Source organism: Pseudomonas sp. Soil_N_39 (genome assembly GCF_057655955.1).
The window spans coordinates 1-230,686 of the sequence record NZ_JBDGLI010000003.1 but is presented as its reverse complement, the minus strand read 5'-3'; the positions used below and the strand labels follow the sequence as shown (position 1 = coordinate 230,686).

Below are 230,686 nucleotides of genomic sequence, written 5' to 3'. Positions count from 1 at the left end.
CGATGGCCGCAGTCGGTCCGTTGCTGTCGGCCATTCGCGGCGAGGTCCCCCTGAGCTTCAGCACCGCCTCACTGCTGACCATGTTGCCGGTCATGGCCATGGGCCTGGCGATGTTCCTGGGCATGCGCATCGCCCTGCGCATCGGTGAGCACCGCACCATCGTTCTGTCGTTGTTGATCATCGGTATCGCCACGGCCTCACGCTTGTACCTGGACAGCGCCGCCGAGTTGATCATCAGCGCGGTGTTGGCCGGGCTCGGCATCGCGCTGATCCAGGCAGTGATGCCGGCGCTGATCAAGTCGCGCTATGCCGACAACGTCTCGCTGTTCATGGGGCTGTATGTCACGTCGATCATGGGCGGGGCGGCGCTTGCCGCATCGTTTTCGCCTTTTGTCCTGGCGCAAACCGGCAGTTGGCGCATCGGTCTGGCGATCTGGGCACTGTTGGCGTTGGTCGCCCTCGGTTGCTGGTACGCCCAGCGCGCAGCCGTGACGCCACTGCCCGAAGCCCAGATCCGGCAGCAAGCGTCATTCTTCAGCAATTCCCGGGCTTGGCTGCTGGCGATTTTCTTCGGCCTGGGCACCGCCTCCTACACCTGTGTACTGGCCTGGCTGGCCCCGTACTACGTGGAAAAAGGCTGGAGCGAACAACACGCGGGCCTGCTGCTGGGGTTCCTCACGGCCATGGAAGTGCTGTCCGGCCTCGTCACCCCGGCGATTGCCAACCGCAGCCAGGATAAACGCCTGGTCCTCGCGGTGTTACTGGCATTGATCATGGCTGGCTTCTGCGGCCTGATCCTCAGCCCGGAACGCTTCAGCCTGTTGTGGCCCTGCCTGTTGGGACTGGGCATCGGCGGCCTGTTCCCGATGAGTTTGATCGTCTCCCTCGACCACTTGGACAACCCGCGACGGGCCGGTGGCCTGACGGCCTTCGTGCAAGGCATCGGCTACCTGATCGCAGGGCTCTCGCCCTTGATTGCCGGGATGATTCGCGATCAGTTGGGCAGCTTCGAATGGGCGTGGTGGTCGCTCACCGCCGTCATGGCGCTGATGATCCTGATGGTCCTGCGTTTCGATCCCAAGCAATACACGCGACATATTGACTAGGCAGCGCTTGTCGCGAGCCCAGCACCCTGTTTGAAGGATAAAAACCCCAGGCTCATGTATAAATGGAGACTTTCGTCAGGACAAAGAGAGACGCAGGGATGACGCCGAGAATAGCCGATGCTGGTCAGTAACCTGCTCAGAAAGCTGGACATGCAGGACCTGATGGTATTTGTGGCAGTGTACGAACAGGGCAGCGTCACCCAGGTCTCCGAGGCCTTATGCGTCAGCCAGTCAACCGTGAGCTACTGCCTGAAGAAACTGCGCACCAGTTTCGAAGACGATCTGTTTATCAATACCCGCTCCGGCATGAGCCCCACTCATAAAGCCACCGCCATGTACGGCCAGATACTGGGGGCCCTCGAGGCAATCAATAAATGCCATTCCGGTTTCCAGACATTCGATCCGAATCAGGAAGAAATCACGTTCAACCTCTGTGCGCCAGAATACTTCGAACTGCTGATCCTGCCCAAATTGCTCAAACGCTTCATCGGCAAGCGCTTTGCGGTGGTCATCAACACGACGAAATTTAATCGGGATATTCCAGCTGATGCACTGCGGGATGATCGCTTCGATCTTGTCGTCTGTTTCGGGCCGCACTTCCATGGCGATGTCAAAGGTCTGCGATCACAGGTGTTGCTCGAAGACGAGTTGGTGTGCGTCCTCGATAAAAGTTTCCCAGCGCCGCAAGGAGACTTCAGCGTGGAAGCGTTTGCCGCCCGCCAGCACGTATTTCCAACACCGTGGACGTCTGACACCAACATGATCGATGGCTGGCTCGCTCGACAAGGTTATAGCCGCAAGATAGTCGCAAGAGCCAACAGCTACGTAGCAGCGTTGAACCTGATCGCTGGAACCGACTTTATCCTGACATTGCCCCGGCGCATCCAGGCATTGATTTGCGATCAAGAACGATTCGGCGAACGCCAGCCACCAACGGGTTTACCGAACTTTACCCTGGACATGATGTGGAGCGAGAAAGCGAGCCAGGACAGCGCAAACATCTGGCTTCGCGAGCAGATCATGAAAGTATGCGCCGAGGAGGGCCTGCTCTGAGGGTCACTTCGGTTGGTGGACTTTTTCACGGACAAAAAAAAATCCGGAAATCCTCACTTTCGTGGGCCTTCCAGACTTTTAAAACAGCTAAAAATGGTGGGTCGTGTGGGATTCGAACCTACGACCAATTGGTTAAAAGCCAACTGCTCTACCAACTGAGCTAACGACCCGCTGTGTGGTGGCGCGTATAATACTGATTTCTAAGGACTATTCAACACTTAATTTGAAATAAATCAAAAATAACGGGTTGGATCGCTCACACCCGCCGCCGCGAAGCCTTCTGCACGCAGGCGGCAGCTGTCACATTTGCCGCAAGCGCGGCCCTGATCGTCGGCCTGATAGCAGGAAACGGTGAGCCCGTAGTCCACGCCAAGCTTCACGCCCGCCTTGACGATGTCGGCCTTGCTGAGATTCTGCAACGGCGCCTGGATGCGGAAACCCTGCCCTTCGACGCCGGCCTTGGTCGCCAGGTTGGCCATGCGCTCGAACGCTTCGACGAACTCCGGGCGGCAGTCCGGGTAGCCGGAATAATCCACGGCATTGACGCCAATGAAAATGTCACGGGCGCCCAGCACTTCGGCCCAGCCCAATGCCAGGGACAGGAACACCGTGTTACGCGCCGGCACATAAGTCACCGGGATACCCTCGCTAGGCGCCTCGGGCACGTCGATGGAACTGTCGGTCAGGGCCGAGCCGCCGATACCGTTGAGGTTCAGGCCGATCACTTTGTGCTCCACCGCGCCCAGGTCCCGGGCAACCCGCTCAGCGGCGTGCAGCTCTGCGCGGTGGCGCTGGCCATAGTCGAAACTCATGGTGTAGCAGCGGTAGCCTTCGGCACGGGCCATGGCCACGACCGTGGCCGAATCCAGGCCACCTGACAACAGGATGACCGCACGTTTTTCAGCCATGTTCGAATGTTCAGTCATCTCAGCGCCCCGGCTCGTCGTTCCAAAGATATTTATGCAGCTGCAATTGCAGGCGCACCGGCAAGTTATCCGCCACCACCCAATCCGCCAGTTCCCGGGCGCTCAAATCGTGATGACTCGGCGACAACAACACTTCGCCAGCCCGCTGGTCGAGCCCGTACTGGATCAACTTGGACACAGCCCAGTCGTAATCCTCTCGCGAACAGATCACGAACTTGACCTGATCGTTGAGCGTCAGCAGTTCGATATTCTCATAGCGGTTGCGGTGCGCTTCCTTGGAGCCTGGGGTTTTCAGGTCCACGACGCGGCTGACACGCGGGTCGACGGCCGAGATATCCAGGGCGCCGCTGGTTTCCAACGACACCTCGTAACCGGCATCACACAACTGCTTGAGCAAAGGGATCGCGTTGGGTTGCGCCAAGGGCTCGCCGCCCGTGACACAGACATAACGCGGACGATAACTGGCCACTTGCTCCAGGATATCGTCGAGGGTACGCACGGTGCCGCCGCTGAAGGCGTAGGCGCTGTCGCAGTACTGGCAACGCAACGGACAACCGGTGAGGCGCACGAATACCGTGGGCAGCCCAGCCGTTCGCGTTTCACCCTGCAACGAGTAAAAAACTTCGGTGATTCTCAATGTGTCTTGCATAGTCGCCACGGGCGTAACAGCTAAACAGGCTGTCCGCCTCCGTCAGGCACTTCGAGGAACCCCGCCAACGCGCAGATCCCAAAAAGCGTGTTTCATAAAAAGGGCGTGAATTCTAACGAAAAAACCCGCGACAGGCGCGGGTTTCTTCAAAACAGCTCAAGCCGGCTTACATGCGTTGCAGATCACGCTGGGCCAGTTGGGCGGCGGATGTGCCCGGGTATTGGGCCACCACCTGCTGCAAAATGCCTTTGACCTTGTCGGTATGACCGAGGCGGCGCTCTACGTCAGCCAGCTTGTACAGCGAATCCGGCACTTTGGCGTGCTTGGGATACAGTTGCGACACCTTGGCGAACGCCTGGCCGGCGCCTTGCAGGTCGCCCTTGGCCAGGTTCACTTCGCCCAGCCAGTATTGGGCATTACCTGCGTACTGGCTGTTTGGGTATTTGCGCAGGAAAGCGGCGAAGGCCTGGCTGGCCTTGTCGAAATCCTTGGCCTTGATCAGATCGAAGGCAGCATCGTAATAGAGCTTTTCCTTCGCCGGATCAGCCGGCTCGCCACCGGCGGCCGGTGCTGGAGCAGTAGCCCCAGCGCCTGCGGCTGCACCGGGGGCATTCAAGTCGCCACCGGCAGGAGAATTCTCAGGAGTCGCGGCAGGTGCAACACCGGTTCCTATGCGCCGATCAAGATCCTGGTATCGCTCCAGGTTTTCCTGCTTCATGCGCGAAATATCATTTTGCAGAACTTCAATCACGCCTTGCTGGCGCGACAGCTGATCCTGCATTTGTTGGAGCTGGTTGAACAGCTCGCCCTGTGCCGAGACAGGGGCCGAAACCCCTCCCCCGGCATAGGCGCCGTTCGTACCGTAACCTGCAGGCGGATAACTACTCCCGCTATTGTTATAGCCGGCATCGTTATCGACCACAGGAACCGCAGCCCACGCCGCAAGCGGCGCAAGGCTGAGAGCCAGAACAGTTACAGCACGACGGCACGTTCGCATGACGAATTACTTACGCAGTTCGACGCGACGGTTTTGAGCCCAGGACTGCTCGTCGTTGCCGGTAGCAACTGGACGCTCTTCGCCGTAGGAAACCAGTTCCAGCTGAGCTGGGGAAACACCTTGCAGTACCAGGTAGCGTTGAACGGCTTTCGCACGACGCTCGCCCAGTGCCATGTTGTACTCACGAGTACCACGTTCGTCGGTGTTGCCTTCCAGAACAACGCGAGCGCCGTTCGACTTCAGGTCTTTGGCGTGAACGTCCAGAGCGCGCATGGCTTCTGGCTTCAGGTCCGAGCTGTCGTATTCGAAGTAGAAGGTGGTGATTGCGCGCAGAGCAGCTTCTTCGCTCAGGGAGCCGTCAACTGCACCAGTGTTAGCGCCGTAACCAGCGTTTGGATCAACAGCGCCTTCACCGGCATTGTCGCCGCCTTTGGACGAGCAACCTACAGCTACAGCCATGGCCAGAGCCAGCGCAGCAAATTTACCAAACTTCAGCATTTCCATCGTGAAACTCCTAATGAACCCCAGTGTGTTAAGTAAAACGTATTGCGCCGCGTCAGTTCAGGTAAGGGGACCAGGACGGTTCTCTGACTTCGCCTTGTGCGGTAGGAAGCGGGAGCCTCACGCGTCCATTAATGGACACGAGCATCAAGACTCCCCGGCCCTGCTGGCGGGTGGCGTAGATTACCATGGTGCCGTTGGGCGCAACAGTGGGTGACTCGTCCAGAGTGCTATCAGTGAGGATTTTTACGCTACCGCGCTGCAAATCCTGGGCCGCCACCTTGAAATTGGTGAAACCGTCCTGGCGATGGATCATCACCAGAGTCTTTTCGTCCGCCGACAATTTAGGGTTGGCGTTGTAGTTACCGACGAAGGTCACGCGTTCGGCACCGCCACCACCGGCACTGGTCTTGTAGATCTGTGGCTTGCCGCCGCGGTCGGAGGTGAAGTAGATGGTCGAGCCATCCTTGCCCCAGAACGGCTCGGTGTTGATGCCCGGACCGTTGGTCACACGGGAGATCGAACGCGAGGCCAGGTTCATCACGTAGATGTCCGGGTTGCCGTCCTTGGACAGCACGAACGCCAGGCGCGAACCATCCGGTGACCAGGCTGGCGCGCCGTTCAGGCCTTCGAAGTTGGTGATTTGCTCACGACGACCGGTGTCGATGTGCTGCACGAAAATACGCGGACGCTTCTGCTCGAACGAGACATAGGCGATGCGCTTGCCATCGGGGGCGAAGCGCGGCGACAGGATCGGCTCGCGCGATTGCAGCAAGGTCACCGCCCGCGCGCCGTCATAGTCGGAACGCTGCAGGGTGTAGCGGGTATTGTTTTCGGAGAAACGCTCGGCCGTCACGTAGAGCATGCGGGTGGAGAACGCGCCCTTGATGCCGGTGAGTTTCTCGAACGACTGGTCGGCGATGTAGTGCGCCATGTCGCGCAACTGATCGACGCTGCCCGACACGCTGCCGGTCAGCACTTGCTGCTCGGTGGCGACGTTGAACAGGGCGTACTGCACCTGCAGGCGACCGCCGGCCGGAACGATGCTGCCGACCATGATGTACTGGGCGCCCAGGGCCTTCCAGTCACGGTAGATGACTTCGCTGGCCTGGGTTGGCAGGCTGATCATGTTCTGCTTCGGAATCGGCGCGTAGTAACCCGAGTTGCGCAGGTCGTTGCCGATGATTTCCGCCATGTCGTCCGGCAGGACGTTACCGCCCTGCCAGCCGAACGGTACGACGGCGATCGGGGTGGCCCGGTCGCTGCCGCTGGTGACCAGGATGTTCTTTTCCTCTGCTACCGCTATCCCTGCCAGGCAGCAGATAACGACCAGCATTGATCGAAGAAGGTTTCTCACAAGGCTAGATCCTCAGGTGTGAATGTCATCTTGAATGAACGATAGGGAGCAAAGTCGCTCGGTTTCATTCCTTGCATTTCCGTCAAACGCCCAATGTTCTTGACCGCAGCGACCGCCGAAGCGTCGAACGGACCGTCACCACTGGACTTGGCGACGCTGACCGAGGTAACCGTACCATCGGGCAACATGCCGATTTGCAATACTACCGTCATGCCTTTGCGCGCCGAAGGTGGACGAGCCCAGCCTTCTGCCGCTCGGGCGCGAATCAGATCATCGTAGCTGCCGGCGACTTCATCGCCCTGCTCATCGGCCAAGGCCTGCTGGCGCTCCGGCGTGTCGGAAAGCAAATCTGCCAAGGCCTGGGCCTTTTTGTCTTCGGCGGATTTACGCGCTGCGTCCTGGGCCTTTTTCTTGGCGGCGTCGGCGGCGGCTTTCTTCTTCGCGTCTTCGGCGACTTTCTTTTTCGCCTCGTCAGCTTCAGCTTTCTTCTTGGCGTCTTCGGCCGCTTTTTTCTTCGCGTCCTCGACGATCTTTTTCTTCGCTTCTTCAGCGGCCGCTTTCTTGGCCTCTTCTTCAGCGGCTTTCTTGGCTTCTTCTTCGGCTTTCTTCTTGGCTATATCAGCCAATTGTTTCTCTTCTGCCTTTTTGGCCTCGGCGGTTTTCTTCGCGTCGTCGGCTTTCTTGGCTTCGTCAGCCTTTTTCGCCTCGTCCGCTTTCTTCGCCTCATCGGCCTTCTTGGCTTCCTCGGCTTTTTGAGCCGCTTCCTCTTTCTTTTGTTCCGCAGCCTTTATCGCTTCCTGCTCGACCTTCTTCTGCTCCATCTGCTCGACTTCGGTCTGGCGCGCGGCGGATTTCTTCGCCTCACCGGCAAGCTTCTGGTTGGTCTGGGTGGTGGCCTGGCTTTTCGATTTGAGCTGGTACAACGTCGCCTGCACGATCGGCTTGGCCGGTGGCAGCTCCGGGGTCATGGCAAAACTGACGAACAGCATGCCGAACACCAGCACATGCAGGCCGATGGCCAGGACACTGGGCCAGAAATAGCTTTCCGAGGCGGACGGCTCTCGCTGTTGCTGCATCAGGGGGCCTCGGTGATCAAGCCAACATTACCGACCCCGGCTTTCTGCAGGCCGCCCATGGCGCCCATCACGGCACCGTAGTCGACAGTCTTGTCGCCACGAATGAACACCTGGGTGCGCTTGCCGGCGTCGTTGCCGACACGAATGATCTTGGTCACCGCATCGGTCATCTGCGGCAAGGTCATGGCCCGGTCCTGCTGCTTCTCGGTGTCCACTTCACTGCCAAGGTTCCAGTAGTAGGTCTTGTCAGCCTTGATCGAAATGGTCAGTACCTGGGTGTTGTTGTCCTGCGGCAAGGCTTCGCTGGAAACCTTGGGCAGATCGACCTTCACGCCCTGATTAAGCATGGGCGCAGTCACCATGAAGATGACCAGCAGCACCAACATCACGTCGATGTAGGGCACCACGTTCATCTCGGCAACCGGCTTGCGCTTTTTTCGGGCTCGAGCGATTAAAGCCATTGGGAAATACCTGCTTATTCTTCGCTGGTGTGCACTTTACGGTGCAGGATCGCCTGGAATTCATCGGCGAAGGTGTAGTAACGGCCGGTCAGCATTTCGCTGCGGGCAGCGAAGCGGTTGTAGGCGATAACGGCCGGGATGGCCGCGAACAGACCGATGGCGGTGGCGATCAGTGCCTCGGCGATGCCCGGGGCCACGGTGGCCAGGGTCGCTTGCTGGGCGGAAGCCAGGCCGCGGAAGGAGTTCATGATCCCCCACACGGTACCGAACAGACCGATGTACGGGCTGACCGAACCAACGGTGGCCAGGAACGACAGGCCCTGCTCGAGCTTTTCTTCCTCGCGGGAAATGGCGACGCGCATGGCGCGAGCCACACCTTCCATCACCGCCTCAGGGTCGACGCCCGGCTGCTGGCGCAAGCGGGAGAACTCCTTGAAGCCGGCACGGAAGATCTGCTCGACGCCCGAATCCGGGTCCGGGTTGCTGCCAGCCTGGCGATAGAGCTTGGACAGGTCGATACCGGACCAGAAGCGCTCCTCGAAGCTCTCCAGGGCACGGCGACCGGCGCGCAGCATGTTGCTGCGCTGAAAGATCATGATCCATGAGGTCACCGATGCGGCTACCAGGGTCAGCATTACCAGTTGCACCACGACGCTGGCATTGCTGACCAGGCTCCACATGGAGGAATGGTCGACGACGTTAGCTTCCACGCTTTATCTCCTGCTCTGAGTGTGTACCCGCGCCGCTCACGCCGGCAAAGGCCGCGCGTAGAGCTTCGGGAATGGCCCGGGGTTTCAAACTATGGGTGCGCACACAGGCCACCAAAAACTGCCCTTCGCAGAGCAGCACATTATCCGTAGCCCGCCTGACCTGCTGCTTGAAACGCAGGCTGACACGGTTCAATTCGATGACATCGGCACTTACCACCAGTTCGTCGTCCAGTCGCGCCGGCGCGTGGTAACGCGCTTCGCTGGAATGCACGACGAATAACAGGTCCTCCCCTGCGAGTGCGGATTGGGCAAAACCCAGTTCCCGCAGCCGTTCGGTTCGAGCCCGTTCCATAAACTTGAGGTAATTGACGTAGTAGACGATGCCGCCAGCATCGGTGTCCTCGTAATAAACGCGACAGCGATGTGCGAACGACTCCAGCCCGTTTTGCGCGCGCATACTCTAGTGCTTACTCCTCAGGTTGCCAATCGGCCTGGCAACTGTTTTTTCATTCTCGAACGCATTGACGCTCCAGACGTCGTCTGGGACAGCACGAACCGGAAAAAAGTCGGCGAACAGAGCTCGTTCAATCGTCCACGGCATCGAGGAATTCGTCTACCACCGGCATCTCGCCCATTCGTGTCGGGATGTTTAAGCCAAAGTGCAGATAAGCATGGCGGGTCACCACTCGTCCACGGGGGGTGCGCATGATGTAGCCCTGTTGGATCAGATACGGTTCCAGCACATCTTCAATGGTGTGACGCTCTTCGCTGATGGCCGCCGCCAGGCTGTCCACGCCCACCGGGCCACCGTCGAACTTCTCGATCATGGTCAGCAGCAGACGCCGGTCCTGGTGATCGAAACCACGCTCGTCGATGTCCAGCAGGTTCAACGCCAGGTCGGCAATCGGTTTGGTGATGTGGCCTTTGGCCCGAACTTCGGCAAAATCCCGGACCCGGCGCAGCAGACGGTTGGCGATCCGCGGCGTACCCCGGGCACGCCGGGCGATCTCATACGCACCGTCCGGGTCCAGCGGCAACCCGAGAATGCCCGCCGAGCGGCTGACAATCGTCGCCAGGTCGGCGTTGTTGTAGAACTCCAGGCGTTGGACGATACCGAAACGGTCGCGCAACGGGTTGGTCAGCATGCCGGCGCGGGTGGTGGCGCCCACCAGGGTGAACGGCGGCAGGTCGAGCTTGATGGAGCGCGCTGCCGGCCCTTCGCCGATCATGATGTCGAGCTGAAAATCTTCCATGGCCGGGTACAGCACTTCCTCGACGATCGGCGACAAGCGATGGATTTCGTCGATGAAGAGCACGTCATGGGGCTCAAGGTTGGTCAGCAGCGCCGCCAGATCGCCCGGCCGTTCAAGCACCGGCCCCGACGTGCTTTTGATCGAAACACCCATTTCCTGGGCGATGATGTTGGCCAGGGTAGTCTTGCCCAGGCCCGGCGGGCCGAAGATCAAGGTGTGGTCCAGGGACTCGCTGCGCCCACGGGCCGCCTGGATGAACAGCTCCATCTGCTCGCGCACGGTCGGTTGGCCGATGTAGTCGGCCAGGCTGACAGGACGAATCGCGCGGTCCTGGATTTCCTCGCGGTCACGGGGCGCGCCCGTGGCAGCGATCAGACGGTCAGCTTCAATCACTTAAATCATTCCCTTCAGGGCACGGCGAATCATGTCTTCGGTGCTCAGGCCTTTTTCCTTGATGGCGGAAATCGCCTTGCTGGCCTCCTGCGGCTTGTAGCCCAGGGAGATCAGCGCAGTGACCGCATCGTTTTCGGCGCTGACCGCAGGCACCGGCGCGTCCGGCTGGTTCGGCACCAGGGCGAACATCGCCGGCACCGCCTCCCAGGCCTTGAAGCGGTCCTTGAGTTCGACCAGCAGGCGCTCGGCGGTTTTCTTGCCCACCCCCGGCACCTTGGTCAGGGCCGAGGTGTCCTGGGACTGCACGCAACGCACCAATTCGTCGACTTCCAGGCTCGACATCAAGGCCAGGGCCAGTTTCGGGCCGACGCCATTGAGACGGATCAACTCGCGGAAGAAATCCCGCTCGCGCTTGCCGACGAAACCATAGAGTAACTGCGCATCCTCGCGCACGACCAAATGGGTGTGCAGGGTCAGCGGCTCGCCGACCGACGGCAAGCGATACAGCGTGGTCATGGGCACTTCCAGCTCATAGCCCAGGCCATTTACATCCAGAATCAGGTGCGGCGGCTGTTTTTCAGCCAGGGTGCCGCGCAAGCGTCCAATCACGTTTCAGATCCTTGGGTGTTGGCCAGCCCGCGGGCTGGCGAATAACAGCCCGGGCATGAAGGCCGACGACACAGGCACAACTTACTCGGGTTCATGAATGAAGCGCTGATGCTATCAGAGACGCAGGCGCCCGCCACGACTGCGTGCAGTCCCCAGACCATGAGGCAACAGGCTGGAACGGGTATGGGCATGGCAAATAGCGATGGCCAGGGCGTCGGAGGCGTCGATTTGCGGCTTGCTGACCAGTTTCAACAGGTGCATCACCATCATTTGCACCTGCTCCTTGTTCGCCGCCCCGGTGCCGACGACTGCCTGCTTGACCTGGGTCGCGGTGTACTCGGCGATCTCCAGGTTTTCCTCGGCGCCCGCCACAATGGCCGCGCCCCGGGCCTGCCCCAGCTTCAGGGCCGAATCGGCGTTGCGCGCCATGAAGACCCGTTCAATGCCCATGGTCACCGGGCCGTAGGTCTGGATGACTTCGCGCACGCCGCGATAAACGATCTGCAAGCGCTCATGCAGCTCACCGGCACCGGTGCGGATGCAACCAGAGGCGACGTATACACAGCCGCGCCCGGTATCGCGAACCACGCCGTAGCCGGTGATGCGCGAACCAGGGTCGATACCAAGGATTAAAGTCATAACGCCTGCGGTTTAAGGGGAGTTATTCAGACCCGTGGGAGCGAGCTTGCTCGCGATGGCGTCGGATCAGCAAGCAAAGCATTGACTGAAGTACCGCTATCGCGAGCAAGCTCGCTCCCACATTTTGGTCATTCGCAATCGTCAATATTTGAACAAGCCTTCTCAGCCAAGCTGTTCAGCCACCGACTCCGGAATATCGGCGTTGGAATAAACGTTCTGCACGTCATCCAGGTCTTCCAGCATGTCGATCAGCTTGAGCACCTTCTCGGCGCCTTCCAGATCCAGTTCGGCGCTGGTGGTCGGCTGCATGACGATTTCCGCGTCGGCGGGCTTGAAACCGGCCGCCTCCAGGGCGTTGCGCACGGCATAGAAGCTGGCGAACGAGGTGAACACGTCGAACGACCCGTCTTCATGGCTGACCACGTCATCGGCGTCGGCCTCCAGGGCCGCTTCCGTCAGGGCATCTTCATCGAGGCCCGGGGCGAAGCTGATTTGCCCCTTGCGCTCGAACAGATAGGCCACCGAGCCGTCGGTGCCGAGGTTGCCACCGCATTTGCTGAACGCGTGACGCACGGCGGCAGCGGTACGGTTGCGGTTGTCGGTCATGCATTCGACCATCACCGCCACGCCGCCCGGGCCATAACCCTCGTAGGTCAGCTCTTCAACGTTGTCGGCCTCGGTCGCACCCGCGCCACGGGCGATGGCCCGGTCGATGATGTCGCGGCTCATGTTGGCACCCAAGGCCTTGTCCAGGGCCAAGCGCAGGCGCGGGTTGGAACCCGGATCGCCGCCGCCCTGGCGGGCCGCGACCGTCAGCTCACGGATCCACTTGGTGAAGATCTTGCCTCTCTTGGCATCCTGACGTTCTTTGCGGTGCTTGATGTTCGCCCACTTGGAATGACCTGCCATAACTCGCTCCGTTTCTCTTTGGAACATTGCCCGCCCCGCGCGTGCGCAGTGGCCGGCAATCAGAAATATCGACCCCAATGAAAAGGCGCATCCGAAGATGCGCCCTCTCAGGTGCCAGCCTTACTCAGCCTTTGGCTGTTCACGCAGACGGATGTGCAACTCGCGCAGCGCCTTGGCGTCCACTACGCCCGGCGCCTGGGTCATGACATCGGCCGCGCTCTGGGTTTTCGGGAACGCGATCACTTCGCGGATCGACTGGGCGCCGGTCATCAGCATCACCAGGCGGTCCAGGCCGAAGGCCAGGCCACCGTGGGGCGGTGCACCGTACTTCAGCGCATCGAGCAGGAAGCCGAATTTCTCTTCCTGCTCCGCTTCGTTGATGCCCAGCAGACGGAACACCGCCTGTTGCATTTCCTTGCGATGGATACGGATCGAACCGCCACCCAGCTCGGTGCCGTTCAGGACCATGTCGTAGGCGCGCGACAGGGCGGTGGCCGGGTTGGCCTCCAATTCTTCAGGCGAGCACTTCGGCGCGGTGAACGGGTGGTGCAGCGCAGAGAAGCTGCCGTCGTCGTTTTCTTCGAACATCGGGAAGTCGACGACCCACATCGGCGCCCACTCGCAGGTCAGCAGCTTCAGGTCGTGGCCCAGCTTGATGCGCAGCGCGCCCAGGGCTTCGCTGACGATCTTGGCCTTGTCGGCGCCGAAGAACACGATGTCGCCGTCAACCGCACCCACGCGATCGAGGATCACGTTGAGATTGGCTTCAGGGATGTTTTTCACGATCGGCGATTGCAGGCCGTCGACACCGGCGGCGCGCTCGTTGACCTTGATGTACGCCAGGCCCTTGGCACCGTAGATGCCGACGAACTTGGTGTAGTCGTCGATCTGCTTGCGCGGCATGCTGGCGCCGCCTGGAACACGCAGGGCCGCGATACGGCATTTCGGATCGTTGGCCGGGCCGCTGAACACTTTGAAATCGACTTCCTTGAGCTGGTCGGCCACGTCAACCAGTTCCAACGGGTTACGCAGGTCCGGCTTGTCGGAACCGTAGCGGCGCATGGCCTCTTCGAAGGTCATGTGCGGGAACTCACCGAATTCCAGGCCCAGCACTTCCTTGAACAGGTTACGGATCATGCCTTCGGTCAGGCCCATGATGTCTTTTTCGTCGAGGAAACTGGTCTCGATGTCGATCTGAGTGAACTCAGGCTGACGGTCGGCACGCAGGTCTTCGTCGCGGAAGCACTTGGCGATCTGGTAGTAGCGATCGAACCCGGCCACCATCAGCAGTTGCTTGAACAGCTGTGGCGATTGCGGCAGGGCGAAGAAGCTGCCGGGGTGGGTACGGCTCGGCACCAGGTAGTCGCGGGCGCCTTCCGGCGTGGCGCGGGTCAGGATCGGTGTCTCGACGTCGAGGAAGCCGTTCTCGTCCAGGTAGCGACGGATGCTGGTGGTCATGCGCGAACGCAGGCGCAGCTTCTCGGCCATTTCCGGGCGACGCAGGTCGATGAAACGGTAGCGCAGGCGGGTTTCCTCGCCCACGTCGGAGTATTCGTTGAGTGGGAACGGCGGGGTTTCCGACTCGTTGAGCACTTCCAGCTCGTAGCCCAGCACTTCGATCATGCCCGACGCCATGTTGGCGTTACCGGCGCCGGCCGGGCGCAGGCGTACCTTGCCGGTGATCTTGACGACGTATTCACTGCGCACGCGGTCGGCAGTGGCGAAGGTTTCAGCGCGGTCCGGATCGAACACCACCTGGGCCAGGCCTTCACGATCACGGATATCGAGGAAAATCACCCCGCCATGGTCACGGCGACGATGGACCCATCCGCAAAGAGTAACTTCCTGACCTTCCAGGCTTTCGTTCAGTTGGCCGCAATAATGGCTGCGCATCATGGTAGTGGTTTCACTTCTCGTAATTCGTCATTCGGTTGGAGGCCCTGCCCGTGCAAGAACTCGCGCGTATTCAACTCAATCAGCTTTGTCGCCACCGGCCAGGTTTTTCTTGGCGCCGGTCTTGAAGTCGGTTTCATACCAGCCCGTGCCGCCGAGGCGGAAACCAGGCATGGACAGCATCTTTTTCAGTTCCGGCGCCTGGCAGGCAGGGCAGTCGACCAGCGGTGCCGCGCTGATCTTTTGAATGGCTTCCATCTGATGACCACAGGAAGCACATTGATAGTCGTACATCGGCATGGGGTTGTCTCGGCGATCAGGTTACTCGCGCAAAGGCGGGGCTTTGCGGCAAAGAGCGGGATTATATCCATTAAATGCAGCCTGTGCAGCCGTAAGACCGCACAGTCATTGCCGACTATGTTGTTCATTCAAGGCTTGTGTGACTCATTGTGGCGAGGGAGCTTGCTCCCGCTTGAGTGCGAAGCGCTCACAAAGAGGGCTGCTACGCAGCCCAGCGGGAGCAAGCTCCCTCGCCACGGAATTTGCAGTCATTGATGGGCTAGACGCCACAATGATCCATCCCGGCGTCCTTCAAACTGTGCACCACGCAGACCACGCGCACCAACCCGCTGAAATTGCGCACCCCGCCATGGCGCAGGTGCACTTCCCTGTCCACATGGGACAGCAACGTGCTGATGGAGCAGCGGTTGAGCTCAGCCATGTCACCGAGGATCTCCCAATAGACCTGCTCCAGCCGCAAACAGGTGGCGAACCCGTTCAGACGAATGGAACGGGCCAGGGGCCGGGCCAGTTGCATATCGAACCCCCGGATGAACGGGTCGACGCTGATGGGCTGAAAACGCCCCCGTCCCCCTTCCCCGGGTTCTTTTCCTTGAATCATACCGTTGACACTCCTTTGCCATACGAGCCTCTGGGTTGGAACAACCCATCTGTGGCTCTATGGAAGCTCAACGGCATCGCCAGTTCCAGACGACTTTATGACCATGGACGTAGGACAAGCCAACAGCAGGCCGGCGACGAATTACGCCGTCCTACACGGCCCGTGCAGGCAATGCGCCCCACGCCACGTCATCACCTACTCGATTATTAGCCTTCGAGCAGCGCGCGCAGCATCCACGCGGTCTTTTCGTGAACCTGCATGCGCTGGGTCAGCAGGTCGGCCGTGGGCTCGTCGCTGACCTTGTCCAATAAAGGAAAGATGCCACGGGCCGTACGCGTCACCGCTTCCTGGCCCTCGACCAGTTGCCGGATCATGTCCTCGGCAGCAGGCACGCCTTCCTCTTCTTTAATAGAAGACAGGCGCGCATACACCGAGTAGGCACCCGGGGCCGGGAAGCCAAGGGCGCGGATTCGTTCGGCAATCAGGTCCACCGCCAGGGCCAGCTCGTTGTATTGCTCCTCGAACATCAGGTGCAGGGTCCGAAACATCGGCCCTGTGACATTCCAGTGGAAATTGTGGGTCTTGAGATACAGCACGTAGGTGTCCGACAGCAGGCGCGAGAGCCCGTCGACGATGGACTTGCGGTCTTCCTCACTGATACCGATATCAATTGCCATGGGGTTGATCTCCTGAGGTGATGAATTCGACAACGGCCCTACCCACTCTAGTGGTTCTGGCCGCCTGCGGCCTGCGACAGATCGCCAGCCCTCCAGAACCGACAAGCCAGGACAGCCGACGGTTCCGACGCCCAGGGAAATTCAACGCCGCTTGCCTGGCGCGTTCAAGCAGCCGCGGGGCTTTTCTGGCCGACGAACAGCGCGGTGCGCGCCCGTAACGGGTTTGAGAAGGCCCGAGCTTTGCTGTTAAATAGGCAGTGTGTCGCTACGCTTATTTTCCCGGGCGTAACGCATAGGCTGATTCGGATACGTGTCCAACGCCTCTCATTGTTTCGAAGCGAACCGTGCCCGACCCGCTCTTCCTTGTGATCTGTCTTAACCGTGAGCCAATCAAAATGTTGAAAATCGTCCACTTGCTAATGGGCGCAGCTGCCCTGCTGCTGTCCTTCATCCCTAGCCTGGGTTCCGAAGCCACACCTTACCTGCAACACCCCGATGCACTGTACCTGGCCTTTTTCGGCCTGCTCAACCTGACCCTTGCCCCCGTCATCCCTTACTGGAACAAAGGTCCACGTCATCAACTGCAAAACCTTGTCAGCGTCATGCTGGTGCTGGCCGTTGCCTTGCAAACCCTGGCCCTGCTGGCGCCCATGCCGGAAATCGGCGGTCAACCGGCCATTCTGTTCAGCCTCGGCGCGGCACTGCTCGCCGTGGCACTGCACCTGGCCGTCAGCTTCTACAAGAAGTCGTCGCCGGCCGCCGCTGCGCAGAACTACGACATGTCCAACCGCGATACCGGCACGGTGAAGTGGTTCAACACGTCCAAAGGGTTCGGCTTCATCTCCCGCGACTCCGGCGATGACATTTTCGTGCATTTCCGGGCCATTCGTGGCGAAGGCCATCGCGTCCTGGTGGAAGGCCAGCGCGTGGAATTCTCCGTGATGAACCGCGACAAGGGCCTGCAGGCCGAAGATGTGATCGCCGCGCTGCCGCGCCGCTGATCCAAGCGTAAAAAAACCGCGATGCAGCCTGGCTGCTCGCGGTTTTTTATTGCCCGGCAAACGGGAATCGGGGCACGTCAGTAGTGAGGGGGCGGCGCCTCTTCTTCAAATGTTTCGAATTGCCCGGCCATTTCTTCCTGGCGCTTGAGCAACGCCGCCATCTGCAGCTGCAAGCGCTCGACAACCCGCTGCTGCGCCACCAGCACATCATTCAATGCCTGGATGGTGTCATCCTGAAACGCCAGGCGGCTTTCCAGATCGGTTACGCGTTCTTCAAGGTTCATGGTTCAGCCCTCCAGAAACTTGAAATCATCGGCCAGGGCCATTCGCAACCGTTCGCGAATGGCCGCGACCTGCCCTGCATTATAAGGCTGGGCCGGGTGCTTGCCCCAGACCGGCGCCGGCCAGGCCGCATCATCACGCTTGCGCACGATGACATGCATGTGCAGTTGACTGACGACATTACCCAAGGTTGCAACGTTCATCTTGTCGGCATCGAACGAATCCTTGAGGGTTTCGGCCAGCGCCGTGGTTTCTTTCCACAGCTGCAATTGATCAATGTCATCCAACTGAAACAATTCGCTGATATTTTCTCGCCGCGGCACGAGGATGAACCACGGGTAGTTGGCGTCGTTGGACAAGAGCAACCGGCACAACGGGAAATCGCCGATGGGCAATGTGTCTTGTTGCAGTCGTGGATCTAAGGCAAACACCGCGCGTACTCCTCGTTATCGATTCTGCCCGGCTCAGCGACCCGCAGGCCTGCATCGGACACAGATGCGCAGCATACTCGCGAACGCCGGATCGATCACTGCGTAGCGTTTCGACACCGTTTCTTCGAACGACTTTTCAATACCCCGGCATCAACCCGTGCAAGCTGACGCACCAACACAGCGCAGGCGGCACGACGAGCTCCTGGCAGGGCCGTACCAGGGCCCAGGCAAGACCTTGGAGCTGTAAGATTTTCGTACAACCTGAAAATTTTTTTGCACCAAAACAGCACAGTGCGTCTACGCTCAGTGCACAAAGCATCCGTGATTTACTCACTGGGTAGGGTGAACCGGTAACGTTTTTGGTTGTCTCGCCACGTTTTTCGATGTCCAACACGAGACCCACACACGAGTCAACCCTATTTAAAACAAGGCCTTTGGGGCCCGGTTTCATGAGGTTTCACCGCGTCAACCGGTCAAATGTGAAAAAAATGTAAACGAAATTCGGGTTTGAGCATGCTTGTTGCATTCATACCCGCACTGTCCAAGGGCCTCGCCGGAAGCGAGAACCTGCCGACATACAAATTAAAGTGGCAAGGCTGCCCACAGGAGCTTCAAGCGCGGTAATGACGGACTCTTTACACCGATGCCGGAAAAGAAAAAACAACATTAAAGTTGTGAATACGGTTGCGTCGGAACAGCTGAAATGCGACATGGATCGAGCCATTGGCGACATGGTCGTAAAGAAGCTGAAAGGTTGAATGGGCAAGTATCGCCAAAGAATGTCGACGTGATATAAGTTTGCGCCGACACAAAAAGAAAGAGCCGCCCAGATAAAAAAACAGGTGGGACGGCAGTACTCTTCTAAAAACCAAAGGAGCAAATCACGATGCGCGTGATGAAGTGGAGCATGATCGCACTGGCTGTATCGGCCAGTACCTCGCAGTTCGCAATGGCCTCTTCCCAGGAAGAATCCAAGGGTTTTCTTGAAGATCAGAGCTTGACTGTTCTGACCCGTGCGCTGTACATGAACCGTGATTTCAAGAACGAACCAAACACTCGTCAAAGTTATCGTGAAGAAGCCGGCGTTGGCGTTCGCGCTATCTACGAATCGGGCTTCACCCAAGGTACCGTTGGTGTAGGCGCTGACGCCTTCGCATTCGGCTCCGCCCGTTTCGACGGTGGCACTGGTCGCGCTGGTAACGGCCTGTTCGCTCAGGACAGTGATGGCAACCTAGAAGAAACACAATCGAAGATTGGCGGCGCGGTTAAGTTCCGTCTGTCCGACACAGTTCTGAAATACGGCAACCAGTTCACTACCAGCCCGGTTTTCTCTACTGACGACAGCCGTCTGCTGCCAGAAGTTGCCACCGGTACCCTGATTACCAGCAAAGAAATCAAAGGCCTGGAGCTGACCGCAGGTCGTTTCAACGCCGTCAGCTCGCAAACTGGCATGGGCGATGACGGCCTTGGCCTGAAGTCTGCCGACATTGCCGGTGCAACCTACCAGTTCACCGACAATTTCGTTGCTGGCGTAGCAGCTTCCGATGTTGAAGATCACTACAAAAAGAAATACCTGAACCTGAACTACACCCTGCCGATCAACGAAGATCAGTCCCTGAACTTCGACTTCAACGGTTATGACAGCCAAGACCAAGGCCAGAAGCTCAGCGGCGACGTTGACAACCGTATCTGGTCCCTTGCAGCTGCCTATGCCATCGGTGCCCACAAGTTCACCCTGGCTCACCAGCGCTCCACCGGTGACACCGGCTACGTGTATGGCGTTGACGGCGGCGGCACCATTTTCCTCGCCAACTCCATCCAGTACTCCGACTTCAACGGTCAGGACGAGCGTTCCTGGCAGGCGCGCTACGACCTGAACATGAAAACTTACGGCGTTCCTGGCCTGAGCTTCATGACTCGTTACGTTACCGGTGACAACATCGAGACTGGCGGCGCAGAAGGCAAAGAGCACGAGTGGGACTTCGAAACCAAGTACGTTCTGCAAAGCGGTCCAGCCAAAGACCTGTCGTTCCGTGTTCGTAGCGCTTTCTACCGCACCAACACCTCTTACACCACCGCAAGTGGCAACCGAGACAACAACGACTTCCGTCTGATCGTCGAATACCCACTGAGCATCTTGTAATTCAGTGCTAGTTCGATAGCTTCACCCGCTACAAACAAAAACCGCTCACCTGATTCAGGTGAGCGGTTTTTTTATGCCCATTACAACGCCCGCTTTAACACAACTTATTAAATAGCAAGCTAACTAAATATAACCTGACCCCAGCGCCAAGTTACATTCAAATAGTTATTGCGCCGCCCCTTCCTGAACGACCCGAATCACTCGCTGTGGAAACGGAATATCAATGCCCGCGTCCTTCAAACGATCCCGCGCCAGTTCATTGAGCATGAACATCACACTCCAATAATCCGCGGTCTTGACCCAAATACGCAGCGACACGGTGATGGAACTGTCGCCCAAGGTGGAAATCACCGCTTCAGGCGCCGGATCCGCCAGCACGCGTTCGTCCTTGGCCAGCTCCAGCAACACTTCCCGGGCCTTTTGCAGGTCGGCCTGGTAATCCACGCCGACATCGAACACGACTTTGCGGGTCGGCTGGCGGTTGGTGTTGGTGATGATCCCGTTCGACAGATTGCCGTTGGGCACGATGACGGTCTTGTTGTCACCGGTGCGCAACACCGTGTGGAAGATCTGGATGCTGTCGACCGTACCGGCCACACCCTGGGCTTCGATCCAGTCACCAATGCGGAACGGACGGAACAGCAGGATCAGCACGCCACCGGCGAAGTTCGCCAGGCTGCCTTGCAAGGCCAAGCCAATCGCCAGGCCGGCAGCACCGATGGCGGCGACGAAGGAAGTGGTTTCCACACCGATCATCGAAGCGACGCTGACGATCAGCAATATCTTCAGAATGATGTTGGCCAGGGTACTGATAAACCCTTGCAGGGCCAGGTCGGCATTACGCAAGGCCAGCAAAGCACCCAGCTTGCGCGTCACTTTGTTGATCAACCACCAGCCGACGGCCAGGGTGATAACGGCCAGCAGCACGCGGCTGCCGTATTCCATGATCATGGGGACCCAGGTCTGGGAAACCTTGACCAGGTTGTCCACTTCAGCGTTCAAATCCATCGTTCTCTCCTATTCCTGTTGCACGCGGCATCTTGTGGCGAGGGAGCTTGCCCCCGCTGGGCTGCGTAGCGGCCCTTTGATGGGGGCTGCGCCCCCAAGCGGGAGCAAGCTCCCTCGCCACAGTGTTTCCCTATAACTGAAGGGATCAGTCGCGGAAGTTATTGAACTGCAGGGGCATGCCGAATTCCTTGCCGCGCAACGCCGCAATGGCTTCCTGCAAGTCGTCACGTTTCTTGCCGGTGACCCGCACCTGCTCGCCCTGGATGGCGGCTTGTACCTTGAGCTTGGCGTCCTTGATATGGGCGACGATCTTCTTCGCCAGCTCCTTGTCGATGCCTTCCTTGAGCACGGCTTCCTGTTTCATCAGCTTGCCCGAGGCATAGGCGTCCTTGACCTCAAGGCACTGCACGTCGATCTTGCGCTTGACCAGCGCCAGCTTGAGGATCTCGATCATCGCCTCGAGCTGGAAGTCGGCCTCGGCGGTCAGGTTCACGGTCAGGTCTTTTTCCTTGAACTCGAAACTGCCCTTGCCCTTGAGGTCATAACGACGGTCGAGTTCCTTGACGGCGTTTTCAACCGCGTTGGTGACTTCGTGCTTGTCCAGTTCGGATACCACGTCGAATGACGGCATGTAGTGTTCTCCAAATAAAAAGGCGCGCCAGTATCAACGGCGCGCGCTTGGCTTGTGGTTAAAATCGGGCTCATTATAACGGCTCTTTTCCTGCCGACACTGCGAGCCCTCCGATGCCTGCGCCAATCCGAGTAAAAAACTGATGTCGACCACCTGGCATGTCCTCGGGGCCGGCAGTCTCGGCACGTTGTGGGCCACGCGCCTGGCCCGGGCCGGGTTGCCGGTGCGGCTGGTGCTGCGCAACGAAGCGCGTTTGCAGGCCTACCGCAGCGTTGGTGGCCTGACACTGGTGGAACAGGGCCAGGCGCAGTGTTACCCGGTGCCGGGCGAAACGGCGGACAGCTCGGAACCGATCAAGCGCCTGCTGCTGGCCTGCAAGGCCTACGATGCGGAAGCGGCAGTGGCGTCGGTGGCCCATCGCCTGGACGCGGAGTCGGAACTGATCCTGTTGCAGAACGGCCTCGGCAGCCAGGACGCTGTGGCCAATTGTGTGCCCCAGGCCCGTTGCATCAGCGCCTCCAGCACCGAAGGCGCGTTCCGCGACGGTGACTGGCGCGTGGTATTCGCCGGCCATGGCTACACCTGGTTGGGCGACCCGGCTCACCCGGTAGCGCCGTTCTGGCTGGACGACCTGGCCGCCGCCGGCATTCCCCACGAATGGAGCGCCGACATCCTCACCCGCCTCTGGCGCAAGCTGGCGCTCAATTGCGCAATCAATCCGTTGACGGTGCTGCATCACTGCAAGAACGGCGGCCTGCTGGAACACCACTGCGAAGTGGCGACCCTGTGCGCGGAACTCACGGATTTGCTCGAACGGTGCGGCCAGCCCGCGGCGGCCGAGGATTTGCAGCCGGAAGTCGAACGGGTGATCCAGGCCACGGCCGCCAATTACTCCTCGATGTACCAGGACGTCGCCAATCGGCGTCGCACCGAAATCAGCTACTTGCTCGATTACGCCTGCAAGGTCGCCCAGCGCCATGAGCTGAGCGTGCCGCACCTGGAACAACTGCGCCAGCGACTGATTGCCCACTTGGACAACCTCGGATTGCCCAGCGACTGAGCAGCGGCTACGCTGGCCCTCGTGTTCCTTTCTTAACGACGAGTCTGATGCCATTGCGCCAGCGCCTTGAAAACCTCCCGGTCGGCCAAAAACTGCTGGCCGCCCTGTTGGTGTTGTTGACCACTGTCCTGTTGGTGGCCAACCTGACCTTTATCAGCGCCGCCTATTACATTTCCCAGGAAAGCATGGCGCCCCAGGCCCTGCAGACCATCGGCCGGCTGGTGGCCAACCCAAGCCTGATTTCCGATGCCCTGCAATCGCCACAAAGCGCCAAACGCCTGCTCGATGAGCTCAACAGCTATGCACCGCTACGGGCAGCGGCGCTGTACGACGGCCAGGGCGAACGCCTGGCGCAACTGCAACATGCCGAAAAACTCAAGCTGCCGGACCATTACCGCAATATGCAGGCTTGGCAGGCCAGTGAATTCCGCAGCAACCAGGTCATCACCCTGCCCCGCCCCGGCACGGAGCCAGGTCACCTGCTACTGGTGGCCAGCAGCGAACTGCCAACGGCGTTCTACACCGGCACGCTGACCGCCAGCCTCGGCATCCTGATTTTCAGCGTGCTGCTGTGGCTGATCATCGCCCAGCAGATCAAACGCCTGATCACCCAGCCGATTCATCAACTCGAAGAGCTGTCCCGCCAGGTCACCCGCGAAGAGAACTATGCCCTGCGCGCCGCACGGGGCAACCACGATGAGATCGGCAGCCTGGCCGAGGCGTTCAATACCATGCTCTCGCGCATCGAAGCCCGGGAGCAGCAACTCAAGCGCGCGCGGGACGACTCCCAGGCCGCCTACGACCAGGCCCAAGGCCTGGCGGAAGAAACCCGCCATACCAATCGCAAGCTGGAGCTGGAAGTCCAGGTGCGCAGCAAGATCGAGAAAAAACTCACCGGTTTCCAGAATTACCTCAACAGCATCATCGACTCCATGCCGTCGGCGCTGATCGCCCTCGACGAACAACTCTACGTCACCCAATGGAACCAGGAAGCCAGCGCCCTCTCCGGCACGCGGCTGGACGAAGCCCTGAACCAACCGATCTTCCTCGCTTTCGAACCCCTCAAGCCGTACCTGCCCCAGCTCAAGCAGACCGTCGAGCAACATACGGTGGCCAAGATCGAACGCGTCACCTGGACCAAGGACGACGAAGCCCGGCATTACGCCCTGACGTTCTATCCACTGATGGGCGGCGCCGGGCGGGGCGTGGTGATCCGCATCGACGACATCACCCAGCGCCTGTCGCTGGAGGAAATGATGGTGCAATCGGAAAAAATGCTCTCGGTCGGCGGCCTCGCGGCAGGCATGGCCCATGAGATCAACAACCCGCTTGGGGCGATCCTGCACAACGTGCAGAACATCCGCCGACGCCTGTCACCGGAACTGCCGAAGAACCTCGAACAGGCCGAGCAATTGGGTATCGAGTTACAGGAGGTCAATCGTTACCTCCAGGGCCGGGAAATCCCGCAGTTGCTCGACGGCATCCAGCAAGCCGGTGCCCGGGCGGCGAAAATCGTCACCCACATGCTCAGTTTCAGCCGGCGCAGCACCCGGCAGATGGCGCCGTGCGACCTGCCAGCGCTGATCGACCAGGCGGTGGAAATCGCCGGGAACGACTTCGACCTGGCGATCGGGTTCGACTTCAAGGGCCAGGCGATCATCCGTCAGTTCGACCCGAACCTGGGCCCGGTACCGGGCACTGCCAACGAACTGGAACAGGTGCTGCTCAACCTGCTGAAAAATGCCGCCCAGGCGATCCACCAACGCCAGGACGACAGCGAACCCGGGCGCATCATCCTGCGCACGCGATTGAATCCGCCGTGGGCGGAAATCCAGGTCGAGGACAACGGCATCGGCATGAGCGAGAACGTGCGCAAGCGCACCTTCGAGCCCTTCTTCACCACCAAGGAGATCGGCCAGGGCACCGGCCTTGGGCTGTCGGTCTCGTATTTCATCATCACCAACAACCACAAGGGCCAGATGGAAGTGCAGTCGGCGCCGGGCCAAGGCACCTGCTTCACCTTGCGCCTGCCGCTGGCGGGCACGTCGATGGTGCCGCAGGAAAACACACAACTGGAGCGCTGAGCATGGGCTTTCGCCTGTCGAAGATTTACACCCGCACCGGCGACAAAGGTGAAACCGGGTTGGGCGATGGTCGCCGCGTGGCAAAGGATCACCCACGGGTCGAGGCCATCGGCGAAGTGGATACGCTGAACAGCCAGTTGGGCTTGTTGTTGGCCGGTCTTGCCGCTGAAATAGGTCAATACCCGGCACTGAAGGAGGTTATCGACGTGCTGACGCCCTGTCAGCATCGGTTGTTCGACCTCGGCGGTGAACTGGCGATGCCGGCCTATCAGGCGCTGAACATGGCGGAAGTCGAGCGCCTGGAAGCGGCGATTGATGCGTGGAACGAGGAACTGGGACCGCTGGAAAACTTCATCCTGCCCGGTGGCTCGACGCTGATCGCCCAAGCCCACGTCTGCCGCAGCCTGGCCCGCAGCGCCGAGCGTCGTTGCCAGCAATTGAACGCGGTGGAGCCGTTGGCTGGGCCGGGGCTGGCCTATATCAATCGGTTGTCGGACTTGTTGTTCGTCGCGGCGCGGGTCATTGCCCGGCGGCAAGGCGTGGCAGAAGTGCTGTGGGAGGCGGCGGCCAAGCCTGGAATTTGAGTGGTTTTTGAGGCCGCCATCGCGAGCAAGCTCGCTCCCACAGGGGTTCTGTGAACACCGCAGATCCAGTGTGGGAGCGAGCTTGCTCGCGATAGCGTCAGTTGCTGCACCACATTCTCAAGCTCAAGATTCAGGCCAAAACGCCCGAATCCCCGCCACACCCTGCGCCCCGGCTTCCCAAGCTTTTTGCCGTTCGCCGGGCCCTACCCCACCCAACAGATAGACCGGCCGGTTGAAGCCCTCGATCAACCGCGTCGCCTCTTCCCAGCCCAACGGCTGCGCATCGGGATGGGTCTGAGTCGGCTGCACCGGCGAAAGCGTCACGAAGTCCACGTCCATCTGCTGCGCCAGGGCCAGTTCCTCGGCGTTATGGCAGGAGGCCGCCAGCCAGCGGTCCTTGCCGAACGGTCGACCGGCCGCAGCATGCTTGCGCAGTTGCGCGGCGGTAATGTGCCAACCAGCGGAAGGAAAATCCCCCAGCCATTCGAACGGTCCCTTGAGCATCAGTTGGGCCTTGCCGGCACACAACCCCGCCGCATCCACCGCCAGGTCGCGGTATTGCGGGTCGTAGCCGTTGGGGGCACGGAGCTGGACCAACTTGATCCCGCCAGCAATCGCCTTCTGCATACCGCGCAGCAAGGCCGGCGTCTCAAGGCCTTCAGGGGTAATCAGGTATTCACCCGGCAAACGGGCCGCGGCGACGATCGGCTGATTGGCCGCCGGAAACTCATGGTTCGTCAGGTCGCGGGCCGTCACCCAGGCCAACGGCTGCCCTTCGGCGCCGTGGGGCTCGCCGGTGAACGCCGAGACTTCCCAGACATCCAGCAACACCTGTTTGTCCGGGTAATCGTGACGCACCTTGATCAACGGCCGGGCGGCATCGACGACAATGCCCAGCTCTTCATGAAGTTCGCGGGCCAGGGCGGTTTCGACGGATTCGTCGGCCTCGACCTTGCCGCCAGGAAATTCCCACAAGCCGCCCTGGTGCTGGGTATCGGCCCGTCGGGCGATCAGGATTTTACCGGCGGCATCGCGAATGACCGCTGCCGCCACATGGACTCGTTTCACCGCGCAGTGTCCTCCAGGCCAGCCTGTTGCCACGCCTTGAACGCTGGCCATTGATATAGGGTTTCGACGTAGGCCGCATCGACTTCCGGCAGCTCTATTTGATAGGTACGCAAGCGCACGGCAACAGGAGCAAAAAAAGCATCGGCCAGGCTCAGGGTACCGAACAGATAAGGACCGGTTTCGGAGGCCGCCGCACGGCACTCCGCCCATAGCGCCAGCATCCGCTGGATTTCCGCCTGCACGTCAGATGGCATCGGCGACAGCGGCGCATCGTGCAGCAGATCCATGGGCATGTGGTTACGGAGGGCGAAAAAACCGCTGTGCATTTGCGCACAGGCCGAGCGCGCCTGGGCCCGGGCAGCCACATCCTTGGGCCAGAGATTGGCCTCGGGAAACTGTTCGGCCAGATATTCGGCAATCGCCAGGGAATCGGCGATCACGCCGAAGTCGGTCTTGAGCAACGGGACCTTGGCCGTGGTCGAATACTTGAGCAGCTTCTCACGGGTATCGGGCTGGTCGAGCCTGACCAGCTCTTCGGTGTACTTCGCGCCGGTCAGCGCCAGGGCCAACGCGCCGCGCAGGGACCAGGAGGATAGATCTTTATCGCCGATGATCAGGTGCAGGCTCATGTGGATTCCTTTCTTATGGTTCTGAGGTGGCTGTACTGGCGCCATCGCGAGCAAGCTCGCTCCCACAGGGTATCGGTGGTGTGAACACTTTCTCAGTCACCCCGCAAATCCCTGTGGGAGCGAGCTTGCTCGCGATGGCAACAACTCGGTCCCGAACGGTTTAAGTCCGGTACTCAGCGTTGATCTTGACGTACTCGTGGGACAGATCAGTGGTCCAGATGGTTTCGCTGCAATCACCCCGTCCCAACTCGATACGAATGGTGATCTCTTCCTGCTGCATCACCGCTGCCCCTTGGGCTTCGGTGTAGGTCGAAGCACGGGCACCTTGGCTGGCGATACAGACTTCACCGAGGAACACGTCGATCTTGCTCACGTCCAGCTCCGGTACGCCAGCCCGGCCGACGGCGGCAAGGATACGGCCCCAGTTCGGATCGGAGGCGAACAGCGCGGTCTTGATCAGCGGCGAGTGGGCCACGGTGTAGCCGACATCCAGGCATTCCTGATGGTTGCCACCACCGTTAACCTGCACGGTCACGAACTTGGTCGCGCCTTCACCATCACGGACGATGGCCTGGGCCACTTCCATGCACACTTCGAATACCGCCTGCTTCAAGGCGGCGAACAGCGGGCCGCTGGCCTCGGTGATCTCCGGCAGGTTGGCCTGGCCGGTGGCGATCAGCATGCAGCAGTCGTTGGTGGAGGTGTCGCCATCGATGGTGATGCGGTTGAACGACTTGTTGGCGCCGTCGAGCATCAGGTCTTGCAGCACTTGGCGCGAGACTTTGGCGTCGGTGGCGATGTAGCCGAGCATGGTCGCCATGTTCGGGCGGATCATGCCGGCGCCTTTGCTGATGCCGGTGACAGTGATGGTCACGCCATCATGCTCGAACTGGCGGCTCGCGCCCTTGGGCAAGGTGTCGGTGGTCATGATGCCGGTGGCGGCCGCGGCCCAGTTGTTTTCCGACAGATCATCGAGGGCGGCTTGCAGTGCGCCTTCGATCTTCTCGACCGGCAGAGGTTCGCCGATCACACCGGTGGAATACGGCAGCACTTGGCTGGCGTCGACGCCGGTCAATTCCGCCAGCTTGGCGCAGGTGCGCTCGGCGGCGGCCAAACCAGGCGCGCCGGTGCCGGCGTTGGCGTTACCGGTGTTGGTCAGCAGGTAACGTACCGGCCCCTGAACGCGTTGCTTGGCCAGGATGACCGGCGCGGCACAGAAGGCGTTGAGGGTGAACACACCCGCCACCGTCGAGCCTTCGGCGCAACGCATGACCACGACGTCCTTGCGCCCGGGGCGCTTGATGCCCGCCGAGGCAATACCGAGTTCAAAACCGGCAACCGGGTGCAACGTTGGCAACGGACCAAGACCAACAGCCATGAATGCGCTCCTAAATTAGATGTCTATCGACGCCGTCCTTATCGAGACGGCGAATCAAAATGGCAAAACGCCGCGACGGATAAAATCCGGTCGCGGCGTGGGTCGTTCAGCGTTGAAACGGGTTTATTGGATCTGCCCGTGGCAATGCTTGTATTTCTTGCCCGAACCGCAATAGCACAGTTCGTTACGGCCCAGCTTCTGCTCGTTGCGCACCGGTGCGGTCGCCAGGGCGACATCCACATCGACGCCCTCTTCGGCGACCACTTCCAGGCCAGGAGCTTCGGCGTGTTCGAACTGCATGCGCGCGGCCAGGGCTTCGGCTTCCTGGCGCAGGCGTGCTTCTTCTTCGGCCGGGTCTTCGCGGCGAACCTGAACGTGGGACAGCACACGGATCGAGTCGCGCTTGATCGAGTCGAGCAACTCGGAGAACAGCGTGTAGGACTCGCGCTTGTACTCCTGCTTCGGGTTCTTCTGGGCGTAGCCACGCAAATGGATACCGTGGCGCAGGTGATCCATGGTCGACAGGTGGTCTTTCCACAAATCGTCCAGTACCCGCAGCACAATCTGCTTCTCGAAGGAGCGCAGTGCTTCGGCGCCCGCCTGGTCTTCCTTCTCGTTGTAGGCAGCGATCAGCTCGGCCAGCAGTTTTTCGCGCAGGGTTTCTTCGTACAGGTGATCGTCTTCGTCGAGCCATTGCTGGATCGGCAAGGCCACGCCGAAGTCGCTCTGCAAGGCGGCTTCCAGGCCAGCGACATCCCACTGTTCCGGCAGCGACTGCGGCGGGATGTGAGCGCTGACGGTGGCGTTGAGCACGTCCTGGCGGAAATCGGCGATGGTTTCGCCAATGTTGTCGGCGGCCAACAAACTGTTACGCATGTGATAGATCACTTTACGCTGTTCGTTGTTGACGTCGTCGAACTCGAGCAATTGCTTGCGGATATCGAAGTTGCGTCCTTCGACCTTGCGCTGGGCCTTCTCGATGGCGTTGGTCACCATGCGGTGCTCGATCGCCTCGCCGGGCTGCATGCCCAGGGCCTTCATGAAGTTCTTCACCCGGTCAGAGGCGAAGATGCGCATCAGGCTGTCTTCCAGGGACAGGTAGAAACGGCTGGAACCGGCGTCACCCTGGCGACCGGCACGGCCACGCAGTTGGTTGTCGATACGACGCGATTCGTGACGCTCGGACGCGATCACCTGCAAACCGCCGGACTCGAGCACCTGCTGGTGACGCTTCTGCCAGTCGGCCTTGATCTGCGCGATCTGCTCGGGGGTCGGGTTTTCCAGGCTGGCGACTTCCACTTCCCAGTTGCCGCCCAGCAGGATGTCGGTACCACGGCCCGCCATGTTGGTGGCGATGGTCAGCGCACCCGGGCGACCGGCCTGGGCGATGATCTCGGCTTCCTTCTCGTGGAACTTGGCGTTGAGGACCTTGTGCTCGATGCCTTCCTTTTCGAGCAGGGCGGACATGTGCTCGGAGGTCTCGATGGTGGCGGTCCCCACCAGGATCGGACGGCCCTGGGCCATGCCTTCCTTGATGTCGTTGATGATCGCCGCGTACTTCTCTTCGGCGGTCAGGAACACCAGGTCGTTGTAGTCCTTGCGAGCCAGCGGCTTGTTCGGCGGAATCACCACCACTTGCAGGCCGTAGATCTGGTGGAATTCGAAGGCTTCGGTGTCCGCGGTACCGGTCATGCCGGACAGCTTGTTGTACAGGCGGAAATAGTTCTGGAAGGTGGTCGAGGCCAGGGTCTGGCTCTCGGCCTGGATGTTCAGGCCTTCCTTGGCTTCGATGGCCTGGTGCAGGCCTTCGGACAGGCGACGACCCGGCATGGTACGGCCGGTGTGTTCGTCCACCAGCACGACCTGGCCGTCCTGCACGATGTATTCGACGTTGCGATTGAACAGCTTGTGGGCACGCAAGCCGGCATAGACGTGGGTCAGCAAGCCCAGGTTGTGGGCCGAGTACAGGCTCTCGCCTTCGGCCAGCAAACCAACGCGGGTGAGCATTTCCTCGACGAACTGGTGACCGGCCTCGTTGAGTTCGACCTGGCGGGTCTTCTCGTCGACCGAGTAGTGCCCGGCCTGGGTCACTTCGCCTTCGACTTCCTCGACGTGCAACTTGAGCTGCGGGATCAGTTTGTTGATCTCGATGTACAGCTTGGAGCTGTCCTCGGCCTGACCGGAGATGATCAGCGGGGTACGGGCTTCGTCGATGAGGATGGAGTCGACTTCGTCGATCACGGCAAAGTTGAGTTCACGCTGGAATTTTTCTTCCATGCTGAACGCCATGTTGTCGCGCAGGTAGTCGAACCCGAATTCGTTGTTGGTGCCGTAGGTGATGTCGGCAGCGTAGGCGGCGCGCTTCTCTTCCGGCGGCTGGAACGGCGTGACGACGCCGACGGTCAGGCCGAGGAATTCGTAGAGCGGGCGCATCCAGTTGGCGTCGCGGCGGGCCAGGTAGTCGTTGACCGTCACCACGTGCACGCCCTTGCCGGACAGCGCGTTGAGGTATACGCCCAGGGTCGCCACGAGGGTCTTGCCCTCACCGGTACGCATTTCGGCGATCTTGCCTTCGTGCAAGGTCATGCCGCCGATCAACTGAACGTCGAAGTGGCGCATGCCCATGATCCGCTTGCCGGCTTCACGGGCAACCGCAAAGGCTTCGGGCAGGAGCTGGTCAAGGGTTTCCCCCTTGGCGATGCGGTCCTTGAATTCGGCAGTCTTGGCGCGTAACTGATCGTCCGAAAGGGCCACCATTTGCTCTTCGAAGGCATTGACAGTCTGTACCGTCTTGAGCATGCGCTTGACTTCACGCTCGTTCTTGCTTCCAAAAAGTTTCTTTAACAAAGGCGCAAACATATCGGCAGGATCTTCCACACTAAAGGGATGGAGGGCGGCCCCATGAGTCGCCCGTGCAGCCCTCATGGCCGCATGCGAACGAGCATTCTACCCGGAAACGATGGAGAGGAAAGTGGCGTTATTCCACGATGCTGGCACAGCGCTGTGACGGGGCCACCCTAAAATAAGGGCTTTTGCGCGAACTTCAACCCACAAAGCGCAGAAGTTACTCACTGATTGTGTAGCCAAAAGCCGCTGGGCGAGAGGGTCGAAGCGCATCCGGCGCTTTCTGCTACCATGGCGCCTCTGTCACTTGCGGTATTCATTCATGGCCTTCCGCCCTCTTCCAGCCAAGGCACCCGCCGTTCTGCTGCGCGAAGCCAAGCCGCTGAAAGCCATCTTTGGCCACGCCAGACGCCTGGGTCACCTGCAACGCCTGCTGGACAGCCAGCTGCAACCGGCCGCGCGCGAGCATTGTCACGTGGCGTCCTGGCGCGAAGGCAGTTTGTTGCTGATCGTCACCGACGGCCACTGGGCCACGCGTTTGCGTTACCAGCAAAAGCGCCTGCTGCGTCAATTGCAGGCGTTCGAAGAGTTCGCCAACCTGACGCGGATCCTGTTCAAGGTACAACCGCCCACCGTCCAGGTCGGCGCCAAGGGACATACGCTGGATTTGTCCACCGACGCCGCGGCGACCATCCAGGCCACGGCGGACGGCATCACCGATCCCAACCTGCGGGCGGCGCTGGAGCGGTTGGCGGCACATGCGCGGCCCAAGGGTTGAGATTTTCAGCGCCTGTTAGATAGTTATCGCGAGCAAGCTCGCTCCCACAGGGGATCTGCGGCGGACACTTATTTTTTGCACAACGCCAATCCCTTGTGGGAGCGAGCTTGCTCGCGATAGCGGCAGATCAACCGGCACATGCTTCGCCTGCTAAACCGCCTTCGCGAGCAAGCCCGCTCCCACAGTAGATTTCTGCCGGGCGCAACATGTGTGCCTGCCGCAGATCCATTGTGGGAGCGGGCTTGCTCGCGAAAGGGGCGACTCGGTCCTGGCTATCGGCGCCGCTTACTGCCCCCCAGCAACGACCCCATCAACCCGCGCACCAATTGCCGGCCCAATTGATTGGCCGCCTGGCGCATCGCCGATTTAAGCGCCTGGCCGGCTGCCGTGCCGAGGAACTCGCCGGCCTTTTCGGTGAAACTCGGTTCTTTGGCCGTGGGCTTGCCCGGTACCGCTTCGGCCTGGGGCTCCAACCCCTTGCGCCCCATCAGCACTTCATAGGCCGATTCACGATCAATGGGTTTGTCGTAGCGCCCTTGCAGCGACGAACTGTTGATCAAGCCGGCGCGCTCGGTCTCGGTCAGCGGCCCGATGCGCGATTGTGGCGGAGCCACCAACACCCGCTGGACCATTTCCGGCGTGCCTTTTTCCTGCAAGGTGCCCACCAAGGCCTCACCAATGCCCAGTTCAGTGAGCACCGCCAAAGCATCGAACTGCGGGTTGGGCCGGAAACCGTCGGCCACCGCCCGCAGGGATTTCTGTTCCTTGGCCGTAAAGGCCCGCAACCCGTGCTGGATGCGCAACCCCAACTGCGCCAGCACATCGTCCGGCAAGTCGCCCGGCGACTGGGTCACGAAATACACCCCCACGCCCTTGGAGCGGATCAGCCGCACCACTTGCTCCAAGCGTTCCTGCAAGGCCTTGGGCGTACCGGCAAAGAGCAAGTGTGCCTCATCGAAGAACAGCGCCAGCAGCGGTTTGTCCGCATCGCCGCGCTCGGGCAATTGCTCGAACAGCTCGGCCAGCAGCCACAGCAGGAACGTCGCATAGACCTTCGGCGCTTCGTGGACCAGGCGGCTGGCGTCGAGCAAGTGGATGCGGCCACGGCCATCGCTGGCCGGTTGCAGGATGTCTTCGAGTTGCAAGGCTGGTTCGCCGAACAACGCGTCCGCGCCCTGCTGTTCCAGGGTGGACAGGCGCCGCAGCAGCGCCTGGCTGGAGCCGGTGGTCATCAGCGCCGCGTCGTCCCCCAGCAACTCGGGGTTGTCCTTGAGATGATTGAGCAGCGCTTTCAGGTCCTTGAGGTCCAGCAGCAACAGGCCCTCGCGGTCGGCCACCTTGAACGCGGCGTAGAGCGCCGACTGCTGGCTGTCCGTTAGCTCCAGCAGACTGCCGATCAACAACGGGCCCATTTCACTCAAAGTGGTGCGCAGCGGATGACCGGACTGACCGTGGATATCCCACAAGGTCACCGGATAAGCTTGGGGCTTGTGGTTGAGCCAGGGCATGCCAGCGATGCGCTCGGCGCTCTTGCCCTGGGGGTTGCCGGCCGCGCCCAGGCCGCACAGGTCCCCCTTGATGTCCGCCGCGAACACCGCCACGCCGGCATCGCTGAACATTTCCGCCAGGCGCTGCAAGGTGACGGTCTTACCGGTACCGGTGGCGCCCGCCACCAGACCATGACGGTTCGCCAGGCGCATGGCCTGGGCGATGGGCTGGCCGCTGAGGTCGGCGCCGATAACGAGTTGCGATGAGTCAGGCATGTGGTCACCCGTGGTGTTTGCGATATGACGCCATTTTGCACGCTTATATAAAAGCATGCCTGGCGCGTTAAGGCCCTGGCGTCAGGAAATAATAGTCTGCGCCTGGGGTGGCCCTATCGCGAGCAAGCTCGCTCCCACATTGGATCTGTGCCCGACCCAAATCCCTGTGGGGGCGAGCTTGCTCGCGATGAGGCCCCGTCAAACCCAGCAATACCCACTGGCAACGCTCCCGCCCCACAACCCCAACCGAACATCTATTCTTACTAAAGGTCAACACAGGAGAACACAGACCGGAGGGACGTTCATCGTGCATATAGCGGACATAACCATGTTCTACGCCCCCGCCAGCGGAGGCGTGCGCACTTATCTGGATGCCAAGCACCGGCGCCTGGGCGATCGGCCCGGCATTCGCCACAGCCTGTTGATCCCGGGCGCGCATTTGAGCGAGCACGACGGCATCTACAAGGTTCCAGCCCCGGCGCTGCCGTTCGGCAAGGGCTATCGTTTCCCCCTTCGCCTGGCGCCGTGGCGCAACGTCCTGCGCGATCTGCAACCGGATCTGATCGAAGTCGGTGATCCGTACCTCACCGCCTGGGCCGCATTGGACGCCCGCCGTCAGCTCGACGTGCCCGTCATCGGTTTCTATCACTCCGACCTGCCGCTGCTGGTGAGCAACCGCATGGGCAACTGGTTCACTCCCAACATCGAAGCCTATGTCAGCAAGTTGTACGGCAATTTCGACCGGGTCCTGGCGCCGAGCCAGGTCATGGCCGACAAACTGACCGGGCTGGGGGTCAAGAACGTCTTCGTGCAACCGTTGGGCGTCGACCTGCAAACCTTCACCCCCGCCGCCCGCGACCCGGAACTGCGGGCCGAACTGGGTATCGCCGAAGACACGCGCCTGCTGATTTTCGCCGGTCGTGGTTCCAAGGAAAAAAACCTGCCGGTGTTGCTCAAGTGCATGAAACGCCTGGGCGAACGCTATCACCTGTTGTTGGTGGGCTCGTCGATGCCCGCCATAGTGCCGGACAACGTCACGGTGGTCGACGAATTCTGCCCGGCGCCGCAAGTTGCCCGGCTCATGGCCAGCGCCGATGCCCTGCTGCACGCCGGCGACCAGGAAACCTTCGGCCTGGTGATCCTCGAAGCCATGGCCAGCGGTATTCCCGTGGTGGCGGTGGCGGCCGGGGCTTTCACCGAAATCGTCCATGAGGACTGTGGCCTGCTGTGCACACCCAACAATCCCCAGGCCATGGCCAATGCCGTGCGGCAACTGTTTGCCGAAGGCTGCCAGCGCCGGGGCCTGCTGGCGCGCCGGCATGTGGAGCGTCATTACGCCTGGGACACCGTGGTCAACAGCTTGCTGGGGCATTACTACGCCGTGCTCGGCGAACAAATGCCGTTGCTGGCCAATGGGTGAGGCGAGGTCCGTGTCGATGAATCATTCGCCCAGTGTCCTGTTTCGCAAATACGTTTCTTTCTTGGCGAGTGGCTGTTGTCGTCAGGCACGGCGCCGCGACGAGTCATAGCCCGCTATAGCGAGGAGCGGCAACGCAGCATGACGACAACAGACACCGTCAAAAAGGAACAGTATTTGTGATACAGGACACTAGCGTGCTCTTGGTGCTGCATGACGTGGCACCGCAAACCTGGCCCGACTACCAGCCCTTCGTCGAAGCCGTGGATGCCCTCGGCCAGGTGCCGATGACCTGGCTGGTGGTACCGGACTTTCACCGCACCAATGCGCTGGAGGCTCATCCCGGCTTTCGCCGCCTGCTCGACAGCCGGGTCGAGCGCGGCGACGAACTGGTGTTGCATGGTTACTACCATTGCGACGACGGCCCTGCCGCCCGCCACCCCAAGGATTGGTTCATGCGCCGGGTCTATACCCATGAGGGCGAGTTCTACCACCTGTCCGAGGCCGCCGCCCTCGCCCGCCTGCGCGCCGGGATCGAAACCTTTGAGCGTTACCGCTGGCCGTTGGAAGGTTTCGTCGCTCCGGCCTGGCTGATGAGCGAAGGCACGCGCCGGGCCTTGCGCCAGTTGCCGCTGAGCTACACCAGCGATACCCAACACCTCTATCGCCTGCCCGACTTCACCGCCATCGACGCGCCAGGGCTGGTCTGGAGTGCCCGCAGTGCCTGGCGCCGTGGCCTGTCTAAAGTCATCAGCGACCAGCGTGAACAGCGCTGGCGCCAAGCCCCGGTGATTCGCCTGGGCCTGCACCCGGTGGACATGCGCCACGGGTTTTCCCGCAACTATTGGCTGCGTACCCTCGAACGCTTGCTCAACGACGGTCGCGTGCCGATGACCAAGGTCGGCTGGCTGGCGACCCAGGGGCTGCAGGCCCGCAGCGCCGCATGAAACGGCTGATCTGGCTGGGCGTCGCCTTGCTCACGGCGCTGTTGGTGCCGTTGCTGGTCGGTGGCGGGGAAATGTGGTCGCGGGTGCAGCGCTTTCCCCTGCCACTGCTGCTGACCATGCTCGGCATGATCGTGCTGTGCTGGGGTTTGAATTCCGTGCGCTTGCGCCTGTTACTGGGTGAATACCGTGGGCGCATCGGCCGATGGAAAAGCATGGGCGTGGTGATGTCCACCGAGTTCGCCATGTGTGCGACACCCGGTGGCAGTGGTGGCCCGCTGACGCTGATGGCCCTGCTGGCGCGCAACGGCGTACGCCCAGCCCATGGCAGCGCGGTGTTTGCCATGGATCAACTGAGCGACTTGCTGTTCTTCCTCTGCGCCTTGGTGGGCATTCTGTTCTACGCGCTGTTCCAGAACCTCAGCCAGCGCCTGGAATGGATGCTGGCGTTGAGCGCGATTTCATTGTTTAGCGGGCTGTGCGGCTGCGTGCTGGTGGCCCGTTATCACCGCCGGCTGATCCTGCTGGGCGCTCGTGTGCTGCGGCACTTACGGGTAAAGACCGCCACCCGCCAACGCTGGGGCCGCAAGATCCTGAACTTCCTCGCGGCGTTCACCGACACGTTGAAACTGCCGCGACAGACGCTGTTCCAGGTTTTCGGCCTGACCTGCCTGCATTGGGCGCTGCGCTACAGCGTGTTGTACCTGGCCTTGAAGGGGCTGGGGGCGGATTTGCAGTGGGCCTGGAGTTTCCTGATCCAGATGCTGTCCTTGAGCGCGGGACAGTTCAGCCTGCTGCCGGGCGGTGCCGGGGCGGCCGAATTGACCTCAGCGGCGCTGTTGGCCCCCATGGTGGGCAAGTCCACCGCAGCGGCGGCGATCCTGATCTGGCGGGCGGTGACCTATTACTTTTACCTGGTGGCCGGCGGGCCGGTGTTCTTTCTGATGGTCGGGCGGCCATTGATCAAGAAGCTGGTCCGGCTCAGGCAGGCCTGACCGGTCACGGCGCCTGTTCGGGCTCGTCCTGGGGATGCAGTTGCTCCCACAATTGTGCGGCATCGGGAAACTCGGTGCCGTCCTCCGGGCTCAACGCGTCGGGGTCATAGCGGCTCAGACAGCCCTCGCCCAGGGTGGCTGGCGCCTTGGAGGTGGCTTTGTCCAATGGATCGGTCATGGCGCGTTCCTCCCTTTGAGGTTGCATGTACCGTGGCGAGGGAGCTTGCTCCCTCGCCACAGGGACATCGTTGTTCTTTAGTAAACAAAAAGGCCTGGCGATCGCTCGTCCAGGCCCCTTGCAGTGTAGTCAGAAGACCACGGTCTTGTTGCCATGCACCAGCACCCGGTCTTCCAGGTGATAACGCAGGCCTCGGGCCAACACCATCTTCTCTACGTCACGGCCGAAACGCACCATGTCTTCGATGCTGTCGCTGTGGCTGACACGCACCACGTCCTGCTCGATGATCGGGCCGGCATCCAGCTCTTCGGTCACGTAGTGACAGGTGGCGCCAATCAGCTTCACACCGCGCATCGACGCCTGGTGGTACGGCTTGGCCCCGACGAACGATGGCAGGAAACTGTGGTGGATGTTGATGACCTTATGGGCGTATTCGCTGCACAAGGCCGGTGGCAGGATCTGCATGTAGCGGGCCAGCACCACCACCTCGGCGTCGTGGTGCTTGACCAGCCGCGAGACTTCGGCGAACGCCGGGTGCTTGTCCTGCGGGTTGACCGGTACGTGGTAATACGGGATGCCGTGCCATTCCACCATGCTGCGCAAATCGTCATGGTTGGAAATCACACAGGCGATGTCGCAATCGAGCTCATCGCTGTGCCAGCGGTGCAACAGGTCAGCCAGGCAATGAGACTCGCGGCTGGCCATCAGCACCACGCGTTTTTTCTGCGCGGTGTCGGTGATGCGCCAGTCCATCGAGAACTCTTCGGCAATGGGTGCGAACGCTTCACGAAAGGCTTCAATGCCGAAGGGCAGCGAGTCGGCACGAATCTCGTGACGCATGAAAAACCAACCGCTTTGATTGTCCGAGTGATGGCTCGCTTCGGTGATCCAGCCGTTATGGGACGCCAGAAAGTTACTGACTTTAGCAACGATGCCGACGCGGTCCGGGCAAGCAATCACCAGACGAAAAGTGCGCATTAGGGAAACTCCAGAACTTCGCAAAGGCGGCCATTCTAGCCATTGCGCGGCAAAACTGCAGTATCGATGACACGCCGAATCACGGGGGACAGCCCAGGCCATGGCCTGCGAAGCCCGGGAAGGCGGGTTATATGAGGGACAGATGTGAAAACATCTGTCGCGGTATTTAACTGCAAGAGGCATTTTTGTGGTGCAGCACTAATTAATTAAATAAAACATCGGTTAAATGTTTACTTGATGAAACTGTCTGATTACTATTGCCGCACTGTCTCCTTGTCACCCGCGTCCTACATAAGGTAGTCCACATGTCCTTGATCAATGAATACCGCGCCACAGAAGAAGCCATCAAAGAACTGCAAGCTCGCCTGAAAAACCTGTCGCAAGACGACAAACTGCAAACCGAGCTGGAATTCGAAGGCAAACTGCGCACGCTGATGGGCGAATACTCCAAGTCGCTGCGTGACATCATTGCCCTGCTGGACCCAGAAGCCAAGTCGAGCAAAGCGCCACGTGGCGCCGTCAAAACTACTGGCACCAAGCGCGCTCGCAAAGTTAAGCAATACAAGAACCCGCACAACGGCGAAGTCATCGAAACCAAAGGTGGCAACCACAAGACTCTGAAAGAGTGGAAAGCCAAGTGGGGCGGTGACGTGGTAGAAGGTTGGGCAACCCTGCTGGGCTAAGCCCGCCGCGGCGCAAGCTTCTTTGCGAACAAAAAACGCCAGTGATGACTGGCGTTTTTTTATGCCTGTTATCTTTTCATCTCATTGCGATTCCAGGCTTAAACGTTTGCGCAATTGCTGGCTGTAGCCCTGCCACTGCGCGAGTACTTCTTGCTGCATTGGCGTAGACAGGGCCATCCACTCTCCCATCGCCTCGTCAAAACTTTGCAGGGTATTAGGCGCCCCCCATTCCGGGGCGGCCAGACGTTGTTGACAGAAAATTCTCCAACGCCCCTGCTCTTCGGGATTCAAGGTCTCTGGAAAGTTGCGTGCACGATATCGGAACAATAGTTCCGGCAGACGCTCATCATCGAAAGGCCAGTGCTCTTGAGCCAACTGCGCCGGGTCCGCCATGCGCACTTGTTCACATAAACGCCGATCACGATCACCCAAGAAGCCCGCGTATAACTGTTGCTCGGGATCCTCGCTGGCGGTGAAATCCTCACGGCCATAAATAGCCTGAAGTTTATCCTGCCAAACTTTCTGTGCGTCAGTTAGCCGCAATGCACGCTGTTGATAGCTTTCCATGTCCAGTGCCAGCCGCTGCTGGTCCTCGACGCGCAGTACCGACAACGGCGCGACCACCGGGCATTTGTTGATGTGGATAAGCTTGAGCGGCACCGGCAACTCACCTTCGAGCAGTTCTTCACGGCGAGTATATAAACGCTGGCGCAGGGTTTCGGCGTCGTGATCCAACAAGCCCTGGGGGTCCAGGTGCAGATCGCAGACAATCAGGGCGTTGCGGTTTTTCGGGTGCCAGGCCAGCGGCAATACCACGCCGATGTAGTTGCGCGCCGCCGAGAAGCGACCGGAAATATGCACCATCGGCTGCAACAGGCGGATCTGGTCCATCACCTTCTGTTTGCTGCGTAGCTGGAACAACCAGTCGTAGAGCCGGGGTTGCCGCTGACGGATCAGACGGGCCAGGGCGATGGTTGCGCGCACGTCCGATAACGCATCGTGGGCCTGGCCATGATCGATGCCATTGGCGGCGGTCAGGCGTTCGAGCTTGAGGGTGACGCGTCCATCCTCTTGCGGCCAGACAATGCCTTGCGGGCGCAGCGCATAGGCCGCGCGCACCAGGTCGATCAAGTCCCAGCGACTGTTACCGCCCTGCCATTCCCGCGCGTACGGGTCGAAGAAATTCCGATAGAGGCTGTAGCGAGTCATTTCATCGTCGAAGCGCAGCGTGTTGTAGCCGGCGCCACAGGTACCGGGCGCGGCCAACTGCGCGTGGACGCGGGTCATGAAATCGGCTTCGCTCAAGCCTTTCTCGGCCAGGCACGTCGGGGTGATGCCGGTAATCGCACAGGCTGCCGGATGCGGCAGGATGTCATCGCTGGGGCGGCAATACAGGTTCACCGGTTCGTCGATTTCATTGAGCTCGAAATCGGTACGGATACCCGCCACCTGCAAGGGCCGGTCGCAACGCGGGTTGATGCCGGTGGTTTCGTAGTCGTACCAGAAGATGGAAGTCACGGGTTGTTCCTGAACTGAAGACTGGCGAAGTCTAGGCGCTTGAACCCGCCTGAGACCAGCAGTGCTGTAACTTTTGAATGCCAGCACGGGGTTCCATCCCCCTCTGTGGGAGCGAGCTTGCTCGCGAAAGCGGTGACTCAGCTTGCATCAATACTGGATGTTCCGACGCCTTCGCGGGCAAGCCCGCTCCCACAATGGTTTTTCGGGCGATTGCAGGATTTGTATTCACCCTAAATCCCCTGTGGGAGCGGGCTTGCTCGCGATAGCGGTGACTCAGTTTGCATCAATGCTGGATGTTCCGACGCCTTCTCGGGCAAGCCCGCTCCCACAGTTGAACGCCGGTGCTCACGGCTGCGATGTTCAATCCCACAAGATGATGCAGACAGTGTTCGCCCTCTCAATCCTGTTGCAAACCATGAAATGCCCCACACTGTTCTATCGTTTGCCCGCGCGAAGACTGCTAGCATCTGGGCCGAGATTGAACATTCGGTCTGGCCCATCACAGGTTGCCCATGCTCGAGACACCAGCACTGCAAAGGAACGCGACGCTGCCCGCGCCCCTGGACACGCGTTATCAGGTGGAAACGCCGGAGGGCATCGACCTGCCGCTGCGTCCGGCGGGGTTGATGCCGCGTGCAATCGCCTTCGCCATCGATTTGGGCATACGCGGGTTGGTCCTGGGTGTTTTTTTCCTGGTCCTGGCGTTTTTCGGCGAGCTGGGGCTCGGCCTGGGCTCCATCCTGCTGTTTGTCGTCAGCTGGTGGTACATGGTGTTGTTCGAGGTACTCAACCAAGGGCGCTCTCCCGGCAAGCAGATCATGGGGCTGCGCGTGGTGCAGGACGATGGCCGGCCCATCGGCTGGTCGGCATCGTTGATCCGCAACCTGCTGCGTTTCGTCGACATGCTGCCCTTCGGCTACACCTTCGGCGCCATCTGCTGCCTGCAACATCCGGCGTTCAAGCGCCTGGGCGACCTCGCTGCCGGCACGCTGGTGGTGTATCGCGAACAACCGGTCAAACGCCCCGCATTGCCCATGGCCTCGCCGATACGCACGCCTTTCCCCCTGAACCTGCATGAGCAACGCGCCGTGCTGGGCTTCGCCGAACGCCAGGCAGAATTGTCCCAGGCGCGGGTCAACGAACTGGCGGCGATCCTGGCCGCACCACTGAACGTCCAGGGGCCGAACGCCACCGCCGAACTCAATGGCATCGCCCGCGGCCTGCTGGGGCCGACATGAAGCAAAGCCTGTTCGAAAGTCGCCACCAAGGAGAATGGGAGCACCTGTCCCGGCAACTCGATCAATTGGAACGCAGCCGCAACGTGCCCCAGAGCGGTGACTTCCCCGCCGCCTACCGACGCCTTTGCCATCACCTGGCGCTGGCCCAGGCCCGGGGCTACAGCAGCTTGCTGGTCGACACCCTGCAACAACTGGCGCTGCGCGGCCACCAGCAACTCTACCGGGATCGCAGCCGCCCCTCGGCTAGCCTTTCGACCTTTATCCTGGTCGGTTTCCCTCGCCTGGTACGTGAACAATGGCGCTTCGTGCTGGCCGCCAGCCTGATGTTCCTGGGCAGCCTGGTGGGCATCGGGCTGCTGGTCTACCTGTTCCCGGAACTGGTCTACAGCGTGCTGGGCGCCGACGAAATCAGCCAGATCCGCAGCATGTATGACCCGGCCTCCGGGCACTTGGGGCGTTCGGTCGAACGGGCAGCCAGCGAGGACTGGGTCATGTTCGGCTACTACATCATGCACAACATCGGCATTGCCTTTCAGACGTTCGCCAGTGGCTTGATGTTTGGGCTGGGCAGCGCGTTCTTCCTGTTTTTCAATGGCCTGACCATTGGCGCGGTGGCCGGGCACCTGACCCAGATCGGCTCCGGGGGAACGTTCTGGTCGTTCGTGATCGGCCACGGTGCCTTTGAACTCACCGCCATCGTCCTGGCCGGTGCCGCGGGCCTGCAACTGGGCTGGGCCTTGATCGCCCCGGGGCGCCTGACCCGGGGCGAGGCCTTGCGGCTTGCGGCGGGTAAAAGCGTGCTGATGATCGGCGGGGTGATGCTGTTCCTGCTCATTGCCGCGTTCATCGAGGCCTACTGGTCCTCCAGCGCGGTGACACCCGCCACCAAATACACGGTGGGCGCCTTGCTGTGGCTGTTGGTCATCAGCTATCTGTCGCTTGCCGGACGGGTCCGCCATGCGCCTGAGTGATGCCACCGTCGTCATCCGTCCACGCACCACCTGGGAAGCCATGGACCTTGGCATATTGATGAGCCAGCAGCATCGACGCCTGCTAATGACCAGTTGGGCGATCATCACGCTGCCGGTGTACCTGTTGCTGACCCTGCTGCTGTGGGATTCACCGTCCCTGGTGGTGATGCTGTTCTGGTGGTTGAAACCGGCCTTTGACCGTTTGCCCCTCTACATTCTGTCCAAGGCGCTGTTTGGCGAAACCCCCACCTTGAGGCAGGCCCTGCGCCAATGGCCGGCGCTGCTCAAGCCCCAGTTGCTGGCCAGCCTGACCTGGCGCCGGCTGAGCCTGAGTCGCAGCTTCCTGCTGCCGGTGGTGCAACTCGAAGGGCTCGCCGGTGAGGCGCGGGCGCAACGCATACAGGTGTTGCTGCAACGCAACCGCGGCGCGGCGCAATGGTTGACCATTATCGGTATGCACCTGGAAACCGCCCTGTGGTTCGGCCTGATGGCCCTGTTCTACCTGTTCGTGCCGCAACAAGTCGAACTGCAATGGGACTGGGAAATGCTGGTGTCAGCGGCCGAGCAGGACTGGTTGTGGTTCGAGCACCTGGTCAACTTCCTCTACCCGCTGCTGCTGATCTTGTGGGAGCCGGTGTACGTCGCCTGCGGCTTTAGCCTCTACCTGAACCGGCGCACGATCCTCGAGGCGTGGGACATCGAGCTGGTGTTCCGGCGCCTGCGCCAACGCCTGAGCGGCGTGGCCCCGGCATTGTTGCTGCTGGCCCTGGTGATGCTGCCACTGGCGCCCCCGGCGTTTGCCGCTGAAGACAACAGCGGCCCCGACAGCCCGCGGCTGCTCAACCAGCCCCTTACCAGCGAAGCTTCCCGGGACAGCATCAAGGCGATCCTCGACGCCCCGCCATTCAAGAACCCCGAGACCGTCACCCGTTATCGTTTCGGCGAAGAAACCGCCGAATCCGCCGACGAAACCGAGGCCAAACCGAGCTGGCTCAAGGCGCTGTTCAAATGGCTCGGCGGCCAACGCTTCGACATCGCCGCCGCGCTGATCCAGGTCGCGCTGTGGGCCTGCCTGGTGGGTGCGATCGTCTGGCTGGCCTGGCACTACCGGGAACGGCTCAAAGCCCTGGTCAATCGCCGACCGACGCAACGCCTGCCCGTGGAACGCGCAGCGCCGGCCCACATGTTCGGCCTGGATATTCGTGAAGAAAGCCTGCCGACCGACGTCGCCGCCAGCGTCGAACAGCTATGGGCCACGCAACCCCGTGAAGCCTTGGGCCTGCTGTACCGGGCATTGCTCAGCCGGTTGCACCATGACTTCAAGCTCCCCTTGAAACCGTCCGACACCGAAGGCCAGGTGCTGCAACGCGTCGAACAGCTCAAACAGGACAACCTGTTGGGCTTCAGCCAAAGCCTGACCGTGCATTGGCAGAACATTGCCTATGGGCATCGCCCACCGCCGACCCACCTGCAACAGGAACTGTGTGACGGCTGGCGCGGGCTGTTCGGACCGGGAGTGTCTCGATGAGCCGGCACGCGGGGTGGCTGATCGGCGCCGTGCTGGCCGCCGTGGTGTGCGTATTCGGTTTTTATCTCTACAGCAAGGCCGTGCCTTATGAAGAGGTCGTCGAACACGGCCCCTCCCCGCAAGCCCAGGCCAACCCTTACCTGGCCGCCGAACTGTTCCTGCGCCAGCGGGGGATCAATGTCGAGCACGCCAACAGCCTGGAAGTGCTGCCCACACTGGAGCCACGTCAGCACAGCCTGCTGTTGCTGGGCGAGCGCACCCACATGACGCCACGGGAAGTCGAACAGTTGATGAACTGGACCCGGGCCGGCGGACGCCTGGTCTTTGTGGCCGAAGCCTTGTGGGACAAGAGCACCGGCAGCAGCGGCGACCTGCTGCTCGACCGCGTGCGCCTGCGCCAACTCCTGAGCGAAGACCTCAAGGAGCCCGCGCCCGAACTGATCAAGGACCGTTACCCGGAACTGACCAAGCTCTACCTGGAAGACGAAGAGGCGCCAGCGTATGCCGGCTTCGACACCGACTTCCACCTGGAAGACCCGCACAACCTGGCCCAAGCCTGGGCCAACAGCGCGGCGTCGACCCACATGATGCAATTGAACCTTGGCCTGGGCTCGATCACCGTGATCACCGACGCCGAGCTGTGGAAGAACGACGCCATCGACCAGTACGACAACGCCTGGCTGCTCTGGTATTTGAGCGCCGACACGGACGTCACCCTGCTGTTCAACACCGACCACGACACCCTGCTGACCCTGTTGCTGCGCTATTTCCCCCAGGCGCTGGTGGCACTGCTGGCCTTGGTTGCCCTGTGGTTCTGGCGTTCGGCGGTGCGCCACGGCCCGCTGCAACCCCCGGCCTCCCAGGCGCGGCGTCAGTTGGAAGAACACGTGCAGGCCAGCGCCGGTTTCCACCTGCGCCACAACGGCCAGCAGCACCTGTTGCACGCCTTGCAACAAGACGTGCTGCGCCGGGCACGCCATCTTCACCCAGGCTTCGAACAACTGGCCGTCGCCGAACAATGGCAGGTACTCGCCCGCCTGACCCGGCAACCCACACGGGCCATCAGCCAGGCCTTGAGCCCACGGCCGAAACAGCGGATGTCCAGCGCCGAGTTCTGCCGCCAGGTCGCCCATTTGCAAACCCTCAGGAATGCTCTATAAATTTTCCGCAAAAAAATCCGCAAAATTACTGGGAATCATCTATCTTACGGCTTCGATAAAGCTAGAAATTACGGGCTTTACAGACCATTTTATTTTCCGCATAAATTTCCGCAGGAATTACCCAAAAAAAGTCGTTTGCGCTCGCCGGAAGCAAATAATGATCACTTCAAAAACGTACCTTGACCCCGTACTGCCAGAAAACCTGCCCGACTCGATCATTCAGGCCGCGGATCAGTTGCCGCGCAAGGCAGCCTTTCTTGCCGGACGGCTGGCCGATGAGACATCCAGGCAACTGGCGGGCCTGCTGCGCATCACCAATACCTACTACTCGAATCTGATCGAAGGGCATCGAACCGAGATCGCCGACCTCCAGATTGCTCGCACGACACCAAAACGGGAAAGAAAAGAGCTCAAAGAGCTTGCCGTGCAACACATGACGCAGCAGGAGGTGATGGAGCGGCTGCTTCGCATGCGGCCAGCGGACAATTTCTCTGCCATGTTCGATCCCAAGTTGATCGCCGCCATCCATCGTCGACTGTTCAAGGATGCTTCCACGCAGGAACTGACCTTGGGCGATGGTCGCATGATGGAACCCGGCAGACTGCGGGCCGAAGAGAACGAACAGGTTCAAGTCGGCGCGCATATCGCTCCTGCGGCTGCCGCTGTATTGCCCATGCTTGAGCATCTGCAGTTGCACTACGGACGAATCAGGGATCCGCGACGGCAATTGATCGCTGCCCTGGCAGGCCATCACCGAGTGGCGCTTGTTCACCCCTTCCTTGACGGCAATGGTCGGGTGATTCGGATGCTCACCCACCTGCAACTGGTTCACCTCGGGCTAAAACCTTTCCTCTGGTCACTGTCTCGTGGCCTGGCGCGCAGGCAAGATGAGTACTATCGCTTCCTGGCTCTGGCTGATCGCCCTCGCGAGGGTGACTATGACGGGCGCGGCCAACTCTCACAGCGTCACTACTTCAACTTCATCGAATTCATGCTCGATGTCTGCCACGACCAGATTGAATACATGACGACCTCGCTAAACCCAGCCAAGCTGCGCGAGCAGGTTGTTCATGTGTTTTCAACCGATCCCGACCTTCGCCGTGCCGGCATCAGGCCCACCAGCGCGGCTGCCGTGCTGGCGCTTCTCACCCAAGGTGCGATGCCGCGTGCGGAGTTCAAGGTGTTCACAGGTTTGAAGGATCGGCTTGCGACGGAGGAACTGAGCCGCTTGATCGAAGCGGGGATCGTGGTAAGCAGTACCCCCAGATCCCGTACAGTGGAAGCGGGTTTGCCCGCACGCTTCGCCGGGCTGATCTTTCCCAACCTGCATTTCCAAATGGGCTAAGGTGTGCCGGCGACTCAGTTGTCACTGCCCGGCACTGAAGGATGAAAGAGTTAGATCACGCGTAATAGGATTTAACCGTTAGGAGAACGCAAGAATTGACGACTGAACAGAACGAACCTACCGACGGCCAGGCCCATGCCGCCCAACAGCGCCAGCGCGCCAGTCAGTTGGCCCAGGCCATCCGCACCGAGCTGCGCAAGGCGGTGGTCGGCCAGGCCAGCGTGATCGACGATGTGCTCACGGCGCTGATCGCCGGCGGCCACGTGCTGCTCGAAGGCGTTCCCGGGCTGGGCAAGACTTTGCTGGTGCGAGCCCTGGCCCGCTGTTTCAACGGCGAGTTCGCGCGCATCCAGTTCACCCCCGACCTGATGCCCAGCGACGTCACCGGGCACGCGGTGTATGACTTGCAGACCGAGCAGTTCAAGTTGCGCAAGGGGCCGGTGTTCACCAACCTGCTGCTGGCCGACGAGATCAACCGCGCACCGGCCAAGACCCAGGCCGCACTGCTCGAAGCCATGCAGGAGCGCCAGGTCACCCTCGAAGGCCGTGCCCTGCCCATCAGCCAGCCGTTCATGGTGCTCGCCACCCAGAACCCCATCGAACAGGAAGGCACCTACCCGCTGCCGGAAGCCGAGCTCGACCGCTTCATGCTCAAGGTGCGCATGGACTACCCGGACGCCGACCAGGAGCTGGACATGGTGCGCCAGGTCAGCCGCTCGACCCGCGCCGACATGCTCGACGTGCAACCGCTGCGCATGGTGCTGCAGGCCAAGGACGTGCAAGCGTTGCAACGCATCGCCAGCGACCTGCCGATGGACGACCAGGTGCTCGACTACGCCGTGCGCCTGGCTCGCACCACCCGCAGTTGGCCGGGCTTGACCCTCGGCGCCGGGCCTCGCGCGTCGATTGCACTGGTCCGTTGCGCCCGGGCGCGGGCGTTGTTGCGCGGCGGCGAGTTCGTGGTGCCGGACGACATCAAGGGCTGCGCCCTGGCCGTGCTGCGCCATCGCGTACGCCTGGCGCCGGAACTGGACATCGAAGGGCTGTCGGTGGACCAGGTGCTGGGGCAACTGCTCGATCAAGTGCCGGCGCCGCGGTTGTGAATAACACCAGCATGATAAGGGGATTTATGTGGGAGCAAGGCTTGCCCGCGATGGAAGCGACGCGGTCTCGCAGAAATCGAGGTGCCTGTTTCGCGAGCAAGCTTTGCTCCCACATGAGTCCCCTCTGCACAAAAGCTCGCTCTGCATTTCTTCCAAAGGGCATGCACCGATGAAACCCTCCCGCCTGCTGCTGACCTGGCTCGCCCTGTTGCTGGCCGTGAGTATCGTGCTCGGTGCACTGCGGGCATTGGGTATCGCGGTGCCATCGACGCTGCTGTCGATCAACTGGGGGTTACTGCTGGCCTTGCTGGCCCTGGCACTGCTCGACGCGGTGCGCGTCAGGCGCCTGCCCTCGCCCCGGGTGCAACGGCAGATGCCCGGGAGCCTGGCCCTGGGCCGCTGGAGCGACGTGCGGTTGGACATCAGCCATGACGTTGCACAACCGTTGCACGTGCAGCTTTTCGATCATGTACCCGATGGCCTGGACTTCGAAAACCTGCCGCTGTCGGTCGAGCTGCAACCCGGCCAGCGCAGCCAGGTCGGCTACCGCCTGCGCCCGCTCAAGCGCGGTCACTTCACTTTCACCCTGTGCGAAACCAACCTGCCAAGCCCACTGGGCCTGTGGACCGACAAGCGCCTGCTGGACGCCGTCGACCACACCCGCGTCTACCCGGATTTCGCCCGGCTCTACGACGGTCAACTGCTGGCGGTAGACAATTGGCTCAGCCAGCTCGGCATTCGCCAGCGTCAACGCCGCGGCCAGGGACAGGAATTCCATCAACTGCGCGAATTTCGCGAGGGCGACAGTCTGCGCCAGATCGACTGGAAGGCCACGGCCCGCCATCGCACGCCGATTGCCCGGGAATACGAAGACGAGCGCGACCAGCAGATCATTTTCATGCTCGACTGCGGCCGGCGCATGCGCAGCCAGGACGGCGAGCTGGCGCATTTCGACCACGCCCTCAACGCGTGCCTGCTGCTCAGCTACACCGCCCTGCGCCAGGGCGATGCCGTGGGCCTGAGCACCTTCGCCAGCGAACAGTCGCGCTACCTCGCCCCAGTCAAAGGCACCGGCCAGCTCAACGTGCTGCTCAACACCGTGTACGACCTCGACAGCAGCCAACGCCCCGCCGACTACCAGGCGGCCGTCACCGAGCTATTGGCCCGGCAAAAGCGCCGGGCCCTGGTGGTGCTGGTGACCAACCTGCGGGATGAGGACGACGCGGACCTGCTCGCGGCCGTGAAACGGCTGGGGCAACAACATCGGGTGCTGGTGGCCAGCCTGCGGGAAGAAGCCCTTGATCGGTTGCGCCAGGCACCGGTGCAAACCCTGCCGCAGGCCTTGGCCTATTGCGGGACGGTGGACTATTTGAATGCCCGGGCCGAGCTGCACAAGCAGCTGGCGGCCCACGGCGTCCCGGCCCTGGATTCACGCCCCAGTGAGTTGGGCGCGGACCTGGTGACCCAATACCTGGCCTGGAAAAAGGCCGGGACGGCCTAGAGCTGATCACTTAATAAAAGCGATGAACCCGTGGCGAGGGAGCTTGCTCCCGCTGGGCTGCGCAGCAGCCCCTTTTGGGGAGCGCTTCGCACTGGAGCGACACCCCGGTCATGCGGGACCGTCTAGGACCTACAGCGAGCCGGCAAAACTCCGGCTGACTACAGCGCCTTGCGCAACGGACTACAGATCCGCCAGAATCCGCCGGCTTGTGCGCTTTGACGTCGCCCCGTAACTTGATTCGCGTCGCTGATATCCAGCGATCGGGTTTAGTCGCCCGGTGGTAAAAACGATGTGCACACGCGTCCTTCAGTCGGGTTCCCCTATCCCCGCACTTGATGGTGGCTGTGCGCAGGGCGCCCTCGGGCGCGCCGGGCTTCGTTTTTCCACCGGTCGACTAACCTGCGTCCAGCCGCCACCCCTCGTTTAGTCGCGAACAGAGTGGCTGCTCCAATCACGGAAAAACGACTATGTTCAAGCAAACACCAAATCCTCCGCACACAGCCCCAGAAACCCTCGACCCCGAAAAGCTCGACGAAGCTGCTCAAAGAGCCCTCGACTACTACCTCAAGCCCAACCACGGCCAACCCGATAAAAAACCATACAAACAACCGGACTACTTCATCGTCGCCCCCGACGCCGACCCCGAAGGCATGCTCGCGCACACTTACGAAACCTTCTGCTCGGTGAGCACGCTGATCCTGGATTTATCGGAAGACCTCGAAGGCGCCCCACGCAACCTGGCCCTGGCGATTCACCAGATGGGCGAGATGGGGGTGTTGTTGCTGGAGAAGATGCTGGATAACGAAACGAGGGTTCAGCGCTGAAGGCCGAATGATCTGTAAGAAATGGGATAAATGACAACCCTGTGGGAGCGAGCTTGCTCGCGATAGCGGTGGGTCAGCTTGCAGCAATGCTGAATCTACCGCCGCCATCGCGAGCAAGCTCGCTCCCACAAAGTCAGTGCCCCGCCATGCTCAAGCCGACGCGGGCAACGGATAAAAACAGAAATACTGCCGCAACGCGCTCACCAACTCCCCATAGTCCGGTGGCGCCCACAACAAGCTGAACCCGGCGTCGAAATGCTGAGGGGTCACGTCTTCATGACACCACAGGCACCTGGCTTTCAGCTTGATGTTTTGCTGCGGCCCTTCGTCGGCGGGAATTTTCAGGTGCAGGTCAAATTCCGCACCGACCATCAACGGCAGAGGGCTGATCAGCATCAGCCCATTGTCAGAAACATTGCCCAAAAAGCCGATAGGCCTGTCGTTGATTCCGTTGAACACTTTGAGGAAATACGGCAACTGATGCCGTTCGATCCGACGCTCTTTGTACATGTCTTGTATCGCTTTTCTAGCGGCCACGTACAGGGCCTACCGATCACTTCGGAACGAACCCAAGCGAGCCCGCTCTCCCCAATCCCGGTGCCAGACGCTATCAACCGTCTTGAGCCTACTTCTGCCGGTCTCAGGTGCTTCTATAAAGTAGAGATCTTGCTCTAACTACGACTTGTACAAATATAGCCCAAGGTGGGATGACAACCAGTCTCATGTATTGATTTTCATAAACATGACAGGCAGAGGTGGCCAGGATTGCGCCTGGCCACCGTAGAGCGGGTCAAGACGAAGGGCGGATCGCCGACGCACTGCGGGTCGGGTAATGACCCAGGCTCTGCAAAGTTTCGAGCCGAGCGCGGGCGCGGAACGCGTATTCGCTGTTAGGGTATTGGGTGATGATGAACTGGTAGGTCTGCGCCGCATCGATAAACAGCTTCTGCCGTTCCAGGCACTGGCCGCGCAGCATCGAGACTTCCGGCTGCATGTAGCGGCGGGCGCGACTGGCGCGGTCGACCTTGGACAGTTCGAGCATGACCTGCTCGCAATTGCCACGGTCATAGGCTTTGTAGGCCAGGTTCATGTGGTGGTTCATCGACCAACGGGTGCAGCCCGTGACGCTCAGGGCCAGGGCAACAAAAAGCACGAATCGCATGGGAGGTTCTCCTGTCTTGAGCTCTGTATCGACCTGGGCCAGAAAATCTTCAGCCCGAAAATGGGCCGGGCGCCGCCCCTCTGGCAAGGGGAATGATGAACGGTGGGAACAGGGATGTGAATGAAGGCCCTGTGGGAGCAAGGCTTGCCCGCGATGGCGCACTCAAGATCGCCATCGCGAGCAAGCTGTGCTCCCACAGGTCATTCCATCGCAGTTCTTCCAAGGCGCAAAAATTTTCAGGAATGTTCATTTCGAAAAACAAACGAAAAAGTAGTGCATATGAACAATGACTACACCCAAAGAGCATAGTAGCCTTCGCTGGCGCTTGAACTTGAGGAGTCTTGCATGTCCGTCCGTCGCACCAAAATCGTCGCTACCCTTGGCCCGGCCAGTAATTCGCCGGAAGTTCTCGAACAGCTGATTCTGGCTGGCCTGGACGTTGCCCGTCTGAATTTCTCCCACGGCACTCCCGAAGAGCACAAGGCTCGTGCCAAGCTGGTACGCGACCTCGCCGCCAAGCACGGCCGCTTCGTTGCCCTGCTGGGTGACCTGCAAGGCCCGAAGATCCGCATCGCCAAATTCGCCAACAAGCGCATCGAGCTGAAGATCGGTGACAAATTCACCTTCTCCACCAGCCATCCGTTGACCGAAGGCAACCAGCAAGTGGTCGGCATCGACTACCCGGACCTGGTCAAGGACTGCGGCGTGGGCGACGAACTGCTGCTCGACGACGGTCGCGTGGTGATGCGTGTCGAGACCGCCACCGCCACCGAACTGAACTGCATCGTGACCATCGGCGGCCCGCTGTCGGACCACAAGGGCATCAACCGTCGCGGTGGTGGCCTGACCGCTCCGGCCCTGACCGAGAAAGACAAGGCCGACATCAAGCTGGCCGCGGAAATGGAAGTCGACTACCTCGCCGTGTCCTTCCCCCGTGACGCCGCCGACATGGAATACGCCCGTCAACTGCGCGACGAAGCCGGCGGCACCGCCTGGCTGGTGGCCAAGATCGAACGCGCCGAAGCCGTGGCCGACGACGAAACCCTCGATGGCCTGATCAAGGCGTCCGACGCGGTGATGGTGGCCCGTGGCGACCTCGGCGTGGAAATCGGCGACGCCGAGCTGGTGGGCATCCAGAAGAAAATCATTCTGCACGCACGCCGTCACAACAAAGCGGTGATCGTCGCGACCCAGATGATGGAGTCGATGATCCAGAACCCGATGCCGACCCGCGCCGAAGTGTCCGACGTAGCCAACGCCGTGCTCGACTACACCGACGCCGTGATGCTCTCGGCCGAGAGCGCCGCCGGCCTCTACCCGCTCGAAGCGGTGCAGGCCATGGCGCGTATCTGCATCGGTGCTGAAAAGCACCCGACCAGCAAGACCTCCAGCCACCGCATCGGCAAGACCTTCGAGCGCTGCGACGAGAGCATCGCCCTGGCAACGATGTACACCGCCAACCACTTCCCGGGCGTGAAGGCGATCATCGCCCTGACCGAAAGTGGCTACACGCCGCTGATCATGTCGCGCATCCGTTCCTCGGTGCCGATCTACGCGTTCTCCCCGCACCGTGAAACCCAGGCTCGTGCGTCCATGTTCCGTGGCGTCTACACCGTGCCGTTCGACCCGGCCGCCCTGCAACCGGGCGAAGTCAGCCAGGCGGCGGTGGATGAGCTGGTCAAGCGCGGCGTGGTGCAGACTGGCGACTGGGTCATCCTGACCAAGGGCGACAGCTACCACACCATCGGCGGCACCAACGGGATGAAGATCCTGCACGTTGGCGACCCGATGGTCTGAGTGACCAAGCGCTGAAAAACAAAAGCCCTGCCATGTGAATGGTGGGGCTTTTTGGTTTTTGCCTGCAAAAAATGTGGCGCTTGGACTGGCCCCATCGCGAGCAAGCTCGCTCCCACATTTTGGACTGCGTACCCATCTCACCTGTGGGAGCGCGCTTGCTCGCGAAGGCGTCAGCCCATTCAAAATGGATGCAAGCTGACCCACCGCTTTCGCGAGCAAGCTTTGCTCCCACATTTTGGACTGCGTACACATCTCACCTGTGGGAGCGGGCTTGCTCGCGAAGGCGTCAGCCCATTCAAAATGGATGCAAGCTGACCCACCGCTTTCGCGAGCAAGCCCGCTCCCACAGGGGTCTTGTGTTGGACACATTATTCATGAACACCACAGATCTACTGTGGGAGCGAGCTTGCTCGCGATAGAGCCGGGCCAGGCACCACAAAACTCAATGCCTGTTGATAAATCCCGACAACGCCTCTAGCGCCTCGGGCGAGCGCAGGCGTTGGGTGAACAGCTTGCCCTCTTCTTCAATCACCTTGCGCAACAGTTCCCGGTCCGGCGCTTTCATCAGTTGCTTGCTGATGCGCACCGCATCAGACGGCAGCGATTCGAAGCGCAACGCCACCTCCCGCGCCTTGGCCAATGCCGCTTCACCGCTGTCCAGCGCTTCGGTGGCAATGCCCCACGCAACCGCCTGTTCGCCACTGAAGCCCTCGCCCAACAGCAGCAATTGCGCAGCCCTGGCCTGACCCAGCAGCCGCGGCAGAATCAGGCTGGAGCCAAACTCCGGGCACAGCCCCAGGTTGACGAACGGCATGCGCAGCCGCGCGTCCCGGCTGACGTAGACCAGGTCACAATGCAGCAGCAACGTGGTGCCGATGCCCACCGCGGGCCCAGCCACGGCGGCGATCACCGGTTTACGACAATCGAGCAGGCTGAGCATGAACTGGAACACCGGGTTATCGAGGTCGTTGGGTGGCTGTTCGAGGAAGTCGACGATGTCGTTGCCGGCGGTGAAGCAATCGCTGGAACCGCTGAGCAGCACCGCGCGAACCTGCGGGTCGCTGTCCGCCACCGCCAGGGCTTGGGCCAATTGACTGTACATGGCCCGGGTCAGGGCGTTTTTCTTTTCCGGGCGGTTCAAGCGCACGGTCAGCACGCCGCGTTCACGGTCGAGCAACAGGGTTTCGGTCATGATCGGTCTCGCGTCTGGAAATCAGCGCTCAACCACGGGGCAGGAAGACGTCGGCCAGCAGTTGATTGCGCGGCAAGCCAGCCAGGTACAAACGCTTGGCAAAGGCCTCGACCCGGTCGGGATGGCCGCAGAGTAAGGCTTGGGTTTGCCGGGAAACAAGCCGCAGTTGCGCCAAGGCGGGCGGCGCCTCGGCCGCGGTCAGCAGCTCCACCGAGAGGTTTTCATGCTTGGCCGCTAGCGCCGCCAGGGGTTTGGCCAGGTAATGCCCGGCCGCGTCATGGGCCACGTGAATAAGGCGAATCGCGCCTTGGTGATGCTGGCGCAAAGCTTCGCGCAACAAGCCGAACAGCGGCGCCAGACCCGTGCCGGCGGCGAGCAGCCACAGCGGCCTGGCGTGCCAGTCGGGGTCATAGTGCAAAGCGCCGCCACGCAGTTCGCCCAGGCGGATCGGGTCGCCGGCCTTCATCTGCCGGGCCGCCTCGATGAACTGGCCGGGCTCGCGACAATCGAGGTGGAACTCCAGAAAACGGTCTTCTTCGGGCAAGCTCGCCAGGGAATACGGCCGGGCCACGTCTCCGGCCCACAGCACCAGATGCTGCCCGGCCCGATACCGCAGCGGCCGCTCGGGGGTGACGCGCAAGCGCAGCACCTCACCGCCCAGCCAATCCACAGCCGCCACCTGGGCGCCCTGGCCATCGCGTTGCGGGTCGAAGGTGTGGATCTGCACATCCTCGACCACCTGGCATTGGCAGGCCAGCCGCCACCCCTGGTCGCGCTGTGTCGGGCTCAAGGCGTCGGGCCGGCTGTCACGCACATCGCCCCCCACGCATTGCACCAGGCAGGCGTGGCAGCTCCCGGCGCGGCAACTGTAGGGCACCGCCACGCCAGCGCCGTTCAAGGCGTCCAGCAGGTTGCTGCCGGCCGCCACCGTCCATCGCCGGCCAGCGACTGTCAGTTCAGGCATCGACGTTCTCCCAGGCGGCGGCGCAACGATTGCGGCCGTCTCGCTTGGCACGGTACAGGGCCTGGTCGGCACGCTGCAACGCGTTGTCCAGGTCATCGCCCATGTCCAGCATCGTCATGCCCGCCGACAGGCTGAGGGCGCCGACCTGCAGGCCGATCAACTCGACTTCGGTGAATGCCAGCCGCAGCCGCTCGCAACAGGCCGTCAGACGCTGGGGATCGCAAGCGGGCAACAACATGACGAATTCCTCGCCGCCATAGCGGGCCAGTACATCGCCCTCGCGCAGGCACGCCGTGGCGACTGCGGCAAACGCCTGCAGCACCTGGTCGCCGGCGGCGTGGCCGTGCAGGTCGTTGATGCGTTTGAAATGGTCGAGGTCGATCAAGGCCAGGCCATGGGCGACGCCGGGCCTGAGGGTGTTGAGTTCGCGCGAAGCCAGGCGCAGGAAGTGCCGGCGATTGAACAGCCCGGTCAATTCATCAGTGGCCACCAGGTCTTCGAGCTGGCGCATCATGCCGCGCAAGGTGTCCTGGTGCGCCTGCAAGGCAAATCGCCGCTGACGCATGCGCTGGCGTGAGGTCTGGACGTAGCGGGCGTAAAACACCAGCCACACCAGCACGAGAAACAGCACGGCCACCTGCAACCCGGCCAGGGTGGGATCGGGAAGCCTGAAGAAGTAACCGTCCCAGAGGGTAATCGCGGTGAAGCTGATGAACACCAGTGACGCGCAGCGCACAAAGGCCCGGCGTGACAGGTGGAACAGCCCGAACAGCAGGATCAGCACATAGAACACCAGGAACACGCCCCGGGCCTGGTCCAGGTGCGCCATCATCCAGGTCTGCCAGCCCAGGCCGATCAACACCTGGACTTCGGTGAGGCTGGGGTCGGCGAAACGCAGGTTGCGGTCGGTGATAAACAGCGCGAACAACCCGGCCTGGCACAGCACGACCAACACGCTGCCGATGATGGCACCGCGCAACGAATCCAGGTAATGCCCACTGAAAAATGCCAGCCACAACAAAACCAGTGCCAGCGCGTACGTCGCGGCCGCCAAAGCGAAGCGTTTCAGCAAAAGACGTTGAATGGCGTTATGGGTCAATCGTTGACTCACCATGGGAAAGGAAACTGACAGGAGGCGTCCTACGCTACAGGCCAGACGCCACTTTAGTGGCGTGTAGGACAAATGACCATTCAATTCTGGAGCAGAAAAATGGCGTCAAAGCAATGGCCCAGATTGACGCAGTTGTTTGATGCTGGCAGGTGACCCTGTGGCGAGGGGATTTATCCCCGCTGGGCTGCGAAGCAGCCCTGAAAGTCAGTCAACTCGGTGTGTCAGGGTGTTCGCCTTCAGTCATTTTGGGGCTGCTTCGCAGCCCAGCGGGGATAAATCCCCTCGCCACAAAGGCAGCTCGCTCCCACAGGGTGCCGGCCTGCGATATACTGCCGCGCCTTTTTAGCGTCGCGCCAGCATGCCCGGCGTGCCTTATAGAGGTGCCGCCCGTCGACCGATGCACCCAAGCGGCCGGCACCTTATTGAATGTTCCCGTCTTTAGAGAGGAGCGCGACTCATGACCGTGATCAAGCAAGATGACCTGATACAGAGCGTTGCCGACGCCCTGCAGTTCATTTCCTACTACCACCCCGTGGATTTCATCCAGGCGATGCACGAAGCCTACCTGCGCGAAGAATCGCCGGCGGCCCGTGACTCCATGGCGCAGATCCTGATCAACTCGCGCATGTGCGCCACCGGCCATCGGCCGATCTGCCAGGACACCGGCATCGTGACCGTGTTCGTGCGCGTGGGCATGGACGTGCGTTGGGATGGCGCGACCATGGGCCTGGACGACATGATCAACGAGGGCGTGCGTCGCGCCTACAACCTGCCGGAAAACGTCCTGCGTGCCTCCATCCTCGCCGACCCGGCAGGCGCACGTAAAAACACCAAGGACAACACCCCGGCGGTCATCCACTACTCCATCGTCCCGGGCAACACCGTGGAAGTGGACGTGGCGGCCAAGGGCGGCGGCTCCGAGAACAAGTCGAAGATGGCCATGCTCAACCCGTCCGATTCCATCGTCGACTGGGTGCTGAAAACCGTTCCGACCATGGGCGCCGGCTGGTGCCCACCGGGCATGCTCGGCATCGGCATCGGCGGCACCGCCGAGAAAGCCGCGGTGATGGCCAAGGAAGTCTTGATGGAGTCCATCGACATCCACGAACTCAAGGCCCGCGGCCCGCAGAACCGTATCGAAGAGATGCGCCTGGAGCTGTTCGAGAAGGTCAACCAACTGGGCATCGGCGCCCAGGGCCTGGGTGGCCTGACCACCGTGCTCGACGTGAAGATCATGGACTACCCGACCCACGCCGCCTCCCTGCCGGTGTGCATGATCCCCAACTGCGCCGCCACCCGTCACGCCCACTTCGTGCTGGACGGCACGGGCCCGGCGTCGCTGGAAGCGCCACCGTTGGACGCCTACCCGGAAATCGTCTGGGAAGCCGGCCCCTCGGCCCGTCGCGTCAACCTCGACACCCTGACGCCGGAAGACGTGCAGAGCTGGAAGCCGGGCGAAACCGTGTTGCTCAACGGCAAGATGCTCACCGGCCGCGACGCGGCGCACAAGCGCATGGTCGAGATGCTGAACAAGGGTGAAACCTTGCCAGTGGACCTCAAGGGCCGCTTCATCTATTACGTCGGCCCGGTCGATCCGGTAGGCGAAGAAGTCGTCGGCCCTGCTGGTCCGACCACCGCCACGCGGATGGACAAGTTCACCCGCCAGATCCTCGAGCAGACCGGCCTGTTGGGCATGATCGGCAAATCCGAGCGCGGCCCGACCGCCATCGAAGCGATCAAGGACAACAAGGCTGTCTATCTGATGGCCGTCGGCGGTGCTGCTTACCTGGTGGCTCAGGCGATCAAGAAATCCAAAGTCCTGGCGTTCGCCGAACTGGGGATGGAAGCGATCTACGAGTTCGAGGTCAAGGACATGCCGGTGACTGTCGCCGTGGACAGCAAGGGCGAGTCGGTGCACATCACGGGTCCTGCCATCTGGCAGAAGAAGATCAGCGACAGCCTGGCGGTCGAAGTGCAGTAACAGGCATTTTGGCGCAGTGAAAAAGGCCGGTGGGGCGACAAGTCCACCGGCCTTTTTTGTGCGCACAGAAACCAGCCACAACGGTTTGTATCCAGCATTCAAGTAAAACTGACCCGCCGCTATCGCGAGCAAGCTCGCTCCCACAGGGGATAAGCGGTGAATTGAGGTGCTGTGGTCACCTGGGTCCCAGTGTGGGAGCGAGCTTGCTCGCGATGGCGGTGGGTCAGCCGACATCAATGTTGAATGTGCCGGCGTCTTCGCGAGCAAGCTCGCTCCCACAGGGACTGCGGCAGGGTCGAAGTACATGATCGCTCCAAGCAACCGCCATGCTATCGTGCCCGCCCGACTTTCCACTGGTTTACGCCAGCATGCTGCCGACCACCCGTACCTTGCGTCTGTCGTTGTACACCTTGCTGATCCTCACCGGCGCGGCGGTTGCCGCCACCCTCGCCGTGCGCCACGCCGAACGCGTGGCCTTGGAAGAGGACGCCAGCCGGGCCAGCCAACAGTTGGCGCTGTACGCCAACTCGTTGCACACCCTGATCGAACGCTACCGTGCCCTGCCCGCTGTGCTGGCGCTGGATCCGGAGTTGCGCTCGGCCCTCAAGGGGTCGGTCAGTGCGACGCAGCAGGACGCGTTGAACCGCAAGCTCGAACAGATCAATGGCGCCGCCCAGTCATCCACCCTGGAATTGCTCGACCACACAGGCCTGGCCGTCGCGGCTAGCAACTGGCGCCTGCCCAGCAGCTATGTCGGGCACAACTATGGTTTCCGTCCCTATTTCCTCCAGACCCGCACCCAGGGCACCGGGCGGTTTTATGCGGTGGGCGTGACCAGCGGCATCCCGGGGTATTTCCTCTCCAGCGCCGTGACCGGCGACAACGGCGAGTTCCTTGGCGCGATGGTGGTGAAGCTGGAGTTTCCGGAGCTGGAACGCGAATGGCGCCAGGGCAGCGACACCCTGCTGGTCAGCGATGCCCGGGGCATCATCTTCATCGCCAATCGCCCAGGCTGGCGTTATCGCCACTTGCAGCCGCTGACCGACAGCGACCGTGCCGAACTCAAGGCCACCCGCCAATACGACAAACAACCGTTGCAACCCCTGGCCTATGAACCGCTGCGACGCTTCGATGACAATAGCCATTTGGCCCGGGTCGAGGCCCCCGATGGCTCGGCGGACTACCTGTGGGAATCCTTGCCGTTGAGCGCCGAAGGCTGGACCCTGCACTTGCTGCGTCGCCCACAGATCGCCTTCGAGGACCTGCGCAACGCCGGGCTTGCCGCCGCCGGGTTGTGGCTGACGCTGGTGTTCCTGTTGCTGTTTCTCAACCAACGCTGGCGCCTGGCAAGGTTGCGCCAGCGCAGCCGCGAAGAGCTGGAACGGCTGGTGGAGGAGCGCACCCGGGATCTGCGCACCGCCCAGGACGGCCTGGTGCAATCGGCCAAGCTGGCGGCGTTGGGGCAGATGTCGGCGGCCCTGGCCCATGAAATCAACCAACCCTTGACCGCCCAGCGCATGCAATTGGCAACCCTGCGCTTGCTGCTGGATCACGGTCGGGTCGATGACGCCTACAAGGCCCTCAAGCCGGTGGACGACATGCTGACCCGCATGGCCGCCCTCACCGGCCACTTGAAGACGTTCGCCCGCAAAAGCCCCAGCGGCCTGCGCGAACGCCTGGACCTGGCGGCGGTGGTGGACCAGGCCCTGCAACTGCTGGACACGCGCCTGCGCGACGAACAGGTCAGCACCGTGTTGCACCTGACCCGCCCGGCGTGGGTGCGCGGCGATGCGATCCGCCTCGAACAAGTGTTAATCAACCTGTTGCGCAACGCCCTCGACGCCATGGCCGACCAACCCATCAAGCGCCTGGAAGTACGCCTGGAAGCCGATGAGCAATTGTGGCGCCTGAGCGTCAGCGACAGCGGCACCGGGATCGCCGAGGAACACCTGGCCCAGGTGTTCGATCCGTTTTTCACCACCAAGGCCGTGGGCGATGGCCTGGGCCTGGGGCTGGCGGTTTCGTTTGCAATCATCCATGAGTCCGGCGGGCGCCTGAGCGCGGACAACCACGAGCACGGCGCGGTATTCTGCGTGACCTTGCCCATCGATCAGGAGGCGCAACTGCATGCTTGATTCAGTCATGGTCGTGGATGACGAAGGCAGCATTCGCAGTGCCGTCGAGCAATGGTTGAGCCTGTCGGGGTTCCAGGTGCAACTGTTCAGCCGCGCCGACGAATGCCTGGCCCGGTTGCCGGAGCATTTCCCCGGAGTAATCCTCAGCGACGTGCGCATGCCCGGCCTCAGCGGCCTGGAGCTGCTGGCCGAAGTGCGCCGCCGCGATCCTGACCTGCCGGTGATCCTGTTGACCGGCCACGGCGACGTGCCCATGGCCGTGGAGGCCATGCGCGACGGCGCCTACGACTTCCTGGAAAAACCCTTCAGCCCCGAAGCCCTGCTCGGCAGCCTGCGTCGGGCCCTGGACAAGCGCACCCTGGTCCTGGAAAACCGCCGCCTGCATGAACAGGCCGACGCCCGGGCTCGGCTCGATGGCACGCTGCTGGGGGTGTCCCGTGCCCTGCAAAACCTGCGGCGCCAGGTGCTGGACCTGGCGGCACTGCCGGTCAACGTCTTGATCCGCGGCGAGACCGGCAGCGGCAAGGAACTCGTCGCCCGCTGCCTGCACGACTTCGGCCCGCGGGCGAGCAAACCTTTCGTCGCGTTGAACTGCGCAGCCATTCCCGAACCGCTGTTCGAGGCGGAGCTGTTCGGCCACGAAAGCGGCGCCTTCACCGGTGCCCAAGGCAAGCGCATCGGCAAACTCGAATACGCCGACGGCGGTACGCTGTTTCTCGACGAAATCGAAAGTATGCCCCTGGCCCAGCAGGTCAAGTTGCTGCGGGTGTTGCAGGAGAAGAAACTCGAACGCCTGGGTTCCAACCAGAGCATCCAGGTGGACCTGCGCATCATCGCCGCCACCAAGCCCGACCTGCTGGACGAAGCCCGGGCCGGACGCTTTCGCGAAGACCTGGCCTATCGCTTGAACATCGCCGAGCTCCGCCTGCCGCCGCTGCGCGAACGGCGCGAGGACATTCCCCTGCTGTTCGAACACTTCACCCATCACGCCGCCGAACGCCTGGGCCGCCCCGCTGCGCCCCTGAGCGGTCCGCAGTTGAGCCATCTGCTCAGCCACGACTGGCCGGGGAACGTGCGGGAACTGGCCAACGTCGCCGAGCGCCAGGTGTTGGGGCTGGATCAACTGCCCGTCCTGGAGACGGAGCCGGGCCAGTCCCTCGCGGCCCAGCAGGAAGCCTTCGAAGCCCAGTGCCTGCGCGCCGCCCTGACTCGGCACAAAGGCGATGTGAAAGCCGTGCTAGAAGAACTGCAACTGCCACGCCGCACCTTCAATGAAAAGATGCAGCGACATGGCTTGAATCGGGAGATGTTTTTGTAGGGCCCGCTGAATTTGCTGTGTCTGTACCGGCCTCATCGCGAGCAAGCTCGCTCCCACAGGGTGATGTGTACGCCGGACGAATGTGGGAGCGGGCTTGCTCGCGAAGGCGTCGAGTCAGTCGGTATTGAATGGGCTGACACACCGCTTTCGCGAGCAAGCCCGCTCCCACAGGGTGATGTGTACGCCGGACAAATGTGGGAGCGAGCTTGCTCGCGATAGGGCCGCCACAGACGAAGAATCTCTCCCCGCATAAGCGGATTACCGCCCACACACCCAGCCACAATGAGCGGATTTCCGCTCACGCAACGCCCCGCCCCCCTCTAAACCGGCCCTCCGCCACCTGGCACAGCTCCTGCTATAGCCCTGTCAGGCTGCGTTCCCACGCGCTCCACAAAAACAATTAAACGAAGGATCCTTCAATGGACAACTCCAACGCCCTGCCCATTGGGTCGGCTGCCGTGCCCGCCCGTGAAAGAACCACCGCCAGCCGGATCAAATCGATCTTCAGCGGCTCGGTCGGCAACATGGTCGAGTGGTATGACTGGTACGTCTACGCCGCATTCTCGTTGTACTTCGCCAAAGTCTTCTTCCCCAAGGGCGACACCACCGCCCAATTGCTCAACACTGCAGCGATCTTCGCCGTGGGCTTCCTGATGCGCCCGATCGGCGGCTGGTTGATGGGCCTGTACGCTGACCGCGCCGGTCGCAAACGTGCGTTGATGGCCTCGGTGTACCTGATGTGCTTCGGCTCGCTGATCATCGCCTTGAGCCCGAGCTACGAAACCATCGGCGTCGGCGCGCCGATCCTGCTGGTGTTTGCCCGCCTGCTCCAAGGTCTGTCGGTGGGTGGCGAGTACGGCACCTCGGCGACCTACCTGAGCGAGATGGCGACCAAGGAACGTCGCGGCTTCTTCTCCAGCTTCCAGTACGTGACCCTGATCTCCGGCCAGCTCATCGCCCTGGGCGTGCTGATCGTGCTGCAACAATTCCTCACCACCGAACAGCTGTATGCCTGGGGCTGGCGCATCCCGTTCGCCATCGGCGCGCTGTGTGCGGTCGTGGCGTTGTACCTGCGTCGCGGCATGGAGGAAACCGAGTCGTTCACCAAGAAGGAAAAAGCCAAGGAAAGCGCGATGCGCACCTTGATGCGCCATCCAAAAGAGCTGATGACTGTGGTCGGCCTGACCATGGGCGGCACCCTGGCCTTCTACACCTACACCACCTACATGCAGAAATACCTGGTGAACACCGTCGGCATGAGCATTTCCGACTCCACCACCATTTCCGCCGCCACGCTGTTCCTGTTCATGTGCCTGCAGCCGGTGATCGGTGGGCTGTCGGACAAGATCGGTCGCCGGCCGATCCTGATCGCCTTCGGCATCCTCGGCACCCTGTTCACCGTGCCGATCCTCACCACCTTGCACACCATCCAGACCTGGTGGGGCGCGTTCTTCCTGATCATGGCGGCACTGATCATCGTCAGCGGCTACACCTCGATCAACGCCGTGGTGAAAGCCGAGTTGTTCCCTACCGAAATCCGCGCCCTGGGCGTCGGCCTGCCGTACGCACTGACTGTGTCGATCTTCGGCGGCACCGCTGAATACATCGCCCTGTGGTTCAAGAGCATTGGCATGGAAACTGGCTACTACTGGTACGTGACGGCCTGCATCGCCGTGTCGCTGCTGGTGTATATCACCATGAAAGACACCCGCAAGCATTCGCGGATCCTGACCGACTGACCTCCAAGGTCGTACAAACAAAAGGGGCGAACCTGACAGGTTCGCCCCTTTTTTTCGTTCCATGTCTAAAGATTTATCCGACATTAATCTCTGGTTAATGCCTCCCCTCCATCCTCATCCTCAACAGAACGCCATTCGATATGCCGGTAAGGGATCTCATTGACCGTTCTACGGCAACTGACAATATATCGATTAAATAGATTTGTTTTAGCCATTTTTTGCGCTTTTTAATCAAATTAACGAGCGTAATATGAACTCCACACCCAAGGCGCTAACGCCAAAACATTCTGGAGCACGACCATGAAAACCAAACTGATCATCGCCCTGACCCTGTCCGTATTGGCCGCCAATACTTTTGCTGCCGATGGTTTCGACCGCACCAGCTCGGCCATCGCCGCTGATGGTTACGACCGTACTGGCGCTGCCACCCTCGCTGCCGATGGCTTCGATCGCACTAACGGCGCAATCGCTGAAGATGGTTTCGACCGCACCAACGGCGCTACCGTCGCTGAAGATGGTTTCGACCGCACCAACGGCGCCCTCGCTGCCGACGGTTTCGACCGCACCAACGGCGCCCTCGCTGCCGACGGTTTCGACCGCACCAACGGCGCTCTCGCTGCCGACGGTTTCGACCGCACCAACGGTGCCCTCGCTGAAGATGGCTTCGACCGCACTAACACTGCTGCCATCAGCTAATCCGATCACCACACCCTCACAGCCCGGCTTCGGCCGGGCTTAGTTGTTTTTGGGGTAAGTGAAACCCCCATGGCTATAACAGCGGAGCACGACTTGTCTGGTTTCAGAGATCCAATGTGGGAGCGAGCTTGCTCGCGATAGCGGTGTTTCAGTCGACAACGATGCTGACTGACCCACCGCTATCGCGAGCAAGCTCGCTCCCACAGGGTTCCAAGGGTGCTGACAAAAACAGTGGGGCCCTGCACTATCTTCAAATCCCTTGAAACTCCCTCGCAGGATCCTCTCCAGCCATGCCCGAAGATATCCACTTCTACGAACCCGCCAATGGCCACGGCCTGCCCCACGATCCATTCAACGCCATCGTCGGCCCGCGCCCCATCGGCTGGATTTCGTCCCAGGATGGCGAAGGCCGCTTGAACCTGGCGCCCTACAGCTTCTTCAACGCCTTCAATTACATTCCACCAATCATTGGATTCTCCAGCGTCGGGCGCAAAGACAGCCTGAACAACATCGAACAGACCGGTGAATTCGCCTGGAACCTGGCCACCCGCCCGCTCGCCGAACAGATGAACCAGAGCTGCGCGATGGTCGCGCCCGAGGTCAACGAGTTCGAACTGGCGGGTTTGACGACCGCCCCGTCACGGGTGATCCAGGTGCCGCGTGTGGCCGAAAGCCCGGTGTCCTTCGAATGCAAGGTCACGCAGATCATTCAATTGCAGCGAGCGGACAAAGGGCTGGTGCCGAGCTGGCTGATCCTCGGCGAAGTGGTCGCCGTGCATATCGCCCAGTGGCTGTTGAAGGATGGGGTGTACGACACCGCCGCCGCCGAGCCGATCTTACGCGGGGGTGGGCCGGCGGATTATTTCCAGCTGGGACCTGAGGCGTTGTTCAAGATGCATCGTCCAAAGTAGGAGCAACGCGATCCCCTGTGGCGAGGGGATTTATCCCCGTTGGGCTGCGAAGCGGCCCCCCAAACAGTCACCTCAATCTATCTGAGCTACCGAGTTGGCAGGTTTTAGGGCTGCTTCGCAGCCCAGCGGGGATAAATCCCCTCGCCACAAAAGCAATCCCTTCTATGCTGGTTTACCAGACCAACCTGCCCTCGTCGTCGACCCCCTTTAGACGGGTCAACCGCATGGCAGCCGCAGCGTCGGCCTCGGCAGCAGTCTTGAAGGTCTGCTTTTCAAGCACCTTGTTGAAGCGCGGCGCACCTGAGCCGCCGATGGCCTTGGTGGCAATGGCAGCATGGTAGCCGCCTTCCGTGGGAACAACAGCAGAAACAGCTTCAAAGGTTTCAAAGGCTTTACGTGCCATGTCTTGTGCATCCCGGCGGTGGAAAATGACGGTCATTAAACCTTCAACCGGCCAGTTTGTGTACCTGCGCCCGGCACCCTTCGGTCGCCTGGGCGGCGGAGACTTCCCGGAAGGTGTGGAAATCCAGGCTGCTCACCACCAGGTCCTGCACCAGCTCGGCGAAAATCGCCATGGCCGGTGAATTGAAGTAGGCGTCCATCGACGGCTGGTTAACCCAGAGCCCGGACACCAGCCACAAATCAGCGTCGCATTGCGATTGCTGCAAGGCAAAGTGCAGGCAACCGGGTGCCTGGCGCGAAGGCGCGATCAGCGTGCTCAGGCGTGCCCCCAGTTGCTTGGAGCACCCGCCGCGGGCCCGGACGAAAGCCATGTGGCTGACGGGGATCTGTGTAGTCATGTTCAACCCTCCCAGGTAATCCGTTGTGCAGCCGGGGACAGGCTGCGACAGGATCAAAGGTTAAGCGCCACGCCGCCAGCTTCGTTAGTCGATTCCTGCCGACCCATTGCACAATCCTGCGCACCCGCCGCACAGAATCCGCCATCGATCCCGTTGCAACTCGAGAAGTTGAAACAAAAGGTTTCAAGCAAGTTTCGCCAGCGTTGCACCGTCATGGCCCATTACGCCGTGCAGGATCAGGCAAGCTTTCAACAGGATGTTGCTACCGCTGCGCCTTGCACAAACATAAGCTTTGCTCATCGCTCCCTATCGCCTGAGGATCCCGGCATGTCGCCACTCGATCACGCCCACGTCCCGCTGGACACGTACCTGGAACAACAGCGCGCCGAACTCGCGTCGATCATCGACCGCAACACCAGCGAAGACGGCAGCTACGCCACGGCCATCGGCTCGCTGCACCTGTCGCGGCACAGCCAGCCGCACAGATTCGCCCCGGTGCTGGCGCAACCGGCGCTGTGCATCATGGCCCAGGGCAGCAAGCAGGTGTGCCTGGCGGACGAGTCGTTCCAATACGACCCGCTCCATTACCTGGTGGTCTCGGTCTCGATGCCGCTCAGTGGCTGCATCACCGACGTTTCGGCCGGCCAGCCGGTCCTGGCCCTGCGCCTGGACATCGACCCGACGGAAATCACCGCGTTGATCGCCGATGCTGGCCCCTTGGGCGTGCCGACCCGCCCCGCCGGGCGCGGTCTGTATATCGAGCGCCTGGACACGCCGATGCTCGACGCGGTACTGCGCCTGGCACGGCTGCTGGACACGCCGAAAGACATCGCCATGCTCGCGCCTCTGGTGCGACGGGAAATCCTCTATCGCCTGTTGCGCAGCCCGCAGGGCTATCGGCTGTATGAAATCGCCATCGCCAACAGTCAGAGCCATCGCATCAGCCAGGCGATCAAATGGCTCAACGGCCATTTCGAACAGCCGCTGCGCATCGATGACCTGGCCCGGGAAGTGAACCTCAGCGTCTCGACCCTGCATCACCGCTTCAAGGCCATGACCGCCATGAGCCCGTTGCAATACCAGAAGCAACTGCGCCTGCAGGAAGCCCGCCGGCTGATGTTGGCCGAGGGGCTGGAAGCCTCGGCGGCGGGGTATCGGGTGGGTTATGAAAGCCCTTCGCAGTTCAGCCGCGAGTACAGCCGGTTGTTCGGTGCGCCGCCGTTGCGGGATCTGGCGCGGTTGCGGATGACCGTTTGAGCTGGGTTTTGTGTTGGCTGGGCCGGCCTCATCGCGAGCAAGCTCGCTCCCACATTGGGTCTGTTGTGAACAAAGAATCTGTGTTCACTGAAGATCCCCTGTGGGAGCGAGCTTGCTCGCGATGGGGCCAATAAAAACACCTCAACACTTCGCTGTCCAAACACCCTGGTCAATCTCAATCAATGTCGGCCCCTGCCGCTCACGGGCCGCCAGCAACGCAGCTCGCAGTGACGGCACATCCTCGATGGCTTGGGCAAAGCAGCCCAAGGCCTTGGCGACACCGATGAAATCCGGGGTGTAGATGTCCACGCCCACCGGTTCGATGGCGCGGTTGAGCATGTATTTCTTGATCTCTTCGTAGCCCTGGTTATTCCACAGCAGCACGATCACTGGCGTGCGCGCTTCCACGGCGCTGGCCAGTTCCGGCAAGGTGAACTGCAACCCGCCGTCGCCGATTAGGCACACCACCGCGGGGCGGCCGTGACCCAGGTCCTTGCCGCCGAGCCAGGCGCCGATGGCCGCCGGCAACGCGTAGCCGAGGGTGCCGTAGCCGGTGGAGGCATTGAACCAGCGGCGCGGCTGATCCGGGTTGAAGGTCAGGTTGCCGGTGTACACCGGTTGCGTGGAATCACCAACAAACACCGCCTCCGGTAACGCCTGCAATACCGTGTCGAGAAACAAGGTCTGGGCCCGGGTCGCGGCGTCCCAACTGCCTTGAAGCTCCGCGCGCAACCGAGCGGCACGCGCCGGCCCCCAATCGGCGTGACGCTCGGCCAAGGGGTGCCGGTCCAATCCATCGAGCAAAGCCCGGGCGGCGACACGGGCGTCGGCCACCAGGGCCAAGTGCGGCGGGTAATTGCGCACGGTCTGGTCCGGGTCGATGTCGATACGCAGCAGCGCACCGGGAATCTCGAAGCCGCCGGCGAAGGTAATGTCGTAATCGGTCTCGGCCAGTTCAGTGCCGATGGCCAGCACCACATCCGCCTCGGCCACCAACGCACGGGTGGCCACCAGGCTCTGGGTAGAGCCGATCAGCAACGGATGGCGCGCAGGCAGCAGGCCTTTGGCATTGATGGTCAACGCCACGGGCGCGCCGAGCCGTTCGGCCAGTTCGGTCAATTCAGCCGCTGCGTCGATGGCTCCGCCACCGGCCAGGAACAAAGGCCGTTTGGCCGATGCCAGCTTTGCAGCCATTTGCGCTACGGCACTCGGTGCGGCACCGGCGCGGTTGATGTTCACCGGCACGCTAGCGAGTAAGGCATCGGCGTCTTCAACCAAAACATCCAACGGAATTTCAATGTGCACCGGCCGCGGGCGCCCGGCCTGGAACACCGCGAACGCTCGGGCCAGCACGCCGGGCAACTCGGCGGCGGACATCAGCGTGTGGGAAAACGCCGCGACACCGCCCACCAATGCAGACTGGTTCGGCAGTTCATGCAGCTTGCCGCGTCCACCGCCCAACTGGCTGCGCGACTGTACGCTGGAGATCACCAGCATCGGGATCGAATCGGCGTAGGCCTGGCCCATGGCGGTGGCGATGTTGGTCATGCCGGGGCCGGTGATGATGAAACACACGCCGGGCTTGCCGCTGACCCGGGCGTAACCGTCGGCCATGAAGCCTGCGCCCTGCTCATGACGCGGCGTCACATGGCGGATGCTGGAACGGGCCAGTCCACGGTACAGCTCGACGGTATGCACGCCGGGAATGCCGAACACCTGCTCCACACCATAACCTTCGAGTAACTTGACCAATACTTCGCCGCACGTCGCCATTGCCATCGCCTTTTTTCTTGTCTTGGACAGAGCCCTGCGGGGCCCTTTTTGTCCTTGGAATGGCGTTATTGGAACGGGCGAGGCGTGGCGACAACAATGGATAAAAAGTCATACTAGCCATGTCCTCACGTCATGGCTTGATCGAAATGAAACGACTCCCCCCGTTGCCAGCGCTGCACACGTTTCTGATCACGGCCCAATGCTGCAACTTCACCCGGGCCGCCGAACAACTGCACATCACCCAGGGTGCGGTGAGCCGGCAGATCGCCGGGCTGGAAGATCATTTGGGTTATGCCTTGTTCCAGCGCCAGGCCCGCGGCTTGAGCCTGACCGCCGAGGGCCAGGCGTGGCTGCCACGGGTGCAGCAAGTGTTCAGCCTGATCGGCGAAGCGGTCGAGCAGATCGGCGAGAAGCGCCAGACCCTACAGCTCAAGGCCCCGACCTGTGTGATGCGCTGGTTGCTGCCGCGCCTTTTGCAATGGCAAAAGGAACGGCCGGACGTGCCGGTGGAACTGACCACCACCGTCAGGCACGGGGTGGATTTCCAGCGCGAAGCGTTCGACGCCGCGGTGGTCTATGGCCCACCACCGGACTCCGCGCTGGCATGCCTGCACCTGTTCGATGAACAACTGACGCCCGTCTGCTCCCGCCCGGTCCTGGAAGGTGCGGTGCCGCTGCATGAACCCGCCGACTTGCAACACCACCTGTTGTTGCACCCGGCCCTTGACGAGCGCGACTGGAACGCCTGGCTGGCGGCGGCCGATGTGCACTTGAACCAGGTCAACAAGGGCCAGCACTTCGAAACCCTGGACCTGGCGATGTCCATGGCCTCCCAGGGCACCGGCGTGGCGATTGGCGACTGGGCGCTGATCGGCGACGACCTGAGCGCCGGCCGGCTGGTGATGCCGTTCGAGTTGAAGGTCAAGACCGGGCTGGGCTATCACCTGGTGCACCCACGTAAACCCGAGGCGTCGGGGCCGTTGCAGGAGTTGATGGGGTGGTTGGTGGAGCAGGCACGGGCGCGGTAGCAACGTCACAGCAAGCCCCTGTGGGAGCAAGGCTTGCCCGCGATGAAGGCGACGCGGTCTCTCAGAGATCGAGGTGGCTGTTTCGCGAGCAAGCTTTGCTCCCACAAATCCGCTCGCCACATAAGCCGGGCAGGCCTCAAGCCATCAGGATTATCAGAGCAGATTCGGCGCCTGCGCCGGCTCGATCTGTGCCCAATGCGAGGTGTCTTCACGGTGCTGCTGCAGGTACGGCAACACCGCCCCCAGCAACGGCGCCTTGAACGCATCCTGGAAACGATGGGCCAGGCCCGGGATCAGTTTCAACTGGCTGCCTTGGATGTGCGCCGCCAAGTGCACACCATGCATCACCGGCAGCAACGGGTCGGCGGTGCCGTGGACGACCAGGGTCGGCACCCGCAGTTGATTGAGCAGTGCCACTCGGCTGGGCTCGGCCATGATCGCCATGATCTGGCGCTTCACGCCTTCGGGGTTGAAGGCTCGGTCATAGGCCACGGCGGCCTGATGCAGCAAGGCCTGGCGATCGTCCACCACCATCGGGCTGCCCAACGCGGCCAACAGATCGGCCTGCTGCTGCAGTGCCGCTTCGCGATCCGGCGCGCTGCGCCGCGACAGCAACTGCACCAGGGCGGCGCTGGGTGCGGGCAAGCCTTCGGCACCGGAACTGGTCATGATCAGGGTCAGGCTTTCGACCCGCTGCGGCGCCATGGCGGCCATGTGCTGGGCGATCATCCCGCCCATGCTCACACCCAACACGTGGAAGCTTTGCACCTGCAACGCGTCCATCAGCCCCAGCCCGTCGTCGGCCATGTCCGTCAGGGTATACGGCGCGGCCACGGGCAAACCGAGCTTGTAGCGCAGGGCTTCAAAGGTCAGGTTGGCGCTGCCGGGCGCCTGGCGCCACGTGGACAGGCCGACGTCGCGGTTGTCGTAGCGAATCACCCGGAAACCCTGCTCGCACAGGGCGACCACCACTTCGTCCGGCCAATGGATCAATTGCCCACCCAGGCCCATCACCAAGAGCAATGCCGGATCCGAGGCACGACCAACGCTCTGGTAGGCCAGGCTGACCTGATCCAGATCGACATGGTGGGTTGCAACATTGACATCACAACGAGACGCCGCCATCGACGGCAGGCCGAAACACAACGCGGCCAGGAAAATAAGTACACGCATGAAGAAACACCGAAACGCAGAACCCCAGTAGAGCGCGAGTCTGATGAAGTTTGTTCAAGCGCGCTGCCACAGTTGCGTGACAGTTTGATGAAGATTGCCGAGCGGTTGCCTGCGCGAAGGATGTACCTGTGGGAAAGGATGTACCTGTGGGAAAGGATGTACCTGTGGGAAAGGATGTACCTGTGGGAAAGGATGTACCTGTGGGAGCAAAGCTTGCTCGCGATACAAGCACCTCGATTCCAGAGAAATCGCGTTGGCTTCATCGCGAGCAAGCTTTGCTCCCACAGGTACCCGCTCAAGGCGCCGGTTTCAGGCCAACTGGCTACGCAACTGCCGCGCCGCCGCCACCATGTTCACCAGTGCCGCTTCCGTCTCCGGCCAGGCCCGGGTTTTCAGCCCGCAGTCGGGGTTGATCCACAGCCGCTCGGCGGCGATCCGCTTTACCGCCTTGCTCATCAGCGCCACCATCTCGGCCGTGTCCGGCACCCGTGGCGAGTGGATGTCGTAGACGCCCGGGCCGATGTCGTTCGGGTAGTCGAAGGCCTCGAATGCTTCCAGCAACTCCATGTCCGAACGGGAGGTCTCGATGGTGATGACGTCGGCGTCCATGTCGGCGATAGCCTTGATCACGTCATTGAACTCGCTGTAGCACATGTGGGTATGGATCTGGGTTTCGTCGCCCACCCCCGACGCACACAAACGGAACGCGTCAACCGCCCAGTCCAGGTACTCCTGCCATTGTCCGCGACGCAACGGCAACCCTTCACGGAACGCCGCCTCGTCGATCTGCACAATCTTGATCCCGGCTTTTTCCAGGTCCAGCACTTCGTCCCGCAGGGCCAGGGCCAATTGTCGGGCCTGGACCTGGCGCGACACATCTTCGCGGGGGAACGACCACATCAGCATGGTCACGGGACCGGTGAGCATGCCTTTCATGACCCTGTCGGTCAGGCTTTGCGCGTAGCGGATCCAGTCGACAGTCATGGCTTTCGGGCGGCTGATGTCGCCGTAGATGATCGCCGGTTTCACGCAACGCGAGCCATAACTCTGCACCCAGCCGAAACGGGTGAAGGCGTAGCCGTCCAGCTGCTCGGCGAAATATTCCACCATGTCGTTGCGCTCGGCTTCACCGTGCACCAACACGTCCAGTCCCAGGCGTTCCTGGATCTGCACGGCATGGCGGATCTCGGTGTGCATGGCGTCCTGATAGTCGTTGGCCGACAACTTGCCCTGCTTGTAGGCCTGACGGGCCAGGCGAATGGCCGGGGTCTGCGGGAAGGAGCCGATGGTGGTGGTAGGAAACGTCGGCAGCGCCAGGCGTGCGCGCTGGCGTTCGATGCGCTGGGCAAACGGTGAATGCCGCTGGCTATCCTGTGGCCCGATCGCCGCCAGGCGCGCCTGGACCTCGGCTTTGTGAATGCGCGTCGAGCCGGCGCGACGGGCCTGCACCGCGCGGCTGTCGCTCAAGGCCTGCTGCACGGCGGGGGCCTGTGGATCGTTCAGTGCATCGCGCAGCACCGCGACTTCACCACACTTCTGCACGGCAAAGGCGAGCCAGCTCTTGAGCTCGGGATCGAGCCGGTCTTCACGTTCCAGGTCCACCGGGCTGTGCAGCAGCGAACACGAGGTGCTGACCCAAAGGTTGTCGCCAAAGCGCTCCTGGGCCGGTTGCAATTGCGCCAGCGCCTGTTCCAGTTCGCAGCGCCAGACGTTGCGCCCGTTGACCAGGCCCACCGAAAGAATCTTGTAGGTCGGCAGGCGGTCCAGCACCTGGCCCAGTTGTTCCGGGTCACGTACCGCGTCGATGTGCAAACCGTCCACCGGCAGGCTCACCGCCAGGCCGAGGTTGTCTTGCAGGCCACTGAAATAGGTGGCCACGAGTTTTTTCAACGGCGAGTACTGAAGAATGTGGTAGGCCCGCTCGAAGGCGCTCCTCCAGGCCAAGGGCAGGTCGAGGGTGAGGATCGGTTCGTCGATCTGCACCCATTCCACGCCCTGGGCTTTGAGGCGGTTGAGGATTTCACCGTAGACCGGCAGCAGGCGCTCCAGCAGGTCGAGCTTGTCGAACGCCTCGCCCTTGGCCTTGCCCAGCCACAAGTAGGTCAACGGGCCGATGATCACCGGTTTGACCTGATGACCCAAGGCATGGGCCTCGTCCACTTCGTCGAACAACTGTTCCCAGCTCAGGGCGAAGGCCTGGTCGGCGGAAAACTCCGGGACCAGGTAGTGGTAATTGGTGTCGAACCACTTGGTCAACTCCTGGGCATATTGTGCCTGGCCGTGGTCGGCACCGCAGCAACTGGCCGTGGCGCCACGGGCCATGGCGAACAGGGTGTCGAGGGTCGGTCGGCCCTGGGTATTCAGAGTGCTGCGGAAACGCGATGGAACGGCGCCCAGGGTCAAGCTATGGCTGAGCACCTGGTCGTACCAGGCAAAGTCGCCGACGGGCAGCAGGTCGATGCCGGCGTCTTTTTGCAGTTGCCAGTGCCGGGCCCGCAGTTCACGCCCCACGGCTTGCAATGCGGCCGGGGCCAGGTCGCCCTTCCAGTAGGCTTCGAGGGCTTTTTTCAGTTCGCGGTCGGCGCCGATGCGGGGAAAACCGAGGGTGTGGGCCAGGGCCATGGTGTGCGTCCTCCTATAAAAGATGGCGCCATTGTCGACAGCTCGACCCACATGAGACAAACTCAACCTTTTCGTGTTGATCACAAGTTTTACTCATGGAGCAACTCCGGTGCTTGAACTCCGTCACCTCAAGACCCTGCACGCCCTGCGTGAAGCCGACAGCCTGGTCGAAGCCGCCGAACGCCTGCACCTGACTCAATCCGCCCTCTCCCACCAGTTCAAGGAACTGGAAGAGCGCCTGGGCATGCAGTTGTTCGTGCGCAAGACCAAGCCGGTACGCTTCACCAGCGCCGGCCTGCGCCTGTTGCAACTGGCCGATGCCGCCCTGCCGTTACTGCGCAGTGCTGAACGGGACATCGCCCGCTTGGCGGGCGGCACCGCCGGACGGCTGCACATGGCCATCGAGTGCCACAGTTGCTTCCAGTGGTTGATGCCGACCATCGACCAGTTCCGCGATGCCTGGCCGGAAGTCGAACTGGACCTGGCCTCGGGCTTCGCCTTCGCCCCCCTGCCGGCCTTGGCCCGGGGCGACCTCGACCTGGTGGTGACCTCCGACCCGTTGGAATTGGCCGGCATCACCTACGTGCCGCTGTTCACCTACGAAGCGATGCTCGCCGTCGCCAACCAGCATCGGTTGGCGGGCAAGGCGTACATCGTCCCCGAAGACCTGATCAGCGAAACCCTGATCACCTACCCGGTGGAGCGCGATCGGCTGGACATCTTCACGCGCTTCCTGGAACCGGCCGACATCGAACCGGCCCAGGTGCGCACGTCTGAGCTGACAGTGATGATGATGCAACTGGTGGCCAGCGGCCGTGGCGTCTGCGGCATGCCGCACTGGGCGCTGCACGAATACAGCTCGCGGGGCTACGTGAAGGCCAAGCGGCTGGGGGAGAAAGGTTTGTTCGCCACGCTGTACGCGGCGGTGCGCACCGACATGCTCGACGCACCGTACATGCGCGACTTTTTGCTGACGGCCAAGGACACGTCGTTTTCTACCCTCGATGGGGTGAGTGCCGTGCGCTGATAGCTTCTGTGGGAGCAAGGCTTGCCCGCGATGGCGATTGCGAAAACGCCATCGCGGGCAAGCCTTGCTCCCACAAAGAACCACACACAGGGGATGGTGGTGGGATTAGAGTTCTAGCCACATATGGATCTTGTCGAGGTATTCGTCGTCCATGCGGATCGCCATCGGTTCGAGGCCGTAGAGGACGAAGCCGCAGCGCTGGTAGAGCTTGAGCGCCGGATCGTTGCCGGCGGTGACGGTCAGTTGCACCAAGCGCAGGAAGGTGTGGCGCCGGGCTTCGTCGAGGGCGGCCTGTACCAGTTGGTGGCCGAGGCCCCGATGACGATGTGCGTCGGCGACGTACATGCCGAACAGTAGCGCCTTGTGCCGGGCTTTTTCCCGGGGTTCCAGGGCCAGGCCGACGATGCCGACCAGTTCTTGCTCGACAAACGCCCCCAGCAGCACATCGAGTCGGCTGCCCAAACGTGCCTCCCACCAGTTGATGGGCAATTTCTCCCGCTCGCTGACGCTGGAGGTGAAGGCCTGGGGATGCAAGGCGTACGCCTGGAGCATCAGCTCGCGATACACCTGGGCATCGCTGGCCCGCAGGCGTCGAATGTTCACGCCGAACGCCGTTGCTCAAGCATCAGGCGCAGCGCCAGGGCACCGAGGACAAACCCCATGAAGTAGCGCTGCACCGCCAGCCAGCTCGGGTTGTGGACAAACCACGAGGCAATGCCGGCGGCGAACAGGGCGATCAGCAGGTTGACGCTGAAACTGACGCTGATCTGGGTCAGCCCGAGGATGATGCTCTGGGTGAACAGCGAACCGTGCTCCGGGCTGATGAATTGCGGGAACACCGACAGATAGAACACCGCGATCTTGGGATTCAGCGCACTGGTGAGAAAGCCCATGGTGATCAGCTTGCGTGTCGAATCCGCCGGCAACTGCTGGGCCTCGAAGGGCGAACGCGCGCCCGGTTTCACGGCCTGCCAGGCTAGCCACAACAGGTACAGCGCGCCGGCCCACTTCAACACCTCATAGGCCATGGGCACCGCCAGGAACACCGCCGTCAGCCCCGCAGCGGCGGCAAACATGTGCACGAAGAACCCCGCCACCACGCCCAACAGCGACGTGACGCCGGCCTTGCGGCCCTGGCAGATCGAACGGGAGATCAGGTAGATCATGTTCGGGCCGGGCGTCAGGACCATCAACAACGCGGCGGCGGCGAAAATCAACAGGTCCGGCAATGGAATCATGGGCGTCAGTCCTTGAGGCGTGAATCAGCAGGTAGCGAGCAGTGTCGCTCGATAAAACGGCAGGATGACCTCGCCTGTCAACGGTGCCAGTACCAGATCGCTGTCGCCGGCCGGGTCGATCCAACGCACCTCTTCGATTTCGGCCGCCGGCGAAACCGGGGCGTCGATGCTCAGCAAGAACACCTCGGCCTGCACGGTAAACCCCGGTTCGTTGGCCGCCGGCGCGCTGAACACGCCCAGGTGGCGGGCCTGGGTCGGGTCGATCCGCAACCCAAGCTCTTCTTCCAGCTCGCGGGCCAGCGCCTGCACCGGTTGTTCATGGGCCTCGATCTTGCCGCCCGGTTGCATGAAGGCTCGGGTGCCGCGCTTGCGCACCAGCAGGGTTTGCCCGTCCGGCCCGAGCAACAGGGCGGCGGCGATGCGGATGAGGGAAGTGGTCATGAGGGATAAAAGCCTTGGCCGGGGAAATGGCGGGGAGATTACAGACCGCAGCGGCGACAGCAAAGCCTGGCGCGACCTCAAAACCAACACAGCCCCCTGTGGGAGCGAGCAAGCTCGCTCCCACAGGGAATTTGCGTTGTTTGTCAGAGCCCGGTCACCCCAACATCGGCTTCGGCGCCGAAGGGTCGGCCTCCTCTTCGGGGATCTTGACGAACACGCTGTACCGCGCCCCTTCCATCGACTCGAAGGCGATGAGCTTTTCCACCAGCGGACCGCTCAGGATCTTGCCGGCGTTGAGCAGCAACATGCCGTTGTCGGCGTTGAGGTTGCGCGCCAGGATCATGCCGGCCGCCAGTTCCCGGGTGTTCATGACCTTCACCGTCGGATCCGACAAGGTCACGTCTTCCAGGTATTCACCGCAGGCCTTGATGAAATCCTCGATCATATTCGGGTCGTACAACTTGCCGGCGTACTTGCGGATGTAGACCAGCGCTTCGTCGCTGTTCATCTGCCGCTCCAGAATCAACCCGCGCTGCAGCTCGATGAAGTCCACCGCCAGTTTCAACAGCCGCGAGCCAAACGGAATGGCCTCGCCCTTGAGGTGCTCGGGGAAACCGCTGCCGTCCCAACGTTCCTGGTGATGGCGGATGATCCGCGCCGCGTCCTTCATCGGGTCCAGGGTCATCAGCAGCGATTCGCTCTGCTTCGGATAGGCTCGGTACAGCTCGAGCTCAGTGTGGTGCAGCATGTCGGCGGGCGTGACCATCATGTTGTCGGTCCAACTCAGCTTGCCGATGTTGTAGAGCGCCGCGGCCATGGTCAGGTCGCGGTCGGTGGACTCATCAAGGAAATGCAGCCGGCTGTAGACCCTGATCAACTCGATGATCTGCCGGTTGGTCTGCTTGGCCTTGGGCAGGCGCAGGTTGGCGATCAGCGAAAATACCTCGGTGCTGGTCACATAACTGCGCTTGAGCTCGTCATAGGCCAGGTCGAGCATGTCGGCGGTCTGCTGCAGCTCGGAGGTGCGCGACGCCACGCGTTTTTCCAGGGTGGCGTTCAGGGTCTTGAGTTGTTGGTTCTGCTCGCGGTTCAGCGCTTCGAGGCGCTGGCGCTCGCTTTCGGAATGCTGGTGGGCCAGGGCCTGGCGCAAGGCCTGCACCAGTTCTTCATCGTTCCAGGGCTTGCTGAGGTAGCGATAGAGCTGCCCCTCGTTGATGGCCTTGGTCATCATGTCCACATCGGCATAACCGGTGAGCAGGATGCGCAAGGTCGATGGATACAACTTGCGGATCTCGGCCAGCAACGTGGCACCGTCCATGTTCGGCATGCGCGCATCGGTCATCACCAGGTCGACCGGCCGCTCCTTGAGGATTTCCAGGGCCTTGGCGCCACTGTCGGCCAGCAGGATCTCATACGGCTGGCTGCGCAACAGCCGACGCAGGCTATTGAGAATCGACTCTTCGTCATCGACCAGCAGCACCGTCGGCTTCTTTACCGGAACGTCCGGCGTTTGATCTTCCATTTGAAACCCCCTCCTGATTCACGACAACCGTTCTACCTTAGCCCCAAAATACAGGCTAGTAGATTGCGAAAATTTAGACACATTTGCCATCAGTGACCGAGCGCATCGCGATGAGACGGCTATGCTCTACCCCATGAAGGGCCATGTACAGGCCGAATACTCATGCCAGCGAAAGGGATATCAGATGTTTCCAAGGTTCTATCGTCAGCATCAAAGTGGTGCACGGCCATGAGCCTGCCTTTGGATAAAACCAACCGGCGGATCCTGATCGTCGACGACACCCCGACCATCCATGAGGATTTTCGCAAGATCCTCAGCCCCCAGATGAACGCCGAAGACAACCTGAGCAGCGCCGAAGAAGCCCTGTTCGGCGCGCCGGTGGCCGTCTCGAGCATGAGTTTCGTGCTCGATTCGGCGTTCCAGGGCATGGAAGCCCTGAACAAGGTCGAAACGGCGCTGGCCCAGGGGCAGCCCTTCGCCATGGCGTTCATCGACATGCGTATGCCGCCCGGCTGGGACGGCTTGGAAACCATCGAACGGCTGTGGCGCGCCGACCCCAAGCTGCAGGTGGCCCTGTGCACCGCTTATTCGGATTATTCCTGGGAGGATATTTCCGAGCGCCTGGAACTGGGCGACCGCCTGCTCATCCTGAAAAAACCCTTCGATGCCATCGAGATCCGCCAGATGGCCAGCGCCTTGACCGTCAAATGGCAGATGACCGAGGACGCGGCGCTGAAAATGGACATGCTCGAACGGGCGGTCGAGGAACGCACCCGCGAGTTGGCCGACGCCAACATCATCGTGCAGAACAGCCCGACCATCCTCTATCGCCTGCGGGGCGAGCCGCCGTTCCCACTGATGTACATCTCCCACAACATCACCAAGTTCGGCCATGTCGCGGCGCACCTGATCGACTCGCCGGACTGGGCGCAAACCCTGATTCACCCCGACGACCAAGATAAGGTCCACGAGGCCATGGTCCGCGTCCTCGACCGCGACACTGCGGGGGCGTCCATCGAGTTCCGCATGCGCACCGGCGACGACACGTTCCGCTGGGTAGAGAACCGCTACATCCCGGTGCGCAACGAACAGGGCCTGTTGTTGGAGGTGGAAGGCATCATCCTCGACATCACCGAGCGCAAGCTGGCCGAAGAGAAGATCGCCCTGCTGGCCCGCACTGATGGCCTGACCGGGCTGGCCAACCGCGCCACCATGATCGAGCGCCTCCACCAGGCTTTCGCCGCCGCTCGTCGGGGGGCAGCACCGTTTGCCATGTTCTACCTGGACCTGGACCACTTCAAACGCATCAACGACACCTTGGGCCATCCCATCGGCGACCTGCTGTTGCAGGAAGTCGCCACCCGCATCAAGGCCTGTACCCGGGAAAACGACGTGGTGGCGCGCCTGGGCGGCGACGAATTCGCCCTGCTGCAACTGGACGTCCATGAAGCGACCCACTGCGCCGCGCTGGCGGGCAAGATCCGTGATGCGCTGGTGGCGCCGTATTCCCTGGACGGCAACGACGTGCGGATCTCGGTGAGCATCGGCATCGCCCTGTACACCCCGCAAAGCCTGAGTGCCGACAGCCTGATGGCGCAATCCGACATGGCCCTGTACCGCTCCAAGGAAAAGGGTCGCAACCAGTATCACTTCCATAACGAGGAAATTAACCAGGAAGTCACCGACCGGGTCGCCCTGGCCAACGACCTGCGCCAAGCCATCGAAAACCACGAACTGCACCTGCACTACCTGCCGGAAGTCGACCTCGGCTCCGGCAAGATCCTCGGCATGGGCGTGCAAGTGCGCTGGAACCACCCCGAACGGGGCTGGCTGGAACCGGAGGCCTTCATGCCGGCGGCCGAGAAGACCGGGATCATCATTGGCCTGGGGCATTGGGTGCTGGACCAGGCCTGCCAACAAATGCGCCAGTGGCGCGACCAGGGCATGGCGCCGCCGGTGATCGCCATCGACCTGTCCCTGACCCAGCTCAAGACCGGCCCGGAACTGATCTACGACGTGCTGCGCACCACCGCGCGCTGGGAACTGGCGCCCTGGGACCTGCGTTTCGACGTCACCGAAGCGACCCTGGCCCAGACCAAGTGGACCCACAACGACGTGCTGCCGCGCCTCTGCGAATTGGGCGTGCAGATCGCCATCGATGACTTCGGCACCGAGTACTCCTCGTTCGATTACCTCAAGACGTACCGGGTCAACCACCTCAAGCTCGCCCAGCGCTTTCTCGACAGCGCCAACGACGACCCCGAGAACGCCACGACGTTGCGGGCGATCATCAACTTCGCCCGGGACGTGGGCATCGGGATCATTGCCGAGGGCGTCGAGACCCAGGAACAACGCACCACGCTGATGTCCAGCGGCGGGGCGATGCAGGCCCAGGGGCATTACTTCAGCACCGTGGTCGACAGTGGCCAGGCCGCCGAACTGCTCAAGGCCGGCGCCATCATTCCCGCGACAGACCATTGGACCCGGCCGGCGAGCCAGCTATCGGAGAGCAATCCATGAACCCCATGTCGGTACCTGCCAACCGGCGGATCCTGGTGGTAGACGACACGCCGGCGATTCACCAGGACTTTCGCAAGATCCTCAGCCCCAGCGGCGGCGGCGATGACTCGCTGGACGACACCGAAAGCCTGCTGTTCGGCACTCCACAGGTCAACCGGCTGCAATTCCAGATCGACTCGGCCTACCAGGGCGAGGAGGCGCTGGAACTGGTCAAGCGCGCCCAGGCCGAAGGCCAGCCCTATGCGCTGGTGTTCGCCGACATGCGCATGCCACCGGGCTGGGATGGCCTGCAAACCATCGAGCAACTGTGGAAAGCCGATCCGCGCCTGCAAATCGCCCTGTGCACGGCCTTCTCGGATTATTCCTGGGAAACCATGTCCGAACGGATCGAGTTCGACGATCAACTGCTGATCCTCAAGAAACCCTTCGACACCCTGGAAATCCGCCAGATGGCCAGCGCCATGACCTGGAAATGGCAACTGGCCCAGGACGCGGCGAGAAAAATGCGTAGCCTGGAACGCACGATCGAAGAGCGCGTCCAGGAATTGCTCAAAGTGTCCCACCTGCTGCAATACGACGTGCTCACCGAGTTGCCCAACAGCATGTTGCTCGGCGATCGCCTGACCCAGGCCATGGCCCAGTGCCGTCGGCATGACCGGCAACTGGCGGTGATGTTCATCGGCCTGGACCGCTTCAAGCGCGTCAATAACGCACTGGGCCATCCGGTCGGCGACGAAATGCTCAAGCGCGTGGCCCGAGCGTTGGCGACCGTGGTGCGTGAATCCGATTCGGTGTTTCGCTACGGTTCCGATGAATTCGTGGTGATCGCGGGGGACATCGTCGAGGCACAGCAAACCAAAGGCGTGGCCGAAAAACTGCTGGCGGCCATCAGCACCCCCCAGCCCATCGACGGCCATGACCTGAGCGTCACCGCGAGCCTGGGCATCAGCGTGTACCCAACCGACGGTTTCGACGCCGTGGCCCTGATCAAGAAAGCCGAGACGGCGATGCGCAACGTCAAGGAGACCGGTCCCAACGACTACCGTTTCTTCACCGAGGACATGAACCGCCGGGCACGGCAGCAACAGACCATCGAATCGGGCCTGCGCCTGGCCCTGCAGCGCAAGGAATTCGTGCTGCATTACCAACCCAAGCTCGACCTCAAGAGCGGCAAGGTGGTCGGTGTCGAGGCGTTGGTGCGCTGGAACAGGCCCGAACATGGCCTGGTCTACCCATCGGACTTCATCCCGGTGGCCGAGGACAGCGGCCTGATCGTTCCACTGAGCCAATGGGTGCTTCAGGAAGCCTGCCAGCAGGCCTGCCGCTGGCAAGCCCAGGGCATGCGGCCGCTGTACCTGTCGGTGAACATCTCGGCCATCGATTTTCGCCAGCGCGGCTTCGTCGAAGGCATCGCCCGCACCCTCAAGGAAACCGGTCTGGACCCGACACAGTTAGAACTGGAGATCACCGAAAGCGTACTGATGCAGAACATCGATACCACGGTCGCCATCCTCAAGGCCATCAAGCAACAGGGGATACGCCTGGCCATCGACGATTTCGGCACGGGTTATTCGAGCCTGAGCTACTTGCAGAAATTTCCGGTGGATGTGCTGAAGATCGATCAGTCGTTCGTCGGTGACCTGAGCATCGACAGCAATGACGCCAAGCTGGTGAGCACCATCATCAGCCTGGGCAAGAGCCTGAACCTGCACATCATCGCCGAAGGGGTGGAAACCCTTGAGCAGCTTGAGTTTCTCAAGAAGCACCAATGCGAGGAGGTCCAGGGTTATTACTTCAGCAAGGCCGTCGAACCGCAGGCCTTTGCCGATTGGATGACCGAGTGGGAAAAACGCCAGAACCCGTTTTCGTGAACACCTGAGTGTCCTCAACCAAAGCTTCAAGGAAAACATCCCATGGCGTTACATGGACTGATTCTGGCTCTCGGCCTGCTCGTGGGAGCAAGCGTGACCGCTCACGCCGAACCCCTGGACGAACCCCTCAAGCCCCTGCCACCGGTGCCGGCCCTGGACCCCAAGCGCGTTCAGTTGGGACTGCGGCTGTTCAATGACCCGCGGCTGTCGGTCAACAACACCCTGTCCTGTGCCAGTTGCCATCGCCTGGACAAGGGCGGCGCCGACGACAAGCCGTTTTCCTTAGGCTTCGACGGCAAACCGGTGGAAGTCAATACGCCGACGGTGTTCAACGCCAGCCTGAACTTCCACCAGTTCTGGGATGGCCGCGTCGATACGCTGGAAGAACAGGTCCACGAGGTCGTGACCAGCCCGGTGGAAATGGGCAGCACCTGGGAGGCGGTGGTCAAGCGCATCGCCGATGACCCCGGCTACGCCAAGGACTTCAAGGACGCCTACCCCGATGGCGTGACCAAGCCCAATATCCAGGGCGCACTGGCCGACTACGAGCGCACCTTGCAGACGCCCAACTCGCGTTTCGACCAATACCTGCTGGGCAATACCGACATCCTCACGCCTCGGGAGAAGTTCGGTTACCAGCGCTTCAAGGAGTACGGCTGTATCGCTTGCCACCAGGGCGTGAACATGGGCGGCAACATGTTCCAGAAATTCGGCGTCATGGGCGACTACATCGGCGACCGGGGCAACCCCAACCGGGCCGACGAAGGACGCTTCAACATCACCGGCGATGAAAACGATCGCCAGGTTTTCAAGGTGCCGAGCCTGCGCAACGTAGCCATTACCGCCCCGTATTTCCATGACGGGTCGGCGCCAACCCTGGAACGCGCGGTGGAGGTGATGTTCAAGTACCAGTTGGGCCGTGAGCCCCTGAAGAACGATACCGAGCTGATCGTCGAATTCCTCAAGACCCTGACCGGTGAGTGGGAGGGCAAACCCCTATGACAGTCCTCCGTCGCCTCGGCCTGGCCTTCATCGGCCTCTTGCTGGCGGGCATCCTGTTGTTCATGTACGTCAATTCGGGCGCCCGGCAGGCCGCTTCGTACATCGAGTCCCGGGACCTGATCCGCCTGCTCAAGCAACAGGACGCTATCTGGGACAACGAAGTCCTCAAGTCGCGAATCGCCCTGACCCACAACTACGACCCGCTGGTCTCGCCCCTGCACGAGATGGCACGTTTGTGGCAGCGCCTGGACGCCATCGAATCGGAACCGGAGCGCCACGGGCCATCACTCTGGGAAGCCCAGCGCGCCGAATACCTCAAATTGGTCAAGGAAAAAACCCGTCTGATAGAACAGTTCAAATCCCATAACGCCGTGTTGCGCAATTCCCTGGCCTTCCTGCCCACCGGCGAGGACGACATCCAGGCCCAGTTCGCCCGGCTGCCTGATACGTACAAACTGGAGTTGCAGAACGTTGCCATCGACACCTACGACCTGTTGCTCAGCAGCATGGAGTTCGCTCAGCTCAGCTCCCCTGAAAGAGCAGCTGAAGTGCTGCTGGGTCTGAACCAGTTGGAGGTCAACAAGGAACGCCTGCCCGAGGGGCTGCTCAACTCCGTCGAAGTGTTGCGCAGACACATCGGGGTGATCTTGCGCGAACAGCCACGGGTCAATGAATTATTACTGGGGATCGAAGCGATTCCCTTGGCCGATCGCCTGGACACCATCACCCAGTTGCTCGAGAAAGACCAGGCAAAAGCCGCCGCCCAGTACGAGCGCAACCACGTTTACCTGCTGGTGTTCGCCACGTTCCTGGTGCTGATCCTGATCTGGCTGGCGATCCGGCTGATACGCAGCTTCGCCGAGATCAAGCGGGTCAACAACGCCCTGCAAACCGCCAACGATGAGCTGGAACAACGGGTCGAAGAGCGTACCCGCCAACTCAAGGACACCCAAAGCGAGTTGATGGACACCGCCCGCCAGGCTGGCATGGCGGAAATCGCCACCAACGTGTTGCACAACGTCGGCAACGTCCTCAACAGCGTGAACATCTCCGCCGACCTGGTCAGCCGCAAACTGCGCAGCAGCAAGGCCCTGGGGCTGGGCAAGGCGATGCAATTGATCAACGAACACACCGATGACCTCGGGCACTTCCTCACCGAGGACCCCAAAGGCAAGCTGCTGCCCGGCTACCTCAACCAACTGGTCGAGGCCATCGCCTCGGAGCAGCAGGGCCTGACAGATGAATTGGCCCAGTTGAGCAAGAGCGTGGACCACATCAAGGACATCGTCTCCACCCAACAGTCCTATGCCGGGGCCAACAGCCTGCTGGAACCCCTGGTGGTCAGCGAGCTGCTCGAAGACGCGCTGCGCATGAACTCCGGCGCCCTGACCCGCCATCATGTTACGGTGATCAAGGAATACGGCGACGTGCCGCGGATCATGGGCGACAAGCACCGCTTGCTGTTGATCCTGATCAACCTGATCAGCAATGCCAAATACGCCATGGCCGGGGTGTCCAACCATGCGCGGAACATGACCCTCAAGGCCGCCGTCGTCGATGGCGAGACCCTGCAAATCAGCGTCAAGGACGAAGGCGAAGGCATCGCGGAGGAAAACATGACGCGCATCTTCGCCCATGGGTTTACCACGCGTAAGGAAGGCCACGGCTTTGGCCTGCACAGCTGCGCACTGGCGGCCATCGAAATGAACGGCCACCTCACCGCCCACAGTGAGGGGCCAGGCAAAGGGGCGACATTCCAATTGCAGGTGCCCCTGAAACTTGCAGAAGGTGAACCATGAACAGCATGAGTAACCGCCGCATCCTGTTGATCGACGATACACCCGCCATTCATGAAGATTTCCGCAAGATCCTCACCCCGGAGGATGAGAGCAACACGGACTTGCAGGACATGGAAAGCGCCTTGTTCGGCGAAGCGCCGAAACCTGCCGCCACCGTGTTCGAGCTCGACTCGGCCTACGGTGGGCAAGAAGGCTTGAACAAATTGCTGGAGGCCGCGGCGAAGGAGCGTCCCTATGCCCTGGCCTTTGTCGACATGCGCATGCCCGAAGGCTGGGACGGCGCCAAGACCATCGAAGAACTCTGGAAGCGCGACCCGCAGTTACAAGTGGTGGTTTGTACCGCCTACTCGGATTATTCCTGGGATGAACTGCTCGACCGCCTGAACGGCCACGATCGCCTGCTGATCCTGAAGAAGCCGTTCGACAACATCGAAGTCCAGCAGATGGCCAACACCCTGACCACCAAATGGGAAATGACTTCTCGGGCGCAGTTGAAAATGAACAAGCTCGAAGACCTGGTGGAACAACGCACCCAGGCGTTCAGACAGGCCAGCGAGCTGCTGCAAATGGAGATCGACGAACGCAAGATGCTGGAAACCCAGTTGGTGCAATCGGAAAAGCTCGCCTCGCTGGGCCAGCTGGCGGCCGGGGTGGCCCACGAAATCAACAACCCGATCGGTTTCATTTCTTCCAACCTGGGGGCGTTGGATGGCTACTTCGGCAAGCTCCAGGAAATGCTCAGCGCCTACGGCAGCGCCGAAGAGGCCATCGCCTCACCGGAGCTGGTGGTGAACTTGAGAAAGCTGCGCGAACAGGTGGAGCTGGATTTCCTGGTCGAGGACATCCCCTTGCTGATCAAGGAATCCAAGGATGGCATCGGCCGGGTCGGGCAGATCGTCAAGGACCTGAAGGACTTCTCCCGCGTTGACTCCAGCCAGGAATGGCAGATGGCCAATTTGCAGCAGGGCATGGATTCGACGTTGAACATCGTCGCCAATGAAATCAAATACAAGGCCGACGTGGTCAAGGAATACACACCGTTGCCGGAGGTGGAATGCCTGCCGTCGCAGATCAACCAGGTGATCATGAACCTGATCGTCAACGCCGCCCAGGCCATCGGCCCCGAACGCGGCACCATCACCCTGCGCAACGGGGTCGGTGATGAAACCGTCTGGATCGAAGTGGCGGACAACGGCTCGGGCATCCCCCCCGAAACCCTGCAGAAAATCTTCGACCCGTTCTTCACCACCAAACCCATCGGCCAGGGCACGGGGCTCGGGCTGTCGTTGTCCTACGGCATCGTGAAAAAACACAACGGCGAGATCACCGTACGCAGCGAAGTCGGCGTCGGCACCACCTTCCGCGTGGAATTACCGGTGCGGCAGATGAAGCAGGCGAGCTGAGCCACACCTGGGGTGAGAACACTGTAGAAGCTGTGGGAGCAAGGCTTGCCCGCGATGGGGACGACTCGGTACTTCAGAAACCGAGGCGCCTGTATCGCGAGCAAGCTTTGCTCCCACAGCCTTGCTCCCATAACAATCCCCTCGCCATAGGGTTGCCCGCCGTTTCGCTGCCAGCGCAGAATGCCTACGCCGCCTCGCCAATCGCTCCCCCCAAGGAAACCGTATGAGCCTGTCTCTGCTGAGCCGCTACGCCTTCTTCGCCGGCTGTGTCATTTTCACCCTCGCCAGCCTGCCGTTTCTGCAACACGACTGGCTCTGGCCGATTGCGCTGGTGACCGGGCTGTTGAGCCTGCTGGGGTTGTTCGACTTGCTGCAAAGCCGCCACGCCGTACGGCGCAACTACCCGATCCTGGGCAATATCCGCTACCTGGTCGAAGGCATCCGCCCGGAGATCCGCCAGTACCTGCTCGAATCCGACAGCGATGCCCTGCCCTTCTCCCGGGCCCAACGCTCGCTGGTGTATTCCCGGGCCAAGAACGAAAGCGCCGACAAACCGTTCGGCACCTTGATCGACGTCTACCAGACCGGCTTCGAATTCATCGGCCATTCCATGCGCCCGGCCCCACTGAGCGACCCCAGCGGTTTTCGGGTGACGGTCGGCGGCCCGCAGTGCACACAGCCGTACTCCGCGTCGGTGTTCAACATCTCGGCCATGAGCTTCGGCTCCCTGAGCGCCAACGCCATCCGGGCGTTGAACCAGGGGGCCAAGCTGGGCAACTTCGCCCACGACACCGGTGAAGGCAGTATCAGCCCCTACCACCGCGAACACGGTGGCGACCTGACCTGGGAACTGGGCAGCGGCTATTTTGGCTGTCGTACAAGCGACGGGCGCTTCGACCCCGAACGTTTCGCCGCCCAGGCCCAGAACCCGCAGGTGCGGATGATCGAAATCAAGATGAGCCAGGGCGCCAAACCCGGCCACGGCGGCATCCTGCCCAAGCACAAGGTCACCCGGGAAATCGCCGAAACCCGTGGCATCCTCATGGGCGAGGATTGTGTTTCGCCGTCACGCCACAGCGCGTTTTCCACGCCGATCGAACTGATGCGGTTCGTCCAGCAACTGCGTGAGCTGTCCGGCGGCAAACCGGTGGGCTTCAAGTTCTGCTTGGGTCATCCGTGGGAATTCATGGGCATTGCCAAGGCCATGCTGGAAACCGGGATCCTACCCGACTTCATCGTGGTCGACGGCAAGGAAGGCGGCACGGGCGCCGCGCCAGTGGAGTTCACCGATCACATCGGCGTGCCGCTGCGCGAGGGCCTGCTGTTCGTGCATAACACCCTGGTGGGCCTGAACCTACGGGACAAGATCAAGCTCGGCGCCAGTGGCAAGATCGTCAGCGCCTTCGACATCGCCAGCGTCCTGGCCATCGGCGCCGACTGGGCCAACGCCGCGCGTGGCTTCATGTTCGCCATCGGCTGCATCCAATCCCAAAGCTGCCACACCAACAAATGCCCCACCGGCGTCGCCACCCAGGACACCCTGCGCCAGCGCGCCCTGGTCGTCCCGGACAAGGCCCAGCGGGTCTACAACTTCCACCGCAACACCCTCAAGGCCCTGGCCGAAATGCTCGCCGCCGCCGGGCTTGAACACCCTTCGCAATTGCAGCCCAAGCATCTGGTACGGCGTATGTCGGCCACCGAGGTCAAGTTGTTCTCTCAGTTGCATGTGTTTTTGAAGCCGGGGGAATTGCTGACGGGTGAGGTCAACGGGGCGTTTTATTCGCGGATGTGGCAGATGGCGCGGGCGGACAGTTTTGAGCCGCGGGAGGTGGTGGCGGCATGAATAATCCCGCAGCAAACCGTTTTCGACGCTATGGAATTTCAACGCCAACGGTAGAGAAACTTTCCCAATATTAATGAGCCAAATCGCGGCAGTTAACAGTGCTGCGATTGATCCGCGCGGGCTCTTTCATAACGATGAAACCATAGTCGCCCAGTAGATAAATTCGGTAATACTGATTGTCCACGACGGGCACATATCCTAGATAGCCGACGTGGGTCGCATTACGCCGCTCACGTTCGACCGCCACGTTGGTGATGCCCATTAACGGCAAGTTTTTCGAAAGCATAAAGTAGTCGATGTTGAGCAGATAATGCAGAACCGGCAGCTGTTTGAACGAGCCGCAAGCGCTTGCCAACCAAGAGTCAGAATAAGTGACGGATATGTAAATCCGCTTGGCTTCGTACAGTGCCCGGTGCGAAGTGATGTCATACCCCAGACTGTAAAGCGCTCCATTGGCGAAGGATTTTTGTAAGGTCAGCACTCGGCCATAAGCGAAGGACAGCGAAAGCGTTGCCAAAAGCGGAATGACCAGCAGCAGCGGCAGTCGACGATGAATCGGCGCAAGGGCCAGATAAGCAAGATAAAACAGCAACATCAACAGCACCCCGAAACCCATCAGGGTGCGAGCACCTTCATTGAAGTCGCGGAAAAACAGCGTGATGCCAGGTACCAACAGGACCAATAAGGGCAGCATCAGCAAACAACCCAGCAGCATCACCACACTTTTCCAACGTTGCCGTTCACGCACGCACACCCTGCAGCTCAATCGTACGAAACCGATCAGCGCACACAGGACCAGCACGGAGAATATCCAGGTGTATCCGCCGTGAAACAACAGCGCCACCTTCTCCACCACCCGTCCAATATTGATGCTGATCTGCAGAAGCGGATCGGCTTTCCAATTCAATAATGCAGTCCGCTCCGTTCTCATGAGCATGACGGCGGCGGCGAAGTAAATCAGCATCGCCAAGCCAAGCTGAGTCAGCTTCCAACCCAACATTTGCAGCCACTGTAGGCATGGCTCCCGTTTGTATGCCGCCCTGAGCAGTTCTAGGCAACACAGGCCCAGAAACACATTGAAGCTGATCTGATAGAGCCCGAATGCCAGCACCAACAACGCCGTTGGCACCCACCACTGACGAATTCGCGATGCACCCTGAAAGGTAATTGCGTAAATAACAGCGACCAGACTCAGCGCCATACCCGGGCCATCGTATTGATACGACAGGTTCTGCAACAGGAAGGGGTTGTACCAGAGGGGCAACGTAACCAGGCAGCACGCCAGTGTCGGCTGAGGAAAGTAATAAAAGGTCAGGCGAGTCAAAGCCAGGGACATAGCCAACACGGCGAGCAACAAAGGCAGCGGAAAAATGTCCGGCGCGGCGCTGGTGAAGGACAACGTTTGATACAACAATTCACTGAACCAACGTCCTTGGTCAGTCCAAGCAGTACCCGCTTCCAGCGTCCGCCAGTTATCGTCGATATAGCGAAAATCAGCGAGGATCAACGGCAGGACGTACAGCAAGCTTGCTGATAAAAAAAATAGCGCGATCTGTTGGCGATTGAGTTCGCGATAGACAAGATCGCTGATTCTCATTTCATCGCTCCCATGATCGTTGCGGTCGATTGATCACTCGCTGCCCCCCCTGCGATCAAGAATTACAGGTCAACAGCTGGCTTTGTGCACACGGAGCAACTGCGTCATGATTCATCCCGGGGCTTGAGCCGACCTCCCCGGATCATCTCCTTGATGACATACCGCGGCCGGTGCTTGGTTTCCAGATAAATCCGCCCGATGTATTCACCCAATACCCCTATGCCGATCAGTTGCACACCGCCCAGAAATAGAATCGCGGTTATCAACGAAGGATAGCCGGGTACATCATTTCCGAAGAACAACCTGTCCAGGACCATGTAGACGGCATACGCCAGCGAAATCAGCGAGATGCAACTCCCCACATAAGTCCACAACCGCAACGGCACGGTACTGAACGACGTGATGCCTTCGAGCGCCAGGTTCCACAACTTCCAAACGTTGAACTTACTGTTGCCAGCGGCGCGACTCGCGCGGTCGTATTCGATGATGACGGTGTTGAAACCGGCCCACGACAACACGCCTTTCATGAATAGCTGATACTCGGGGAGGGTCTTGATGACTTCCACGACCTTGCGATCCATCAGGCGAAAATCGCCCACGTTGCGTTCGATATGAGGGTAGGCAATCTGATCGAGCAGGCGATAGAACAGTGCAGCGCATCCCCGCTTGAGATAACTGTCGGATGAACGATCGCGACGCTTTGCCAGCACCACCTCGGCGCCCTTTTCCCATTCGGCGATAAGTCTCGGAATAACCTCAATGGGATCTTGCAGGTCCACATCCATCGGAATAACCACATCGCCGCTGGCATACTCGACTCCGGCAAACAACGCTGGTTCCTTGCCAAAATTTCGGGAAAAGCTGATCAACAGGACCAGGTTGTCAGCCAACGCAATATCACGGGCCAGGGTGGCGGTCTGGTCGAGGCTGCCATCGTTGATGAATACGATCTCGACGCAATGATCCCTGAGCTGCGGATGCTGGCGGACACTTTTGTAAAACAAGCCGATGGCCTGCTCTTCGTTGTACACAGGAACAATCAGCGAAATATTCATGGACGACGTCCGCGAAACACTACAGACCAGGAAAACAGAAAGCCGAACACCAGACTCAACAGCGAGAATGCCGCTACGGTCAGCAGACCCTGAAGGTGCCAGCGGTCCCCAACGTGACCGACGATAAAACTGAGCACGCCCATGACACAGAGGAAAAACACATAGCTCGTTACCGAGAGTTTAGCCTCGAAGGTGTAAAGCGCGTTGACATAAAAGGAGAACGAGGCAGCCACGCAAAAGGCCGTGAAATTACTCGTTGCCTGATTGAGACCGACAGCCACCCGTAGCACAAAAAATATCTGCCAATGGATCAGCGTATTGGCCAGTCCCACCAGTGAGTAGCTGAGAAAACTTTTCCATATCGCTTTCATACATACTCCCGAGCAGGTCGGTGCTTCAGGCGGTACTTACTCTAGGGTTCTGTCTGTACCCGGTCTACTGTAAGAACTAACAGGTGCGCCGTAGTTCGTTGCCAGAGACTCAACAAAAAAAGAGCCCCGATCATCCGACCGGGGCTCTGTTTACATCGCCGTCCACTTACGAAGCTGAACGTACCGAACCCTGCACATCACCCGTCGGTTGCAACTTGAAGGTGTAGAACAATACCGTCAGCAACACTAGGAACGCAGGGCCCACATACAACGCCACACGCGTATCGGGGAAGTACGCCATCAACCCCACCACCAGCACCAGGAATGCCAACGCCAGGTACGAGCTGACCGGGTACAGCCACATGCGGTATTTCAACGCCGCACGCTCTGAAGCACTGAGGCTTTTACGGAATTTGAGCTGGGCCAGCAGGATCATCACCCAGGTCCAGATCGCGCCGAAGGTGGCGATGGACGTCACCCAGACGAAGACTTTCTCCGGCACCAGGTAATTGAGCAGCACGCCCAGCAGCAACGCGGCGATGGACAGCAGCAGCGCGCGGCGTGGTACGCCGTTGTTGGAGGTCTTGGCGAAACCGGACGGGGCCTGGCCGTTCTGCGCCAGGCTGTAGAGCATCCGCCCGGTGCTGAAGATCCCGCCGTTGCAGGACGACAACGCGGCGGTGATCACCACGAAGTTGATGATGCCGGCGGCGGTCTTGATGCCCAGGCGCTCGAAGGTCATCACGAACGGGCTGCCTTGGGTGCCGATCTCGTTCCATGGGTAGATCGACAGGATCACGAACAGCGCACCGACGTAGAACAGCAGGATCCGCCAGAACACCGAGCCGATGGCGTTGGGGATGGTTTTCTGCGGGTTCTTCGCCTCTCCGGCGGTCAGGCCGATCATCTCCACGCCCAGGTAGGCGAACATGACCATTTGCAGGGACATCAACACGCCGGACACGCCGTTGGGCATGAAGCCGCCATGGGCCCAGAGGTTGGAAATGCCCAGGGCTACACCGTCGTTGCCGAAGCCAAAGGCGATGATGCCGACGCCGCCGATGACCATGGCGATGATGGTGACGATCTTGATCAGGGCGAACCAGAATTCGAATTCGCCGAAGGCCTTCACCGCGATCAGGTTGATCGAGCCCATGCTGACCAGCGCGGCCAGGGCCCAGATCCAGCGGGGCACGTCGGGGAACCAGATGCCCATGTACACGGCAACGGCGGTGATTTCCGCCACGCAGGTCACCAGCCATAGGAACCAGTAGTTCCAACCGGTCAGGAAGCCTGCCAGTGGGCCGAGATAGTCCTGGGCATAGCGGCTGAACGAACCAGCCACCGGGTTGTGCACGGCCATTTCACCGAGGGCGCGCATGATCACCAGGATCGCCAGGCCGCCAATGATGTAGGACAGCATGATCGCCGGACCGGCCATTTCGATGGCCTTGGCCGAACCGAGGAACAGCCCGACACCGATGCAGGCGCCGAGCGCCATCAGGCGGATATGCCGCTCACCGAGTTCACGTTTGAGCGGACCACTCTGGGCGGTCTCGCCATGGGGCAGATGATTGCCGACAGGCATAGGGATAACCTCGTCTTGTTATTGGATTAGCCACCGAGTGTCCAAAGCCACAGGCCGGTAAGCCTGCCGCCTTGCCGAAACCGGGTCTGTCTTGTGGACAGACCGTCCTGTGGAACGACAACCTCAGGATCAGCGGGTCGTGCAGTATAAAAAGCCAGGAATAGAAAGTTTCACTGTAAAACCTGGAAAATTCAGGGATAAACCTCAGCCATGATCGGGTTTTTGAGAGGTGTTGTCTGGGAACCAGGTCATTCGGAAAACGCCGCCGAGTATTGCACAACGATGGTGCAGCGTCATGTTTTGGCATGGGGCGAGGGCTCTAGGGCAAGGTTTTCAGACACTCACCTCTTATGGCGAGGGGTTAATTTGTGGCGAGGGGATTTATCCCCGTTGGGCTGCGCAGCAGCCCTCAAACTGCAACCCGTATATGTCTGGACAATTGAGTTGCCTGCATTGGGGCTGCTGCGCAGCCCAACGGGGATAAATCCCCTCGCCACAGGTAAATCCGACCACCACAGATAACTCTCCTGTCCACAGATAGCCCCCCTGTCCCAACAGGGAGCATAAGGCGCTTCAAAGCCATGCGGCGTCCCAGAGAGGGTAGTCGCCAATACATTCCGCCAACCCCGCCCGAATCGGATTGGCAATGATGTAGTCGGCGCTGGGCCGCAGCTCTTCATTGTCACGAATCGCGCGGTCATGAAAGCCGCTTTGCCAAAGCGGACCAGAGGCTCCGATCATGCTATTGACCTGATGGGTGCAGCGAGCTTTGGTGGCGCCGATGACACGACTCAAATGACCATCGAGGATTTGCAGCAACCAATGGAAGTGATCCGGCATCACCACCCAGGCCAAAGAGTTCACCTGACCGGAATCCTGAGCACGTTTGAATTCAGCGACCAGTAGCCGTCCAATTTTCCAGTCGGAAAAAACCGTTCGCCGCTGATGAACAACAGCAGTTACCAGATAGGCTCGTCCTGGCTCTGAATAACGGCCTCGACGCAAGCGATGGGAATTGGGGTGTGGATGCATTCCTTGCTTCCTATGAAGGGGTTTGAATGCAGCTTAGCCACACCGCTGTTTTATCGACGCTGCGAAGGCTGAGCGAAATTTCCGAAACTTGAGTAATCCCTATGATGAGAGGAATTTATCTGTGGCGAGGGGATTTATCCCCGCTGGGCTGCGCAGCAGCCCCCCATACTGCAAACCGATATGTCTGGACAATTGAGTTGCCTGCATTGGGGCTGCTGCGCAGCCCAACGGGGATAAATCCCCTCGCCACAGGTAATCCCACCACCACAAATAACTCCTTCTCCACAGATAGATCCCCTGACCACAGGGAAACCCTGTTTCCTTGTCCAGACAGGGAGACACAAAGCAATGCCTCTGGTCATGACAGACCGGTGCCCATAATTTCCCCTCCCCCAACGCCAACCACCGTCTAAGCTTCAAGCAAGTCCGATCAATCTGCTTAATGGATCAGTCGACTATGGGCGCTTTGTGGCAAACCGATTCGAATGAACCTATGGTCCCGACTGAACGTATGGAAGAAGCGCCTTTACCTCAAAAAAAACGCCGCGCACGGCATGGCTGGCGGGCATTCTGGTTGTTGCTGCTGATTATCGTCGTGGTGGTCGGCTTGGCGGTGGCCAAGGAAATGCGCACGTCTCGGTTTCAGGCCCGGGAGCTCAGCAAGTACGCCGCGTCCCTGAGCTATTCGGTGCAGCCGGGGCCCAGCGATGCCATCGTCTACCCTGGCGCCGGCCCGTTCGACCGGCGCCTGGGCTACAGCGCGCTGGGGGAGTTCCTGCCGCGCCTGCTCAAGCGCGACTACGTGATCCAGGCCCAGGCGCGGTTTTCGCCGGCGTTGATGGGCTACGTCGAAAAAGGCCTGTTCGTGCCCTACGCGGAAAAGATCCAGGCCGGACTGACCATCACCGACTGCCGCGCCGCGCCGGTCTATCAGTTCAAGTACCCGCAGCAGCTGTATGCGAACTTCGAAGCGATCCCGCCCTTGGTGGTGCAGAGCCTGTTGTTCATCGAGAACCGTTTTCTGCTCGACCCCAAGCAACCCTTGGCCAACCCGGCCGTGGACTGGCCGCGCTTCGGCATGGCGGCCTGGTCGCAAGTCGCCAAGCTGCTGAGCCTGCCGGGGCAATCCGCCGGGGGCAGCACCTTGGCGACGCAACTGGAGAAGTACCGTCACTCGCCTGAGGGCCTGACCGTGTCCGGCGCGGAGAAAATCCGCCAGATGATTTCCGCCAGCGTGCGCGCCTATCAGGCCGGCCCGCAAACCCTCGAGGCACGGCAGCGGGTGGTGCGCGACTACCTCAACAGCGTGCCGCTCTCCGCCGTGCCGGGGCATGGTGAAGTCCACGGCATGGCCGAAGGCTTGCGGGTCTGGTATGGCGCCGACTTCAATCGGGCCAATGAACGCTTGGCCAGCACCGCCACCGACCCTAAGAGCCTGGCGGAAAAAGGCCTGGCCCTGCGGGAAATGCTGTCGTTGATGATCGCTCAACGCCGCCCCTCTCATTACCTGACCAAGGGTCGCGATGAACTGGCGAACCTGACCGACAGCCACATCCGGTTGCTGAGGCAAAACGGCGTGATCGACGCGGCGTTGGCCGAGGCGGCCCTGGCGAGCAAGGTCAGCTATCGCGACTGGGTCCAGGACCCGACCGTCCAGCCCAACGAAACCAACAAAGGCATCAGCGCCGCCCGCAGTCGCCTCGCCGCCCTGCTCAACCGCCCGCTGTACGACCTCGATCGCCTCGACCTCTCCGCCACCAGCACCTTGCAAAGCGACTTGCAGGCCCAGGCCACCGACTACCTCAAGCGCCTGGCCGACCCGGCCTTCGCGACCGAGATCGGCCTGATGGGAGAACGCCTGCTGACCCCCACCAGCACCACCCAGGTGCGCTACAGCTTCACCCTGATGGAACTGACCCCCGATGGCTCCCGCGTGCGCGTGCAGACTGACAGCACCGACCAGCCCTTCGACATCAACGAAGGCAGCAAGCTGGAACTGGGCTCCACCGCCAAGTTGCGCGTGCTCACCACCTACCTGCAGATCATTGCCGAACTGCACGAGCGTTATGCCCAGCAGTCCCCGGCGGCGCTGAAGAAAACCGAAGTCGCCGAGCAGGACCGCCTGTCCCGCTGGGCCGTCGACTACCTGATCCAGAACACCGACCGCAGCCTGCCGAAGATGCTCGAGGCCGCGCTGGACCGGACGTATTCAGCCAGCCCCGGTGAGGCGTTCTTTACTGGCGGCGGGCTGCACACCTTCCACAACTTCCGCAAGGAAGACGACGGTCGCATGCCCACCCTGCGCGACGCCTTGCGAGAATCCATCAACCTGCCGTTCATCCGCCTGATGCGCGACCTGGTGCGCTACGCCACCTACGCCGGCCCCAACAACAGTTCCGAACTGCTCAAGGACGACAAGGACCCGCGCCGCCAGGAATACCTGGCCCAGTTCGCCGACCGCGAAGGCACTTCGTTCCTGCTCAGGTTCTGGAAGAAGTACCAGAAAAAGGACACCAGCCAGCGCCTCGAAACCTTTCTCGACAGCATGCGCCCCACGGCGATCCGCCTGGCCGCCGTGCACCGCTATTTCTTTCCCAACGACAGCCAGGAAAATTTCAACCGCTTCGTGCGTGCGCATTTGAAGTCGGCCAAGAGCGCCGAAAAACTCACCGACGAACGCCTGGAACGGCTCTATCAAAGCTATGGCCCCGGCGCCTATGACCTGCCGGACCAAGGTTTCATCGCCAAGGTCCACCCACTGGACTTGTGGTTGATGGGTTACTTGCTGAACAACCCCGACGCCAAGTTCAGCCAGATCGTCAAGGCCAGTCAGTTCGAGCGCCAGGAAGTCTACAGCTGGCTGTTCAAGAGCCGGCACAAGAGCGCCCGCGACAGTCGCATCCGCACGATGCTGGAGATCGAAGCCTTCCTGGATATTCACCAGCGCTGGCAGCAGGTCGGCTATCCATTCGACCACCTGGTGCCGTCGCTGGCCACCGCCATCGGCAGCTCCGGCGACCGCCCCGCCGCGTTGGCGGTCCTGGTGGGTACCATTCTCAACGACGGCATCCGGCAACCGGCCTTGCGCGTCGACAGTTTGGATTTTGCCGTCAATACGCCCTACGAAACACGCCTGGTCAACGACCCGGAAAGCGGCAAGCGCGTGATGCCGGTGGAAGTCGCCCAGGCTCTGCGCGGTGCACTGTCCCAGGTAGTGGATGCCGGCACCGCGAAACGCGTGGCCGGCAGTTTCAAGTTGGCCGACGGGACGCCGCTGGCCATGGGCGGCAAGACCGGCACCGGCGACAACCGCATCGAAGCGGTCGGCTCCGGTGGGCGAGTGATCAGTTCCAAATCGATCAACCGTACCGCCACTTTCGTGTTCTACATCGGCGACAGCCATTTCGGCACCCTCACCGCCTACGTTCCGGGGGCATCGGCGCAGAACTTCAAATTCACCTCGGCCTTGCCGGTGCAGGTGCTCAAGGGCATGGCACCGTTTCTCTCGCCCTACTTGCAGCCGGGGACTCATACCCAGTGCAAGCCGTTGGTGGCGGAGCAGTGAGTTACAGCAACATGTGGGTCAGGTAAATGTGGCGAGGGGATTTATCCCCGTTGGGCTGCGAAGCAGCCCTAAATGCCGGCAACCCGGTGTGTCAGGCAGATAGAGTTGACTGCTTTGGGGCTGCTTCGCAGCCCAGCGGGGATAAATCCCCTCGCCACATCTTCGATCGAACCTGCATGGGGCGATCGGCAGCCCTACGGCGCAGTCGCGTCGAACACCATGTGCACCGTGCCGTAGTAGTCGCCAGGCTTGTACTCGTCATCGGGCTTGATGGCAGCGATGACGAGCGGCACCTGGCGCCCGGGCCGGGCTTCGGTGGCCGAGACCACCTGGGCCGAATCCAGGGTCAATACGACGTTGTTGAACGTCACCCGCAAGTCAATACGCTCACGGCCATTGGACAAGTACGCCTCTTCCCCCAGGCGTGCGCCGATAGAACCGTTGCTGTTCTTCACCTCGTAGGTCGCCCGCAGTGGGCTGAGTTCGTTGGTGATGGTGCTGAAGGGCAAGCGCTGTTCGCGCTGGACCAATTGCGGGTCGAGGGGCAACACGTAGAAGTCGACCGTCGGGATCGTCACGTAGACTTCGAACGTTTCCCGCTCGACCGCGCCCCAGGCGGTGGCCCAGGGCAACGTCAGGGCGCTCAATGTGAGGGGACGTATCAATGTCTTGAATATTTTGGTCTTGAACATTTTGATTACCTCTGGCGTCAACGACGGTTCGGCGACGGCGGCCATCAACCTTTGATCTCGACGTTTTTTTTCTGATTGCCTTCGACAAGGGTGAAGCGGTATTGCCGCCCCGCTTCCTTGTCGAACGAAAAGCTCTGACCGCTCTTGACGTGATGCTTGGTGGTCGGCTTGCAGTCGTTCTCTTTCAGCGCCACGCAGTCCTTGAACTCATCGATCACCACCACCGTGTTGCCGTTATTGCGCAACTGGTAGCGGCTGGCACTGTCGTCGATCACGGTCTCGTAACGGGTGTTCTTTGGCCGCACGAAAAACACCGTGCCGTAGCCCGCCAACACCTTGACCCCCGCCGCCACGCGGTCCTTTTTATATTGCTCGCGCTCTTCGGCGCTGATGGCGAACTCGTCTTCGGCTTCGGGCACCACCGGCACGAAACGCACCCGGAAGTAGCGCTCCTTGTCGCGGTTGCCCATGAACAGCAAGCGCGTACCCTGCACCCCGTTGGCCGGCACGATCAGCCGCGCCGGGCTGGCCATCAACCCGTCCTTGGCCTGGGCGCTGGCCTGGTTCTGCAGCGGCACTTCCTGGTAGCTGCCGTCCTCGTTGTAGATGATTTCCAGGATGTTGACCTTGACGAACGCCGTGGACGTGCCGCCGTTGAACACCCGTTTCATATAGGTGCTTTTGTCGCCGTCGAGGTAGTCGTACACCACCCCTACACCAATCTGCGGCCCAGCCTGGGCCACACCGCAAAACAGACAGAACCCAACCCATGCCAATAGATGTTTCATCGCTTTTCCAACCTCATGCAGTAAACACAACTCATTGAATGTTGCCGGCCAGCCGGCCACTCAGACTTCCGAATCCCAGATCACCGTGACGTTGCCGCTATAGGCTTTGGCGCCACTGTCCAGCATCTGCTCGACACTGCTCTGGCCCACCTCGAAATGCAGCATTCCCAAGCGCCGATCGACGTATAAACCCGGCCGGAACAGCTCGGTGCCACTGCCGTCGCGCAGCAGCCGACGGCGGTTGACCGGTTGCCCGGCGCCATCCGTCAAGCCGTCGGGCAGGGTCACGCTGACGTCCACCGGCACGGCGTGGCCGGTGGCGGTTTCAGAGATCGCGCAGGTGTTGCCGCTGATTTGCTGGCACTCGAGGGCCATCTTGAAACGCGAGGAAGCGGAGATATGAAAGCGCTGGTCGCGGAACAGCCGCGTGGGTTTGCGACCGCTGTTCAGCCAGACTTGCCAGCCTTCCTGGGGCACCAGTTCGACGCGGTTGCCACCGGGAGGCACTTCGACTTTGAGGGTGTGCTCGACGTCGAGTTTGAAATTGAGGGTGAGCGCGGAATCGTTGGGAAGCATGATGTCGCCCATGTCGATGTCCTGCCCCGGTCCGATGCTATAGGTCAGCGACCCCGTATATTGGCCAGATGACATTTTCAGTGGATTGGGGGTGCGCAGTTCGTAGGCAAAGTCCAAGTGGGAATAAGCCATGCTGGGGATGTAATAGCGGGCTCTTTTGGAGCACACGCTTTCCACTGGCGTCTTCCAAAAAAAACCGTACCAATTGTTGCCATAGGGCTGATTACCGCCGTTTTCACAGGGCCGGGGAGCAACCACCCAACCGTCGCCATAACTGCCCCATAGCCGGTGATGAGCAAGTACGACCGTCACATCTCCCTCTACCAGGTCGACCACATTGACAGGGAGTCGATAGTGCGAACCTATACCCGTCATGCGCACTTCCACGACTTCCGTTTCGCCCGTGCTGGCATGGACAATATGTGCCGTACGCCAATTGGCAGGTACCTTAAACATCGCCCCCTTCCGAACGTCTTCATGACCCGCCTGAATAGGACTGATCGAATTGAAGGTGATCGGCAATCGAATGCTGAACATTTTCTTGTTAGCGCACTGCTCCGGATACTGTGCACAGTAGCCACTGACCGGTGTGGTATTAAGGAATGTGTTCTCCTGAGGCTTGGACGCATCGGGCCTGAACAGCGCGCTGATGTCCTGGTTCAAGGCATTGGCCGCAGGAACGCACGCAATCAACAATGCCCCAACCACGCTGCGCATGTTCACCGGTAAATATTTCATCTATCTCCCACCATCAAATCGGCTCGGAACAGGCCGAGCCAGCCTGTCTAAACTTCCGAATCCCATATCACCGTGACATTGCCGCTGTAGGCCTTGGCGCCGGTGTCCAACATTTGCTCGACGCTGCCCTGGCCCACTTCGAAATGCAGCGCCCCCAACCTGCGATCCACATAAAAACCCGGCTGGAACAACTCGGTGCCACTGCCATCGCGCAGCAGCCGCCGACGGTTGACCGGTTGCCCACCGGCGTCCGTCAAGCCGTCGGGCAGGGTCACGCTGACATCCACCGGTACGGCGTGGCCGGTGCCGGTTTCAGAGATCGCGCAGGTGTTGCCGCTGATGTGCTGGCATTCGATGGCCATCTTGAAACGTGAAGAGGCCGAGATATGAAAGCGCTGGTCGCGGAACAGCCGCGTCGGTTTGCGTCCGCTGTTCAACCAGGCTTGCCAGCCTTCCGGGGGCACCAGCTCCACGCGGTTGCCGCCGGGGGGGACTTCGACCTTGAGGGTGTGCTCGACGTCGAGTTTGAAATTGAGGGTGATCACCGAGTCATTTGGAAGCATGACGTCACCCATGTCGAAGTCCTGACCCGGCCCAACGCCATAGGTCACCGAGCCCCGGTATTGGCCGGACGACATCCTCAATGGGTTGGGTGTACGCAGTTCGTAGGCGAAGTCCAAGTGGCGGTAGGACATGCTGGGGATCAAGTAGCTGGCCCTTTTCGCGCACACACCTTCGACGGGGGTCTTCCAGAAGAAGTTATAGATAAGGTGGTTCAAGGTCCCGAAGCCGGTGGATTGACAGGGCGAGGGCGCGTACTTCCAGCTCGAACCGCCCCATAACTTCCTATGAGCGGTTGAGAGGTCTACGCCGCCACCGACCAGTTCAACGACACTGACGGGCAGTTGGTAGCGCGAACCGACACCGGATATGCGGACTTGAACAATTTCAGTTTCGCCCGTCTCGGTATGGGTCACCTGTGCCAGACGCCAAGTGGTCGGCACATCGAACATCGCCCCTTGGCGCGAATCCCCATGATTGGCCTGAATGGGACCGGTCGATTCGAAGACAATGGGCAACTGGAGGCTGAACATTTTTTCCCTGTCGCAGACCGCCGGATACAGCGCGCAATAACCCGAGACCGGGGTGGTATTGAGAAAAGTATTTTCATTGGGTTTCGAGGGATCGGGCCTGAATATTGCGCTGACATCCTTGCTTACGGCATGAGCCATCGATACACAGGCCAACAACATCACCGATACCATGCCTTGCACTGCCACTGGTAACTGCTTCATCTACCCTTCCCTCACATTTGGCTCGGACCGGCCAAGCCATTCCTTTTTAAACTTGCGAATCCCAGATCACCGTCACATCGCCGGAGTAGGTCGTGGCGCCGCTGTCGAGCATCTGTTCGACGCGGCCCTGGCCGACCTCGAAATGCAGCGTTCCCGAGCGCCGGTCCACGTACAAACCCGGCTGGAACAGCTCGGTGCCACTGCCATCGCGCAGCAACCGGCGGCGGTTGACCGGTTGCCCGGCGGCGTCCGTCAGGCCGTCGGGCAGGGTCACGCTGACGTCCACCGGCACGGTATGGCCGGTGCCGGTTTCGGCGATGGCGCAGGTGTTGCCGCTGATGTGGCGGCATTCGAGGGCCATCTTGAAACGCGAAGAGGCGGAGATATGGAAGCGCTGGTCGCGGAACAGCCGTGTGGGTTTGCGGCCGCTGTTGAGCCAGGATTGCCAACCTTCCGGGGGCACCAGTTCGACGCGGTTGCCGCCGGGGGGGACTTCGACCTTGAGGGTGTGTTCGACGTCTAGCTTTAAATTGAACCTGATGACGGAGTCGCTGGGGATCATGACATCACCCATGTCCAGATCCTGTCCTGGGCCAACGGTGTAAGTCACCGTTCCCGTGTATTGGCCGGAGGACATCTTCAAAGGATTAGGGGTGCGCAGTTCGTAGGCAAAGTCCAGGTGGGTGTAACTCATGGCCGGGATCAGATAAAGGGCTGTTTTGGCACACACACCTTCCACCGGAGCCTTCCAAAAAAACTCGTAATCACTGGAAGTGTAATTGCCATGACCGCTGTATTGACAAGGGGCCGGGGCATTTACCCAGGAAGAACCTCTCCATAACATCTTATGAGCGGTTAAATAATCCACGCCTCCACCGACCACAGGGACCACCCCCCCAGGAATTCGGTATCTCGAACCGAGACCGGAAAAGCGAACTTCAACAACTTCAGTTTCTCCCGTGCTGGCATGAGTGACCTGTGCTCTACGCCAACCAGCAGGTACTTTGAACATTGCACCTTGCCGAGCGTCCCCATGACTGGCCTGAATAGGACCGATCGAGTTGGAGGACACGGGTAAGCGAATGCTGAACATTCTGTGTGACTCGCACACAGCCGGATATTTTTCACAGTAGCCACTGATTGGCGTGGTATTGAAAAACGTATTTTCCTGGGGTTTCGAAGGGTCAGGCCTGAATAGCGCGGTAATATCCCGCGTCAAGGCATTGGCCACAGGCACACACGCAAACAGCAACACCGAGACCACGCTGCGCACTGCAACCGATAAGGGTTTCATTGATACAACCTCATACATCAAGACCAATCACTGCAGATAGGGGGTGAGGCATTCACCTGTGGGAGCAAGGCTTGCCCGCGATGCAGGCGCCTCGCTCTTCAGGTGGATTGCGTTATCGTTCATCGCGAGCAAGCTTTGCTCCCACGGTCATGAACGCTGCTTCGTCCCGGCCTCGGCCAGCGTCGTATCGGCCAGGCTGTCCGGCGTGCAGCGCAAGTCACCGATCATCAACACATCGCCTTCGCGGGCAGAGCTGTCCGGGTCGAGGCGGAAGCGGCAGAACAGCTCGTTGCCGTACCGCACTTCCAAGGTTGGGGAGCCGGCATTCATCTCCATGGAGAAGAACCCGTCCACCTCGCTGATGCCGCGGCTGGCGTGGTTGATCACGTGATGGCCCTTGAGCGGCTCTCCCTGCTCATCCAGCAGGCGGCCGAGCACGGTCACGGTTTTCATCACGTTGACCTTGCGGTAATCCACGCCCCCCTTGTTCAAGTGATAACGGGTGCGGGACGGCTCGATGCTCGCCGCCGGTGGATGCACGCCCTCGAAATCGAAGGTCACCATGCTGTTCTTGTAAGCCGTGATCGGCACGAAGTTGCGACCCGGGTGCAAGGTGGTGCTGCCGCCGGTCAAGTCATCGGCCCGCAGGATGATGTCGTCCAGGTCGGTTTCCACGTCGACGATCATGCCGGCGCCGCGGCCATGGGCCAGGCCGGTGAAGGCGGCTTTCTGACCGCCCACCGCCACCGTGCTGCTCAGGTTCAAGCCGCCGGTAAGGTTGTCGTTGTAGGACGAACGCTGGATGAAGCCATCGCCGTACATCGACTCGGTCATGAAACTGGCGATGCCGGACAAGCCCACGCCATAGGTGTCGGCCAGGGCCGTGGCGGAGACGCTTTGCAGCACGTGGTCCTCCAGGTCGCGGCGATAGGACAGCGAGGCATTGTTGTCCCGCGTGCCTTCGCGGGAAGTGCGGGTACCGATGCTGCCCGACCAGTACTCGCCCGGCCCGCCCAAGGCCACGCTGAGGCTCAGATCCACGCCACGATTGCGCCGGTCGTTGGTACTCGACGTGCCAGGGCGGTCGAACACCGACAACCGCCAGTTGGCATCGCTGCCACCCAGCGTGGTGCGTTGGGTCCAGCCCAGGTCCAGGCCGGTGCCCTGGACATTGCCTTCGCTGTAGGCCAACCGACCGTTGATGGAGTTCTTGTTGCTCAAGCGATGATTGACCGACAGCGATGAATTGCTGGTCTGGCCGACGTAGACGTTGCGCTGGCGGATACGGGTGCCGTCCGGCAAGGTCTCGTAGGTGTTGCGGGTGTCGAGCCAACTGCGGTTGTGGCTGGCGACGATGCTGCCTTGGCCGTAGCTGTACAGGCCTTGCAGGTCCATGCCGGTGCCGTACTGCTGGGTCTGGTAGACGTTGGCGTACAGGCTGGTGCTGCTGGCGAGGGTCCAGTCGATCGAGGTGCCCACTTGCAGCTTGTCCTGCACCTGGCGCGTGGAGGCGCCGAGGATCACCCGTGGATGCAGCAGGTAGTTGACGCCGAGCCCCGCGGTGTTGAAACCCGAGGGCTGGTCGTCCCAGTTGCTCCACAGCCGGGTTTCGCGGCCGGCGAACAGGTTGTAGCGCCAGCGGTCTTCGGTACTGCTCCAATTGTTCGGCTTGTAGACCAGCTCCTGGCTGGTGGCGGTGGTTTGCCCGTCTTCGATCAGCCGCACTTCCACTTCATAAATGCCGCCGGGCAACGGGCGGGTGTCCAGGCTCTGCAAGCCGGCGCTGACGGCCTGGGTGTTGATCAGCAGGCCGCTGCGGTAAATCTCCACCGAGGCCTGGCGGCTGGCGGTGACATAAATGGGGTAGACGCTGGGTTTGGGATTGTCGACCAGCAGGCTGTCGGAGCTGCCGTACATCACCCCCAGCGCGGTGTCCGGGTTGGCGCCGAACGAACGGATCTGGCGATTCAAGCCATCGGAACTGGGCGTGAAGTAACCCAGGCGCAAGAAATTGCCTTCCATTTCCCGTTGGGTGTAGAGCTCATGGACGGCGTGGTAGAGCTTGTCGTCCGGCCCGCCGAGACGCGAGAGCTGAAGGTCCAGGGACTGGCTCCAGTTGCCCACGCTGGAACTGGCATTGAGGCCATACCGCCCACCGGTGTCCTGTTTCTGGCCACCGTTGATATTGAGTTGGTTATTGAAGATCAGACCGAGGCTGCCGCCTTCCGGTTGATCGTAGAAACGCTTGATTTCAGTTGCGCGCTCGACATCCTGGGTCAGGATCGACACTAATGAATTCTCGAGGCTGTAGTGCACGGCCAGCAACCCGCCCGTGCAGTTGGTTTCACACGCGCCCAATGCTTGTCCCTGCTTGAGGCGTTGTTCCCATTGTTCGCGATCGACGGCTTTTATCGTGCTGTCTTGCGTGTCGGTGAATTCCAACAAGGTAATACGATCATCCCGCGTCAAGACCACCATGGCCTCACCGAGATACTGTTGATTGAGTTCAATACGAACCGCGAGTGGCACATCGAAGAAGTGGGCTTCAAACTCCGCCGGCAGACCCTTGGCCTGGGACAACAGGCTTCTTGGCGTGGTACCGGGGGCGGTTGGCGCGGCCAATGCTGTCGCGCACAAAAATAGCGCGAGCGCACCTGCGATGGGTGTCATCGGAAACATCAACGGATTCTCATATTCAGCGAGCTATCGGGGCGTTTCAGGTACAGGCCGACCGGCTGGGGAGAACCGGCCGGCCTGCGGCGATGCCCGTGGGCGAGGTGAAACTCACCGGGCAGCGAATGGCCTTACGGGCGCGGCACGGCGTCGAAGACGACGGTCATGTCGGCGGTGTACAGGCCGTTCTGGGTAGCCAGGGGCGTGGCCGCGACGATGGTCATGTCAGCCTGGGTGCCTGGGGTGGAGGTGGCATCGTCCACCACTTCCTGCGGCGTGGCGGTCAGGACGACGCCGTTGAAGGCAGTGGTCAGGGCGATGGAGTTGCTGCCGTTATACAGCGCGGCCGGGCCGCCTTCGATGTAAGCGTTTACCGAGCCTTCGGTGTTCTTCACGTCATAGGTCTGGCGCAACGAAGTCAAGGTGCCGCTGACCGTGTTGTAGCTCATGGTTTCATCTTTACCGAAGTCCGGGTTGCGCGGCTGCACATGGAACTGCTGGGTCGGGATGTTCGCGGTGATGTGGATGGAGGAGCGTGCATCATCGTCAGCGAATGCCAGCGAAGAACCCAGGGCAGCGGCGACCAGGGCAGTACCGGATACGAGTTGTTTGAGCATGTTGTTAACACCTGTTCTTAGCAATAAAGAGAAAAGGTTGAAATGGCAGACCAAGCGCAACTTGGCCCGTCCCTCCAACGCCGTGCATGATCGGCGCTCTTTAACTAAAAAAAAGCAGGCAATTTCCTATAGGCTTGTAGTAAATCGGGCATACGAAAGAGCGAAAAATACGCAATTTTTGATAAAACATAAGTTTGGCTGTAAGAAACAGCCCACATTTTAAGCCTACAACATTTTTATCATTACAAATGTATGCGGCCGCACCCCGCATACATTGGGCATTCATGTAAGGTCACTTCCTGAAACCAAGTAACCCGCCGCAAAAAACAAGATATATCTTAGTTTGCGAAAAATCATTAAATCAAAAGATATATCTTTTATTCAAGGTATATCTGATTGCTATCTATATGCAGAACGGAGACAGCATATGAACGCCCTTTATTCTCATTCCGATTCTTCCTCCAAACGCGAACACGACGGTTTCGAACGACGCCCGACAGGCTCGCGTGGCAGCCGGGCGCCGCGGGTCTTCGCCGCCGGTGATTTGAAAGTGTTGTTGCTGGCGCTGATTGCCGAACAGCCGTGCCATGGCTATGACCTGATCCGTCGGATCGAGCACATGTTCGAGGGCGCCTACAGCCCCAGCCCCGGTGTGATCTACCCGACCCTGACCTTTCTGGAAATGAACGCCATGATCAGTTGCGGCGTCGAAGACGGAAAAAAGTGCTACAGCGTGACCGATGCCGGACGTCTATCTCTTGAGGACCAGGCCGTGGCGCTGGATGAGGTGCGTACGCGCATTGAAATCAGCAAGCGCACGTTGCGCGGCCATGATCGTCCCCCGGAAATCCATGAAGCGGTGTATAACCTGCGCCATGCCCTGCAAAAGCACCATGGCCACTGGAGCCCGGAAGAAATCCGACGGGTGCGCGACCTGCTCGACGCCACCGCCAAAGCCATCGTCGACGGCCCCGACCGTCCCTCTGTCTCGGAGTCAAGCCAATGACCGAAGTCGATCCAAACACCATTCACCGTGTCAGCCACGAGATCAAACGTCGTCGCCTGCAAGTGCTACGGGTCGAGGACCTGACCCCGCGCATGCGCCGCATCACCGTCGGCGGGCCGGAACTGGCCGGGTTCGTCAGCCTGGGCACCGACGATCACGTTAAATTGCTGTTCCCGCAGAACGCCGAGGAACAGGCCGCCCTGGAAAACTTCAGCCCTAGCGCCGGTAAGGCCCAGGGCCCGATGCCCGAGATGCGCGACTACACCCCGCGCCGCTATGACCTGGACACCCTGGAGATGGACATCGATTTCGTGCTCCACGGCGACGGCCCGGCCGCGACCTGGGCGGCCCAGGCGGCACCAGGGCAATACCTCAACATCGCCGGGCCCCGGGGCTCGATGATCGTGCCGGATATCTTCGATAGCTACCTGTTGATCGGCGACGAAACCGCCCTGCCCGCCATCGCCCGCCGCCTAGAAGGCCTGGCGCCCAACCGCCGGGCCCTGGTGGTGGTGGAAGTGGAAAACGGCGCCGAGCAGCAAGTGCTCCAAAGCCCGGCACAGGTGCACGTGATCTGGGTGTTGCGCGAAGGCCGCCAGGACAACCTGCTGCGAACCGTGCAACAGCTGGAAGTGCCCGGTGGCAAGCTGTACGCCTGGGTCGCGACCGAGAGCAAGGTGTCGCGGCAGATTCGCAAGGTGTTGCTGGAGGACAAAGGGTTGGACCAGGACTTTGTGAAGGCGGTGGGGTATTGGAAGCTGGAGGGCAGCGAGGAAGATTGAGGGACGGGCGGTGGCTGAAGTACCCTTCACCCACTGGCTGAACACAACCCTCTTGGGAGCATGGCTTCTGGGAGCATGGCTTCTGGGGGCAAGGCTTCTGTGGGAGCAAGGCTTGCCCGCGATGAGGACGATGTGGTCTCTCAGAAATCGAGTCGCCTGTTTCGCGAGCAAGCTTTGCTCCCACAGGGCCATCGCTGTCCTTTAATGTCTTGATCAACCTTCCACCAGGTACTCCTTCCCATGCTTTTCCTGCTCGCCTACATCAGCAGCGTCGTGCTGATCAACTTCGCGTTTTCCGCCGCGCCGCACCTGGACATCATCTGGTCGGCCTGGGGCGGGCTGGTGTTTATCCTGCGGGACATGGTGCAGACCCGGTTCGGCCATGGCGCCATCGTGGCGATGCTGGTGGCGCTGGTGTTGTCCTATGTCACCTCGGACCCGACCATCGCCCTGGCCAGCGCCACGGCGTTCGCGGTGTCCGAGTGCGTCGACTGGCTGGTGTTCACGATCACCAAGCGTCCGCTCCATGACCGGTTGTGGATCAGTTCGGCCTTGAGCATTCCCCTGGACACGTTCATCTTCTTCGGTCTGATCGATGCCCTGACGCCCGCCGTGGTGATCACCGCCCTGCTCTCGAAATTCGCCGGGGTGACCGCCGTCTGGCTGATCATGGCCTGGCGTCTACGCAAACAGGCCGTCGCCGGCTGACGCGGTTCATGTAAAATGCCGCGCTTTCTCCCCATGGGAAGCTCGCCCGGCGCGCGCCCCGATGATCCGCTCCTGTTTGAGGACCTTCAGATGACCCGTATCGGAACCCCATTGTCGCCCACCGCGACCCGCGTTTTGTTGTGTGGCAGCGGCGAGCTGGGCAAGGAAGTGGTAATCGAACTGCAGCGCCTGGGCGTCGAAGTGATTGCCGTGGATCGCTACGCCAACGCGCCGGCCATGCAAGTGGCCCACCGCAGCCATGTGATCAACATGCTCGACGGCGCCGCCCTGCGTGCGGTGATCGAAGCCGAGAAGCCGCACTTCATCGTGCCGGAAATCGAAGCCATCGCCACCGCCACCCTGGTGGAACTGGAAGCCGAAGGCTTCACCGTGATCCCTACCGCCCGCGCCGCGCAATTGACCATGAACCGCGAAGGCATCCGGCGCCTGGCCGCCGAAGAACTGGGCCTGCCCACATCGCCGTACTTCTTCGCCGACACCGTGGACGACTACCGCAAGGCCGTCGAGACCCTGGGCTTCCCGTGCGTGGTCAAGCCGGTGATGAGTTCCTCGGGCAAGGGCCAGAGCCTGCTGCGCAGTGCCGATGACGTGCAGAAAGCCTGGGACTACGCCCAGGAAGGTGGCCGCGCCGGCAAGGGCCGGGTGATCATCGAAGGATTCATCGATTTCGACTACGAAATCACCTTGCTCACCGTGCGTCACGTGGGCGGCACCACCTTCTGCGCTCCGGTCGGCCACCGTCAGGAAAAAGGCGACTATCAGGAATCCTGGCAGCCCCAGGCCATGAGCCCGAAAGCCCTGGCCGAATCCGAGCGCGTGGCCAAGGCGGTGACCGAGGCCTTGGGTGGTCGCGGCCTGTTTGGCGTCGAGCTGTTCATCAAGGGTGACCAGGTGTGGTTCAGCGAAGTCTCGCCGCGCCCCCATGACACTGGCCTGGTGACGCTGATTTCCCAGGACCTGTCGCAGTTCGCCTTGCACGCCCGCGCCATTCTCGGCCTGCCGATCCCACTGATCCGCCAGTTCGGCCCGTCGGCGTCGGCGGTGATCCTGGTGGAAGGCCAGTCGACCCAGACCGCGTTCGCCAACCTGGGCGCGGCCCTGAGCGAACCGGACACCGCCCTGCGTCTGTTCGGCAAACCGGAAGTCAACGGCCAGCGCCGCCTGGGCGTGGCCCTGGCTCGCGATGAGTCCATCGAAACGGCCCGCGCCAAGGCGACCCGGGCTTCCCAGGCGGTCAAGATCGAGTTGTAAGCAGTATCGCTTGCCTCATGGTGATCTGTGGGAGCAAGGCTTGCCCGCGATGAACGATAACACGGTCCACCTGAAGACCAGGGCGCCAGCATCGCGAGCAAGCTTTGCTCCCACAGTCAACTTGGGGTGACATCGGGCTAAAGAAAAAGGCGACACCCGCAAGGGTGTCGCCTTTTTCATGAGCGCCGGTTTTGCTTAATCCGGCAGTTTGTAGGCAATCACATAATCACCCTGCTGGGTCCCCAGGGAACCATGACCGCCCGCAACGACCAGCACGTATTGCTTGCCGTCCTTGCCAGTGTAGGTCATCGGCGTGGTCTGGGCGCCGGCGGGCAGGCGGCCTTCCCACAGTTGCTTGCCGTTTTTCACGTCGTAGGCGCGCAGGTACTGGTCCAGCGTGCCGCTGAGGAACGCCAGGCCACTGGCGGTGGTGAAGGGGCCACCCAAGCTCGGAACGCCCATGCTCAGCGGGATCGGTACCGGCGAGCTGTCACGCACGGTGCCGTTCTTGTGCTTCCACAGAGTCTTGTTGTTGGTCAGGTCCACGGCCGCGACATAACCCCACGCAGGTGCCTGGCAAGGCAGGCCCATGGGCGAAAGCAGCGCTTCGAGGATTACGCCATACGGCGCGCCTTTGTTTGGCTGCACGCCTTCGGTTTCGCTCTTGCGACCCGGGCCGCCGGCCACTTCCGCCGCTGGCACCAGTTTTGACTTGAACGCCATGTAGCTCGGGTTGACGAAGGCGATCTGGCGCACCGGGTCCACCGAAATGCCGCCCCAGTCGAATACGCCGAAGTTGCCCGGGTAGACGATCGAGCCTTGCAGCGACGGCGGGGTGAACATGCCGTCATAGCGCAACGACTTGAAGTCGATCCGGCACAGCATCTGGTCGAACGGGGTCACGCCCCACATGTCGCGTTCCTCGAGGACCGGCGGCACGAAGTTCAGGTCGGACATCGGTTGGGTCGGCGAGGTGTGATCGCCTTCCACCGCGCCTTGCGGCACCGGGATTTCCTTGATCGGCACGATCGGCTGACCATTGCTACGGTCCAGCACGTAGATGCTGCCCTGCTTGGTCGACGCCAGTACCGCCGGTTTCACGCCGTCAGCGGTCTTCAGGTCCATCAGGGTCGGTTGACCACCAACGTCCATGTCCCACAGGTCGTGGTGGGTGAACTGGAAGTACCAGCGCACCTTGCCGGTGGCAATGTCCAGGGCGGTCAGGCCGGCGGCGTACTTTTCCGATTCCGGGGTCCGAAAGCCACCGAACTGGTCAGGGGTCTGGTTGCCCATCGGCAGGTAGAGCATGCCGAGTTTTTCATCGACGCTGAACATGGACCACATATTCGGCGAGTTGCGGGTGTAGGTCTGGCCTTCGGCAATCGGCGTGGTGTCGTCCGGGTTGCCGCTGTCCCAGTTCCACACCAGCTTGCCGGTGTGCACGTCGTAGGCGCGGATCACACCGCTGGGTTCGTCGGTGGAAACGTTATCGGTGACGTGGCCGCCGATCACCACCAGGTTCTGGGTGACCGCCGGTGGCGAGGTGGAGTAGTAGCCGCCGGCCGTGAAGCCGCCGATGTTGGCGGTCAGGTCGACCTGGCCCTTGTCGCCGAAGTCTTCGCACATCTTGCCGGTGTCGGCGTTGAGGGCGATCAGACGGGTGTCGGCGGTCGGCAGGAAGATCCGTCGTGGGCACACGGTGCTGGCCGGCGTGGTGCTGGCGGTGCCGGTGGGGCTCTGCTCGGCGGAGGCGTACACGGCGTCATCGTGGTAGGTCACGCCACGGCAGGTCATGTGGGCCCAACCCTTGAAGTTTTCCGCTTTTTGCGTGGAAAGCTTCGGATCGAAACGCCAGATTTCCTTGCCAGTTTCAGGCTCCAGGGCAATCACCTGGCTGTGAGGCGTGCACACGTAAAGCATGCCGTTGACCTTCAGCGGGGTGTTTTCCGCAGTGGTTTCACCCGGGTCGTTCGGCCCTGGCAGGTCGCCGGTGCGATAGGTCCAGGCTTGCTTCAGCTTGCTGACGTTCTCGGGGGTGATCTGCGCCAGGGGCGAATAGCGGTCGCCGTGGGCGCTGCGCCCGTAGGAGTTCCAGTCGCCATCCGGCATGGCCGGTGCGGTGTTGGTCATGCCCGGCACGCTGTCGCGGTCCAGTTGGCCCTTGATCTCACCCGGGTTGGTGAACTGGCTGGCGAGCGCGGCGATACCGGCGATGACCACGGCGGCGCCCAATGCGCGGGTACCCATGGTCGAGGCATCGGCGGTCAACAGTGGGCGGCGGAACCACGGCAGCAACATGACGATGCCCAGGGCAAACAGCATCGCCAGGCGCGGCACCAGTTGCCACCAGTCCAGGCCCACTTCCCACAGTGCCCATACGGTGCTGGCGAACAGCACCAGTGCGTACAGGCCCAGCGCCGCGCGACGGGCCATGATCAGCAGCACGCCGGTCAGCGCCAGGCCGATACCGGCCAGCAGGTAATACAGCGAGCCGCCAAGCGTGCTCAGCTTGACTCCCCCGGCCAGCAGGGCCAGGCCCATCAATAGAAGCAGAATGCCGAGCAGGCTCGGTAGCAGACGGCTTCGACTCAAAGCACCCTCAGTGCTCATAGTGTGATTCTCCGTGACGTTTTAAGGAGTCCCGCGCAAGTAGTCACTGTAGATGACGATCTTGAGGGGGCATGGTTCAGTTGAAAAAGGCAAATTGGCTGCCGCGATCCCTTGTGGGAGCGAGCTTGCTCGCGATGGCGGCGTGTCAGTCGGCTTCAATGTTGAATGTGCGATGGCTATCGCGAGCAAGCTCGCCCCCACAGGTGGTCACCGAGACAGCGCTGTCTTTCAGGGCAGGACATTGAGCATTCATCAGATCTTTTCAACAGGAATGAGCTGGACGCAGAGGCTTCAGCACAACAGAAGAAGCGTTTCAGCAGGCGGCGCAAGGATAATGTCCTGATCTCAATAGAGAAAGGGCTTTTGTTGACATGGATCATCTCGGATTCGGTAACAGTGCGCCTGGCTCTAGAGCCCCACGATGAAGGCTATGCTTCCACCACAAGAGCACCTCGGCTAAGGTGCGCGGCTTTACCCTTTTTCGCGCGAAGGCCTCCCATGACCGAACCCAACAACAACCCGCTGCACGGCGTGACGCTGGAACAGATCCTCAACGCCCTCGTGCAGCACTATGAATGGTCGGGCCTGGCTGAACGCATCGATATCCGCTGCTTCAAAAGCGACCCGAGCATCAAGTCGAGCCTGACCTTCTTGCGCAAGACGCCTTGGGCGCGGGAGAAGGTCGAGCGCCTGTACATCAAGTTGATGCGCACCAAACGGCCGGTCTGAGCCGCCGTGGGAATTGATAGAGGTCCTCGCCTCACCCTGCGCCAGCGCTTCGTGTCGGTGACGGCGCTGCTGGCTTGGGCGGGGTTGAGCATCCAGTTGTATCTGATCCTGCTGGGTCGTTGGGAGCTGGGCGCGAGCCTGCTGGGCGGGTTGGTGAGTTTCTTCAGTTTCTTCACGGTGCTGACCAACCTGTGGGTGGCGGTGGTCCTGACCTGGGAACTGACCCCTCGCCCATCCCCGGCCCGCCGCTGGTTCCTGCAGCCCAGCGTACGCAGCGGCGTCGCCGTGAGCATCGCCCTGGTCAGCCTGGCCTACAACCTGCTGCTGCGCCACCTCTGGCAACCCGAAGGCTGGCAGTTCGTGGCCGACGAATTACTGCATGACGTGGTGCCCTTGCTGTACATCGCCTATTGGTGGCGGTGGGTGCCCAAAGGCAGTTTGCGCCTGGGCCACATCGGGCTGTGGATGGTTTATCCCTTGGCCTATTTCGCCTATGTTTTGCTGCGGGGAGATTTACTGGCGGCCTACCCCTACCCTTTTATTGATGTGGCGAGCCTGGGTTATCCACAGGTGTTCATCAATGCCGGGGGGATATTGGTGGGGTTTGTCGGGATTGCGTTGGGGGTGGTGGGGGTGGATCGGTGGGCATCTTTGAAATAGAGGCCTATGCAGAGCATATAGCTGTGTGAGCCGAACCTGTGGGAGCCGAACCTGTGGGAGCAAGGCTTCTGTGGGAGCAAGGCTTGCCCGCGATAAGGACGATGCGGTCTCTCAGAAATCGAGTGGCCTGCATCGCGAGCAAGCTTTGCTCCCACAGATAGGTGTCCCACAGATATGTGGGACACAGGGTTTGTGTTCACAAGTGGACATCACCGCCTAGCCGGCAACATCCACACCAGCCCACTGGCCTTGGCCCGTTCATGACACAGCGCCAAAACCCCGCGCCGCTCCTCGTTGTCCATCCGACTCCACCGGGTGATTTCCGCCACGGTGCGCTGGCAGCCGGTGCAGATGTCGTCATCATCCAGCGCGCAGATGTTCACGCAGGGCGAAGGCACCGGCCGTTCAGGGGCGCTCATGGTTCCTGCTCGGCCAGGTCGCGGGCATAGCGCTGGGAATTGTGCACATAGTGCGCCGCGCTGGCCACGAGCATGTTCTTCTGGGCTTCGGTCAATTCACGCACCACCTTGCCGGGGGAGCCCATCACCAGCGAGCCGTCGGGAATCTCCTTGTTTTCACCGATCAGCGCGTTGGCGCCGATGATGCAGTGCTTGCCGATCTTCGCGCCATTGAGGATCACCGCGTTGATGCCGATGAGGCTGTAATCGCCCACCGTACAGCCATGGAGCATGGCGTTGTGGCCGATGGTCACGCCAGTGCCGATGGTCAGTGGATACCCCATGTCGGTGTGCATCACCGTGCCGTCCTGCACATTGCTGTCCTTGCCGATCAGGATCAGTTCGTTGTCGCCGCGCAGCACGGCGTTGAACCAGACATTGGCACCCTCTTCGAGGCGGACCTTGCCCACCAGCGTGGCGTTGGGCGCGACCCAGCTCTGTGGGTGGGTTTCGACACGGGCATCGCCCAGGCGATATTTCATGAGGATCCTCGGGTATCAGGTATTGATGTAGCTTTTGGGCGGCGTGTGCAGGTCGATGCCGGCGTCGTACAGCAGGTTGACCAACTCGACGATCATGATCGCCGTCAGCCCCCAGATCTTGTACCCCTCGAAACGATAGCTGGGCACGTACCAACTGCGGCCCTGGTAATCGATCCGGTGGGTGTGTTCGCGCGGATCCTTGCGGAAAAACTCCAGCGGCACGCTGAACACCGCCGCGATCTCGGCATCGTTGGCCTGGTATTCGACGTAGTCCGGAATCACCCCGACATACGGCGTGACCTTGATGCCATGGAGCGAGATCAACGGGCTGAGGGGGCCGATCACTTCCACCAGGCCGGGCGGCAGGCCGATTTCTTCCTCGGCTTCGCGCAGGGCGGTGAAGATCAGATCCGGATCTTCCGGGTCGCGACGCCCGCCGGGAAACGCCACTTCGCCGCCATGGGTCGAGAGCCCACTGGCGCGCAGGGTCAGTACCAGCTCCGGTTCATCGCTGCGGGTGATCGGCAGCAGCACCGCGGCTTCAGGGAAACGTTGGTCGGTCTGCAGATCGTGCGGGGTATGGTTGCTTACTCGATGCAGTAGCTCGTCCAGCATGAGACTTCTCGATTTATTCGCTACCTTGCATCATGCACCAATCGTTCAAGCGGCCCAACCCCCGCACCGCGTCGTGTCGCGAAACGACAACTTGCCGACACCGGCCCGCGCACGCCAAGATAGGCGCAGCATTCAGGAACCCAAGCATGAAATTCTGCAGCCAGTGCGGTAACCCGGTGACCCAGCGCATACCCGAAGGCGACTCGCGCCTGCGCTTTGTCTGCGACACGTGCCACGCCATCCATTACCAGAACCCCAACATCGTGGCCGGTTGCGTACCGACCTGGGGCAGCAAAGTCCTGCTGTGCCGGCGCGCCATCGAGCCGCGGCGCGGTTACTGGACCCTGCCGGCGGGCTTCATGGAGAACGGCGAGACCATCGAACAGGCCGCCGTGCGCGAAACCGCCGAAGAGGCCTGCGCCCGGGTGCGAAACTTGAGCATCTATACGCTGATTGACGTACCGCACATCAGCCAGGTACATGTATTCTTCCGCGCCGAACTGGTGGACGAGGATTTCGCCGCCGGGCCCGAGAGCCTGGAAGTGAAGTTGTTCGAAGAAGCGGACATTCCCTGGGACGAGCTGGCTTTCCGTACGGTGGGCCGCACCCTGGAATATTTCTACGCGGACCGACGCAGCGAGGACTACCCTGTGCGTTGCGAATCGATCCCGCCACTGGCTCAGCCTGCCAATACATAAAAAATTAATATAGCCGCGACACCTCTAGGGATACCGTTTCAATGCGCTGGTTGCTTGTCCTGTTCTGCTTGTCGTTCACCGCTGTGTGCCAGGCCGCCGCCGTGGGTACCTACAACGGCAAGGTCATCGAAAAAGTGCTGGTGCTCAAGTCCGCCCATCAATTGCAATTGATCAACGACGGCAAGCCGCTCAAGACCTATCGCATCTCCCTGGGCAAGGGCGCCAAAAAAGGCCCCAAGCTGATAGAAGGCGACAAGCGTACCCCCGAAGGTTTTTATTGGCTGGACTGGCGCAAGACCAGCGACCGCTTCTACCTGTCGATGCACATTTCCTACCCCAACATCAGCGACGCCGCCCGCGCCCGCCGCGAAGGTGTGGAGCCAGGGGGCATGATCATGATCCACGGCACACCGGATTCGGAAGAGAACCCTGAGCAGTTGTTCCATACGCTGGACTGGACCGACGGCTGCATCGCCATGCGCAACGTGGACATGCGCGAAGTCTGGAACCTGGTGCCGGATGGGACGATGATCGAAATCCGTCCGTAGCCCCCGACCACACATGAGATCCCTGTGGCGAGGGGATTTATCCCCGCTGGGCTGCGAAGCGGCCCCCAAATCAGGCAACTCGGTGTGCCAGGAAGATTGAGTTCAATGCTTTAGGACTGCTGCGCAGCCCAACGGGGATAAATCCCCTCGCCACAGGGGGCTCTGTGCTCACTGGTATTTTTGTGACACCCAAAGGCCAGAACTCCCACTTCCTGTTACAAGTCCCCGGAAGCGCAACGCCCCCCTCCCCCAGCCTTGATCTACCCTCAGAACTGATGCGGTGGCTCGACGCCCCGCAGAATCCAACGTGAGATGTGTCACGTCGAAGCATAGGCAGTCATGACGTATGTGATTCGACGGGCTTCACCGTTCAGATAAGGCATCAAATCATGACAACCCATAACAACTTCATACGGGTAACTGCTGTCGCGGCAGTGGTGTTCGCAGGTATGTGGCAACCGGGCGCAGACGCGTGGGGAGCCGATGGAAAAGAGGAGCCGTGGTATACCGCCTGGCTTCAGGTCGCGGCGGATTCGAGCGTGGATATCCGCAAGACCACGCCCTGGTTGCGCTGGCGTACCGACATGGACACGCTCTACCGGGGCGATACGACGGGTCAGGGCCTCAGTGCCTTCACCCAGGGGCTGTTGCCCAAAGCCGATGGCACTCCCGTGGAGCAATGGGGGTACGACTGGATCACCCACGCGAGCGGAAGCGCAGGGACGGTGTTCAGCAGCGCAACCCGCAATCAACTGATCGCCCAGCACTACGCCAGCGAGTGGGTGTACGAGTTCAGGGCCCCCCACGGAATCGATCAGGTGCAATCGGGGGGGCCCTTTCCCGGTGAGGAGGAAATCAGCTACCCGGGCGGGGTCAAGGCGCACTTTATCAAGCAGGCCTGCAAGGCACACAATCTTGCCGATTGCAGGACGAACCCAAACTACCGGGAGCCCACCGGCCACGAGACGATGCGGGAGGTCGCGGTGATGGCCATCGACTGGAACCGGCTGACGCCTCGAGAGGGTTTGGCATGGGTAAAGTCCCAGGAATCCCTTTGGGCCGTCGGCTCTACGAAGGTCAACCCCGTGCAGGGCGCGGATGCGCTGACCAATGGGTTACGGGGCTTGAACTCTTTGCCACCGAACTTGAGATTCGCGATGTATCAGGAGGATCATCTGGCGCAATCGATCGTTGTGGCATTTCGCGACTATAGCGAAGCCAAGCTCTGGGCCACCCAGGAAGCCTCGAACGGCGGCTGGGTCTATGAAGTCAGGCCCAACAGCGTGGCGGTGGATTTGTCGGTACGTAACGCGGGTTCCCGTGAAGGCGCCTTCGCGTTCATCGGCGGTATCAAGGGAGGCTTGTTGATGAACGCCCGGCGTTTCGAGAAAGGCGTGAGTGAACCGGTCGAGTGCATTGGCATAGAGAAAGAAGTTTGCCGGCGCGAAAACATCCACCAATAGTTTTCCAGCCTCGCGGTGCAGTCAGGTTGGTTGATGCTGTTTACTCAAGGCTCGTGTGAACCATTGTGGCGAGGGAGCTTGCTCCTTCGCCACAGGATCGGTGTTCTGCCGGTTTTTTTGTGTTCGTCTTTCGATTTATCGCGAGCAAGCTCGCTCCCACAGTGGGTTTGTGTGGACCACAGGATTTGTGATCGACACCAGTCCCTTGTGGGAGCGAGCTTGCTCGCGATGAGGCCAGCAAACCCAATATCCATGTGACTGAACCACCGCCATCGCGAGCAAGCTCGCTCCCACATTGGATTTTCAGCCGCCACAACACTCATATACGCCGCAAACACCTTGTGGGAGCGGGCTTGCTCGCGAAGAGGCCAGTACATTCAACATCCTCGTTGGCTGTTATGCCGCCTTCGCGAGCAAGCCCGCTCCCACAGGGGAATCGGAGTACGACTGGGAGAGCCAGGTCGGCTGTCAGGCCGCCTCGCGAGCAAGCTTTGCTCCCACAGATCTGACGGGTGTACGACTGGGTGAGCCAGGTCGGCTATCAGGCCGCCTCGTGGTGGGGTGGACGTTGATCTCAGCGCCCCGTTAACCACGCTGGCCGAACGCAGGCATTGCGCAGTGGGCATCCCGGCATGGATGCCGGGTTAGCCGCGCTGGGCCATGGATGGCCCTTCGCGGCGGGCCCACGGAGCAATGCCGGAGTGAGGGCACACCGAGCCTAAGCGAGGTGCCAAGTGGTGGGGCAGAAGCGCTTTGGTTACTTTCGACTGGGCCGGCTTCCGGGCTTTTCGAAAGTGACCCGCCGTCAGGGCGGAACCCTAAGTGGCCATTACCGAAGAAACGGATATACACACCGCCCAAAAAACAAACTACTAAAAATAAATATCAAATTTCAAACCCCCGCCCCATGCATACCACTGACCTCTAAAAACGCTGTAATTCAACACCCCACCTCCACCACCCTAATACCACTTAAAAAACAACCCTTAGAAACCCCCATAAAACACTAGCCAACCCCAAAAAAGCACCGTTGACATGGTATTCAAGTGGTATTAGCTTCCACCCCAATCACCGAGCGACAACGCCCACAAAAACCGCATCGGACAAACAAATGAACAACATCCTGACCCTGCGCCCCGACGACACCCAACCCACCCCGCTCTACCTGCAACTGGCCCGCAACCTGGAAGCCGCCATCCACGCCGGCCAGTGGAAAGCCGAGCAAGCGATGCCGTCCGAACGCAGCCTGAGCGAGCAACTGGGCATTTCCCGGGTCACCGCCCGCAAAGCGCTGGAAGTGCTGTTCGAACAAGGCCTGATCCGCCGCAACCAAGGCTCGGGAACGTTCATCACCCCGCGCCTCGAACAACCGCTCTCGCGCCTTAGCGGCTTCAGCGAAATGCTCCGCCTCAAAGGCTTCGTGCCCGGCTCCCAATGGCTGGAGAGAGAAATCACCCCGCCAACCCACGAAGAACTGATTCGCCTGGGCCTGTCGCCCACGGACAAAGTCGCCCGGCTCAAACGGCTGCGCAAGGCCGACGACACGGTCATGGCCATCGAGATGAGCACCCTGCCCGCGTCGATCATTCCCAAGCCACAGGCGGTAGGCGATTCGCTGTATGAATTCCTCGACGGCATCGGCAAACCGGTGGTGCGCGCCCTGCAACACATCCAGGCCATCAACGCCTCGGACGAGTTCGCCGCCCTGGTGGGCATCGCCCCCGGCACCGCGATGCTGCTGATGACCCGGGTCGGCTACCTGGAAGACAACACGCCCATCGAAGTCACCGACACCTATTGCCGCAACGACTACTACGACTTTGTCGCAGAGTTGCGACGCTAGACGATCAGAGAATCCCAATGTCCGAAGACAACATCCTCACCGCCAACGGCTGGATACGCGGCCGCCTGGTCCATGAACACGGCACGGTCGTGTCTATCGACGGCCAACCCTGCGACCCGACGAACAACGATCTGCCCTACCTGCTGCCCGGCTTCATCGACCTGCATGTGCACGGCGGTGGCGGCAAGGACATCATGGAAGGCGCGCCGGCGTTCGAAACCATTGCCCGCACCCATGTGCGCTTCGGCACCACGGCGCTGCTCGCCACCACCATGACCGCGCCGAGCGAAGAAATCGCCAGCGTGCTCAAGGCCCTCGGTGAGTTTTGCGAACAGCGGCCCAGCGGCAGCGCACGCGTGTTGGGGGTGCATTTGGAAGGTCCCTATATCAACCCCGGCAAACTCGGCGCCCAACCGAACTTCGCCCACACCGCGTTGATGGCCGAAGTGGAGACCTACCTGGGCCTGGCACCGATCCGGGTGATCACTATCGCGCCGGAGATCGCCGGGCACGACGCTTTGATTTGCGCCCTCAGCGCCCGGGGCGTGCGCATGCAGATCGGCCATACCCTGGGCAGTTACGAAGAAGGCGTCGCGGCACTCGCCGCCGGGGCCAGCAGTTTCACCCATTTGTATAACGCCATGAGCCCGCTGCATCACCGCGAACCGGGCATCGTCGGCGCGGCGCTGGCCCATGCGCAATATGCCGAGCTGATCCCGGATCTGCTGCACGTGCACCCCGGGGCCATGCGCGTGGCCTTGCGTTCGATCCCGTGCCTGTATTGCGTCACCGACTCCACCGCCGCCGCCGGCATGCCCGACGGCGAATACAAGCTGGGCAGCCACACCGTCACCAAATGCCTGGGCGGGGTGCGCCTGGCCGACGGAACGCTGGCCGGCAGCACCCTGACCATGGACCAAGCCCTGCGCAACCTGGTGAAAATCGGCCTGCCCCTCGACGAAGCCTCGCAACGCCTGTCGCAATTCCCCGCCGACTACCTCGGCCTGCCCGAGCGCGGACGCCTGCAACCCGGCGCCTGGGCCGACTGTGTGCGCCTTGACCGAGCCCTGAACCTGACCGACGTGATGGTCGAAGGAGAAGCCATTGACTTCCAAAATGCTTGAAGAGGCCCTGAGCTCGTGCGACGCCGTCGAGCGCCAATTGCAGCGATTGGACCCGGCCCTGCAGGAAATTGCCGGGCGCCTGCGCCGTCAGCCGCCGCAAGTGGCGATGACCGTGGCCCGTGGCAGCTCCGACCACGCCGCCAGCTACTTCGCCTACCTGACCATGCAACAACTGGGTTTGCCGGTGGCCTCATTGCCGATGTCGGTCGTGACCATGCAACAGGCGCCGCTGAAGGTCAGCGGCCAGGTGGCGTTCGCGTTCTCCCAATCGGGGCAAAGCCCGGACCTGGTGAACAGCCTGCGTCTGTTGCGCAAGCGTGGCGCGTTGAGTGTGGCGATGGTCAACGCAGAGGATTCTCCGCTGGAGGCAGCCTGTGAATTCAGCGTGCCCTTGTGCGCCGGCATCGAAAGCAGTGTCGCCGCCACCAAGAGCTTCATCGCCACCCTCAGCGCCAGCGCGCGCCTGGTAGCCCATTGGAAAGACGATGCCGAGTTGCTTGAAGCCGGCACCGCGCTGCCCGCAGGCCTGCGCGATGCCGCGAGCCAGGATTGGAGCGCCGCGGTCGAAGCCCTGCGCGACTGTCAGCGCTTGATGGTCATCGGCCGTGGCGCCGGGTTCTCCATCGCTCAGGAAGCGGCGCTCAAATTCAAGGAGACCTCGGCGATCCAGGCCGAAGCCTTCAGCAGCGCCGAGGTCCGCCACGGACCGATGGCGTTGATCGACGAGCATTACCCGCTGCTGGTGTTCGCCCCCCGCGGTGCCGAGCAGGCCGGCGTGTTGAGCCTGGCCGCCGACATGCGCCAGCGCGGCGCTCGGGTGCTGCTGGCCGCGCCCGATGACATCGCCGAGCGTGACCTGACGCTGATCCGCGCCGAACACCCGGCCCTGGACCCGATCCTGGCGATCCAGAGTTTTTACCGGATGGCCGCCAGCCTGGCCGAGGCCCGAGGCCTGGACCCGGACCAGCCACGGCACTTGAGCAAGGTCACCCGGACCCACTGAACCGACGGCTTTCTTTTAATAGAAGGCCAATGAGATTTCGAAGAGAGCGAGCCCATGTCCAACAACAATAAAGAGCTGACCCTCAGCGCCCCGCTCAGCGGGCCGGTGCTCACCCTCGCCAACGTCCCGGACGCGGTGTTCGCCAGCGGCGCCATGGGCGACGGGATCGCCATCGATCCGCTGAACGACACCCTCTACGCCCCCTGTGACGGCGAGGTGATCCATGTCGCTCGCACCGGCCACGCCGTGACCTTGCGGGCCGACAACGGCGCCGAACTGCTCCTGCACCTGGGGCTGGACACCGTCGAGTTGCAGGGCGACGGGTTTTCCATGCTGGTCAAGGAAGGCGCGCGGGTCAGCAACGGCCAGGCGCTGCTGCGTTATGACCTGGACAGCGTGGCGCAGCGCTGCAAAAGCCTGGTCAGCCTGCTGATCATCACCAATGGCGAGCACTTCCTGGCTCGGCCCATTACCCTCAAAGGGGTCAAGGTCGGCGAACCATTACTGCACATCGTCGCCAAGACACCGGGTGAAACACGCGACGATGAGCCGGACATCGGCATTGAAGTGTTCGGCCAGGTCCGTATCGCCCATCGAGGCGGCCTGCACGCGCGGCCGGCGGCCTTGGTTCGCCAGACCGCCCAAGGCTTCAAGAGTCGCTCGCACCTGCACTTCAGCGGTCGAGCGGCGTCCTGCGACAGTGTGATGGGCATGATGGGCCTGGCGATCACCGAACAGGCCGAAGTGCACGTCAGTTGCCGTGGCAGCGATGCCGAAGCGGCGTTGCAAGCGCTGCTGACCACCCTGTCCACCGCCCTGGCCGAAGAGGCCCACGCCGAAGCGCCGCCGGCCAAGGCACCCAGCCGTAGCGCCGAAGACGGTGTGCTGCTCGGCGTATGCGCCGCGCCCGGCCTGGTGAGCGGACCGCTGGTTCGCTTGCAAGGCATTCAGTTGCCCGAGGATGGCGGGGGTCACGACGTCACCGAACAACGGCAACGGCTGCGCGATGCCTTGGCGCACGTCAGTCGCGAGATCCAGTTGACCCTGGAAAACGCCAAGGCCCGACGTCACGTCGATGAGCAAGCGATCTTCAGTGCCCACCTGGCGTTGCTGGAAGACCCGGTCCTGCTGGACGCCGCTGACCTGTCGATCGAGCAAGGTTGCGCCGCGCCCCACGCCTGGAGTCGCTCCATCGACGTGCAGTGCCAAGTGCTGCGGCAACTGCAAAGCACGCTGCTGGCCGAGCGCGCCAATGATCTGCACGACTTGCGCCAGCGGGTCCTGCGGGTGCTGTTGGGGGAAGCCTGGCAATTCGACGTACCGGCGGGCGCCATTGTCGTCGCGCAGGAGCTGACCCCGTCGGACCTGTTGCAACTCAGTGCCCAGGGCGTGGCCGGTGTGTGCATGGCCGAGGGCGGCGCGACGTCCCACGTAGCGATCCTCGCCCGTGGCAAAGGCCTGCCCTGCCTGGTGGCGTTGGGCGAGGCACTTCTTGCACTGGCGCCGGGGCAATCGGTGGTGCTGGACGCTGACGGTGGCCGCCTCGAACTCAAGCCAACCGCCGAGCGCCTGGCGCAGGTGCAGCAAGCACAGACCCGACGCGCAGCCCTGCGCACCCAGCAACAGACCCTCGCCCACACGCCGGCGCGAACCGTCGATGGGGTGGAGGTTGAAGTCGCCGCCAACGTAGCCTCCAGCGCCGAAGCCAATCTGGCCTTCGCCAACGGCGCCGATGGCGTTGGCTTGTTGCGAACCGAATTCCTCTTCGTCGACCGCCACACCGCCCCCGACGAAGAAGAGCAACGCCAGGCCTATCAGGCCGTGCTCGATGCCATGGGCGACAGGCCGGTGATCATCCGCACCATCGACGTCGGCGGCGACAAACAACTGGACTACCTGCCGCTGCCGGCTGAAGCCAACCCGGTGCTCGGCCTGCGAGGCATTCGCCTGGCCCAGGTGCGCCCGGAACTGCTGGATCAACAACTGCGGGCCCTGTTGCAAATCCGCCCGCTGCAGCGCTGCCGGATCTTGTTGCCAATGGTCACCGAGGTCGACGAACTGCTGCACATCCGCCAGCGGCTCGATGCCTTGGGCGCCGAACTCGGCCTCAGCGAACGCCCGCAATTGGGGGTGATGATCGAAGTACCCGCCGCCGCCCTGCTGGCCGAACAATTGGCCGAGCACGCGGACTTCCTGTCCATCGGCACCAACGACCTGTCCCAGTACACCCTCGCCATGGACCGCGACCACGCCGGTCTCGCCGCCCGGGTCGATGCCCTGCACCCGGCGCTGTTGCGGCTGATCGCCCAGACCTGCGCCGGCGCGGCGAAGCACGGGCGCTGGGTCGGGGTATGTGGAGCCCTGGCCTCCGATCCCTTGGCGACGCCAGTGCTGGTGGGCCTGGGGGTGCGCGAGCTGTCGGTCAGCCCGCCCCAGATTGGCGAGATCAAGGCGCGCGTGCGCCAGCTCGACACCGTCAAGTGCGCGTGCCTGAGCGCCGAATTGCTGAACCTGGCCAGTGCCGCCGCCGTGCGCCAGGCCTGTCATCAACACTGGCCCCTGGGCTGAGCCCCGTCGAACAACAATAAAAGGAGAGACGCCATGTACCAGCATTTCATTGAAGGTCTGCAACGCCTTGGCCGGGCGCTGATGTTGCCTATCGCGATCCTGCCGATCGCCGGCCTGCTGCTGCGCCTGGGTGACACGGACCTGTTGAATATCGCGATCATCCACGACGCCGGCGGAGCGATTTTCGCCAACCTGCCGATGATCTTCGCCATTGGCATCGCCGTGGGTTTCGCCCGGGACAACAACGGCACGGCGGGGCTGGCCGGAGCCATCGGCTATCTGGTCATGATCGCGACGCTGAAGGTGCTCGACGCGACCATCAACATGGGCATGCTCGCCGGGATCATCAGCGGCCTGTTGGCCGGTGCGCTGTACAACCGCTTCAAGGACATCAAGCTACCGGAGTACCTGGCGTTCTTTGGCGGCCGGCGCTTCGTGCCGATTGTCACCGGTTTCAGCGCCGTGGGCCTTGGCCTGGTGTTCGGCCTGGTCTGGCCGCCGATCCAGCACGGCATCAACAGCTTCGGCGAGCTGCTGATGGCCAGCGGCAGTTTCGGCGCGTTCGTCTTCGGCGTATTCAATCGATTGCTGATCGTCACCGGCTTGCACCACATCCTCAACAACATGGCCTGGTTCATCTTCGGCAGCTTTACCGACCCGACCACCGGCGCGGTGGTCACCGGTGACCTGACCCGTTATTTCGCCGGCGACCCCAAGGGCGGCCAGTTCATGACCGGCATGTTCCCGGTGATGCTCTTCGGCCTGCCCGCCGCGTGCCTGGCGATGTACCGCAACGCCCTGCCCCAGCGCCGCAAAGTCATGGGCGGGATTCTGCTGTCCATGGCGCTGACCTCGTTTCTGACCGGTGTCACCGAACCGATCGAATTCGCCTTCATGTTCCTTGCGCCGCTGTTGTACCTGGTCCACGCGCTGCTCACCGGCCTGTCGATGGCGGTGACCAATCTGCTGGGCATTCACCTGGGTTTTACCTTCTCCGGGGGCTTTATCGACATGGTCCTGGGCTGGGGAAAATCCACCAACGGCTGGTTGGTCGTCCCGGTGGGCCTGGCCTACGCAGCGATCTATTACCTGGTGTTCGACTTCTGCATCCGTCGCTTCGACCTGAAGACGCCGGGGCGTGAAGAGGTGCCGGCGGGCGACAAACCGGCCATCGCCGAAAACCAGCGCGCCGCTGCCTACATCCAGGCCTTGGGCGGCCCTGACAACCTGATCACCCTCGGCGCCTGCACCACGCGCCTGCGACTGGACCTGGTGGATCGCAACAAAGCGTCCGACGCCCAGCTCAAGGCCCTCGGCGCCATGGCCGTGGTCCGCCCCGGCAATGGCGGCAGCCTGCAGGTGGTGGTGGGGCCGATGGCCGACAGCATCGCCGACGAAATCCGCTTGGCGTTGCCCTCTTCCGAACGGCCAACCAACGCGCCCGTGGCCGCCGTGGCTGAGCCTGCCCTACCGACCGTCGTCTCTGAAGCCGAAGCGCAGCAATGGCTCGCGGCCCTGGGCGGTGGCGCGAATGTGGTGCAGCTCGATTGCGTGGCGATGAGCCGTTTGCGGGTGCAGTTGGCCGATGGCAAGGGGTTGTCGGAAAGCCAGCTCAAGGCGCTGGGTTGCCAGGGTGTCAGCTCGCTGGAAGATGGTGTGTGGCACTTGTTGTTGGGGGAGAAAGCGCCGGGGTTGTGGCGGGCGTTGGAGGCGGCGGTGCTGAGTCGTAAGGCAGATGTCAAAGCCTAGATCTTCCGCTACTTGATAGTCCGCCATCGCGAGCAAGCTCGCTCCCACAGCGTCTGGTGTCGATCACAAGTTCTGTGCACAACACAAACCCACTGTGGGAGCGAGCTTGCTCGCGATGAGGCCGGCACACACCCAACACTTCTGACAGCCCACCCCCTGTGGCGAGGGGATTTATCCCCGCTGGGCTGCGCAGCTGCCCTAAACCAAGCACCTCGGTATGTCAGGCAAATTGCGTTTGGTTGTTTTGGGGCTGCTTCGCAGCCCAGCGGGGATAAATCCCCTCGCCACAACAATAAAAAACCCGCTGAATCAATCAGCGGGTTTTTCATTCAGGCGCCAGGGGATCAGAAATCCTCCAACCGCCACACTTCATACGCCGGTGTCTCGTAGGGATGGCTCTGTTTCAGCGCCTCCACCACGGGGCGGATCAACTCGTCGGCCACGACAAGCTCCACCTTCCATTCCTCGACCTGCTCGACCTGCCCCGCCGCGCCAATGAACGGCTGGCTGCCGTCCAACGGGCGAAACTGGCCCAGGCCCAACACTTGCCAGGCGCAGTGGTCATAGTCGCCAATTCGCCCGCCACCGGCGGCGAATACAGCGCTCTTGACCTCGTCCACATGGCTGGCCGGGACGAAAAAGCAGAGCTTGTACACCGCCTTAGTTCACCCAGACGCGGGCGTTGCGGAACATGCGCATCCATGGCGCGTCTTCGTTCCAGTCGTCCGAACGCCACGAGTTCTGCACCGCGCGGAACACACGTTCCGGGTGCGGCATCATGATCGTGACGCGGCCGTCGCGGCTGGTCAGGCCGGTGATCCCGCGTGGCGAGCCGTTCGGGTTGGCCGGGTAGGTTTCGGTGACCTTGCCGTGGTTGTCGACGAAACGCAGCGACACACAACCGGACAGGTCGGCTTCGAGCAAGGCTTCTTCACTTTCGAATTCCGCGTGGCCTTCACCGTGGGCGATGGCGATCGGCATGCGCGAACCGGCCATGCCCTGCAGGAAGATCGAGTTCGACTCCTGCACCTGGACCATCGCCACGCGGGCTTCGAACTGCTCGGAACGGTTACGCACGAAGTGCGGCCAGAACTCGCTACCCGGAATCAGCTCGTGCAGGTTGGACATCATCTGGCAACCGTTGCACACGCCGAGGGTGAAGCTGTCGTTACGCTCGAAGAACCCTTGGAACGCATCGCGGGCGCGGCTGTTGAACAGCGCCGACTTGGCCCAGCCTTCACCGGCACCCAGCACGTCGCCGTAGGAGAAACCGCCGCAGGCAACCATGCCCTTGAAGTCGTTCAGGTCGACACGACCGGCGAGGATGTCGCTCATGTGCACGTCGATCGCGTTGAAACCGGCGCGGTCGAACGCCGCCGCCATTTCCACCTGACCGTTGACGCCCTGCTCGCGCAGGACCGCCACTTGTGGGCGAATGCCTTTCTTGATGTAGGGCGCGGCCACGTTTTCGTTGACGTCGTAGCTGAGCTTGGCACTCAGGCCTGGGTTGTCTTCTTCCAGCAGCGCGTCGAATTCCTGCTCGGCGCACTCGGCGTTGTCGCGCAGGCGCTGGATCTGGTAGCTGGTTTCCGCCCACTGGCGCTGCAACAGGCGGCGCTGGCCTTCGAAGACGGTGTCACCATTGAAGGTGATGTTGATGTGGGCGTTGTTAATCGGCTGGCCGATCACCGAGACGCAATCGGCCAGGCCGGCGGCGCTGAACTGGGCGAGGATGTCCGGGGTGGCGTCCTGGCGAACCTGGATCACTGCACCCAGTTCTTCGTTGAACAGGATGGCCGGGATCTCGGCTTTGGACTCGGCAACGCTGTCCAGAGTCAGGCTCAGGCCGCAGTGGCCGGCAAAGGCCATTTCCACCACGGTGGTCAGCAAACCGCCGTCGGAACGGTCGTGGTAAGCCAGCAGGTGACCGTCGGCATTGAGGCCCTGGATCACGGCGAAGAACGCTTTCAGGTCTTCAGCATCATCGACGTCCGGTGCTTGCGAGCCGAGCTTGCCATGCACCTGGGCCAGGATCGAGGCGCCCATGCGGTTCTGGCCACGGCCCAGGTCGATCAGGATCAGATCGGTAGTGCCCTTGTCCATGCGCAGTTGCGGGGTCAGGGTCTGGCGGATGTCGGTGACCGGGGCGAAACCGGTCACGATCAGCGACAGCGGCGAGGTCACGCTCTTGTCCACGCCTTCGTCGTTCCAGCGCGTGGCCATGGACATGGAGTCCTTGCCCACCGGAATGGTGATGCCCAGCTCAGGGCACAGCTCCATGCCGACAGCCTTGACGGTGTCGTACAGGCGCGCGTCTTCACCCGGGTGGCCGGCGGCGGACATCCAGTTGGCCGACAGCTTGATGTCGGAGATCTTGCCGATGCGCGAGGCTGCGATATTGGTCAGGGTCTCGCCGATCGCCATGCGGCCCGACGCCGGAGCGTCCAGCAGTGCCAGCGGCGTGCGCTCGCCCATCGCCATGGCTTCGCCGGTGTAGACGTCGAAGCTGGTGGCGGTCACGGCCACGTCGGCCACCGGCACCTGCCATGGGCCGACCATCTGGTCACGGGCCACGAGGCCGGTGATGGTGCGGTCGCCAATGGTGATCAGGAAACTTTTGCTCGCCACGGCCGGGTGGTGCAGTACGCGTTCGATAGAATCAGCGACGTCGAGCGTCGACGGGTCGAAATCATCGCCCAGCTCGGCTTCGCGAACCGCCGAACGGTGCATGCGCGGGGCCTTGCCCAGCAGCACTTCCAGCGGCATGTCCACCGGGCTGTTGCCGAAGTGGCTGTCGGTCACGGTCAGTTGCGGCTCGGCGGTGGCTTCACCGACCACGGCGAACGGGCAGCGTTCACGCTCGCAAATGGCCTGGAAGCGCTCGAAGTCAGCCGGGCCGACCGCCAGGACGTAACGCTCCTGGGATTCGTTGCTCCAGATTTCGTGCGGGGCCATGCCCGGCTCGTCGTTCGGAATGTTGCGCAGTTCGAAGCGACCACCACGGCCACCGTCGTTGACCAGTTCCGGGAATGCGTTGGACAGGCCACCCGCGCCGACGTCGTGGATGAAGCTGATGGGGTTGTGTTCACCCAACTGCCAGCAACGGTCGATGACTTCCTGGCAACGGCGTTCCATTTCCGGGTTTTCCCGCTGGACCGAGGCGAAATCCAGATCCGCCGAGCTGGTGCCGGTGGCCATGGAAGAAGCAGCGCCGCCACCCAGGCCGATCAACATGGCCGGGCCGCCGAGGACGATCAGCTTGGAGCCGACCAGGATCTCGCCTTTCTGCACGTGTTCGGCGCGGATGTTGCCCATGCCGCCCGCGAGCATGATCGGCTTGTGGTAACCACGAACTTCTTCACCACGGGGGGTGGTGATGGACTGTTCGAAGGTACGGAAGTAGCCGGTCAGGGCCGGACGACCGAATTCGTTGTTGAACGCCGCACCGCCCAGGGGACCTTCGATCATGATGTCGAGGGCGTTGACGATGCGCTCAGGCTTGCCGTAGGGCTTTTCCCACGGCTGTTCGAAGCCCGGGATCTGCAGGTTCGACACGGTAAAGCCAGTCAGGCCGGCCTTGGGCTTGGCACCACGCCCGGTGGCGCCTTCGTCGCGGATCTCGCCACCGGAACCGGTGGACGCGCCCGGGAACGGCGCAATGGCGGTCGGGTGGTTGTGGGTCTCGACCTTCATCAGGATGTGCACCGGCTCCTGGACCGCACCGTACTGGCGGGTCTCAGGGTTCGGGTAGAAACGCCCGGCAACGTTGCCGACGATCACCGCGGCGTTGTCCTTGTAGGCCGACAGCACACCTTCGTTGTGCATCTGATAGGTGTTCTTGATCATGCCGAACAGGCTTTTTTCCTGGCTCTGGCCGTCAATGTCCCAACTGGCGTTGAAGATCTTGTGCCGGCAGTGCTCGGAGTTGGCCTGGGCGAACATCATCAGTTCGATGTCGTGGGGGTTGCGCTTCAAGCCCTGGAAGGCGTTGACCAGGTAATCGATCTCGTCTTCGGCCAGGGCCAGGCCCAATTCGGCGTTGGCTTTTTCCAGCGCGGCACGACCGCCGCCCAGTACGTCGATGGCAGTCAACGGCTTGGGTTCGGCGTGGCTGAACAGACCGGCGGCCTGCTCCAGATTGCCCAGCACGACTTGGGTCATGCGGTCATGCAGGCCTTCGGCGATCAACTGGGCCTCGGCCTCGCTGAACTCACCGGCCACATAAAAGGCAATGCCGCGCTCCAGGCGCTGGATTTTCGCCAGGCCGCAGTTGCGGGCGATGTCACTGGCCTTGCTCGACCATGGCGAAATGGTGCCGAAACGCGGTAATACCAGGAACAGGCGACCGGCCGGCTCCTGGACAGGAACACTGGGGCCGTACTTCAGAAGGCGCGCGAGCACCTGCTGTTCGTCGCCGGTCAAACCGCCGGTGACTTCGGCGAAGTGAGCGAATTCAGCATACAAGCCGCTGACAGCCGGAACCTTCTGGCTCAGTTGCTCAAGGAGTTTGCTGTGGCGAAAGGCAGAAAGGGCAGGAGCGCCGCGCAGGATCAACATCTTCGGGACAGCCTCGGGAAGGGGGTGTGCTTTGAGGCCGTGCATTCTAGCCTAAACCGCCGGTAACGGCACCCGAAACGGCACGCACGGTGCTGGCCGAATGTCGGTCTTTGCGCATTCAGCGATACTGGACACCCGTGCCAAGGTTCGCGCAGAGATATTTTTCAGCGGCGCAAAGCCCGCCGCACGCCGGCCGGCCGGTGTTGCGGACATGTTTTGCAACCGCTAGCAGACTGGCCTTTTGCTGTCGAGATATGGCGGTAGGGGCCGTTTGCGTATACTGCGCAGATGTTTTCCCCAACGGCTTTGCGTCCGCGATATGCCAAATGGCTGATCGCAACCGGACTCTTCCTGGTGCTCAGTGGTTGTGTTGAGAAACCCAACACACTGGAGCGCGTAAAGGAGGATGGCGTGCTGCGGGTGGTTACCCGAAACAGCCCCGCCACCTACTTCCAGGATCGCAATGGTGAGACCGGCTTCGAATACGAGCTGGTGAAGCGCTTCGCCGACGATTTGGGTGTGGAGCTCAAGATCGAGACCGCCGACAACCTCGATGACCTGTTCAGCCAGATCGGCAAGCCCAACGGTCCGGTATTGGCGGCCGCGGGCCTGGTCAGCAGCGAACCGCGCAAGAAGCAGGTGCGCTTTTCCCGCTCCTACCTGGAAGTCACCCCGCAGATCATCTACCGCAACGGCCAATCACGCCCCACCGATGCGGCCGCCCTGGCGGGCAAGAAGATCATGGTGCTCAAAGGCAGCACCCACGCCGAACAACTGGCGCAGTTGAAGCAGCAATACCCTGGCATCGAATACGAAGAGTCCGACGCGGTTGAAGTGGTCGACCTGCTGCGCATGGTCGACGAGGGCCAGATCGACCTGACCCTGGTGGATTCCAACGAAGTGGCGATGAACCAGGTGTACTTCCCCAACGTGCGCGTGGCCTTCGACCTGGGCGATGCCCGCAGCCAGAGCTGGGCGGTGGCCCCCGGCGAGGACAACAGCCTGCTCAACGAGATCAACAGCTACCTGGAGAAGGTGCAGAAAAACGGCACCCTGCAGCGGTTAAAAGACCGTTATTACGGGCACGTTGACGTCCTCGGCTACATGGGCGCCACCACGTTCGCCCAACACTTGCAGCAACGCCTGCCCAAATACGAACAACATTTCAAGGCCTACGCCAAGAAAGAGAAAGTCGACTGGCGCCTGCTGGCGGCGATCGGCTACCAGGAATCGCTGTGGCAACCGACGGTCACGTCCAAGACCGGCGTGCGTGGCCTGATGATGCTGACCCAGAACACCGCCCAGGCCATGGGCGTGTCCAACCGCCTGGATCCGAAGCAAAGCATCATGGGCGGCGCCAAGTACCTGGCCTACATGAAGGAGCAGTTGGACGAGAGCATCGAGGAGCCCGACCGCACCTGGTTCGCCCTCGCCGCTTATAATGTCGGCAGCGGCCACTTGGACGACGCCCGCAAACTGGCGGCCAAGGAAGGGCTCAACCCGAACAAGTGGCTGGATGTGAAGAAAATCCTGCCGCGCCTGTCCCAGAAACAGTGGTACAGCAAGACCCGCTACGGCTACGCCCGGGGCGGCGAGCCGGTGCATTTCGTGGCGAACATCCGTCGCTACTACGACATCCTGACCTGGGTGACGCAGCCGCAGCTCGAAGGCGATCAGGTGGCCGAGGGCAACCTGCATGTGCCGGGTGTCGACAAGAGCAAGCCGAGCCAGGAAACCCCGCAGCTCTAATAGCCATGCCCCCCTTAATCTGGGGGTGACCTGTGGGAACAAACACTCCTTAATGTGGTGCCTGTGGGAGCAAACACTCCTTAATGTGGTGCCTGTGGGAGCAAAGCTTGCTCGCGATAGCGGACTGACAGTCAAACCGCTATCGCGAGCAAGCTTTGCTCCCACAGGCTGCTCCTACAGGATGAGGTGATGGACTCAGGACTTGGCGGCAGCCAGGATCAGCGCTTTCATTTCCGCCACCGCCGACTTGAACCCGACGAACAACGCATGGGCCACCAGCGCGTGGCCGATGTTCAGCTCGTTGATGCCCTTGATGGCCGCGATGGCTTGGACGTTGTGATAGTGCAGGCCGTGGCCGGCATTGACGATCAAGCCCTGGGCCAGGCCAAAGGCGACGCTATCGGCGACCCGCTGCAACTCATCGGCCACGTCCGTAGGGGTTTGAGCATCGGCGTAACGACCGGTGTGCAGTTCGATGGCCGGGGCACCGACCCGCTTGGACGCTTCGATCTGCCGTTCGTCGGCATCGATGAACAGCGACACTTCAGCGCCGATCTTCGACAAGCGTTCCACCGCCAGGCTGATCCGCGACTCCTGCCCTGCCACGTCGAGGCCGCCCTCGGTGGTCAGTTCCTGGCGCGTTTCCGGCACCAGGCAGATGTGCGCCGGGCGGATGAGCTCGGCGAACGCCATCATTTCTTCGGTCACGCCCATTTCGAAGTTCATGCGGGTTTGCAGCACGTCCTTGAGCAGCAGCACGTCGCGCTCCTGGATGTGGCGACGGTCTTCACGCAGGTGCACGGTGATGCCGTCGGCCCCCGCTTCTTCCGCGTCCAGTGCGGCCTTGACTGGATCCGGGTAACGCGTACCGCGGGCCTGGCGCAGGGTGGCGACATGGTCGATGTTCACGCCGAGAAGAATGCGATTGCTGGTGCTCACGAAAAGGCTCCTGAAGGGACGAATAGTCGGCCCACAGCATACGGGTTGATCAGGGCTTGCGAAACAGCTCGCGACTGACCAGGGGCCGACCGCCCAGATGTACGGCCAGGGCCTGGCGCATCAGGCGCTTGGCTGCCGACAAGGCGCCCGGAGCGCTCCAGTCGGCCTCGGCCATGGCCAGCAGCTCGGCGCCGTTGAACAACCCCGGTTGCAGCAGGTAGACCCGCTCCAGGCCGGCATCCACTTGCAAGCGGTAGAGGCCGTCGGCGGCGATGGGTTCACCGTGCAGGTCGGTGTTCAGGGCGAAGCCATAGCCCAGGTCATCCAGCAGCCGCCATTCGAACGAACGCAGCAGCGGCTCCAGGGGACGGCCTTCGGCCAGGGCCAGCAGCGTGGCGGCGTAGTGGTCGAAGACGGCCGGATGAGGGTCTTCGGCGGGCAGCAGGCGGATCAGCAGTTCATTGAGGTACAAGCCGCTGAACAACGCCTCGCCGTTGAGCCAGGCAGCGACGCCGTTGCTTTCCATGCGCCCGACGTTCTTCAACTCGCCCCGGCCGCGGAACTCGACTTCCAGCGGCACGAACGGTCGCGCCAGTGTCCCCGCCTTGCCCCGCGCGCCCCGCAACACCGCCCGCAACCGCCCTTGGGGCGTGAGGAAGTCCACCAGGGCGCTGCTTTCGCGGTAGGCGCGCGAGTGCAGGACGTAGGCGGGTTGGGCGATGGGTTGGGTGGGGGACATGGGAATCGCAGTTCTCAATGAACGAGCACAGTTACAAACAACCACAAGCCAATGTGGGAGCGAGCTTGCTCGCGATGGCGGACTGTCAGTCAACATCCATGTTGAATATCAGGCCCTCATCGCGAGCAAGCTCGCTCCCACAATGTTCTCGGTACATCCGGTTATGCGATCAGAGGTCGCCGTAACCCAACGAACGCAACGCCCGCTCATCATCGGACCAGCCGCCCTTCACCTTGACCCACAGGTTGAGCATGATCTTGGAATCGAACAGCAACTCCATATCCTTGCGCGCCTCGGTGCCGATGCGCTTGATGCGCTCACCCTTGTCGCCAATGATGATTTTCTTCTGGCCGTCACGTTCGACGAGGATCAGCGCATGAATATGCAGGGTCTTGCCCTGTTGCTTGAACTCTTCGATCTCGACGGTGATCTGGTACGGCAGCTCGGCGCCCATCTGGCGCATGATTTTCTCGCGCACCAGCTCGGCGGCAAGGAAACGGCTGCTGCGGTCGGTGATCTGGTCTTCAGGGAAGAAATGATCGTTTTCCGGCAGGTGTTCGGCAATCACCCGCTCCAGCGCGTCGAGGTTATGGCCGTGCTGGGCAGAGATCGGGATGATCTGGGCATTGGGCAACTGTTCCTGCAACCAGGACAGGTGCGGCATCAGCTCGGCCTTGTCTTCAATGCGATCGGTCTTGTTCAGCGCCACGATCAAGGGGCCGGTCACGTACTGGACGCGTTCGAGGACCATCTGGTCTTCTTCGGTCCATTTGGTGCGGTCGACCACGAAGATCACCACGTCGACGTCTTTCAACGCCGCCGAGGCAGTCTTGTTCATGTAGCGGTTCAGGGCCTTTTCGCCGCCCTTGTGCATGCCCGGGGTGTCGACGTAGATCGCCTGCACGGCGCCTTCGGTCTTGATGCCGAGCATGTTGTGACGGGTGGTCTGGGGCTTGCGCGAGGTGATCGCCAGCTTCTGGCCCAGGATGTGGTTCAGCAGCGTGGACTTGCCCACGTTCGGCCGACCGACAATGGCGACATAGCCGCAGCGGGTGACGGTTGTATCAGTCATTGCCATTCTCCACGCCCAGGGCAATCAGTGCTGCGGCGGCCGCTACCTGTTCGGCAATACGACGACTCACACCTTGCCCCCGGCTTTTTTCATTCAATAGGACGACTTCGCATTCGACGAAGAAGGTACGGCAATGCGGCTCACCCTGGATATCCACGACTTCGTAGCGCGGCAGATCGCAACTGCGCGATTGCAGGAATTCCTGCAAACGGGTCTTCGGGTCCTTGTTGGTGTCCACCAACGTCAGGCTGTCGATCTCGGAAGTCAGCCAGGCCAGCACGCGTTCGCGCGCCATTTCCATGCCTGAATCCAGATAGATCGCGCCAATCAACGCTTCCAGGGCATCGGCCAGGATCGACTCACGACGGAAACCGCCGCTTTTCAGTTCTCCGGAGCCCAGTCGCAGGTATTCTCCCAGGTCGAAACCACGGGCCAGTACGGCCAGGGTCTCACCTTTTACCAATCGCGCGCGCAAACGCGACAACTGGCCTTCGCGGGCCAGCGGGAAGCGCTCGAACAGCGCCTCACCGGCCACGAAGTTAAGGATGGCATCACCGAGGAATTCCAGGCGTTCGTTGTTGCGCCCGGCAAAACTGCGGTGAGTGAGGGCCAGGAGCATCAGGTCCGGGTCCTTGAAGGTGTAGCCGAGCTGACGCTCGAGACGGCTTAGAGAAACGCTCACGGTTTACCCACGCTGAGTTCGTGGCTGGATTCCACCGCCATGGTGGCAAGGCACCATTGGCTTGGGACAATTAACGCTGTGTTCAAAAATGACGTCCTGACTATCGTTGGCTTCATGCCCCCGGGCAACCTTGTAAGGCTCCAGAAAAGCATTCGGCGCTGTGTTCAACAGCGCCGTGTGTGATTACTTGATCAGGCCAACCCGCGAGAAATTCGGCAGGTGACTGAGTTTGGGTTCCGGCCAGCTCATCCAGACTGCAAAGGCCTTGCCGACGATGTTCCGGTCCGGGACCATGCCCAGCATGTCCTTGGGAATGTTCGGATCATCCCAGTAACGGCTGTCGTTGGAGTTGTCGCGGTTGTCGCCCATCATGAAATAGTGCCCCGCCGGCACGGTCCAGGAACGGTCCGGCGTGGCGCGGTAGCGGCTCATTTCCTTGCGGATCAGGTGTTCGGCCTCGCCGAGTTTTTCCCGGTAGAGTTCGGCACTGCCCAGCGTACCCGGCTCGGAGCCGAGCAACTGCTCAGCGACTGATTCGCCATTGACGAACAGACGCTTGTCGGCGGTGTAGCGGATCGTGTCGCCCGGCAGGCCGACCACGCGCTTGATGTAGTTGACGTTCGGATCGCTCGGGAAGCGGAACACCATGACATCGCCGCGTTGCGGGTCACCCACCTCGATGACTTTCTTGTCGATCACCGGCAGGCGGATCCCGTAGGAGAACTTGTTCACCAGGATGAAATCGCCCACGTCCAGGGTCGGCTTCATCGAGCCGGACGGGATCTGGAACGGTTCCACCAGGAACGAACGCAGCACCAGCACGATGAACAGCACCGGGAAGAACGACTTGCCGTATTCGACCAGCAGCGGTTCCTTGTTGAGCTTTTCGATCACCACACCATCAGGCTGGCTGACGCTGCCCTGATAAGAGGCGATGGCCGCCCGGCGCCGAGGCGCCAGGAACAACAGATCAAGCAACGCCAACAGACCGCAGACAAACACGGCGATAACCAGCAACAGCGGGAAATTTAGCGACATAGGACCTAACTATCCAACCTGAGCACCGCAAGGAAGGCTTCCTGTGGAATTTCCACGTTACCGACCTGCTTCATGCGTTTTTTACCGGCCTTCTGCTTTTCCAACAGCTTGCGCTTACGGCTGACGTCGCCGCCGTAGCATTTGGCCAATACGTTCTTTCTGAGCGCCTTGACGGTTGTACGCGCCACAATCTGCCCGCCAATGGCGGCCTGGATTGCCACATCGAACATCTGCCGCGGAATCAGTTCCTTCATCTTCTCGGTCAATGCACGACCTTTGTAGTGCGCGTTGTCACGGTGCACGATCAATGCCAGGGCATCGACTTTCTCACCGTTGATCAGCACATCCAGCTTCACCAGATTAGCCGATTGGTAACGATCGAAATGATAGTCCAGCGAAGCATAGCCGCGACTGGTGGATTTGAGACGGTCGAAGAAGTCCAGCACCACTTCGTTCATCGGCAGGTCGTAGGTCACCTGGACCTGCGTGCCGAGGAACAGCATGTCGTGTTGCACGCCGCGCTTCTCGATGCACAGGGTAATGACGTTACCCAGGTGCTCTTGAGGCACAAGGATGTTGGCCCGCACGATCGGCTCGCGCATGTCTTCGATGGCCGACAGGTCCGGTAGCTTGGACGGGTTGTCGACGTAGATGGTTTCGCCGTTCTTGAGCAGCAGCTCGAAAATAACCGTCGGCGCCGTGGTGATCAGGTCCAGGTCATACTCGCGCTCCAGGCGCTCCTGGATGATTTCCATGTGCAACATGCCCAGGAACCCGCACCGGAAGCCGAAGCCCAGGGCGTCGGAGCTTTCCGGGGTGTATTGCAGGGATGAGTCGTTCAGGGTCAGCTTTTGCAGGGCTTCGCGGAAATCCTCGAAGTCGTCGGAGCTGACCGGGAACAGACCGGCATAGACCTGCGGCTGAATGCGTTTGAAACCAGGCAGCACATCGACGTCGGGGGTGGAGCTCAAGGTCAGGGTGTCACCGACCGGCGCCCCGTGGATGTCCTTGATGCCGGCGATGATGAAGCCCACTTCACCGGCCTTCAGGTCGACGGTGGCGGTGTGTTTCGGGTTGAAGACACCGACACTGTCCACCAGGTGGATCTTGCCGGTGGACTTGACCAGGATCTTGTCGCCCTTCTTCACGCGGCCGTGGCGCACGCGAACCAGGGAGACCACGCCCAGGTAGTTGTCGAACCAGGAGTCGATGATCAACGCTTGCAGCGGATCTTCGATGTTGCCGGTTGGCGCAGGAATGGTGTGCACCAGGCGTTCGAGCACCTCGTCCACGCCCAGGCCGGTCTTGGCGCTGCAGGTGACCGCGTCGGTGGCGTCGATACCGATGATCTTCTCGATTTCTTCCTTCACGCGGTCCGGATCGGCCTGGGGCAGGTCGATCTTGTTCAGCACCGGCATGACTTCCAGGCCCTGTTCGATGGCCGTGTAGCAGTTGGCAACCGACTGGGCCTCGACGCCCTGGCCGGCATCGACCACCAGCAATGCACCTTCACAGGCCGCCAGCGACCGGCTGACTTCATAGGTGAAGTCAACGTGGCCGGGGGTATCGATGAAGTTCAGCTGATAGGTGACGCCGTCGCGGGCCTTGTAATAGAGGGTAACGCTGTGGGCCTTGATGGTGATCCCGCGCTCACGCTCGAGGTCCATGGAGTCCAGGACCTGGGCTTCCATTTCACGCTCGGCCAGGCCGCCGCACATCTGGATGAAGCGATCAGCCAGCGTCGACTTGCCATGGTCAATGTGGGCGATGATGGAGAAATTGCGGATATGACTCAAATCACTCACGGATCAACACTCAAAAAGGCTGCAGGCATGGCCCGCCGAAAAATAGCCGGGAATTGTACCTGATACACCGCGCAAGTGGGAGCAAAGCTTGCTCGCGAAACAGCCACCTCGGTTTCTGGAAGACCGCATCGCCTGTGTCGCGAGCAAGCTTTGCTCCCACATAGCCTTGCTCCCACAGCCCCCTGCTACAGGTGCGTGTTCAACCCGCCCGGCGCAACAGCCAGAGCCCGGCCAACGCGCAGATACCGGCCGGCACCAGCACCGCAAACAGTGGCGAGAAACCGAACACCAGGCTCGATGGCCCCAGCAGATCCTGGGCGATGCGGAAGGTGAAGCCCACCAGCACGCCGGTAAACACTCGCTGGCCCAAGGTCACCGAACGCAGCGGGCCGAAAATGAAGGAAATCGCCATCAACACCAGGGCGGCAGTGACCAGCGGCTGCAACACCTTGACCCAAAAAGCCAGCCAGTAGCGACCGTTATTCAGGCCCTGGTCCGCCAGGTAGTGGATATACCCCCACAAACCGGTAATCGACAGCGACTCCGGTGCCATCACCACGGTGCTGAGCAACTGCGGGCTGATCGACACGTCCCAACGTTCCTGTGGGGCGGCGACCACCTCGGTGCGCTTGTCATGGAACAAGGTGGTGGTGACGTCATTCAGCTGCCAGTGATCCTCGGCGAATTTGGCGCGCTTGGCGAAGCTCGACGACAACATGTGCCGCTGCTCGTCGAAGCGATAACGGGTCACGCCATAGAGGATGCCGTTGGGCTGGACCGAGTTGATGTGGATGAACTCATCGCCCTGGCGGTGCCACAGGCCGTGCTTGGCGCTTTGCGCATCACCGCCACCCTGGGCCAGGGAGCGGTTGGCCTGGGCGGTGTTCTCGGTGGCCGGGGCAATGTATTCGCCGATCAGCAAGCCCACCAGCATCAGCACCAGCATGGGCTTCATCACCGCCCAGACGATCCGACCAATGGACACGCCGGCAGCGCGCATGATGGTCAGCTCGCTGTTGCTGGCCAGGCTGCCCAGGCCGATCAGGCAGCCGATCAGCGCCGCCATCGGCAGCATGTCGTACAGGCGCCGAGGCGCGGTCAGCAGCACGTAGCTCGCCACGTCCGCCAGCGTGTAGGTGTCGCTGACGTCGCTCATTTCATCGATGAAGGCAAACAGGGTCGCCAGGCCAAGGATGATCCCCAACACCGCGAGGATCGCCATGAACACGCTGCTGCCGATGTAGCGGTCGAGTTTAACCACGGGCCACCTCCAACGCGCCGCGACGGCTGGCCAGCTTCAGGCGCAGTGGCTCCCAATAGAGCAGCCCCAGGCCGATGGCCAGGAAGATGCCATGCACCCACCACAAGCCCAGTGTTGGCGGAATCTTGCCCTTCTCCAAGGCGCCGCGAGCGGAAATCAGGATGGTCAGGTAAGCCATATACAGGAGAATCGCCGGTAGCAGCTTGAGGAAGCGGCCCTGGCGCGGGTTGACCCGCGACAGCGGCACCGCCATGAGGGTCACGATGAACACCAGCAGCGGCAACGACAGGCGCCATTGCAGCTCGGTGCGGGCACGAATGTCTTTGTTGCCCAGCAGGCTGGCGGTAGACATGGCGTCGCGATCGGTAACTTCCTCGCTGACTTCGGGCTTGGGCAGCAGCACGCCATAGGTGTCGTACTTGATGGCCCGGTAATCGGCCTGCCCCGGCTTGCCGTCGTAGCGATAGCCGTTTTCCAGGATCAGGTAGCGGTTGCCTTCGGGGCTGATTTCCTGCCGCCCCTTCTCGGCCACCAGCACGGAAATGCCACGGTCCTTCTTGGTGTCCGAAGACAGGTTCTTTTGCGTAATGAAGACGCCGCCCAGGTCGATCCGGTCATCCGAGAGCTGTTCGGTGTAGGTCACCCGCGTGCCGTCGCGCAGGGCCTGGAAACGCCCTGGCACCAGGGTGTCGAATTCGGTCATGGCGTCCTGCTGGTTGATCAGCAGTTGGAACTGGTTGGCGCCCTGGGGCGACAGGCTCAGGCTCAGCCAGGCCACCACCAGCGCCACCAGTGTGGCCGGGAACAGGGTCATGCGAAACAGGCGTTGCTGGCTCATGCCGGTGGCCGACAGCACGGTCATTTCGCTGTCCAGGTACAAGCGCCCATAAGCCAGCAAAATGCCGAGGAACAACCCCAGCGGCAAGATCAACTGCAAGAAGCCCGGCAGGCGGAACCCCATGATCAGGAACAGGGAGCCCGGATCCAGGGCGCCGGAGGCCGCCTGGGCAAGGTATTTGATGAAGCGTCCGCTCATGATGATGACCAGCAGCACAGCGCTCACTGCGCTCAGGGTCAACAGGACTTCGCGGGATAGATAACGAAAGACGATCAAACCAGACACTCCAGGATTGTCAGGCTAAGGCGGCCAAACAAGAAACGTATCGAGCCAGCTCACGCAGCGAGCCGCCAAAAAAAGAGCCGCATTATCCTGTGATTGGAGGCGCCTGTCACTTCGCACGCTTTAAACCAGTGCTTAAAGCCAAAAGTTAGCGCCGTCGAGGGTTGTCAGGCTCGGTCACCGGGGTTCAAACTGCGGCCTTTGTCGCCGGCACGTACCGGCGTTCTCTATATAGAAGACAGCTGTTCAGCGCGCCACTGTTTCTTCGGCGCCTGGCCTCTTGACCATTCACTCAGGGATCCGGACATGGAACTGGTTGTAAAAAGCGTCAGCCCAGAAACGTTGAAAACCGCCACGCTGGTGGTTGCCGTCGGTGAAAACCGCAAGCTCGGCGTCGTCGCCACCCAGCTCGACAGCCTGAGCGGCGGTGCCATCAGCGCCGTGCTCAAGCGCGGCGACCTGGCCGGCAAGGTCGGCCAGAGCCTGTTGCTGCACAGCTTGCCCAACCTCAAGGCCGATCGCGTGCTGCTGGTAGGCGTAGGCAAGGACGCCGAACTGGGTGACCGTCCGTTCCGTAAAATCATTGCCGGCGTGCTGGGTACTCTCAAGAGCCTGGGCGGCGCTGATGCCGTCCTGGCGTTGGACGAGTTGGTGGTCAAGGGCCGCGACAGCTACGGCAAGAACCGCCTGCTGGCCGAAACCCTGGTGGACGGCGAATACCAGTTCGACCAGTTCAAGAGCCAGAAAGCCGAACCCCGCGCCCTGAAAAAAGTCACCCTGCTGACCATCAAGGCCGCCCAGGCTGAAGTCCAACGCGCCGTGACCCACGCCACCGCAATCGCCAATGGCATGGCTTTCACTCGCGACCTGGGCAACCTGCCACCGAACATCTGCCACCCGACTTTCCTCGGCGAACAGGCCAAGGCGTTAGGCAAAGAATTCAAGGGCCTGAAGGTCGAAGTCTTCGACGAGAAGAAGATCAAGGACCTGGGCATGGGCTCGTTCTACTCCGTCGGCCAGGGCAGCGCCCAGCCGCCACGCCTGATCGTCATGCAGTACAACGGCGGCAAGAAGTCCGAGAAGCCCTACGCACTGGTCGGCAAGGGCATTACCTTCGACACTGGCGGCATCAGCCTCAAGCCAGGCGCCGGCATGGATGAAATGAAGTACGACATGGGCGGCGCCGCGAGCGTGTTCGGCACCCTGCGCGCAGTGCTCGAACTGCAACTGCCGATCAACCTGGTGTGCATCCTGGCCTGCGCCGAGAACATGCCCAGCGGCACGGCCTCGCGTCCGGGCGACATCGTCACCACCATGAGCGGCCAGACCGTGGAAATCCTCAACACCGACGCCGAAGGCCGCCTGGTGCTGTGTGACGCCCTCACCTACTCCGAGCGCTTCAAGCCGCAAGCGGTGATCGACATCGCGACCCTGACCGGCGCCTGCGTCGTCGCCCTCGGTGCCCACACCTCGGGCCTTTTGGGCAACAACGACGAACTGATCGGCCAACTGCTCAGCGCCGGCCAGCAAGCCGACGACCGCGCCTGGCAGTTGCCACTGTTCGACGAGTACCAGGAACAACTGGACAGCCCGTTCGCCGACATCGCCAACATCGGCGGCCCGAAAGCCGGGACCATCACTGCGGCGTGCTTCCTGTCGCGCTTCACCAAGAACCTGAACTGGGCGCACCTGGACATCGCCGGCACGGCCTGGACCAGCGGCGGCAAGGACAAGGGCGCCACCGGTCGTCCGGTCCCCCTGCTGACCCAGTACCTGCTGGACCGCGCCAAGGCCTGATACCAATGACCGTCGTTGGCGTCGCCCTCGGGTGGCGTCATCGACGGCTCAGGAACCGCAATGACCAAAGTCGATTTCTATATCCTGCCCAGCGCCGATCCGTCGGCGCGGCTGGATTTCGCCTGCAAGCTCACCGATAAGGCCTGGCGCATGGGGCACCGCATCTACCTGCATTGCAGCGATGCCGCCCAGCGCGATGACCTGGACGCACGCCTGTGGGCGTTCAAGGGCGAGAGCTTCGTGCCCCACGGCCCGGCCGAAAGCGAACCCGAGGGGCTGATCGTGCTGGGGCTGGGGGATGACTGCGGTCTGCACCAGGACCTGCTGGTCAACCTCGACCTGAAAGTACCGGCCTTTGCCCAGCGCTTCGCCCGCGTGGCGGAAGTGGTGGTGGAAGACCCGGCCATCCGACAAGCCGCGCGGGAGAGTTTCCGTTTCTACCGCGAACAGGGCTATCCTCTGCAAGACCACCGTTTACAGCGACTCTGAGCCCTACGATGGACACTCCAAAATCGCCACAAAAGCCCACACACCTGCTGGATGACCTCGAGTCGATCCGCCAACTGCTCGGCGACGACAACCTGCAACCGCCGCTGCTGACCGACACGGTCGTGCACGAGCCGGTGCATGACGAGCAGATTCCCCTGCTGTTCGATCCGATCAACGGCCAGCCGGAACCCGAACCTGCCGCCAAGGCCGAAGCCAAAGGCCCCGACGCCCTGCTGCACCTGGACAGTGAATTGCGTGCTGCGGCGCAGTTGATCCTGCAAGACGTCATCGACGACTTCGCCCCACACATCGAAACCGAGATCAAGCGCCGGCTGGATGCGCGGATGGAGCGGTTGTTGAGCCAGTACGAATAACACTGGACGCCTGACTGAATGCACTTCCTGTGGGAGCGAGCTTGCTCGCGATGGGGCCGGCACATCCAATATCGGTGCAGGCTGAACCACCGCTATCGCGAGCAAGCTCGCTCCCACAGGTTCACAGTACCCACACATATGCCCGACTAGCCGCTCGCAGCTTGTGGCTTGCACCAGCCCCGCCCGCTATACTTCCCGGCTTTTCCTGAATAAATGCCAATAGGGTCCCGCCGCGCATGGATAAGACCTACCAGCCGCACGCCATTGAAACTTCCTGGTACAACACCTGGGAGTCCGAGAATTATTTCGCTCCGCAAGGCGCGGGCGATTCCTACACCATCATGATCCCGCCGCCGAACGTCACCGGCAGCCTGCACATGGGCCACGGTTTCAACAACGCGATCATGGACGCCTTGATCCGTTTCCGTCGCATGCAAGGTCGCAACACCTTGTGGCAGCCGGGCACCGACCACGCCGGTATCGCCACGCAGATGCTGGTGGAACGCCGCCTCGAAGCCCAAGGCCAGAATCGCCATGACCTGGGTCGCGAGAAATTCCTCGAGAAAGTCTGGGAATGGAAAGACGAATCCGGTGGCAACATCAGCCGCCAGATCCGTCGCCTCGGCTCGTCCGTGGACTGGAGCCGCGAACGCTTCACCATGGATGACGGGCTTTCGGAAGCGGTGAAGGAAGCCTTCGTGCGCCTGCATGAAGACGGCCTGATCTATCGCGGCAAGCGCCTGGTCAACTGGGACACCAAGTTGCACACGGCCATTTCCGACCTCGAAGTGGAGAACCACGACGAGAAAGGTTTTCTGTGGAACTTGAAGTACCCCCTGGCCGACGGTGCCAAGACCGCCGAAGGCAAGGATTACCTGATCGTTGCCACCACGCGTCCGGAAACCATGCTGGGTGACTCCGCCGTCGCGGTGAACCCGAACGATGAGCGCTACCAGGCGCTGATCGGCAAGTTCGTCGAACTGCCTCTGGTTGGCCGGCGCATCCCGATCATCGGCGATGACTACTGCGACCCGGAATTCGGCACCGGCTGTGTGAAAATCACCCCGGCCCACGATTTCAACGACTACGAAGTCGGCAAGCGCCACAACCTGCCGCTGCTGAACATCTTCGACAAGAACGCCAATGTCTTGCCGGCCGCCCAGGCGTTCAACCTCGATGGCACGCTGAACGAAAGCGTCGACGGCCAGATCCCGGCCGAATACGCCGGCCTGGACCGCTTCGAAGCGCGCAAGCAGATCGTCGCGGCGTTCGAAGCCGCCGGCCTTCTGGTCAGCGTGGACGATCACGCCCTGAAAGTCCCGAAAGGCGACCGCTCCGGCACCATCATCGAGCCGTGGCTGACCGACCAGTGGTACGTGTCCACCAAACCGCTGGCCGAGCCGGCCATTGCCGCCGTGGAAGACGGCCGCATCCAGTTCGTGCCCAAGCAATACGAGAACATGTATTTCTCGTGGATGCGCGACATCCAGGATTGGTGCATCAGCCGTCAGCTGTGGTGGGGTCATCGCATTCCGGCCTGGTACGACGAGTCGGGCAAGGTCTATGTCGGCCGCGATGAAGCCGAAGTCCGCGCCAAGCACAACCTCGGTCCGGACGTGGCCCTGGCTCAGGACAACGACGTCCTCGACACCTGGTTCAGCTCGGGCCTGTGGACCTTCTCGACCCTGGGCTGGCCGCAGCAGACCGAGTTCCTGAAGAAATTCCACTCCACCGACGTGCTGGTCACCGGCTTCGACATCATTTTCTTCTGGGTCGCCCGGATGATCATGATGACCATGCACTTGATGAAAAACGAAGACGGTACGCCGCAAGTACCATTCAAGACGGTCTACGTCCACGGTCTGGTGCGCGACGGCCAGGGCCAGAAGATGTCCAAGTCCAAGGGCAACGTCCTCGACCCGCTGGACATCATCGACGGCATCGACCTGGAAACCCTGGTACAGAAACGCACCTCCGGCCTGATGCAGCCGAAACTGGCGAAGAAGATCGAGAAGGCCACCCGCGAAGAATTCGCCGAGGGCATCGCCAGCTACGGCACCGATGCCCTGCGTTTCACCTTCTGCTCGCTGGCGTCTACCGGTCGCGACATCAAGTTCGACATGGGCCGCGTCGAAGGCTACCGCAACTTCTGCAACAAGATCTGGAACGCCGCGCGCTACGTGCTGGATAAAGGCGAAGACTGCGGCCAGAACGGCGAGGCCTATGAGCTGACCCTGGCCGATCGCTGGATCATTTCGCAGTTGCAGCGCACCGAAGCCGAAGTGACCCGCCAGCTCGATCAGTTCCGTTTCGACCTGGCGGCACAAGCCTTGTACGAGTTCATCTGGAACCAGTACTGCGACTGGTACCTGGAACTGTCCAAGCCTGTGCTGTGGGACGAAAACGCACCGGTCGAGCGCCAGCGCGGCACCCGTCGCACTCTGGTACGCGTGCTGGAAGTGGCCCTGCGCCTGGCGCATCCGTTCATGCCGTTCATCACCGAGGAAATCTGGCAGCGCATCGCACCGCTGGCGGGCATCCAAGGCAAGACGATCATGCTGCAACCGTGGCCGGTGGCCAACGAGACCCGCATCGATCCGGCGGCCGAGGACGACATCGAATGGCTCAAGACCTTCATGCTGGGCCTGCGCAACATCCGCGCCGAAATGAACATCGGCCCGGGCAAGCCGCTGACCCTGTTCCTGAAGAATGCCAGCGCCGAAGACCTGCGCCGCCTCAACGAAAACGAAGCGCTGCTCAAGAAGCTGGCGAAGCTCGAATCGGTGACGGTGCTGGCCGCCGGCGAAGAAGCCCCCCTGTCGGCCACCGCCCTGGTCGGCGAGATGGAAGTGCTGGTGCCGATGGCCGGCCTGATCGACAAGGCCGCCGAACTGGCGCGCCTGGACAAGGAAATCCTGCGTCTGAAGGGTGAAGTGCAGCGGGTCGGCGGCAAGCTGTCCAACGCCGGCTTCGTCGACAAGGCGCCGGCCGAAGTCATCGAGAAGGAACGGGCCAAACTGGCCGAGGCCGAACAGGCCCTGGGTAAGCTAGCCGAGCAGCATGGGCGGATCTCCAGCCTGTAACGGCGGTTCGCAACAGAAGAAGGAGGCCTTGGTGGCCTCCTTTTTTCTGCATGGCACTTTCTTACAACCAATGAGGTCCCCTGTGGGAGCGAGCTTGCTCGCGATGACGGTGGGTCAGCTTGCACTATGTTGAATGTAACGCCGCCATCGCGAGCAAGCTCGCTCCCACAGTAGATAGTGTTGGACGTTGCAGTTGGGTTCACAAGGGCTGGATGTGGGACAATACCCGCCACTTTTTGAACCCTCCCCGAATCGACCCGCCCATGACTGCCCCTCGCTCCCCAAAACCTGCCCGCCAGAAGCCCAAGCCCGCCGAGGCCAAACCCGTGGCGCCGCGGGAGAAGGCCAGCCTGCACCCGCGTAACCGTCACCAAGGCCGCTATGACTTCCCCGCGTTGATCAAGTCCACGCCTGAATTGGCCAAGTTCGTGATCATCAACCCCTACGGCAAGGAAAGCATCGACTTTGCCAGCCCCGAAGCCGTGCGGGTGTTCAATCGGGCGCTGCTCAAATCCTTTTACGGCATCGCCCACTGGGATATCCCGGCCGATTATCTGTGCCCGCCGGTGCCAGGTCGTGCGGACTATGTGCACTTCCTCGCCGATTTGCTCGCCCGCCACAACGACGGTGAAATCCCCCGCGGGGCGGCCGTGAAGGTGCTGGACATCGGCACGGGTGCCAACTGCGTCTATCCGCTGATCGGCTACAGCGACTACCGCTGGCACTTCCTCGGTTCCGAGATCGACCCGACCGCCATCGCCTCGGCCAAGGCCATCGTCCAAGCCAATGGCCTGAACAAAGCCATCCAGTTGCGCCAGCAAGCCAACCGCAAACAGATCCTGTTGGGTCTGCTGGAAGACGGCGAACGGTTCGACCTGACGATGTGCAATCCACCGTTCCACGCCTCCCTGGAGGAAGCCACCAAGGGCAGCCAGCGCAAGTGGCGGGCGCTGGGCAAGGCCGACCCGAAGCGCAAGCTGCCGGTGCTGAATTTTGGCGGTCAGGCCGCAGAGTTGTGGTGCGAGGGTGGGGAAGCCCGGTTCGTGACGCAACTGATCGGCGAGAGCGTTCAGGTGGCAGGGCAAGTGCTGTGGTTCAGCACCCTGGTGTCGAAGGCATCGAATCTGCCGGCGATTCAGGCCGCACTGAAAAAGGCCGGGGCGCTGCACAGCCAGGTGGTAGAGATGTCCCAGGGCCAGAAGCAGAGTCGATTCGTGGCCTGGACCTTTCAGTCCGAGGCACAGCAGCAGGCGTGGCGCCAGTCGCGTTGGGTTCGCAAGGGCTGAGTGGGAGCACGGCCAGTGGGAGCAAGGCTTGCCCGCGATGAAAGCGACTCGGTTTCAGAAAGATCGCATCGCCTGTGTCGCGGGCAAGCCTTGCTCCCACAAAATCCCCTCGCCACAGGGCACTTTTTCCAAGGCAATAAAAAACCGTGCCCGGATCGCTCCGAGGCACGGTTTTTTTACAGCGGTCTTACTTGTTGACCGCGTCGGTCAGGCCTTTGGCCACAACCAGCTTGATCACTTTCTTGGCAGCGATTTCGATGGCAGCGCCAGTCGAAGGGTTACGGCCGGTACGGGCAGGACGCTCGGTGACTTTCAGCTTGCCAACACCTGGCAGAGTGATTTCGCCGCCATTTTCCAGCTGATCAGCCACGATTTGGCCCAGTTGGTCCAGCAGCGCACGCACGGTAGCTTTTGGTGCGTCTACAGCTTCAGCCAAATCGCCGATCAGTTGGTCTTTAGTAAGAGCCATGTAGTGTTCCTTCCCTATCAAATTCATATGGATTGCAGAGTGCAGTGTCAGCCATCGAGCCCGATCCCTGTGGATCAGACACCCTCGGCAATCACCACGACGGATCGGGGTAATAGATGCCGAAAACCGGGTTTGGTTCGACCTGACAGATGCTGAATGCACGCTTAACGCAGTGACTTCGCGTAAGACCGGGCAAAACTAGCACAACGCCTCTGAAATATCCGCCTCTAGCTACCCATTTGGTCAGCTTTCTTGCGCTAAAACGTTAAAAAAATGCATATAGGCGGTCGGACGGGTCTGAAAGGGCCTTTGCGGGGTTCCAAAACCAGTGATTGCGGTACACTGGGCCCTTTTCGGGGAGCGCGCCCTCCTCTCTTTCATCAGCCGAGAAATCCATGCCGATCCGTCATTGCATCGTCCACCTGATCGACAAAAAACCCGACGGCACCCCTGCTGTGCTCCATGCCCGCGACTCCGAACTGGCAGAGTCCACGGCCATCGAGAACATGCTCGCCGACCTCAACGAAAGCTATAACGCCAAGCAAGGCAAGGCCTGGGGCTTTTTCCATGCCGAGTCCGGGGCGCATCCGTTCAGCGGCTGGCTGAAGGAGTACCTGGACGGCGGCAAGGATTTCACCGCGTTCAGTCGCGTGGCGGTGGAACACCTGCAAAAGCTGATGGAAGAGTCCAACCTGTCGGTGGGCGGCCACGTGTTGTTCGCGCATTACCAGCAGGGCATGACCGACTACCTGGCCATCGCCCTGCTGCACCACAGCGAAGGCGTGGCGGTGACCGATGAACTGGACGTGACACCGTCCCGCCACCTGGACCTGGGCCAATTGCACCTGGCGGCTCGGATCAACGTGTCGGAATGGCAGAACAACAAGCAGTCCAGGCAGTACATCTCGTTCATCAAGGGCAAGAACGGCAAGAAGGTCTCGGAGTACTTCCGCGACTTCATCGGCTGCCAGGAAGGCGTCGACGGCCCCGGTGAGACCCGCACCCTGCTCAAGGCCTTCAGTGACTTCGTCGAAAGCGAAGACCTGCCGGAAGACGATGCCCGGGAAAAGACCAAGACCCTGGTGGACTACGCCAGCAGCCAGGCCAAGCTCGGCGAGCCCATGGGCCTGGAAGAACTGTCCGAGCTGATCGACGAAGATCGCCCGAAAGCCTTCTACGACCACATCCGCAACAAGGACTACGGGTTGTCCCCGGAAATCCCGGCGGATAAACGTACCCTCAACCAATTCCGTCGCTTCACCGGCCGCGCCGAAGGCTTGTCCATCAGCTTCGAAGCGCACTTGCTGGGCTCCAAGATCGAGTATGACGAGGAAGCCGGTACGTTGATCATCAAGGGCTTGCCGACGTCGCTGACTGATCAGCTCAAGCGCCGCAACTGATGCTCGGCGGGTGCTGAAGATATAGGTTCGAGGGCGCCTCATCGCGAGCAAGCTCGCTCCCACAGTAATTGGCGGCAAACGCAGATCCGCTGAACGACATACCCTCCTGTGGGAGCGAGCTTGCTCGCGATAGCGGACTAACATTCAACATCAATATCGACTGATCTGGCGCCATCGCGAGCAAGCTTGCTCCCCCAGGATCATCCGTTGTTCATCGGGCCTCGATCCGGAAGCCAAACCGCGGAAAGTGCACATGCACCACCCCGCCACGTTCGTCTTCACGACGCAGAATCAACTCCTCGCTACCCGCAAACACCAGCTCCCCAGCCACCGGATCAACGCCATAGTCCGTCGCGGCAATGGTCACCGACTGCCCTGCCGTGAACCCATTCGGTTCATCGAATGCCTCATTCGGCAGCGCTGCCGGTGTCGCGTTGCGGGCAACCTCCAAGGCCTCTTCGGAACTCATCTGGCTCGATGCACCATGGCCAAAGCCCAGCACCCGCGCCAGCCATGCCGATACCGCCGGATACGTGTCCACCAGCGGCGAAGTCACCGGCGTGGCCTTGAGGAACCAAAGCGGATGGGCCATGGCGAAGTCGGCAATCGATGGATCACCCAACAGGAAATCGCCCTCCTCGCGCTGCAGCTGTTGCTCGAGACGCGCCATGATCGTCGGCCACTGGTGCTTGGCCTGCTCTGCGGCCAAACGCGTAGTCGTGCCGCCACTGAACAACCCGGCGCGGTCGCTGACGAACGCCTTGATGGCTTCAGGCGATAGCTTGGCGAACCGCACCGCCACCGACTCCGGCTGGAACACCAGGCTCACGGCATGCTGGAACACCACCGAATCGGCCCAGGCGGCAAAGGACGCGGCCAGCATTTCCCGGCCTTCGGGGAACAGTGCCGGCGAGGCTTTTTCCTGCTCCAGCCGGCGGGCCATCAACGACGTATCGCAATAGATGTCCGCGCCAATCTGCAATACCGGGGTCTTGCGATAGCCGCCCGTCAGTGCCGTCAGGTCAGGCTTGGGCATCATTGGCGGAATGCTCACCGAACGCCAGGACAGGCCTTTGAAGCCCAGCAACAGTCGGGCTTTTTCCGCGAAAGGAGACGTTGGGTAATGATGAAGAATCAGCTCTGACATGAGATTCGCCACTGCAGGAATGAAGCCTTGCAGCTTAGCGCGCCTGACCGGGCCAGCCTACCGGCCTGATAAAGGCCTATCAGCCAGGCTGATAAAGCGACAGCCCACTGGCCACCAGGCATTCCTTGGCGCTTTTCTTGAGCTTTTTGATCAGCCGCTCCTGACGCAGGGCCTCGCCTTTGTCGCGACAAGCCTCGGTATACACCAGGGCCACGGCCGGGCTGGACAGGAAGAAGCGCGCGCCCTTGCCGCTTTGGTGCTTGGCGAAGCGTCGTACCGGGTCATCACTGATGCCGCAGTACAGCGAGCCATTGGCAGCCCGCACCAGGTAGACGAACCAGGGTTTGTCCGCTTCGGCGGGGCCTTGTACAGGCAGATCGGGAGAGAGGTCGGCGGTCGTCACAAGAGGTTCAACAGGTGGACAAAGACAAGCCGCGATCTTATCAGCGACTGGCCTGGAACGCCCGCAGCCCCTTGAGCGCCTGGGCCCTGACGGCGTTGCGCACCAGCGGCGTCCACCCCAACAGCAGGCCCTTGGTGCCCAACGCCTGGCGGGACCAGCGCCACAGATCAAAGCTGTCACGGTGCTCGCAGATCTTGCCATCGCGAAAAACGAAGCGCGCCTGAATGTCGTTGATCACGATGTTGCCGGTCTGGCTGAACAGGTAGGTCGCTACCCAATGCGCCTCGCCGGTACGCTCGTCGCTGCGCACGTTATCGAAGGTCAGGGAAAAGTCCTTGGCCCGGGTCGTCAACATGCGCCACATGTCGCCGGCATCGCGCCCGCGCAACTCGCCAAACGCCGGATCGCTGAACACCACGTCGTCGGTGTAGCAGGCGCTCATGGCCTCGGCGTCCAGGCGCTGGAAAGCCTGATAAAAACGGGTGATCAAGGCGTTGTGGGCATCACTCATGGACCGGCTCCGAAAAACGTTTCAGTAGGCCTGCACGATAATCTGCCGCCGCCGGGAAGACTATCGTCATTCGCCATGAAAATGATATCAACTACGGTCAGTGACTCTTTCGCTGCTGACTCCGACATATAACGCCCGGCCTGCGCCGATGCCTGCGATGATCGCTCCCAGGCCAATCAGGCCGAAGATCCAGCCCAGGGCATTCCAGCCGCCGGTCAAGTCGTGGACCACGCCCACCGCGAAGGGCCCCAGCGACGCCAGCGTATAACCAAAACCCTGGGCCATGCTGGACAGGTTGGCGGCCACATGGGCATCCCGCGAACGCAACACGATCAGCGTGAGCGCCAGGCTGAAGGTCGCGCCCTGCCCCAAGCCCAGCAGGATCGCCCAGCCCCACAAGCCGTCGATGGGTGCGTAGAGGCAACCGAACAACCCGCCCAGGGTCATGACCATGACGATCACGATGGCCAGGCGCTGGTCCTTGCCACGCGTTGCCAGCCAGGGCGCGGCGAGGGAGCTGATCAACTGCACGATGACCGAGCCGGACAGCACGAGCCCGGCCTGGGTCGGGGTCAGGCCACGCCCAATCAGGATCGAGGGCAGCCAGCCAAAGACGATGTAGGCCAGGGACGATTGCAGCCCCATGTACAAGGTCACTTGCCAGGCCAGGGGATCACGCAGCAAGCCGCGGACCCGGTACGCCACCTGATGGGCACCGTGCCTCTCGCCCACTTGCGGCAACCAGAACACCGCGGCCAGCAGCGCCGGAACCGCCCAGAACCCCAGGCCCAAGGCCCAGTCGTGGCCAAGGTGCTCGCTCAACGGCACCGTCGCCCCGGCCGCCATCGCTGCGCCCAGGCACAGCGCCATGGTGTAGACACCGGTCATGGCGCCAGCCTGTTTGGCGAAGTCGCGCTTGACGATGCCCGGCAGCAGCACGCCGATCACGCCGATGCTCGCACCGGCCAGGACACTGCCGGCGAACAGCCCGACCTGACCGAACGCACTGCGCAGGACAATCCCGCCCGCCAGTGTCAGCAAGATCCCCAGCACCACGCGCTCGGCCCCGAAGCGCCGCGCCAGCACCGGCGCCAGCGGTGCGAACAGGCCCAGGCAAAGCACAGGCAACGTGGTCAGCAAACCGGCCTGGGCAGCCGACAGGCCAAGGCTTTTTGACACTTCGCTGAGCAACGGCGCCATGCTCGACAACGCCGGACGCAGGTTCAACGCCACCAGGATCAGCCCGAGCAGCAACAACCAAGGCCGGCGCACCAGGGGATGGCGCTGCTGGGCCTGTTCATCGTCGGCCTCGGCGTCGATCAACAGTTCTTCGAGTTCGGCGGCGCGTTTGGACGCCGTCGAGGTAGCAGGGTCAAGCAGATCGCGGGACATGGAAAGCTCGGATTCAGGGTTCATTGATCAACTGCCGGCAGAGGGCCTTGGCCTGCTCCGGGTCTTGGCGTTCGACGGCTTCGAGAATTTCGACGTGCAGGTCGAACACATGTTGATGGCGGGGAATGATGCTGAGGCTCTGGCGCAATTGTGCGCCGATGACGCTGGAAAAGTAGCGATAGAGCTCGCTCAGCGCAGGGTTGTGCGCGGCGTCTACCAGCAGGCGGTGGAACACCAGGTCGCAGGCGATGTAGTGCTCCAGGTCGCCGTGGTAATGCTCGCTACTGGCTTGCAGCGCCCGGCGCAAGGCAAGCAAATCCTCATCGGTTCGCCGCAGCGCCGCCAAGCCAATGGCCTCGACTTCCAGGATGTGCCGGGTTTCCCGGGCCTGTTCCAGCGAACAGCGCGACAGCACCTTGAGGGTATCCAGCGGATCGACCACCGCCCGCACGTAGCTGCCGTCGCCCTGGCGGATCTCGATCAGCCCGGAAAAGGCCAGCACGCGCATCGCTTCGCGCACCGTGTTGCGGCTGATCCCCAACTCCGCCACCAACTCCGGCTCGGTGGGCAGGCGCTGGCCGACGGACCACACACCATCGCTGATGCGCTGGCGCAATTGCTCCAGAGCTTGATCGACCAGGGAGCGTTTTATTAATGGGGAAATAGCTGACATGGGACTCGCCTTTTCATCCAATCATAGGATGAATTTTCTGACATGTTAGTCAGCTTCGCGTAGGACGGCAACCGCCTAGGGTTAATGGGAGGGAAAAGAAACTAAATTATTGATTGGTCAAAATTACCCTTTGAGGGTAATTTTGGAACAGGACCTTATGAACAAGAGCACACCCATTACGACCTGGGCGTGATCAAGGCGGATATCAAGCGGCTGGGAGGAAAGGCATTCACCACCACCGCGACAAAAACCGCCGGGACGCTGGGCTTGACAGTTTCGGACATGTTGGAGGTTGCGTGTGGACTTCAGCGCCAGCAGTTCTACAAGTCCGTAACGACCTACGACGACCATCGGGTCTGGCACGACGTCTACCACACCCACTCACAGGGTCTGGAAATTTACATCAAGGTGACCTACCGCCCAAGCGGAGGCCCACCGGTGATCTCATTCAAGGAGAAAACCCCATGAAAGCTCAACAGTGCTTCAGCTGTGGCGCTCCGCAGGGCATGTCGCATTTCGAAGGCCGCGCAGAAACCCTGTGCGTCAAGGGACTGGAACGTCGGATCGATGACTTGTCTGGCTGGGAATGCCAAATGTGCGGCGAGGTCGAACTCGACCCCGGTTGTTCGGATCGTCACACGAACGCAGGGGATGAACTGGTCATCGCCGCCAGGAAGATGATTGGCGAAGAAATGAAACGCATCCGTCGCAAACTGCATCTATCCCAAAAAGAAGCGGTGGCGCTGTTGTCAGGTGGCGGGCACAACGCGTTTTCCCGCTATGAGCGCGGTGAGGTATTGCCACCAAAAGCGTTGATGCTGCTGATGCGCCTGCTTGATCGCTACCCGCATTTGCTTGCAGATGCGCAAGCCCTGGCTGAAGGCGCGGACTTGAGAGGATTCAAGACGACGGTGCACAAGGAGCACGAAACCCTCACGGCTTCCTGAGCAGCCGAAGCAGCAAAAAATAAACCCGGACAAGTCCGGGCTTATTTCATTGCCTAAGGGATCAATGCAGGATCTGGCTCAGGAACAGCTTGGTGCGGTCGTTCTGCGGGTTGTCGAAGAAGTCGTTCGGCGCGGCCTGTTCGACGATTTCCCCCTTGTCCATGAAGATCACGCGGTTAGCCACAGTGCGGGCGAAGCCCATTTCGTGGGTCACGCAGAGCATGGTCATGCCGTCTTCGGCCAGGCCGATCATGGTGTCCAGTACCTCTTTCACCATTTCCGGGTCGAGGGCCGAAGTCGGCTCGTCGAACAGCATGATTTTCGGTTTCATGCACAGGGCACGGGCGATGGCCACACGCTGTTGCTGACCGCCGGAGAGCTGGCCCGGGTATTTGTGCGCCTGCTCTGGAATGCGTACGCGCTCCAGGTAGTGCATGGCGATTTCCTCGGCCTTGCGCTTGGGCATCTTGCGTACCCACATCGGCGCCAGGGTGCAGTTCTGCAGGATGGTCAGGTGCGGGAACAGGTTGAAATGCTGGAACACCATGCCGACTTCACGGCGGATCGCTTCGATCTGCTTGAGGTCGTTGGTCAGTTCCACGCCGTCGACCACGATGCGACCCTGCTGGTGCTCTTCCAGACGGTTGAGGCAGCGGATGGTGGTGGACTTGCCGGAGCCCGAAGGGCCGCACAGCACGATACGCTCGCCCTGCTTGACGTTCAGGTTGATGTCTTTCAACACGTGGAACTGGCCGTACCACTTGTTGACGCCCTGCATCTGAATAATGCCTTCAGGGCTCACAGGCTGTTTGATCGCTTCACTCATAAACTACGCTCCTAACGCTTGTGGCCAGTGTCCAGCTTGCGTTCCAAATGCATGGAATAGCGGGACATACCAAAACAGAAAATCCAGAACACCAGGGCGGCGAACACATAGCCTTCAGTGGCCATGCCCAGCCATTTCGGGTCGGCGGCAGCTTGTTTCACACTGTTGAGCAGGTCGAACAAGCCGATGATGATCACCAGGCTCGTGTCCTTGAACAACGCAATGAAGGTGTTGACGATACCCGGGATGACCATCTTCAAGGCTTGCGGCAGAATCACCAGACCCATGCTGCGCCAGTACCCCAGGCCCATCGCCGCGGCCGCTTCGTACTGGCCCTTGGGAATGGCTTGCAGGCCGCCGCGCACCACTTCGGCCACGTAGGCCGACTGGAACAGGATCACCCCGATCAATGCCCGCAGCAGCTTGTCGAAGTTCATGCCTTCGGGCAGGAACAGCGGCAGCATCACCGACGACATGAACAGCACCGTGATCAACGGCACACCGCGCCAGAACTCGATGAAGGTCACGCAGACCACGCGAATCGCCGGCATGTTCGAGCGCCGGCCCAGGGCCAGGACGATGCCCAGTGGCAGCGCGCCGGCGATACCGACAGTGGCGATCACCAGGGTCAGCATCAGGCCGCCCCATTGGCTGGTTGCCACCGTGGCCAGACCGAACACCCCACCGTGCAACAGGCACCAGGCAATGATCGGGTACAGCACCAGGAAGCTCAGGCCGTAGATCGCCTTGCGCGGGAAGCGCGAGATGAACAGCGGCGCAACACCGAGCACGGCCAGCCACACGGTCAGATCTACGCGCCAGCGCAGATCCGTCGGGTAATAGCCGTACATGAACTGGCCGAAACGCTGCTGGATGAACACCCAGCAGGCGCCTTCCTTGGTGCAGTCGGCCTGGGTGGTGCCGACCCAATTGGCATCGAGGATAGCCCAACTGAGGATCGGCGGGACCACGAGGTAAATCAGGTAGAACGCGAACAGCGTCAGCAGCGTATTGAGCCAGCTGGAGAACATGTTCGCGCGCATCCATGCCATCGGCCCGAACACTTTGCTCGGCGGCGGCATATCAGGTTTGAAAGTATGGGATGTCATGCGCTTTTCCTCACCGCTCGATCAGCGCAATGCGCTTGTTGTACCAGTTCATCAGCAAGGAAATGCTGATACTGATCGCCAGGTACACACTCATGGTGATCGCGATCACCTCGATGGCCTGGCCGGTCTGGTTCAACACCGTGCCGGCAAACAGCGAAACCATTTCCGGGTAACCGATACCGGCTGCCAGGGAGGAGTTCTTCGCCAGGTTCAGGTATTGGCTGGTCAACGGCGGGATGATCACGCGCAGGGCTTGCGGGATGATCACCTTGCGCAGGGTCGGACCGTTGCGCAGACCCAGCGAGTGAGCCGCCTCGGTCTGGCCATGGCTGACCGACTTGATGCCCGAACGCACGATCTCGGCGATGAACGCCGCGGTATACACCGTCAGCGCCAGGGTCAAGGCCAGCAATTCCGGAATCAGTACCCAGCCACCGACAAAGTTGAAACCCTTGAGCTCCGGCATTTCCCAATGCACGGGAGCACCGAAGATCAGCGTGCACAACGCTGGGATTACCAGGAATAGCGCCAGGCCCACCCAGAACTTATGGAACGGCTCGCCGGTCGCTTCGAAGCGCTTGTTGGCCCAGCGGGTCATCAGCACGATGGCGACAATCGCCAGCACGACACTGGCCACGAACGGCCAGAACCCTTCCGCCACCAGCGCCGCCGGCATGTTGAGGCCGCGGCTGCTGACAAAGAAGGTGTCGCCGAAGTTATGGCTGTTGCGCGGCCCCGGCATGGTCAGGAACACCGCGAAATACCAGAACAGGATCTGTAGCAGCGGCGGGATGTTGCGGAAAACCTCCACATACACCGTCGCTACTTTGGCGATGATCCAGTTTTTCGACAGTCGGGCCACGCCGACGATGAAACCGAGGATCGTTGCCAGGATCACGCCGATGAACGTCACCAGCAGTGTGTTGAGCAACCCGATGACAAAGACGCGGGCATAGCTGTCCGCTTCGGTGTAGTCGATCAGGGTTTGAGCGATGCCAAAACCGGCACTGCGCTCCAGGAAGCTGAAACCGGAAGTGATGCCCCGGTGCTCGAGGTTGGTCTGCGTGTTATCGAACAGAAACCAGCCCAACGAAATAACCGCCACGATGGTGACGATCTGAAATACCCACGCACGCACTCGTGGATCGCTGAGGCTGAGCCTCTGCTTAGGTGCGCCGATTGAATTTTGCATGAAGTGCCCCGCAAGGAATGGAACAGAACATCACCCGGTGGTTGGCCCACCGGGTGATAGAACCATCAGCGCACTGGTGGTGCGTATTGAATGCCGCCAGCGTTCCACAGAGCGTTCAGGCCGCGATCGATTTCCAGCGGAGTACCCTTGCCGAGGTTGCGCTCGAACACTTCACCGTAGTTGCCGACTTGCTTGACGATCTGCACGACCCAGTCTTTCGGCAGCTTCAGGTCCTTGCCGTATTCACCGTCAGCGCCGAGCATACGGGCGACGTCCGGGTTCTTGGTGGACTTGGCTTCGGCTTCGACGTTTTTCGAAGTGATGCCGGCTTCTTCAGCGTTGAGCATGGCATTGCCAGTCCAGCGCACTATTTTCGACCACTCTTCGTCGCCATTACGCACGACCGGGCCCAGTGGCTCCTTGGAAATGGTTTCTGGCAGAACCACGTAGTCCTTCGGCGAAGCCAGCTTGCTGCGCTGGGCGAACAGCTGGGACTTGTCGGAGGTCAGCACATCGCAGCGACCGGATTCCAGCGACTTGGCGCTTTCATCGGAAGTGTCGAAAGTGATGGGGGTGTACTTCAGGCCATTGCCGCGGAAGTAGTCGGAGACGTTCAGTTCGGTGGTGGTACCGGCCTGGATGCAGATGGTTGCGCCGTCCAGTTCCTTGGCGCTTTTGACGCCCAACTTGTTGTTGACCAGGAAGCCGATGCCGTCGTAGTAGGTAATGAAGCCTGGGAACACCAAGCCCATGCCGGCATCACGGGAGCTGGTCATGGTGGTGTTGCGTGACAGGATGTCGATTTCGCCGGACTGCAGCGCGGTGAAACGCTCCTTGGCATTCAATTGGCTGAATTTGACCTTGGTCGCATCGCCGAATACGGCAGCGGCCACGGCGCGACAGAAGTCGGCGTCGATACCCTGAATCTTGCCGGTGGAATCAGGCACCGAGAAACCCGGCAGGCCATCACTCACACCACACTGCACAAAACCTTTCTTCTGTACGGCATCCAGGGTTGCACCCGCCTGAGCGAACCCACTGACGCCGAGTACTGCTGCTGCAGTCACGACTGCCAGGGTGGATTTCAGTAACTTCATTCAAACCTCCAGTTTTGCTCTTGTTGTGTCGGAGCTCGAGCCCTGTCGCACCCTTATGGGGCATTGCCGACCCTTGTTGGCTTTTTTTAGGGTCAACCGACGTCTGGACCTTCGCTATGAGTCTAATAATGAGGATGTCCGTAAACAGTGGTCATGCCCATCTCTCACCAAACGGCCGAACGGGCTGTAGCCCTTCACGTTCGCGAAGCCCGTAGCGGCTATTGGCGAACATTCATCACCGGATTTCTGATATCCCATGCGGCGCGTCTAACTGATAGTGTTACCGCGCAGCGCAAGAATCATCACTCAGCTACCCCATAGCAAAGCCCGTACCAGACCGCTGCGCTTGGGCCATGTAAAACACGTCAAGACAAAAACTTTCAACTTTGCGACATCTAATTAACTGAGGCACCGGGAGCGCACTGTAATCACGCACTGATTGAGCGCACCCGCACAGATTTGGAGCACAACCATGACCGACCCCTTGATTCTCGAGCCCAGCGGCACTGTTGATGCGTGCGTTATCTGGCTCCACGGCCTGGGTGCAGATCGTTATGATTTCATGCCGGTCGCCGAAATATTGCAGCGAACGTTGACCCAGACCCGTTTCGTTCTACCCCAGGCCCCCACCCAGCCAGTAACGATCAACGGCGGCTATGAGATGCCCAGTTGGTACGACATCCGTGCCTTGAGCCCGGCGCGGGCCATTGACGAGCAGCAACTCGAAGCCTCGGCGCAACGGGTCATTGGCCTGATCGAAACCCAGCGAGCCAGCGGAATAGACGCCTCGCGGATTTTCCTCGCCGGTTTCTCCCAAGGTGGCGCGGTGGTCTATCACACTGCCTTCGTGAAATGGCAGGGGCCACTGGGCGGCGTGATCGCGCTGTCTACTTATGCACCGACGTTCAGCGATGAACTGCAACTGTCGGCCAGCCAGCAACGCATTCCGGTGCTGGCGCTGCACGGCCAATACGACGAAGTGGTACTCAATCCCATGGGCCGGACCGCAAAAGAGTATTTAAAGCAGCATGGTGTCACCGTGACATGGCAGGAATACCCAATGGGCCACGAAGTGTTACCCGAGGAGATTCACGACATCGGCACCTGGCTGGCCGAACGGTTGCGCTAAGCGGCCAATCGCCACGCCGGTCCTTTGACGATCCCACTACGCCGCGCCCGTTTCTTGCATTACACTGGCCGGCGTACATTCCTTAACCAATCGATGAGATGACCGTGCTCAAAGCACTCAAGAAGATGTTCGGTAAAAGCGAGGCCGAGCAACTCGCGCCTGGCTCCCCTGCGCCGACCCACGGCCCGAGCCGTACCGATGCGCAACAACCGCGCCGGGCGGCCCCCGTTGCACAGGCGAAACAAGAACCCGTCGCCCAGCCTGTTACGCCCCCCGAGCCCGAGACACCACGCAACGAAGCCCCCCGGCCGCGCCGCGAACGCGCACCGAAACCGCCGGTCGTCGCCTGGAAACTCGAGGACTTCGCCGTAGAACCCCAGGAAGGCAAGACGCGCTTCCACGACTTCAAGCTCGCCCCGGAACTGATGCATGCCATCCAGGACCTGGGTTTCCCATATTGCACGCCGATCCAGGCGCAGGTGCTGGGCTACACCCTCGCCGGCAAAGACGCCATCGGTCGCGCCCAGACCGGCACCGGCAAGACCGCCGCGTTCCTGATCTCCATCATCACCCAATTGCTGCAGACCCCACCGCCCAAGGAACGCTACATGGGCGAACCGCGGGCGCTGATCATCGCGCCGACCCGCGAGCTGGTGGTGCAGATCGCCAAGGACGCCGCCGACCTGACCAAGTACACCGGCCTGAACGTCATGACGTTCGTGGGTGGCATGGATTTCGACAAGCAGCTCAAGCACCTCGAAGCCCGCCATTGCGATATCCTGGTCGCCACGCCGGGCCGCCTGCTGGATTTCAACCAGCGCGGCGACGTGCACTTGGATATGGTCGAAGTGATGGTGCTGGACGAAGCCGACCGCATGCTCGACATGGGCTTCATTCCGCAAGTGCGCCAGATCATTCGCCAGACCCCACCGAAAAGCGAACGCCAGACCCTGCTGTTCTCCGCCACCTTCACCGAAGACGTGATGAACCTGGCGAAGCAGTGGACCACCGACCCGGCCATCGTCGAGATCGAAGCCGAGAACGTCGCCAGCGAAAACGTCGAGCAACACATCTACGCAGTCGCCGGTGCCGACAAATACAAGCTGCTCTACAACCTGGTCAACGACAACGGTTGGGAGCGCGTGATGGTGTTCGCCAACCGCAAGGACGAAGTGCGGCGCATCGAAGAACGCCTGGTGCGCGATGGCGTCAACGCCGCCCAGCTTTCGGGCGACGTGCCCCAGCACAAGCGCATCAAGACCCTCGAAGGTTTCCGCGAGGGCAAGATCCGCGTGCTGGTTGCCACCGACGTGGCCGGTCGTGGTATCCACATCGACGGCATCAGCCACGTGATCAACTTCACCCTGCCGGAAGTCCCGGACGACTACGTGCACCGTATCGGCCGTACGGGTCGTGCCGGGGCCGCTGGGGTTTCGATCAGCTTCGCCGGTGAAGATGACTCCTACCAGCTGCCGTCGATCGAGGCGTTGCTGGGTCGCAAGATCAGTTGTGAAATGCCTCCGACCCACCTGTTGCGACCGGTCGAGCGCAAGCGCCCTTAACCGTCGCCACAGAGCAAAAAGCGCAGCCAGGACCGGCTGCGCTTTTTTTTGCCCCGGGATATTGCTCAACAAAACTAAAAGTCCATAATGGACAAATTAGTTTATTAAGCACCCGGAGCCTCCATGCCCAACACGCCCTTTGTGATGACCCAAGCCCAGGCCCGCGAACTGCTTGGGCAAATCGACGTGCCGCACATCCTGCGCAAGCTGTTCCGTGATCTCGCAGCCGGGCAAGCGGTGCAGCCGCCCCAGCAATGGGTGGCGTTTCCCCAAGGCGCCGGGGACTTCATCAACTACTTGGGCGTGCTGGCCGAAGACCAGGTCTACGGGGTCAAGACCTCGCCCTATATCGTGCGCGAGCAAGGCCCATTAGTGACCGCCTGGACCTTGCTGATGTCGATGCAGACCGGCCAGCCGCTGCTGCTGTGCGATGCCGCCGAGCTGACCACTGCCCGTACCGCCGCGACCACCGCCGTCGCCGTCGATGCCCTTGCACCGGACAACGCCAGGCGCCTGGCGGTCATCGGCAGCGGCGCGGTGGCCCGGGCGCACGTGCACTACGTCAAGGACCTGCGGGACTGGCAAGCTATCAGCCTCTATTCGCCAGGCCTGAAGGCCAAGTCGGCACAAGAACTTGCCTCCATCACCGACCTGGACCCTCGCCTGCAAATCGCCGACAGCCTTGAAGCGGCGCTGCACGATGCCGACGTGGTGATGCTCTGCACCTCGTCCGCCAACGCCGTCTTTGACCCGCAGACCCTGGGCAAACCGGCACTGATCACTTCCATCAGCACCAACGCCCCACGTGCCCACGAAATACCGCCCCAGCGCCTCAACGACATGGACGTGTTCTGCGACTATCGTCAGACCACCTCGGGCTCGGCCGGTGAAATGCTCATCGCCAGCGAACAGCACGGCTGGGAGGCGTCGCGCATCGTCGGTGACTTGCCTGAATTGCTCAGCGAACACGTGGCGCGTCCCGACTACCAACGCCATGTGTTCTTCCGCTCCATCGGCCTGGGGCTGGAGGATGTTGCGCTGGCGAATGCCCTGTATCGACTTCACAACTGACATCCCCCGATTCTCTTGTGGGAGCGAGCTTGCTCGCGGTGGTGGCCTGACAGTCGATATTGAGAGTGACTGATCCACCGCCATCGCGAGCAAGCTCGCTCCCACAGGGGGCTTCGAGTTCCCGAGCACATGCTCCGCAGGAGAATTCATGACACAAGCAGACTTCATCATCATCGGCGGCGGCATTGCCGGTGCTTCCACCGGTTACTGGCTGTCACCCCACGGCCGGGTGATTGTGCTCGAGCGCGAATCCCATCCGGCCTACCACTCCACCGGACGCTCGGCGGCGCTGTACAGTGCCGCCTACGGCACCCCGCAGGTGCGGGCGCTGACCCAGGCCAGCCGGGATTTTTTCGACGCCCCGCCAGCCGGTTTCTGCGAGCACCCGTTGTTGAGTCCACGGGGCGAAATGACCGTGGACTTCACCGGCGACCCGGCCGAGCTGAACAATCAGTACCTGAGCGCCAAGGCCACGGTGCCGCAGATGCAACTGCTCAGCGCCGACGAAGCCTGTGTGCGGCTGCCGATCCTGCGGCGGGACAAGGTCCACGGGGCGATCTATGACCCGACGGCCTGCGACATCGACACCGATGCGCTGCACCAGGGCTACTTGCGCGGCATCCGTCGCAGCGGCGGCGATGTGCACACCGACAGCGAAGTGCTAGGCCTGAGCCGCGACGACCAGGGACTTTGGCAGGTGAAGACTGCCAACCAGACCTTCACCGCCCCCATCGTGATCAATGCGGCCGGTGCCTGGGCCGATCACATTGCCGAAATGGCCGGTGCCCGGAAACTGGGCCTGCAACCCAAACGGCGTGCGGCGTTCATTTTTGCTGGCCCCGAGGGCGTGGATATCCATGACTGGCCAATGCTGGTGAGCCTGGACGAATCCTTCTACATGAAGCCCGACGCCGGCATGTTCCTCGGCTCGCCGGCCAACGCCGACCCGGTGGAACCCCACGACGTGCAGCCGGAAGAATTGGACATCGCCATGGGCATCTACCAGATCGAAGAAGCCACCACTCTGACCATCCGCCGCCCGACCCGCACTTGGGCCGGATTGCGCAGTTTCGTCCACGACGGTGATCTGCTGTCCGGTTTCGATCCACAGGTGGCCGGGCTGTTCTGGGTCGCGGCCCAGGGCGGCTACGGCATCCAGACGTCACCGGCCATGGGCCAGGCCAGCGCGGCGCTGGTGCGTGGCGAACCGCTGCCCGAGGCCCTGGCCCGTTTCGGCCTGAGCAGCGCCATGCTCTCCCCCAAGCGCCTGGGGTGAGCCAACCGAGGTGACGCATCGCCACGATTGCGGCACACTCCCCGCGCCCCTGTTCCACGGGGCGCTGACGCTGCCTGGAGCCCTGTCATGACCGCTTCGCCACCCGATCCTGCGCTGGAAAACTTCCGCACCATCGCCGACGCTATCGCCACGCTGTTCTACCCCCACGCCGAAGTGGTGCTGCACGACCTGCGCAGCCAGAAAGTCGACTACATCGCCAATAACCTGTCCAAGCGCGAGATTGGCGATGACTCGTCCCTGGAAGACATGCTCAGTGAGGACGTCAGCGAACGGAACATCGGGCCGTACGAAAAACTGAACTGGGACGGACAGAAGATTCGCAGCCTCAGCAGCGTGCTGCGCGACGCCAACGGTCATCCGCTGGCGGTGCTGTGCATCAACTTGAATATTTCGTTGTTCGAAAATGCCAAGGCCGCGTTGGATCTGTTCCTGTCGCCGGGCAAATTGATTCCCCAGCCGGATTCACTGTTTCGCGATGACTGGCAGGAGCGAATCAACACCTTCCTGCACGCCTGGATGCGCGAACGCCAGCTGAGCCTGAACCTGTTGACCCGCGATCACAAACGCGAGTTGGTGCTGGCGCTGCATGCCGAAGGCGCGTTCAAGGGCAAGAGCGCGTCCAACTATGTGGCCAATGTGCTGAACATGGGGCGGGCGACGGTGTACAAGCATTTGAAGGAACTGAAGGGCTGAGGTTTTGGGTTGCCTGGCCTCATCGCGAGCAAGCTCGCTCCCACAGGGGATCCGTGTAGAACACACTATTTGTGTTCTATGAGATCCAATGTGGGAGCGAGCTTGCTCGCGAAGGCGATGTATCAGTCGCCGTAGATGTCTGACTTGAAATACTTGGCCTGGATCTTCTGATACTCCCCATTGGCCCTAATCCCATCGATGGCCTTGTTCAAGTCCGCCACCAATTGGGTATTGCCTTTGCGCACCGCAATACCAGCGCCCTCACCCACATATTTCGGATCCTTAAGCTCGGGGCCGACAAACGCATAGCCCTTACCGCGAGGCATCGACAGGAAGTCTTCCAGCGGGATGGTGTCGGCGAAAATCGCGTCCAGGCGACCGGATGCCAGGTCCATGTAGATTTCTTCGTTGTTGCTGTAGCGCTTGACGATCACACCCTTGGGTTCGAGCACTTCAGTGGCGTAGCGGTCAGTGGTGGTGGCTCGCTGCACGCCCACGGTCTTGCCCTTGAGGCTGGCGTACTGGTCATCGACCACCGCTCCTTCCTTCATGACCAGGCGCGATGAGGTGAAGTAGTACTTGTGGGTGAAATCCACCGACTTCTTGCGTTCTTCGGTGATGGTCATGGACGACAACGCCAGGTCGATCTTCTTCACCTTCAGCGAGGGGATCAGCCCATCGAACTCACTCTCGATCCATTCGCACTTGACCTGCATCTGCGCGCACAGGGCATTGCCGATGTCGTAGTCGAACCCTTCGATCTTCCCTTCCGAAGTCTTGGAAGCAAACGGCGGATAAGCCGCTTCGATGCCGATGCGCAGGGTTTTCTCTGCGGCGAACAGGCTGCTGGAGGCCAACAGACTCAAGGCCAGGCCAGTGATGAGGGGGAATTTGCTCATGATGTTCTCTCGCGGGTTGTTGTTGGTTTGGCAGAGAAAGGTGGGCGCAGCTGATTTGTACTTATAAATCCATACTGGACTTTAATGTACATATCGTCAATCGGTAGGCAGGGGAATGTGATGGGAGGTTGATGGCCTTATCGCGAGCAAGCTCGCTCCCACAGGGGATCCGGGTACAACAAAGATCCAGTGTGGGAGCGAGCTTGCTCGCGATGGCGGACTGACAGCCGCCAATAACAAAGAGGCTGCCTACTGCTTCCAGCGATCCGCCGCCGCATGATCACTGTCCCGCCCTTCAACCCAGCGCGGGCCGTCGACGGTGTTTTCCTTTTTCCAGAACGGCGCACGGGTCTTGAGGTAGTCCATGACAAAGGCGCAGGCGTCGAACGCCGCCTGGCGATGGGCACTGGCGGCCGCGACGAAGACAATCGGCTCGCCCGGTTCCAGCGCGCCGATACGGTGCAGCACCTCCAGCTTGAGCAGCGGCCAGCGCTGCTCGGCCTCGGTGGCGATCTTGCCCAGGGCTTTTTCGGTCATGCCCGGGTAATGTTCCAGGAACATCCCGGACACATCGAGGCCGTCATTGAAATCACGCACGTAGCCGACAAAGCTCACCACCGCCCCCACGCCGACATTGGCCGCGTGCATCGCATTGACTTCGCCCCCTGCGTCGAACGGTTCGACCTGCACACGAATCGCCATGGTTCAGCCTCCGGTCACGGTGGGGAAGAACGCGACTTCATCACCGTCCGCCAACGGTTCGTCGAGCTGGCACAGGTCTTCGTTGCGCGCGCACATCAGGTTTTGCTCCTTCAGCACTTCGGCACCGTCCCGCTGGGCGAGCAGTGCGCGCACATCGTCGACTGTGGCGAAATCACCTTCTACCTTGAGCGAATCCACGCCAAGCGCTTCACGGTAACGGGCAAAGAACTTCACGGTAATCTTCATGACGCATCCGCCTGGAAATGGCCGCTCTTGCCGCCGAGTTTCTCCAGCACTCGCACGCCTTCGATGGTCATGCCACGGTCGACGGCCTTGCACATGTCATAAATGGTCAGCGCGGCGACGCTGGCGGCGGTGAGAGCTTCCATTTCCACGCCGGTCTGCCCCGACAGTTTGCAGCGGGCGACGATGCGCACCCGATCCTCGCCTTCGGCGTTGAGCTCGACCTTGACGCCGGTGAGCAGCAGCGGGTGGCAGAGCGGAATCAGGTCACTGGTTTTCTTGGCAGCCTGGATGCCGGCAATGCGCGCGACGGCGAACACATCGCCCTTGGGATGACCGCCGCTGACGATCATCTGCAGCGTGTCGGGCAGCATGCGCACAAAGGCCTCGGCCGTGGCTTCACGGAAGGTCACGGCCTTGTCGGTCACGTCGACCATATTGGCGCGACCTTGGGAATCGAGATGAGTCAGCACAGGGTTACTCCTGATCGGGAGTGTCGATTGTAAACCTGTGGGTCAGATTCCGGCAGGGCTGATTGTCGCACCCACTTGCGCCTTGGATTCGGAAGTCACCGCAAAAAACCCTGTGGGAGCGAGCTTGCTCGCGATCGCGGTGTATCAGATAAAAATATTTGGCTGACACACCGCGATCGCGAGCAAGCTCGCTCCCACAGGGGGTTATTTATCGGGCACCAAAAACCGGGCGACCTTGAGGTCGCCCGGTTGTGATGGTCAGTTACAGATGGGATTCGGCGTATTCGGCCAGGATCGAGCGCGGTACGCCCTGCAGGGTGATGTGGACCCCGTTGGGGAAGTCCTTGAAACGTTCGGTCAGGTAGGTCAGCCCGGAGCTGGTCGCGGACAGGTAAGGGGTGTCGATCTGCGCCAGGTTACCCAGGCACACCACTTTGGAACCGGCACCGGCACGGGTGATGATGGTTTTCATCTGGTGCGGGGTCAGGTTCTGGCATTCGTCGATCAGGATCAGGCTCTGCTGGAAGCTGCGCCCGCGAATGTAGTTAAGGGATTTGAACTGCAACGGCACTTTGCTGAGGATGTAGTCGACGCTGCCATGGGTGCTTTCGTCATCCATGTGCAAGGCTTCGAGGTTATCGGTGATCGCCCCCAGCCACGGCTCCATTTTTTCCGCCTCGGTGCCGGGCAGGAAACCGATTTCCTGGTCCAGGCCCTGCACGCTGCGGGTGGCGATGATACGCCGGTAGCGTTTGCTGACCATGGTCTGCTCGATGGCGGCGGCCAGGGCCAGGATGGTCTTACCGGAACCGGCGGCGCCGGACAGGTTGACCAGGTGGATATCGGGGTCGAGCAAGGCGAACAGGGCCAGGCTCTGGTAGATGTCACGAGGCTTGAGGCCCCAGGCTTCCTGGTGCAGCAGCGGTTCCTGGTGCAGGTCGAGGATCAGCAGTTTGTCGACATGGATTTCCTTGATCCAGCCGACGAAGCCTTGTTCGTCGATGATGAACTCGTTGATGTGCACGGCCGGCAGGTTGTCGATCAGTTGCACCTGGTGCCAGGTGCGACCATGGTCCTGGCGGGTCTCGACCTTGCTCACACGGTCCCAGAATGAGCCGGTCATGGTGTGGTAGCCGTTGGGCAACAGCGAAACGTCGTCGACCAGTTGGTCGGTGCTGTAGTCCTCCGCCGCGATCCCGCAGGCGCGGGCCTTGAGGCGCATGTTGATGTCTTTGGTCACCAACACCACGGCCTGGTCCTTGTTGCGCGCGTGCAGGTCGATCAACTGGTTGATGATGATGTTGTCGTTCAGGTGTTCAGGCAGCACCAGATTGGGTTCGGTGCGCTTGCTCATCAGGATCGAAAGCAGGCCCTTGGGACCACTCTTGCCGCGCTGGATCGGCACGCCGAGTTCAACGTCTTCCGGGGAGGCATCACCCAAGGTCTTGTCGATCAGACGGATCGCCTGCCGGCATTCGGCCGCAACGCTGTGGTGTCCGCTCTTGAGCTTGTCCAGCTCCTCAAGCACGGTCATCGGGATGGCAACGTGGTGTTCTTCGAAGTTCAGGAGCGCGTTTGGATCGTGGATCAATACGTTGGTATCGAGTACATAGAGGATTGGCTGGTTGGAGGAAAGGCTACGTCCGTGGTCATCCATACTCGGTCACCTATGTGGGGGCCATTCGACGCAATACCTTGACAGTGCTGCGCCTCGAGGTAGCCACCGAATTCACCCGCGAGGATTCAGGTGAACTGCACACAATCTGGGTCTTGGAAGACGCCACCTGTGTTGCAGGTTTCGGCGGTCTGACTTCTTGATACTCCAAAAACCATGACAGGAAAAAGCACTTTGACGCTTTTTTGAAGTTTATTTTTCAGAGTGACGAATAACCCTTGGCGTACCGCCATTGCACCGTTAAAGTCGGAAGTCCGGTTGTCATGAATGTGTCCCGGGTTTTCCTCCTTCCCCAATGTTTCCGGGCCTTTGCCGGTTTCAGCGAAACGCCTCCTGACAGTCAGCCCAACCGATCCCGCTCTGCGCCGTCTGCGCCATGAGCCAGGGCACCGCCGTTTTCACCCCATCCTGCTTGGCGTTGAAATTGATCACCCCGTGGCGCCACAACAGCATCAGGGTCAGCACACGCTGGGCGCTTTGCTCAGGCTTGAGCCGATTGCCGCTGTCCTGGGGGTCGATATCCCACAACGCCACCTGCAAGCCCTGCTGCCGGAAAAACCCTTCGGCATCGCCACGACGCTGGCCTTGGGGCGGGCGGAACAGCGGCACATAATTCTCGGGCAGCTTGCCCTTGACCAGCTCGACACTGCGCCGGACCGAGTCTTGCCAGTCCTGCCAATGGCTGTGGGAACGAAACTCCCAGCCCTGCACACCCACGCACTGTCCGGCATACAACATCTGAAGACTGTTGGCCGAGCGCTCTTCCAGTCGCGCCTGGATGTCCTTGCCCAGCACGAAGAAGGTGCCGTTCATGTTCGCCTTGCGCAGGTAGTCGGTCAGCCACGAGGTGTTGTCCGGCACAACGTTGGCAGCGCTGTCGAAGGTCAGCAGGAACAGCCGGTCGTTCATGTCCTCGCCGTTGCGCTCGTAATCACCGAAACGGGCGATTTCACTGCTGGTTTGCGGAAAAAGCGCGGCTTTACGCAGTAGTTCATCGCGGTATTGGGTATGAAAGATCTGGCTCGGTGCCGCCCACTTGATGTAGTAGGAATTGTCATCCAGATGGAACCTGCGGGCCTCTTCGCGCAGGGTCGCCATGTCCTCGACCAGATAACAGAAGGACGCATCCTGATCGCAACTGCGCTGGGCAAAGTTGTAGTTGGTCAACAGCCGCTGCCACAGCCGTGCGCGTAGGGCATCAATCGCGGCCATATTGACCGTGCGCAGCCCCAGGTACTGCTTGAGCGCGATTTCGTCCATGGCATCGACGTCCAGCAACCCCCGGGCGAACATCAGGATCTCGGCCCGCGAGGCCACATCGAACAGCGTCGGGCTGGTGAGTTGTTCCGGCCAGGTGCTGCGGTCCAGGGTGGCGACGTCGTTGGGCGCGGCACTGGCGCCCAGGCTCAACAACCAGGCCAATAACAGAAGGGCGATACGCAAAAGGGATGTCTCCATAACGAAACCCGCGCGGCATCATAGCCGATCCTGGTGTAATCCCCTTGTGATCAGCGGACTTGGGGAGCAGTCCTGTGGGAGCAAAGCTTGCTCGCGATGCAGGCGACACGGTCCATCTGCAAGACTGCGCCATCGTTCATCGCGAGCAAGCTTTGCTCCCACAGACTTTGCTCCCACACCTCCCTTACCAAAAATGCCCGTCAATACTCGCCCATCCATCACCTATCACCCCAATAGCTGGAGTCCACCCGGACAACCCCCTAGAATCGCCGCACCTTCAAGGAGACGATTGCATGCTGATGGTGATTTCCCCCGCCAAGACCCTCGACTACGAAACACCGCCGGCTACCGCGCGTTTTACCCAGCCGCAGTACCTGGATCATTCCCAGGAACTGATCGAACAGCTGCGCGAACTCTCGCCGGCACAGATCAGCGAGTTGATGCACGTCTCCGACAAGATCGGCGGCCTCAATGCCGCGCGATTCGGCAGCTGGACGCCGGCGTTCACCCCGGCCAACGCCAAGCAGGCGCTGCTGGCCTTCAAGGGCGACGTGTACACGGGCCTGGATGCGCAAAGCTTTGGCGAAGCCGATTTCGACTATGCCCAGCAACACTTGCGCATGCTCTCCGGCCTTTACGGCCTGCTGCGGCCATTGGACCTGATGCAGCCCTATCGCCTGGAGATGGGCACGAAGCTGGCCAATGCCCGGGGCAAGGACCTGTATGCCTTCTGGGGCACACGCATCAGCGAATGGCTGAACGAAGCCCTGGCCGAACAAGGCGACGACGTACTGCTGAACCTGGCGTCCAATGAGTACTTTTCGGCGGTCAAGCGCAGCGCATTGAAAGCGCGCGTCATCGATACCGAATTCCGCGACTTGAAAAATGGCCAGTACAAGATCATCAGCTTCTACGCCAAAAAAGCCCGGGGCCTGATGAGTCGCTTCGTCATTGAAGAACGCATCAACGACCCTGCGGCACTCCGCCAATTCGATGTGCAGGGCTACCGCTTCAACGCACAACAGTCGAGCCAGGACAAACTGGTGTTCTTGCGCGATCACGCTCCCGAATAAGGCATAACCTTATATCGCTCTCTGATCAGGGGCTTCGATCAAGCCCCGATCTGTCATCTTAGTTCCCCACCTGTTTCGCCAGTTTCATGACGCCAATAAATCGGCCCACTCCCCCGCTAACTTTTCTTTCACTCGACACTCGTCAGTTTTTTGCGTAGTGGCACCAAAAATTTTTATCGGTAGTGGCACAAAACTATCCCCCCCTCCTAACTCCCCATTAATAAAGGATGAAACGGCAAGTGCCATCATATTGAGGGCAGTGCCATCTTCGATAATATTTCGAAAAATTTCGAAAATCGCGATGAGCGGATCGGAACTATGTGAAATTGCACGGCTCATACCACCCGTAACGATTCTCACGGAGCGTGTAAGAGAAGACTTACATAGGCCGTCGATCCAAGTAACCAAGTTGTCATGGCAATTTAGCGAAACGGTCGCCTATTTGGATCCATCTTATAAAGGACAGGAGATAACGCACCATTACTATCCCCTACAAGGCCAAGGCTGCGCCCCTATAACGTGCTCACCCGAGCACACAAGCTTCTGATTTTGTGGGCTTTTTGCCAGGAGTCGGAAGTGAAGGACCTTTGCACGAGCGTTCCCGATAACGAGGACTGGCTGCATAACAGGGCAGGTCATAACAACTAGGCCACATTGCGCACAACTTGAGTGCATTTATTTAGACACTCGGAACTTAGTATGCCTGCACACGGCATTGTGGCGCCTGCATTCCACACTTCCGAGTGCACTATGACCGCTGAACACTATTAACTCCGGCCATTTAATGGCGTGAAAAACAGAGGGAAATGCGATGCGCATTAGCATATTTGGTTTGGGTTACGTCGGTGCAGTATGTGCCGGTTGCCTGTCTGCACGGGGCCATGACGTAGTTGGCGTAGATGTCGCCAAAGACAAAATCGACATGATCAACGCCGGCAAATCGCCCATCGTTGAACCGGGTCTTGGCGAGCTATTGGCGCAAGGCATTCAAACAGGTCGACTGCGCGGTACTACCAACTTCGCCGAAGCCATTCGCGATACTGACTTGTCGATGATTTGCGTCGGTACACCGAGCAAAAAGAACGGCGACCTGGAACTGAACTACATCGAGGCCGTGTGCCGCGAGATCGGTTTTGTCCTGCGTGACAAGACCACCCGCCACACCATCGTCGTACGCAGCACCGTGTTGCCGGGTACCGTGGCAAACGTTGTCATCCCGATCCTGGAAGACTGCTCCGGCAAGAAAGCCGGCGTCGATTTCGGTGTCGCGGTGAACCCTGAGTTCCTGCGCGAAAGCACCGCGATCAAAGACTACGACCAGCCGCCAATGACCGTTATCGGTGAGTTCGACACCGCCTCCGGTGACGTTCTGCAGTCGCTGTACGAAGAGCTCGACGCGCCGATCATCCGCAAGGACATCGCCGTCGCCGAGATGATCAAGTACACCTGCAACGTGTGGCACGCCACCAAGGTGACCTTCGCCAACGAGATCGGCAACATCGCCAAGGCCGTCGGTGTCGATGGTCGTGAAGTGATGGACGTGGTCTGCCAGGACAAGACCCTGAACCTGTCCCAGTACTACATGCGCCCAGGCTTCGCTTTCGGCGGTTCCTGCCTGCCCAAGGACGTTCGCGCCCTGACCTACCGCGCCGGCGCCCTGGACGTGCAAGCGCCGCTGCTCAACTCGCTGATGCGCAGCAACGAGTCCCAGGTGCAGAACGCCTTCGACATCGTTTCCAGCCACGACAAGCGCAAAGTCGCCCTGCTGGGTCTGAGCTTCAAGGCCGGCACCGACGACCTGCGTGAAAGCCCGCTGGTGGAACTGGCGGAAATGCTGATCGGCAAGGGTTTCGACCTGAAGATCTACGACAGCAACGTCGAATACGCCCGCGTCCACGGTGCGAACAAGGATTACATCGAGTCGAAGATTCCTCACGTCTCGTCCTTGCTCAACGCCGACTTCGACTCGGTGATCGACAGCTCCGACATCATCATCCTGGGTAACCGCGACGAGAAGTTCCGCGCGCTGACCGAAAACGTACCGGAAGGCAAGCAGGTCATCGACCTGGTCGGCTTCATGTCCAAGGCCTCCAACCCGAGTGGCCGGACCGAAGGCATCTGCTGGTAAGTCTGTTTGCCGGCCGGGGCATGCCTCGGCCGGCCTTTCGCCTGCCTTAACCCATCGGGCCGCCCACAAGGCCCGCCCGAGATAGAGACGGATGCAGATTATGCACAGGCTAAAGCACGGCCTGCTTCAGGCCGCCGGTTGGCTGTTTTACTTGAGTTTATTGATGGGCATCGCCATGGCGCTGCCCACGTCCACGTTCGACTCCGAATCCAAGGACTTCATTTTCCTGATCGGCGCCGTGGGCATCTGGCGTTACTCCATGGGAGCAACGCATTTCGTGCGCGGCATGATCTTCCTGTACATCGTCTACCCACACCTGCGCCGCAAGGTCCGCAAGCTGGGCAAGGCGGCGGATCCGTCCCACGTGTACCTGATGGTCACCAGCTTTCGGATCGACGCGCTGACCACTGCACAAGTGTATGGCTCGGTGATCCGCGAGGCCATCGACTGCGAGCTGCCCACCACCGTGGTCTGCTCCATCGTGGAAATGTCCGACGAACTGTTGGTCAAGAGCCTCTGGGCCCGCATGAACCCGCCAGAACGGGTCAAGCTGGACTTCGTGCGTATCCCAGGCACCGGCAAGCGTGACGGCTTGGCCTACGGCTTCCGCGCCATCTCCCGCCACCTGCCGGACGATCGCGCCGTGGTCGCCGTGATCGATGGCGACACCGTGCTCGCCGAAGGCGTCGTGCGCAAGACCGTGCCGTGGTTCCAGCTGTTCGGCAATGTCGGCGGCCTGACCACCAACGAGTTCTGCGAAGTGCGCGGCGGCTACATCATGAGCGAGTGGCACAAGCTGCGCTTCGCCCAGCGTCACATCAACATGTGCTCCATGGCCTTGTCCAAGCGCGTGCTGACCATGACCGGGCGGATGTCGGTGTTCCGCGCCACCGTGGTCACCAACCCGGACTTCATCGCCGACGTGGAAAGCGACTCGCTGCAACACTGGCGCCTGGGTCGCTTCAAGTTCCTGACCGGCGATGACAAGTCGAGCTGGTTCAGCCTGATGCGCCTGGGCTACGACACGTTCTACGTGCCCGATGCGGCGATCAACACCGTCGAGCATCCGCCGGAGAAGAGCTTCATCAAGGCCAGCCGCAAGCTGATGTTTCGCTGGTACGGCAACAACCTGCGGCAGAACTCCCGGGCACTGGGCCTGGGCATGCGCCGTCTGGGCCTGTTCACCTCGGTGGTGCTGTTCGACCAGCGGGTGTCGATGTGGACCTCGCTGCTTGGCCTGACCGTGGCACTGATCGCCAGCTTCAAGTACGGCACCGCGTTCATCTTGGTGTACCTGCTGTGGATCGGCATCACCCGGTTCCTGCTGACCCTGCTGCTGTCGTGCTCCGGACACCGGATCGGCCCTGCCTACCCGGCGATCCTCTATTACAACCAGATCGTCGGTGCCCTGGTGAAGATCTACGTGTTCTTCCGCCTCGACCAACAGTCCTGGACTCGCCAGCCCACCCACCTGACCCGTGATCTCGCCAGCTTTCAACGTTGGTTCAACACTTGGTCGTCTCGGACCATGACCTTCTCCGCCGGCAGCATTTTTGTCGCCGTGCTGCTGACGATGGTCTGACCGGACTTGAATGAATTAACCAGGAAATCGCCCCTATGAACACCGCCGTGAATGTCAACGTAGTGCATGAATCCGAAGCCCAGCGCCAACACGCCCGGGTCAAAATCCCGGCCAAGCTGCGCTTCTTCGGTCCCGACCGCACGCCCATGGAAGTCAAGGTCCTGGACCTGTCCGCCGGTGGGCTGTGCTTCAACGCCGGCCAACTGCCGCTCAAGGTTGGCGAGACCTACAAGGCTCGCCTGCAGTTCGTGATCGACAACCTTGGCCTGGCCATGGACGTGGAATTGCAGATCCGTTCCTACGACCGCCAGACCGGCCGCACCGGTTGCCAGTTCCAGAACCTGGAGCCACGTGACATCTCGACCCTGCGTCACATCATCACCTCGCACCTGGCCGGCGACATCGTCGGTGTCGGCGACGTGCTGGCGACCCTGCAACGCGACAACTTCACCAAGGCTCGCAAGCAGAAAGACGAAAACGGTGGCATGAGTGCCTTCGGTCGCCTGCGCGCCGTGACCTTCAGCCTGGGGATCTTCATCGTTGGCCTGGCGGCGTTCGGTTTCATCTTCAAGTCGGTGTACGGCATGTACTTCGTCAGCCACGCCCAGGCAGGCCTGGTGAACGTACCGGGCATGGCCATCACCATGCCGCGCGACGGCACCGTGCAGAGCCTGGTCAAAGCCGATGGCGTTGCCGCCAAGGGCGCTCCGCTGGCGACCTTCAGCACCAGCATGCTCGATGTGCTCAAGGGTCACCTGGACGACAACCAGTTGCAGCCGGCCAAGGTCGAGGAGCTGTTCGGCAAGCAGATGACCGGCACCCTGACCTCCCCATGCGACTGCATCGTGTCCCAGCAACTGGTCGCCAACGGACAATACGCCAGCAAGGGTGACGTGATCTTCCAACTGGTTCCACGGGGCACCGAAGCCAACGTCGAAGCGCGCTTCTCCTATCGCCAGTTCGGCGACGTGCGCCCAGGCACGCCGGTCAGCTTCCAGGTCGCCGGCGAAGACACCACCCGTACCGGCAAGATCGTCAGCAGCACGAGCCTGAAAAGTGCCGACCTGTCCTCCGATATCCGTGTGCTGATCCAGCCTGACGAACCCCTGGACAGCTCGCTGGCCGGCCGTCCGGTAGAAGTCACCAGCGACCGTGGCCCGAACCTGAACTGGCTGATCGACAAAGCCATGGCCGTCGGTATTTAAGTCGAGGATATGCCCGTGATCACTCCACAAAACAACAATGCACCGCATTCCCTGTGGGAGCGAGCTTGCTCGCGATGGGATCGACGCGGTCTGTCTGGTACACCGAGCGGCCTGCTTCGCGAGCAAGCTCGCTCCCACACGGGGTATGCATTGTGTGCACTGGCGCTGGCGATCGGCCTCAGCGGTTGCGCCGGCCTGCCCGACCAGCGCCTGGCCAACGAAGCCCTCAAGCGCGGCGACACGGCGTTGGCGCAGCAGAACTACCAGCAACTGGCCGACCTGGGCTACAGCGAGGCCCAGGTAGGCCTGGCCGACATCCAGGTGGACAGCCGCGACCCCGAGCAGATGAAAAAAGCCGAGGCGACTTACCGCGCCGCGGCCGATATCTCGCCACGGGCCCAGGCGCGCCTGGGTCGCCTGCTGGTGGCCAAGCCCGGTTCCACCGAAGCGGAAAAACACGAAGCCGAAGGCCTGTTGAAGAAAGCCTTCGCCAATGGCGAAGGCAACACCCTGATCCCGCTGGCAATGCTGTACCTGCAATATCCCCACAGCTTCCCGAACGTCAACGCCCAGCAGCAGATCAGCCAATGGCGCAGCGCCGGCTACCCGGAAGCGGGCCTGGCGCAGATTCTGCTCTACCGCACCCAGGGCACCTACGACCAGCACCTGGATGAAGTCGAGAAGGTCTGCAAGGCCGCGCTGGCGACCACGGACATCTGCTACGTCGAACTGGCCACGGTCTATCAGAAACGCGGCCAGCCGGAACAACAGGCCCAATTGCTCAAGCAGATGCAGGACGGTCACGCCCGTGGCGTCGTGTCCGCCCAGCGCGTGGACAGCGTCGCCCGTGTCCTGGCCGATGCCAGCCTGGGCAAGACCGACGAAAAGACCGCCCAGTCGTTGCTCGAAGGCATCGCCCCCGGCTACCCCGCTGCCTGGGTCAGCCTGGCGCAACTGCTCTACGACTTCCCGGAACTGGGTGACGTCGACAAGATGATGCAATACCTGGAAAACGGCCGCGCCGCCGACCAGTCGCGCGCCGAGCTGTTGCTGGGCAAGCTTTACTACGAAGGCAAGTGGGTCCCGGCCGATGCCAAGGCCGCCGAGGCGCATTTCCAGAAAGCCGTTGGCCGCGAAGTAGCCGCCGATTACTACCTCGGCCAGATCTATCGCCGCGGTTACCTGGGCCAGGTGTACTCGCAAAAAGCCCTGGACCACCTGCTCAAGGCCGCCCGCAACGGCCAGAACAGCGCCGACTTCGCCATTGCCCAGCTGTTCTCCCAGGGCAAGGGCACCAAGCCCAACCCGGTCAATGCTTATGTGTTCAGTCAGTTGGCCAAGGCGCAGAACACCCCGCAAGCCATCGAGCTTGCCCAAACCCTCGAAGCACAATTACCGCCGCAGCAACTTGCACAAGCGCAACGCCTGCTACAACAAGAGCAGGCCATTCGCGGCGCAATGAGCCCCGATACGCTGGAACTGCAAGCCCTAAAAGAAGATGACGGCGAGGAACCTCTATGAAGCTTTTGAAGCTCAATCCTTTTGTACAGGCTGGTATTGGCCTGTCGTTTGCCCTGTTGTGGTCCAGCCCGAGCCTGGCGGCCCTGACTGACACCAAGAACTTCGGCCTGGAAGTGAAGATCACCGGCCAGTCCGAAGACGACCGCGACCTCGGCACCCAGAGCGGTGGCGACGTTAACGGTGTCGGCCTGGACCTGCGTCCGTGGGTCTACGGTGAAAGCGAAAGCGGCGCCTGGAGCGCCTACGCCATGGCCCAGGCCGTGACGTCCAGCGACATCATCGAAACCGACACCCTGCAACAATCCGACGGCGCCACCCAAGAAACCGACAGCGGCGATCGCGAAGCCAAGAAAAGCTACCTGGCCATGCGCGAGTTCTGGATCGGCTACCGCGGCCTGACCCCCTACCCGGGCGAGCAGTTGAAGTTCGGTCGCCAGCGCCTGCGCAATGACGACGGCCAATGGCGCGACACCAACATCGAAGCCCTGAACTGGACCTTCGACACCACCTTGCTGCGAGCCAACCTCGGCGTGGCCGAACGCTTCAGCGAATACCGCACCGACCTCAAGGAATTGTCCCCCAAGGACAAGGACCGCCTGCACGTCTATGGCGACGTGGGCTACCAGTGGATGCCAGGCCAGTGGGCCGGTATCCGCGCCCACCATTCCCATGACAATGGCAGCCTCGATTACCCGACCCCGGGCGAAGCCACCGATACCCTGGACAAGACCGAGAATGGCGACTTGACCTGGCTGGGCCTGGAAGCCAACAGCGACGCCTACAACTGGCGCAACACCAACACGGTCAACTACTGGGCCAGCCTCACCGGCATGACCGGCGACCGTGACACCGTCAATCCGCTCAACGCCGACGGCACGCGCCCAACAGAAGCCAAGCACAGCGATGACGTGGACGGCTGGGCCACTGACCTGGGTATCCGCCTGCGTCTGGACCCGCAATGGCAAGTCGGTGCGGCCTATGCCCGCGCCAGCGAGGACTACGAACAGAACGGCCTGCAAAGCAACCGCTCGAACTTCACGGGTACCCGCTCGCGCGTGCACCGCTTCGGCGAAGCGTTCCGTGGCGAAATGGCCAACACCCAGAGCGCCAGCCTGTTCGGTTCCTGGCAGCTGCGTGACGAATACGACGCCAGCCTTGTGTACCACAAGTTCTGGCGCGTGGACGGCAACAAGCCGGTGGGCAGCAACGGCATCAACGCCGTGGAAAACAACACCGACGACGTGACCGGCGCAATCCTGTCCACCTCGTCCCTGCCACTGCGCGACGGTAACAAGGACCTTGGCCAGGAAGTCGACTTGGTCGTCACCAAGTACTTCAAGCAAGGCCTGCTGCCGGCCGCGCTGAGTCAGTCCATAGATGAGCCGTCGGCGCTGGTGCGCTTTCGTGGCGGCGTGTTCAAGCCAGGCGACGCCTACGGCAAAGAGGTCGATTCGTACATGCATCGCGCCTTTGTCGACGTGATCTGGCGCTTCTGATGCGAATGGCCATGGGAGTGCCCGATATGAACCGCTACCTCAGGAACAGCCAGGCGATGAAAGGTTCGATCAGCCTGTTGGTCGCAGCGATGCTGCTGACCGGCTCGCCGGCGTTCGCCAACGTTGAACCGGTGGTCAAGCCGGGCAACGTGGTCAAGGAACTGCAACAAGCCAGGACCTACACCGTCAGCAGCGCGCCGACCGCACCGCTGGAGCTGGCCGCGCCGACCTTGCCCGACCTCAAAGGCTATACCGCCGAAGCCGTCGCGGCCAAGATCGTGCGCAGCAAGCCCGGCAAGATCAGCGTGCGCCGGATGATGCAGGAAAATGCCTTGAAGGACTTCATCGGCGGCGACAACAAGATGGCCGAGTGGGTGGTGCGCCAGCGTGGCATCCCTCAGGCCGTCTTCCTTGACGACGGTTACATGAACCTCAAGGACCTGGCCAAGAAAGTCCCTAAGTACGTCATCGAAACTTCGCCAGGTGTGTACCTGGCGAAGATTCCGATCGTGGTCGGCCAGAAGGGCATCCTGGAAATCGACAAGCAGACCCAGGAATTGCGCCTGTCCCAGGAGGGCGGCTCATTCCTGGTCAACGATGGCCGGATGTTCATCCGCGACACCAAGGTCACCGGCTGGCGTGAAAAGGACAACGGCCCCGCCACGTTCCGTTCGCCCAAGGAGTTCCGTCCGTTCCTGCTGTCCTGGGGCGGCACCGAGACTTACATCGTCAATACCAAGATGGCGAGTTTCGGCTACGCCAACAGTAAGTCGTACGGGGTGAGTATTTCCCAGTACACGCCGAACATGGCCAAGGTCCTCAAGCGCCCGGAACCGACCGGCTGGATCATCGGTTCCGAGTTCTCGGACATGTGGTACGGCTTCTACTGCTACGAAACCAACGATTTCGTGGTCAAGGGCAATACCTACAAAGACAACATCGTCTACGGCATCGACCCCCACGACCGTTCCCATCGGCTGATCATTGCCGACAACACCGTCTACGGGACCAAGAAGAAGCACGGGATCATTATTTCCCGTGAGGTCAACGACAGCTTCATTTTCAACAACCGCAGCTACGACAACAAACTCTCGGGCCTGGTGATCGACCGTAACAGCGTAAACAACCTGATCGCCTACAACGAGATCTACAAGAACCACACCGACGGCATCACGCTTTACGAGAGTGGTGACAACCTGCTGTGGGGCAACAAAGTGATCAGCAACCGCCGCCACGGCATCCGGATTCGTAACAGCGTGAACATCCGCCTCTACGAAAACGTGTCCATGGCCAACGGCCTGACCGGTCTCTACGGTCACATCAAGGACCTGTCCGACACCGACCGGGACATCAAGCTCGACCCGTTCGACGCCCAGGTCTCGCTGATCGTGGTCGGTGGCGAACTGGCCGCCAATGGCAGTGGCCCGTTGTCCATCGACTCACCATTGAGCGTTGAGCTGTACCGCGTGTCCATGCTCGCGCCGACCAAATCCAGCGGCATCAGCTTCTCGGGAATCCTCGGCGAGCGCCAGGATGAAATTCTCGACCTGCTGGTGCGCCAGCAGAAAGCCGTGCTGATCGACCCTGTCGAACGCCAGACCGAATTGCGGGACTGAGGATGACCTTTATGAACCCACAGATGATCAAACTCCTGGGCCTGTCCGCGCTGACTGCCGGCATTCTCGCCGCTGCAAGCGGCGCACGCGCCGATGAAATCAAGGCGCCGAGCTTCACCGCCGAACCGTGCTGCAACCTGTGCCCGGCGGCCCATGACGCGAAGAACTACACCACGCGCTACCAGCAGAACTTCACTACGCTGGTGCAGGCTCAGGGCGACTGGCTGTTCCGGACCCAGGAAGACCTGCGCACCGAATTCAACACCACCCCGGCCGGCTACAAGCGCATGCAGCAGTTGCACGATGCGTTCAAGGCAAAAGGCGTCGAGCTGGTGCTTGTCTACCAGCCGACCCGGGGCCTGGTGAACCGCAACAAGCTCAATCCGCAGGAGAAGGCCAGCTTCAATTTTGACAAGGCCCTGACCAACTACAAATCCATGCTCGGCCGTTTCGCCCAGATGGGTTATGTGGTGCCGGACCTGTCGCCGCTGACCAACGAAAACCTGCCCGAGACCCTGCCGGCCCACGATTTCTATTTCCGTGGCGACCAGCACTGGACCCCATACGGCGCCCAGCGCACGGCCAAGATCGTCGCCGAGAAGGTCAAGCAGATTCCGGCTTTCGCCGACATTCCCAAGCGTGAATTCGAGACCAAGAAGTCCGGCCGCATGGGCAAGACCGGCACCCTGCACAACATGGCCGGGCAACTGTGCGGCACCAGCTATGCGATCCAGTACATGGACCAGTTCACCACCGAACCCAAGGGCGAGGCCGGCGACGGCGACCTGTTCAGCGATTCCGGCAACCCGCAGATCACCCTCGTGGGCACCAGTCACAGCGGCAAGAACTACAACTTTGCCGGTTTCCTGCAGGAAGCCATCGGCGCCGACATCCTCAACGTCGCCTTCCCTGGCGGTGGCCTGGAAGGCGCGATGATCCAGTACCTGGGCAGCGAAGAGTTCCAAAAGAACCCGCCGAAAATTCTCATCTGGGAATTCTCCCCGCTGTATCGCCTGGACCAGGAAACCATCTACCGCCAGATGATGGCGCTGCTGGACAACAACGGTTGCGAAGGCAAGCCGGCACTCATGAGCAGCAAGACCGCGCTCAAGCCGGGCAAGAACGAATTGATGGTCAATACCAAGAACATGGATCTGCGTAATGGCAGTCACCAGGTCGACATCCGCTTCACCGACACGTCGGTGAAAACCTTGCAAGCCACCCTCTGGTACATGAATGGGCGCCACGAGGATATCAAGATCGAAAAACCGGATACCTCCGACACCGACGGACGTTTCGCCTTCCAATTGCGCACCGACGAGGACTGGGCTTCGCAAAACCTGCTAGCCGTTGAAGTCCAGGGTCCTGAAGCCGGTAAAGAGCCGCTGCAAATCGAAGCGAAAGTCTGCAAACGCAACGCATCTCCGCAAGCCGGGCAACAAACGGCTCAAATCGGACAATGAGGTCTCGTCTCATGACCAGTACCACGCGCACCCGAACGTTGAAAACGCTGCTGGCGCCCTCCCTGCTGACCCTGGCGCTGTTCGCCGGGGCCACGCAGGCGGCGGCCCCGCTGCGCCCGCCCCAGGGCTACTTCGCACCGATCGAAAAGGTCAAGACCGGCGACGCCGCCAAAGGTTGCGACGCCACGCCGACCCCCTACACCGGCTCCCTGCAATTTCGCAGTAAGTACGAGGGCTCCGACAAGGCCCGCGCGACATTGAACGTACAATCGGAAAAGGCGTTCCGTGACAGCACCGCCGACATCACCAAGATCGAGCGTGGCGTCAGCAAGCAAGTCATGCAGTTCATGCGTGACGGCCGCCCCGAGCAACTGGAATGCACGCTGAACTGGCTGACCGCCTGGGCCCAGGCCGATGCGCTGATGTCCAAGGACTTCAACCACACCGGCAAATCCATGCGCAAATGGGCGCTGGGCAGCATGGCTTCGGCCTATGTGCGCTTGAAGTTCTCCGAATCCCGTCCATTGGCCAATCACCCGGAACAGGCGCAACTGATCGAAGGCTGGTTCAGCCGCATGGCCGATCAAGTGGTCAGCGACTGGGACAACCTGCCGCTGGACAAGACCAACAACCATTCCTACTGGGCCGCCTGGTCGGTAATGGCCACCTCCGTGGCAACCAACCGCCGCGACCTGTTCGACTGGGCCGTCAAGGAATACAAGGTCGGCGTCAACCAGGTCGATGCCGACGGTTTCCTGCCCAACGAACTCAAGCGCAAGCAACGCGCCCTGTCCTACCACAACTACGCCCTGCCGCCACTGGCGATGATCGCCAGTTTCGCCCAGGTCAACGGTGTGGACCTGCGCCAGGAAAACAACGGTGCCCTCAAGCGACTGGGTGACCGGGTGCTGGCCGGGGTGAAAGACCCGGAGATCTTCGAAGAGAAAAATGGCGACGAGCAGGACATGAAGGACCTCAAGGTCGATTCGAAATTCGCCTGGCTCGAACCGTTCTGCAGCCTCTACACCTGCTCCGAGGATGTGCTGGAGCGCAAGCATGAAATGCAACCCTTCAAGACCTTCCGCCTCGGCGGGGACTTGACCCGGGTGTATGACCCGTCGCGGGAGAAAGGCGAAAAAGGAAGCTGACACCACATCTCCTGCCTGGCAGGAAACCTGTGGGAGCGAGCTTGCTCGCGATTGCGGTCTGACATTCACCATGGATGTCGACTGACACTCCGTCATCGCGAGCAAGCTCGCTCCCACAGGGAATGTGGTCTGTTTCGAATGCAATAGCCCCCCGGTTTTCACGGGGGGGTTTGGGGGGGCTCTGGCCCTTGACTGTTGATTCAACATGGAGAGATCGGGATGGTATTTTCATCCAACGTGTTCCTGTTCCTGTTCCTGCCGATCTTTCTCGGCTTGTACTACTTGAGCGGGCAACGCTATCGCAACCTGCTGCTGCTCATCGCCAGCTACGTGTTCTATGCCTGGTGGCGGGTGGACTTCCTCGCGCTGTTCGCCGGCGTGACCCTGTGGAACTACTGGATCGGCCTGAAAGTCGGGGCCGCCGGTGTGCGCACCAAACCGGCCCAGCGCTGGCTGTTGCTCGGCGTGGGCGTGGACTTGGCCATCCTGGGCTATTTCAAGTACGCCAACTTCGGCGTGGACAGCCTCAACGCCATCATCACCGGCTTCGGTCTCAACCCGTTCATCCTGACCCACGTGCTGTTGCCGATCGGGATTTCGTTCTACATCTTCGAGTCCATCAGCTACATCATCGACGTCTATCGCGGTGACACCCCGGCGACCCGCAACCTGATCGACTTCGCAGCGTTCGTGGCCATTTTCCCGCACCTGATCGCAGGCCCCGTGTTGCGTTTCCGCGACCTGGCCGACCAGTTCAACAACCGCACCCACACGCTGGACAAATTCTCCGAAGGCTGCACCCGCTTCATGCAGGGTTTCATCAAGAAAGTGTTCATCGCCGACACCCTGGCGGTGGTAGCCGACCATTGCTTCGCCTTGCAGAACCCGACCACGGGCGATGCCTGGCTCGGCGCCCTGGCCTACACCGCGCAGCTGTACTTCGACTTCTCCGGCTACAGCGACATGGCCATCGGCCTGGGCCTGATGATGGGTTTCCGTTTCATGGAAAACTTCAAGCAGCCCTACATCAGCCAGTCGATCACCGAGTTCTGGCGCCGCTGGCACATCAGCTTGTCGACCTGGCTGCGTGACTACCTCTACATCACCCTGGGCGGTAACCGCAAAGGCACGCTGATGACCTATCGCAATCTGTTCCTGACCATGCTGCTCGGTGGTCTGTGGCACGGCGCGAACATCACCTACGTGATCTGGGGTGCCTGGCACGGCATGTGGCTGGCCATCGAAAAAGCGGTGGGTATCGACACCAACCCACGCAGCATCAACCCGATCCGCTGGGCACTGACCTTCCTGCTGGTGGTGATGGGCTGGGTGATTTTCCGCGCCGAGAACCTGCACGTGGCCGGTCGCATGTACAGCGCCATGTTCAGCTTCGGCGACTGGTCGCTGTCGGAACTGACCCGCGCCAACCTCACCGGCCTGCAGATCGCCACGCTGGCGGTAGCCTACGCCACCCTCGCCTTCTTCGGCCTGCGGGACTTCTACACCAACCGTCCGCCAGTCAAGACCAAGCCTGAAGTGACTACCGAGGCCGATGGTCCGGCCACTGCACAACCGGGTCTGATCAAAGCCGCGCCGGGCGAAAATCCGACGAACATTCATGAACCTGGCTACACCGTTGGCGTCGAAGCCCAGGTGCAACCGGCCTACTGGACCGTGGACTGGTCACGCTACGTGATGCGCACCCTGGTGCTGCTGCTGTTCATCGCCTCGATTCTCAAACTCTCGGCGCAAAGCTTCTCGCCGTTCCTTTACTTCCAGTTCTGAGGGATCTGAACATGACCCGCTCATTACGCATCTTTTACATCGCACTGTTCATGCTGATCCTGACAGCGCTGGGTATCTGGTCGATGCGCAGCTTCCTAGGCTTCAGCACCAACCCCGACGCGACCGTGCTCAACGGGCGCTGGGCCAAGGCCGTGGAAACGCACTACGATGAAGAGTTCCCGATCAAGCGCCTGGGCACCAACATCTGGGCCGCGCTGGACTACAAGCTGTTCAACGAGGGCCGCAAAGGCGTGGTCCTGGGCCGCGACCAGTGGCTGTACAGCGACGAAGAGTTCAACCCGATCGTCAACGAAGAGCTGAACCTGCAAGGTAACTACGCCCTGGTCGAAGGCGTGCGCCAGAAGCTCAAGGAACAAGGCATCACCTTGGTCATGGCGATCGTGCCGGCCAAGGCGCGGCTGTACCCCGAGCACCTGGGCGAAGTGAAGCCATCGAGCATTCACACCAACCTCTACCAGGATTTCCATGCTCGCGTGGCGGCCGACAAGATCCTCGCGCCCGACCTGCTCGGCCCGATGCAACAGGCCAAGCAAAGCGGCCAGCAAGTGTTCCTGCGCACCGACACCCACTGGACCCCGGAAGGTGCCCAGGTCGCTGCCGAGAACCTGGCCAAGGCCATTGCCGAACGCACGCCGCTCAACGGTGAGCCGCAGCGCTTCGTCACCGAACCTGCGGAAAAAATCACCCACAAGGGCGACCTGCGCCAGTTCCTGCCGCTGGATCCGCTGTTCGAAAACCTGATGCCAGCCCAGGAGCCGCTGGTCAAGCGCAACACTCGCGAAGCCGACGACCAGCCGGCCGGCGACGACGCGCTGTTCGCCGATGCCCAGGTGCCCGTGGCCCTGATCGGCACCAGCTACAGCGCCAACCCTAACTGGAACTTCGTCGGTGCACTCAAGCAAGCCCTGCACAGCGACGTCGTGAACTACGCCGAAGACGGCCACGGCCCGATTCTGCCAATGCTCAGCTACCTCAAGAGCGATGCCTTCAAGAACAGCCCGCCACAGGTGCTGATCTGGGAGTTCCCTGAACGCTATCTGCCCGTGAACAACGAAATCGGCGACGCCGACCCACAGTGGGTCGCAGAGCTCAAGCAAGCCGGCGCTCGCCAACAGAATGTCGTCGCCAACACCCCATCCGAGACGCCCGACCGGGCGCAAAACTGAAAGAGAGGTCCACCATGACTTTCAACACTACTCCTCGCCGTCTCGCTGCTCGCTCCTTCAAGGCCGTTGCCCTCGTCGCCAGCATGAGCGCCCTTTCCCTGTCCGCCTTTGCCGGTGACTCGGCCCTGTACGGCCCGGTCGCGCCAAAAGGCTCGAGCTTCGTGCGGGTCTATAACGCCGCCAACGCCGAAGTCAGCGCCACCGTCGGCAGCACCAACATCAGCGACGTAGCCCCCCTGGCCAGCAGCGACTTCAGCTTCATGCCCGGTGGCGACTACAGCGCCAAGGTCGGCAGCCAGACTGTGCCGGTGAAACTGGCCTCCGATCACTATTACACCCTGGTCAACAACGCCGCCGGCCAGCCTCAACTGATCGAAGAACCACCGTTCAAGAACAAGCAGAAGTCCCTGGTCCGCGTCCAGAACCTCAGCGACAAGGCACTGACCCTCAAGACCGCCGACGGCAAGACCGAAGTGGTGCCTAACGTGGCCGCCAAGGGCCGTGGCGAACGTGAGATCAACCCGGTGAAAGTGTCCCTGGCCCTGTTCGAAGGCGACAAGAAAGTCGGCGACCTCAAGCCCGTGGCCCTGGAGCGCGGCGAAGCGGCCGTGCTGTACGTCACCGGTTCTGGCAGCAGCCTGTCGCCAGTGTGGGTGAAACGCCCTGTGTCGACCCGCTGATGAATTCACCTGATTGACGCTGTACCCCTGTGGGAGCGGGCTTGCTCGCGAATACGGTCTCACATTCAACATTGATGTTGGCTGAAGCACCACTTTCGCGAGCAAGCTCGCTCCCACACTGGACACAGGCGTCATTCGGGTACGGAACAACAACAAGAGAGTGAAACGACAGAACGCAGTAGCTCTAACAACCATTTCGCTTCAAGGAGTAACAAACATGATTCCGGTGATCTTGTCAGGTGGTAGTGGCTCACGTCTTTGGCCGCTTTCGCGCAAGCAATTCCCTAAACAGTTCCTGGCCCTGACCGGTGAACACACCCTGTTCCAGCAGACCCTCGAGCGCCTGGTGTTCGAAGGCATGGACACGCCGATCGTGGTCTGCAACAAAGACCACCGCTTCATCGTCAACGAGCAGTTGACCAACCGTAAGCTCGAAGCCCAGCGCATCCTGATGGAACCGTTCGGGCGCAACACCGCGCCGGCCGTGGCGCTGACCGCGATGATGCTGGTCAACGAAGGCCGCGACGAGCTGATGCTGGTGCTGCCGGCCGACCACGTGCTGGAAGACCAGAAAGCCCTGCAACGCGCCCTGGCCCTGGCCACCGTGGCCGCCGAGCGTGGCGAGATGGTGCTGTTCGGCGTACCGGCCACCAAACCGGAAACCGGCTATGGCTACATCAAGTCGACCAACGATGCACTGCTGCCCGAAGGCGTGAGCCGCGTCTCGCACTTCGTCGAAAAACCCGACGTCAAGCGTGCCACCGAGTTCGTCGAGGCCGGCGGCTACTTCTGGAACAGCGGCATGTTCCTGTTCCGCGCCAGCCGTTTCCTCGAAGAGCTGAAAAAGCACGATCCGGACATCTACGACACCTGCCTGCTGACCCTGGAGCGCAGTGAGCAGACGGCCGACACCATTACCTTCGACGAAGCCACCTTCGCCTGCTGCCCGGACAACTCCATCGACTACGCGGTGATGGAAAAGACCCAGCGCGCCTGTGTGGTCCCACTGTCGGCCGGTTGGAGCGATGTCGGCTGCTGGTCGTCGCTGTGGGAAGTCAATGCCAAGGACGCCAACGGCAACGTCACCAAGGGCGACGTAGTCGTCCAGGACAGCCGCAACTGCATGATCCACGGCAACGGCAAGCTGGTGTCGGTGATCGGCCTGGACAACATCGTGGTGGTCGAAACCAAGGACGCCATGATGATCGCCCACAAGGACAAGGTCCAAGGCGTCAAGCAGATGGTCAACACCCTCAACGCACAGGGCCGCACCGAGACCCAGAACCACTGCGAGGTCTATCGTCCGTGGGGTTCCTATGACTCGGTGGACATGGGCGGTCGTTTCCAGGTCAAGCACATCTCGGTCAAGCCGGGCGCGTGCCTGTCGCTGCAGATGCACCACCACCGCGCCGAACACTGGATCGTGGTCAGTGGCACTGCCGAAGTGACCTGCGACGAAAACGTGTTCCTGCTCTGCGAAAACCAGTCGACCTACATCCCGATCGCGTCGGTCCACCGTCTGCGCAACCCGGGCAAGATCCCGCTGGAAATCATCGAAGTGCAGTCCGGCAGCTACCTGGGCGAAGATGACATCGAGCGTTTCGAAGACATCTACGGTCGCTCCACCCCGATCGAACGCGGCGTTTCGGTGAAAACCATCGCCCAATGATGATCGGCTACGATCAGTAAGGATCAGCCGTACAAGAAGCCCCCGTCCAGCCCACTGCGTCCCCTATCCGCAGTGGGTTGGGTGGGGGCTTTTTTTTCAAGTGGACGCTGGGCAGGCATCATTGCTTCAACATTGCCCGCTGCCTTCGGTAGGATGTGCCTACGGTAACGGAGGTTTCCACCATGCTTATCGGCGTCTTGCTGGTCATCACCTGGCTCATCCTGCTGTTGCGCTACCCGGCCAAGGCCTTGCCGGTCTCCCTGGCTGCGTTCATCGGGCTGGGACTGGTCGCCGCGTGGGTGCTCTGGCAGGAAAACCGCGAGACCCGGCAGTTGGAGCGCCTGGAATTGCGCATCAGCTATGCCCCCGGACAATGCCCCGCCGACCGGCCGCTGTCGCTGACCATAAAAAACACCAATGACGTGCCGCTGATCGAACTGCAGTGGCGGGTCGCGGCCTATGCGCCCGGCGATACCATCAACCTGGCCGACACCCCCTACGACGCACCGCGCTACCGTGGTCCCGGCGAATTGCAGGCCGGCGCCGACTGGCAAGACTGCCTGCCGCTGCCGCCCCTGCGCCCGGGTTATCGCCCGCAGACCCTGGAGTTTCGCGCCGAGCGATTGCACGGGAGTTTTTCCAACTGATTGCCCTCCCCCCAACTTTTTTACCCAAGGAACGCGTCATGCCTGTTGCGTTGATTACCGGATGTTCCAGCGGCATTGGCCGCGCCCTCGCCGACGCCTTCAAGGCTGCGGGTTATCAGGTCTGGGCCACGGCGCGCAAGGCTGAGGACGTGGCGACACTCGGCGCGGCCGGGTTCACCGCCGTGCAACTGGACGTCAACGATGACCAGGCCCTGGAACAACTGGGTGAGCGGATCAACCAGCAGCACGGCGGCCTGGATGTGCTAGTCAACAATGCCGGCTACGGCGCCATGGGCCCGCTGCTGGACGGCGGCGTGCCGGCCATGCAGCGGCAGTTCGAAACCAACGTGTTCGCCATCGTCGGTGTCACCCGGGCGCTGTTCCCGGTGTTGCGTCGGGCCAGGGGATTGGTGGTGAACATCGGCAGCGTGTCCGGGGTGCTGGTCACGCCATTTGCCGGCGCTTATTGCGCCTCGAAGGCGGCGGTGCATGCCCTGAGCGATGCCTTGCGCATGGAACTGGCGCCGTTCGGCATCCGCGTGATGGAGGTCCAGCCCGGCGCGATTGCCTCCAGCTTCGCCAAGAATGCCGGCCATGAAGCCGAGCAATTGATCAGCGAGCAATCGCCCTGGTGGCCCTTGCGCGATGGTATCCGCGCCCGGGCCAAGGCCTCCCAGGACAACCCGACCCCCACCCACGAATTCGCCGCCGCGCTGCTCAAGGCGGTTCAACAACCCAAGCCACCCCGCCTGCTGCGCCTGGGCAATGGCAGCCGGTCACTGCCCTTGATGGCCGGCTGGCTGCCCAAAGGGTTGCTGGAGAAGGGGTTGATGAAGCGGTTTGGGTTGGGTAGGTCGCTTTGATAAATGGCGGCCACCTCGAAAACTGTGGGAGCGAGCTTGCTCGCGATGACGGCGGCACAGTCAACATCCTTGCAAACTGACCCACCGCTATCGCGAGCAAGCTCGCTCCCACAGGGACTTGGGGTGAACACAACACTCATGCCCGCTCCCACGGGGGCTGTGGTGTGTATCAAATCTCCCTAGCCAGTGCGCTCAGCGCTTGCCGCGGGGTTCTAGCACCACCGTACAGGTCATCCCCGCCGCCAGCAGCACACCCTCCGGCACTTCATCGAGATGAATCCGCACCGGCACCCGCTGGGCCAGGCGAACCCAGTTGAAGGTCGGGTTCACGTCGGCGATCAGTTCGCGGCTTTCGGGGTTGTCGCGGTCGTAGATGCCTCGGGAAATGCTTTCCACATGGCCCTTGAGCGTCTCACCGCTCATCAACTGCAACTGCGCCGAATCACCGACCCGCACCTTGGGCAATTTGGTCTCTTCGAAGAAGCCATAGACCCAGAACGAATTCATGTCCACCACCGCCATCTTCGCCTCGCCGATGCGCGCATAGTCGCCACGATGCACATTGAGGTTGGTGACGTAGCCATCCACCGCCGCGCGAACCTCGGTGCGCGACAGGTTCAGCTCGGCGGCTTCCAGTTGTGCCTGGGCCTGCTGGTAGTCGGCCAGGGCCGAGTCGGCGATGTTGCTGGCGTCGTCGCGGTTTTCACGGGAGATCACCAGGCTGTCCAGGTCGGCGCGGCGATGGGCGTTGACCTTGCGCATTTCCCAAGTGGCCTTGCGCGACGCCACCAGGGAGCGAGCCTGTTTGACCGCGATGCGGTAATGCTCAGGATCGATGCGCATCAGCAGGTCGCCTTTTTTCACCGATTGGTTGTCGCGCACCGGCACCTCGACCACCTCACCGCTGACATCGGCGGCCACGTTGATGATATCGGCTCGCACCCGGCCATCGCGGGTCCACGGCGTGTTCATGTAGTGGACCCACAGCGTACGGCCGATCCACAACGCCAGGGCCAGTACCAACAGCGTCGCCAGCAGGCTGAAAAACTTTTTCATCGCATCGATCTCAACGGTAGACCGTCAGCGCCAGCGCGCCGAACAGACAGGTAAACAGACTCAGGCGCAACAACGCCGGGTGCCAGAAGAAGCGGTACAGGTCCAACCCCGACAGGAAGCGGTCCAAGGCCCAGGCCAGGCCGGCGGCGATGAAAAACATCAGGGTCATGGTGGGCATGTACACGCCATGGAAGGCGATCTCACGGGGCATGTTCAGGTTCCTGGGAAAGCGGTGTGGCATGGGGCATGGCATAGCCGGCCAAGGGCGATTGCGGGTCCAGTAGCGAGGTGCGGATGAAATGCAGGTAGCTTTTCACCCGACGCAGGGCCGAGGTGTCGAAATGCGGGGCGAAGGGTTCGTCGGTGGCCTGCACGCGGCCGATGGCGTGGTCCACCGCCACCAGCGCACGCTCAAGATTGCTCGGGCTCGGTTGGCGGAACAGCCGCACCAGCGCCCGCCCCATCACCCGAATCGCCTGGCGCCATGACTGGCTTTCGGCATACGCAGGATGCACCGGCAAGATTGCCTGTTCCTTGCGCAATTCGATAATCGCGTGACCGACTTCCAGCACCACGAACATCCAGCGCAGCAAGTCCCGTTGCACCCGCGGCTGCCCCGCCGCCAACCCGTAGGCCTGATGCAGCAAGTCGCGGGTACGGCTTTCGAAACCCGAGGCCAAGCCCTTGAGCTTGCCACTGATGGCGAACACCACTTGCTCGCGCAGGTCCTGTTCCAGCCGGCGCCACAACCAGCGGCTGTTGGGCGGCAGGATGATCGCCCCGGCCGCGGCGCACACCAGCATGCCGAGGATCATCGCGATGTAGTCGTTGATGAAGGCGTAGGGGTTGTAGAGCGTCAGGTTGTCCGGCACCGAGCCGGTGCAGAAAAAGATCAGCAGCCCCAGCCCAACCCCGGCGTATTGGGGTCGCGAGCTGAGGAATGAACCCAGCATGATCACCGGCGCGAGCATCACACACAGCAGCGCGAAACCGTCGATCAACGGGAAAATGAAGAACATCTCGACGAAGCCGATCAACGCCCCGAACAACGTGCCGCAGGCCATCTGGAAGGCCATGCGCTTAGGGTTCGGCGTCGCGGCCGACAAGCCCACGGTGGCGGCGGCGATCATCGTCATGGTCGCGCCGCTCGGCCAGGCCGTGGCGACCCAGTAGCTGCCCAGCACCAACAGGATGAAGGCGGCGCGAACCCCCGATGCCGTGGCGGCCAGCCAGTTGGTCTGTGGTACGAACGGTTCATCCCAGCGCTCGCGTTCGTGGCGATGCTCGGCCAGGGAAGCGTGGGTCTGGGCGTAGCCGTGCAGGTCTTCGACGAAGCGATAAAGCAACTCGTAGGCGGTATGGAAATCCAACTGCTGTCCGTCAGTGGGCGCCGTTTCCTGGAACGACGCCCGCAGCCGGCGCACCTGGGCTGGCAAGTCGGCTTTGTACTCGGCCAGCACCGCCGCCAGACGGGCCGCATCGGCGTCGGTCAGGGCGCGGCCACTGAACCCGTCGAGCAGTTCGGCCAGGGTTTGCAAACCAGGCTTGATGGCGTTGACCACATGATCCGCCGCGCTGCCGCGCAAGCGCTCGAGCAACTGGTGCAAGGCGTTGAAACGGGTGGTGATGCCCATGAACTCGCTGTTCAAGCGACTGAGCCGGCCGTTGCGCCGACGCATGTGCGGGTCTTCGAACACGGTCACGCTGCGCAGGCTTTCCAGGCCCACCGCCTCGGCAATGAAACCCACATTGCGCGCTTCGAAGGCCTCCCGCTGGCTGCGCCCACGCAGGCCATCGGTGACGAACAGGGCAAATACCCCAAAGCGCTGGTACAAGGCGTTTCGCATGGCGGCACTGGCGGTTTGCGGCAGGATCGCGGCGCTGATCAGGGTGGCGCAGAGAATCCCCAGGGAAATCTCCAGCACCCGCCAGACCGCCGCCATGAATGCGCCTTCCGGATGGGCCAGGGCCGGCAGGCCGATCATCGCCGCGGTGTAGCCGGCCAGCACGAAACCATAAGCGCGGAAGTTGCGATAGCGCGCCGCCCCCGCCGAACAGAGACCAACCCAGATCGCCAGGCAAGCGAGAAACGGCTCGGTGTTCTGGGCAAACAAGGCGATCAACGCCACCATCACCGCCGAGCCGGCCAAGGTGCCGAGCAAACGATAAAAACTCTTGGCGAACACCTGCCCGCTCTGGGGCTGCATGACGATGAACACGGTGATCATGGCCGTGCGCGGTTGTGGCAACTCCAAGCGCATCGCCAGCCACAAGGTCAGGAACGCGGCGAACAGCACCTTGAAGATGTAGACCCAGGTCACCCCGTCGCTGCGGGCCCAGTCGAAGAAACCTCGGCGCCATTCGAGGCGATGGAGCCAGCGTGCGAAGGCGAACAAAGACATCACAATAGAACGACTCAGCATCGTGGCGAGGGAGCTTGCTGTGGGAGCAAGGCTTGCCCGCGACGAGGGCAATGTGGTCTTCCAGAAATCGAGTCGCCCCGGTCGCGAGCAAGCTTTGCTCCCACAGCAAGCTCCCCTCGCCACGGGGCATAACTCACGTCAGGGGTATCGCTCCCAGCCTTCAACCCACCACCCAACGCCGTCACCAGGTCAGCATGGGCACTCAGCCGGGCGGCTTGCACCTGCTGCTGCACCTGTTGCTGCTTGAACAGCAGGCTTTGGGCATTGAGCACGTTGAGGTAGTCGGTGAGCCCACGCTGGAACGCCACCATCGCGATGTCGTAGGTACGCTGGGCGGCGGCCACCGATTCGGCGGCGAAGGCCTGCTGTTTGTCCATGGACTGGCGACGGATCAACTGATCGGAAATACCCTTGAGGGCATTCACCAGTGTCTGGTTGTAGTGCGCCACGGCGATGTCATACCCGGCGGCCGCCTCGCCCAACTGCGCACGCAGGCGCCCGCCGTCGAAGATCGGCAACGTGATCGCCGGCCCGACGTTGTAGGTGAGCTTCTTGCCGGTCAGGAACTCCAGCGCCCCGCCACCGGTGGCCATGTAGCCGAGGCTCCCCACCAGATCGACGTTGGGATAAAAACCGGCCCGGGCCACATCGATGCCCCGGGCCTGGGCCGCCACTTGCCAACGCCCGGCCACCACATCCGGACGCTGGCCAAGCAGCTCGGCAGGCAAGGCCGACGGCAACTTCAAGGACGCGCCGAGGGCCAGGGTGGGTCGTTGCAACTGCGCGCCCGCTCCTGGTCCCTTGCCGGCCAGGGCCGCCAACTGATTGCGGCTCAAGGCGATGGCTTCGTCCAGGACGTCGAGTTGGCGATGGGTTTCGGGCAGTGGCGCCTGGGCCTGGCTGACTTCGAAATGAGTGCCGATGCCACCGTCCAGGCGCTTTTGCGCCAGGTCGAGAATCTGCGTTTGTTGGCGCAGGGTCGCGGCGACGATATCGCGCTGGGCGTAGTGCAGCGAAAACTGAATGTAGGCGCGCACGATGTTGTTCTGCAGTTCTAGCTGCGCCTGTCGCGCTTCAGCGACGCTGACGTGGGCCAGGTCAACCGCCCGTTCACTGGCATTGCGCTCACGGCCCCACAGGTCCAGGGCATAACTCAAACCCAGGGAAGCATTGTTGTCCCAAGTCGTGGTGTCGGCCAGCTCGCCCGGCCCGTAGAACTGATCGGAGGGCCAGTTATGGCGCTTGAGTGACGCCTGACCATTGATCTGCAACGACTCGGCGGCCTCGGCGATGCCGGCCATGGCCTTGGCCTGGCGCACCCGGGCAGCGGCCATGGTCAGGCTCGGGCTGTCGTGCACGGCCAGGTCGATCCAGCGATCCAGTTGCCGATCGCCATAGGCTTGCCACCACTGGCGGGTGGGCCAGTGGGCGTCGCGGGCGGCCTCGCGGATGGCCGCATCGGTAGCCAATTGGTTGGCCGGTAATACCTGGCTTTGCGGCCCAATCCCTCCTGTCCCGATGCAACCACTGATGGTTAATGTCAGAACCCAAACACTGAGAGTCTTCAGCTCTCTGCTGATGCAACGCGGCACTTGCGCAAAATTCCTGAGAGGGGGGCATGACGACGAGGATGGCTGCCTGTTAACGCAAACCTGTGGGAGCGAGCTGGCTCGCGATGGCGTCCGGACACTCACCTCAAATGTTGAATGTGACGGCCTCATCGCGAGCAAGCTCGCTCCCACAAGTGTCCGCCAAGGCCCGCTCCTGCTTTGGCGGCAATTCTAGGCATCGCCCTCCCCGGCGATAAGCCGACCTTTCTGCGAATCTTTGTTACCGTTAACGCGATAATCCATTAGTCGGGTCCCGCATCTCTGTAACTTCATGTCACAATTTGCCACCTCCCAAGAGAGCCCTCCATGGACACCTTGCAAAACATGCGCGCGTTCAGCTGTGTGGCCGAAGCCGGCAGTTTCACCGCCGCCGCCGTACAACTGGATACCACCACAGCCAATGTCTCGCGTGCGGTTTCCAACCTGGAAGCCCATCTGCAAACCCGCCTGCTCAATCGCACCACCCGCCGTATTGCCCTGACCGAGGCGGGTAAACGCTACTTGCTGCGTTGCGAGCAGATCCTGGCTTACGTCGAAGAAGCGGAAGCCGAGGCCAGCGACGCCCATGCGCGCCCGGCCGGGCAGTTGAAGGTCCACACCATGACCGGCATCGGCCAGCATTTCGTGATCGACGCCATCGCCCGCTACCGCAAGACGCATCCGGATGTAACCTTCGACCTCACCCTGGCCAACCGGGTGCCGGACATCCTGGACGAGGGCTACGACGTCTCCATCGTGCTCGCCAGCGAGCTGCCGGATTCGGGCTTCGTCTCCCAGCGTCTGGGGATCACCTACAGCATCGTCTGTGCGTCGCCCGCCTACGTGAAAGCCAGCGGCTGCCCGCAAAAACCCAGCGACCTGCTCAACCACGCCTGCCTGCGCCTGGTCAGCCCGGTCATCCCGCTGGAAAAATGGGTGTTCGACGGCCCGGAAGGCCAAGAGATGGTCACCATCAACAGCTCACCGTTCCTGGTGAACTCCGCCGATGCGATGAAAACCGCGATCACCAGCGGCATGGGCGTGGGAGTATTGCCGGTGTACGCCGCCATCGAAGGCTTGCGCAACGGCACGCTGGTGCGGGTCATGCCCAACTACCGCTCCCAGGAACTGAACCTCTACGCCATCTATCCATCGCGCCAATACCTGGATGCGAAGATCAAGACCTGGGTCGAATACCTGCGCGGCTCGTTGCCGGAAATCCTCGCGGCGCACCAGGCTGAACTGACGGCTTACGAATTGAGTGGCAGCCTGGCAGGCGCACGGGTCACGAGCTGAAGTCGTCCCCGTGCTTGAAGAATGAATTCAGCGCTTGCCCATGGAACGCCGCGTGCCGGGAGGCGCCGCGCCCGGGGTCTTGGTATGGCCATTCTTCGCGCCATTCTTGTACCACGGCTGTTGCCCGGCGCCCTTGGCAGCAGCCAGTTCACCGGGTTTGAACGGGAATTTGAAAGCAGGGATCGCCGCCTTGACGTCCTCACTGCTGGAAACATCGCTGTCCGTTTGGCCAGACGATTCGCCTTGCGAACGTTCGTCCGCAGGCGATGGTATTGAGGAAGTCATTTGAATTATTCACCTGAGTAGGACAACAACCCGTGGCGAGGGAGCTTGCTCCCGCTGGGCTGCGAAGCAGCCCATCCCTGTGAGCGCTTCGCACTCAAGCGGGAGCAAGCTCCCTCGCCACAATTCAGTATGCCGGGCTCCGTAGGCGAGCCGCGAAAGGCGGCAGTATACCTGCCCGATATCACCGCGCGCTGGCCGTTTCATCCGGCATCTGCATTCATCCGACAGCAAACCGGGACAAAACTGACAAGCCTGTCAGTTAGCCGTCACCTTCCTGACCGGCTCGCAACGCTATATAAGAAAGCTCCAACTCCTGCGTCCCGAACCGGCCCTTCATATCCATGCGCATCCAGAAGAAAACTGTCCTGCTTGTCGTGCTGTTGATCGCCCTGGCGGCCCTCGCCCTCTGGTTTGTGCTCAAGCCCGTCACCGCCAAGCCCGGCGCTCCCGCCGCCGTTCCGGTACGGGCCATCAGCGTGATGCAAAAGGATGTACCGCGCTTCGCCAGCGGCATCGGCACGGTGCTCTCGCTGCACAGCGTGGTGATCCGGCCGCAGATCGACGGCATCCTTACCCGCCTGCTGGTCAAGGAAGGGCAACTGGTGAAGAAGGGTGACCTGTTGGCGACCATCGACGACCGCTCGATCCGCGCCAGCCTCGACCAGGCCCGGGCCCAGCTTGGCGAGAGCCAGGCGCAACTGGCGGTGGCCCAGGTCAATCTCAAGCGCTACAAATTGCTGAGCGTCGATGACGGCGTTTCGAAGCAGACCTACGACCAGCAACAGGCGCTGGTCAACCAGCTCAAGGCGACCGCCCAGGGCAACCAGGCGGCCATCGACTCGGCCCAGGTGCAACTGTCCTACACCCAGATCCGTTCCCCAGTGAGCGGTCGCGTCGGCATTCGCAACGTGGACGAAGGCAACTTCCTGCGTACCAGCGACGCCGAAGGCCTGTTCACGGTGACCCAGATCGATCCGATCGCCGTGGAGTTCTCCCTACCCCAGCAAATGCTACCCACCTTGCAACGGTTGATCGCCGCCCCCGAGCAAGCCTTGGTCAAGGCCTATATCGGCGCCGATGGCGCCCCCGAGGAGCTGCTCGGCGAGGGGCGCCTGAGCCTCATCGACAACCAGATCAACGCCAACACCGGCACCCTGCGGGCCAAGGCCGAATTCAACAACGCCGCGCAACGGTTGTGGCCGGGGCAATTGGTGACGCTGAAGATCCAGACCGCCGTCGACAAGGACGCCCTGGTGGTACCGCCCACCGTGGTCCAGCGCGGCCTGGAGCAACACTTCGTGTACCGGATCAAGGACGACAAGGTCGAGAGCGTGCCGGTGGTGATGGTTTACCAGGACAGCGACCTGCACATCATCAAGGGAGTGAACGCCGGCGATCAGTTGGTGAGCGACGGCCAGTCACGGCTCAAGCCGGGCAGCCATATCCAGGTGCTCAGTGATCCGCCCGCCCTGGCCAAGACCGCGGAGCCCCAGCCATGAAGGGCCGCGGCTCGGTTTCGGCATGGTGCATCGACCACCCCATCGCCACGGTACTGCTGACGTTTGCCCTGGTACTGCTGGGAGTGATCGCGTTTCCCCGCCTGCCCGTCGCGCCGTTGCCGGAGGCGGAATTCCCGACCATCCAGGTCAACGCCCAGTTGCCCGGGGCCAGCCCCGAAACCATGGCGTCGTCGGTGGCGACGCCGCTGGAAGTGCAATTCAGTGCCATTCCCGGCATCACCCAGATGACCTCCAGCAGCGCCCTGGGCTCGACCAACCTGATCCTGCAATTCAGCCTCGATAAAAGCATCGACACCGCCGCCCAGGAAGTGCAGGCGGCGATCAACACCGCCGCCGGCAAACTGCCCAACGACATGCCGAACCTGCCCACCTGGCGCAAGGTCAACCCCGCCGACAGCCCGGTGCTGATCCTCAGCATCAGCTCCAGCCTGATGCCCAGCACCGAACTGAGCGACTACGTCGAAACCCTGCTGTCCCGTCAGATCAGCCAGATCGATGGCGTAGGGCAAATCTACATCACCGGCCAGCAACGTCCGGCGATCCGGGTCCAGGCCTCGGCCGACCGGCTCGCTGCCATCGGCCTGACCCTGGCGGACATTCGCCTGACGCTCCAACAGGCCAGCCTGAACCTGGCCAAGGGCGCCTTGTACGGTGAGTCGAGCATTTCCACCCTGTCCACCAACGACCAGTTGTTCAAACCCGCAGAGTACGGCGAGCTGATCGTGTCCTATAAGGACGGGGCACCGGTTCATCTCAAGGACATCGCCAAGGTGGTCAACGGCTCGGAAAACGCCTACGTCCAGGCCTGGTCCGACAACGAGCCCGGGGTCAACCTGGTGATCTTCCGGCAACCGGGGGCCAATATCGTCGAGACCGTCGACCGCATCCAGGCGGCCCTGCCCACCCTGCAAGCCATGTTGCCCGCCGCGGTGCAGGTCAAGGTGTTGATCGACCGCACCCAGACCATCCGCGCCTCGCTGCACGAAGTGGAAATCACCTTGCTGATCGCGGTGCTGTTGGTGGTGGCGGTGATGGCGCTGTTCCTGCGCCAGCTCTCGGCGACCCTGATCGTCTCGGCGGTGCTGGGGGTGTCGCTGACCGCCAGTTTCGCCCTGATGTACGTGATGGGGTTCAGCCTGAACAACCTGACCCTGGTGGCCATCGTCATCTCGGTGGGGTTCGTGGTGGACGATGCGATTGTGGTGGTGGAGAACATCCACCGGCACCTGGAGGCCGGCGACGGCATGCGCGAGGCGGCGATCAAGGGGGCCGGCGAAATCGGCTTTACCGTCGTTTCCATCAGCTTCTCGCTGATCGCCGCGTTCATTCCGCTGCTGTTCATGGGCGGCGTGGTCGGGCGCCTGTTCAAGGAGTTTGCCCTGACCGCCACGTCGACCATCCTGATCTCGGTGGTGGTGTCCCTCACGTTGGCACCGACCCTGGCCGCGCTGTTCATGCGCGCCCCGGTGCACCCTGCCCACGGCGCGCCAGGGTTCGGCGAACGCCTGCTGGGTGGGTATGAACGCGGTCTGCGTCGGGCCCTGGCCCATCAAAAGCTGATGATCGGCGTGTTCGGCCTGACCCTGGCACTGGCGGTGGTGGGCTATGTGTTCATTCCCAAGGGTTTCTTCCCGGTACAGGACACCGGCCTGGTGCTGGGCACCAGCGAAGCCGCCGCCGATGTGTCGTTCCCGGACATGGTGGCCAAGCACAAGGCCCTGGCCGACATCGTCGCTGCCGACCCGGCGGTGCAGACCTTCTCCCATTCCGTCGGTGTCTCGGGCAACAACCAGACCATCGCCAACGGCCGCTTCTGGATCGCCCTCAAGCCTCGGGGCGAGCGGGATGTCTCGGCCAGCGGGTTCATCGACCGAATCCGCCCCAAGCTGCTGAAAATCCCTGGCGTGGTGCTGTACCTCAGGGCTGGGCAGGACATCAACCTCAGCTCCGGCCCCAGCCGCGCCCAGTATCAATACGTGCTCAAGAGCAACGACGGGCCGAGCCTCAACGCCTGGACACAAAAACTCACCGACAAGCTGCGCGGCAACCCGGCATTCCGTGACATCTCCAACGACCTGCAACTGGGTGGCAGCATCACCCACATCAACATCGACCGCAGCGCGGCGGCGCGCTTCGGCCTCACCGCCACCGATGTCGACCAGGCCCTGTACGATGCCTTCGGCCAGCGGCAGATCAATGAGTTCCAGACCGAGACCAACCAGTACAACGTGATCCTGGAACTCGACACCGCGCAACGGGGCAAAGCCGAGAGCCTGGCGTATTTTTACCTGCGTTCGCCCCTGAGTGGGGAAATGGTGCCGCTCTCGGCCCTGGCCCGCTTCGATGCGCCCAGCAACGGCCCGCTGTCGATTGCCCACGACGGCATGTTCCCGGCCGCCAACCTGTCGTTCAACCTCGCGCCCGGCGTGGCCCTGGGGGACGCGGTGCGCCTGCTCGACCAGGCGAAGAACGAAATCGGCATGCCGGCCGCCATCACCGGTAATTTCCAGGGCGCGGCCCAGGCCTTTCAAAGCTCGCTGGCGAGCCAGCCGTGGCTGATCCTCGCCGCGCTGGTGGCCGTGTACATCATCCTCGGCGTGCTCTACGAGAGTTTCGTGCACCCGTTGACGATCATCTCCACCCTGCCCTCGGCCGGCCTCGGCGCGCTGATCATGCTCTGGCTGCTGGGCCAGGATTTTTCGATCATGGCGCTGATCGGGCTGGTGCTGCTGATCGGGATCGTCAAGAAGAACGGCATTCTGATGATCGACTTCGCCCTCGATGCCCAGCGCAACCAAGGGCTGGCCCCCCAGGAGGCGATTTTCCAGGCGTGCCTGACACGTTTCCGTCCGATCATGATGACCACCCTGGCGGCGCTGCTCGGTGCCCTGCCGCTGATGCTCGGCTATGGCCCCGGCGCGGAACTGCGCCAGCCCCTGGGCATCGCGGTGGTGGGCGGCCTGTTGGTGAGCCAGGCGCTGACGCTGTTCACCACACCGGTCATATACTTGTGGCTCGAGCGAGTGTTCCATCGGCCCGCCCATCAGCCAGGGTCGGCGCCGACGACGGCGCTGGCGAGCACAGACCACTGAGGCGGGGCCATGCGCGTTCTGATCATCGAAGACGAAGAAAAAACCGCGGACTACCTGCACCGCGGCTTGACCGAACAAGGCTACACCGTGGACGTGGCGCCGGACGGCATCGAGGGGCTGCACCTGGCCCTGGAAACCGACTATGCGGTGATCGTGCTCGACGTGATGCTGCCGGGCCTGGACGGCTTCGGCGTGCTCCGCGCCCTGCGCGCCCGCAAGCAGACCCCGGTGATCATGCTCACCGCCCGGGAACGGGTCGAGGACCGTATCAAGGGTTTGCGCGACGGGGCCGATGACTACCTGGGCAAGCCCTTCTCCTTCCTCGAACTGGTGGCCCGCCTGCAAGCCCTGACTCGTCGCAGCGGCGGCCATGAACCGGTGCAGGTGAGCATCGCCGACCTGTGGATCGACCTGATCAGCCGCAAAGCCACCCGCGCCGGCCAGCGCCTGGACCTGACCGCCAAGGAGTTCTCCCTGCTCAGCGTCCTGGCCCGCCGCCAGGGTGAAATCCTCTCGAAAACCGCCATTGCCGAAATGGTCTGGGACATCAACTTCGACAGTGACGCCAACGTGGTGGAAGTGGCGATCAAACGCTTGCGGGCCAAGCTCGACGGGCCATTCGAACAGAAGTTGCTGCACACCATTCGTGGCATGGGATATGTGCTGGAGAGTCGCAGTGATGACCTTCCCTGACAGCATCGCCTTGCGCCTGAGCGGCATGTTCACACTGGTGGCGGCGCTGGTGTTCCTGTTGATCGGGGGCGCTTTGTACCAACAGGTCGCCAAGGGCCTGGGCCTGTTGCCCGAAGCCGAGCTCGATGCCCGCTACAGTGTCCTGGAGTCCACCGTCGGCCGCTACGGCACGCCTGAACACTGGGTGAAGATCAACAACAAGCTGCGTCTGCTCGGCGAGGAAGACAAGCGCATCCATTTCTGGATCGTCAGCGACGACCCGCGCTTTGAATATGGCAATCCCGATGCACAGATCCGCGCTTTTGCCCAAGGCCCGCTGGGTAAACGCGACCTGACGTTGCCCCATCGGCACTACCCGATGAAGGTGCTGGTGAGCCAGTTCCCGGCCAAGGACCAACGCCCGCCACTACGCTTCATGATCGGCATCGACACCGAGACCTTCTACCAGACCCAGCATCGCCTGTTGGTGGCGCTGGTGAGCCTGGCGATTGTCGGCGTGTTTCTGGCTTCGTTGCTGGGCTACTGGGTCGCGCGCATCGGTCTCAAGCCGCTGATCAAGCTGTCCGATGAAGCCCGGCGCCTGGCCCCGCCCCGCCTGTCCGGGCGCTTGCAACTGTCGCCCTTGCCGCCGGAGCTGAGCCAGTTCGTCAGTTCCTTCAACGCCACCCTGGACCGGGTCGAACAGGCTTACTCGCGGCTGGAGTCGTTCAACGCCGACGTCGCCCATGAATTACGCTCGCCCCTGACCAACCTGATCGGCCAGACCCAGGTGGCGCTGACCCGTGGACGCTCGGCCGAACACTACTTCGAGGTGTTGCAATCGAATCTCGAGGAGTTGGAGCGGCTGCGCTCGATCATCAACGACATGCTGTTCCTGGCCAGCGCCGACCAGGGCAGCAAGGCCACCAAGTTGACCAGCACCTCCCTGGCCGGCGAAGTGGCGACCACCCTCGATTACCTGGACTTCATCCTGGAAGATGCCCAGGTCCAGGTCCGAGTCTGCGGCGACGCCCAGGCCAACATCGAGATCGCCCACCTGCGGCGGGCACTGATCAACCTGTTGAGCAATGCCGTACAACACACCGCGCCCGGGCAAGTCATCGACGTGCGCATCGAAACCCTTGGCGAGCAGATCAGCCTCGCCGTCACCAACCCCGGCGAACCGATTGCCGGCGAGCACCTGCCACGCCTGTTCGAACGCTTCTATCGCGTCGATGCCTCGCGAAGCAACAGTGGCGCCAACCACGGACTGGGGCTGGCCATCGTCAAGGCCATTGCACTGATGCATGGTGGCGATGTGTTTGTGCACAGCGACCAGGGCGCCAACACGTTCGGGATCCGCTTGCCCGCCTGACGCCCCTCCCCCCTAAGTTTGTACGAGTCATCAGGCCTTTCCTGGCCAATGAATGCTGGGCGAAAGGCAGCTGTAGCAAAATCGGAAGACCGTCCGAACGCGGCCCGGGCTTTCATCAATTACCGGGTTATTGCGCAAACACTGATTGCCCGCTCTCATTGATCCAAGCACAATCAGCAAAAGGCCAGCATCTGGTGCATTGCCGGTTTGCAATCCTTGGGGACGGATCCCAGCCACATGACAATGCAGACATCGGAACCATGAGCGCGCGCAGTGCGACACCCGGCAACACCCCGCCTTCGATACGTTCGGAACGGGTACTCGTACTGGCCAGCTCGCTGGTTGTCATTGCCATCCTAAGCATCGTGACGTTCCTGTTGATCCGCGAACATGCCGCCGCACAACAGGCAGCGACACGTGCGGCGACCAATATCGTGCAACTGATTGACGCCGATGTGCTGCGTAACGTGGAGCTCTACGATCTGTCGCTACAAGGTTTGGCCGCCGCCGCTAAACGCGACGACCTGAAAGACGTTTCGCCGGCGATTCGCCATCTGGCGCTGTTCGACCGCGCCACCGCCGTTCCCTATAAAGGCGACATCCTGCTTCTGGACAAACACGGCGATGTGATCGCCGACTCCGCCTCGGTCGAACCGCGCAAAGGCAATTACGCCGACCGGGAATATTTCCAGTCTCATGTCCAGGACCCGAGCCCGGGCATGATGATCAGTCGTCCGTTCCGTTCCAGGAGTGCCACCCACGATTGGCGCATCAGCTTCAGCTATCGACTGAGCGACGAACGGGGCGAGTTCATGGGCGTCGCCGAGGCAGCGATGCGGTTGAACTACTTCAACCAATTATTCAAAAGCCTGAACATCGGACATGGCGGGACGGTTAATCTGGTCAGCAGCAAAGGCATTCTATTGGCCCAAGAACCGCCCTTGGCTGACGATATGATAGGCAGGGACTTCAGCAACCGACCGAACTTCGTACGAATCCTGCGCGAAGGCAACGGCAGCTTCACCAGCGTATCTGGCCAAGATCAAAAAACGCGCCTGTACACCTTTTCCCAGGTAGGCGACTTACCGCTGATTGTCGTGGTAGCCCTCTCGACCCGGGAGGTTTTTGCCTCCTGGCAACGCACGGCATTGTTGGTCAGCGGCGCCACCGGTGCGCTGTGCATCGGTTTGCTCTGGCTCACCTGGCTGCTGCGCCGCGAATTGCGCCGCCGCTACAGAGCTGAACGGGAATTGGCCCAACTGGCGTCCGTCGACGCTCTCACAGGCCTGGCCAACCGACGAACACTGGACGAGACATTGCAACAGGAATGGCTACGTGCCCAACGTTCGGGCCAACCGTTGTCTGTGCTGATGATCGATGCCGATCACTTCAAGGCGTTCAACGATCGTCATGGTCATCAACAGGGTGACGAGGCCCTGCGCACCTTGGCGCAATTGATCGGCCAACATGTCCGCCGTCCCGCCGACCTGGCGGCGCGCTATGGCGGTGAAGAGTTCTCGGTGGTGCTGCCGGAGACCACCACCGCTGGCGCCTTCACCATGGCCCAGCATATTCGCGACGCGGTTGAACAACTGCCACCGATGTCGGAGGGGGGAGCGCCCATGACGGTGAGTATTGGCATCGCTACTTGGACTCAGGGACCGTACAGCGAACTCAAACAACTCTTGTTCGCTGCGGACAAGGCGCTGTACCAGGCCAAGGCCAGCGGGCGCAATCGGGTGGTTTGTGCGATGTGATGCCCGTCTTGTTGCTGTAGGGCGCTCTGTGTATATCCGTTTCTTCGGTAACGGCGGCTTATGGTTCCGCCCTGACGGCGGGTCACTTTCGAAAAGCCCGGAAGCCGGCCCAGTCAAAAGTAACCAAAGCGCCTTTGCCCCACCACTTGGCACCTCGCCTAGGCTCGGTGTGCCCTCACTCCGGCATTGCTCCGTGGGCCGCCGCGAAGGGCCATCCATGGCCCAGCGCGGCTAACCCGGCATCCATGCCGGGATGCCCACTGCGCAATACCTTCGTTCAGCCAGCGTGGGTAACGGGGCGCCCGAGATCAACGTCCACCACGAGGCGGCCTGATAGCCGACCTGGTTCTTACTGGGACCGCGTTCTCCTGTGGGAGCGAGCTTGCTCGCGATGGCGGTCGTTCAGTCAAATGGATGTTGGGCCTGTTGGCCTCATCGCGAGCAAGCTCGCTCCCACAGTGGTTTTGTGTTGGACTTAAATTTCGTGGCTGTTGGATATCGAAATGTGGGAGCGAGCTTGCTCGCGATGGCGGTGGCTCAGTCACAGGGTGTTGGGCTTTCTGGCCTCATCGCGAGCAAGCTCGCTCCCACAGTGGTTTTGTGTTGGACTTAAATTTCGTGGCTGTTGAATATCGAAATGTGGGAGCGAGCTTGCTCGCGATGGCGGTGGTTCAGTCACAGGGATGTTGGGCTTGCCGGCCTCATCGCGAGCAAGCTCGCTCCCACAGGAGAAACGCGGTCCTCATCAAGAATCAGGTCGGCTATAAGGCCGCCTCGCGGTGGACGTTGATCTCGGACGCCCCGTTAACCACGATGGCCGAACGCAGGCATTGTGGAGTGGGCATCCCGGCATGGATGCCGGGATAGCCGCGCTGGGCCATGGATGGCCCTTCGCGGCGGGCCCACGGAGCAATGCCGGAGTGAGGGCATGCCGAGCCTAAGCGAGGCACCGAGTGGTGGGGCAAAAGCGCTTTGGTTACTTTCGCGCTTTTCGAAAGTGACCCGCCGTAAGGGCGGAACCCTAAGCAGCCGTCACCGCAGCAATGGATATACACACCAACCAAGCACCCATAAAAAAAGGCCACCCAAAGGCAGCCCTTAAAAAACTAGAGAGGTTTTTTGCTTACACAGCCGCAACAGGGCGCATGTAAGAGATTGGTGCGGTGCTGGCGTCTTCGAACGTCACGACTTCCCAAGCATCTTTCTGCTCAATCAACTTGCGCAGCAGCTGGTTGTTCAGTGCGTGGCCGGACTTGAAGCCCTTGAACTCACCAATCAGGCTATTGCCCAGCAGGTAGAGGTCGCCGATTGCATCGAGGATCTTGTGCTTGACGAATTCGTCTTCATAACGAAGACCGTCTTCGTTCAATACACCATCGGAGTCGACCACGATCGCATTTTCAACACTGCCGCCGAGTGCGAGGTTGTGCTTGCGCAGATACTCGATATCACTCATGAAACCAAAGGTACGGGCGCGGCTGACTTCTTTTACGAACGAAGTGCTGGAAAAATCCACGCTTGCACTCTGGGTGCGGTCACGGAAAACCGGGTGATCGAAATCGATCTCGAAGCTCACCTTGAAACCTTCGAAAGGGACGAAAGTGGCGCGCTTGTCGCCGTCTTCCACTGTCACTTCCCGCAGGATGCGGATGAACTTCTTGGCTGCGTCCTGCTCTTCCAGGCCAGCCGATTGAATCAGGAATACGAAGGGTCCGGCACTGCCATCCATGATCGGGACTTCGGACGCGGAGAGCTCGACGTAGGCGTTATCGATGCCCAGGCCAGCCATGGCCGAGAGCAAATGCTCCACCGTATCCACTTTGGTGTCACCGTTGACCAGTGTGGTCGACATAGTGGTTTCACCAACGTTTTCCGCGCGAGCAGGAATCTGCACCACAGGGTCGAGGTCGGCACGACAAAACACAATGCCGGTATCGATAGGCGCGGGCTTGAGGGTCAGGTAGACCTTCTCGCCGGAGTGCAAGCCGACACCTGTGGCACGGATAATATTCTTCAGGGTGCGTTGTTTAATCATGGCATGGGCCGCTTCAGCGCAAATTGCGAACTGGTATCAACAAAGGCTGGCGATGATAGCAGACCAGACCTTTGCTGAACACCAATCACCCGTATCCCCCTGATACATTTCATCAATCGGCCTGACGACGCAGGAAAGCCGGGATGTCCAGGTAATCCAGATCGTCTTGCGGATTCATCTTCGCGGCAGTCGCAGTACCGGCCTGGGCCTGGTTGCGCATGACGGTCGGACGGTCCAGGTCACGGTAGTTCACCGCAGGCGCTTCCTGACGCGAAGCCACTTGTTGTTGCGGTTGCGAAGCCATGGAAGTGTGAACGGTGTTGTCGATGACCTTCACGGGCTTCTCGATTTTCGCGCCCAGGCCCGTGGCAACCACGGTCACGTGCAACTCGTCGCGCATGTCTGGATCGATAACGGTACCGACCTTGACCATCGCGTGCTCGGAAGCGAAGGCTTCGATGATGCTACCCACGTCGGAGTACTCACCCAGGGACAGGTCAGGACCGGCGGTGATGTTCACCAGGATGCCGCGTGCACCTTGCAGGTTCACGTCTTCGAGCAACGGGTTCCGGATGGCCGCTTCGGTGGCCTCGCGTGCACGGTTCGGACCGCTGGCGCAGCCAGTGCCCATCATCGCCATGCCCATTTCGCTCATGACAGTCCGTACGTCGGCAAAGTCGACGTTGATCATGCCCGGACGCTTGATGATGTCGGAGATACCGCGAACGGCACCGGCCAGTACATCGTCAGCCTTGGCGAAAGCCGACAGCAGGCTTGCGTCTTTACCCAGGATGGTCAGCAGCTTCTCGTTAGGAATGGTGATCAACGAGTCAACGCTTTCAGACAGCAGACGGATACCTTCGTCGGCGATCTGCATACGCTTGCGGCCTTCGAACGGGAACGGACGAGTCACCACCGCAACGGTGAGGATCCCCATTTCCTTGGCCACTTCGGCAATGATTGGCGCCGCACCGGTACCGGTACCGCCGCCCATGCCCGTGGTGATGAACACCATGTTGGTGCCTTGCAGGACTTCAGCAATGCGCTCACGGTCTTCGAGAGCGGCCTGACGACCGACTTCCGGGTTGGCGCCGGCGCCCAGGCCTTTGGTTACGCCAGTGCCCAATTGCAGGATGGTCCGCGCGCCGATGGATTTCAGCGCCTGGGCATCAGTGTTGGCGCAGATGAATTCAACGCCTTCAATGTTGCTCTTGACCATGTGGTTGACAGCGTTGCCGCCGCCACCGCCGACACCGATTACTTTGATAACCGGGCTAGCGGGGATGTTGTCTACGAGTTCGAACATTTTCCCTCTCCTTTCATTCTCTAGTTTTTTCGCCTACTGCGTTTGCTGCGTCTTCCAGCGCCAAGCCTGAAACCTGCCGCGTGAAGCTTTGAAACTGTTTAGAAGTTGCCTTTGACCCAAGCCTGGAGCCGCTCGAACAGCGGTGCCTTCGGCTCGTCGCTGCTGTAGCTGTCGCGGCTGCCAATCCCCGAAAACGAGATCCCGTCGGACTGTTTCTGCAGGCCGTACATCAATAGGCCTACGCCGGTGGAATAGATCGGGTTGCGGACCACGTCATCCAGGCCCTTGACGCCATGGGGCACGCCCAGGCGCACCGGCATGTGGAAAATCTCTTCGGCCAGCTCGACCGCGCCTTCCATCTTCGACGTACCGCCCGTCAGCACGATGCCGGCCGGGATCAGGTCTTCGTAGCCACTGCGACGCAGCTCGGCCTGGATCAGCGTGAACAGTTCGTCGTAGCGCGGCTCGACCACTTCGGCCAGGGCCTGGCGCGACAGTTCGCGCGGTGGACGGTCGCCGACGCTCGGCACCTTGATGGTTTCACCGGCACCGGCCAGCTTCGCCAGGGCACAGGCGTAACGGATCTTGATTTCCTCGGCGTACTGGGTCGGGGTGCGCAACGCCATGGCGATGTCGTTGGTCACCTGGTCACCGGCAATCGGGATCACCGCCGTGTGGCGGATCGCGCCTTCAGTGAAGATCGCGATGTCGGTGGTACCGCCGCCGATGTCCACCAGGCACACGCCCAGTTCTTTCTCGTCGTCGGTCAGCACCGAGTAGGCCGAGGCCAGTTGCTCGAGGATGATGTCGTCGATTTCCAGACCGCAGCGGCGCACGCACTTCTCGATGTTCTGCGCGGCGTTCACCGCACAGGTCACGACGTGGACCTTGGCTTCCAGGCGCACGCCGGACATGCCCAGGGGCTCACGCACGCCTTCCTGGTTATCGATCACGTAATCCTGTGGCAGGGTGTGCAGCACACGCTGGTCGGCCGGGATCGCCACGGCCTGGGCCGCGTCGAGGACGCGCTCCAGGTCGGCGGAGCTGACTTCGCGATCACGGATCGCCACGATGCCGTGGGAGTTCAAACTGCGGATGTGATTGCCCGCCACGCCGACGAACGCCGAGTGAATCCGGCAACCGGCCATCAGCTGCGCCTCTTCGATGGCGCGCTGGATCGATTGCACGGTGGACTCGATGTTCACCACCACGCCTTTTTTCAAGCCGCGGGACGGGTGTGTACCGATCCCGACGATGACCAGCGTGCCGTCGTCCGCGACTTCGCCTACCAGCGCCACCACCTTGGAAGTGCCGATATCGAGACCGACGATCATTTTCCCGCTTTGCACGTTTGCCATGGGTCCTGCCTCTTCTTAATTCTTCGCGACGGCGGGTACGGCCGTCGTCGGCGCTACAGGTTCCCGCCAGCCAACAGCCAGGCCGTTGGCGTAGCGCAGATCGATGCGCGCAATGTTCGTAATCTGTTCTTTGAGCGTCTTGTCATAGATGGCGATGAAGCGGCGCATCTTTTCCACCAGGTTGCCGCGCCCGAGCAACAGCTCGATGCCCGGCCCCGAGCTGCCCGCGCCAGTGGTCAGGAACCAACTGCCGCGCTCACGCAATTCCAGGCGCGCGATGGAGAAGCCCAACGGCCGCAACATCTGGCTCAACACCTGGTACTGCTGCATCACTTGCTGCTGGGCCCGCTGTGGACCGAACAGTTGTGGCAAATGTTCATAGTTGGCCAGTTCTCGCGGCGTAAACGCCTGGCCCTGGTTGTTCAACAGCGACTCGTCGCCCCAACGGGCCACCGGCAGTTGTTCTTCCAGGCGTATCGACACCTGGTCGGGCCACACCCGCCGGACTTCGGCGTGAGCGATCCAGGGCATCTGCTCCAGCTCCGTGCGCATGCCCGCCAGGTCGATGGTGAAAAAGCTCGACGCGACGAACGGGGCGATCCGTTGCTGCACCGCCTGCTGGCTGATGTAGCTCAGGTCGCCCTGGACGTTGATCCGGGCGATCGGCCGGTCGGCATAAGGCAGCAACCGCTGCGCGCCTTCATAAGTGCCGAACCCCAACGCCACCAGCAGCACCGGCCAGAACAGGCTCTTGAGAAAACCAAAATTGGCTTTCGGCAAGCGCGCCGACATCGGCTCTTTGGCCACCATTCGGCTGGCACCCCGCGGCACCGGCTTGCGACCGGGTGCGGATGGCTGATGACGAAGCGATGCGCCTTGCATGGCTTAACCTCTTGGCTCTTGATGGCCGACACTGGCGGCCAGGATCGACAGCACCAGTTGCTGGAAATCCAGACCGGCGGCACGGGCCGCCATGGGCACCAGGCTGTGATCGGTCATGCCAGGGGCGGTATTGACTTCCAGGAACCAGAACTGCCCATCGGCGTCCTGCATCACGTCTGCCCGGCCCCAACCGGCGATACCCAGCGCCTCACAGGCCTTGGCCGTGAGGTCCATCAGTTCTTTTTCCTTGGCAGCGTCCAGCCCGCAGGGAATGCGGTACTGGGTATCGTTGGCGATGTACTTGGCGTCGTAGTCGTAGAACGTGTGGGGCGTGCCCAGCGCAATCGGGGGCAACACCTGGTCACGCAGGGTGGCGATGGTGAACTCGGGACCGGTGATCCATTGTTCGACCAACACTTGCGAATCGTAGGAACTGGCGTCTTTCCATGCCGCGGTCAACTCAGGCAGCGAAGTCACTTTCGCCATGCCGATACTTGAACCTTCATGGGCCGGTTTGACGATCAAAGGGAAGCCCAGTTCCGTGGCCGCCGAAATACAATCGGCCTCGGACGCCAGCACGGCGTGACGCGGCGTCGGAATGCCAAGGCTGTGCCAGACCTGCTTGGTGCGCAACTTGTCCATCGCCAGGGCGGATGCCAGGATGCCGCTGCCGGTGTAGGGAATCCCCAGGCATTCGAGCAGGCCTTGCATGCTGCCGTCTTCACCGCCACGGCCGTGGAGGATGATGAACGCGCGGTCGATCTTTTCGCTCAGCAGGCGCTGCAGGAAATCGTCGCCCACGTCGATGCCGAAGGCGTCGACGCCGGCGCTTTGCAAGGCTTGCAGCACGGCATTGCCGGACTTGAGGGACACCTCGCGCTCGGCGCTCTTGCCACCGAACAGCACGGCCACGCGGCCGAAGGCTTTCGGATCGAGGGTCGAAACCAGGTTGGCGTAGGCAGCAGTCATTTCAGTTTCCCCTCGCTGGAGGCCACGATTGCTCCGGCGAATAACGGACTTTTCAATAGTTTCGGGGCCAGGCCACCGATGTCACCGGCACCCTGGCACAGCAGGATGTCGCCGGCGCGCAGCAGCGGCTTGACCAACGGCGCGAGGTCCACGCCGCGTTCGATGTAGATCGGGTCCAACTGGCCGCGTTGACGAATGCTGTGGCACAGCTGGCGGCTGTCGGCCCCCGGGATCGGTTCTTCACCGGCCGGGTAGACTTCCATCAGCAGCAGCACGTTGGCGTCGGCCAGCACTTGGACGAAATCGTCATACAGGTCGCGGGTGCGGCTATAGCGGTGCGGCTGGTAGACCATCACCAGGCGCCGCTCCGGCCAGCCACCGCGCACGGCCTTGATCACCGCCGCGACTTCGGTCGGGTGATGGCCGTAGTCGTCCACCAGCATCACGTTGCCGCCGTCCACCGGCAGTTCGCCGTAGACCTGGAAGCGTCGGCCCACACCCTGGAACCCAGACAGCCCCTGGACGATGGCTTCATCGCTGACACCTTCGTCGGTGGCGATGCAGATGGTGGCCAAGGCATTGAGCACGTTGTGGTTGCCGGGCATGTTCACCGACACGTCCAACGGCTCGCGATCAGGGCGCAACACAGTGAAGAACGTCTGCATGCCCTGCTGGCGCACGTTGATGGCGCGCACGTCGGCGTCTTCGCCAAAGCCGTAGGTCACGGTCGGACGCTTGATCAGCGGCAGGATTTCACGCACCACCGGGTCGTCCAGGCACACCACCGCCAGACCGTAGAACGGCAGGTTGTGCAGGAACTCGACGAAGGTTTTCTTCAGTTTGTTGAAGTCACCGTCGTAGGTCGCCATGTGGTCGGCGTCGATGTTGGTCACCACGGCCACCAGCGGTTGCAGGTGCAGGAAGCTCGCATCGCTCTCGTCGGCTTCGGCGATCAGGTAGCGGCTGGTGCCCAGCTGGGCATTGGTGCCCGCGGCATTCAGACGACCGCCGATGACGAAGGTCGGGTCCAGGCCACCGGCAGCGAACACCGAAGCGATCAGGCTGGTGGTGGTGGTCTTGCCGTGGGTACCGGCAACGGCGATGCCGTGGCGATAGCGCATCAGCTCGGCGAGCATCTCGGCCCGTGGCACCACGGGAATACGGCGCTCCAGGGCGGTGGCGACTTCCGGGTTGGAGGTGTTAATGGCGCTGGAAACCACCAGCACGTCGGCATCGGCAGCGTTTTCGGCACGGTGGCCGATAAAGATCTGCGCACCGAAGGACTCCAGGCGCTCGGTGACCGGGGAAGCCTTCAGGTCGGAACCCGAGACCTGGTAACCCAGGTTCAGCAACACCTCGGCGATCCCGCACATACCCACGCCGCCGATACCGACGAAGTGGATGCGGCGGATACGGCGCATTTCCGGTTGCGGCATGGCTTTGCGATTCTCAACCATGGGCCACCTCCAGGCAGGTATCGACCACTTGGGCCGTGGCATCGGGTTTGGCCAGGCGGCGTGCGGCGCGGGCCATGTCTTCAAGTCGTTGCGGCTGCATCAAAACCTCTGTCAGGCGGGCGGCAAGATCCGCGGCGCCAGTCGTTCTTTGCGGCATCAGGAAGGCAGCGCCTTCACGGGCCAAATAATCGGCGTTACGGGTCTGGTGATCGTCGATGGCGTGGGGCAAAGGCACCAGCATCGAGGGCAGACCGGCGGCAGCCAGTTCACTGATGGTCAGCGCGCCTGCGCGGCAGACCACCAGGTCGGCCCAGCCATAGGCTTGGGCCATGTCTTTGATGAAAGGCTGCACTTGCGCCTCGACGCCGGCGGCGCGGTAGCGCTCGGCGGTCACTTCATCGTGGTGCTTGCCGGCCTGGTGAAACACTTCCGGGCGCAGTTCGGGGGCGACCTGCGACAGGGCTTCGGGCAGCAATTTATTCAACGGTTCTGCCCCCAGGCTTCCGCCCAGGACCAGCAAACGCGCTTTGCGTCCGGCCAGGGCCGGGCGCGGTGTTTCGAGGAACAGCTCGGTACGCACCGGGTTACCGGTGGTGCGGCGGCTGCCCGACAGGGTAAAGGTGTCGGGAAAAGCTTCACAGACCCGGGCGGCCAACGGCACCAGTAACCGATTGGCGGTACCGGCCACGGCGTTCTGCTCGTGGACGATCACCGGCACACCGGCCAATTTCGCCGCAACACCGCCAGGACCGGTCACATAACCACCGAAACCGACCACGCACACCGGGCGCAACCGACGGATGATCGCCCGCGCCTGCCAGATCGACTTGAGCAGCATCAGCGGCGCCTTGAGCAACGACAACTTGCCCTTGCCACGCAGGCCACTGGCGTCGATCCGGTGCAGCTCAAGGCCCGCACCCGGTACCAATTCGTTCTCGATACCCCGTGGCGTACCCAGCCAATGCACGGTGTAGCCGCGCGCCTGGAACTCCCGGGCACAAGCCAGCGCCGGGAACACGTGCCCGCCGGTACCGCCGGCCATGATCAGCACATTAGCGCCCATGAGTCGGCTCCTCGGCGAAGTCGCTCTCCTGGAATTCCATCTCTTCGCTGCCCAGGTGGGTTCGACTCTCCCATTCGATGCGCAGCAACAGGCCGAGACAGGCGCAGCAGATCACCAGGGAACTGCCGCCATAACTGAGGAACGGCAACGTCAGGCCCTTGGTCGGCAACAGGCCGACGTTCACACCGATGTTGATCAGGAACTGGCCGATCCACAGGAACGACAAGCCATACGCCACGTAGGCGGCGAAAAACTGCTTGGCCTTTTCGGCCCACAAGCCGATGTACATGCCGCGCACGCAGACGAACACGAACAGGGCAACGGTGCACAGGGAACCCACCACGCCCAATTCTTCGGCCAATACCGAGAACACGAAGTCGGTATGGGCTTCCGGCAGGTAGAACTGTTTCTGCACGCTGTTGCCCAGGCCTACGCCCAGCCATTCGCCGCGGCCGAAGGCGATCAGGGCCTGGGTCAACTGATAGCCGGAACCGAACTGGTCGGCCCACGGGTCGGTAAAGGTGATCAGGCGCGCCATCCGATACGGTTGCGCCTGTACCAGCACCGTCACCGCGCCGACCGCCAGCGCCACCATCAGGGTGAACCGGAACAGCCCGACGCCGCCCAGGAACAGCATCGCCGCCGCCGCGCCCATCATCACCACCGTGGCGCCGAAGTCCGGCTCCATCAGCAGCAGGCCCGCCATCGGCAGCAACACGATGAACGGCTTGAAGAAACCCATCCAGCTCTCACGCACTTCCTTCTGGCGACGCACCAGGTAACCGGCGAGGTAGATCACCACGAAGACCTTGGCGATCTCCGAAGGCTGGACGTTGAAGAAACTGAAGCCGATCCAGCGCATGGAACCGTTGACCTCGCGGCCGATTCCCGGCACCAGCACCATCACCAACAGGCCAAAGGCACCGAGCAGCATCAGCCAGCCCAGGCGTTGCCAGGTGGCGATCGGCACCATCATGGTGACGATGCACGCGCCCAGGCCGATCACCAGGTAAATGAGGTGGCGGATCATGTGGTAAAGCGTGTTGCCCGACTGCACGGCGGCCACTTCCGACGACGCGGAGGTAATCATCACCAGGCCCAGGCCCAGCAAGGCCAGGCAACCGGCGAGCATCGGGAAATCCAGGTCGATGCCGCGGCCGGTGATCAGCGGCGACGGGTACGGCTTGATGATGTTCATCAGGCTCATGCCAAGTCCTCCGCGGCCCGGGCGAACAACTGCCCGCGCTCTTCATAGTTCTTGAACATGTCGAAACTGGCGCAGGCCGGTGACAACAGCACCGCGTCGCCCGGGTGCGCGAGGGCGCGGCACTGCTGCACCGCTTCGTCCAGCGAACTGACGCGAACCAGCGGCACGGCGTCGCCGAGGGCCTGGGCGATCAATTCGCGGTCGCGGCCCATCAGCACCACGGCACGGCAGTTGGCCGCCACCGGGTCGCGCAGGTCCTTGAAGTCAGCGCCCTTGCCGTCGCCGCCGGCGATCAGCACGAGCTTGCCTTCGATGTCCGCACCCAGCCCTTCGATGGCCGCCAGCGCAGCACCGACGTTGGTGGCTTTGGAGTCGTTGTACCAAGCCACGCCATCGAGGTCGCGCACCCACTGGCAGCGGTGCTCAAGGCCGGCGAAGGTGCGCAGGGCCGCAAGCATGGCGTCGAACGGAAGGCCAACCGCGTGCCCCAGGGCCAACGCGGCCAAGGCATTGGCCTGGTTGTGGGCGCCACGAATCTTCAGCTCGCGCACCGGCATCAGGTTCTGGAATTCGAAGGCCAGGTATTTCTCGCCATTCTCTTCGCGCAAGCCGAAGCCTTTGAAATCAGGAACGCCCAGGCCGAAGGACCAGCACGGCATGCCCTCGCCCAGCAGCGGACGGGTCAACGCATCCTGGCGGTTGAACACCACTTGCCGCGCGCCACGGAAGATCCGGTGCTTGGCCAGGTGATACGCCGGCAGGCCGCTGTAGCGGTCCATGTGGTCTTCGCTGATGTTGAGCACGGTGGCCACTTCGGCGCCCAGGTGGTCGGTGGTTTCCAGCTGGAAGCTCGACAGTTCCATCACGTACAGCTCGACGTCGTCGCTGAGCAGGTCCAGCGCCGGGGTGCCGAGGTTGCCCCCCACGGCGACGCGCTTGCCGGCCGCCGCGGCCATCTCGCCCACCAGGGTGGTGACGGTGCTCTTGGCGTTGGAGCCGCTGATGGCAATGATCGGCGCCTTGGCGTTACGCGCGAACAGCTCGATGTCACCGGACAGTTTCACGCCACGGGCCGCGGCAGCCTGCAGGGCCGGAGTCGCCAGGGCCAGGCCGGGGCTCACGTAGAGCTCATCGGCGCGGCACAGGAACTCGACGTCCAGCTCGCCACAACGCACGTCCACCTGGGGATAGTCACGGCGCAGCGTGGCCAGCTCAGGCGGATTTTCCCGCGTATCGGCCACGGCAAACGACACGCCCCGGTTCGCCAGGAAGCGAACCAGGGACATGCCGCTCTTGCCGAGGCCGACAACGATGCGGAAGTGGTCAGAAGCGATCAGGGACACTCGTTCTACCTCAGCTTCAGGGTGGCAAGGCCGATCAGCACCAGAATCACGGTGATGATCCAGAAACGGACGATCACACGCGGCTCGGGCCAGCCCTTGAGTTCAAAGTGGTGGTGGATCGGCGCCATGCGGAATACGCGGCGGCCGGTCAATTTAAAGGAAGCAACCTGAATGACGACTGACAGGGTCTCCATCACGAACACTCCGCCCATGATGAACAGGACGATTTCCTGGCGAACGATGACGGCGATGGTGCCCAGGGCCGCGCCCAGCGCCAGCGCGCCGACGTCGCCCATGAAGACTTGCGCCGGGTAGGTGTTGAACCACAGGAAGCCCAGGCCGGCACCGATCAGCGCACCGCAGAACACGATCAACTCGCCCGCCCCCGGCACATACGGGATCAGCAGGTATTCGGCGAATTTCACGTTACCCGACAAGTAGCAGAAGATCCCCAGCGCGCCGCCGACCATAACCGTCGGCATGATCGCCAGGCCGTCGAGGCCGTCGGTGAGGTTGACCGCGTTGCTCGAACCGACGATCACCAGGTAGGTCAGCACGATGAAACCTGCGCCCAGCGGGATGCTGTAGTCCTTGAGCATCGGCAGGATCAGGGTGGTCTCCACCGGCGAGGCAGCGGTCATATAAAGGAAGATCGCCGCGCCGAGGCCGAACACCGACTGCCAGAAATACTTCCAGCGGCTTGGCAGCCCACGGGAGTTCTTCTCGATGACCTTACGGTAGTCGTCGACCCAGCCGATGGCGCCGAAGAACAGGGTCACCAACAGCACGACCCAGACGTAGCGGTTCGCCAGGTCAGCCCAGAGCAAGGTGCTGATGCCGATGGACGACAGGATCAGCGCGCCGCCCATGGTCGGCGTACCGGATTTGGACAGGTGCGATTGCGGGCCGTCGTTACGGACCGACTGGCCGATTTGCAGGTTCTGCAAAGTGCGGATCATCCACGGGCCCAGGAACAGCGACAACGACAACGCGGTCAGCACACCCAGGATCCCGCGCAGGGTCAGGTACTGGAAGACCGCGAAGCCTTTGTGGAACTGTTGCAGGTACTCCGCTAGCAGCAGCAGCATTAATGTTTCTCCATGGCGGTGCCGCACAGGGCCGCGACGATGTTTTCCATCGCTGCGCTGCGTGAACCCTTGATCAATAAGGTGGTGTTCGGGTCCTGCTCGGCGCCCAGGGCCTGGATCAGTTCGGCCTGGGTGGTGAAATGCCGTGCGTGGTCGCCAAACGCGGCGACCGCATGGGCCATCATTGGACCAACCGCATACAGTGCATCGACCTTGCCGCGTGCATAGGCTCCGACGTCGTGATGGCCCTGTTGCGCCCATTCGCCCAGTTCACCGATATCCCCCAGCACCAGCACGGTACGGCCGGAGAAACCGGCGAGGATGTCCACGGCCGCGCACATGGACGACGGGTTGGCGTTGTAGGTGTCGTCGATCACGCGCATGCCGTTGCTGGCCAGTTGCGCGACGGAGCGACCCTTGACCGGCTGCACGGCGTTCAACCCGGCGACGATGCCCGGCAGCGACACGCCCAGGGCATGGGCGGCAGCCGCGGCGGCCAGGGCGTTGGCAACGTTATGGGTGCCCAGCAGGTTCAATTGGACCCGCTCGGCGCCGTCGGGGCTGTGCAGGTTGAAGGCCGGGCAACCACGGGCATCACGGTCCAGGTCGCTGGCGTAGAAATTCGCGGCGAGGTTGCTCAGGGCAAAGGTCAGCACCTTGCGCTCCCCCGCCCGGGTCTTCCAGATTTCGAAAGCCTTGTCGTCGAGATTCAACACGGCGACGCCATTGGCATCCAGCCCCTCGATGATCTCGCCCTTGGCCTCGACGATTTTTTCCGGGCCACCGAACTCGCCGACATGGGCGGTCCCGGCGTTATTGAGCACCGCCACATGAGGCTTGGTCATGGCCATGGTGTAGGCGATCTCGCCGAGGCGCGAAGCCCCCAATTCAATAACGGCGGCGCTGTGTTCCGGCGCCAGTTCCAGCAAGGTCAGCGGTACGCCAAGGTCATTGTTCAGGTTGCCACGGGTCGCCAGCACCGGACCACGGGTGCGCAGGATGCTGGCAAGCATTTCCTTGACCGTGGTCTTGCCGCTGGAGCCGGTGATGGCCGCGACCGGGTTGCCATACGCCGCACGGTTCAACGCACCGAGCTGGCCCAGGGCCTGCCGAGTGTCGTTGACAAGCAATTGCGGCAACGTACTGTTGCTCACTTCCCGCTCGACCAGGGCCGCGACCGCACCTTTGCCCGCGACCTCGTTCAAGTAATCGTGACCATCGAAACGCGGCCCGGTCAGGGCGACGAACAATTGCCCCGGCGCGATCGCCCGGCTGTCGATGCTGACACCGTCGAAGCTGGCGTCCGTACCGATGAGGCGTGCATTCAGGGCGTTGGTCAGTTCGCTGAGTTTCAGGGCCTTAAGCATGGGCCACCTCCCACGCGGTCAGGGCGTGATCGGCTTCCACCAGGTCGGAAAACGCATGGCGTTCGCCGTTGATTTCCTGATAATCCTCATGGCCCTTGCCGGCCAGGACGATGACATCGTCCGCCGAAGCGCTGGCGATCAACTGGGCAATGGCCTCGCCGCGTCCGGCGACGAAGGTGACGTTATCCACAGCGGTAAAACCGGCGCGGATGTCGTCGAAAATCCGCAGCGGGTCTTCGCTGCGCGGGTTGTCGTCGGTGACCAGCACGCCGTCTGCCAAGCGCTCGACCACTTCGGCCATCAGCGGGCGCTTGCCGCGGTCGCGATCGCCACCGCAGCCGAACAGGCACAGCAACTTGCCCTTGGCATGAGGACGCAGGGCCGTGAGGACTTTTTCCAACGCGTCGGGGGTATGGGCGTAATCGACCACCACCAACGGTTGGGCACCACCGCCCAGGCGCTGCATGCGCCCGGCTGGCCCTTCCAGTTTTGGCAACACCTTGAGAATTTCGTCCAGCGCATAGTCCAGGCCGAGCAATGCGCCGATGGCCGCCAATACGTTGCTCAGGTTGAAGCGACCCAGCAAGGTACTGCGCACATGGTGCTCGCCCTGGGGCGTGACCAGCGTGGCGCGCACGCCTTCGTCGTCGAACTGCGCCTGACGTATATAAAGGTAGGCGCTGGCATCTTCCAGGCTATAGGTGATCAACCGGGACTCGCGCTTGTCGGCGGCCAGTTGCCGACCGAATTCGTCATCGAGGTTGATGACCCGGCACTTCAAATCATTCCAGGCAAACAGCTTGGCCTTGGCTTCGCCGTAGGCCTGCATGGTGCCGTGGTAATCCAGGTGGTCCCGGGACAGGTTGGTCAACACCGCCACATCGAATGCCAGCGCCGTCACTCGGCCCTGGTCCAGGCCATGGGACGAAACTTCCATCGCAACGGCCTTGGCACCGGCCTTTTTCAGGTCCGCCAGGGTCGCTTGCACGGCAATCGGGTTCGGCGTGGTGTGCAGGCCGCTTTCCAGCGCACCATGAAAACCGTTGCCCAAGGTGCCGACAATGCCGCAATGCTGGCCGAGCAGGTCCAAGGCCTGGGCCACTAGTTGGGTCACGCTGGTCTTGCCGTTGGTGCCCGTCACGCCCACCAGGTTCAGGTGGCGGCTCGGGTCGCCATAAAAACGCCCGGCGATGTCCGACAGCTGCGCCGCCAGGCCCTTGACCGGAATCAATGGCACGTCAGTGATTGGCAGCACGGTGGCGCCTTGCACTTCATAAGCCACGGCAGCCGCGCCACGCTTCAGGGCGTCGGCGATATGGTCGCGACCATCGACACGGGCGCCCGGCACCGCCAGGAACAAGTCCCCAGCACGTACATTACGGCTGTCCAGGGCCAATTCGCGAATCAGCAGATCGTGACCGGCGTGGGCAAAAATCTTGTTCAGGCTCAGGGACATCAGCCACGCCCTCCTTCGGCTTTCAAGGGAATGACCGGTGCGGTATTGGCCTGCTGGGTCGGCGGCAGGTTATCCGGGGTAATGTTCATCAGGCGCAGGGTGCCGGACATCACTTTGCTGAACACCGGCGCCGAGACCAGGCCACCGAAGTAGCCCGCCTTGCTCGGTTCGTCGATGACCACGACGATGGCGTAGCGCGGGTCGCTCATCGGGCCGAAGCCGGCAAACAGCGAGCGGTAGGAGTTCTCGGCGTAGCCTTTGGTGCCCACGGAGGTTTTACGGGCCGTACCCGATTTTCCTGCCACGTGGTAGGCCGGCACCTGGGCGCGATAGACACCGCGCGGCGCCTCGATCACCTGTTGCAGCATGCCCTGCATGGTCTTGGCGACGTTTTCCGGGATCACCTGGGTGGTCTGCGGCGCCTTGTCGGTCTTGATCAGGGTCAGCGGCGCCATGCGCCCGTTGTTCGCCAACGCGGAAAACGCGTGGACCAACTGGATCGCGGTCACGGAAACACCGTAGCCGTAGGACAACGTGGCGGTTTCAGCCTTGCGCCAGTCACGGTAGTTCGGCAGGTTGCCAACACGCTCGCCCGGGAAGCCCAGGCCTGTGTCCTGACCGAGGCCGATTTTCTGGGCCAGCCGATAGATCGTTTCCCCGCCGATATCGAAGGCGATCTTGCTCATGCCGACGTTACTGGAGTTGATCAGGATGCCGGTCAGGTCGAGCACCGGGCCTTCGGTCTTGGACACGTCGCGGATGGTGTACTTGCCGATCTGCAGGGTGCCTGGGTACACCTCGACGGTGTCGCTCGGCTTCCAGCGCCCGGTTTCCAGGGCGGCGGCCATGGACACGGCCTTCATGGTCGAACCCGGCTCGAACACGTCGATCATCGCGCGGTTGCGCATCATCGCCGGTTGCAGGTTGCGACGGTTGTTCGGGTTGTAGGTCGGCTGATTGACCATCGCCAGGATCTCGCCGGTCTTCACGTCCATGATCACCAGGCTGCCGGCCTTGGCACCGTTCTCGACGATGGCATTGCGCAGCTCGCGGTTGGCCAGGTATTGCAGGCGCAGGTCAATGGACAACGCCAAGGGCTTGCCGGCCTTGGCGTTTTTGGTGACTTGGACATCCTTGATCAGCCGGCCGCGCCGGTCCTTGATGACCTGTCGCTTGCCGGCGACCCCGGCGAGCCATTCGTCATAGGCCAGTTCGACACCCTCGCGCCCTCGATCATCGATGTCGGTGAACCCGACCATGTGGGCGGTGACTTCACCGGCCGGGTAGAAACGCCGGAACTCTTCGATGCCGTAGACACCGGGCACTTTCAAGTCGAGCACGCTCTGTCCCTGCTCGGGCGTCAAGCCGCGCACCAGATAAATGAACTCCTTGTTGGCCTGGGCTTCGAGGCGTTCGGCCAGGGCCTTGGGATCCTGCCCGAGGGCGGCGGCCAGCGCCGGCCACTTTTCCTTGGCCTGCTGCATTTCCTTGGCGTTGGCCCACAAGGTGGTCACCGGGGTGCTCACGGCCAGGGGTTCGCCATTGCGGTCGGTGATCAGGCCACGGTGAGCCGGGATCGGAATATGACGCACACTGCGGGCATCGCCCTGTTCCTTGAGGAAGTCACGGTCGACGACCTGCAGGTCGATGATGCGCCAAGAAATCGCCGCCACCATGAGCCCGAGCAAGCCCAGGACCAGACGAAACCGCCACGGGAACAGCGCCCCTTCGAGTTTCATCATGGCGCCACCATCTGCACTTCGGCGGCGCCGGGAATGCGCATTTTCAACTGTTCGGTGGCCAAGACTTCGATACGGCTATGGGCGGTCCAGGTGCTTTGCTCCAGGATCAACCGGCCCCACTCGGCCTGCGCCTTGTCACGCACGCTCAGCTCGCTGTAAAGATTATTGAGCAACTGCCGGTTCCAGTGCGCGCTATAGGAAACGGCGATGGCCGACACGAGCACGCCGATAAACAGCAACAGCATGAAAAAGCTGCCGCCGGGCAGGGGCTTGGCGAAGAGCTTGCTCACCGCAACTTCTCCGCGACACGCATGACGGCGCTACGGGCGCGAGGGTTAGCCTTGAGTTCGGCGTCGGACGCGAACTGCGCTTTGCCATGGATCTTGATTTTCGGCACGAAGGCTTCGAAACGCACCGGCAGGTTGCGCGGCAGGTTATCGGCTTCACCCTTGGTGAGCTTGCGCATGAACAGTTTGACGATGCGGTCTTCCAGGGAATGGAAGCTGATCACCACCAGGCGACCGCCGATCTCCAGCGCTTCCAGCGCCGCCTCGAGACCCACTTCCAGATCGCCCAGTTCGTTATTGACGTGGATGCGCAAGCCCTGGAAAGCCCGGGTCGCCGGGTTCTTGCCCTTTTCCCAGGCCGGATTGGCAACCTTCAGCACCTCGGCCAGGTCGCCGGTGCGCTCGAAAGGCTTGATGTCGCGGCGCTCGACCACGGCGCGGGCCATGCGGCCGGAGAAACGCTCTTCACCGTATTCCTTGAAGACACGGGCGATTTCTTCCACCGGGGCGGTGTTGACGAATTCGGCGGCGCTGATCCCACGGGACGGATCCATGCGCATGTCCAGCGGGCCGTCATTGAGAAAACTGAAGCCGCGCTCCGGGTCGTCCAGTTGCGGCGAAGACACGCCCAGGTCGAGCAGCACGCCACTGACCTTGCCGGCCAGGCCACGCTCGGCAACTTCCGCGCCCAGCTCGGCAAAGCTGCGCTGCACAACGACAAAGCGGCCGTCTTCGGCCGCCAGCGCTTGCCCGGTGGCAATCGCTTGAGGATCCTTGTCGAACCCCAGCAACCGGCCGCCCGGACCAAGCTGGCTGAGAATCAACCGGCTGTGTCCGCCACGCCCGAACGTGCCGTCCAGATAGCAGCCATCAGGACGTACGGCGAGAGCCTCGACGGCTTCGTCAAGCAGTACGGTGATGTGGTTAAAGCCGCTATCAATAGTCACAGGATCAAATCACGCAGTTCATCAGGCATGGCGCCCGGTTGTTGAATAGCAGCAAGGTCAGCGGCAGAAACCGCATTCCAGGCATCTTCGTCCCACAGTTGGAACTTGTTCAGTTGGCCCACCAGCATCGCGCGCTTGTCCAGCTTGGCGTACTCGCGCAGGCGCGGTGGCACCAGGAAACGACCGCTGCCATCGAGTTCGAGGTCGACGGCATTACCGATCAGCAAGCGTTGCAGGCGGCGGTTTTCTTCACGCAGCGAAGGCAGTGCGCGCAGTTTGGTTTCGATGATTTCCCACTCATCCAGAGGGTAAACACACAAACATGGGTCAACGGCGTCGATCGTGACGATTAACTGCCCCGAACTTCGCGAAACGAGCTCGTCACGATACCGGCTGGGCATGGCGAGCCGGCCTTTTGCATCGAGACTGATAGCGTTAGCTCCGCGAAACACGTCAGCGTTTCTCCACTTTTTGGCGTTTTACCTTCAAAAAAACCCACTTCATGCCACTTTCCGCCACTTGCGCACACTATAGGAATGCGCCCACCGCACCGTCAAGGCGCGTAATGAAGGAAAAGCCTTATAGATCGGAGATTTAGGAGCGTTTCAGGAGGGGTAACAAGAATCTGACGTAGGAAAATTCGCCTCAACCTGAAGCAGCACAGGGGACTGCGCGCACAAGTTAAAGTGATTTGTTAAGAGTAAGATTTTTTTGGTATTAGGAACTGCGTCTGCCAGTGATTCCGGCAGGAAGGGAAAAGGTGGAGAGTCGATCTGTAAGCCGGGTTCTGTCTTGAACAGTCATTCGTCTACGATGGCCATCACTGGACATCTTTAGCAACCTACCCGGTCCCAGCGCGGGCCACGCCTTGGGACCCTATTTGGTCTTGCTCCAAGTGGGGTTTACCTAGCCACGAACTGTTGCCAGCCGTGCGGTGCGCTCTTACCGCACCTTTTCACCCTTACCGGCGCCGAAACGCTTAGGCGGTTATTTTCTGTGGCACTTTCCGTAGGCTCACGCCTCCCAGGCATTACCTGGCACTTCGCCCTATGGAGCCCGGACTTTCCTCCCCCCCCTAATTCTCATAGAGGGCAGCGACTGTCCGATCGACTCTCCGCCGCGAAGGTTAACGGTAGAGCGCTTGAAGAACAAGCGCTAAAAGCCCCGGGCCAGCACCGCGTCCCGGTTTCACTGGTCTTTCTGTTTTTCCAGTGCGACCTGATACAGCACATTCTTGCGCTCGCCCGTGATCTGCGCCGCAAGGGCCGCGGCGCGCTTGAGGGGCATTTCCTCGAGCAGCAGGTTCAGGACGCGCATCGCCTCGCTACTGACGGCGTCCTCGCTTTGCGGCGGCGTCCAACCTGCCACCAGCACGACACACTCGCCGCGCTGCTGGTTGCTGTCGCCTTCGACGAAGGCGCGCAATTCGGCCAACGGCAGGCCCTTGAGGGTTTCAAAGGTCTTGGTCAACTCACGGGCCAACAGTGCCTGGCGCTCGGGGCCGAACACCAGCTCCATGTCTTGCAGGCATTCCAGGATGCGGTGCGGTGCCTCATAGAAGATCAACGTGCGCGGCTCTTCCTTTATAGCTTCCAAGCGTGCCCGCCGCCCCACCGCCTTGGCCGGCAGAAAACCTTCGAAGATGAAACGGTCCGACGGCAGGCCTGCCGCCGACAGCGCCGCGATCAACGCGCAAGCCCCCGGCACCGGCACCACGTTGATACCAGCCGCCCGGGCCTGGCGCACCAGATGGTAGCCGGGGTCGGAAATCAACGGCGTACCCGCATCGGAAATCAGCGCGACGTTATCGCCTGCCAACAACCGGGTAATGAAACGACTGCCTTCGTCTCGCTCATTGTGTTCATGACAGGCCGCCAACGGCGTGGAGATGCCGAAATGTTGCAGCAGGCGCTGGGAGTGGCGGGTGTCTTCAGCCGCGATCAGCGCCACCTCCTGCAGGATTTTCAGCGCCCGAGCACTGATATCGTCCAGGTTGCCGATGGGCGTCGCCACCACATAAAGCGAGCCGGCAGCGGAATTCAAAGCACCTGGAGCAGTCAAAACGCGCACCTCATGATCGTAAAAACCGCCATTGTAGCGTGTAGCGGCGGTCTCGGCTGTTCGCGGTAACGGGCAACCCGAGGCAATGTTGCTCGCTGGAAGGTGCACAAGCCTTTGTGGCGAGGGAGCTTGCTCCCTCGCCACAAAGGGTCAATACCTCGCCTTTTGTGCTGCGCCGCACTCTTTGAAATACCTAAATTGATCGATTCACGCCACTAACATCGCGCCCCGGCCAGTGCTTGGGTACAATTCGACGCTAATTTGATCTCGTATCAGGAACACTTACATGATCGCTTGCCTGCGGCTGCTCTCCGCCCTCTGCCTCGCTGCCCTCCTGGCGGCCTGCGCCAGCTCGCCCTCGTCCAGCCTTGGCGAACTTCCACGCACCCCGGATGCCAGTATCGAGCAGTTGCTCGAACAGGCCAACCAAAGCAAAACCCCGGAAAAAGCCGCCCTGCTGCGCCTGAGCGCCGCAGACCTGGCCTACCGCCAGGGCAATGCCGGCCAGTCCGCACAAATCCTGCAACAAGTGCCGATGGAACAACTCAAGCCCGGCCAGCAGATTTTCGCCAGCACGCTGTCGGCTGAACTGGCGATGACCCGCAACCAGCCCAAGGCCGCACTGACCGCCCTGAGCCACCCAAGCCTGCAACACCTGAGCGAAATGCCGGTGGAGCAGCAGGTCCGCACCGGCACCGTTCGCGCCCGCGCCCTCGAGGCCGATGGCCAGACCCTGGCCGCCGCCAAGGAGCGCATCTTCATCGCGCCTCTGCTGGAGAACGACGCCGCGGCGAAAAACCACGAAGCCATCTGGTCGCTGATCGCCTCCCTGCCCACCGATCAGTTGCAGCCAGCCTCCAACGATGACCTCGGGGGCTGGCTGAGCCTGGCCCAGGCCGTCAAGACCGCCGGCACCCTGGAACAGCAGCAGGCAGCCATCGACCACTGGCGCGAACAGAACCCGAAACACCCCGCCGCCCTGCAACTGCCGACGCCCCTGGTCAAACTCAAGGAGCTGGCCAGCCAGCCACTGAGCAAGATCGCCCTGCTGCTGCCACAGAGTGGCCAGTTGGCCGCGGTTGCCAAGGCCTTGCGTGAGGGTTTCATGGCCGCGCACTACCAGGCCCAGCAGGCCGGGCAGACGCCGCCAAGCATCCAGTTCTACGACAGCGCCAGCCTGACCTCCATGGACGAGCTCTATCGCAAGGCCCAGGCCGACGGCGTGCAACTGGTCATCGGCCCGCTGGAAAAACCCCTGGTCAAGCAGATCAGCACCCGCCCGCAATTGCCGATCACCACCCTGGCGCTGAATTACAGCGAAGGCGAACAAGGGCCACCGCAACTGTTCCAGTTCGGCCTGGCACCTGAGGATGAAGCCCGTGAAGTGTCCCGTCGCGCCCGCGCCGATGGCCTGCACCGCGCAGCTGCCATGGTGCCGAAGGGCGAATGGGGCGATCGTGTACTGAAGGCCTTCAGCCAGGACTGGCAGGCCAACGGCGGCACCATCGTCGCCATCGAACGGGTCGACCAGCCGGTCCAACTGGCCCAGCAGATCGCCGACATGTTCCAGTTGCGCCAGAGCGAAGGTCGCGCCAAGAGTCTGCAAAGCACCGTTGGCACCACAGTCGCGGCACAGCCGTCCCGTCGCCAGGACATCGAGTTCATCTTCCTGGCCTCGACACCGCAGCAGGCCCAGCAGATCAAGCCGACCCTGAACTTCCAATACGCCGGCGACGTGCCGGTCTACGCGACGTCTTCGGTGTTCAGCGCCAGCGGCGACCAGAACCAGTACAACGACATGAGCGGTATCCGTTTCTGCGAGACCCCGTGGCTGCTCGACGCCAATGACCCGTTGCGCAAGCAGGTCACCGCGCAGTGGCCCCAGGCGGCTGGCAGCCTGGGTCGGTTGTACGCGATGGGCGCGGACGCCTATCGCTTGGCACCACGCCTGGGCCAGCTCAAGACGTTGCCGGACAGCCGCATCGAAGGCCTGTCGGGCAGCCTGGCCGTGTCTCCCACCCAGCGTGTACAGCGTCAACTGCCATGGGCCGAGTTCGTCAACGGCCAAGTGCAGCGCCTGCCGGACACCCAGCGCTGATGCCTGACCGATCACGCCAGCAAAGCGGACGGGATGCCGAGGGCCAGGCCCTCGCGCATCTCCAGCAACACGGCCTGCGGCTGGTGGCGCAGAACTGGTTGTGCAAACGCGGCGAGCTTGATCTGGTCATGCTTGACGGCGATACAGTAGTATTCGTCGAAGTCCGCTACAGAAAAAATACCCAATGGGGTGGCGCGCTCGACAGCATTGACGAGCGCAAGCGCCGGAAGCTGGTGTTCGCCGCGCAGTATTTCCTGCAACGCGAATCTCGCTGGGCCGATTATCCCTGCCGCTTCGACGTGGTTGCCATCGACAGCGACGCCGCCCAGTTGAACTGGCTGCAGAACGCCTTCGACAGTTGAGCGCCCATGCCGAGCCGGACACCTTCACCTAACTCTTTTGCTCTTTGCTTTGCGCGCCGCACATGTTTGTGCCCATAAGCCGCGCTACTTAAGGTCACACAGATGGACATGCAATCGCGAATTCGCCAGCTTTTTCAGGCCAGTATCGACACCAAGCAACAGGCGATGGACGTACTTGCACCGCACATCGAGCAAGCCAGCCAAGTGATGGTCAACGCCTTGCTCAACGAGGGCAAGATGCTTTCGTGCGGCAATGGTGGCTCGGCCGGCGACGCCCAGCACTTCTCCTCGGAACTGCTCAATCGCTTCGAGCGTGAACGCCCGAGCCTGCCGGCGATCGCCCTGACCACCGACAGCTCGACGATCACCTCGATTGCCAACGACTACAGCTACAACGAAGTCTTCTCCAAACAGATCCGCGCCCTGGGCCAACCCGGCGATGTGCTGCTGGCAATTTCCACCAGCGGCAACTCGGCCAATATTATTCAAGCGATCCAGGCCGCACATGATCGCGAAATGATTGTCGTAGCATTGACCGGTCGTGACGGCGGTGGCATGGCATCACTGCTATTGCCCGAAGACGTCGAGATCCGCGTACCGGCCAATGTCACCGCACGTATCCAGGAAGTCCACCTGCTGGCGATCCACTGCCTTTGCGACTTGATCGACAGCCAACTGTTCGGGAGTGAAGAATGACCCCTAATCGCCTAGGCCTTCTGGCCCTGACCCTATGCCTCGGCATCAGCGGCTGCACATCGGTGGTTAACGCCAGCCGGGAAAAGCCGATTGAAGACGACCGCGGCACCCGCACCTTCGGCAGCAAGATCGACGACTCCCTGATTGAAACCAAGGTCGGCGTGAACATCGCCAAGGCCGACCCGGACCTGGACAACAACTCGCACATCGTCGTTACCAGCTTCAACGGTGTCGTGCTGTTGGCCGGCCAGACCCCGCGTGCCGACCTCAAGGCCAAGGCCGAGCAGGAAGCCAGCGCCGTGCAACGGGTCAAGACCGTGCACAACGAACTGCAGGTCCTGCAACCTTCCTCGCTGCTGGCGCGCCAGAATGACGCCTGGCTGACCACCAAGATCAAGACCCAGATGCTCACCGACGCCAGCATTCCTGGCTCGCGCATCAAGGTTGTGACCGAGAATGGCATTGTCTATTTGCTGGGGTTGTTGACCAAGAAAGAGGCCGCGCAGGCGACTAATTTGGTGCAGGGTGTGTCCGGGGTGCAGAAAATCGTCAAGTTGTTTGAGTACATTGACTGATACTTCAGTGGCCCAAGAAAAACGGCGCTTCTTCCGAGACGGAAAGCGTCGTTTTTTTTGGCTTCGTTTTTTGGTGTCGGCGTGTATATCCGTTGCTGCGGTAACGGCGGCTTAGGGTTCCGCCCTTACGGCCATCCCTTTCAAGGTCTTTTCGTTTTGGCGGCCTTGATTACCCGGTCCGTTGAAACATGTGCATGCA

The 230,686-nt window shown here is 61.5% G+C and carries 197 protein-coding genes, 1 tRNA gene, 1 other RNA gene and 2 pseudogenes (1 of these 201 cut by a window edge); 91 read left to right on the top strand and 110 right to left on the bottom strand.

Annotation, left to right across the window (positions count from 1 at the left end; translation table 11 throughout):
- On the top strand, positions 1 to 1,106 hold the 3' portion of the coding sequence (locus AC3A5O_RS05810; RefSeq protein ID WP_487752934.1) for a cyanate transporter. The gene continues 82 nt to the left of window position 1, outside the view; 1,106 of the gene's 1,188 nt are visible here — the last part of the coding sequence; the start codon falls outside the window, past its left edge; its stop codon occupies positions 1,104 to 1,106.
- A 117-nt stretch (positions 1,107 to 1,223) separates the two neighbouring features.
- Positions 1,224 to 2,159 carry a LysR family transcriptional regulator gene (locus AC3A5O_RS05805; RefSeq protein ID WP_305468230.1) on the top strand — a complete coding sequence of 312 codons (936 nt, stop codon included), beginning with the start codon at positions 1,224 to 1,226 and terminating at the stop codon, positions 2,157 to 2,159.
- A gap of 94 nt (positions 2,160 to 2,253) precedes the next feature.
- Here AC3A5O_RS05805 and AC3A5O_RS05800 read toward each other — a convergent pair.
- From AC3A5O_RS05800 to AC3A5O_RS05715, 18 genes are all read right to left on the bottom strand, one after another.
- Positions 2,254 to 2,329 (bottom strand) — tRNA-Lys (locus AC3A5O_RS05800).
- A 63-nt stretch (positions 2,330 to 2,392) separates the two neighbouring features.
- Positions 2,393 to 3,067, bottom strand: a complete 675-nt coding sequence (gene queC, locus AC3A5O_RS05795) for a 7-cyano-7-deazaguanine synthase QueC (RefSeq protein ID WP_163006903.1) — start codon at positions 3,065 to 3,067, stop codon at positions 2,393 to 2,395.
- Positions 3,068 to 3,086: 19 nt separating this feature from the next.
- Positions 3,087 to 3,734, bottom strand: coding sequence for a 7-carboxy-7-deazaguanine synthase QueE (queE, locus tag AC3A5O_RS05790; protein WP_122569383.1), 648 nt, complete (start codon positions 3,732 to 3,734; stop codon positions 3,087 to 3,089).
- A gap of 166 nt (positions 3,735 to 3,900) precedes the next feature.
- Entirely contained in the window at positions 3,901 to 4,731 is an 831-nt protein-coding gene (ybgF, locus tag AC3A5O_RS05785; RefSeq protein WP_305468234.1) for a tol-pal system protein YbgF, read from the bottom strand.
- A 6-nt stretch (positions 4,732 to 4,737) separates the two neighbouring features.
- A complete protein-coding gene (gene pal / locus AC3A5O_RS05780; RefSeq protein ID WP_003205029.1) occupies positions 4,738 to 5,235 on the bottom strand; it encodes a peptidoglycan-associated lipoprotein Pal in 498 nt (165 codons plus the stop codon).
- A 52-nt stretch (positions 5,236 to 5,287) separates the two neighbouring features.
- Positions 5,288 to 6,589 (bottom strand): Tol-Pal system beta propeller repeat protein TolB, encoded by a 1,302-nt coding sequence (gene tolB, locus AC3A5O_RS05775; RefSeq protein WP_063324614.1) that lies wholly within the window; start codon positions 6,587 to 6,589, stop codon positions 5,288 to 5,290.
- Positions 6,586 to 7,665 (bottom strand): cell envelope integrity protein TolA, encoded by a 1,080-nt coding sequence (gene tolA, locus AC3A5O_RS05770; RefSeq protein ID WP_487752933.1) that lies wholly within the window; start codon positions 7,663 to 7,665, stop codon positions 6,586 to 6,588. Before tolA ends, tolB begins: the two co-directional genes overlap by 4 nt.
- Positions 7,665 to 8,117, bottom strand: coding sequence for a protein TolR (tolR, locus tag AC3A5O_RS05765; protein WP_161798348.1), 453 nt, complete (start codon positions 8,115 to 8,117; stop codon positions 7,665 to 7,667). Before tolR ends, tolA begins: the two co-directional genes overlap by 1 nt.
- Positions 8,118 to 8,140: 23 nt before the next feature.
- Positions 8,141 to 8,836 (bottom strand): protein TolQ, encoded by a 696-nt coding sequence (tolQ, locus tag AC3A5O_RS05760; RefSeq protein WP_014339916.1) that lies wholly within the window; start codon positions 8,834 to 8,836, stop codon positions 8,141 to 8,143.
- Positions 8,826 to 9,293, bottom strand: coding sequence for a tol-pal system-associated acyl-CoA thioesterase (gene ybgC, locus AC3A5O_RS05755; RefSeq protein WP_003205037.1), 468 nt, complete (start codon positions 9,291 to 9,293; stop codon positions 8,826 to 8,828). Before ybgC ends, tolQ begins: the two co-directional genes overlap by 11 nt.
- A gap of 127 nt (positions 9,294 to 9,420) precedes the next feature.
- Positions 9,421 to 10,482 (bottom strand): Holliday junction branch migration DNA helicase RuvB, encoded by a 1,062-nt coding sequence (gene ruvB, locus AC3A5O_RS05750; RefSeq protein WP_003178599.1) that lies wholly within the window; start codon positions 10,480 to 10,482, stop codon positions 9,421 to 9,423.
- Positions 10,483 to 11,091 (bottom strand): Holliday junction branch migration protein RuvA, encoded by a 609-nt coding sequence (gene ruvA / locus AC3A5O_RS05745; RefSeq protein WP_053124616.1) that lies wholly within the window; start codon positions 11,089 to 11,091, stop codon positions 10,483 to 10,485.
- Between the two features lie 114 nt (positions 11,092 to 11,205).
- Positions 11,206 to 11,730, bottom strand: coding sequence for a crossover junction endodeoxyribonuclease RuvC (gene ruvC, locus AC3A5O_RS05740; RefSeq protein ID WP_014339919.1), 525 nt, complete (start codon positions 11,728 to 11,730; stop codon positions 11,206 to 11,208).
- Positions 11,731 to 11,892: 162 nt separating this feature from the next.
- Positions 11,893 to 12,639 carry a YebC/PmpR family DNA-binding transcriptional regulator gene (locus AC3A5O_RS05735; RefSeq protein WP_018614256.1) on the bottom strand — a complete coding sequence of 249 codons (747 nt, stop codon included), beginning with the start codon at positions 12,637 to 12,639 and terminating at the stop codon, positions 11,893 to 11,895.
- Positions 12,640 to 12,759: 120 nt separating this feature from the next.
- Entirely contained in the window at positions 12,760 to 14,535 is a 1,776-nt protein-coding gene (gene aspS / locus AC3A5O_RS05730) for an aspartate--tRNA ligase (protein ID WP_122569386.1), read from the bottom strand.
- 75 nt (positions 14,536 to 14,610) lie between these two features.
- Positions 14,611 to 14,832: an FmdB family zinc ribbon protein gene (locus AC3A5O_RS05725; protein ID WP_003178589.1), complete on the bottom strand. Its 222-nt coding sequence runs from the start codon at positions 14,830 to 14,832 to the stop codon at positions 14,611 to 14,613.
- Positions 14,833 to 15,091: 259 nt separating this feature from the next.
- Positions 15,092 to 15,433 (bottom strand): ribbon-helix-helix domain-containing protein, encoded by a 342-nt coding sequence (locus tag AC3A5O_RS05720; protein WP_305468238.1) that lies wholly within the window; start codon positions 15,431 to 15,433, stop codon positions 15,092 to 15,094.
- Positions 15,434 to 15,639: 206 nt separating this feature from the next.
- Complete coding sequence (locus tag AC3A5O_RS05715; protein WP_122569388.1) at positions 15,640 to 16,110, bottom strand: Dps family protein; 471 nt, start codon at positions 16,108 to 16,110, stop codon at positions 15,640 to 15,642.
- A 395-nt stretch (positions 16,111 to 16,505) separates the two neighbouring features.
- Here AC3A5O_RS05715 and AC3A5O_RS05710 point away from each other — a divergent pair, with 395 nt between their 5' ends.
- Entirely contained in the window at positions 16,506 to 17,111 is a 606-nt protein-coding gene (locus tag AC3A5O_RS05710) for a cold-shock protein (protein WP_122569389.1), read from the top strand.
- Between the two features lie 77 nt (positions 17,112 to 17,188).
- Here AC3A5O_RS05710 and AC3A5O_RS05705 read toward each other — a convergent pair whose 3' ends face one another.
- The gene (locus tag AC3A5O_RS05705) at positions 17,189 to 17,395 is read right to left on the bottom strand and encodes a SlyX family protein (RefSeq protein ID WP_025215235.1); all 207 of its coding nucleotides are present in this window, start codon (positions 17,393 to 17,395) and stop codon (positions 17,189 to 17,191) included.
- A 3-nt stretch (positions 17,396 to 17,398) separates the two neighbouring features.
- Positions 17,399 to 17,824 (bottom strand): HIT domain-containing protein, encoded by a 426-nt coding sequence (locus AC3A5O_RS05700; protein WP_122569390.1) that lies wholly within the window; start codon positions 17,822 to 17,824, stop codon positions 17,399 to 17,401.
- Between the two features lie 886 nt (positions 17,825 to 18,710).
- Between AC3A5O_RS05700 and AC3A5O_RS05695 the strand changes: the two genes are divergently transcribed.
- On the top strand, positions 18,711 to 19,967 hold the full coding sequence (locus AC3A5O_RS05695) for an OprD family porin (RefSeq protein ID WP_305468241.1): 1,257 nt from the start codon (positions 18,711 to 18,713) through the stop codon (positions 19,965 to 19,967).
- 165 nt (positions 19,968 to 20,132) lie between these two features.
- Here the strand turns inward: AC3A5O_RS05695 and AC3A5O_RS05690 are convergent, their stop codons facing one another.
- Positions 20,133 to 20,975, bottom strand: coding sequence for a mechanosensitive ion channel family protein (locus AC3A5O_RS05690; RefSeq protein WP_305468243.1), 843 nt, complete (start codon positions 20,973 to 20,975; stop codon positions 20,133 to 20,135).
- A gap of 145 nt (positions 20,976 to 21,120) precedes the next feature.
- Positions 21,121 to 21,606: a YajQ family cyclic di-GMP-binding protein gene (locus AC3A5O_RS05685; RefSeq protein WP_003205057.1), complete on the bottom strand. Its 486-nt coding sequence runs from the start codon at positions 21,604 to 21,606 to the stop codon at positions 21,121 to 21,123.
- 142 nt (positions 21,607 to 21,748) lie between these two features.
- Between AC3A5O_RS05685 and AC3A5O_RS05680 the strand changes: the two genes are divergently transcribed.
- Genes AC3A5O_RS05680 through AC3A5O_RS05670 form a run of 3 tightly spaced genes read left to right on the top strand, consistent with a single transcriptional unit; the run spans position 21,749 to position 25,334 of the window.
- Positions 21,749 to 22,666, top strand: a complete 918-nt coding sequence (locus AC3A5O_RS05680; protein ID WP_487752932.1) for a putative 2-dehydropantoate 2-reductase — start codon at positions 21,749 to 21,751, stop codon at positions 22,664 to 22,666.
- A 47-nt stretch (positions 22,667 to 22,713) separates the two neighbouring features.
- Positions 22,714 to 24,750: an ATP-binding protein gene (locus tag AC3A5O_RS05675; RefSeq protein WP_122569394.1), complete on the top strand. Its 2,037-nt coding sequence runs from the start codon at positions 22,714 to 22,716 to the stop codon at positions 24,748 to 24,750.
- 2 nt (positions 24,751 to 24,752) lie between these two features.
- Entirely contained in the window at positions 24,753 to 25,334 is a 582-nt protein-coding gene (locus AC3A5O_RS05670; protein WP_487752931.1) for a cob(I)yrinic acid a,c-diamide adenosyltransferase, read from the top strand.
- Between the two features lie 123 nt (positions 25,335 to 25,457).
- Here the strand turns inward: AC3A5O_RS05670 and AC3A5O_RS05665 are convergent, their stop codons facing one another.
- The 4 genes from AC3A5O_RS05665 to secA form a co-directional block, all read right to left on the bottom strand.
- Positions 25,458 to 26,402: a Nudix family hydrolase gene (locus tag AC3A5O_RS05665; protein WP_354336339.1), complete on the bottom strand. Its 945-nt coding sequence runs from the start codon at positions 26,400 to 26,402 to the stop codon at positions 25,458 to 25,460.
- Entirely contained in the window at positions 26,399 to 27,031 is a 633-nt protein-coding gene (locus AC3A5O_RS05660; RefSeq protein ID WP_487752930.1) for a glutathione S-transferase family protein, read from the bottom strand. Before AC3A5O_RS05660 ends, AC3A5O_RS05665 begins: the two co-directional genes overlap by 4 nt.
- A gap of 160 nt (positions 27,032 to 27,191) precedes the next feature.
- Positions 27,192 to 28,409 carry a bifunctional glutamate N-acetyltransferase/amino-acid acetyltransferase ArgJ gene (gene argJ / locus AC3A5O_RS05655; RefSeq protein WP_487752929.1) on the bottom strand — a complete coding sequence of 406 codons (1,218 nt, stop codon included), beginning with the start codon at positions 28,407 to 28,409 and terminating at the stop codon, positions 27,192 to 27,194.
- Between the two features lie 123 nt (positions 28,410 to 28,532).
- Complete coding sequence (gene secA / locus AC3A5O_RS05650; protein WP_122569399.1) at positions 28,533 to 31,268, bottom strand: preprotein translocase subunit SecA; 2,736 nt, start codon at positions 31,266 to 31,268, stop codon at positions 28,533 to 28,535.
- Positions 31,269 to 31,575: 307 nt separating this feature from the next.
- On the opposite strand from secA, the gene AC3A5O_RS05645 reads away from it, so the two are divergent.
- The gene (locus AC3A5O_RS05645; protein WP_064107032.1) at positions 31,576 to 32,031 is read left to right on the top strand and encodes a DUF721 domain-containing protein; all 456 of its coding nucleotides are present in this window, start codon (positions 31,576 to 31,578) and stop codon (positions 32,029 to 32,031) included.
- Between the two features lie 272 nt (positions 32,032 to 32,303).
- Here AC3A5O_RS05645 and AC3A5O_RS05640 read toward each other — a convergent pair whose 3' ends face one another.
- Positions 32,304 to 33,794, bottom strand: a complete 1,491-nt coding sequence (locus AC3A5O_RS05640) for a helicase HerA-like domain-containing protein (protein ID WP_487752928.1) — start codon at positions 33,792 to 33,794, stop codon at positions 32,304 to 32,306.
- 328 nt (positions 33,795 to 34,122) lie between these two features.
- Between AC3A5O_RS05640 and gpgS the strand changes: the two genes are divergently transcribed.
- The 3 genes from gpgS (at position 34,123) to gpgF (ending at position 37,150) form a co-directional block, all read left to right on the top strand.
- Positions 34,123 to 35,214, top strand: coding sequence for an N-acetylglucosaminyl phosphatidylglycerol synthase (gene gpgS, locus AC3A5O_RS05635; protein ID WP_487752927.1), 1,092 nt, complete (start codon positions 34,123 to 34,125; stop codon positions 35,212 to 35,214).
- Positions 35,215 to 35,393: 179 nt separating this feature from the next.
- Positions 35,394 to 36,158, top strand: coding sequence for an N-acetylglucosaminyl phosphatidylglycerol deacetylase (gpgD, locus tag AC3A5O_RS05630; RefSeq protein ID WP_487753012.1), 765 nt, complete (start codon positions 35,394 to 35,396; stop codon positions 36,156 to 36,158).
- The gene (gpgF, locus tag AC3A5O_RS05625; RefSeq protein ID WP_122569402.1) at positions 36,155 to 37,150 is read left to right on the top strand and encodes a glucosaminyl phosphatidylglycerol flippase; all 996 of its coding nucleotides are present in this window, start codon (positions 36,155 to 36,157) and stop codon (positions 37,148 to 37,150) included. The genes gpgD and gpgF overlap by 4 nt, the downstream gene beginning before the upstream one ends.
- A 4-nt stretch (positions 37,151 to 37,154) precedes the next feature.
- Here gpgF and AC3A5O_RS05620 read toward each other — a convergent pair whose 3' ends face one another.
- Positions 37,155 to 37,328: a hypothetical protein gene (locus AC3A5O_RS05620; protein ID WP_163006898.1), complete on the bottom strand. Its 174-nt coding sequence runs from the start codon at positions 37,326 to 37,328 to the stop codon at positions 37,155 to 37,157.
- A gap of 129 nt (positions 37,329 to 37,457) precedes the next feature.
- The gene (gene purU, locus AC3A5O_RS05615; RefSeq protein ID WP_122569403.1) at positions 37,458 to 38,306 is read right to left on the bottom strand and encodes a formyltetrahydrofolate deformylase; all 849 of its coding nucleotides are present in this window, start codon (positions 38,304 to 38,306) and stop codon (positions 37,458 to 37,460) included.
- A 305-nt stretch (positions 38,307 to 38,611) separates the two neighbouring features.
- On the opposite strand from purU, the gene mvaT reads away from it, so the two are divergent.
- A complete protein-coding gene (gene mvaT, locus AC3A5O_RS05610) occupies positions 38,612 to 38,989 on the top strand; it encodes a histone-like nucleoid-structuring protein MvaT (protein WP_003205091.1) in 378 nt (125 codons plus the stop codon).
- An 81-nt stretch (positions 38,990 to 39,070) separates the two neighbouring features.
- Here mvaT and sbcB read toward each other — a convergent pair whose 3' ends face one another.
- Positions 39,071 to 40,507, bottom strand: coding sequence for an exodeoxyribonuclease I (gene sbcB, locus AC3A5O_RS05605; protein ID WP_487752926.1), 1,437 nt, complete (start codon positions 40,505 to 40,507; stop codon positions 39,071 to 39,073).
- A 512-nt stretch (positions 40,508 to 41,019) separates the two neighbouring features.
- On the opposite strand from sbcB, the gene AC3A5O_RS05600 reads away from it, so the two are divergent.
- From AC3A5O_RS05600 to AC3A5O_RS05565, 8 genes are all read left to right on the top strand, one after another.
- Positions 41,020 to 41,745: an RDD family protein gene (locus AC3A5O_RS05600; RefSeq protein ID WP_305468256.1), complete on the top strand. Its 726-nt coding sequence runs from the start codon at positions 41,020 to 41,022 to the stop codon at positions 41,743 to 41,745.
- Positions 41,742 to 42,716: a stage II sporulation protein M gene (locus tag AC3A5O_RS05595; protein WP_305491015.1), complete on the top strand. Its 975-nt coding sequence runs from the start codon at positions 41,742 to 41,744 to the stop codon at positions 42,714 to 42,716. The genes AC3A5O_RS05600 and AC3A5O_RS05595 overlap by 4 nt, the downstream gene beginning before the upstream one ends.
- Complete coding sequence (locus tag AC3A5O_RS05590; RefSeq protein ID WP_487752925.1) at positions 42,703 to 44,244, top strand: DUF4129 domain-containing protein; 1,542 nt, start codon at positions 42,703 to 42,705, stop codon at positions 44,242 to 44,244. The genes AC3A5O_RS05595 and AC3A5O_RS05590 overlap by 14 nt, the downstream gene beginning before the upstream one ends.
- Complete coding sequence (locus AC3A5O_RS05585) at positions 44,241 to 45,404, top strand: DUF4350 domain-containing protein (protein WP_460082083.1); 1,164 nt, start codon at positions 44,241 to 44,243, stop codon at positions 45,402 to 45,404. The genes AC3A5O_RS05590 and AC3A5O_RS05585 overlap by 4 nt, the downstream gene beginning before the upstream one ends.
- A gap of 157 nt (positions 45,405 to 45,561) precedes the next feature.
- Positions 45,562 to 46,749, top strand: a complete 1,188-nt coding sequence (locus tag AC3A5O_RS05580; protein WP_305468262.1) for a Fic family protein — start codon at positions 45,562 to 45,564, stop codon at positions 46,747 to 46,749.
- A gap of 95 nt (positions 46,750 to 46,844) precedes the next feature.
- The gene (locus tag AC3A5O_RS05575; protein WP_092473074.1) at positions 46,845 to 47,852 is read left to right on the top strand and encodes an AAA family ATPase; all 1,008 of its coding nucleotides are present in this window, start codon (positions 46,845 to 46,847) and stop codon (positions 47,850 to 47,852) included.
- 169 nt (positions 47,853 to 48,021) lie between these two features.
- Positions 48,022 to 49,353 carry a DUF58 domain-containing protein gene (locus AC3A5O_RS05570; protein WP_122567099.1) on the top strand — a complete coding sequence of 444 codons (1,332 nt, stop codon included), beginning with the start codon at positions 48,022 to 48,024 and terminating at the stop codon, positions 49,351 to 49,353.
- A 467-nt stretch (positions 49,354 to 49,820) separates the two neighbouring features.
- Complete coding sequence (locus tag AC3A5O_RS05565) at positions 49,821 to 50,177, top strand: DUF6124 family protein (RefSeq protein ID WP_122567100.1); 357 nt, start codon at positions 49,821 to 49,823, stop codon at positions 50,175 to 50,177.
- Between the two features lie 150 nt (positions 50,178 to 50,327).
- Here the strand turns inward: AC3A5O_RS05565 and AC3A5O_RS05560 are convergent, their stop codons facing one another.
- Positions 50,328 to 50,687 (bottom strand): PilZ domain-containing protein, encoded by a 360-nt coding sequence (locus tag AC3A5O_RS05560; RefSeq protein WP_122567102.1) that lies wholly within the window; start codon positions 50,685 to 50,687, stop codon positions 50,328 to 50,330.
- Positions 50,688 to 50,967: 280 nt separating this feature from the next.
- Positions 50,968 to 51,339, bottom strand: a complete 372-nt coding sequence (locus AC3A5O_RS05555) for a tetratricopeptide repeat protein (RefSeq protein WP_122567103.1) — start codon at positions 51,337 to 51,339, stop codon at positions 50,968 to 50,970.
- Between the two features lie 345 nt (positions 51,340 to 51,684).
- Here AC3A5O_RS05555 and pyk point away from each other — a divergent pair, with 345 nt between their 5' ends.
- The gene (pyk, locus tag AC3A5O_RS05550) at positions 51,685 to 53,136 is read left to right on the top strand and encodes a pyruvate kinase (RefSeq protein ID WP_122567104.1); all 1,452 of its coding nucleotides are present in this window, start codon (positions 51,685 to 51,687) and stop codon (positions 53,134 to 53,136) included.
- Positions 53,137 to 53,578: 442 nt separating this feature from the next.
- On the opposite strand, the gene AC3A5O_RS05545 is transcribed toward pyk, so the two are convergent.
- Genes AC3A5O_RS05545 through AC3A5O_RS05535 form a run of 3 tightly spaced genes read right to left on the bottom strand, consistent with a single transcriptional unit; the run spans position 53,579 to position 56,391 of the window.
- Positions 53,579 to 54,328, bottom strand: a complete 750-nt coding sequence (locus AC3A5O_RS05545) for an enoyl-CoA hydratase (protein ID WP_305468269.1) — start codon at positions 54,326 to 54,328, stop codon at positions 53,579 to 53,581.
- Between the two features lie 28 nt (positions 54,329 to 54,356).
- Positions 54,357 to 55,292 carry an iron-sulfur-binding ferredoxin reductase gene (locus AC3A5O_RS05540; protein WP_122567106.1) on the bottom strand — a complete coding sequence of 312 codons (936 nt, stop codon included), beginning with the start codon at positions 55,290 to 55,292 and terminating at the stop codon, positions 54,357 to 54,359.
- Entirely contained in the window at positions 55,285 to 56,391 is a 1,107-nt protein-coding gene (locus AC3A5O_RS05535) for a GGDEF domain-containing protein (RefSeq protein ID WP_122567187.1), read from the bottom strand. Before AC3A5O_RS05535 ends, AC3A5O_RS05540 begins: the two co-directional genes overlap by 8 nt.
- 469 nt (positions 56,392 to 56,860) lie before the next feature.
- On the opposite strand from AC3A5O_RS05535, the gene AC3A5O_RS05530 reads away from it, so the two are divergent.
- The 6 genes from AC3A5O_RS05530 (at position 56,861) to AC3A5O_RS05505 (ending at position 65,183) form a co-directional block, all read left to right on the top strand.
- Positions 56,861 to 58,384 (top strand): fumarate hydratase, encoded by a 1,524-nt coding sequence (locus AC3A5O_RS05530; protein WP_305468270.1) that lies wholly within the window; start codon positions 56,861 to 56,863, stop codon positions 58,382 to 58,384.
- Positions 58,385 to 58,752: 368 nt separating this feature from the next.
- Positions 58,753 to 60,519, top strand: a complete 1,767-nt coding sequence (locus tag AC3A5O_RS05525) for a sensor histidine kinase (protein ID WP_305468272.1) — start codon at positions 58,753 to 58,755, stop codon at positions 60,517 to 60,519.
- A complete protein-coding gene (locus AC3A5O_RS05520) occupies positions 60,512 to 61,837 on the top strand; it encodes a sigma-54-dependent transcriptional regulator (protein ID WP_305482246.1) in 1,326 nt (441 codons plus the stop codon). Before AC3A5O_RS05525 ends, AC3A5O_RS05520 begins: the two co-directional genes overlap by 8 nt.
- 419 nt (positions 61,838 to 62,256) lie before the next feature.
- The gene (locus AC3A5O_RS05515) at positions 62,257 to 63,576 is read left to right on the top strand and encodes an MFS transporter (protein ID WP_122567109.1); all 1,320 of its coding nucleotides are present in this window, start codon (positions 62,257 to 62,259) and stop codon (positions 63,574 to 63,576) included.
- Between the two features lie 300 nt (positions 63,577 to 63,876).
- The gene (locus AC3A5O_RS05510; protein ID WP_487752924.1) at positions 63,877 to 64,272 is read left to right on the top strand and encodes a heme utilization protein; all 396 of its coding nucleotides are present in this window, start codon (positions 63,877 to 63,879) and stop codon (positions 64,270 to 64,272) included.
- Positions 64,273 to 64,562: 290 nt separating this feature from the next.
- Positions 64,563 to 65,183, top strand: a complete 621-nt coding sequence (locus tag AC3A5O_RS05505) for a flavin reductase family protein (RefSeq protein WP_122567111.1) — start codon at positions 64,563 to 64,565, stop codon at positions 65,181 to 65,183.
- 172 nt (positions 65,184 to 65,355) lie between these two features.
- On the opposite strand, the gene AC3A5O_RS05500 is transcribed toward AC3A5O_RS05505, so the two are convergent.
- Both AC3A5O_RS05500 and AC3A5O_RS05495 read right to left on the bottom strand, forming a co-directional pair.
- Entirely contained in the window at positions 65,356 to 65,586 is a 231-nt protein-coding gene (locus tag AC3A5O_RS05500; protein WP_305471269.1) for a hypothetical protein, read from the bottom strand.
- 43 nt (positions 65,587 to 65,629) lie between these two features.
- On the bottom strand, positions 65,630 to 65,983 hold the full coding sequence (locus AC3A5O_RS05495; RefSeq protein ID WP_122567112.1) for a putative quinol monooxygenase: 354 nt from the start codon (positions 65,981 to 65,983) through the stop codon (positions 65,630 to 65,632).
- Between the two features lie 327 nt (positions 65,984 to 66,310).
- On the opposite strand from AC3A5O_RS05495, the gene AC3A5O_RS05490 reads away from it, so the two are divergent.
- Entirely contained in the window at positions 66,311 to 67,240 is a 930-nt protein-coding gene (locus AC3A5O_RS05490) for an AraC family transcriptional regulator (RefSeq protein WP_305468277.1), read from the top strand.
- A 141-nt stretch (positions 67,241 to 67,381) separates the two neighbouring features.
- Here AC3A5O_RS05490 and AC3A5O_RS05485 read toward each other — a convergent pair whose 3' ends face one another.
- Positions 67,382 to 69,013, bottom strand: a complete 1,632-nt coding sequence (locus tag AC3A5O_RS05485; RefSeq protein WP_487752923.1) for a 5-guanidino-2-oxopentanoate decarboxylase — start codon at positions 69,011 to 69,013, stop codon at positions 67,382 to 67,384.
- A gap of 146 nt (positions 69,014 to 69,159) precedes the next feature.
- On the opposite strand from AC3A5O_RS05485, the gene AC3A5O_RS05480 reads away from it, so the two are divergent.
- Positions 69,160 to 70,041 carry a LysR substrate-binding domain-containing protein gene (locus AC3A5O_RS05480; protein WP_305468280.1) on the top strand — a complete coding sequence of 294 codons (882 nt, stop codon included), beginning with the start codon at positions 69,160 to 69,162 and terminating at the stop codon, positions 70,039 to 70,041.
- Between the two features lie 153 nt (positions 70,042 to 70,194).
- Here the strand turns inward: AC3A5O_RS05480 and AC3A5O_RS05475 are convergent, their stop codons facing one another.
- Both AC3A5O_RS05475 and metE read right to left on the bottom strand, forming a co-directional pair.
- Complete coding sequence (locus AC3A5O_RS05475) at positions 70,195 to 71,214, bottom strand: alpha/beta fold hydrolase (RefSeq protein ID WP_122567115.1); 1,020 nt, start codon at positions 71,212 to 71,214, stop codon at positions 70,195 to 70,197.
- Between the two features lie 309 nt (positions 71,215 to 71,523).
- Positions 71,524 to 73,836, bottom strand: coding sequence for a 5-methyltetrahydropteroyltriglutamate--homocysteine S-methyltransferase (metE, locus tag AC3A5O_RS05470; protein ID WP_305491022.1), 2,313 nt, complete (start codon positions 73,834 to 73,836; stop codon positions 71,524 to 71,526).
- Between the two features lie 109 nt (positions 73,837 to 73,945).
- Between metE and metR the strand changes: the two genes are divergently transcribed.
- Positions 73,946 to 74,863, top strand: a complete 918-nt coding sequence (gene metR, locus AC3A5O_RS05465) for a transcriptional regulator MetR (RefSeq protein WP_122567117.1) — start codon at positions 73,946 to 73,948, stop codon at positions 74,861 to 74,863.
- Positions 74,864 to 74,968: 105 nt separating this feature from the next.
- Here the strand turns inward: metR and AC3A5O_RS05460 are convergent, their stop codons facing one another.
- The 4 genes from AC3A5O_RS05460 to nosR all read right to left on the bottom strand — a co-directional run bounded on the left by AC3A5O_RS05460 (position 74,969) and on the right by nosR (position 78,064).
- Positions 74,969 to 75,466, bottom strand: a complete 498-nt coding sequence (locus AC3A5O_RS05460; RefSeq protein WP_122567118.1) for a GNAT family N-acetyltransferase — start codon at positions 75,464 to 75,466, stop codon at positions 74,969 to 74,971.
- Entirely contained in the window at positions 75,463 to 76,101 is a 639-nt protein-coding gene (locus AC3A5O_RS05455) for a LysE family translocator (RefSeq protein WP_053124734.1), read from the bottom strand. Before AC3A5O_RS05455 ends, AC3A5O_RS05460 begins: the two co-directional genes overlap by 4 nt.
- Positions 76,102 to 76,125: 24 nt before the next feature.
- Complete coding sequence (locus AC3A5O_RS05450; RefSeq protein ID WP_122567119.1) at positions 76,126 to 76,542, bottom strand: NUDIX hydrolase; 417 nt, start codon at positions 76,540 to 76,542, stop codon at positions 76,126 to 76,128.
- A 154-nt stretch (positions 76,543 to 76,696) separates the two neighbouring features.
- Positions 76,697 to 78,064, bottom strand: a complete 1,368-nt coding sequence (gene nosR, locus AC3A5O_RS05445; RefSeq protein ID WP_122567121.1) for a response regulator c-di-GMP phosphodiesterase, NosR family — start codon at positions 78,062 to 78,064, stop codon at positions 76,697 to 76,699.
- Positions 78,065 to 78,292: 228 nt separating this feature from the next.
- Between nosR and AC3A5O_RS05440 the strand changes: the two genes are divergently transcribed.
- From AC3A5O_RS05440 to AC3A5O_RS05410, 7 genes and pseudogenes are all read left to right on the top strand, one after another.
- Positions 78,293 to 80,584, top strand: a complete 2,292-nt coding sequence (locus AC3A5O_RS05440) for a GGDEF/EAL domain-containing response regulator (protein ID WP_305468287.1) — start codon at positions 78,293 to 78,295, stop codon at positions 80,582 to 80,584.
- Positions 80,581 to 82,455 carry a two-component system response regulator gene (locus AC3A5O_RS05435; protein WP_305482240.1) on the top strand — a complete coding sequence of 625 codons (1,875 nt, stop codon included), beginning with the start codon at positions 80,581 to 80,583 and terminating at the stop codon, positions 82,453 to 82,455. Before AC3A5O_RS05440 ends, AC3A5O_RS05435 begins: the two co-directional genes overlap by 4 nt.
- A gap of 42 nt (positions 82,456 to 82,497) precedes the next feature.
- Positions 82,498 to 83,457 carry a cytochrome-c peroxidase gene (locus AC3A5O_RS05430; protein WP_460082057.1) on the top strand — a complete coding sequence of 320 codons (960 nt, stop codon included), beginning with the start codon at positions 82,498 to 82,500 and terminating at the stop codon, positions 83,455 to 83,457.
- Positions 83,454 to 85,256, top strand: a complete 1,803-nt coding sequence (locus tag AC3A5O_RS05425) for a DAHL domain-containing protein (RefSeq protein WP_305468291.1) — start codon at positions 83,454 to 83,456, stop codon at positions 85,254 to 85,256. The genes AC3A5O_RS05430 and AC3A5O_RS05425 overlap by 4 nt, the downstream gene beginning before the upstream one ends.
- 590 nt (positions 85,257 to 85,846) lie before the next feature.
- Positions 85,847 to 85,933, top strand: a pseudogene (locus tag AC3A5O_RS05420) (hypothetical protein); the annotation flags it as partial.
- 57 nt (positions 85,934 to 85,990) lie between these two features.
- Entirely contained in the window at positions 85,991 to 86,659 is a 669-nt protein-coding gene (locus AC3A5O_RS05415) for an ATP-binding protein (RefSeq protein ID WP_439800563.1), read from the top strand.
- A gap of 223 nt (positions 86,660 to 86,882) precedes the next feature.
- Positions 86,883 to 88,502 carry an FMN-binding glutamate synthase family protein gene (locus tag AC3A5O_RS05410; RefSeq protein ID WP_122567127.1) on the top strand — a complete coding sequence of 540 codons (1,620 nt, stop codon included), beginning with the start codon at positions 86,883 to 86,885 and terminating at the stop codon, positions 88,500 to 88,502.
- A gap of 70 nt (positions 88,503 to 88,572) precedes the next feature.
- Here the strand turns inward: AC3A5O_RS05410 and AC3A5O_RS05405 are convergent, their stop codons facing one another.
- From AC3A5O_RS05405 to AC3A5O_RS05385, 5 genes are all read right to left on the bottom strand, one after another.
- The gene (locus AC3A5O_RS05405; RefSeq protein WP_487752922.1) at positions 88,573 to 90,099 is read right to left on the bottom strand and encodes a glucosyltransferase domain-containing protein; all 1,527 of its coding nucleotides are present in this window, start codon (positions 90,097 to 90,099) and stop codon (positions 88,573 to 88,575) included.
- 104 nt (positions 90,100 to 90,203) lie between these two features.
- The gene (locus tag AC3A5O_RS05400; RefSeq protein WP_487752921.1) at positions 90,204 to 91,154 is read right to left on the bottom strand and encodes a glycosyltransferase family 2 protein; all 951 of its coding nucleotides are present in this window, start codon (positions 91,152 to 91,154) and stop codon (positions 90,204 to 90,206) included.
- Positions 91,151 to 91,525 (bottom strand): GtrA family protein, encoded by a 375-nt coding sequence (locus AC3A5O_RS05395; RefSeq protein ID WP_122567130.1) that lies wholly within the window; start codon positions 91,523 to 91,525, stop codon positions 91,151 to 91,153. The genes AC3A5O_RS05400 and AC3A5O_RS05395 overlap by 4 nt, the downstream gene beginning before the upstream one ends.
- Before the next feature lie 166 nt (positions 91,526 to 91,691).
- A complete protein-coding gene (locus tag AC3A5O_RS05390) occupies positions 91,692 to 93,113 on the bottom strand; it encodes an amino acid permease (RefSeq protein WP_305482236.1) in 1,422 nt (473 codons plus the stop codon).
- Positions 93,114 to 93,686: 573 nt separating this feature from the next.
- Positions 93,687 to 94,145 carry an REP-associated tyrosine transposase gene (locus AC3A5O_RS05385; protein WP_487752920.1) on the bottom strand — a complete coding sequence of 153 codons (459 nt, stop codon included), beginning with the start codon at positions 94,143 to 94,145 and terminating at the stop codon, positions 93,687 to 93,689.
- Between the two features lie 457 nt (positions 94,146 to 94,602).
- Between AC3A5O_RS05385 and AC3A5O_RS05380 the strand changes: the two genes are divergently transcribed.
- Positions 94,603 to 97,710, top strand: a complete 3,108-nt coding sequence (locus AC3A5O_RS05380) for a transglycosylase domain-containing protein (protein WP_487752919.1) — start codon at positions 94,603 to 94,605, stop codon at positions 97,708 to 97,710.
- A gap of 194 nt (positions 97,711 to 97,904) precedes the next feature.
- Here AC3A5O_RS05380 and AC3A5O_RS05375 read toward each other — a convergent pair whose 3' ends face one another.
- The 7 genes from AC3A5O_RS05375 to AC3A5O_RS05345 form a co-directional block, all read right to left on the bottom strand.
- Positions 97,905 to 98,387 carry a CS1 type fimbrial major subunit gene (locus tag AC3A5O_RS05375; RefSeq protein ID WP_487753011.1) on the bottom strand — a complete coding sequence of 161 codons (483 nt, stop codon included), beginning with the start codon at positions 98,385 to 98,387 and terminating at the stop codon, positions 97,905 to 97,907.
- A gap of 59 nt (positions 98,388 to 98,446) precedes the next feature.
- On the bottom strand, positions 98,447 to 99,190 hold the full coding sequence (locus tag AC3A5O_RS05370; RefSeq protein WP_122567135.1) for a molecular chaperone: 744 nt from the start codon (positions 99,188 to 99,190) through the stop codon (positions 98,447 to 98,449).
- 60 nt (positions 99,191 to 99,250) lie between these two features.
- Positions 99,251 to 100,504: a hypothetical protein gene (locus AC3A5O_RS05365; RefSeq protein ID WP_305468296.1), complete on the bottom strand. Its 1,254-nt coding sequence runs from the start codon at positions 100,502 to 100,504 to the stop codon at positions 99,251 to 99,253.
- 47 nt (positions 100,505 to 100,551) lie between these two features.
- On the bottom strand, positions 100,552 to 101,799 hold the full coding sequence (locus AC3A5O_RS05360) for a hypothetical protein (protein WP_305468298.1): 1,248 nt from the start codon (positions 101,797 to 101,799) through the stop codon (positions 100,552 to 100,554).
- 46 nt (positions 101,800 to 101,845) lie between these two features.
- Positions 101,846 to 103,093 carry a hypothetical protein gene (locus AC3A5O_RS05355; protein ID WP_487752918.1) on the bottom strand — a complete coding sequence of 416 codons (1,248 nt, stop codon included), beginning with the start codon at positions 103,091 to 103,093 and terminating at the stop codon, positions 101,846 to 101,848.
- Between the two features lie 147 nt (positions 103,094 to 103,240).
- Positions 103,241 to 105,772 (bottom strand): CS1-pili formation C-terminal domain-containing protein, encoded by a 2,532-nt coding sequence (locus tag AC3A5O_RS05350; RefSeq protein WP_487752917.1) that lies wholly within the window; start codon positions 105,770 to 105,772, stop codon positions 103,241 to 103,243.
- A 125-nt stretch (positions 105,773 to 105,897) separates the two neighbouring features.
- Positions 105,898 to 106,383 carry a CS1 type fimbrial major subunit gene (locus tag AC3A5O_RS05345; RefSeq protein ID WP_305482232.1) on the bottom strand — a complete coding sequence of 162 codons (486 nt, stop codon included), beginning with the start codon at positions 106,381 to 106,383 and terminating at the stop codon, positions 105,898 to 105,900.
- Positions 106,384 to 106,810: 427 nt separating this feature from the next.
- On the opposite strand from AC3A5O_RS05345, the gene AC3A5O_RS05340 reads away from it, so the two are divergent.
- The 4 genes from AC3A5O_RS05340 (at position 106,811) to purT (ending at position 110,151) form a co-directional block, all read left to right on the top strand.
- Complete coding sequence (locus tag AC3A5O_RS05340; RefSeq protein WP_305468302.1) at positions 106,811 to 107,389, top strand: helix-turn-helix transcriptional regulator; 579 nt, start codon at positions 106,811 to 106,813, stop codon at positions 107,387 to 107,389.
- Positions 107,386 to 108,171: a siderophore-interacting protein gene (locus AC3A5O_RS05335; protein ID WP_305468303.1), complete on the top strand. Its 786-nt coding sequence runs from the start codon at positions 107,386 to 107,388 to the stop codon at positions 108,169 to 108,171. Before AC3A5O_RS05340 ends, AC3A5O_RS05335 begins: the two co-directional genes overlap by 4 nt.
- Before the next feature lie 240 nt (positions 108,172 to 108,411).
- The gene (locus tag AC3A5O_RS05330; RefSeq protein WP_305468304.1) at positions 108,412 to 108,879 is read left to right on the top strand and encodes a preQ0 transporter; all 468 of its coding nucleotides are present in this window, start codon (positions 108,412 to 108,414) and stop codon (positions 108,877 to 108,879) included.
- A gap of 90 nt (positions 108,880 to 108,969) precedes the next feature.
- The gene (purT, locus tag AC3A5O_RS05325) at positions 108,970 to 110,151 is read left to right on the top strand and encodes a formate-dependent phosphoribosylglycinamide formyltransferase (RefSeq protein WP_305468305.1); all 1,182 of its coding nucleotides are present in this window, start codon (positions 108,970 to 108,972) and stop codon (positions 110,149 to 110,151) included.
- A gap of 195 nt (positions 110,152 to 110,346) precedes the next feature.
- Here purT and AC3A5O_RS05320 read toward each other — a convergent pair whose 3' ends face one another.
- Positions 110,347 to 112,761, bottom strand: a complete 2,415-nt coding sequence (locus AC3A5O_RS05320; protein WP_305468307.1) for a glucose/quinate/shikimate family membrane-bound PQQ-dependent dehydrogenase — start codon at positions 112,759 to 112,761, stop codon at positions 110,347 to 110,349.
- 498 nt (positions 112,762 to 113,259) lie between these two features.
- Here AC3A5O_RS05320 and AC3A5O_RS05315 point away from each other — a divergent pair, with 498 nt between their 5' ends.
- Positions 113,260 to 113,490, top strand: coding sequence for a VF530 family protein (locus tag AC3A5O_RS05315; protein WP_003205228.1), 231 nt, complete (start codon positions 113,260 to 113,262; stop codon positions 113,488 to 113,490).
- Between the two features lie 6 nt (positions 113,491 to 113,496).
- Positions 113,497 to 114,150: a Pr6Pr family membrane protein gene (locus AC3A5O_RS05310; RefSeq protein WP_122567145.1), complete on the top strand. Its 654-nt coding sequence runs from the start codon at positions 113,497 to 113,499 to the stop codon at positions 114,148 to 114,150.
- Between the two features lie 209 nt (positions 114,151 to 114,359).
- On the opposite strand, the gene AC3A5O_RS05305 is transcribed toward AC3A5O_RS05310, so the two are convergent.
- Genes AC3A5O_RS05305 through AC3A5O_RS05295 form a run of 3 tightly spaced genes read right to left on the bottom strand, consistent with a single transcriptional unit; the run spans position 114,360 to position 115,705 of the window.
- Positions 114,360 to 114,569, bottom strand: a complete 210-nt coding sequence (locus AC3A5O_RS05305; RefSeq protein WP_018603343.1) for a DUF1289 domain-containing protein — start codon at positions 114,567 to 114,569, stop codon at positions 114,360 to 114,362.
- Positions 114,566 to 115,090, bottom strand: coding sequence for a gamma carbonic anhydrase family protein (locus tag AC3A5O_RS05300; RefSeq protein ID WP_060740825.1), 525 nt, complete (start codon positions 115,088 to 115,090; stop codon positions 114,566 to 114,568). The genes AC3A5O_RS05305 and AC3A5O_RS05300 overlap by 4 nt, the downstream gene beginning before the upstream one ends.
- A gap of 15 nt (positions 115,091 to 115,105) precedes the next feature.
- Positions 115,106 to 115,705, bottom strand: coding sequence for a CoA pyrophosphatase (locus tag AC3A5O_RS05295; RefSeq protein ID WP_487752916.1), 600 nt, complete (start codon positions 115,703 to 115,705; stop codon positions 115,106 to 115,108).
- Positions 115,706 to 115,851: 146 nt separating this feature from the next.
- Between AC3A5O_RS05295 and AC3A5O_RS05290 the strand changes: the two genes are divergently transcribed.
- The 8 genes from AC3A5O_RS05290 (at position 115,852) to nagE (ending at position 126,701) form a co-directional block, all read left to right on the top strand.
- Positions 115,852 to 116,403, top strand: coding sequence for an NUDIX hydrolase (locus AC3A5O_RS05290; protein WP_122567147.1), 552 nt, complete (start codon positions 115,852 to 115,854; stop codon positions 116,401 to 116,403).
- Positions 116,404 to 116,444: 41 nt separating this feature from the next.
- A complete protein-coding gene (locus AC3A5O_RS05285; RefSeq protein ID WP_305468312.1) occupies positions 116,445 to 116,951 on the top strand; it encodes a L,D-transpeptidase family protein in 507 nt (168 codons plus the stop codon).
- A 671-nt stretch (positions 116,952 to 117,622) separates the two neighbouring features.
- Complete coding sequence (locus AC3A5O_RS05280) at positions 117,623 to 118,414, top strand: scabin-related ADP-ribosyltransferase (protein WP_436278739.1); 792 nt, start codon at positions 117,623 to 117,625, stop codon at positions 118,412 to 118,414.
- Positions 118,415 to 119,525: 1,111 nt separating this feature from the next.
- Positions 119,526 to 120,257, top strand: coding sequence for a GntR family transcriptional regulator (locus tag AC3A5O_RS05275; RefSeq protein WP_053124812.1), 732 nt, complete (start codon positions 119,526 to 119,528; stop codon positions 120,255 to 120,257).
- 17 nt (positions 120,258 to 120,274) lie between these two features.
- Positions 120,275 to 121,381 carry an N-acetylglucosamine-6-phosphate deacetylase gene (gene nagA / locus AC3A5O_RS05270; RefSeq protein WP_487752915.1) on the top strand — a complete coding sequence of 369 codons (1,107 nt, stop codon included), beginning with the start codon at positions 120,275 to 120,277 and terminating at the stop codon, positions 121,379 to 121,381.
- Positions 121,362 to 122,384: an SIS domain-containing protein gene (locus AC3A5O_RS05265; protein ID WP_487752914.1), complete on the top strand. Its 1,023-nt coding sequence runs from the start codon at positions 121,362 to 121,364 to the stop codon at positions 122,382 to 122,384. The genes nagA and AC3A5O_RS05265 overlap by 20 nt, the downstream gene beginning before the upstream one ends.
- A gap of 54 nt (positions 122,385 to 122,438) precedes the next feature.
- Positions 122,439 to 124,952, top strand: coding sequence for a phosphoenolpyruvate--protein phosphotransferase (ptsP, locus tag AC3A5O_RS05260; protein WP_487752913.1), 2,514 nt, complete (start codon positions 122,439 to 122,441; stop codon positions 124,950 to 124,952).
- A 33-nt stretch (positions 124,953 to 124,985) separates the two neighbouring features.
- Positions 124,986 to 126,701: an N-acetylglucosamine-specific PTS transporter subunit IIBC gene (gene nagE / locus AC3A5O_RS05255; RefSeq protein ID WP_305468315.1), complete on the top strand. Its 1,716-nt coding sequence runs from the start codon at positions 124,986 to 124,988 to the stop codon at positions 126,699 to 126,701.
- A 344-nt stretch (positions 126,702 to 127,045) separates the two neighbouring features.
- Here nagE and AC3A5O_RS05250 read toward each other — a convergent pair whose 3' ends face one another.
- Complete coding sequence (locus AC3A5O_RS05250) at positions 127,046 to 127,357, bottom strand: NGG1p interacting factor NIF3 (protein ID WP_487752912.1); 312 nt, start codon at positions 127,355 to 127,357, stop codon at positions 127,046 to 127,048.
- A gap of 4 nt (positions 127,358 to 127,361) precedes the next feature.
- Positions 127,362 to 131,258, bottom strand: coding sequence for a phosphoribosylformylglycinamidine synthase (purL, locus tag AC3A5O_RS05245; RefSeq protein WP_122567157.1), 3,897 nt, complete (start codon positions 131,256 to 131,258; stop codon positions 127,362 to 127,364).
- Positions 131,259 to 131,546: 288 nt separating this feature from the next.
- Between purL and mltF the strand changes: the two genes are divergently transcribed.
- Complete coding sequence (gene mltF, locus AC3A5O_RS05240; protein WP_305468317.1) at positions 131,547 to 133,007, top strand: membrane-bound lytic murein transglycosylase MltF; 1,461 nt, start codon at positions 131,547 to 131,549, stop codon at positions 133,005 to 133,007.
- 195 nt (positions 133,008 to 133,202) lie between these two features.
- Here the strand turns inward: mltF and pdxJ are convergent, their stop codons facing one another.
- From pdxJ to lptF, 8 genes are all read right to left on the bottom strand, one after another.
- The gene (pdxJ, locus tag AC3A5O_RS05235) at positions 133,203 to 133,946 is read right to left on the bottom strand and encodes a pyridoxine 5'-phosphate synthase (protein WP_305482221.1); all 744 of its coding nucleotides are present in this window, start codon (positions 133,944 to 133,946) and stop codon (positions 133,203 to 133,205) included.
- A 49-nt stretch (positions 133,947 to 133,995) separates the two neighbouring features.
- On the bottom strand, positions 133,996 to 134,685 hold the full coding sequence (recO, locus tag AC3A5O_RS05230; protein WP_122567160.1) for a DNA repair protein RecO: 690 nt from the start codon (positions 134,683 to 134,685) through the stop codon (positions 133,996 to 133,998).
- A 169-nt stretch (positions 134,686 to 134,854) separates the two neighbouring features.
- On the bottom strand, positions 134,855 to 135,757 hold the full coding sequence (gene era, locus AC3A5O_RS05225; RefSeq protein ID WP_072345611.1) for a GTPase Era: 903 nt from the start codon (positions 135,755 to 135,757) through the stop codon (positions 134,855 to 134,857).
- Positions 135,750 to 136,439 (bottom strand): ribonuclease III, encoded by a 690-nt coding sequence (gene rnc / locus AC3A5O_RS05220; protein WP_122567161.1) that lies wholly within the window; start codon positions 136,437 to 136,439, stop codon positions 135,750 to 135,752. Before rnc ends, era begins: the two co-directional genes overlap by 8 nt.
- Positions 136,440 to 136,622: 183 nt before the next feature.
- Positions 136,623 to 137,477 carry a signal peptidase I gene (gene lepB / locus AC3A5O_RS05215; protein ID WP_122567162.1) on the bottom strand — a complete coding sequence of 285 codons (855 nt, stop codon included), beginning with the start codon at positions 137,475 to 137,477 and terminating at the stop codon, positions 136,623 to 136,625.
- Positions 137,478 to 137,482: 5 nt separating this feature from the next.
- A complete protein-coding gene (lepA, locus tag AC3A5O_RS05210; RefSeq protein ID WP_122567163.1) occupies positions 137,483 to 139,282 on the bottom strand; it encodes a translation elongation factor 4 in 1,800 nt (599 codons plus the stop codon).
- A 199-nt stretch (positions 139,283 to 139,481) separates the two neighbouring features.
- A complete protein-coding gene (lptG, locus tag AC3A5O_RS05205) occupies positions 139,482 to 140,543 on the bottom strand; it encodes an LPS export ABC transporter permease LptG (protein ID WP_305468320.1) in 1,062 nt (353 codons plus the stop codon).
- Positions 140,536 to 141,657 carry an LPS export ABC transporter permease LptF gene (gene lptF, locus AC3A5O_RS05200; RefSeq protein ID WP_122567165.1) on the bottom strand — a complete coding sequence of 374 codons (1,122 nt, stop codon included), beginning with the start codon at positions 141,655 to 141,657 and terminating at the stop codon, positions 140,536 to 140,538. Before lptF ends, lptG begins: the two co-directional genes overlap by 8 nt.
- A 312-nt stretch (positions 141,658 to 141,969) precedes the next feature.
- Between lptF and AC3A5O_RS05195 the strand changes: the two genes are divergently transcribed.
- From AC3A5O_RS05195 to rlmF, 5 genes are all read left to right on the top strand, one after another.
- Positions 141,970 to 143,460 carry a leucyl aminopeptidase gene (locus tag AC3A5O_RS05195; protein WP_487752911.1) on the top strand — a complete coding sequence of 497 codons (1,491 nt, stop codon included), beginning with the start codon at positions 141,970 to 141,972 and terminating at the stop codon, positions 143,458 to 143,460.
- A gap of 60 nt (positions 143,461 to 143,520) precedes the next feature.
- Positions 143,521 to 143,949 carry a DNA polymerase III subunit chi gene (locus tag AC3A5O_RS05190; RefSeq protein WP_305468323.1) on the top strand — a complete coding sequence of 143 codons (429 nt, stop codon included), beginning with the start codon at positions 143,521 to 143,523 and terminating at the stop codon, positions 143,947 to 143,949.
- Positions 143,950 to 143,957: 8 nt separating this feature from the next.
- Positions 143,958 to 144,323, top strand: a complete 366-nt coding sequence (locus AC3A5O_RS05185) for a DNA polymerase III subunit chi (RefSeq protein ID WP_122567168.1) — start codon at positions 143,958 to 143,960, stop codon at positions 144,321 to 144,323.
- A gap of 236 nt (positions 144,324 to 144,559) precedes the next feature.
- Positions 144,560 to 147,406 carry a valine--tRNA ligase gene (locus AC3A5O_RS05180; RefSeq protein WP_305468325.1) on the top strand — a complete coding sequence of 949 codons (2,847 nt, stop codon included), beginning with the start codon at positions 144,560 to 144,562 and terminating at the stop codon, positions 147,404 to 147,406.
- A gap of 263 nt (positions 147,407 to 147,669) precedes the next feature.
- Positions 147,670 to 148,692, top strand: coding sequence for a 23S rRNA (adenine(1618)-N(6))-methyltransferase RlmF (gene rlmF, locus AC3A5O_RS05175; protein ID WP_487752910.1), 1,023 nt, complete (start codon positions 147,670 to 147,672; stop codon positions 148,690 to 148,692).
- Between the two features lie 187 nt (positions 148,693 to 148,879).
- Here the strand turns inward: rlmF and AC3A5O_RS05170 are convergent, their stop codons facing one another.
- Positions 148,880 to 149,161: an HU family DNA-binding protein gene (locus tag AC3A5O_RS05170; RefSeq protein ID WP_122567171.1), complete on the bottom strand. Its 282-nt coding sequence runs from the start codon at positions 149,159 to 149,161 to the stop codon at positions 148,880 to 148,882.
- 395 nt (positions 149,162 to 149,556) lie between these two features.
- On the opposite strand from AC3A5O_RS05170, the gene yejK reads away from it, so the two are divergent.
- Positions 149,557 to 150,561, top strand: a complete 1,005-nt coding sequence (gene yejK / locus AC3A5O_RS05165) for a nucleoid-associated protein YejK (RefSeq protein ID WP_024777637.1) — start codon at positions 149,557 to 149,559, stop codon at positions 150,559 to 150,561.
- 211 nt (positions 150,562 to 150,772) lie between these two features.
- Here yejK and AC3A5O_RS05160 read toward each other — a convergent pair whose 3' ends face one another.
- From AC3A5O_RS05160 to AC3A5O_RS05140, 5 genes are all read right to left on the bottom strand, one after another.
- Entirely contained in the window at positions 150,773 to 151,708 is a 936-nt protein-coding gene (locus tag AC3A5O_RS05160) for a glutathione S-transferase family protein (RefSeq protein WP_122567173.1), read from the bottom strand.
- Between the two features lie 79 nt (positions 151,709 to 151,787).
- Entirely contained in the window at positions 151,788 to 152,111 is a 324-nt protein-coding gene (locus tag AC3A5O_RS05155) for a GIY-YIG nuclease family protein (protein WP_305491050.1), read from the bottom strand.
- A gap of 40 nt (positions 152,112 to 152,151) precedes the next feature.
- Entirely contained in the window at positions 152,152 to 152,622 is a 471-nt protein-coding gene (locus AC3A5O_RS05150) for a nuclear transport factor 2 family protein (RefSeq protein ID WP_122567175.1), read from the bottom strand.
- An 87-nt stretch (positions 152,623 to 152,709) separates the two neighbouring features.
- On the bottom strand, positions 152,710 to 154,038 hold the full coding sequence (locus AC3A5O_RS05145) for a CynX/NimT family MFS transporter (RefSeq protein ID WP_487752909.1): 1,329 nt from the start codon (positions 154,036 to 154,038) through the stop codon (positions 152,710 to 152,712).
- A complete protein-coding gene (locus AC3A5O_RS05140) occupies positions 154,028 to 154,687 on the bottom strand; it encodes a FadR/GntR family transcriptional regulator (protein WP_305491051.1) in 660 nt (219 codons plus the stop codon). Before AC3A5O_RS05140 ends, AC3A5O_RS05145 begins: the two co-directional genes overlap by 11 nt.
- 108 nt (positions 154,688 to 154,795) lie before the next feature.
- On the opposite strand from AC3A5O_RS05140, the gene AC3A5O_RS05135 reads away from it, so the two are divergent.
- Both AC3A5O_RS05135 and AC3A5O_RS05130 read left to right on the top strand, forming a co-directional pair.
- Complete coding sequence (locus AC3A5O_RS05135) at positions 154,796 to 155,155, top strand: type II toxin-antitoxin system MqsR family toxin (protein WP_487753010.1); 360 nt, start codon at positions 154,796 to 154,798, stop codon at positions 155,153 to 155,155.
- On the top strand, positions 155,152 to 155,634 hold the full coding sequence (locus AC3A5O_RS05130) for a type II TA system antitoxin MqsA family protein (protein ID WP_305482216.1): 483 nt from the start codon (positions 155,152 to 155,154) through the stop codon (positions 155,632 to 155,634). Before AC3A5O_RS05135 ends, AC3A5O_RS05130 begins: the two co-directional genes overlap by 4 nt.
- A 61-nt stretch (positions 155,635 to 155,695) precedes the next feature.
- Here the strand turns inward: AC3A5O_RS05130 and AC3A5O_RS05125 are convergent, their stop codons facing one another.
- The 4 genes from AC3A5O_RS05125 to AC3A5O_RS05110 all read right to left on the bottom strand — a co-directional run bounded on the left by AC3A5O_RS05125 (position 155,696) and on the right by AC3A5O_RS05110 (position 159,858).
- On the bottom strand, positions 155,696 to 156,460 hold the full coding sequence (locus AC3A5O_RS05125) for an amino acid ABC transporter ATP-binding protein (RefSeq protein ID WP_003178331.1): 765 nt from the start codon (positions 156,458 to 156,460) through the stop codon (positions 155,696 to 155,698).
- Positions 156,461 to 156,471: 11 nt separating this feature from the next.
- Positions 156,472 to 157,569, bottom strand: coding sequence for an amino acid ABC transporter permease (locus AC3A5O_RS05120; protein ID WP_122567180.1), 1,098 nt, complete (start codon positions 157,567 to 157,569; stop codon positions 156,472 to 156,474).
- Between the two features lie 10 nt (positions 157,570 to 157,579).
- On the bottom strand, positions 157,580 to 158,761 hold the full coding sequence (locus tag AC3A5O_RS05115) for an amino acid ABC transporter permease (RefSeq protein ID WP_122567181.1): 1,182 nt from the start codon (positions 158,759 to 158,761) through the stop codon (positions 157,580 to 157,582).
- Positions 158,762 to 158,826: 65 nt separating this feature from the next.
- Positions 158,827 to 159,858: an amino acid ABC transporter substrate-binding protein gene (locus AC3A5O_RS05110; RefSeq protein ID WP_122567182.1), complete on the bottom strand. Its 1,032-nt coding sequence runs from the start codon at positions 159,856 to 159,858 to the stop codon at positions 158,827 to 158,829.
- Between the two features lie 472 nt (positions 159,859 to 160,330).
- Here AC3A5O_RS05110 and AC3A5O_RS05105 point away from each other — a divergent pair, with 472 nt between their 5' ends.
- The 5 genes from AC3A5O_RS05105 (at position 160,331) to AC3A5O_RS05085 (ending at position 165,610) form a co-directional block, all read left to right on the top strand.
- Positions 160,331 to 160,987, top strand: a complete 657-nt coding sequence (locus AC3A5O_RS05105) for an alpha/beta hydrolase (RefSeq protein ID WP_122567183.1) — start codon at positions 160,331 to 160,333, stop codon at positions 160,985 to 160,987.
- Between the two features lie 98 nt (positions 160,988 to 161,085).
- Positions 161,086 to 162,549 (top strand): ATP-dependent RNA helicase RhlB, encoded by a 1,464-nt coding sequence (gene rhlB, locus AC3A5O_RS05100; RefSeq protein WP_122567184.1) that lies wholly within the window; start codon positions 161,086 to 161,088, stop codon positions 162,547 to 162,549.
- A gap of 123 nt (positions 162,550 to 162,672) precedes the next feature.
- Entirely contained in the window at positions 162,673 to 163,620 is a 948-nt protein-coding gene (locus AC3A5O_RS05095; protein WP_122567185.1) for an ornithine cyclodeaminase family protein, read from the top strand.
- A gap of 148 nt (positions 163,621 to 163,768) precedes the next feature.
- The gene (locus AC3A5O_RS05090; protein ID WP_122566527.1) at positions 163,769 to 164,896 is read left to right on the top strand and encodes an NAD(P)/FAD-dependent oxidoreductase; all 1,128 of its coding nucleotides are present in this window, start codon (positions 163,769 to 163,771) and stop codon (positions 164,894 to 164,896) included.
- A gap of 87 nt (positions 164,897 to 164,983) precedes the next feature.
- Positions 164,984 to 165,610, top strand: coding sequence for a helix-turn-helix transcriptional regulator (locus tag AC3A5O_RS05085; RefSeq protein WP_122566528.1), 627 nt, complete (start codon positions 164,984 to 164,986; stop codon positions 165,608 to 165,610).
- 122 nt (positions 165,611 to 165,732) lie between these two features.
- Here AC3A5O_RS05085 and AC3A5O_RS05080 read toward each other — a convergent pair whose 3' ends face one another.
- The 6 genes from AC3A5O_RS05080 to AC3A5O_RS05055 form a co-directional block, all read right to left on the bottom strand.
- Entirely contained in the window at positions 165,733 to 166,509 is a 777-nt protein-coding gene (locus tag AC3A5O_RS05080; RefSeq protein ID WP_487752908.1) for an ABC transporter substrate-binding protein, read from the bottom strand.
- A gap of 249 nt (positions 166,510 to 166,758) precedes the next feature.
- Positions 166,759 to 167,211, bottom strand: coding sequence for a molybdopterin synthase catalytic subunit MoaE (gene moaE, locus AC3A5O_RS05075; protein ID WP_122566530.1), 453 nt, complete (start codon positions 167,209 to 167,211; stop codon positions 166,759 to 166,761).
- Between the two features lie 3 nt (positions 167,212 to 167,214).
- Positions 167,215 to 167,457: a molybdopterin converting factor subunit 1 gene (moaD, locus tag AC3A5O_RS05070; RefSeq protein WP_122566531.1), complete on the bottom strand. Its 243-nt coding sequence runs from the start codon at positions 167,455 to 167,457 to the stop codon at positions 167,215 to 167,217.
- A complete protein-coding gene (gene moaC, locus AC3A5O_RS05065) occupies positions 167,454 to 167,927 on the bottom strand; it encodes a cyclic pyranopterin monophosphate synthase MoaC (RefSeq protein WP_058542774.1) in 474 nt (157 codons plus the stop codon). Before moaC ends, moaD begins: the two co-directional genes overlap by 4 nt.
- Positions 167,928 to 168,189: 262 nt before the next feature.
- Entirely contained in the window at positions 168,190 to 169,584 is a 1,395-nt protein-coding gene (locus AC3A5O_RS05060; protein WP_122566532.1) for a PhoH family protein, read from the bottom strand.
- A gap of 336 nt (positions 169,585 to 169,920) precedes the next feature.
- Complete coding sequence (locus AC3A5O_RS05055) at positions 169,921 to 171,045, bottom strand: polysaccharide deacetylase family protein (RefSeq protein ID WP_122566533.1); 1,125 nt, start codon at positions 171,043 to 171,045, stop codon at positions 169,921 to 169,923.
- A gap of 308 nt (positions 171,046 to 171,353) precedes the next feature.
- On the opposite strand from AC3A5O_RS05055, the gene yaaA reads away from it, so the two are divergent.
- Positions 171,354 to 172,133: a peroxide stress protein YaaA gene (gene yaaA / locus AC3A5O_RS05050; RefSeq protein ID WP_305468345.1), complete on the top strand. Its 780-nt coding sequence runs from the start codon at positions 171,354 to 171,356 to the stop codon at positions 172,131 to 172,133.
- Between the two features lie 84 nt (positions 172,134 to 172,217).
- On the opposite strand, the gene AC3A5O_RS05045 is transcribed toward yaaA, so the two are convergent.
- Positions 172,218 to 172,472 carry a hypothetical protein gene (locus AC3A5O_RS05045; RefSeq protein ID WP_163006757.1) on the bottom strand — a complete coding sequence of 85 codons (255 nt, stop codon included), beginning with the start codon at positions 172,470 to 172,472 and terminating at the stop codon, positions 172,218 to 172,220.
- Positions 172,473 to 172,944: 472 nt separating this feature from the next.
- On the opposite strand from AC3A5O_RS05045, the gene AC3A5O_RS05040 reads away from it, so the two are divergent.
- The 14 genes from AC3A5O_RS05040 to AC3A5O_RS04975 all read left to right on the top strand — a co-directional run bounded on the left by AC3A5O_RS05040 (position 172,945) and on the right by AC3A5O_RS04975 (position 191,123).
- A complete protein-coding gene (locus AC3A5O_RS05040; RefSeq protein WP_122566535.1) occupies positions 172,945 to 174,261 on the top strand; it encodes a nucleotide sugar dehydrogenase in 1,317 nt (438 codons plus the stop codon).
- 100 nt (positions 174,262 to 174,361) lie between these two features.
- Positions 174,362 to 175,843: a mannuronan synthase gene (gene alg8 / locus AC3A5O_RS05035; protein ID WP_436278738.1), complete on the top strand. Its 1,482-nt coding sequence runs from the start codon at positions 174,362 to 174,364 to the stop codon at positions 175,841 to 175,843.
- A gap of 35 nt (positions 175,844 to 175,878) precedes the next feature.
- The gene (locus tag AC3A5O_RS05030; RefSeq protein ID WP_122566537.1) at positions 175,879 to 177,048 is read left to right on the top strand and encodes an alginate biosynthesis protein Alg44; all 1,170 of its coding nucleotides are present in this window, start codon (positions 175,879 to 175,881) and stop codon (positions 177,046 to 177,048) included.
- A 15-nt stretch (positions 177,049 to 177,063) separates the two neighbouring features.
- Positions 177,064 to 178,569 carry an alginate biosynthesis TPR repeat lipoprotein AlgK gene (gene algK / locus AC3A5O_RS05025; protein ID WP_439800548.1) on the top strand — a complete coding sequence of 502 codons (1,506 nt, stop codon included), beginning with the start codon at positions 177,064 to 177,066 and terminating at the stop codon, positions 178,567 to 178,569.
- Between the two features lie 5 nt (positions 178,570 to 178,574).
- Positions 178,575 to 180,065, top strand: a complete 1,491-nt coding sequence (locus AC3A5O_RS05020; protein WP_122566554.1) for an alginate export family protein — start codon at positions 178,575 to 178,577, stop codon at positions 180,063 to 180,065.
- Positions 180,066 to 180,091: 26 nt separating this feature from the next.
- Entirely contained in the window at positions 180,092 to 181,681 is a 1,590-nt protein-coding gene (gene algG, locus AC3A5O_RS05015) for a mannuronan 5-epimerase AlgG (protein WP_305468349.1), read from the top strand.
- 11 nt (positions 181,682 to 181,692) lie between these two features.
- Positions 181,693 to 183,144, top strand: a complete 1,452-nt coding sequence (locus AC3A5O_RS05010; RefSeq protein ID WP_122566540.1) for an alginate O-acetyltransferase — start codon at positions 181,693 to 181,695, stop codon at positions 183,142 to 183,144.
- 11 nt (positions 183,145 to 183,155) lie between these two features.
- Positions 183,156 to 184,292, top strand: coding sequence for a mannuronate-specific alginate lyase (locus AC3A5O_RS05005; RefSeq protein ID WP_122566541.1), 1,137 nt, complete (start codon positions 183,156 to 183,158; stop codon positions 184,290 to 184,292).
- 219 nt (positions 184,293 to 184,511) lie between these two features.
- A complete protein-coding gene (locus AC3A5O_RS05000; protein WP_122566542.1) occupies positions 184,512 to 186,077 on the top strand; it encodes an MBOAT family O-acyltransferase in 1,566 nt (521 codons plus the stop codon).
- A gap of 11 nt (positions 186,078 to 186,088) precedes the next feature.
- The gene (locus tag AC3A5O_RS04995) at positions 186,089 to 187,264 is read left to right on the top strand and encodes an alginate O-acetyltransferase (RefSeq protein WP_487752907.1); all 1,176 of its coding nucleotides are present in this window, start codon (positions 186,089 to 186,091) and stop codon (positions 187,262 to 187,264) included.
- A 14-nt stretch (positions 187,265 to 187,278) separates the two neighbouring features.
- The gene (locus tag AC3A5O_RS04990) at positions 187,279 to 187,944 is read left to right on the top strand and encodes an alginate O-acetyltransferase AlgF (protein ID WP_122566544.1); all 666 of its coding nucleotides are present in this window, start codon (positions 187,279 to 187,281) and stop codon (positions 187,942 to 187,944) included.
- A 217-nt stretch (positions 187,945 to 188,161) separates the two neighbouring features.
- A complete protein-coding gene (locus AC3A5O_RS04985) occupies positions 188,162 to 189,613 on the top strand; it encodes a mannose-1-phosphate guanylyltransferase/mannose-6-phosphate isomerase (RefSeq protein ID WP_122566545.1) in 1,452 nt (483 codons plus the stop codon).
- Between the two features lie 182 nt (positions 189,614 to 189,795).
- A complete protein-coding gene (locus tag AC3A5O_RS04980) occupies positions 189,796 to 190,260 on the top strand; it encodes a multidrug transporter (RefSeq protein ID WP_122566546.1) in 465 nt (154 codons plus the stop codon).
- 38 nt (positions 190,261 to 190,298) lie between these two features.
- Positions 190,299 to 191,123, top strand: coding sequence for an SDR family oxidoreductase (locus tag AC3A5O_RS04975; RefSeq protein WP_487752906.1), 825 nt, complete (start codon positions 190,299 to 190,301; stop codon positions 191,121 to 191,123).
- A 192-nt stretch (positions 191,124 to 191,315) separates the two neighbouring features.
- On the opposite strand, the gene AC3A5O_RS04970 is transcribed toward AC3A5O_RS04975, so the two are convergent.
- The 4 genes and pseudogenes from AC3A5O_RS04970 to AC3A5O_RS04955 form a co-directional block, all read right to left on the bottom strand.
- Positions 191,316 to 192,179 (bottom strand): efflux RND transporter periplasmic adaptor subunit, encoded by an 864-nt coding sequence (locus tag AC3A5O_RS04970; protein ID WP_305482205.1) that lies wholly within the window; start codon positions 192,177 to 192,179, stop codon positions 191,316 to 191,318.
- Positions 192,180 to 192,189: 10 nt separating this feature from the next.
- Complete coding sequence (locus tag AC3A5O_RS04965; RefSeq protein WP_003205331.1) at positions 192,190 to 192,390, bottom strand: DUF1656 domain-containing protein; 201 nt, start codon at positions 192,388 to 192,390, stop codon at positions 192,190 to 192,192.
- Positions 192,380 to 194,584 carry an FUSC family protein gene (locus AC3A5O_RS04960; protein ID WP_487752905.1) on the bottom strand — a complete coding sequence of 735 codons (2,205 nt, stop codon included), beginning with the start codon at positions 194,582 to 194,584 and terminating at the stop codon, positions 192,380 to 192,382. Before AC3A5O_RS04960 ends, AC3A5O_RS04965 begins: the two co-directional genes overlap by 11 nt.
- A 158-nt stretch (positions 194,585 to 194,742) precedes the next feature.
- A pseudogene (locus AC3A5O_RS04955) lies at positions 194,743 to 196,194 on the bottom strand (efflux transporter outer membrane subunit); the annotation flags it as partial.
- Positions 196,195 to 196,518: 324 nt separating this feature from the next.
- On the opposite strand from AC3A5O_RS04955, the gene AC3A5O_RS04950 reads away from it, so the two are divergent.
- Complete coding sequence (locus tag AC3A5O_RS04950; protein WP_060740766.1) at positions 196,519 to 197,487, top strand: LysR family transcriptional regulator; 969 nt, start codon at positions 196,519 to 196,521, stop codon at positions 197,485 to 197,487.
- A gap of 27 nt (positions 197,488 to 197,514) precedes the next feature.
- On the opposite strand, the gene AC3A5O_RS04945 is transcribed toward AC3A5O_RS04950, so the two are convergent.
- Complete coding sequence (locus AC3A5O_RS04945; RefSeq protein ID WP_122566549.1) at positions 197,515 to 197,772, bottom strand: hypothetical protein; 258 nt, start codon at positions 197,770 to 197,772, stop codon at positions 197,515 to 197,517.
- Between the two features lie 341 nt (positions 197,773 to 198,113).
- On the opposite strand from AC3A5O_RS04945, the gene AC3A5O_RS04940 reads away from it, so the two are divergent.
- The 5 genes from AC3A5O_RS04940 to AC3A5O_RS04920 all read left to right on the top strand — a co-directional run bounded on the left by AC3A5O_RS04940 (position 198,114) and on the right by AC3A5O_RS04920 (position 206,188).
- Positions 198,114 to 199,271, top strand: a complete 1,158-nt coding sequence (locus AC3A5O_RS04940; protein WP_487752904.1) for an efflux RND transporter periplasmic adaptor subunit — start codon at positions 198,114 to 198,116, stop codon at positions 199,269 to 199,271.
- Positions 199,268 to 202,384 carry a multidrug efflux RND transporter permease subunit gene (locus tag AC3A5O_RS04935; protein WP_305491058.1) on the top strand — a complete coding sequence of 1,039 codons (3,117 nt, stop codon included), beginning with the start codon at positions 199,268 to 199,270 and terminating at the stop codon, positions 202,382 to 202,384. The genes AC3A5O_RS04940 and AC3A5O_RS04935 overlap by 4 nt, the downstream gene beginning before the upstream one ends.
- A gap of 9 nt (positions 202,385 to 202,393) precedes the next feature.
- On the top strand, positions 202,394 to 203,077 hold the full coding sequence (locus AC3A5O_RS04930; RefSeq protein ID WP_025215389.1) for a heavy metal response regulator transcription factor: 684 nt from the start codon (positions 202,394 to 202,396) through the stop codon (positions 203,075 to 203,077).
- Positions 203,064 to 204,431 (top strand): heavy metal sensor histidine kinase, encoded by a 1,368-nt coding sequence (locus tag AC3A5O_RS04925; RefSeq protein WP_122566552.1) that lies wholly within the window; start codon positions 203,064 to 203,066, stop codon positions 204,429 to 204,431. The genes AC3A5O_RS04930 and AC3A5O_RS04925 overlap by 14 nt, the downstream gene beginning before the upstream one ends.
- A gap of 260 nt (positions 204,432 to 204,691) precedes the next feature.
- Positions 204,692 to 206,188 carry a sensor domain-containing diguanylate cyclase gene (locus tag AC3A5O_RS04920; protein ID WP_122566553.1) on the top strand — a complete coding sequence of 499 codons (1,497 nt, stop codon included), beginning with the start codon at positions 204,692 to 204,694 and terminating at the stop codon, positions 206,186 to 206,188.
- Positions 206,189 to 207,311: 1,123 nt separating this feature from the next.
- On the opposite strand, the gene lpxC is transcribed toward AC3A5O_RS04920, so the two are convergent.
- The 18 genes from lpxC to rsmI form a co-directional block, all read right to left on the bottom strand.
- Positions 207,312 to 208,223 (bottom strand): UDP-3-O-acyl-N-acetylglucosamine deacetylase, encoded by a 912-nt coding sequence (gene lpxC, locus AC3A5O_RS04915; RefSeq protein WP_003178240.1) that lies wholly within the window; start codon positions 208,221 to 208,223, stop codon positions 207,312 to 207,314.
- A gap of 112 nt (positions 208,224 to 208,335) precedes the next feature.
- The gene (gene ftsZ, locus AC3A5O_RS04910) at positions 208,336 to 209,529 is read right to left on the bottom strand and encodes a cell division protein FtsZ (RefSeq protein ID WP_003205341.1); all 1,194 of its coding nucleotides are present in this window, start codon (positions 209,527 to 209,529) and stop codon (positions 208,336 to 208,338) included.
- Positions 209,530 to 209,627: 98 nt separating this feature from the next.
- Positions 209,628 to 210,887 carry a cell division protein FtsA gene (gene ftsA, locus AC3A5O_RS04905; protein ID WP_003205342.1) on the bottom strand — a complete coding sequence of 420 codons (1,260 nt, stop codon included), beginning with the start codon at positions 210,885 to 210,887 and terminating at the stop codon, positions 209,628 to 209,630.
- A gap of 15 nt (positions 210,888 to 210,902) precedes the next feature.
- On the bottom strand, positions 210,903 to 211,769 hold the full coding sequence (locus tag AC3A5O_RS04900; protein WP_030139675.1) for a cell division protein FtsQ/DivIB: 867 nt from the start codon (positions 211,767 to 211,769) through the stop codon (positions 210,903 to 210,905).
- Positions 211,770 to 211,772: 3 nt separating this feature from the next.
- The gene (locus tag AC3A5O_RS04895) at positions 211,773 to 212,738 is read right to left on the bottom strand and encodes a D-alanine--D-alanine ligase (protein ID WP_122567003.1); all 966 of its coding nucleotides are present in this window, start codon (positions 212,736 to 212,738) and stop codon (positions 211,773 to 211,775) included.
- The gene (gene murC, locus AC3A5O_RS04890; protein ID WP_487752903.1) at positions 212,735 to 214,195 is read right to left on the bottom strand and encodes a UDP-N-acetylmuramate--L-alanine ligase; all 1,461 of its coding nucleotides are present in this window, start codon (positions 214,193 to 214,195) and stop codon (positions 212,735 to 212,737) included. Before murC ends, AC3A5O_RS04895 begins: the two co-directional genes overlap by 4 nt.
- Complete coding sequence (gene murG, locus AC3A5O_RS04885; RefSeq protein WP_305482199.1) at positions 214,188 to 215,258, bottom strand: undecaprenyldiphospho-muramoylpentapeptide beta-N-acetylglucosaminyltransferase; 1,071 nt, start codon at positions 215,256 to 215,258, stop codon at positions 214,188 to 214,190. Before murG ends, murC begins: the two co-directional genes overlap by 8 nt.
- The gene (ftsW, locus tag AC3A5O_RS04880; RefSeq protein ID WP_122567006.1) at positions 215,248 to 216,465 is read right to left on the bottom strand and encodes a putative lipid II flippase FtsW; all 1,218 of its coding nucleotides are present in this window, start codon (positions 216,463 to 216,465) and stop codon (positions 215,248 to 215,250) included. The genes murG and ftsW overlap by 11 nt, the downstream gene beginning before the upstream one ends.
- Positions 216,462 to 217,808, bottom strand: a complete 1,347-nt coding sequence (gene murD / locus AC3A5O_RS04875) for a UDP-N-acetylmuramoyl-L-alanine--D-glutamate ligase (protein WP_305482198.1) — start codon at positions 217,806 to 217,808, stop codon at positions 216,462 to 216,464. Before murD ends, ftsW begins: the two co-directional genes overlap by 4 nt.
- A 5-nt stretch (positions 217,809 to 217,813) precedes the next feature.
- The gene (gene mraY / locus AC3A5O_RS04870) at positions 217,814 to 218,896 is read right to left on the bottom strand and encodes a phospho-N-acetylmuramoyl-pentapeptide-transferase (protein WP_053124966.1); all 1,083 of its coding nucleotides are present in this window, start codon (positions 218,894 to 218,896) and stop codon (positions 217,814 to 217,816) included.
- Positions 218,896 to 220,263, bottom strand: a complete 1,368-nt coding sequence (locus AC3A5O_RS04865) for a UDP-N-acetylmuramoyl-tripeptide--D-alanyl-D-alanine ligase (RefSeq protein WP_487752902.1) — start codon at positions 220,261 to 220,263, stop codon at positions 218,896 to 218,898. Before AC3A5O_RS04865 ends, mraY begins: the two co-directional genes overlap by 1 nt.
- Positions 220,256 to 221,719 carry a UDP-N-acetylmuramoyl-L-alanyl-D-glutamate--2,6-diaminopimelate ligase gene (locus AC3A5O_RS04860; RefSeq protein WP_122567009.1) on the bottom strand — a complete coding sequence of 488 codons (1,464 nt, stop codon included), beginning with the start codon at positions 221,717 to 221,719 and terminating at the stop codon, positions 220,256 to 220,258. Before AC3A5O_RS04860 ends, AC3A5O_RS04865 begins: the two co-directional genes overlap by 8 nt.
- Positions 221,719 to 223,458, bottom strand: coding sequence for a peptidoglycan D,D-transpeptidase FtsI family protein (locus AC3A5O_RS04855; protein WP_163006792.1), 1,740 nt, complete (start codon positions 223,456 to 223,458; stop codon positions 221,719 to 221,721). Before AC3A5O_RS04855 ends, AC3A5O_RS04860 begins: the two co-directional genes overlap by 1 nt.
- A complete protein-coding gene (gene ftsL / locus AC3A5O_RS04850; protein WP_305468366.1) occupies positions 223,458 to 223,751 on the bottom strand; it encodes a cell division protein FtsL in 294 nt (97 codons plus the stop codon). Before ftsL ends, AC3A5O_RS04855 begins: the two co-directional genes overlap by 1 nt.
- Positions 223,748 to 224,695, bottom strand: coding sequence for a 16S rRNA (cytosine(1402)-N(4))-methyltransferase RsmH (rsmH, locus tag AC3A5O_RS04845; protein WP_163006791.1), 948 nt, complete (start codon positions 224,693 to 224,695; stop codon positions 223,748 to 223,750). The genes ftsL and rsmH overlap by 4 nt, the downstream gene beginning before the upstream one ends.
- Positions 224,692 to 225,147 (bottom strand): division/cell wall cluster transcriptional repressor MraZ, encoded by a 456-nt coding sequence (gene mraZ, locus AC3A5O_RS04840; RefSeq protein WP_003205355.1) that lies wholly within the window; start codon positions 225,145 to 225,147, stop codon positions 224,692 to 224,694. Before mraZ ends, rsmH begins: the two co-directional genes overlap by 4 nt.
- Before the next feature lie 308 nt (positions 225,148 to 225,455).
- An RNA gene (gene rnpB, locus AC3A5O_RS04835) (RNase P RNA component class A) lies at positions 225,456 to 225,809 on the bottom strand.
- 74 nt (positions 225,810 to 225,883) lie between these two features.
- Positions 225,884 to 226,756 carry a 16S rRNA (cytidine(1402)-2'-O)-methyltransferase gene (gene rsmI, locus AC3A5O_RS04830; RefSeq protein ID WP_487752901.1) on the bottom strand — a complete coding sequence of 291 codons (873 nt, stop codon included), beginning with the start codon at positions 226,754 to 226,756 and terminating at the stop codon, positions 225,884 to 225,886.
- A 286-nt stretch (positions 226,757 to 227,042) separates the two neighbouring features.
- Here rsmI and AC3A5O_RS04825 point away from each other — a divergent pair, with 286 nt between their 5' ends.
- The 4 genes from AC3A5O_RS04825 (at position 227,043) to AC3A5O_RS04810 (ending at position 230,487) form a co-directional block, all read left to right on the top strand.
- Positions 227,043 to 228,854, top strand: a complete 1,812-nt coding sequence (locus AC3A5O_RS04825) for a penicillin-binding protein activator (RefSeq protein ID WP_122567013.1) — start codon at positions 227,043 to 227,045, stop codon at positions 228,852 to 228,854.
- Complete coding sequence (locus tag AC3A5O_RS04820) at positions 228,854 to 229,216, top strand: YraN family protein (protein WP_122567014.1); 363 nt, start codon at positions 228,854 to 228,856, stop codon at positions 229,214 to 229,216. The genes AC3A5O_RS04825 and AC3A5O_RS04820 overlap by 1 nt, the downstream gene beginning before the upstream one ends.
- Positions 229,217 to 229,318: 102 nt before the next feature.
- Positions 229,319 to 229,912: a phosphoheptose isomerase gene (locus tag AC3A5O_RS04815; RefSeq protein WP_007928463.1), complete on the top strand. Its 594-nt coding sequence runs from the start codon at positions 229,319 to 229,321 to the stop codon at positions 229,910 to 229,912.
- Positions 229,909 to 230,487: a BON domain-containing protein gene (locus AC3A5O_RS04810; protein ID WP_003178201.1), complete on the top strand. Its 579-nt coding sequence runs from the start codon at positions 229,909 to 229,911 to the stop codon at positions 230,485 to 230,487. Before AC3A5O_RS04815 ends, AC3A5O_RS04810 begins: the two co-directional genes overlap by 4 nt.
- Positions 230,488 to 230,686 lie beyond the last annotated feature (199 nt).

What these genes read in the sequence shown, in the direction of transcription:
- AC3A5O_RS05805 (WP_305468230.1), top strand. Translation starts at nt 1,224, where the DNA reads ATGCTGGTCAGTAACCTGCTCAGAAAGCTGGACATGCAGGACCTGATG.
- queC (WP_163006903.1), bottom strand. Translation starts at nt 3,067, where the DNA reads ATGGCTGAAAAACGTGCGGTCATCCTGTTGTCAGGTGGCCTGGATTCG.
- queE (WP_122569383.1), bottom strand. Translation starts at nt 3,734, where the DNA reads ATGCAAGACACATTGAGAATCACCGAAGTTTTTTACTCGTTGCAGGGT.
- ybgF (WP_305468234.1), bottom strand. Translation starts at nt 4,731, where the DNA reads ATGCGAACGTGCCGTCGTGCTGTAACTGTTCTGGCTCTCAGCCTTGCG.
- pal (WP_003205029.1), bottom strand. Translation starts at nt 5,235, where the DNA reads ATGGAAATGCTGAAGTTTGGTAAATTTGCTGCGCTGGCTCTGGCCATG.
- tolA (WP_487752933.1), bottom strand. Translation starts at nt 7,665, where the DNA reads ATGCAGCAACAGCGAGAGCCGTCCGCCTCGGAAAGCTATTTCTGGCCC.
- ybgC (WP_003205037.1), bottom strand. Translation starts at nt 9,293, where the DNA reads ATGCGCGCGCAAAACGGGCTGGAGTCGTTCGCACATCGCTGTCGCGTT.
- ruvC (WP_014339919.1), bottom strand. Translation starts at nt 11,730, where the DNA reads ATGACTTTAATCCTTGGTATCGACCCTGGTTCGCGCATCACCGGCTAC.
- AC3A5O_RS05735 (WP_018614256.1), bottom strand. Translation starts at nt 12,639, where the DNA reads ATGGCAGGTCATTCCAAGTGGGCGAACATCAAGCACCGCAAAGAACGT.
- aspS (WP_122569386.1), bottom strand. Translation starts at nt 14,535, where the DNA reads ATGATGCGCAGCCATTATTGCGGCCAACTGAACGAAAGCCTGGAAGGT.
- AC3A5O_RS05725 (WP_003178589.1), bottom strand. Translation starts at nt 14,832, where the DNA reads ATGCCGATGTACGACTATCAATGTGCTTCCTGTGGTCATCAGATGGAA.
- AC3A5O_RS05720 (WP_305468238.1), bottom strand. Translation starts at nt 15,433, where the DNA reads ATGATTCAAGGAAAAGAACCCGGGGAAGGGGGACGGGGGCGTTTTCAG.
- AC3A5O_RS05715 (WP_122569388.1), bottom strand. Translation starts at nt 16,110, where the DNA reads ATGGCAATTGATATCGGTATCAGTGAGGAAGACCGCAAGTCCATCGTC.
- AC3A5O_RS05710 (WP_122569389.1), top strand. Translation starts at nt 16,506, where the DNA reads ATGTTGAAAATCGTCCACTTGCTAATGGGCGCAGCTGCCCTGCTGCTG.
- AC3A5O_RS05705 (WP_025215235.1), bottom strand. Translation starts at nt 17,395, where the DNA reads ATGAACCTTGAAGAACGCGTAACCGATCTGGAAAGCCGCCTGGCGTTT.
- AC3A5O_RS05695 (WP_305468241.1), top strand. Translation starts at nt 18,711, where the DNA reads ATGCGCGTGATGAAGTGGAGCATGATCGCACTGGCTGTATCGGCCAGT.
- AC3A5O_RS05690 (WP_305468243.1), bottom strand. Translation starts at nt 20,975, where the DNA reads ATGGATTTGAACGCTGAAGTGGACAACCTGGTCAAGGTTTCCCAGACC.
- AC3A5O_RS05685 (WP_003205057.1), bottom strand. Translation starts at nt 21,606, where the DNA reads ATGCCGTCATTCGACGTGGTATCCGAACTGGACAAGCACGAAGTCACC.
- AC3A5O_RS05680 (WP_487752932.1), top strand. Translation starts at nt 21,749, where the DNA reads ATGTCGACCACCTGGCATGTCCTCGGGGCCGGCAGTCTCGGCACGTTG.
- AC3A5O_RS05675 (WP_122569394.1), top strand. Translation starts at nt 22,714, where the DNA reads ATGCCATTGCGCCAGCGCCTTGAAAACCTCCCGGTCGGCCAAAAACTG.
- AC3A5O_RS05670 (WP_487752931.1), top strand. Translation starts at nt 24,753, where the DNA reads ATGGGCTTTCGCCTGTCGAAGATTTACACCCGCACCGGCGACAAAGGT.
- AC3A5O_RS05660 (WP_487752930.1), bottom strand. Translation starts at nt 27,031, where the DNA reads ATGAGCCTGCACCTGATCATCGGCGATAAAGATCTATCCTCCTGGTCC.
- argJ (WP_487752929.1), bottom strand. Translation starts at nt 28,409, where the DNA reads ATGGCTGTTGGTCTTGGTCCGTTGCCAACGTTGCACCCGGTTGCCGGT.
- secA (WP_122569399.1), bottom strand. Translation starts at nt 31,268, where the DNA reads ATGTTTGCGCCTTTGTTAAAGAAACTTTTTGGAAGCAAGAACGAGCGT.
- AC3A5O_RS05645 (WP_064107032.1), top strand. Translation starts at nt 31,576, where the DNA reads ATGGCCTTCCGCCCTCTTCCAGCCAAGGCACCCGCCGTTCTGCTGCGC.
- AC3A5O_RS05640 (WP_487752928.1), bottom strand. Translation starts at nt 33,794, where the DNA reads ATGCCTGACTCATCGCAACTCGTTATCGGCGCCGACCTCAGCGGCCAG.
- gpgS (WP_487752927.1), top strand. Translation starts at nt 34,123, where the DNA reads ATGTTCTACGCCCCCGCCAGCGGAGGCGTGCGCACTTATCTGGATGCC.
- gpgF (WP_122569402.1), top strand. Translation starts at nt 36,155, where the DNA reads ATGAAACGGCTGATCTGGCTGGGCGTCGCCTTGCTCACGGCGCTGTTG.
- AC3A5O_RS05620 (WP_163006898.1), bottom strand. Translation starts at nt 37,328, where the DNA reads ATGACCGATCCATTGGACAAAGCCACCTCCAAGGCGCCAGCCACCCTG.
- purU (WP_122569403.1), bottom strand. Translation starts at nt 38,306, where the DNA reads ATGCGCACTTTTCGTCTGGTGATTGCTTGCCCGGACCGCGTCGGCATC.
- mvaT (WP_003205091.1), top strand. Translation starts at nt 38,612, where the DNA reads ATGTCCTTGATCAATGAATACCGCGCCACAGAAGAAGCCATCAAAGAA.
- AC3A5O_RS05600 (WP_305468256.1), top strand. Translation starts at nt 41,020, where the DNA reads ATGCTCGAGACACCAGCACTGCAAAGGAACGCGACGCTGCCCGCGCCC.
- AC3A5O_RS05595 (WP_305491015.1), top strand. Translation starts at nt 41,742, where the DNA reads ATGAAGCAAAGCCTGTTCGAAAGTCGCCACCAAGGAGAATGGGAGCAC.
- AC3A5O_RS05590 (WP_487752925.1), top strand. Translation starts at nt 42,703, where the DNA reads ATGCGCCTGAGTGATGCCACCGTCGTCATCCGTCCACGCACCACCTGG.
- AC3A5O_RS05585 (WP_460082083.1), top strand. Translation starts at nt 44,241, where the DNA reads ATGAGCCGGCACGCGGGGTGGCTGATCGGCGCCGTGCTGGCCGCCGTG.
- AC3A5O_RS05580 (WP_305468262.1), top strand. Translation starts at nt 45,562, where the DNA reads ATGATCACTTCAAAAACGTACCTTGACCCCGTACTGCCAGAAAACCTG.
- AC3A5O_RS05570 (WP_122567099.1), top strand. Translation starts at nt 48,022, where the DNA reads ATGAAACCCTCCCGCCTGCTGCTGACCTGGCTCGCCCTGTTGCTGGCC.
- AC3A5O_RS05565 (WP_122567100.1), top strand. Translation starts at nt 49,821, where the DNA reads ATGTTCAAGCAAACACCAAATCCTCCGCACACAGCCCCAGAAACCCTC.
- AC3A5O_RS05560 (WP_122567102.1), bottom strand. Translation starts at nt 50,687, where the DNA reads ATGTACAAAGAGCGTCGGATCGAACGGCATCAGTTGCCGTATTTCCTC.
- AC3A5O_RS05555 (WP_122567103.1), bottom strand. Translation starts at nt 51,339, where the DNA reads ATGCGATTCGTGCTTTTTGTTGCCCTGGCCCTGAGCGTCACGGGCTGC.
- pyk (WP_122567104.1), top strand. Translation starts at nt 51,685, where the DNA reads ATGTCCGTCCGTCGCACCAAAATCGTCGCTACCCTTGGCCCGGCCAGT.
- AC3A5O_RS05545 (WP_305468269.1), bottom strand. Translation starts at nt 54,328, where the DNA reads ATGACCGAAACCCTGTTGCTCGACCGTGAACGCGGCGTGCTGACCGTG.
- AC3A5O_RS05540 (WP_122567106.1), bottom strand. Translation starts at nt 55,292, where the DNA reads ATGCCTGAACTGACAGTCGCTGGCCGGCGATGGACGGTGGCGGCCGGC.
- AC3A5O_RS05530 (WP_305468270.1), top strand. Translation starts at nt 56,861, where the DNA reads ATGACCGTGATCAAGCAAGATGACCTGATACAGAGCGTTGCCGACGCC.
- AC3A5O_RS05525 (WP_305468272.1), top strand. Translation starts at nt 58,753, where the DNA reads ATGCTGCCGACCACCCGTACCTTGCGTCTGTCGTTGTACACCTTGCTG.
- AC3A5O_RS05520 (WP_305482246.1), top strand. Translation starts at nt 60,512, where the DNA reads ATGCTTGATTCAGTCATGGTCGTGGATGACGAAGGCAGCATTCGCAGT.
- AC3A5O_RS05515 (WP_122567109.1), top strand. Translation starts at nt 62,257, where the DNA reads ATGGACAACTCCAACGCCCTGCCCATTGGGTCGGCTGCCGTGCCCGCC.
- AC3A5O_RS05510 (WP_487752924.1), top strand. Translation starts at nt 63,877, where the DNA reads ATGAAAACCAAACTGATCATCGCCCTGACCCTGTCCGTATTGGCCGCC.
- AC3A5O_RS05505 (WP_122567111.1), top strand. Translation starts at nt 64,563, where the DNA reads ATGCCCGAAGATATCCACTTCTACGAACCCGCCAATGGCCACGGCCTG.
- AC3A5O_RS05500 (WP_305471269.1), bottom strand. Translation starts at nt 65,586, where the DNA reads ATGGCACGTAAAGCCTTTGAAACCTTTGAAGCTGTTTCTGCTGTTGTT.
- AC3A5O_RS05495 (WP_122567112.1), bottom strand. Translation starts at nt 65,983, where the DNA reads ATGACTACACAGATCCCCGTCAGCCACATGGCTTTCGTCCGGGCCCGC.
- AC3A5O_RS05490 (WP_305468277.1), top strand. Translation starts at nt 66,311, where the DNA reads ATGTCGCCACTCGATCACGCCCACGTCCCGCTGGACACGTACCTGGAA.
- AC3A5O_RS05485 (WP_487752923.1), bottom strand. Translation starts at nt 69,013, where the DNA reads ATGGCGACGTGCGGCGAAGTATTGGTCAAGTTACTCGAAGGTTATGGT.
- AC3A5O_RS05480 (WP_305468280.1), top strand. Translation starts at nt 69,160, where the DNA reads ATGAAACGACTCCCCCCGTTGCCAGCGCTGCACACGTTTCTGATCACG.
- AC3A5O_RS05475 (WP_122567115.1), bottom strand. Translation starts at nt 71,214, where the DNA reads ATGCGTGTACTTATTTTCCTGGCCGCGTTGTGTTTCGGCCTGCCGTCG.
- metE (WP_305491022.1), bottom strand. Translation starts at nt 73,836, where the DNA reads ATGGCCCTGGCCCACACCCTCGGTTTTCCCCGCATCGGCGCCGACCGC.
- AC3A5O_RS05455 (WP_053124734.1), bottom strand. Translation starts at nt 76,101, where the DNA reads ATGATTCCATTGCCGGACCTGTTGATTTTCGCCGCCGCCGCGTTGTTG.
- AC3A5O_RS05450 (WP_122567119.1), bottom strand. Translation starts at nt 76,542, where the DNA reads ATGACCACTTCCCTCATCCGCATCGCCGCCGCCCTGTTGCTCGGGCCG.
- nosR (WP_122567121.1), bottom strand. Translation starts at nt 78,064, where the DNA reads ATGGAAGATCAAACGCCGGACGTTCCGGTAAAGAAGCCGACGGTGCTG.
- AC3A5O_RS05440 (WP_305468287.1), top strand. Translation starts at nt 78,293, where the DNA reads ATGAGCCTGCCTTTGGATAAAACCAACCGGCGGATCCTGATCGTCGAC.
- AC3A5O_RS05435 (WP_305482240.1), top strand. Translation starts at nt 80,581, where the DNA reads ATGAACCCCATGTCGGTACCTGCCAACCGGCGGATCCTGGTGGTAGAC.
- AC3A5O_RS05430 (WP_460082057.1), top strand. Translation starts at nt 82,498, where the DNA reads ATGGCGTTACATGGACTGATTCTGGCTCTCGGCCTGCTCGTGGGAGCA.
- AC3A5O_RS05425 (WP_305468291.1), top strand. Translation starts at nt 83,454, where the DNA reads ATGACAGTCCTCCGTCGCCTCGGCCTGGCCTTCATCGGCCTCTTGCTG.
- AC3A5O_RS05415 (WP_439800563.1), top strand. Translation starts at nt 85,991, where the DNA reads ATGCTCAGCGCCTACGGCAGCGCCGAAGAGGCCATCGCCTCACCGGAG.
- AC3A5O_RS05410 (WP_122567127.1), top strand. Translation starts at nt 86,883, where the DNA reads ATGAGCCTGTCTCTGCTGAGCCGCTACGCCTTCTTCGCCGGCTGTGTC.
- AC3A5O_RS05405 (WP_487752922.1), bottom strand. Translation starts at nt 90,099, where the DNA reads ATGAGAATCAGCGATCTTGTCTATCGCGAACTCAATCGCCAACAGATC.
- AC3A5O_RS05400 (WP_487752921.1), bottom strand. Translation starts at nt 91,154, where the DNA reads ATGAATATTTCGCTGATTGTTCCTGTGTACAACGAAGAGCAGGCCATC.
- AC3A5O_RS05395 (WP_122567130.1), bottom strand. Translation starts at nt 91,525, where the DNA reads ATGAAAGCGATATGGAAAAGTTTTCTCAGCTACTCACTGGTGGGACTG.
- AC3A5O_RS05390 (WP_305482236.1), bottom strand. Translation starts at nt 93,113, where the DNA reads ATGCCTGTCGGCAATCATCTGCCCCATGGCGAGACCGCCCAGAGTGGT.
- AC3A5O_RS05385 (WP_487752920.1), bottom strand. Translation starts at nt 94,145, where the DNA reads ATGCATCCACACCCCAATTCCCATCGCTTGCGTCGAGGCCGTTATTCA.
- AC3A5O_RS05380 (WP_487752919.1), top strand. Translation starts at nt 94,603, where the DNA reads ATGGGCGCTTTGTGGCAAACCGATTCGAATGAACCTATGGTCCCGACT.
- AC3A5O_RS05370 (WP_122567135.1), bottom strand. Translation starts at nt 99,190, where the DNA reads ATGAAACATCTATTGGCATGGGTTGGGTTCTGTCTGTTTTGCGGTGTG.
- AC3A5O_RS05365 (WP_305468296.1), bottom strand. Translation starts at nt 100,504, where the DNA reads ATGAAATATTTACCGGTGAACATGCGCAGCGTGGTTGGGGCATTGTTG.
- AC3A5O_RS05360 (WP_305468298.1), bottom strand. Translation starts at nt 101,799, where the DNA reads ATGAAGCAGTTACCAGTGGCAGTGCAAGGCATGGTATCGGTGATGTTG.
- AC3A5O_RS05355 (WP_487752918.1), bottom strand. Translation starts at nt 103,093, where the DNA reads ATGAAACCCTTATCGGTTGCAGTGCGCAGCGTGGTCTCGGTGTTGCTG.
- AC3A5O_RS05350 (WP_487752917.1), bottom strand. Translation starts at nt 105,772, where the DNA reads ATGTTTCCGATGACACCCATCGCAGGTGCGCTCGCGCTATTTTTGTGC.
- AC3A5O_RS05345 (WP_305482232.1), bottom strand. Translation starts at nt 106,383, where the DNA reads ATGCTCAAACAACTCGTATCCGGTACTGCCCTGGTCGCCGCTGCCCTG.
- AC3A5O_RS05340 (WP_305468302.1), top strand. Translation starts at nt 106,811, where the DNA reads ATGAACGCCCTTTATTCTCATTCCGATTCTTCCTCCAAACGCGAACAC.
- AC3A5O_RS05335 (WP_305468303.1), top strand. Translation starts at nt 107,386, where the DNA reads ATGACCGAAGTCGATCCAAACACCATTCACCGTGTCAGCCACGAGATC.
- AC3A5O_RS05330 (WP_305468304.1), top strand. Translation starts at nt 108,412, where the DNA reads ATGCTTTTCCTGCTCGCCTACATCAGCAGCGTCGTGCTGATCAACTTC.
- purT (WP_305468305.1), top strand. Translation starts at nt 108,970, where the DNA reads ATGACCCGTATCGGAACCCCATTGTCGCCCACCGCGACCCGCGTTTTG.
- AC3A5O_RS05320 (WP_305468307.1), bottom strand. Translation starts at nt 112,761, where the DNA reads ATGAGCACTGAGGGTGCTTTGAGTCGAAGCCGTCTGCTACCGAGCCTG.
- AC3A5O_RS05315 (WP_003205228.1), top strand. Translation starts at nt 113,260, where the DNA reads ATGACCGAACCCAACAACAACCCGCTGCACGGCGTGACGCTGGAACAG.
- AC3A5O_RS05305 (WP_018603343.1), bottom strand. Translation starts at nt 114,569, where the DNA reads ATGAGCGCCCCTGAACGGCCGGTGCCTTCGCCCTGCGTGAACATCTGC.
- AC3A5O_RS05300 (WP_060740825.1), bottom strand. Translation starts at nt 115,090, where the DNA reads ATGAAATATCGCCTGGGCGATGCCCGTGTCGAAACCCACCCACAGAGC.
- AC3A5O_RS05295 (WP_487752916.1), bottom strand. Translation starts at nt 115,705, where the DNA reads ATGCTGGACGAGCTACTGCATCGAGTAAGCAACCATACCCCGCACGAT.
- AC3A5O_RS05290 (WP_122567147.1), top strand. Translation starts at nt 115,852, where the DNA reads ATGAAATTCTGCAGCCAGTGCGGTAACCCGGTGACCCAGCGCATACCC.
- AC3A5O_RS05285 (WP_305468312.1), top strand. Translation starts at nt 116,445, where the DNA reads ATGCGCTGGTTGCTTGTCCTGTTCTGCTTGTCGTTCACCGCTGTGTGC.
- AC3A5O_RS05275 (WP_053124812.1), top strand. Translation starts at nt 119,526, where the DNA reads ATGAACAACATCCTGACCCTGCGCCCCGACGACACCCAACCCACCCCG.
- nagA (WP_487752915.1), top strand. Translation starts at nt 120,275, where the DNA reads ATGTCCGAAGACAACATCCTCACCGCCAACGGCTGGATACGCGGCCGC.
- ptsP (WP_487752913.1), top strand. Translation starts at nt 122,439, where the DNA reads ATGTCCAACAACAATAAAGAGCTGACCCTCAGCGCCCCGCTCAGCGGG.
- nagE (WP_305468315.1), top strand. Translation starts at nt 124,986, where the DNA reads ATGTACCAGCATTTCATTGAAGGTCTGCAACGCCTTGGCCGGGCGCTG.
- purL (WP_122567157.1), bottom strand. Translation starts at nt 131,258, where the DNA reads ATGTTGATCCTGCGCGGCGCTCCTGCCCTTTCTGCCTTTCGCCACAGC.
- mltF (WP_305468317.1), top strand. Translation starts at nt 131,547, where the DNA reads ATGTTTTCCCCAACGGCTTTGCGTCCGCGATATGCCAAATGGCTGATC.
- recO (WP_122567160.1), bottom strand. Translation starts at nt 134,685, where the DNA reads ATGTCCCCCACCCAACCCATCGCCCAACCCGCCTACGTCCTGCACTCG.
- era (WP_072345611.1), bottom strand. Translation starts at nt 135,757, where the DNA reads ATGACTGATACAACCGTCACCCGCTGCGGCTATGTCGCCATTGTCGGT.
- lepB (WP_122567162.1), bottom strand. Translation starts at nt 137,477, where the DNA reads ATGTCGCTAAATTTCCCGCTGTTGCTGGTTATCGCCGTGTTTGTCTGC.
- AC3A5O_RS05195 (WP_487752911.1), top strand. Translation starts at nt 141,970, where the DNA reads ATGGAACTGGTTGTAAAAAGCGTCAGCCCAGAAACGTTGAAAACCGCC.
- AC3A5O_RS05190 (WP_305468323.1), top strand. Translation starts at nt 143,521, where the DNA reads ATGACCAAAGTCGATTTCTATATCCTGCCCAGCGCCGATCCGTCGGCG.
- AC3A5O_RS05185 (WP_122567168.1), top strand. Translation starts at nt 143,958, where the DNA reads ATGGACACTCCAAAATCGCCACAAAAGCCCACACACCTGCTGGATGAC.
- AC3A5O_RS05180 (WP_305468325.1), top strand. Translation starts at nt 144,560, where the DNA reads ATGGATAAGACCTACCAGCCGCACGCCATTGAAACTTCCTGGTACAAC.
- rlmF (WP_487752910.1), top strand. Translation starts at nt 147,670, where the DNA reads ATGACTGCCCCTCGCTCCCCAAAACCTGCCCGCCAGAAGCCCAAGCCC.
- AC3A5O_RS05170 (WP_122567171.1), bottom strand. Translation starts at nt 149,161, where the DNA reads ATGGCTCTTACTAAAGACCAACTGATCGGCGATTTGGCTGAAGCTGTA.
- yejK (WP_024777637.1), top strand. Translation starts at nt 149,557, where the DNA reads ATGCCGATCCGTCATTGCATCGTCCACCTGATCGACAAAAAACCCGAC.
- AC3A5O_RS05160 (WP_122567173.1), bottom strand. Translation starts at nt 151,708, where the DNA reads ATGTCAGAGCTGATTCTTCATCATTACCCAACGTCTCCTTTCGCGGAA.
- AC3A5O_RS05150 (WP_122567175.1), bottom strand. Translation starts at nt 152,622, where the DNA reads ATGAGTGATGCCCACAACGCCTTGATCACCCGTTTTTATCAGGCTTTC.
- AC3A5O_RS05145 (WP_487752909.1), bottom strand. Translation starts at nt 154,038, where the DNA reads ATGAACCCTGAATCCGAGCTTTCCATGTCCCGCGATCTGCTTGACCCT.
- AC3A5O_RS05140 (WP_305491051.1), bottom strand. Translation starts at nt 154,687, where the DNA reads ATGTCAGCTATTTCCCCATTAATAAAACGCTCCCTGGTCGATCAAGCT.
- AC3A5O_RS05130 (WP_305482216.1), top strand. Translation starts at nt 155,152, where the DNA reads ATGAAAGCTCAACAGTGCTTCAGCTGTGGCGCTCCGCAGGGCATGTCG.
- AC3A5O_RS05125 (WP_003178331.1), bottom strand. Translation starts at nt 156,460, where the DNA reads ATGAGTGAAGCGATCAAACAGCCTGTGAGCCCTGAAGGCATTATTCAG.
- AC3A5O_RS05120 (WP_122567180.1), bottom strand. Translation starts at nt 157,569, where the DNA reads ATGACATCCCATACTTTCAAACCTGATATGCCGCCGCCGAGCAAAGTG.
- AC3A5O_RS05115 (WP_122567181.1), bottom strand. Translation starts at nt 158,761, where the DNA reads ATGCAAAATTCAATCGGCGCACCTAAGCAGAGGCTCAGCCTCAGCGAT.
- AC3A5O_RS05110 (WP_122567182.1), bottom strand. Translation starts at nt 159,858, where the DNA reads ATGAAGTTACTGAAATCCACCCTGGCAGTCGTGACTGCAGCAGCAGTA.
- AC3A5O_RS05105 (WP_122567183.1), top strand. Translation starts at nt 160,331, where the DNA reads ATGACCGACCCCTTGATTCTCGAGCCCAGCGGCACTGTTGATGCGTGC.
- rhlB (WP_122567184.1), top strand. Translation starts at nt 161,086, where the DNA reads ATGACCGTGCTCAAAGCACTCAAGAAGATGTTCGGTAAAAGCGAGGCC.
- AC3A5O_RS05095 (WP_122567185.1), top strand. Translation starts at nt 162,673, where the DNA reads ATGCCCAACACGCCCTTTGTGATGACCCAAGCCCAGGCCCGCGAACTG.
- AC3A5O_RS05090 (WP_122566527.1), top strand. Translation starts at nt 163,769, where the DNA reads ATGACACAAGCAGACTTCATCATCATCGGCGGCGGCATTGCCGGTGCT.
- AC3A5O_RS05085 (WP_122566528.1), top strand. Translation starts at nt 164,984, where the DNA reads ATGACCGCTTCGCCACCCGATCCTGCGCTGGAAAACTTCCGCACCATC.
- AC3A5O_RS05080 (WP_487752908.1), bottom strand. Translation starts at nt 166,509, where the DNA reads ATGAGCAAATTCCCCCTCATCACTGGCCTGGCCTTGAGTCTGTTGGCC.
- moaE (WP_122566530.1), bottom strand. Translation starts at nt 167,211, where the DNA reads ATGGCGATTCGTGTGCAGGTCGAACCGTTCGACGCAGGGGGCGAAGTC.
- moaD (WP_122566531.1), bottom strand. Translation starts at nt 167,457, where the DNA reads ATGAAGATTACCGTGAAGTTCTTTGCCCGTTACCGTGAAGCGCTTGGC.
- AC3A5O_RS05060 (WP_122566532.1), bottom strand. Translation starts at nt 169,584, where the DNA reads ATGGATGACCACGGACGTAGCCTTTCCTCCAACCAGCCAATCCTCTAT.
- yaaA (WP_305468345.1), top strand. Translation starts at nt 171,354, where the DNA reads ATGCTGATGGTGATTTCCCCCGCCAAGACCCTCGACTACGAAACACCG.
- AC3A5O_RS05045 (WP_163006757.1), bottom strand. Translation starts at nt 172,472, where the DNA reads ATGAGCCGTGCAATTTCACATAGTTCCGATCCGCTCATCGCGATTTTC.
- AC3A5O_RS05040 (WP_122566535.1), top strand. Translation starts at nt 172,945, where the DNA reads ATGCGCATTAGCATATTTGGTTTGGGTTACGTCGGTGCAGTATGTGCC.
- alg8 (WP_436278738.1), top strand. Translation starts at nt 174,362, where the DNA reads ATGCACAGGCTAAAGCACGGCCTGCTTCAGGCCGCCGGTTGGCTGTTT.
- AC3A5O_RS05030 (WP_122566537.1), top strand. Translation starts at nt 175,879, where the DNA reads ATGAACACCGCCGTGAATGTCAACGTAGTGCATGAATCCGAAGCCCAG.
- algG (WP_305468349.1), top strand. Translation starts at nt 180,092, where the DNA reads ATGAACCGCTACCTCAGGAACAGCCAGGCGATGAAAGGTTCGATCAGC.
- AC3A5O_RS05010 (WP_122566540.1), top strand. Translation starts at nt 181,693, where the DNA reads ATGAACCCACAGATGATCAAACTCCTGGGCCTGTCCGCGCTGACTGCC.
- AC3A5O_RS05005 (WP_122566541.1), top strand. Translation starts at nt 183,156, where the DNA reads ATGACCAGTACCACGCGCACCCGAACGTTGAAAACGCTGCTGGCGCCC.
- AC3A5O_RS05000 (WP_122566542.1), top strand. Translation starts at nt 184,512, where the DNA reads ATGGTATTTTCATCCAACGTGTTCCTGTTCCTGTTCCTGCCGATCTTT.
- AC3A5O_RS04995 (WP_487752907.1), top strand. Translation starts at nt 186,089, where the DNA reads ATGACCCGCTCATTACGCATCTTTTACATCGCACTGTTCATGCTGATC.
- AC3A5O_RS04990 (WP_122566544.1), top strand. Translation starts at nt 187,279, where the DNA reads ATGACTTTCAACACTACTCCTCGCCGTCTCGCTGCTCGCTCCTTCAAG.
- AC3A5O_RS04985 (WP_122566545.1), top strand. Translation starts at nt 188,162, where the DNA reads ATGATTCCGGTGATCTTGTCAGGTGGTAGTGGCTCACGTCTTTGGCCG.
- AC3A5O_RS04980 (WP_122566546.1), top strand. Translation starts at nt 189,796, where the DNA reads ATGCTTATCGGCGTCTTGCTGGTCATCACCTGGCTCATCCTGCTGTTG.
- AC3A5O_RS04975 (WP_487752906.1), top strand. Translation starts at nt 190,299, where the DNA reads ATGCCTGTTGCGTTGATTACCGGATGTTCCAGCGGCATTGGCCGCGCC.
- AC3A5O_RS04970 (WP_305482205.1), bottom strand. Translation starts at nt 192,179, where the DNA reads ATGAAAAAGTTTTTCAGCCTGCTGGCGACGCTGTTGGTACTGGCCCTG.
- AC3A5O_RS04965 (WP_003205331.1), bottom strand. Translation starts at nt 192,390, where the DNA reads ATGCCCCGTGAGATCGCCTTCCATGGCGTGTACATGCCCACCATGACC.
- AC3A5O_RS04950 (WP_060740766.1), top strand. Translation starts at nt 196,519, where the DNA reads ATGGACACCTTGCAAAACATGCGCGCGTTCAGCTGTGTGGCCGAAGCC.
- AC3A5O_RS04945 (WP_122566549.1), bottom strand. Translation starts at nt 197,772, where the DNA reads ATGACTTCCTCAATACCATCGCCTGCGGACGAACGTTCGCAAGGCGAA.
- AC3A5O_RS04940 (WP_487752904.1), top strand. Translation starts at nt 198,114, where the DNA reads ATGCGCATCCAGAAGAAAACTGTCCTGCTTGTCGTGCTGTTGATCGCC.
- AC3A5O_RS04935 (WP_305491058.1), top strand. Translation starts at nt 199,268, where the DNA reads ATGAAGGGCCGCGGCTCGGTTTCGGCATGGTGCATCGACCACCCCATC.
- AC3A5O_RS04930 (WP_025215389.1), top strand. Translation starts at nt 202,394, where the DNA reads ATGCGCGTTCTGATCATCGAAGACGAAGAAAAAACCGCGGACTACCTG.
- AC3A5O_RS04925 (WP_122566552.1), top strand. Translation starts at nt 203,064, where the DNA reads ATGACCTTCCCTGACAGCATCGCCTTGCGCCTGAGCGGCATGTTCACA.
- AC3A5O_RS04920 (WP_122566553.1), top strand. Translation starts at nt 204,692, where the DNA reads ATGAGCGCGCGCAGTGCGACACCCGGCAACACCCCGCCTTCGATACGT.
- lpxC (WP_003178240.1), bottom strand. Translation starts at nt 208,223, where the DNA reads ATGATTAAACAACGCACCCTGAAGAATATTATCCGTGCCACAGGTGTC.
- ftsZ (WP_003205341.1), bottom strand. Translation starts at nt 209,529, where the DNA reads ATGTTCGAACTCGTAGACAACATCCCCGCTAGCCCGGTTATCAAAGTA.
- ftsA (WP_003205342.1), bottom strand. Translation starts at nt 210,887, where the DNA reads ATGGCAAACGTGCAAAGCGGGAAAATGATCGTCGGTCTCGATATCGGC.
- AC3A5O_RS04900 (WP_030139675.1), bottom strand. Translation starts at nt 211,769, where the DNA reads ATGCAAGGCGCATCGCTTCGTCATCAGCCATCCGCACCCGGTCGCAAG.
- AC3A5O_RS04895 (WP_122567003.1), bottom strand. Translation starts at nt 212,738, where the DNA reads ATGACTGCTGCCTACGCCAACCTGGTTTCGACCCTCGATCCGAAAGCC.
- murC (WP_487752903.1), bottom strand. Translation starts at nt 214,195, where the DNA reads ATGGTTGAGAATCGCAAAGCCATGCCGCAACCGGAAATGCGCCGTATC.
- murG (WP_305482199.1), bottom strand. Translation starts at nt 215,258, where the DNA reads ATGGGCGCTAATGTGCTGATCATGGCCGGCGGTACCGGCGGGCACGTG.
- ftsW (WP_122567006.1), bottom strand. Translation starts at nt 216,465, where the DNA reads ATGAGCCTGATGAACATCATCAAGCCGTACCCGTCGCCGCTGATCACC.
- mraY (WP_053124966.1), bottom strand. Translation starts at nt 218,896, where the DNA reads ATGCTGCTGCTGCTAGCGGAGTACCTGCAACAGTTCCACAAAGGCTTC.
- AC3A5O_RS04865 (WP_487752902.1), bottom strand. Translation starts at nt 220,263, where the DNA reads ATGCTTAAGGCCCTGAAACTCAGCGAACTGACCAACGCCCTGAATGCA.
- AC3A5O_RS04860 (WP_122567009.1), bottom strand. Translation starts at nt 221,719, where the DNA reads ATGTCCCTGAGCCTGAACAAGATTTTTGCCCACGCCGGTCACGATCTG.
- AC3A5O_RS04855 (WP_163006792.1), bottom strand. Translation starts at nt 223,458, where the DNA reads ATGAAACTCGAAGGGGCGCTGTTCCCGTGGCGGTTTCGTCTGGTCCTG.
- AC3A5O_RS04825 (WP_122567013.1), top strand. Translation starts at nt 227,043, where the DNA reads ATGATCGCTTGCCTGCGGCTGCTCTCCGCCCTCTGCCTCGCTGCCCTC.
- AC3A5O_RS04820 (WP_122567014.1), top strand. Translation starts at nt 228,854, where the DNA reads ATGCCTGACCGATCACGCCAGCAAAGCGGACGGGATGCCGAGGGCCAG.
- AC3A5O_RS04815 (WP_007928463.1), top strand. Translation starts at nt 229,319, where the DNA reads ATGGACATGCAATCGCGAATTCGCCAGCTTTTTCAGGCCAGTATCGAC.
- AC3A5O_RS04810 (WP_003178201.1), top strand. Translation starts at nt 229,909, where the DNA reads ATGACCCCTAATCGCCTAGGCCTTCTGGCCCTGACCCTATGCCTCGGC.